This is a genomic window from Sporosarcina sp. 179-K 3D1 HS, assembly GCF_047228905.1.
GTDB lineage: Bacteria > Bacillota > Bacilli > Bacillales_A > Planococcaceae > Sporosarcina.
Map to the genome: position 1 here is coordinate 172436 of NZ_JBFEGI010000001.1, position 230686 is coordinate 403121.

General features: G+C 46.6%; 220 protein-coding genes, 1 pseudogene and 1 other annotated feature (2 of these 222 cut by a window edge). Of the genes and pseudogenes, 15 read left to right on the forward strand and 206 right to left on the reverse strand.

From position 1 onward, the window contains the following. The 101 genes and pseudogenes from AB1K83_RS00895 to AB1K83_RS01395 form a co-directional block, all read right to left on the reverse strand. Positions 1-756, reverse strand: partial view of an ABC transporter ATP-binding protein gene (locus tag AB1K83_RS00895; protein ID WP_413056266.1) — the 5' end (the start) only. Its footprint begins 816 nt before the window's first position; 756 of the gene's 1572 nt are visible here — the first part of the coding sequence; the start codon lies at positions 754-756; the stop codon falls past the left edge of the window. Positions 757-942: 186 nt separating this feature from the next. After that, positions 943-2034 carry a BMP family lipoprotein gene (locus tag AB1K83_RS00900; protein ID WP_413056267.1) on the reverse strand — a complete coding sequence of 364 codons (1092 nt, stop codon included), beginning with the start codon at positions 2032-2034 and terminating at the stop codon, positions 943-945. Between the two features lie 44 nt (positions 2035-2078). Beyond that, on the reverse strand, positions 2079-2807 hold the full coding sequence (locus tag AB1K83_RS00905; RefSeq protein ID WP_413056268.1) for a GntR family transcriptional regulator: 729 nt from the start codon (positions 2805-2807) through the stop codon (positions 2079-2081). A gap of 141 nt (positions 2808-2948) precedes the next feature. Then, the gene (locus AB1K83_RS00910) at positions 2949-5291 is read right to left on the reverse strand and encodes a DNA translocase FtsK (RefSeq protein WP_413056269.1); all 2343 of its coding nucleotides are present in this window, start codon (positions 5289-5291) and stop codon (positions 2949-2951) included. A 251-nt stretch (positions 5292-5542) separates the two neighbouring features. Beyond that, entirely contained in the window at positions 5543-7210 is a 1668-nt protein-coding gene (locus tag AB1K83_RS00915; RefSeq protein WP_413056270.1) for a ribonuclease J, read from the reverse strand. Positions 7211-7565: 355 nt separating this feature from the next. Beyond that, positions 7566-8471, reverse strand: a complete 906-nt coding sequence (gene dapA, locus AB1K83_RS00920) for a 4-hydroxy-tetrahydrodipicolinate synthase (protein WP_413056271.1) — start codon at positions 8469-8471, stop codon at positions 7566-7568. A gap of 21 nt (positions 8472-8492) precedes the next feature. Next, positions 8493-9530, reverse strand: a complete 1038-nt coding sequence (gene asd / locus AB1K83_RS00925) for an aspartate-semialdehyde dehydrogenase (protein WP_413056272.1) — start codon at positions 9528-9530, stop codon at positions 8493-8495. A gap of 171 nt (positions 9531-9701) precedes the next feature. Continuing rightward, positions 9702-10292, reverse strand: coding sequence for a dipicolinate synthase subunit B (locus tag AB1K83_RS00930; protein ID WP_413056273.1), 591 nt, complete (start codon positions 10290-10292; stop codon positions 9702-9704). Positions 10293-10304: 12 nt separating this feature from the next. Continuing rightward, on the reverse strand, positions 10305-11081 hold the full coding sequence (locus AB1K83_RS00935) for a dipicolinate synthase subunit A (RefSeq protein WP_413056274.1): 777 nt from the start codon (positions 11079-11081) through the stop codon (positions 10305-10307). Continuing rightward, positions 11071-11346 (reverse strand): YlmC/YmxH family sporulation protein, encoded by a 276-nt coding sequence (locus AB1K83_RS00940; protein ID WP_413056275.1) that lies wholly within the window; start codon positions 11344-11346, stop codon positions 11071-11073. Before AB1K83_RS00940 ends, AB1K83_RS00935 begins: the two co-directional genes overlap by 11 nt. Before the next feature lie 95 nt (positions 11347-11441). After that, entirely contained in the window at positions 11442-12662 is a 1221-nt protein-coding gene (locus AB1K83_RS00945) for a M16 family metallopeptidase (protein WP_413056276.1), read from the reverse strand. Positions 12663-12935: 273 nt separating this feature from the next. Next, positions 12936-15053: a polyribonucleotide nucleotidyltransferase gene (pnp, locus tag AB1K83_RS00950; protein WP_413056277.1), complete on the reverse strand. Its 2118-nt coding sequence runs from the start codon at positions 15051-15053 to the stop codon at positions 12936-12938. 272 nt (positions 15054-15325) lie between these two features. After that, positions 15326-16065, reverse strand: a pseudogene (locus AB1K83_RS00955) (Cof-type HAD-IIB family hydrolase). Positions 16066-16560: 495 nt separating this feature from the next. Then, the gene (locus tag AB1K83_RS00960) at positions 16561-17919 is read right to left on the reverse strand and encodes an IS1182 family transposase (RefSeq protein WP_413056278.1); all 1359 of its coding nucleotides are present in this window, start codon (positions 17917-17919) and stop codon (positions 16561-16563) included. 274 nt (positions 17920-18193) lie between these two features. Further along, complete coding sequence (gene rpsO, locus AB1K83_RS00965; RefSeq protein WP_041074144.1) at positions 18194-18463, reverse strand: 30S ribosomal protein S15; 270 nt, start codon at positions 18461-18463, stop codon at positions 18194-18196. 129 nt (positions 18464-18592) lie between these two features. Continuing rightward, positions 18593-19540 (reverse strand): bifunctional riboflavin kinase/FAD synthetase, encoded by a 948-nt coding sequence (locus tag AB1K83_RS00970; protein ID WP_413056279.1) that lies wholly within the window; start codon positions 19538-19540, stop codon positions 18593-18595. Between the two features lie 13 nt (positions 19541-19553). Then, entirely contained in the window at positions 19554-20465 is a 912-nt protein-coding gene (gene truB / locus AB1K83_RS00975; protein ID WP_413056280.1) for a tRNA pseudouridine(55) synthase TruB, read from the reverse strand. Between the two features lie 83 nt (positions 20466-20548). Next, positions 20549-20899, reverse strand: a complete 351-nt coding sequence (gene rbfA / locus AB1K83_RS00980; RefSeq protein WP_413056281.1) for a 30S ribosome-binding factor RbfA — start codon at positions 20897-20899, stop codon at positions 20549-20551. A 22-nt stretch (positions 20900-20921) separates the two neighbouring features. After that, positions 20922-21200 (reverse strand): DUF503 domain-containing protein, encoded by a 279-nt coding sequence (locus tag AB1K83_RS00985; protein ID WP_413056282.1) that lies wholly within the window; start codon positions 21198-21200, stop codon positions 20922-20924. Then, positions 21197-23659, reverse strand: a complete 2463-nt coding sequence (gene infB, locus AB1K83_RS00990) for a translation initiation factor IF-2 (protein WP_413056283.1) — start codon at positions 23657-23659, stop codon at positions 21197-21199. The genes AB1K83_RS00985 and infB overlap by 4 nt, the downstream gene beginning before the upstream one ends. Beyond that, the gene (locus AB1K83_RS00995) at positions 23607-23984 is read right to left on the reverse strand and encodes a YlxQ family RNA-binding protein (RefSeq protein ID WP_413056284.1); all 378 of its coding nucleotides are present in this window, start codon (positions 23982-23984) and stop codon (positions 23607-23609) included. Before AB1K83_RS00995 ends, infB begins: the two co-directional genes overlap by 53 nt. Further along, positions 23981-24259, reverse strand: a complete 279-nt coding sequence (gene rnpM / locus AB1K83_RS01000; RefSeq protein WP_413056285.1) for an RNase P modulator RnpM — start codon at positions 24257-24259, stop codon at positions 23981-23983. Before rnpM ends, AB1K83_RS00995 begins: the two co-directional genes overlap by 4 nt. Positions 24260-24278: 19 nt before the next feature. Then, positions 24279-25466 (reverse strand): transcription termination factor NusA, encoded by a 1188-nt coding sequence (gene nusA / locus AB1K83_RS01005; protein WP_413056286.1) that lies wholly within the window; start codon positions 25464-25466, stop codon positions 24279-24281. A 21-nt stretch (positions 25467-25487) separates the two neighbouring features. Continuing rightward, positions 25488-25964, reverse strand: coding sequence for a ribosome maturation factor RimP (gene rimP, locus AB1K83_RS01010; protein WP_413056287.1), 477 nt, complete (start codon positions 25962-25964; stop codon positions 25488-25490). Between the two features lie 276 nt (positions 25965-26240). Next, complete coding sequence (locus AB1K83_RS01015) at positions 26241-30551, reverse strand: PolC-type DNA polymerase III (RefSeq protein ID WP_413056288.1); 4311 nt, start codon at positions 30549-30551, stop codon at positions 26241-26243. Between the two features lie 63 nt (positions 30552-30614). Beyond that, entirely contained in the window at positions 30615-32321 is a 1707-nt protein-coding gene (locus tag AB1K83_RS01020) for a proline--tRNA ligase (RefSeq protein WP_413056289.1), read from the reverse strand. Positions 32322-32359: 38 nt separating this feature from the next. Further along, on the reverse strand, positions 32360-33613 hold the full coding sequence (rseP, locus tag AB1K83_RS01025) for an RIP metalloprotease RseP (RefSeq protein ID WP_413056290.1): 1254 nt from the start codon (positions 33611-33613) through the stop codon (positions 32360-32362). Positions 33614-33656: 43 nt separating this feature from the next. After that, positions 33657-34802: a 1-deoxy-D-xylulose-5-phosphate reductoisomerase gene (locus tag AB1K83_RS01030; RefSeq protein WP_413056291.1), complete on the reverse strand. Its 1146-nt coding sequence runs from the start codon at positions 34800-34802 to the stop codon at positions 33657-33659. A gap of 16 nt (positions 34803-34818) precedes the next feature. After that, on the reverse strand, positions 34819-35613 hold the full coding sequence (locus AB1K83_RS01035) for a phosphatidate cytidylyltransferase (RefSeq protein ID WP_413056292.1): 795 nt from the start codon (positions 35611-35613) through the stop codon (positions 34819-34821). After that, positions 35610-36404: an isoprenyl transferase gene (locus AB1K83_RS01040; RefSeq protein ID WP_413056293.1), complete on the reverse strand. Its 795-nt coding sequence runs from the start codon at positions 36402-36404 to the stop codon at positions 35610-35612. The genes AB1K83_RS01035 and AB1K83_RS01040 overlap by 4 nt, the downstream gene beginning before the upstream one ends. A gap of 610 nt (positions 36405-37014) precedes the next feature. Beyond that, positions 37015-37557, reverse strand: coding sequence for a ribosome recycling factor (gene frr / locus AB1K83_RS01045; RefSeq protein ID WP_413056596.1), 543 nt, complete (start codon positions 37555-37557; stop codon positions 37015-37017). A gap of 14 nt (positions 37558-37571) precedes the next feature. Further along, positions 37572-38297 carry a UMP kinase gene (gene pyrH / locus AB1K83_RS01050; RefSeq protein WP_413056294.1) on the reverse strand — a complete coding sequence of 242 codons (726 nt, stop codon included), beginning with the start codon at positions 38295-38297 and terminating at the stop codon, positions 37572-37574. Positions 38298-38375: 78 nt separating this feature from the next. After that, the gene (tsf, locus tag AB1K83_RS01055; RefSeq protein ID WP_413056295.1) at positions 38376-39260 is read right to left on the reverse strand and encodes a translation elongation factor Ts; all 885 of its coding nucleotides are present in this window, start codon (positions 39258-39260) and stop codon (positions 38376-38378) included. 95 nt (positions 39261-39355) lie between these two features. Beyond that, the gene (gene rpsB, locus AB1K83_RS01060; RefSeq protein WP_413056296.1) at positions 39356-40081 is read right to left on the reverse strand and encodes a 30S ribosomal protein S2; all 726 of its coding nucleotides are present in this window, start codon (positions 40079-40081) and stop codon (positions 39356-39358) included. 142 nt (positions 40082-40223) lie between these two features. Continuing rightward, complete coding sequence (locus AB1K83_RS01065) at positions 40224-40739, reverse strand: DUF6115 domain-containing protein (protein WP_413056297.1); 516 nt, start codon at positions 40737-40739, stop codon at positions 40224-40226. Positions 40740-40744: 5 nt separating this feature from the next. Then, complete coding sequence (locus AB1K83_RS01070) at positions 40745-41050, reverse strand: hypothetical protein (protein ID WP_413056298.1); 306 nt, start codon at positions 41048-41050, stop codon at positions 40745-40747. Continuing rightward, positions 41047-41829 carry a FliA/WhiG family RNA polymerase sigma factor gene (locus tag AB1K83_RS01075; protein WP_413056597.1) on the reverse strand — a complete coding sequence of 261 codons (783 nt, stop codon included), beginning with the start codon at positions 41827-41829 and terminating at the stop codon, positions 41047-41049. Before AB1K83_RS01075 ends, AB1K83_RS01070 begins: the two co-directional genes overlap by 4 nt. Before the next feature lie 145 nt (positions 41830-41974). Continuing rightward, the gene (locus AB1K83_RS01080; protein WP_413056299.1) at positions 41975-42469 is read right to left on the reverse strand and encodes a chemotaxis protein CheD; all 495 of its coding nucleotides are present in this window, start codon (positions 42467-42469) and stop codon (positions 41975-41977) included. 1 nt (position 42470) lies between these two features. Continuing rightward, a complete protein-coding gene (locus tag AB1K83_RS01085; protein ID WP_413056300.1) occupies positions 42471-43103 on the reverse strand; it encodes a chemotaxis protein CheC in 633 nt (210 codons plus the stop codon). Then, positions 43093-43560: a chemotaxis protein CheW gene (locus tag AB1K83_RS01090; protein ID WP_413056301.1), complete on the reverse strand. Its 468-nt coding sequence runs from the start codon at positions 43558-43560 to the stop codon at positions 43093-43095. The genes AB1K83_RS01085 and AB1K83_RS01090 overlap by 11 nt, the downstream gene beginning before the upstream one ends. 17 nt (positions 43561-43577) lie before the next feature. Further along, positions 43578-45629 carry a chemotaxis protein CheW gene (locus AB1K83_RS01095; RefSeq protein WP_413056302.1) on the reverse strand — a complete coding sequence of 684 codons (2052 nt, stop codon included), beginning with the start codon at positions 45627-45629 and terminating at the stop codon, positions 43578-43580. Between the two features lie 12 nt (positions 45630-45641). Next, positions 45642-46781 (reverse strand): protein-glutamate methylesterase/protein-glutamine glutaminase, encoded by a 1140-nt coding sequence (locus tag AB1K83_RS01100; RefSeq protein ID WP_413056303.1) that lies wholly within the window; start codon positions 46779-46781, stop codon positions 45642-45644. Position 46782: 1 nt separating this feature from the next. Further along, on the reverse strand, positions 46783-47649 hold the full coding sequence (locus AB1K83_RS01105; protein WP_413056304.1) for a MinD/ParA family protein: 867 nt from the start codon (positions 47647-47649) through the stop codon (positions 46783-46785). Then, the gene (gene flhF / locus AB1K83_RS01110) at positions 47642-48757 is read right to left on the reverse strand and encodes a flagellar biosynthesis protein FlhF (RefSeq protein WP_413056305.1); all 1116 of its coding nucleotides are present in this window, start codon (positions 48755-48757) and stop codon (positions 47642-47644) included. The genes AB1K83_RS01105 and flhF overlap by 8 nt, the downstream gene beginning before the upstream one ends. Further along, positions 48757-50787, reverse strand: coding sequence for a flagellar biosynthesis protein FlhA (gene flhA / locus AB1K83_RS01115; RefSeq protein ID WP_413056306.1), 2031 nt, complete (start codon positions 50785-50787; stop codon positions 48757-48759). The genes flhF and flhA overlap by 1 nt, the downstream gene beginning before the upstream one ends. Before the next feature lie 39 nt (positions 50788-50826). Further along, positions 50827-51909 carry a flagellar biosynthesis protein FlhB gene (gene flhB / locus AB1K83_RS01120; RefSeq protein ID WP_413056598.1) on the reverse strand — a complete coding sequence of 361 codons (1083 nt, stop codon included), beginning with the start codon at positions 51907-51909 and terminating at the stop codon, positions 50827-50829. Between the two features lie 4 nt (positions 51910-51913). Further along, complete coding sequence (gene fliR, locus AB1K83_RS01125; protein ID WP_413056307.1) at positions 51914-52690, reverse strand: flagellar biosynthetic protein FliR; 777 nt, start codon at positions 52688-52690, stop codon at positions 51914-51916. A gap of 4 nt (positions 52691-52694) precedes the next feature. Continuing rightward, positions 52695-52964 (reverse strand): flagellar biosynthesis protein FliQ, encoded by a 270-nt coding sequence (gene fliQ / locus AB1K83_RS01130; RefSeq protein WP_413056308.1) that lies wholly within the window; start codon positions 52962-52964, stop codon positions 52695-52697. A 26-nt stretch (positions 52965-52990) separates the two neighbouring features. Next, complete coding sequence (gene fliP / locus AB1K83_RS01135) at positions 52991-53665, reverse strand: flagellar type III secretion system pore protein FliP (RefSeq protein ID WP_413056309.1); 675 nt, start codon at positions 53663-53665, stop codon at positions 52991-52993. Next, a complete protein-coding gene (locus AB1K83_RS01140; protein ID WP_413056310.1) occupies positions 53658-54353 on the reverse strand; it encodes a flagellar biosynthetic protein FliO in 696 nt (231 codons plus the stop codon). The genes fliP and AB1K83_RS01140 overlap by 8 nt, the downstream gene beginning before the upstream one ends. A gap of 8 nt (positions 54354-54361) precedes the next feature. Next, on the reverse strand, positions 54362-54724 hold the full coding sequence (locus AB1K83_RS01145; RefSeq protein ID WP_413056311.1) for a response regulator: 363 nt from the start codon (positions 54722-54724) through the stop codon (positions 54362-54364). Positions 54725-54743: 19 nt separating this feature from the next. After that, positions 54744-55985 (reverse strand): flagellar motor switch phosphatase FliY, encoded by a 1242-nt coding sequence (gene fliY / locus AB1K83_RS01150; RefSeq protein WP_413056599.1) that lies wholly within the window; start codon positions 55983-55985, stop codon positions 54744-54746. Further along, positions 55978-56976 (reverse strand): flagellar motor switch protein FliM, encoded by a 999-nt coding sequence (gene fliM, locus AB1K83_RS01155; RefSeq protein WP_413056312.1) that lies wholly within the window; start codon positions 56974-56976, stop codon positions 55978-55980. Before fliM ends, fliY begins: the two co-directional genes overlap by 8 nt. Before the next feature lie 36 nt (positions 56977-57012). Then, entirely contained in the window at positions 57013-57441 is a 429-nt protein-coding gene (fliL, locus tag AB1K83_RS01160; RefSeq protein ID WP_413056313.1) for a flagellar basal body-associated protein FliL, read from the reverse strand. Continuing rightward, positions 57428-57649: a flagellar FlbD family protein gene (locus tag AB1K83_RS01165; protein WP_413056600.1), complete on the reverse strand. Its 222-nt coding sequence runs from the start codon at positions 57647-57649 to the stop codon at positions 57428-57430. Before AB1K83_RS01165 ends, fliL begins: the two co-directional genes overlap by 14 nt. A gap of 367 nt (positions 57650-58016) precedes the next feature. Further along, entirely contained in the window at positions 58017-58928 is a 912-nt protein-coding gene (gene flgG / locus AB1K83_RS01170; RefSeq protein ID WP_413056314.1) for a flagellar basal body rod protein FlgG, read from the reverse strand. Positions 58929-59018: 90 nt separating this feature from the next. Next, positions 59019-59399 (reverse strand): TIGR02530 family flagellar biosynthesis protein, encoded by a 381-nt coding sequence (locus AB1K83_RS01175; RefSeq protein WP_413056315.1) that lies wholly within the window; start codon positions 59397-59399, stop codon positions 59019-59021. Positions 59400-59419: 20 nt separating this feature from the next. After that, a complete protein-coding gene (flgD, locus tag AB1K83_RS01180) occupies positions 59420-60076 on the reverse strand; it encodes a flagellar hook assembly protein FlgD (RefSeq protein WP_413056316.1) in 657 nt (218 codons plus the stop codon). Between the two features lie 2 nt (positions 60077-60078). Then, positions 60079-61437, reverse strand: coding sequence for a flagellar hook-length control protein FliK (locus AB1K83_RS01185; protein ID WP_413056317.1), 1359 nt, complete (start codon positions 61435-61437; stop codon positions 60079-60081). A 42-nt stretch (positions 61438-61479) separates the two neighbouring features. Next, positions 61480-62103, reverse strand: coding sequence for a MotE family protein (locus tag AB1K83_RS01190; RefSeq protein ID WP_413056318.1), 624 nt, complete (start codon positions 62101-62103; stop codon positions 61480-61482). 1 nt (position 62104) lies between these two features. Further along, on the reverse strand, positions 62105-62557 hold the full coding sequence (gene fliJ, locus AB1K83_RS01195; RefSeq protein ID WP_413056319.1) for a flagellar export protein FliJ: 453 nt from the start codon (positions 62555-62557) through the stop codon (positions 62105-62107). After that, the gene (gene fliI / locus AB1K83_RS01200) at positions 62554-63885 is read right to left on the reverse strand and encodes a flagellar protein export ATPase FliI (RefSeq protein WP_413056320.1); all 1332 of its coding nucleotides are present in this window, start codon (positions 63883-63885) and stop codon (positions 62554-62556) included. Before fliI ends, fliJ begins: the two co-directional genes overlap by 4 nt. Before the next feature lie 2 nt (positions 63886-63887). After that, positions 63888-64667, reverse strand: a complete 780-nt coding sequence (gene fliH / locus AB1K83_RS01205) for a flagellar assembly protein FliH (RefSeq protein ID WP_413056321.1) — start codon at positions 64665-64667, stop codon at positions 63888-63890. Next, positions 64651-65664: a flagellar motor switch protein FliG gene (gene fliG, locus AB1K83_RS01210; protein ID WP_413056322.1), complete on the reverse strand. Its 1014-nt coding sequence runs from the start codon at positions 65662-65664 to the stop codon at positions 64651-64653. The genes fliH and fliG overlap by 17 nt, the downstream gene beginning before the upstream one ends. 14 nt (positions 65665-65678) lie before the next feature. Further along, positions 65679-67271, reverse strand: coding sequence for a flagellar basal-body MS-ring/collar protein FliF (fliF, locus tag AB1K83_RS01215; protein ID WP_413056323.1), 1593 nt, complete (start codon positions 67269-67271; stop codon positions 65679-65681). Between the two features lie 44 nt (positions 67272-67315). Beyond that, positions 67316-67624 (reverse strand): flagellar hook-basal body complex protein FliE, encoded by a 309-nt coding sequence (gene fliE, locus AB1K83_RS01220; protein ID WP_413056324.1) that lies wholly within the window; start codon positions 67622-67624, stop codon positions 67316-67318. A gap of 17 nt (positions 67625-67641) precedes the next feature. Beyond that, positions 67642-68103, reverse strand: a complete 462-nt coding sequence (gene flgC, locus AB1K83_RS01225) for a flagellar basal body rod protein FlgC (protein ID WP_413056325.1) — start codon at positions 68101-68103, stop codon at positions 67642-67644. A gap of 2 nt (positions 68104-68105) precedes the next feature. Next, positions 68106-68501: a flagellar basal body rod protein FlgB gene (gene flgB / locus AB1K83_RS01230; protein WP_413056326.1), complete on the reverse strand. Its 396-nt coding sequence runs from the start codon at positions 68499-68501 to the stop codon at positions 68106-68108. 341 nt (positions 68502-68842) lie between these two features. After that, positions 68843-69619, reverse strand: a complete 777-nt coding sequence (gene codY / locus AB1K83_RS01235) for a GTP-sensing pleiotropic transcriptional regulator CodY (protein ID WP_413056327.1) — start codon at positions 69617-69619, stop codon at positions 68843-68845. An 82-nt stretch (positions 69620-69701) separates the two neighbouring features. Beyond that, a complete protein-coding gene (hslU, locus tag AB1K83_RS01240; RefSeq protein ID WP_413056328.1) occupies positions 69702-71105 on the reverse strand; it encodes an ATP-dependent protease ATPase subunit HslU in 1404 nt (467 codons plus the stop codon). After that, positions 71102-71644, reverse strand: coding sequence for an ATP-dependent protease subunit HslV (gene hslV, locus AB1K83_RS01245; protein WP_413056329.1), 543 nt, complete (start codon positions 71642-71644; stop codon positions 71102-71104). Before hslV ends, hslU begins: the two co-directional genes overlap by 4 nt. Before the next feature lie 12 nt (positions 71645-71656). Beyond that, positions 71657-72556 (reverse strand): tyrosine recombinase XerC, encoded by a 900-nt coding sequence (gene xerC, locus AB1K83_RS01250; protein ID WP_413056330.1) that lies wholly within the window; start codon positions 72554-72556, stop codon positions 71657-71659. A gap of 400 nt (positions 72557-72956) precedes the next feature. Beyond that, positions 72957-74264, reverse strand: a complete 1308-nt coding sequence (gene trmFO, locus AB1K83_RS01255) for an FADH(2)-oxidizing methylenetetrahydrofolate--tRNA-(uracil(54)-C(5))-methyltransferase TrmFO (RefSeq protein ID WP_413056331.1) — start codon at positions 74262-74264, stop codon at positions 72957-72959. 282 nt (positions 74265-74546) lie between these two features. Then, on the reverse strand, positions 74547-76622 hold the full coding sequence (topA, locus tag AB1K83_RS01260; RefSeq protein WP_413056332.1) for a type I DNA topoisomerase: 2076 nt from the start codon (positions 76620-76622) through the stop codon (positions 74547-74549). Positions 76623-76964: 342 nt separating this feature from the next. Next, positions 76965-77852, reverse strand: coding sequence for a DNA-processing protein DprA (gene dprA, locus AB1K83_RS01265; RefSeq protein WP_413056333.1), 888 nt, complete (start codon positions 77850-77852; stop codon positions 76965-76967). Between the two features lie 130 nt (positions 77853-77982). Next, positions 77983-78885 (reverse strand): succinate--CoA ligase subunit alpha, encoded by a 903-nt coding sequence (gene sucD / locus AB1K83_RS01270; RefSeq protein WP_413056334.1) that lies wholly within the window; start codon positions 78883-78885, stop codon positions 77983-77985. Positions 78886-78903: 18 nt separating this feature from the next. Further along, a complete protein-coding gene (sucC, locus tag AB1K83_RS01275; protein WP_413056335.1) occupies positions 78904-80064 on the reverse strand; it encodes an ADP-forming succinate--CoA ligase subunit beta in 1161 nt (386 codons plus the stop codon). A 144-nt stretch (positions 80065-80208) separates the two neighbouring features. Further along, the gene (locus AB1K83_RS01280; protein WP_413056336.1) at positions 80209-80499 is read right to left on the reverse strand and encodes an EscU/YscU/HrcU family type III secretion system export apparatus switch protein; all 291 of its coding nucleotides are present in this window, start codon (positions 80497-80499) and stop codon (positions 80209-80211) included. Next, entirely contained in the window at positions 80496-82514 is a 2019-nt protein-coding gene (locus AB1K83_RS01285) for a hypothetical protein (protein WP_413056337.1), read from the reverse strand. The genes AB1K83_RS01280 and AB1K83_RS01285 overlap by 4 nt, the downstream gene beginning before the upstream one ends. Beyond that, positions 82435-83292, reverse strand: a complete 858-nt coding sequence (locus tag AB1K83_RS01290) for a ribonuclease HII (protein ID WP_413056338.1) — start codon at positions 83290-83292, stop codon at positions 82435-82437. Before AB1K83_RS01290 ends, AB1K83_RS01285 begins: the two co-directional genes overlap by 80 nt. 128 nt (positions 83293-83420) lie before the next feature. Next, on the reverse strand, positions 83421-84269 hold the full coding sequence (ylqF, locus tag AB1K83_RS01295; protein ID WP_413056339.1) for a ribosome biogenesis GTPase YlqF: 849 nt from the start codon (positions 84267-84269) through the stop codon (positions 83421-83423). An 18-nt stretch (positions 84270-84287) separates the two neighbouring features. Then, positions 84288-84854, reverse strand: coding sequence for a signal peptidase I (gene lepB / locus AB1K83_RS01300; protein ID WP_413056340.1), 567 nt, complete (start codon positions 84852-84854; stop codon positions 84288-84290). 108 nt (positions 84855-84962) lie between these two features. Continuing rightward, the gene (gene rplS / locus AB1K83_RS01305; RefSeq protein ID WP_413056341.1) at positions 84963-85307 is read right to left on the reverse strand and encodes a 50S ribosomal protein L19; all 345 of its coding nucleotides are present in this window, start codon (positions 85305-85307) and stop codon (positions 84963-84965) included. Between the two features lie 132 nt (positions 85308-85439). Continuing rightward, positions 85440-86177, reverse strand: coding sequence for a tRNA (guanosine(37)-N1)-methyltransferase TrmD (trmD, locus tag AB1K83_RS01310; RefSeq protein ID WP_413056601.1), 738 nt, complete (start codon positions 86175-86177; stop codon positions 85440-85442). Continuing rightward, positions 86177-86692, reverse strand: coding sequence for a ribosome maturation factor RimM (rimM, locus tag AB1K83_RS01315; RefSeq protein WP_413056342.1), 516 nt, complete (start codon positions 86690-86692; stop codon positions 86177-86179). Before rimM ends, trmD begins: the two co-directional genes overlap by 1 nt. A 91-nt stretch (positions 86693-86783) precedes the next feature. Then, positions 86784-87017, reverse strand: a complete 234-nt coding sequence (locus AB1K83_RS01320; RefSeq protein WP_413056343.1) for a KH domain-containing protein — start codon at positions 87015-87017, stop codon at positions 86784-86786. Positions 87018-87032: 15 nt separating this feature from the next. Beyond that, the gene (gene rpsP, locus AB1K83_RS01325) at positions 87033-87305 is read right to left on the reverse strand and encodes a 30S ribosomal protein S16 (protein WP_041074015.1); all 273 of its coding nucleotides are present in this window, start codon (positions 87303-87305) and stop codon (positions 87033-87035) included. Between the two features lie 238 nt (positions 87306-87543). Continuing rightward, entirely contained in the window at positions 87544-88899 is a 1356-nt protein-coding gene (gene ffh, locus AB1K83_RS01330; protein ID WP_413056344.1) for a signal recognition particle protein, read from the reverse strand. A gap of 12 nt (positions 88900-88911) precedes the next feature. Next, complete coding sequence (locus AB1K83_RS01335; protein ID WP_413056345.1) at positions 88912-89247, reverse strand: putative DNA-binding protein; 336 nt, start codon at positions 89245-89247, stop codon at positions 88912-88914. A 64-nt stretch (positions 89248-89311) separates the two neighbouring features. Then, on the reverse strand, positions 89312-90313 hold the full coding sequence (gene ftsY, locus AB1K83_RS01340; RefSeq protein WP_413056346.1) for a signal recognition particle-docking protein FtsY: 1002 nt from the start codon (positions 90311-90313) through the stop codon (positions 89312-89314). 15 nt (positions 90314-90328) lie between these two features. Continuing rightward, the gene (smc, locus tag AB1K83_RS01345; protein WP_413056347.1) at positions 90329-93886 is read right to left on the reverse strand and encodes a chromosome segregation protein SMC; all 3558 of its coding nucleotides are present in this window, start codon (positions 93884-93886) and stop codon (positions 90329-90331) included. Between the two features lie 2 nt (positions 93887-93888). Continuing rightward, positions 93889-94653, reverse strand: coding sequence for a ribonuclease III (rnc, locus tag AB1K83_RS01350; protein ID WP_413056348.1), 765 nt, complete (start codon positions 94651-94653; stop codon positions 93889-93891). 143 nt (positions 94654-94796) lie between these two features. Further along, positions 94797-95033, reverse strand: a complete 237-nt coding sequence (locus tag AB1K83_RS01355; protein ID WP_413056349.1) for an acyl carrier protein — start codon at positions 95031-95033, stop codon at positions 94797-94799. Between the two features lie 259 nt (positions 95034-95292). Further along, the gene (fabG, locus tag AB1K83_RS01360; protein ID WP_413056350.1) at positions 95293-96039 is read right to left on the reverse strand and encodes a 3-oxoacyl-[acyl-carrier-protein] reductase; all 747 of its coding nucleotides are present in this window, start codon (positions 96037-96039) and stop codon (positions 95293-95295) included. Beyond that, positions 96040-96984, reverse strand: a complete 945-nt coding sequence (gene fabD / locus AB1K83_RS01365; protein WP_413056351.1) for an ACP S-malonyltransferase — start codon at positions 96982-96984, stop codon at positions 96040-96042. Next, complete coding sequence (gene plsX, locus AB1K83_RS01370; protein ID WP_413056352.1) at positions 96981-97973, reverse strand: phosphate acyltransferase PlsX; 993 nt, start codon at positions 97971-97973, stop codon at positions 96981-96983. The genes fabD and plsX overlap by 4 nt, the downstream gene beginning before the upstream one ends. An 11-nt stretch (positions 97974-97984) precedes the next feature. Then, positions 97985-98554, reverse strand: coding sequence for a transcription factor FapR (gene fapR / locus AB1K83_RS01375; protein WP_413056353.1), 570 nt, complete (start codon positions 98552-98554; stop codon positions 97985-97987). Between the two features lie 138 nt (positions 98555-98692). Next, on the reverse strand, positions 98693-100741 hold the full coding sequence (gene recG, locus AB1K83_RS01380) for an ATP-dependent DNA helicase RecG (RefSeq protein ID WP_413056354.1): 2049 nt from the start codon (positions 100739-100741) through the stop codon (positions 98693-98695). After that, on the reverse strand, positions 100722-100853 hold the full coding sequence (locus AB1K83_RS01385; RefSeq protein WP_413056355.1) for a hypothetical protein: 132 nt from the start codon (positions 100851-100853) through the stop codon (positions 100722-100724). The genes recG and AB1K83_RS01385 overlap by 20 nt, the downstream gene beginning before the upstream one ends. A 180-nt stretch (positions 100854-101033) precedes the next feature. Further along, on the reverse strand, positions 101034-102695 hold the full coding sequence (locus tag AB1K83_RS01390; protein WP_413056356.1) for a DAK2 domain-containing protein: 1662 nt from the start codon (positions 102693-102695) through the stop codon (positions 101034-101036). An 18-nt stretch (positions 102696-102713) separates the two neighbouring features. Next, positions 102714-103076 carry an Asp23/Gls24 family envelope stress response protein gene (locus AB1K83_RS01395; RefSeq protein ID WP_413056357.1) on the reverse strand — a complete coding sequence of 121 codons (363 nt, stop codon included), beginning with the start codon at positions 103074-103076 and terminating at the stop codon, positions 102714-102716. 220 nt (positions 103077-103296) lie between these two features. Here AB1K83_RS01395 and rpmB point away from each other — a divergent pair, with 220 nt between their 5' ends. After that, complete coding sequence (gene rpmB / locus AB1K83_RS01400; RefSeq protein WP_041073990.1) at positions 103297-103485, forward strand: 50S ribosomal protein L28; 189 nt, start codon at positions 103297-103299, stop codon at positions 103483-103485. A gap of 548 nt (positions 103486-104033) precedes the next feature. Here rpmB and spoVM read toward each other — a convergent pair. The 13 genes from spoVM to gmk all read right to left on the reverse strand — a co-directional run bounded on the left by spoVM (position 104034) and on the right by gmk (position 116584). Further along, positions 104034-104174 (reverse strand): stage V sporulation protein SpoVM, encoded by a 141-nt coding sequence (gene spoVM, locus AB1K83_RS01405; protein ID WP_413056358.1) that lies wholly within the window; start codon positions 104172-104174, stop codon positions 104034-104036. 13 nt (positions 104175-104187) lie between these two features. Then, a complete protein-coding gene (locus AB1K83_RS01410) occupies positions 104188-104841 on the reverse strand; it encodes a thiamine diphosphokinase (RefSeq protein WP_413056359.1) in 654 nt (217 codons plus the stop codon). Continuing rightward, positions 104838-105506, reverse strand: coding sequence for a ribulose-phosphate 3-epimerase (rpe, locus tag AB1K83_RS01415; protein WP_413056360.1), 669 nt, complete (start codon positions 105504-105506; stop codon positions 104838-104840). The genes AB1K83_RS01410 and rpe overlap by 4 nt, the downstream gene beginning before the upstream one ends. Further along, on the reverse strand, positions 105499-106392 hold the full coding sequence (gene rsgA / locus AB1K83_RS01420; RefSeq protein WP_413056361.1) for a ribosome small subunit-dependent GTPase A: 894 nt from the start codon (positions 106390-106392) through the stop codon (positions 105499-105501). The genes rpe and rsgA overlap by 8 nt, the downstream gene beginning before the upstream one ends. A gap of 13 nt (positions 106393-106405) precedes the next feature. Continuing rightward, the gene (gene pknB / locus AB1K83_RS01425; protein ID WP_413056362.1) at positions 106406-108394 is read right to left on the reverse strand and encodes a Stk1 family PASTA domain-containing Ser/Thr kinase; all 1989 of its coding nucleotides are present in this window, start codon (positions 108392-108394) and stop codon (positions 106406-106408) included. Beyond that, positions 108391-109152 (reverse strand): Stp1/IreP family PP2C-type Ser/Thr phosphatase, encoded by a 762-nt coding sequence (locus AB1K83_RS01430; protein WP_413056363.1) that lies wholly within the window; start codon positions 109150-109152, stop codon positions 108391-108393. Before AB1K83_RS01430 ends, pknB begins: the two co-directional genes overlap by 4 nt. Before the next feature lie 19 nt (positions 109153-109171). Next, positions 109172-110542, reverse strand: coding sequence for a 16S rRNA (cytosine(967)-C(5))-methyltransferase RsmB (rsmB, locus tag AB1K83_RS01435; RefSeq protein ID WP_413056364.1), 1371 nt, complete (start codon positions 110540-110542; stop codon positions 109172-109174). Continuing rightward, complete coding sequence (gene fmt, locus AB1K83_RS01440; protein ID WP_413056365.1) at positions 110539-111480, reverse strand: methionyl-tRNA formyltransferase; 942 nt, start codon at positions 111478-111480, stop codon at positions 110539-110541. The genes rsmB and fmt overlap by 4 nt, the downstream gene beginning before the upstream one ends. Next, complete coding sequence (gene def / locus AB1K83_RS01445) at positions 111477-111983, reverse strand: peptide deformylase (protein ID WP_413056366.1); 507 nt, start codon at positions 111981-111983, stop codon at positions 111477-111479. Before def ends, fmt begins: the two co-directional genes overlap by 4 nt. A 52-nt stretch (positions 111984-112035) precedes the next feature. Continuing rightward, positions 112036-114447, reverse strand: coding sequence for a primosomal protein N' (gene priA, locus AB1K83_RS01450; RefSeq protein WP_413056602.1), 2412 nt, complete (start codon positions 114445-114447; stop codon positions 112036-112038). Further along, the gene (gene coaBC / locus AB1K83_RS01455; RefSeq protein WP_413056367.1) at positions 114437-115654 is read right to left on the reverse strand and encodes a bifunctional phosphopantothenoylcysteine decarboxylase/phosphopantothenate--cysteine ligase CoaBC; all 1218 of its coding nucleotides are present in this window, start codon (positions 115652-115654) and stop codon (positions 114437-114439) included. The genes priA and coaBC overlap by 11 nt, the downstream gene beginning before the upstream one ends. Positions 115655-115739: 85 nt before the next feature. Then, entirely contained in the window at positions 115740-115964 is a 225-nt protein-coding gene (rpoZ, locus tag AB1K83_RS01460) for a DNA-directed RNA polymerase subunit omega (RefSeq protein WP_413056368.1), read from the reverse strand. After that, positions 115958-116584 (reverse strand): guanylate kinase, encoded by a 627-nt coding sequence (gmk, locus tag AB1K83_RS01465; RefSeq protein WP_413056369.1) that lies wholly within the window; start codon positions 116582-116584, stop codon positions 115958-115960. Before gmk ends, rpoZ begins: the two co-directional genes overlap by 7 nt. A gap of 154 nt (positions 116585-116738) precedes the next feature. Between gmk and AB1K83_RS01470 the strand changes: the two genes are divergently transcribed. Next, positions 116739-118430: an NFACT family protein gene (locus AB1K83_RS01470; RefSeq protein ID WP_413056370.1), complete on the forward strand. Its 1692-nt coding sequence runs from the start codon at positions 116739-116741 to the stop codon at positions 118428-118430. Between the two features lie 302 nt (positions 118431-118732). On the opposite strand, the gene AB1K83_RS01475 is transcribed toward AB1K83_RS01470, so the two are convergent. The 7 genes from AB1K83_RS01475 to AB1K83_RS01505 all read right to left on the reverse strand — a co-directional run bounded on the left by AB1K83_RS01475 (position 118733) and on the right by AB1K83_RS01505 (position 125321). Next, the gene (locus AB1K83_RS01475) at positions 118733-119281 is read right to left on the reverse strand and encodes a hypothetical protein (protein ID WP_413056371.1); all 549 of its coding nucleotides are present in this window, start codon (positions 119279-119281) and stop codon (positions 118733-118735) included. 834 nt (positions 119282-120115) lie between these two features. After that, entirely contained in the window at positions 120116-120406 is a 291-nt protein-coding gene (locus AB1K83_RS01480) for an RNA polymerase alpha subunit C-terminal domain-containing protein (RefSeq protein ID WP_413056372.1), read from the reverse strand. A gap of 148 nt (positions 120407-120554) precedes the next feature. Next, on the reverse strand, positions 120555-121088 hold the full coding sequence (locus AB1K83_RS01485; protein WP_413056373.1) for a hypothetical protein: 534 nt from the start codon (positions 121086-121088) through the stop codon (positions 120555-120557). Positions 121089-121531: 443 nt separating this feature from the next. Beyond that, the gene (locus AB1K83_RS01490) at positions 121532-121957 is read right to left on the reverse strand and encodes a hypothetical protein (protein WP_413056374.1); all 426 of its coding nucleotides are present in this window, start codon (positions 121955-121957) and stop codon (positions 121532-121534) included. A 296-nt stretch (positions 121958-122253) separates the two neighbouring features. Continuing rightward, positions 122254-123495: an MFS transporter gene (locus AB1K83_RS01495; RefSeq protein WP_413056375.1), complete on the reverse strand. Its 1242-nt coding sequence runs from the start codon at positions 123493-123495 to the stop codon at positions 122254-122256. A 52-nt stretch (positions 123496-123547) separates the two neighbouring features. After that, positions 123548-124534 (reverse strand): MBL fold metallo-hydrolase, encoded by a 987-nt coding sequence (locus tag AB1K83_RS01500; protein ID WP_413056376.1) that lies wholly within the window; start codon positions 124532-124534, stop codon positions 123548-123550. A gap of 34 nt (positions 124535-124568) precedes the next feature. Then, complete coding sequence (locus AB1K83_RS01505) at positions 124569-125321, reverse strand: SDR family NAD(P)-dependent oxidoreductase (RefSeq protein ID WP_413056377.1); 753 nt, start codon at positions 125319-125321, stop codon at positions 124569-124571. A 116-nt stretch (positions 125322-125437) separates the two neighbouring features. Here AB1K83_RS01505 and AB1K83_RS01510 point away from each other — a divergent pair, with 116 nt between their 5' ends. Beyond that, positions 125438-126991 (forward strand): amidohydrolase, encoded by a 1554-nt coding sequence (locus AB1K83_RS01510; protein ID WP_413056378.1) that lies wholly within the window; start codon positions 125438-125440, stop codon positions 126989-126991. Positions 126992-127114: 123 nt separating this feature from the next. Then, positions 127115-127882, forward strand: coding sequence for an IclR family transcriptional regulator (locus AB1K83_RS01515; RefSeq protein WP_413056379.1), 768 nt, complete (start codon positions 127115-127117; stop codon positions 127880-127882). On the opposite strand, the gene AB1K83_RS01520 is transcribed toward AB1K83_RS01515, so the two are convergent. From AB1K83_RS01520 to AB1K83_RS01580, 13 genes are all read right to left on the reverse strand, one after another. Further along, complete coding sequence (locus AB1K83_RS01520) at positions 127879-128652, reverse strand: enoyl-CoA hydratase/isomerase family protein (protein WP_413056380.1); 774 nt, start codon at positions 128650-128652, stop codon at positions 127879-127881. The two genes, AB1K83_RS01515 and AB1K83_RS01520, sit on opposite strands and share 4 nt — an antisense overlap. Before the next feature lie 54 nt (positions 128653-128706). Then, positions 128707-129489 (reverse strand): enoyl-CoA hydratase/isomerase family protein, encoded by a 783-nt coding sequence (locus tag AB1K83_RS01525; protein WP_413056381.1) that lies wholly within the window; start codon positions 129487-129489, stop codon positions 128707-128709. Positions 129490-129511: 22 nt separating this feature from the next. Continuing rightward, positions 129512-131386 (reverse strand): CoA transferase, encoded by a 1875-nt coding sequence (locus AB1K83_RS01530; RefSeq protein ID WP_413056382.1) that lies wholly within the window; start codon positions 131384-131386, stop codon positions 129512-129514. A gap of 46 nt (positions 131387-131432) precedes the next feature. After that, entirely contained in the window at positions 131433-131576 is a 144-nt protein-coding gene (locus AB1K83_RS01535; protein ID WP_413056383.1) for a hypothetical protein, read from the reverse strand. Positions 131577-131751: 175 nt separating this feature from the next. Further along, positions 131752-132999, reverse strand: coding sequence for a CaiB/BaiF CoA transferase family protein (locus tag AB1K83_RS01540; RefSeq protein ID WP_413056384.1), 1248 nt, complete (start codon positions 132997-132999; stop codon positions 131752-131754). A 33-nt stretch (positions 133000-133032) separates the two neighbouring features. Further along, a complete protein-coding gene (locus AB1K83_RS01545) occupies positions 133033-134235 on the reverse strand; it encodes a CaiB/BaiF CoA transferase family protein (protein ID WP_413056385.1) in 1203 nt (400 codons plus the stop codon). 97 nt (positions 134236-134332) lie between these two features. Then, positions 134333-135499 carry an acyl-CoA dehydrogenase family protein gene (locus AB1K83_RS01550; protein ID WP_413056386.1) on the reverse strand — a complete coding sequence of 389 codons (1167 nt, stop codon included), beginning with the start codon at positions 135497-135499 and terminating at the stop codon, positions 134333-134335. 19 nt (positions 135500-135518) lie between these two features. After that, entirely contained in the window at positions 135519-135941 is a 423-nt protein-coding gene (locus AB1K83_RS01555; protein WP_413056387.1) for a Zn-ribbon domain-containing OB-fold protein, read from the reverse strand. Between the two features lie 5 nt (positions 135942-135946). Continuing rightward, positions 135947-137116, reverse strand: coding sequence for a thiolase C-terminal domain-containing protein (locus AB1K83_RS01560; RefSeq protein ID WP_413056388.1), 1170 nt, complete (start codon positions 137114-137116; stop codon positions 135947-135949). A gap of 5 nt (positions 137117-137121) precedes the next feature. After that, complete coding sequence (locus AB1K83_RS01565; protein ID WP_413056389.1) at positions 137122-137565, reverse strand: hypothetical protein; 444 nt, start codon at positions 137563-137565, stop codon at positions 137122-137124. A 2-nt stretch (positions 137566-137567) separates the two neighbouring features. Further along, entirely contained in the window at positions 137568-138089 is a 522-nt protein-coding gene (locus AB1K83_RS01570) for a MaoC family dehydratase N-terminal domain-containing protein (protein ID WP_413056390.1), read from the reverse strand. A 51-nt stretch (positions 138090-138140) separates the two neighbouring features. Beyond that, entirely contained in the window at positions 138141-139310 is a 1170-nt protein-coding gene (locus AB1K83_RS01575; protein WP_413056391.1) for an acyl-CoA dehydrogenase family protein, read from the reverse strand. 52 nt (positions 139311-139362) lie between these two features. Continuing rightward, on the reverse strand, positions 139363-140937 hold the full coding sequence (locus AB1K83_RS01580; protein WP_413056392.1) for a class I adenylate-forming enzyme family protein: 1575 nt from the start codon (positions 140935-140937) through the stop codon (positions 139363-139365). Positions 140938-141259: 322 nt separating this feature from the next. Between AB1K83_RS01580 and AB1K83_RS01585 the strand changes: the two genes are divergently transcribed. Beyond that, on the forward strand, positions 141260-141877 hold the full coding sequence (locus AB1K83_RS01585; protein WP_413056393.1) for a TetR/AcrR family transcriptional regulator: 618 nt from the start codon (positions 141260-141262) through the stop codon (positions 141875-141877). Positions 141878-142188: 311 nt separating this feature from the next. Beyond that, the gene (locus AB1K83_RS01590; protein WP_413056394.1) at positions 142189-143805 is read left to right on the forward strand and encodes an MFS transporter; all 1617 of its coding nucleotides are present in this window, start codon (positions 142189-142191) and stop codon (positions 143803-143805) included. Between the two features lie 133 nt (positions 143806-143938). On the opposite strand, the gene AB1K83_RS01595 is transcribed toward AB1K83_RS01590, so the two are convergent. Beyond that, positions 143939-145969: a flagellar assembly protein A gene (locus tag AB1K83_RS01595; protein WP_413056395.1), complete on the reverse strand. Its 2031-nt coding sequence runs from the start codon at positions 145967-145969 to the stop codon at positions 143939-143941. A 149-nt stretch (positions 145970-146118) separates the two neighbouring features. Continuing rightward, complete coding sequence (locus AB1K83_RS01600; RefSeq protein ID WP_413056396.1) at positions 146119-148524, reverse strand: penicillin acylase family protein; 2406 nt, start codon at positions 148522-148524, stop codon at positions 146119-146121. Positions 148525-149045: 521 nt separating this feature from the next. On the opposite strand from AB1K83_RS01600, the gene AB1K83_RS01605 reads away from it, so the two are divergent. Next, positions 149046-149969 carry a LysR family transcriptional regulator gene (locus tag AB1K83_RS01605; RefSeq protein ID WP_413056397.1) on the forward strand — a complete coding sequence of 308 codons (924 nt, stop codon included), beginning with the start codon at positions 149046-149048 and terminating at the stop codon, positions 149967-149969. Between the two features lie 90 nt (positions 149970-150059). Here the strand turns inward: AB1K83_RS01605 and AB1K83_RS01610 are convergent, their stop codons facing one another. The 54 genes from AB1K83_RS01610 to AB1K83_RS01875 form a co-directional block, all read right to left on the reverse strand. Then, positions 150060-150953, reverse strand: coding sequence for an ABC transporter permease (locus tag AB1K83_RS01610; protein WP_413056398.1), 894 nt, complete (start codon positions 150951-150953; stop codon positions 150060-150062). 15 nt (positions 150954-150968) lie between these two features. Further along, positions 150969-151973 (reverse strand): ABC transporter permease, encoded by a 1005-nt coding sequence (locus tag AB1K83_RS01615; RefSeq protein ID WP_413056399.1) that lies wholly within the window; start codon positions 151971-151973, stop codon positions 150969-150971. 16 nt (positions 151974-151989) lie between these two features. Beyond that, a complete protein-coding gene (locus AB1K83_RS01620; protein WP_413056400.1) occupies positions 151990-152970 on the reverse strand; it encodes an ABC transporter ATP-binding protein in 981 nt (326 codons plus the stop codon). Further along, entirely contained in the window at positions 152951-153943 is a 993-nt protein-coding gene (locus tag AB1K83_RS01625) for an ABC transporter ATP-binding protein (RefSeq protein WP_413056401.1), read from the reverse strand. Before AB1K83_RS01625 ends, AB1K83_RS01620 begins: the two co-directional genes overlap by 20 nt. An 84-nt stretch (positions 153944-154027) precedes the next feature. Next, on the reverse strand, positions 154028-155269 hold the full coding sequence (locus AB1K83_RS01630; RefSeq protein ID WP_413056402.1) for a CaiB/BaiF CoA transferase family protein: 1242 nt from the start codon (positions 155267-155269) through the stop codon (positions 154028-154030). Between the two features lie 23 nt (positions 155270-155292). After that, on the reverse strand, positions 155293-156924 hold the full coding sequence (locus tag AB1K83_RS01635) for an ABC transporter substrate-binding protein (RefSeq protein ID WP_413056403.1): 1632 nt from the start codon (positions 156922-156924) through the stop codon (positions 155293-155295). 214 nt (positions 156925-157138) lie between these two features. After that, positions 157139-157468 (reverse strand): thioredoxin family protein, encoded by a 330-nt coding sequence (locus AB1K83_RS01640; RefSeq protein WP_413056404.1) that lies wholly within the window; start codon positions 157466-157468, stop codon positions 157139-157141. Positions 157469-157479: 11 nt separating this feature from the next. Then, a complete protein-coding gene (locus AB1K83_RS01645) occupies positions 157480-158466 on the reverse strand; it encodes an amidohydrolase family protein (protein WP_413056405.1) in 987 nt (328 codons plus the stop codon). Positions 158467-158515: 49 nt separating this feature from the next. After that, a complete protein-coding gene (locus tag AB1K83_RS01650; RefSeq protein ID WP_413056406.1) occupies positions 158516-159889 on the reverse strand; it encodes a phenylacetate--CoA ligase family protein in 1374 nt (457 codons plus the stop codon). 195 nt (positions 159890-160084) lie between these two features. Continuing rightward, positions 160085-160711 (reverse strand): orotate phosphoribosyltransferase, encoded by a 627-nt coding sequence (gene pyrE, locus AB1K83_RS01655; RefSeq protein WP_413056407.1) that lies wholly within the window; start codon positions 160709-160711, stop codon positions 160085-160087. A 3-nt stretch (positions 160712-160714) separates the two neighbouring features. Next, on the reverse strand, positions 160715-161425 hold the full coding sequence (pyrF, locus tag AB1K83_RS01660; RefSeq protein ID WP_413056408.1) for an orotidine-5'-phosphate decarboxylase: 711 nt from the start codon (positions 161423-161425) through the stop codon (positions 160715-160717). Continuing rightward, positions 161422-162336 carry a dihydroorotate dehydrogenase gene (locus tag AB1K83_RS01665; RefSeq protein ID WP_413056409.1) on the reverse strand — a complete coding sequence of 305 codons (915 nt, stop codon included), beginning with the start codon at positions 162334-162336 and terminating at the stop codon, positions 161422-161424. Before AB1K83_RS01665 ends, pyrF begins: the two co-directional genes overlap by 4 nt. Beyond that, on the reverse strand, positions 162333-163109 hold the full coding sequence (locus AB1K83_RS01670) for a dihydroorotate dehydrogenase electron transfer subunit (RefSeq protein WP_413056410.1): 777 nt from the start codon (positions 163107-163109) through the stop codon (positions 162333-162335). The genes AB1K83_RS01665 and AB1K83_RS01670 overlap by 4 nt, the downstream gene beginning before the upstream one ends. Continuing rightward, positions 163106-166303, reverse strand: coding sequence for a carbamoyl-phosphate synthase large subunit (gene carB, locus AB1K83_RS01675; protein ID WP_413056411.1), 3198 nt, complete (start codon positions 166301-166303; stop codon positions 163106-163108). The genes AB1K83_RS01670 and carB overlap by 4 nt, the downstream gene beginning before the upstream one ends. After that, a complete protein-coding gene (locus AB1K83_RS01680) occupies positions 166296-167396 on the reverse strand; it encodes a carbamoyl phosphate synthase small subunit (protein ID WP_413056603.1) in 1101 nt (366 codons plus the stop codon). The genes carB and AB1K83_RS01680 overlap by 8 nt, the downstream gene beginning before the upstream one ends. Further along, the gene (locus AB1K83_RS01685) at positions 167396-168673 is read right to left on the reverse strand and encodes a dihydroorotase (RefSeq protein ID WP_413056412.1); all 1278 of its coding nucleotides are present in this window, start codon (positions 168671-168673) and stop codon (positions 167396-167398) included. The genes AB1K83_RS01680 and AB1K83_RS01685 overlap by 1 nt, the downstream gene beginning before the upstream one ends. 1 nt (position 168674) lies before the next feature. Beyond that, a complete protein-coding gene (locus tag AB1K83_RS01690) occupies positions 168675-169553 on the reverse strand; it encodes an aspartate carbamoyltransferase catalytic subunit (protein ID WP_413056413.1) in 879 nt (292 codons plus the stop codon). A 154-nt stretch (positions 169554-169707) separates the two neighbouring features. Beyond that, complete coding sequence (locus tag AB1K83_RS01695) at positions 169708-170994, reverse strand: uracil-xanthine permease family protein (RefSeq protein ID WP_413056414.1); 1287 nt, start codon at positions 170992-170994, stop codon at positions 169708-169710. Between the two features lie 27 nt (positions 170995-171021). Continuing rightward, positions 171022-171564, reverse strand: coding sequence for a bifunctional pyr operon transcriptional regulator/uracil phosphoribosyltransferase PyrR (gene pyrR / locus AB1K83_RS01700; RefSeq protein WP_413056415.1), 543 nt, complete (start codon positions 171562-171564; stop codon positions 171022-171024). Between the two features lie 250 nt (positions 171565-171814). Beyond that, positions 171815-172729: an RluA family pseudouridine synthase gene (locus AB1K83_RS01705; protein ID WP_413056416.1), complete on the reverse strand. Its 915-nt coding sequence runs from the start codon at positions 172727-172729 to the stop codon at positions 171815-171817. After that, positions 172730-173212, reverse strand: a complete 483-nt coding sequence (lspA, locus tag AB1K83_RS01710; RefSeq protein ID WP_413056417.1) for a signal peptidase II — start codon at positions 173210-173212, stop codon at positions 172730-172732. Positions 173213-173475: 263 nt separating this feature from the next. Continuing rightward, complete coding sequence (ileS, locus tag AB1K83_RS01715) at positions 173476-176238, reverse strand: isoleucine--tRNA ligase (protein ID WP_413056418.1); 2763 nt, start codon at positions 176236-176238, stop codon at positions 173476-173478. Positions 176239-176294: 56 nt separating this feature from the next. Then, positions 176295-176514, reverse strand: a binding site (T-box leader). A 187-nt stretch (positions 176515-176701) separates the two neighbouring features. Next, positions 176702-177211 (reverse strand): DivIVA domain-containing protein, encoded by a 510-nt coding sequence (locus tag AB1K83_RS01720; protein ID WP_413056419.1) that lies wholly within the window; start codon positions 177209-177211, stop codon positions 176702-176704. Between the two features lie 91 nt (positions 177212-177302). Then, positions 177303-178079, reverse strand: coding sequence for an RNA-binding protein (locus AB1K83_RS01725; protein WP_413056604.1), 777 nt, complete (start codon positions 178077-178079; stop codon positions 177303-177305). 31 nt (positions 178080-178110) lie between these two features. Then, complete coding sequence (locus AB1K83_RS01730; protein ID WP_413056420.1) at positions 178111-178395, reverse strand: YggT family protein; 285 nt, start codon at positions 178393-178395, stop codon at positions 178111-178113. A gap of 27 nt (positions 178396-178422) precedes the next feature. Then, positions 178423-178875 carry a cell division protein SepF gene (locus tag AB1K83_RS01735; protein ID WP_413056421.1) on the reverse strand — a complete coding sequence of 151 codons (453 nt, stop codon included), beginning with the start codon at positions 178873-178875 and terminating at the stop codon, positions 178423-178425. Continuing rightward, positions 178872-179570, reverse strand: a complete 699-nt coding sequence (locus tag AB1K83_RS01740; protein ID WP_413056605.1) for a YggS family pyridoxal phosphate-dependent enzyme — start codon at positions 179568-179570, stop codon at positions 178872-178874. The genes AB1K83_RS01735 and AB1K83_RS01740 overlap by 4 nt, the downstream gene beginning before the upstream one ends. A 63-nt stretch (positions 179571-179633) precedes the next feature. Next, complete coding sequence (locus tag AB1K83_RS01745) at positions 179634-179879, reverse strand: PRC-barrel domain-containing protein (protein ID WP_413056422.1); 246 nt, start codon at positions 179877-179879, stop codon at positions 179634-179636. A gap of 94 nt (positions 179880-179973) precedes the next feature. Continuing rightward, on the reverse strand, positions 179974-180759 hold the full coding sequence (gene sigG / locus AB1K83_RS01750) for an RNA polymerase sporulation sigma factor SigG (protein ID WP_413056423.1): 786 nt from the start codon (positions 180757-180759) through the stop codon (positions 179974-179976). A gap of 92 nt (positions 180760-180851) precedes the next feature. Then, a complete protein-coding gene (gene sigE / locus AB1K83_RS01755) occupies positions 180852-181562 on the reverse strand; it encodes an RNA polymerase sporulation sigma factor SigE (protein ID WP_413056424.1) in 711 nt (236 codons plus the stop codon). Continuing rightward, on the reverse strand, positions 181552-182409 hold the full coding sequence (locus AB1K83_RS01760; protein ID WP_413056425.1) for a sigma-E processing peptidase SpoIIGA: 858 nt from the start codon (positions 182407-182409) through the stop codon (positions 181552-181554). Before AB1K83_RS01760 ends, sigE begins: the two co-directional genes overlap by 11 nt. A gap of 280 nt (positions 182410-182689) precedes the next feature. After that, entirely contained in the window at positions 182690-183850 is a 1161-nt protein-coding gene (gene ftsZ, locus AB1K83_RS01765; protein ID WP_413056426.1) for a cell division protein FtsZ, read from the reverse strand. A 44-nt stretch (positions 183851-183894) separates the two neighbouring features. After that, positions 183895-185181, reverse strand: a complete 1287-nt coding sequence (ftsA, locus tag AB1K83_RS01770) for a cell division protein FtsA (RefSeq protein WP_413056427.1) — start codon at positions 185179-185181, stop codon at positions 183895-183897. Between the two features lie 94 nt (positions 185182-185275). After that, positions 185276-185647: a small basic family protein gene (locus AB1K83_RS01775; RefSeq protein ID WP_413056428.1), complete on the reverse strand. Its 372-nt coding sequence runs from the start codon at positions 185645-185647 to the stop codon at positions 185276-185278. A gap of 2 nt (positions 185648-185649) precedes the next feature. Continuing rightward, the gene (locus tag AB1K83_RS01780; protein WP_413056429.1) at positions 185650-186369 is read right to left on the reverse strand and encodes a DUF881 domain-containing protein; all 720 of its coding nucleotides are present in this window, start codon (positions 186367-186369) and stop codon (positions 185650-185652) included. A gap of 40 nt (positions 186370-186409) precedes the next feature. Then, positions 186410-187129: a DUF881 domain-containing protein gene (locus tag AB1K83_RS01785; RefSeq protein WP_413056430.1), complete on the reverse strand. Its 720-nt coding sequence runs from the start codon at positions 187127-187129 to the stop codon at positions 186410-186412. Then, positions 187113-187898, reverse strand: coding sequence for a cell division protein FtsQ/DivIB (locus AB1K83_RS01790; protein WP_413056431.1), 786 nt, complete (start codon positions 187896-187898; stop codon positions 187113-187115). The genes AB1K83_RS01785 and AB1K83_RS01790 overlap by 17 nt, the downstream gene beginning before the upstream one ends. Positions 187899-187911: 13 nt before the next feature. After that, positions 187912-189003, reverse strand: coding sequence for a putative lipid II flippase FtsW (ftsW, locus tag AB1K83_RS01795; RefSeq protein ID WP_413056432.1), 1092 nt, complete (start codon positions 189001-189003; stop codon positions 187912-187914). Between the two features lie 34 nt (positions 189004-189037). Further along, positions 189038-190387, reverse strand: a complete 1350-nt coding sequence (gene murD, locus AB1K83_RS01800) for a UDP-N-acetylmuramoyl-L-alanine--D-glutamate ligase (RefSeq protein ID WP_413056433.1) — start codon at positions 190385-190387, stop codon at positions 189038-189040. Continuing rightward, positions 190388-191359, reverse strand: coding sequence for a phospho-N-acetylmuramoyl-pentapeptide-transferase (mraY, locus tag AB1K83_RS01805; protein ID WP_413056434.1), 972 nt, complete (start codon positions 191357-191359; stop codon positions 190388-190390). 69 nt (positions 191360-191428) lie between these two features. Next, entirely contained in the window at positions 191429-193342 is a 1914-nt protein-coding gene (locus AB1K83_RS01810) for a penicillin-binding transpeptidase domain-containing protein (RefSeq protein ID WP_413056606.1), read from the reverse strand. Positions 193343-193399: 57 nt separating this feature from the next. Further along, the gene (locus AB1K83_RS01815; RefSeq protein ID WP_413056435.1) at positions 193400-195565 is read right to left on the reverse strand and encodes a penicillin-binding protein; all 2166 of its coding nucleotides are present in this window, start codon (positions 195563-195565) and stop codon (positions 193400-193402) included. A gap of 35 nt (positions 195566-195600) precedes the next feature. Continuing rightward, the gene (ftsL, locus tag AB1K83_RS01820) at positions 195601-195972 is read right to left on the reverse strand and encodes a cell division protein FtsL (protein ID WP_413056436.1); all 372 of its coding nucleotides are present in this window, start codon (positions 195970-195972) and stop codon (positions 195601-195603) included. Positions 195973-195987: 15 nt separating this feature from the next. Next, positions 195988-196920, reverse strand: a complete 933-nt coding sequence (gene rsmH / locus AB1K83_RS01825) for a 16S rRNA (cytosine(1402)-N(4))-methyltransferase RsmH (RefSeq protein ID WP_413056437.1) — start codon at positions 196918-196920, stop codon at positions 195988-195990. A 236-nt stretch (positions 196921-197156) separates the two neighbouring features. After that, positions 197157-197588, reverse strand: coding sequence for a division/cell wall cluster transcriptional repressor MraZ (gene mraZ, locus AB1K83_RS01830; RefSeq protein ID WP_041073868.1), 432 nt, complete (start codon positions 197586-197588; stop codon positions 197157-197159). A 257-nt stretch (positions 197589-197845) separates the two neighbouring features. Further along, the gene (bshC, locus tag AB1K83_RS01835; protein ID WP_413056438.1) at positions 197846-199462 is read right to left on the reverse strand and encodes a bacillithiol biosynthesis cysteine-adding enzyme BshC; all 1617 of its coding nucleotides are present in this window, start codon (positions 199460-199462) and stop codon (positions 197846-197848) included. A gap of 82 nt (positions 199463-199544) precedes the next feature. Next, positions 199545-199934, reverse strand: a complete 390-nt coding sequence (locus tag AB1K83_RS01840; RefSeq protein WP_413056439.1) for a DUF3397 domain-containing protein — start codon at positions 199932-199934, stop codon at positions 199545-199547. Continuing rightward, positions 199931-200833, reverse strand: coding sequence for a ketopantoate reductase family protein (locus AB1K83_RS01845; RefSeq protein ID WP_413056440.1), 903 nt, complete (start codon positions 200831-200833; stop codon positions 199931-199933). The genes AB1K83_RS01840 and AB1K83_RS01845 overlap by 4 nt, the downstream gene beginning before the upstream one ends. An 88-nt stretch (positions 200834-200921) precedes the next feature. Next, entirely contained in the window at positions 200922-202472 is a 1551-nt protein-coding gene (locus AB1K83_RS01850; protein WP_413056441.1) for an acyl-CoA carboxylase subunit beta, read from the reverse strand. A gap of 78 nt (positions 202473-202550) precedes the next feature. Next, complete coding sequence (locus tag AB1K83_RS01855; protein ID WP_413056442.1) at positions 202551-202766, reverse strand: acetyl-CoA carboxylase biotin carboxyl carrier protein subunit; 216 nt, start codon at positions 202764-202766, stop codon at positions 202551-202553. Next, on the reverse strand, positions 202766-204127 hold the full coding sequence (locus tag AB1K83_RS01860) for an acetyl/propionyl/methylcrotonyl-CoA carboxylase subunit alpha (protein WP_413056443.1): 1362 nt from the start codon (positions 204125-204127) through the stop codon (positions 202766-202768). Before AB1K83_RS01860 ends, AB1K83_RS01855 begins: the two co-directional genes overlap by 1 nt. A 259-nt stretch (positions 204128-204386) precedes the next feature. Then, a complete protein-coding gene (locus AB1K83_RS01865) occupies positions 204387-205151 on the reverse strand; it encodes an enoyl-CoA hydratase/isomerase family protein (RefSeq protein ID WP_413056444.1) in 765 nt (254 codons plus the stop codon). A 331-nt stretch (positions 205152-205482) separates the two neighbouring features. After that, positions 205483-205656, reverse strand: coding sequence for a 50S ribosomal protein L32 (gene rpmF, locus AB1K83_RS01870; RefSeq protein ID WP_413056445.1), 174 nt, complete (start codon positions 205654-205656; stop codon positions 205483-205485). Between the two features lie 23 nt (positions 205657-205679). Further along, a complete protein-coding gene (locus AB1K83_RS01875; protein WP_413056446.1) occupies positions 205680-206213 on the reverse strand; it encodes a YceD family protein in 534 nt (177 codons plus the stop codon). 127 nt (positions 206214-206340) lie between these two features. Here AB1K83_RS01875 and AB1K83_RS01880 point away from each other — a divergent pair, with 127 nt between their 5' ends. Next, on the forward strand, positions 206341-207561 hold the full coding sequence (locus tag AB1K83_RS01880; RefSeq protein WP_413056447.1) for a nucleotidyltransferase: 1221 nt from the start codon (positions 206341-206343) through the stop codon (positions 207559-207561). Between the two features lie 11 nt (positions 207562-207572). Here the strand turns inward: AB1K83_RS01880 and AB1K83_RS01885 are convergent, their stop codons facing one another. Continuing rightward, positions 207573-208619: a SepM family pheromone-processing serine protease gene (locus AB1K83_RS01885; protein WP_413056448.1), complete on the reverse strand. Its 1047-nt coding sequence runs from the start codon at positions 208617-208619 to the stop codon at positions 207573-207575. A 389-nt stretch (positions 208620-209008) separates the two neighbouring features. On the opposite strand from AB1K83_RS01885, the gene AB1K83_RS01890 reads away from it, so the two are divergent. Continuing rightward, complete coding sequence (locus AB1K83_RS01890; RefSeq protein ID WP_413056449.1) at positions 209009-209896, forward strand: hypothetical protein; 888 nt, start codon at positions 209009-209011, stop codon at positions 209894-209896. Between the two features lie 127 nt (positions 209897-210023). Here AB1K83_RS01890 and coaD read toward each other — a convergent pair whose 3' ends face one another. The 3 genes from coaD to AB1K83_RS01905 are packed head-to-tail and all read right to left on the reverse strand — an operon-like array spanning position 210024 to position 212502. Beyond that, positions 210024-210506 (reverse strand): pantetheine-phosphate adenylyltransferase, encoded by a 483-nt coding sequence (coaD, locus tag AB1K83_RS01895; RefSeq protein WP_413056450.1) that lies wholly within the window; start codon positions 210504-210506, stop codon positions 210024-210026. A gap of 2 nt (positions 210507-210508) precedes the next feature. Further along, positions 210509-211063 (reverse strand): 16S rRNA (guanine(966)-N(2))-methyltransferase RsmD, encoded by a 555-nt coding sequence (rsmD, locus tag AB1K83_RS01900; protein WP_413056451.1) that lies wholly within the window; start codon positions 211061-211063, stop codon positions 210509-210511. After that, on the reverse strand, positions 211060-212502 hold the full coding sequence (locus AB1K83_RS01905) for a hypothetical protein (protein WP_413056452.1): 1443 nt from the start codon (positions 212500-212502) through the stop codon (positions 211060-211062). The genes rsmD and AB1K83_RS01905 overlap by 4 nt, the downstream gene beginning before the upstream one ends. Positions 212503-212568: 66 nt before the next feature. On the opposite strand from AB1K83_RS01905, the gene AB1K83_RS01910 reads away from it, so the two are divergent. After that, positions 212569-212955 carry a methylthioribose kinase gene (locus AB1K83_RS01910; RefSeq protein WP_413056453.1) on the forward strand — a complete coding sequence of 129 codons (387 nt, stop codon included), beginning with the start codon at positions 212569-212571 and terminating at the stop codon, positions 212953-212955. A 2-nt stretch (positions 212956-212957) separates the two neighbouring features. Here AB1K83_RS01910 and AB1K83_RS01915 read toward each other — a convergent pair whose 3' ends face one another. Beyond that, on the reverse strand, positions 212958-213230 hold the full coding sequence (locus tag AB1K83_RS01915; RefSeq protein WP_413056454.1) for a YlbG family protein: 273 nt from the start codon (positions 213228-213230) through the stop codon (positions 212958-212960). A gap of 130 nt (positions 213231-213360) precedes the next feature. On the opposite strand from AB1K83_RS01915, the gene AB1K83_RS01920 reads away from it, so the two are divergent. After that, the gene (locus AB1K83_RS01920; RefSeq protein WP_413056455.1) at positions 213361-214272 is read left to right on the forward strand and encodes a glycerophosphodiester phosphodiesterase family protein; all 912 of its coding nucleotides are present in this window, start codon (positions 213361-213363) and stop codon (positions 214270-214272) included. A 154-nt stretch (positions 214273-214426) separates the two neighbouring features. Here AB1K83_RS01920 and AB1K83_RS01925 read toward each other — a convergent pair whose 3' ends face one another. Both AB1K83_RS01925 and AB1K83_RS01930 read right to left on the reverse strand, forming a co-directional pair. Continuing rightward, positions 214427-214870 carry a YlbF family regulator gene (locus tag AB1K83_RS01925; protein WP_413056456.1) on the reverse strand — a complete coding sequence of 148 codons (444 nt, stop codon included), beginning with the start codon at positions 214868-214870 and terminating at the stop codon, positions 214427-214429. Positions 214871-214953: 83 nt separating this feature from the next. Then, positions 214954-216396: a UDP-N-acetylmuramoyl-L-alanyl-D-glutamate--2,6-diaminopimelate ligase gene (locus AB1K83_RS01930; RefSeq protein WP_413056457.1), complete on the reverse strand. Its 1443-nt coding sequence runs from the start codon at positions 216394-216396 to the stop codon at positions 214954-214956. An 83-nt stretch (positions 216397-216479) separates the two neighbouring features. Here AB1K83_RS01930 and AB1K83_RS01935 point away from each other — a divergent pair, with 83 nt between their 5' ends. Further along, a complete protein-coding gene (locus AB1K83_RS01935; protein WP_413056458.1) occupies positions 216480-217244 on the forward strand; it encodes an aspartate kinase in 765 nt (254 codons plus the stop codon). 1 nt (position 217245) lies between these two features. Here AB1K83_RS01935 and AB1K83_RS01940 read toward each other — a convergent pair whose 3' ends face one another. Next, positions 217246-218322 carry a CAP domain-containing protein gene (locus AB1K83_RS01940; RefSeq protein ID WP_413056459.1) on the reverse strand — a complete coding sequence of 359 codons (1077 nt, stop codon included), beginning with the start codon at positions 218320-218322 and terminating at the stop codon, positions 217246-217248. Positions 218323-218701: 379 nt separating this feature from the next. Here AB1K83_RS01940 and AB1K83_RS01945 point away from each other — a divergent pair, with 379 nt between their 5' ends. Together AB1K83_RS01945 and ytvI are read left to right on the forward strand one after the other, a co-directional pair. Then, complete coding sequence (locus AB1K83_RS01945; RefSeq protein ID WP_413056460.1) at positions 218702-219118, forward strand: YugN family protein; 417 nt, start codon at positions 218702-218704, stop codon at positions 219116-219118. 145 nt (positions 219119-219263) lie between these two features. Continuing rightward, positions 219264-220322: a sporulation integral membrane protein YtvI gene (gene ytvI / locus AB1K83_RS01950; protein WP_413056461.1), complete on the forward strand. Its 1059-nt coding sequence runs from the start codon at positions 219264-219266 to the stop codon at positions 220320-220322. Between the two features lie 96 nt (positions 220323-220418). On the opposite strand, the gene AB1K83_RS01955 is transcribed toward ytvI, so the two are convergent. The 7 genes from AB1K83_RS01955 to cyoE form a co-directional block, all read right to left on the reverse strand. Then, positions 220419-220880, reverse strand: a complete 462-nt coding sequence (locus AB1K83_RS01955; RefSeq protein ID WP_413056462.1) for a DUF420 domain-containing protein — start codon at positions 220878-220880, stop codon at positions 220419-220421. A gap of 15 nt (positions 220881-220895) precedes the next feature. Next, positions 220896-221858, reverse strand: a complete 963-nt coding sequence (ctaG, locus tag AB1K83_RS01960; protein ID WP_413056463.1) for a cytochrome c oxidase assembly factor CtaG — start codon at positions 221856-221858, stop codon at positions 220896-220898. A gap of 145 nt (positions 221859-222003) precedes the next feature. Beyond that, complete coding sequence (locus AB1K83_RS01965; RefSeq protein WP_413056464.1) at positions 222004-222351, reverse strand: cytochrome C oxidase subunit IV family protein; 348 nt, start codon at positions 222349-222351, stop codon at positions 222004-222006. Between the two features lies 1 nt (position 222352). Next, positions 222353-222979, reverse strand: coding sequence for a cytochrome (ubi)quinol oxidase subunit III (locus tag AB1K83_RS01970; protein ID WP_413056465.1), 627 nt, complete (start codon positions 222977-222979; stop codon positions 222353-222355). Then, the gene (locus AB1K83_RS01975) at positions 222979-224853 is read right to left on the reverse strand and encodes a cytochrome c oxidase subunit I (protein ID WP_413056466.1); all 1875 of its coding nucleotides are present in this window, start codon (positions 224851-224853) and stop codon (positions 222979-222981) included. The genes AB1K83_RS01970 and AB1K83_RS01975 overlap by 1 nt, the downstream gene beginning before the upstream one ends. A gap of 33 nt (positions 224854-224886) precedes the next feature. Then, entirely contained in the window at positions 224887-225948 is a 1062-nt protein-coding gene (gene coxB, locus AB1K83_RS01980) for a cytochrome c oxidase subunit II (protein ID WP_413056467.1), read from the reverse strand. Between the two features lie 98 nt (positions 225949-226046). Continuing rightward, complete coding sequence (cyoE, locus tag AB1K83_RS01985; protein ID WP_413056468.1) at positions 226047-226964, reverse strand: heme o synthase; 918 nt, start codon at positions 226962-226964, stop codon at positions 226047-226049. Positions 226965-227353: 389 nt separating this feature from the next. Between cyoE and AB1K83_RS01990 the strand changes: the two genes are divergently transcribed. Beyond that, entirely contained in the window at positions 227354-228265 is a 912-nt protein-coding gene (locus AB1K83_RS01990; RefSeq protein WP_413056469.1) for a COX15/CtaA family protein, read from the forward strand. A 94-nt stretch (positions 228266-228359) separates the two neighbouring features. Here AB1K83_RS01990 and pyc read toward each other — a convergent pair whose 3' ends face one another. Beyond that, positions 228360-230686, reverse strand: partial view of a pyruvate carboxylase gene (pyc, locus tag AB1K83_RS01995; protein WP_413056470.1) — the 3' portion only. It continues 1114 nt past the right edge of the window; 2327 of the gene's 3441 nt are visible here — the last part of the coding sequence; the start codon falls outside the window, past its right edge — the gene reads right to left on this strand; its stop codon occupies positions 228360-228362.

The following is a 230686-nucleotide window of genomic DNA, read 5'->3' on the forward strand; positions in this document are numbered from 1 at the left end:
AGGACGGGAGGGAATCTTTTCAGTCTTGAAAGTCACTTGGCGCCCGACCATCAATGTTGCCAGTTCTTCAGGCGTCGTTTCTGAAGTGATGACCGTTCCAATTCCCTCCCCTTTCCGGATAATTGTCACGCGATCGGACACATCCATGATTTCTTGGAGCTTATGTGTAATGATGATGATTGACTTACCTTCACCAATCAATTTTCTCATAATGGCGATCAATTCATTGATTTCCTGTGGAGTCAACGAAGCGGTCGGTTCATCGAAGATTAATATTTCTGCACCCCGATATAATGTTTTCAAAATCTCTACCCGCTGCTGCATACCTACGGAAATATCTTCGATTTTTGCATACGGGTCTACATCCAGTCCGTATAACTTTGAGATCTCCGCAACTTTTTTGGCAGCTGCCTTAATATTGATCATTCCCATTTTTTTCGGCTCGTTGCCTAAAATGATATTTTCGGTGACAGTCAGGTTTTCAACTAGCATGAAATGTTGATGGACCATTCCGATCCCCAGGCTATTCGCCACATTCGGGTCAGAAATGGCCGTCGTTTTCCCGCGCACCCGGATTTCTCCGCCTTCCGGCTGGTACAGTCCGAACAACACATTCATCAATGTCGTTTTTCCCGCGCCGTTCTCCCCTAATAGGGCATGGATTTCCCCTTTCTTTAATTGGAGAGTGATATTATTGTTGGCAACAAATTTACCGAATTCCTTCCGGATTTTCAGCATCTCCACTACATACTCCATCAGACTCACTCCCTCGCCATATCTATACTCGACCCCAACGGCCAACACTACGTCATGATCGCATCATTATTTTAGAATTAAATTAACACAAGAAAGGATCGCGAAACGCAATCCTTTCTTCTATCAATTTAAAGAAGGAAATCATGAAGGCGATAAAAGGGTCGCCTTCATGATTTCAAAAGCGGTTTATTTCTTTTTCTCTACAAACTCGGGAACTTCGATTTCCCCATCGATAATTTTCTTCGTGTATTCCTCGACTTCCGCCAAGACATCATCCGGAATCGCACCGCGTGAATCCGTCAATTCAACGCCTTGATCCTGGAGGCCGTAAGTTGTCACGACACCACCAGGGAACTCGCCGTTGCTTGCTTGCTCTGCTATTTTCTTAACAGCGATATCGACCCGCTTCAACATGGACGTCAGTGTTACGTTGTGTTCGCCGACTTGTCCTTCATCGTATTGGTCGGAGTCAACGCCGATGACCCAAATAAATTCATCCGGATTCGCTTTTTTCCGCTCTTTCGCTTCGGAGAATACGCCATTTCCAGTACCACCCGCAGCATGGAAGATGATGTCAACACCGGAAGAATACATCATGTTAGCAGCCGATTTTCCTAACTCTGCTTTCGTGAAGTCCCCTGCGTAATGGACTTCCACTTTAACATCAGGATTCGCCGCCTTCACACCTGCTATAAATCCAGCTTCGAATCGTTCGATAACCGGAATATCCATACCACCAATGAATCCGACTTTCCCACTTTTCGTCATGTTAGCCGCTACTACTCCGGCGAGGAATGCCCCTTCTTGCTCTTTGAACATAACGCTTGCGACATTCGGTACGTCCGACACTTCGTCAACTAAGGCAAAATGATTGTCTGGACGTTCCGTTGCGATATCTTCAATCGCATCTTTTACCAAATAGCCAACTCCAAAAATCAAGTCGAAATCCCGTGATACTAATTTATTTAAGTTCGGTGCATATTCTGCTGGGCCTTTCGATTCGAGATAGTCGTATCCGCCATCCCCTTTTTGCAGATTATTTTCTTTCCCGTACTCTTGGATCCCTTTCCAAGCGGATTGGTTGAATGATTTATCATCTACTCCGCCCTGATCCGTTACCATGGCAATCGAGAATGTGTCTTCAGCAGGCTGCTGCTCATTATTACCTGCGTTTTCTTTTTCCTTTTGTTGCCCTTTATCTCCCCCGCCACATGCACCAAGAATCATTCCGGCAGCTAGCAAAAAAGATAGACCAAGTCCAAATTTCCGTTTACCCAATGTCAGGACCTCCCTGATTTTATTTAGTATGACGTCTTAACGTCTTATACCCTCTTCCGAACTACATGAAAACTGAATTTATCCGCCCTAAAGTAGTTCTTTGAGAAAAGAACCATTTCCCCATCTTCACTATAATGATGTTGGATAAGGGCGAGAAGTGGTATTTCCACGCCGCAGCGTAGAATAGAAGAAGCTTCCTCATCATAGCCGATCGGTTCAATGTACGCGACTGCTTGTGAAATTCGAACTTCCCCGGATTTTTCAATTGCTTCAAATATGGATTCGTTCCAAAGATGCTCGACTCCACCCGAAATCGTACGTGCCAGTACTTGGTCGATACAATAAACAACTGGTTCTCCATCGGCAGTCCGGACTCTTTTAATCGTAACGAGACGGTCCCCCTCTTCATGTGAAAAGACTTCGCCATTTTCCTCGTTCACTTCCGCGTCATTAATTTCCATTAATATCGTCCCCGGTTCCATACCTGCGTCACGGATCATGGCGGTAACACTGGAAAGTTGCTCAATCCCGGATGTAAACAACGGTTTCGGATTTACAAATGTGCCGACACCATGTTTACGGACGATCACTTTCTCTTCCTCCAGAAGCCGAAGCGCCTCCCGTAACGTGGATCGACTGACACCCAGAGATCTAGCCAGGTCAAATTCAGAGGGAAATTTTTCATTTTCCTTGAAAACACCGTTTTCAATATCATTTTTCAGACGTTCAATCACCTGTACATACAGATGCCGCTGATCAGATTTCACTACCATCCTATACCTCCTCTCCCAGAGGTCAGACCTCAGATGTTTGACATCCTAAAACCCATAATTACTATAACACTTTTACTTTGCAAAATATAGACTCGATAGGTACATTGGCTATGATTTTTAATATAGGGAACAGCGGCCTTCCTAGTACATGCCTTCCGATTCCCCTTTTCCTAGCAGTACCTGTCTCGGCTTGCTTCCTTCCGAAGGACCGACAATCCCACGCATTTCCATCTGATCGACAATCCGGGCTGCCCTTGAATATCCAATTCGGAAGCGACGCTGCAACATGGAGACGGACGCTGTCTGCATGTCAACGACCAATTGAACAGCCTCATCAAACAATTCATCCGTCTCTTCATGAAGCGGGACTTCTTCCACATCTGTCGGGATCATCTCTTCCTGATATTGAGCTTTTTGTTGCTCAATGACAAAATTGACTACCGCTTCGACCTCCGCATCCGAAACGAATGCCCCTTGGACCCGAGTCGGCTTGGAAACACCTGCCGGCAGGAACAGCATATCGCCTCTTCCCAACAACTTTTCGGCTCCCCCCGAATCCAAAATCGTTCTCGAATCGACAGCGGATGATACGGCAAATGCAATTCGTGATGGGATATTCGCTTTAATGATCCCTGTAATAACATCGACGCTCGGTCGCTGTGTCGCGATGATCAAATGGATTCCCGCAGCACGTGCCATTTGGGCTAAGCGCGTAATTGAATCTTCGACATCATTCGAAGCGACCATCATCAGATCCGCCAACTCATCCACAATGACGACGATGAAAGGCATGCGTGGGTGCTTTTCATCATTCATCTTATTCCATTCTTCAATATGCTCATTATACCCTTCAATGTTACGTGTTCCGGTATGGGAAAATAATTCATAGCGCCGCTCCATTTCAGACACGACTTTCTGCAATGCCTGGGAAGCCTTTCGCGGATCCGTCACGACAGGCGCGAGAAGATGGGGCACCCCATTATACACATTAAGCTCAACCATTTTCGGATCAATCATCATAAGTTTTACTTCATGTGGCTTAGCCCTCATCAATATGCTGATAATTATACCGTTAATACACACACTCTTTCCGCTTCCCGTCGAACCCGCAATGAGGACGTGGGGCATCTTGTTAAGTTCAGCGAGCATCGCTTGTCCGGTAACATCCCGCCCAAGTGAAATCATCAATTTCGAATCAGGTCGACTATTTTCTTTCGATTCGATGACTTCCCGAAGGCTGACCATGGCGATTGCGTTATTTGGCACTTCGATACCAACTGCCGATTTCCCTGGGATCGGCGCCTCGATCCGGATATCCCGGGCAGCTAGCGCCAATGCGATATCATCCGCCAAGCTGACGATCCGACTCACTTTCACGCCTGTATCTGGCAACACTTCGTACTTTGTGACAGCAGGACCCAAATGGACTTGCGTGACACGCACTTTGACGCCAAAGCTGAGGAAAGTCCGCTCAAGGGTTTGCGCATTAGCTTGGATCGAATCATATTCCTCAGACTGGTCGTGATGCGGCGTCTGTTTCAATAAATTGTTCGGTGGTAGAATATATGATTCATTTTCCTCTTCTCCGGTCACTCCCGTATAGGTAGCAATTTCAACAGATTCCAGTTGGCCCGGTGCTTCTACTGCAGCCGACTGCTCATCCTCGGCTGAAGGCTCCTCGATTTTCTCAATTCGTTCGCTGAATGCGGAAATGATCGGTTGAGAAACAGTTTCTTCCTCCTCTTCTTGATCATCTGGCACGTCGGGTACAGTTTGCGCTTCCTGGATGAGGGCAGGCCTTCTCCTCTTCTTGGAACGGGATGCTCTTGCCGCCGGTCTCTTCTTCGGCTTCCCCTTCCGTTCAAACAGCCCTTTCATCGAGTCAAGAACTGCGGGAAAATGCTCGGCTACATACGGAACGAGAGCCTTCCCTGTCAATAGGACGATACCGATCAACAGCAGCAGGACCCCTGCGACGGTCGCTCCCGCTGAATCCAATAGCGAATGGAACATGGCAAAGAGGACCGCACCGGCCATTCCACCTCCCAAAGCCCCATTCCTTGCCTCGATGCCTCCATTTGTAATAAGCACCTTCCACGTCTCTTTCAGAGCGGAATTGGACATAAGAATACGACTTTCATAGAGCTCCTTGAAAAGATAGATATGACTAAATAAAAGTAGACTGGCCAAGATGAATAGGCAGCCTGCCACAATGCGGTTTTTCCAGCCGCCCATTTTCCGGTTGATCATATAAATTAAAGCTTGAATAATCAGCAATAACGGCAAGGCACCATGCCAGTTGCCAAAAATGAAGCGCCCGGCGGATGATAGGCTTTTTCCTACGATTCCAAACTCGAAAATAATAATAACGGCAAGCCCCATCATTGCCAAGCCGACAACCTCATAGAGCAGCGGATGCCATTCATTCGTCTTTTTCTTCTGTGTAGAAGCACGCTTTTTCTTTTTCCTCGCCCGTTTAGACATATTCCTCCTCCTTTACTCAATTACGAATCGAACTACGAAGGGTTCGATTTGCCGTATTTCTGCGTCCTTTGCAGAAATTAAGGCACATTCAGGACGCAGCATTATATTAGTCTGAACCCCTCTATTATTCAGCCGGGTTTGAAACCCACTAAATTTAGGTCGTTTCACTTTTGTTACAAATACTTGCTGAATTTAGTTAAAAAAGGGTTTCCCGCCGCAATGACGGCAAGGAAACCCTTGTTTGGTTGGGATCAATACTCCATAATAATCGGAATGATCATCGGCCTTCTTTTCGTTTGCTGGTACAAGTAGGAACTTAACGTATCACGGATCTCTTGTTTAATGTTTGTCCATTCAAACGTCTCTTTATTCACATACTTTTCGACAATCTTGCGAACCAACTTTGCCGATTCCTCAAGCAGTTCCTCGGATTCGCGAACATACACGAATCCACGCGACACGATTTCCGGACCAGCCGCAATTCGTTTCTGTTTGCGATTCAACGTGACGACTACGGTGAAGATGCCGTCTTGGCTCAAGAGTTTCCGGTCGCGCAAGACAATATTGCCGACATCGCCAACTCCAATCCCGTCGATCAGAACATTGCCCGCTTGCACACGACCGCTCATCCGCATTTTATTATTTTTGAACTCCACGATGTCCCCTTTATCCGCGATGAAAATTTGCGACTTTTCCATGCCGGTTTCCTGGGCAAGTTTGGAATGCGCGATGAGCATCCGGTATTCGCCTTGGATCGGGATGAAGTATTTCGGGCGCATCAAATTCAACATCAGTTTCAGATCTTCTTGGCTACCATGACCAGATACGTGGACTTTCTTGCTCGAAGTGAGAACCGTCGCACCCGCTTTGGCCAGATCATTCATCGTCTGGAACATCTCAACCTCCATCCCAGGGGACGGCGTGAATGTGATGAGAATCGTATCCGTGTCCTTAATACGGAGATCTTTATGATGTTTTCGGACAATTCGCTCCAATGCTTCTAGCGGTTCACCTTGGTTACCCGTCACGATAACCACGACTTGGCTATCATCATATTTATCAATTTCTTTAATCGGAATGACGATATCATCTTCGATATGCAAATACCCGAGCTTCATGCCGACTTCAAAATAACTTTCCAGACTTTTCCCGACGACCGCTACTTTTTTACCTGTTTCGCTCGCTTTATCAAACACTTGTTGGATCCGAATGAAGTTTGAGGCATATAGAGCGACTAAAATACGGCCTTCCGCTTTGTGGAATGTCTTGGACAGTTCTTTTTCGATGACAGACTCGGATGTCGTGTATCCCGGGCGTTCCGCTTCAGACGAATCGGACATGAGGATGAAGACCCCTTCTTCGCCAAGTGAAGCCATTTTCGCAATATCCGGACGATATTTTCCTTTAGCGGACTGGTCGAATTTGAATTCTCCAGTATGGACGATGGCTCCTTCGCTCGTATGGAATACGATGCCGAGGGAATCCGGGATGCTGTGCGTCGTATGGAAAAAAGTGACATGCGTCTGTTTGAAATTCATCCGACTCTTATTTGTCACTTCAAAAAACTTAACATGGTTGGGTGCAGGCATTTGTTTGAGATGTTCTTTCGCCAAGGCGATTGTCAGCTTTGATCCATAGACAGGCGCTTGCACTTTCTGGAGCAAATAAGCTAGGGAGCCGATTGCATCTTCATGGCCGTGGGTCAAGAAAATCCCCTTCACCCGGTCTTTGTTCTCCACCACATAGGAAATGTCCGGTATGACAATGTCGATGCCGAGCATTTCACCTTCAGGGAACATCAGCCCTGAATCAACAATGAACATCTCCTCGTCAATTTCAACGACATACATCGCCTTGCCAATTTCCCCCACCCCTCCGAGCGGAATGATTTTTATTAATTCGTTTTTGGTTTTTGTCAAAATAGTTCCTCCTATAACGTATATTCAAAAAGCCAGGCAAGTTTCACGCAGTCTTTTGAGTCCATGAAAATTTGACGACTCTGTCCCATTTTTCATCCGTTTCAAGTTTGGCTTGGGTGAATGGACAAAATCGAGTTTCATTTCCAGTTTCGGCTAAACTTCCCGCACTTCTTAAAATTCTTATTTTTGTATACCCGTCCACTTCGACTAAGATTCATTATACGGGACAAGCGCATTCTGTACAAACAAAAAAAGCCGAGCAATCGCCATCCTGCAAAAAGGGTGGTGTTGCTCGGCTTAAAATTTTCGAGATCCGTTACGCCTCGGCGTAATTGCGTCCAGATTTTGAATAAAGTTAAACTAGTTTTTCTACGGAGAAGCGTCCGCTTTGTTGTTGGAAAGCTTCCCATACTGCATCAAATTCCGGATGCACATCATCGTAAGCAACGAGAGGCAAACGGACGCCGCCTACCGGTACGCCAATTTTATTCAATGCGTATTTGACCGGAACCGGATTCGGGGAAGCAAATAGTGCACGGAATAATGGTAGGAATGCGCGGTGCATGTCAGCCGCTTCTTTCGTATTCCCACTTTTGAACGCGTTGATCATTTGCTGCATTTCATTCCCGACGACATGGGAGGCAACCGAGACAATTCCTTTCCCTCCAATGGAAAGCAAAGGCAATGTCAAGCCGTCGTCACCGGAGTAGACTGCGAAATCGTCTTCCGTCCCTTCGATGATAGCAGCCATTTGCTCCAAATTGCCGCTCGCTTCCTTGATCGCCCGGATATTATCCACTTTGGAAAGCGCGATGACCGTGTCAGGTTCCATATTGGCAACCGAACGACCCGGAATATTGTAAAGCAGGATTGGCAAGGACGTTTCCTTCGCTACATGCGAAAAGTGGGCATAGAGCCCTTTTTGATCCGGCTTATTGTAATAAGGCGTTACGAGCATGATCCCATCTACGCCTAGCGACTCAGCTGTTTTTGTCAATTGTACAGAAACGGCGGTATCGTTAGTTCCAGTTCCTGCGATAACCGGAACCCGTTTATTGACTTGTTTCACCGTAAAGTCGATCAGCTCTTTATCCTCTTCTGCAGAAAGCGTCGGTGATTCCCCTGTCGTTCCACAAACGACAAGAGTATCCGATCCGTTCGCAATTAAATGCTCGATCAAGTTGGCGGTTTTTTGGAAATCGATTTCTCCCTCCGATGTGAAAGGAGTCACCATCGCCGTTGCTATTTGTCCTATATCCATTTTGATCAGCCTCCCGTTTTATTATTGCTCTTCTAGAAGTTTCTCTCCGATTTGCACCGAGTTCAATGCAGCGCCTTTTAGCAGATTGTCCGAAACGATCCAGAGGTGGAAGCCTGTTGCTTCTTCTCGATCTTTTCGAATCCGGCCAACGAAAATTTCGTCTTTTCCTTCTGCAAATAAAGGCATCGGATACGTTTGAGTGGACGGATCGTCTTGGAGGACAACGCCTGGTGCATTCTTCAAAACTTCCTTTAGGTCTTCCACTGTTACGTTATCAGCATTCAGTTGGATATAAACTGATTCGGAGTGGCCAGTCACAACCGGAAGCCGTACACAAGTTGCCGTGACGGATAGGTTCTGGTCACCAAAAATCTTTTTCGTTTCATTCATCATTTTCAATTCTTCCAGCGTATATCCTGAACCGGATGGATGGAACGCATCGATTTGCGGAATCGCATTAAATGCAATCGGATAATGACGTTCCGCAGATGCGGATGGCAAAATTTCCGCCACGTTTTCCGCACGTTGTTCAAAATGCCCGCTTTGTGCTTCCAATTCATCGATCGCTTCGGAACCAGCACCCGAAACCGCTTGGTATGTGGAAACGATGATCCGGTTAATGCCGTATTTCTCTTTGATCGGCTGAAGCGCCGCGACCATCTGGATCGTTGAACAGTTCGGGTTCGCAATGATTCCCGGATGGTTTTGAAGTGCACTCGGATTCACTTCCGGCACGACGAGCGGAATATCTTCATTCATCCGGAATGCACTTGTATTATCAATGACGACTGCTCCACGCTGCACTGCTTCCGGAGCAAACTTTTCAGAGATGGATCCTCCTGCGCTGAAGAAGGCAATGTCCACCCCTTCAAATGATTCTGGCGTCGTCTCTTCCACTGTATATGTTTGATTGCCAGCCTTTATCTCAAGACCTGCCGACCGTTTCGAAGCTAGAAGCTTGATCGATTGAGCAGGAAAATTCCGTTCTAGTAACTTTTCAAGGATTTTCGTTCCAACAGCACCAGTGGCACCGACTATTGCAACATTCACGTTCTTCATCTCTATCTTCCTTTCAGCTGATTAAAGGATAGAAGAGCCGGCTTGTATATAGAATACAAGTAACCTAATCATTCCTGGCATTTCTTTTATTCTCAAACATCGGCTCAACTTATCCAAAGCAGTTCATTGGTCGAATTATATCATATTTACGAATAATGTGCAGTTGTATTTTTATTTATTATACCGCATAATCAGCAAAGGTTGAAGTTGCCTGTTCTCCATAGCAGCCGCTGCTGCAGGTACCATCAAGCTAAAATCCGAAATTAGCGAGTTCGGCTTTTTATACGGATCGTCCTGGCCAAACGGTATAAAAAAGACATTTTTCATATTTAATAGCTTAGCGATATTCGCTGCATTCAATCCGAGTGCATCGTTCGTGGAAATGCCGATCAAGACGGGATTTCCGTTTCTCAAAGTAGCCTTGGCCGCCATCAAAACAGGTGAATCCGTCGCTGCATTAGCGAATTTGCTGATCGAATTTCCTGTCATAGGCGCAATAATCATACAGTCTACGGGGGTCGATGGACCGAACGGCTCTGCACCGACAATGGAAGCGATCACCTTCTCCCCCGTCACTTCTTCAATCCGCTTTATCCATTCTTCCCCCGTTCCGAAACGGGTGGCGGCTGTCAAAACAGAATGGGTGATAACCGGCACGACCGTCGCTCCATTGTCCTTCAACGACTCAATGACCGGGATGATTTCTTCATACGTGCAATGGCTAGCCGTAATCCCTAAACCGATCCTCTTTCCCTGCAGCATCTTTATCCCCTTTCATTTTCGATACATCCTTCCGAGTGCCCCAGCAAGAGCCATGGCGGCGTCCTCCGGAAAGTGTTTGCCCGGCAATCCAAGCAGTATTGTATAATATTCAGGCGCAGGGCTCTTCTTTAGGCATCCGGGCGCGGAAGCCAAATCGAAAATGTGTAAGCGGGAATCCGGGGATACGGACAGCCACTGAACTGGTATCGTATTGATGAACTCTCCTTGATGCAGTTGAAACGTATCGGATAGTACCATCGTTTCATAGCCGAGCGTCGCCGCTTCACCAAGCTGAGTTTCAGAACGCGCGATGACTGTAATCTGTGCACCGAGTGAAGATAGCACATGAGTCGTCAATTTCCCGACCCTTCCAAAACCGGCTACATAAAAATGTTTGCCTGCGATACTCCGCTTCGTGCGGCGATAATATTCATGAACAAATGCTTCAGCCGTCAGCCTCGCGTTTTCCCAGATAAATTGTTCTTCCTTCAGATAGGACAGGACGGTATGACCCGCCTCCTCGAAAGGGCGGGTCCATTGCTCCGAGGCCACACCCGTATACAATCGAGTACCCTTTGTTAACTGGCCAACCGGAATCGGAGACCCCTGCATTTGCAAAATGGGCAGCACGATATGGTCCGGCTCCAGTTCAAGCAACAAGTCACCGAGTGGTTCCGTATAGTGGTCTGTCCTGAAATGTGTACTATGGTATCCTTTTCCCTTGAATATTTCGCTGCATGCTGCTATCCGTTCATCCGTTCCGATGAAAAGCCATTTTTCATTTGTCATCGAAATTCAACTCGCTCATACTCCGGGTTTTCCCGAATAAAATGCGATGCTCGCCAATGAGGACGATCTCTTCCCAAGGGATATATTCATCTGTCCCCTCTTGACGGTTTTTAAAAGAAAACCGACCGAACTTCTTTTTAATTTCGAAACCGATAATATCCCCCGTTTTACCGTTGAAAATCATATCCGTATCTGCAAGGAATCCATACCGGATCCCGTCTTCCACTTGGATTAATTCCTTTTGAGCCAGTTCAGATAACAACATTCTCCAGTCCCCTTTCTCTGTTCTTTCTCCATCCTATGAAAAAAGCGCAAGAAAGCTGACAACCTCTTGCGCTTTAAGTATATATATCCTCTTCCTCAAACCGGCAAAATTTTGGAAATGGCTTGGGGTTGTGTAAAGATGCTAGTTGCCAATTGATGAACTTGTTCAGCGGATACCCGATCGATCAAGGCCACAACTTCATCCGGAGTACGATGCTTCTGGAATAACATCTCGTTTTTCCCGTTGCGATGCATGATGGACTCGGAACTTTCCAAGCCTAGCAGGAAACCGCCTTTCAATTGCTCCTTCGCGTTATGGAGTTCATCGGCCGTAATTCCGTCTTGGACGATATCAGCCAATATCTGTTGAAACGTCTCCGTCAATTCCTCCATATTTTCAGGTGAAGTCCCTCCGTAAATAATAAAAGCGCCTGTATTTTCATGTGTGGTGAAATACGAATAAACCGAGTAGGCTAGCCCCCGTTCTTCCCGAACCTCTTGGAAGAGCCGCGAAGACATCGTGCCGCCAATGACATTATCCAGGATCGATAAGGCATAAATACGGGCATCGTGCAATGTTAGTGCCGGAAATCCGATACAGATATGGGCCTGCTCAATATCCTTTGTCCTTGTCAACACACCCGGTTGAAAGACCGGTTCAGGGTAAGCTGGATTGACCTTTTGCGGTTCCCTGCTGAACGATCCAAATATCTCGGCTATGTAAGATAGAAGCGATTCATCATAATTCCCGGCGATGGAAATAACCAATCGATCAGGCGTATACATTCGATTTATAAATCGCCGGATCTGTTTTTCATCAAATGCTTGGATCGTCTCTTCCTTTCCAAGGACGGGTCTGCCGATCGGGTGGGCGGGATACATGATGCTCCATAACTTCTCTTCCACATCATCATCCGGCGTATCTGCCACAGCCGCGATTTCATCCAATACAACCGACTTCTCTTTCGCAATTTCCTTTGCCTCAAAAAGTGAATGGAAAAACATTTCGCCCAGGACGGAAACTGCGGTATGGGCATGCGGGTGAAGGACAGTCGCATAGAAGCAAGTCATTTCTTTCGAAGTGAATGCATTTATATCTCCCCCGATCCGATCGAACTGTTCTGCAATTTCTTTTGCCGTCCGAGAAGCAGTCCCTTTAAACAACATATGTTCAATAAAATGCGCAATCCCTGCTTCGGACGGCTGTTCATTTCCTGATCCAGCTTTGACCCAAATACCAATGGCCACGGAGCGCACGTGTTCCAGCTTTTCGTGAACGATTCGAACCCCATTAGGGCAGACGATCTTTTCTACCATTTCATTTCACCCTATTTCCAGGAATGAATAAAAAGCCACAGCTTCACGTGATGTGAGTTGGGGCTTTCCATCCATTCACTTATATCTTTATAATCAATTACGCCTCGGCTTAATTGCGAATCGAACAGCGTAAGGTTCGATTTGCCGTATCTCTCCGTACTGTGCAGAAGTTAAGGCACGCTAATGTGATGGCCTTTGATTTCCTAAAAAATCCGTGCCATCCGCCGGAGGCTTAAACTCGCTTCAGCAAATATTTTTGCTGAGCAAGATTAATTAGTTTTTCTCTTTTTCTGCGCGTTCCTTCTCTTCTTTCAAAACGACTTTCCGTGAGAGGTTAACGCGGCCTTGATTGTCGATTTCAATTACTTTGACGAAGAGTTCATCTCCGAGTTTCAGGACGTCTTCCACCGCTTTCGTCCGCTCCTCAGCGATTTCGGAAATATGGAGAAGACCATCTTTTCCTGGGAAGATTTCAAGGAAGGCACCGAATTTCTCAATCCGCTTCACTTTCCCCATGTAGTATTCGCCGACTTTAGCTTCGCGCACGATATTCTCGATGATTTCCTTCGCTCTCGCATTCATTTCATTGTTCGGCGAGGAAATGTAAATCGTACCGTCTTGCTCCGTATCAATTTTCACGTTCGTTTCTTCAATGATCTTATTGATCACTTTACCACCCGGCCCGATGACATCGCGGATTTTATCCGGGTTGATTTTGATCATGATGATTTTCGGTGCATAAGCCGAAAGCTCCTCGCGCGGCGTGGAGATCGCCGTCATCATATGTTCCAAAATTTTAAGTCGGCCTGTTTTAGCTTGTGTCAATGCTTCTTCCAGGATTTGTCGAGACAAGCCTTCAATTTTAATGTCCATTTGAAGGGCTGTGATGCCTTTCTCGGTTCCTGCCACTTTGAAGTCCATGTCGCCTAGATGATCTTCCATCCCTTGGATATCGGAGAGGACTGAATAGTTTTCGCCTTTTTTCACGAGACCCATTGCAATTCCGGCAACAGGCGCTTTGATTGGGACACCAGCGTCCATCATCGCCATTGTCGAAGCACAGATAGATGCCTGGGAAGAAGACCCGTTTGATTCCAATACTTCGGCAACAAGGCGAATCGTGTACGGGAATTCGGTTTCATCCGGCACGACCGCTTCCAAAGCACGCTCACCGAGAGCACCATGACCGATTTCACGACGACCTGGACCACGGATTGGACCCGTTTCCCCAACACTGAAATTCGGGAAGTTATAATGGTGCATGAACCGTTTCGACTCTTCCAAACCAAGTCCGTCGATTATCTGGACTTCTCCAAGCGCACCAAGCGTACAAATACTGAGTGCTTGCGTCTGACCGCGTGTGAAAAGGCCAGAACCATGGGTACGTGGCAAGATGCCAACCTCCGAGGCAAGTGGGCGAATTTCCTCGAGACCACGGCCATCTGGGCGGATCTTTTCATCCGTGATCAGGCGGCGCACTTCATCTTTGACCATCTGATCCAGGATTGCCTTCACTTGTTTCATCGTCTCTTCGTCGGCTTCCTGTTCGGTATAGTGGTCGATCACTTCTTGTTTTACCGCATTGATTGCATCCTCACGCGCATGCTTTTCATGCGTTTGGATTGCTTCAATCAACTCGGTTTCACAACGTTCCTTGATGGCTGCTGAAAGGGCTTCATCCAATTCAAACAGCTGGACCTCCATCTTTTCCTTACCAATTTCGGCAACGATTTTTTCTTGGAACTCGATTAGGCGGATAATCTCCTGATGACCGAACATGATCGCTTCTAGGATAACGTCTTCCGATACTTCCTTCGCGCCCGCTTCCACCATATTAATGGCATCTTTCGTCCCAGCCACGACAAGGTCCAGATCGCTTTTTTCCAACTGAGCCTGTGTCGGGTTGATCAGAAATTCTCCGTCAATACGCCCCACTTGGACTCCTGCGATTGGCCCTTCAAATGGGATGTCGGAGATGGATAATGCAAGAGAAGATCCAATCATTGCCGCCATTTCGGACGAGCAATCTTGGTCGACCGACATGACAAGTGAAATCACCTGGACATCATTTCGGAAGCCATCTGCAAATAATGGACGGATTGGACGGTCAATCAGACGGCTCGTCAATACCGCCTTTTCTGAAGGACGCCCTTCCCGTTTGATGAAACCGCCAGGAATTTTCCCGACTGCATATAAACGCTCTTCATAGTTCACCGTGAGTGGAAAGAAATCAAGCGCTTTCGGATGTTTCGAAGCCGTTGCCGTCGATAATACCGAGGTATCACCGTAACGGACCAATACAGCCCCGTTCGCCTGTTTCGCAAGCTGGCCCGCTTCAATCGTCAACGGCCGCCCTGCCCAATCTAGTGTGTATACTTTTTTTCCTGTCATGTTTGAACCCCTCTCCATTGCATTGCAACTTGTCCTGCATACGATGTATGTATTCATATAGTGTAATTGACAACGCTATTTATACACAAGTTTTCTTATGCTGAATTCCTATTATAGCAACCTTTGTCCAGTATAACACGTTCTGCGTTTTTCTAAAATAGAACAGGGTGAAATTTGGGAAGAACGGTGACTTCAGGAAATGGAATGGACCAATTCCCCACAATAAAAATCCCGGAAGTGAGTGCAATTCCGGGATTTTTATTGTATCCACTTTATCGTCCCACAAGCACATCTCGCGTCTCCAATAATCCGACATGCAGAAGTCCGTCCAAGATGCCGTCTTCCGAACAAGAGGCGGTGACGTGATCGGCAATGTCCTTTAATTCCGGGACGGCATTTTCCATGGCAATTCCGGTTCCAACATATTCAAGCATTTCAAAATCGTTCCTTCCATCCCCGAAAGCGTAGCTATTTTCCCGTGGAATGTCGAGCTTAGCCAGCAGTTCCCGGATGCCGACTGCTTTCGATGCGCCGTTCGGAAGCATGTCGAACGCGTACTCGCCCCATTGGATGAATGTATGGTTTGCATATCGGTCCATGTACTGTACGGCTTCCCGGCTTTCGCAATACACCTGTACCTGATGAACAGGATTTTGGAGGTGGAAATCGCTATTGGCCGGAGGGAATTCCAACTTCAATCCTTCAATGCTAGGTTGGATGAACGGATGGTTGTCCTCGCTCACCGCGATGGACAGATGGTTTGAATAGGATAATCCATGTCCCTGTTTCCTTGCGAATGTAACTAGATCATGCAAAATATCCGCATCGAGCGGATTGGAGAACAATTCTTCTCCTTCGTGGATCACATGCTGGCCATTCATCGAAACGTAAGAGTTGATCGTTAAATCCTTGCATAGCCAATCGAACATCAGAGGCGCGCGTCCCGTTGAAATTGCGGTGTAAATTCCTTTTTCCTGTAATGCTTGAACAGCTTTTTTGTTGATTCCAACACAATCTTATCCTCATTTAACAGCGTCCCATCCAAATCAAAAAATACGATTTTCTTGTCCAAAGCAGCCAATCTCTCCTTTGATTTTTTGATAGCATGTCTGAATTCTGGTATCCATTGGTATAAGTGCTACATTATATAGCTTACCCCAGTAACGCTTCTCCAAAAAGAGAAATGACTTTTCTATAGTAGTAATCTATGCGTCACGCCTCCTTCCTTTTACTCCCCTCCATCTTAACTTGTTGCCGAGAAAAATAGAGTTAAGTTCAAGTAACACACTGTAAATAACAAACAGTGAATATAAAGGCTAGGGCGTACGGCGGAAGATATGAGCGCTTCCTGAAACTCGCTGTTTGAGTGAAAATAAAAAAAGCAGGCATCTGCCTGCTTCAGACTGTAGACAAAAGGGTTGGAAATCGAGTTGATTTCCAACCCTTTTTAATTTCTAGGAAGATTGATTTGAGAAAAGCCCAGTATTCGCCCTCTTTTCGTCTGTCGTTAGGCCATGGAAGGCTCTCTCCATGTCCATAAGGCCAGTTTCTTGAGATTCAGGGCAGCGAAAGTAAGCATCGCCTGCATGGACAATTTTTTAAGCCCCCTCAGGGTTGTCCATCGCATACCATGCTTCTCTTTCCCGTCAGCAAAAACACGCTCGATTGTCTCTTTGCGTCTGGCATATATCTCTTTGATTTCAAAGTTATGTCTTACGTCTTCCGCAATATCCAGATAGTCCTGCCAGATATGGCGAAGGATCACCTTCTGCTGCCCTTTGCTGTGTGTACATTGGTCGATCACCGGACAGGAAGCACAGATGGAAGAGGTCGAGGCATACTGGCGATATCCCTCTTTCGTCGTGGTCCGGTACTCTAGGATCTGCCCTTCCGGACAGATATAGCAGTCATAATGCTCGTCATAGACATATTCGTTTTTCCGGAAGAAGCCCTTCTTGGTCATCGGTCGCTTATAGGGAAGGGCCGGGAGGATCTGATTCTCTATCAGGAAATTCGCAATGGCTGGTGTCTTGTATGCAGAGTCAGCGGCAACGACGGCAGGACGACCCACTTCATCGATGACTTTTTCCACTAGCGGCTGGAGCATATGGCTGTCATGGACATTGCCGGGCGTGACGATGTTCGCCAGGACGAACCCCTTTTCATCGGTGGCCGCGTGGAAGGAATAAGCGAACTGTTTCGTGCGTTCGTCCTTCACGTAGTAGCCGCTCTCCGGATCGGTTGTGGATTCCTTGATCTCCTTGAATTCCTCCTTTTCGAACTTCTCCGGAGGGAACGGCTTCTTCCCGTGCTCCTCCCGGTCCAGGTTGAGCTCCTCTTGGAGCTTCTGCTCATAAGCACGCGTCTCCTTGCGAACTGTCTTCTTCTGGAATTTCCGTTTGTTCGCACTCGCCTTCACATGGGTGGAATCTATGAAGACATGTTCCGGACTGAGGAGCCCTTGATCCGCTATCTCTTTCAGAATACGGTAGAAGATCTGCTCGAAAAGATCCGTGTCCGCGAAACGTCGGACATAGTTCTTCCCGAAAGTGGAGAAGTGAGGGACCTCGGTATGGAAGCCGAAGCCCAGGAACCAGCGGTATGCCATGTTCGTCTCAATTTCCTTGATGGTCTGACGCATGGACCGGATGCCAAAGGTGTATTGGATGAATGTCATCTTGATGAGCACGACCGGATCGATGCTCGGTCTACCTAACGGGGAGTAGAGGTCTTCCACCAATGGATAGATGAAGGAGAAATCAATCGCTGCATCCAGTTTACGAACCAGGTGGTCCTCTGGGACCAGCTGATCTATGGTCAGCATCTCCAACTGTTCGCGTTCATTGATTTGGTTCTTCGTCATCATATCCATCACCTCATTTATTTTTACGACACCCAGTTGATTGGAGTGGAGGGCGGCGACTCCAGCGGGAACAGCACGAGCTGAAGACCCTGGACTGAGCGCAGCGAGGGAAGCGGCTGAAGCCGTGCCCGCGGAAAGCGTCCGCCCGCAGCGGAAATCAACGTTTTAGGGATTAATTTCATTTTATAAAGAAAAAAGACTGTAAGCAAACTCGAAAACATCTCGACTTTGTCTACAGTCTGAAGCAGGCATCTGCCTGCTTTTCGAAGTCATCTTATTAACGGCGTAGGCCGAGTTTTGCAATAAGATCACGGTAACGCTGAACTTCAGTCTCACGTAAGTATTTTAGAAGCTTACGACGACGACCGATCATTTTCATAAGGCCACGACGTGAGTGGTGGTCTTTCTTATGAGTGCTCAAGTGTGCGTTCAGGTTGTTGATCTCTTCAGTAAGGATAGCGATCTGAATATCAGCAGACCCTGTATCGTTCTCGTGAGTCTTGAATTCATTGATCAATTCATGTTTACGCTCTTGTGTAATTGCCATCCTTTTCACCTCCTAATTCAAAGTATCCCCAGATCCCGAGCAACCGTTGGTGATTCGACTTGCCAAGGAACGGTTCGTGCAGTTTCTACACTTGTTCATACTATCACGATGTTTCTATAATTGCAACTATCAACCTTGTTTTGCCAATAACTCTCTCGCTGTTTCTTTATCCATCCCGATCTGCTGGATCAACGCATCGACCGAGTCGAATTTCCGCTCGCCTCGGATATGGGCGATCCAGTCGACGGCCGCCTCTTTGCCATATAGGTCCCCGTCAAAATCTAAGACATGGACTTCCACAGAGGGTCTTGACTGATCCGGATCATGGAATGTCGGCTTCACGCCGACATTGCAAACGCCGTCAAACGTTCGGCCGTCAAAGGTAAATCGAACAGCATAGACTCCATTCGCCGGCAATAACGTATCGGGCTCCGGGACTAGATTCGCTGTTGGAAAACCGAGCAACCTCCCTCTTTTGTCGCCATGTCCAACTGTGCCGATCGTCCGGAACGGCCTGCCGAGCAACTGCACGGTCTCTTCTACGTTTCCATTTTCCAATAATTTCCGAATACGCGTAGACGATACCTTCTCAGCCCGATCGCTTACCTTGCCGATGACCGTCGTGCCATATTCCCCTCCAGACAGACTGTCCATCATTTCCATCGTACCAACGCCCTTGGAACCGAATGTAAAATCGAATCCGCCTGTGACATGTTTCACCTGCAGACCTTTTATGAATACGTCGACAAATTGTTCGGGGGTGAGAGAAGCAAGTTCCCAATCAAAATGGACGACGAATAACGTATCCACTCCCATTTCCTCGAGGAGTCTCACTTTTTCAGGGAATTGAGTAATATAGCTTACTTTATTTTTCCCTCCTCCGAAAAGATGGGACGGATGCGGATCAAAGGTCATGACTGCCGAGCGGATCGCAAGTTCGGCAGCTTTTATCTGAGCTGCTCGGATGACCGCTTGATGGCCTTTATGTAATCCATCGAAAAATCCGATGGCAAGTGAATAACATTCGTTCAAACCCGTGGTCGTGTGATCAGGATATTGCAATCTGTAAATGTCCAAATTCATTCCCCCTTTACCTATTCAATGGAAACATCTTCTCTGGTTTCATAAGCCCTTCCTTCGTCGGATGCTTTTTATAAATGGCTATGGCCTTCTTTTCCTTTGTAAAAACGAGAAGTATGCTATCCATCAATTTTGAGTGTTGTGGCAAGACTTGTCCATTGCTTACTTTGTCATAAAGCGCTTCCTCCACTTCCACTGCAGGAAAGTCGAGCAGCGCCGTTTCCAATGGACGCAGAAAGGAATCAATCTGTCCCGCTTCTTGAATCGCTTTCACTTCATCCAACGTTCGGCAATCCTCTTTTCGATAGGCTCCGGAGGCCGTACGGATGAGAGATGACATATGTGCCGGGTAGCCAAGAAGTTCTCCAATCTGCACCGCAAGTGTCCTAATATAGGTTCCTTTTCCACAAACGACCCGAATAGTAAACGTGATCTGTTCTCCCTCATACATCTCCTTTGGATCAAGTAAAACGATCTCTTCAATACGTACGACGCGCTTCGGACGTTCCACTTCCTGCCCTTTCCGCGCGTATTCATATAATTTCCGTCCATTCACTTTGACTGCGGAATACATGGGAGGAATTTGCTCTATATCACCGGTCAATCGGGCAAGTGCCTTGTCGATTTCGTCTCTGGAAATTTTTTTATATGTTACATCGGAAGCGATGACGGAACCGTCGGCATCCTCAGTTTCCGTAGCGGTGCCGATGGAAATGGTCGCAACGTATTCCTTACCGGCATCGGTGATGTATTCTGCGACTTTCGTTGCTTGGCCGATACAAATTGGCAAAACGCCCTCCACATTTGGATCAAGCGTTCCGGTATGGCCGACTTTTTTCGTTCCCAAAATTTTGCGGAGTTTGAATACGCAATCATGCGATGTCATGCCTTTTTCTTTCCATAGTGGAAGTATTCCATCCATCTTGTATACCCCTTTGATTCAGCCATAATTATGTAAAGAGAGGAAGCCGAAAGTCCCCTTGGACATCGACTTCCTCCTTCAACTCATTCTTCTCGCTCGTCACTGACCTGCCTTAGAAGAGATTCAATCCGGTTTCCGTATTCAACGGAATCATCGAATTCGAATTCGATTTCCGGTGTTTTCCGCAAACGGATCCGTTGGCCGATTTCCGAACGGATAAATCCTTTCGCCTTTGTCAGACCTGTTAACGTAGCTTCTCTTTCAGAGTCCTTGCCCAGGACGGAAATGAATACTGTCGCCTGTTGCAAATCTCCAGTCACTTCCACATCTGTCACAGTAACAAATCCAACACGTGGATCTTTCAGTTTCTGACCAATGATCGCTCCCAGTTCTTTCTTCATCTGTTCTGCGACACGGTTTGCGCGCATTGACATGGATGGTCACCCCAATTCCGTATCAGTAATAGTCTAACGATAAATCGGACATTTCCCACTCTGGATTGGACTCCAGGAATCGGATTGCCCTCCGCACTTCTCGTTCTGCTGCATCTGTCGAGGAAGCTGTTGCAACGAGGGCGATCGTTGTCCGTTGCCACAGATCTTGATGATCGATTTCCGCAATGGAGACATTATAGGCATTTTTCACCCGGTCTGTCATTCGTTTCAGTACGGACCGCTTCTCTTTTAGGGAAGCAGCCTCCGGAATGAAAAATGTACATTCCGCATAGACGATCATACGCGCTTGATTTCTTCCATTACGTAAGCTTCAATAATATCGCCTTCTTTGATATCGTTGAAGTTTTTAATCGTAATTCCACACTCATATCCTCTTGCCACTTCTTTTACATCGTCTTTGAAGCGTTTCAGTGTATCGAGTTCGCCTTCAAAAATGACAATATTATCGCGGAGGATCCGTACGCTGGAATCGCGCGTAATCTTTCCATCTGTCACATAGCTTCCCGCAATGGTACCGATTTTAGACACTTTAAATGTTTCACGGACTTCCACTTGCCCGATCACTTTTTCCTCGTATTCAGGATCGAGTAATCCTTTCATTGCGAACTCAATCTCTTCGATCACTTTATAAATGACGCGGTGTAGGCGGATATCGACGCCTTCTTCTTCGGCTGCCCGTTTGGCATTGACATCCGGACGGACGTTGAATCCGATGACAATTGCGTTGGAAGCGGCCGCGAGTGAAATATCGGACTCGTTGATCGCGCCTGCGCCCGTATGGATGATCTTAATATTGACGCCTTCCACTTCAATTTTCATAAGAGAAGCGGCCATCGCTTCCACAGTCCCTTGAACATCCGCTTTGACGATCAAGTTCAACTCTTTCATCTCGCCCTGTTTCATTTGATCAAATAGGTTATCCAAAGTAACGCGAGTTTTTTCCCCACGTTGCTCTTGTAACGCTTCACCTGCTCTGGATTCCGCGATTTGGCGGGCCGTTTTTTCGTCTTCAAAGACGACGAACCGATCTCCAGCTTGCGGAACATCACTTAAACCGGTAATTTCAACCGGAGTGGAAGGACCCGCTTCTTTTACACGCCGGCCGACGTCGTTGATCATCGCACGGACTTTCCCAAACGTATTTCCGACTACGATTGGATCTCCCACTCGTAGTGTTCCGTCTTGTACCAGCAAGGTAGCAACCGAGCCACGCCCCCTGTCAAGCTGGGCTTCGATTACGGTACCTTTTGCCTTCGTCTTCGGATTTGCTTTCAGTTCGCCAACTTCTGCAACGAGGAGAACCATTTCCAGCAACTGATCGATCCCTTCCCCTTTTAACGCGGAAATTGGAACAAAAATTGCATCGCCGCCCCATGCTTCAGCAACAAGGCCATGCTCCGTCAATTCCTGCATGACACGATCCGGATTTGCAGTAGGCTTATCCATTTTATTGACGGCTACGATAATCGGTACTTCGGCCGCTTTCGCATGATTAATCGCTTCGACCGTCTGTGGCATGACGCCATCATCCGCCGCAACAACAAGAATAGTCAAGTCGGTCACTTTCGCACCTCGGGCACGCATTGTAGTGAACGCTTCGTGTCCAGGTGTATCCAAGAAAGTGATCTTTTTGCCTTTGTCTTCAATTTGATAGGCTCCGATATGCTGGGTGATTCCGCCTGCTTCCCCTTGGGTCACTTTCGTATTCCGGATGGAATCGAGCAAAGTCGTTTTTCCGTGGTCAACGTGCCCCATAATGGTCACTACCGGTGGACGCTCCGTTTGCGCCGCTTCATCTTCCTCAGCTTCTTCGAAATAAATTTCAAGATCCGTCACGTCTATACGGATTTCCTCTTCGACTTCCACTTCGTAATCCGCACAGATCAACTCGATGGCGTCTTTATCCAATTCTTGGTTAATCGTCGCCATTACGCCGAGCATAAACAGCTTCTTAATGATCTCCGACGGTTCGCGGTGGAGCTTCTGCGCCAATTCCGCAACAGACAGCGACTCATAGAATGTGATTTTTTCCGGTAGCGGCAGTTCGACTTTCGGCTGTGGAGCCGGACGGTATCTTCTTCGTCCTTGGTTGATGCCTCTTGCCGGTGGACGTCCACCGCGGCCGCCTGGACGGTTTTGCCCTTGTGCTGGACGGTTGCCACCTTGGCCTTGTGGACGCTGTTGACCGCCCTGACCTTGTGCTGGACGGTTACCACCTTGACCTTGTGGACGTTGTTGGCCACCCTGACCTTGTGCCGGACGATTTCCACCTTGACCTTGTGGACGTTGTTGGCCGCCCTGTCCTTGTGCCGGACGGTTGCCGCCTTGACCTTGTGGACGTTGTTGGCCGCCCTGTCCTTGTGTTGGACGGTTACCGCCTTGGCCTTGCGGACGTTGCTGGCCGCCCTGACCTTGTGCTGGACGGTTACCGCCTTGGCCTTGCGGACGTTGCTGGCCTCCTTGTCCTTGTGCCGGCCGTTGGGATCCGCCTTGGCGATTGCCTTGTGGATTTTGACCACCTTGACGATTTGCTGGATTCCGGTCTGCTGGTCGGTTCCCCTGTTTAGGAGCACCTCCACCACTTGTCTTGAATTTCTTGTCCAAATTGGAGATTGCATCATTATCTAGCATCGACATATGATTTGTTACATTCACATTAATCTTTCCAAGCTCTTCGATGACTTCCTTACTCGTCCGATTCACTCGTTTCGCGTATTCGTGTACACGTATTTTCGTCATTAGCCCACCCCCGGTTTAATTCGTTGAGGAGCCCGGATACTTTTCCGGCAAAGCCGGCATCCGTCAATGCGAGTACGACCCGCGACTCTTTTCCGATTGCATGCCCGAGTTCTTCACGAGTCCCGTAAACATGCTTCTCAACGTTATAGCTATTGCATTTATCATTTATTTTTTTCATCGTATTTTTCGAGGCATCTTCGGAAATGATGACCAAGTGAGCATTTCCAGATCGAACCTCGCGTACGACTAATTCTTCACCTGTGATGATTTTTCTAGCCCGTGCGGCCATACCAAGCATTTGAAATAATTGTTTGGAAGACTTCATTTTAAAGCCTCACGGCGGATGGCCCGCAAAAGGTCTTCATAGACTTGCTCGGGCACTGCAGCATTCAGCTGACTCTCGATTGCCCGATTGCGACGTGCCGTTTCGACAGCTTCTTCGGATTTTGACACATACGTCCCGCGGCCGGATTTCTTGCCTGTGAGATCGACTGAAACTTCCCCTTCTTTCGTGCGGACGATCCGGATCATTTCCTTTTTAGGGAACATTCCGCCCGTTGCCGCACATTTACGCAAAGGTACTTTTTTCATATTAGCCATGTGCTTTCATCCTTCCTTCTCAATCTTCGCCGTCTGAATAAAGATCGATCGGCTCGTTATCGATATCATCGGCCGTGTCTTCTTCCACAAAGTATGGATCGTCTTCGTAAACTTCCTCTTCGTTAGCACCCTCCACAGCCGCATCCATTTCGGAAGGTGGATAGATTCCAAGCTCCCTCGCATCGGTTTCGCTTTTAATGTCAATTTTCCAACCTGTCAGTTTGGCTGCGAGGCGGGCATTCTGTCCACGTTTCCCAATGGCAAGTGACAACTGATAATCAGGGACGACAACTGTTGTGGAGCGATCTTCTTCATTCACCTGTACATCGATCACCTTGGAAGGACTTAACGCGTTTGCCACAAAGACAACCGGGTCTTCCGACCATTCCACGATATCAACTTTTTCACCGTTCAGCTCATTGGAAATCGCCTGGACACGCGCACCTCTTGCACCAACGCAAGAACCGACCGGATCAACTTCCTCGTTGTTCGTATGAACAGAGATTTTAGATCGGTCTCCGGCTTCACGTGCAATCGATTTAATCTCGACAACGCCATCGTAAATTTCAGGCACTTCCATTTCAAATAGTCGGCGGAGCAATCCAGGATGCGTACGGGAAACGAACACTTGAGGTCCGCGCGCCGTCCGCTCTACTTTCGTAATATAGACTTTGATGCGATCATGCGGCTGATAAGACTCTGTTGTGATCTGTTCGCTTGCCGGCAGCACTGCCTCCACTTTGCCGAGCCCGACATATAGGTTGCGGGCGTCCAATCGCTCGACAATCCCATTGACGATATCGTCCTCGCGATCGATATATTCCTCATAGATCAGGCCGCGCTCTGCCTCACGGACACGCTGTGTGACGACTTGTTTTGCCGTCTGAGCAGCAATCCGTCCAAAATCCCTTGGCGTCACTTCTTCTTCAACCACATCGCCAAGTTCATAGACCGGATTGATCTTTAACGCATCTTCCAATGCAATTTGTAACCGCTCGTCTTCCACTTCTTCGACGACGTCTTTGCGGGAATACACCTTCATCGTCCCTTTTTCAAGGTTTAAGTCAACCCGCACATTTTGCGCTTGGTTAAAATTGCGTTTATAGGCGGTTACAAGCGCTGCTTCGATCGCCTCAACCAATATATCCCTTGAGATTCCCTTTTGCTTCTCAAGAGCTGTCAATGCATCGAGTAGATCACTACTCATGTTAATCACTCCTACGTTGAATTATGCGGAAAAATCAATGGCCAATCGAGCTAGCGCGATTTTTTCCTTTTCGATCGCTACCGTCACTTTTCTAGTCTTAATTCGGATTTGCAGTTCAATGGAATCCGGTTCATTTACGATCAAATAGCCTTCAAATTCCTTCATGCCATCAATCGGTTCATATGTTTTGATAAAGACATACTGGCCGACTGCTTTTTCGTAATCCTCTTCCTTTTTTAATGGGCGCTCCGCCCCAGGTGAAGAGACCTCAAGGAAATAGTTTTGTGGGATCGGGTCTGTCCGATCCAGTTCAGTACTCAACTTTTCACTTACTAAGGCGCATTGGTCAATATCGATATCCCCTTGCGGCGTATCAATATAGACTCGCAAGAACCAGTCTTTTCCTTCTTTCACGAATTCGACATCGACAAGTTCCAGATCTAGTTCATCCACAATCGGACTGACCAGCTTGCCGACTTCTTCTGTAATTTTACTCATTATAACCCTCCCGACATCTCACTTTAGTATATGCTCAAAAATGGAGGTCAAAAACGAACCGCCCGGAATTTCGGATGTAGGAGGGCTATCGTCGAATCCACTTGAACACTTTGTCCATTACGTCAAAGCGCAATGTATTGAAAATAAAAATGGTATAGAACGGCAGAAAAGAGCGGGTATCCCCCACTCTTTCGGCGCAAGACTATTACAAAAGTTGAACTAAGCATATCATACGTCGGAAGTCGATGCAAACAATGAGGCGCCGGATTGCCGCACTCAAAACAGTGACAGCTGATTCGCATCTGGCATGCCTTCCAAACAACCGAGGGAATCCATATATTCGACGACCGTTTTCGACACACGTCCGCGTTGCTGGAAATCCTCTTTTGATAAGAATTCCCCATCCTTCCTCGCCTCCACGATGGTCTTCGCTACGTTTGTTCCTAGGGAAGGAATCGAGTTAAACGGTGGGATGAGGGAGTTTCCTTCGATGATGAATTGGGTAGCGTCCGACTTATAGAGATCTGGCTTCGCGAACTGGAAGCCCCGTTCGCACATTTCCAGTGCAATTTCCAACACGGTGAGTAAGCTTTTCTCTTTCGGCGACGCATCCAACCCTTTGGCATTGATTTCTTTAATTTGTGCCCGGATGGATGCTGACCCTTTTGTCATCGTCATCAAATCATAATCGCTTGCCCGTACCGTGAAGTACGCGGCATAGTACATCAGTGGATGGTGCACTTTGAAATAAGCGATTCGTAGTGCCATTAGTACATAAGCGGCAGCGTGCGCCTTCGGGAACATGTATTTGATCTTCTTGCAAGATTCAATATACCAATCCGGCACATTGTTCGCTTTCATTTCCGCTTCAAATTCGGGAGTCAATCCTTTCCCTTTCCGGACGGATTCCATGATTTTGAACGCTAAAGACGGCTCCAGCCCTTGGTAGATCAAATACACCATGATATCATCCCGGCACCCGATCACATCGGACAGTTCACATATTTTATTTTGAATCAATTCCTGGGCATTGCCCAACCACACATCCGTCCCGTGCGATAGACCCGATATCTGGATCAATTCGGAGAATGTGGACGGCTTCGTTTCTTCTAACATTTGGCGGACAAATCGGGTCCCGAACTCCGGCACACCGAGCGTTCCGGTCTTACAGCCGATCTGCTCTTCCGTGACCCCAAGCGATTCGGTTCCGCTGAACAACTTCATGACTCCTTCATCATCCGGTGGGATCGTCAATGGATCGATCCCCGACAAATCTTGCAGCATCTTGATCATTGTCGGATCATCGTGACCGAGAATATCAAGCTTCAACAAGTTGTTATCGATCGAATGGAAGTCGAAATGAGTCGTCCTCCAAGTGGATTCCGTATCATCCGCTGGGAACTGGATCGGGGTGAAATCGAAGATCTCCATCGTATCCGGGACAACGATGATGCCGCCCGGATGCTGTCCGGTATTCCGCTTGACCCCGGAACATCCTTGGACAAGCCGATCCACTTCCGCTCCCCTTAAATTCAGTCCATTGTCATTCATATAACCACGAACATACCCATATGCCGTCTTTTCCGCAACCGTTCCTATCGTTCCCGCACGATATACATAATCTTCCCCGAACAATTCTTTCGTGTAGTTATGGGCATGGGCTTGATACTCTCCACTAAAGTTCAAGTCAATATCGGGAACTTTATCCCCTTTGAATCCGAGGAAAGTTTCAAACGGAATATCCTGTCCGTCTTTCTTAAACATTGTACCGCAGTTTGGACATTCTTTATCCGGTAGGTCATACCCTGAACTGACGGAACCGTCCGTGAAGAATTCACTCGTCTTACAGGAAGGGCACACATAATGCGGTGGCATCGGGTTGACTTCGGTAATTTCCATCATCGTCGCAACAAGGGACGAACCGACCGACCCCCTGGAGCCGACAAGATAACCATCGTCTAATGATTTTTTCACCAGCTTATGGGAGATGAGGTAAATGACCGCAAACCCGTGCCCGATGATCGATGTCAATTCTTTTTCGATCCGGGCTTCGACGATCTCAGGCAATGTGTCACCATAGATCGCATGCGCCATGGAATACGTCAAGTCGCGGACTTCCTGATCCGCCCCTTCAATCGTCGGGGTATACAAATCGTCTTTGATCGGCTTGACGTCTCCAATTCTTTCAAGGATCTTGCGCGGATTATCGATGACAATCTCTTCGGCCACTTGCTCCCCTAGGAATGAGAACTCTTCGAGCATGTCATCAGTCGTCCTGAAATGGACAGCGGGCAATGAATGCCGGTTCATCGGATTGGCGCCACCTTGCGAACGGACCAGCACTTCACGGAATTTGGCATCCGTCACGTCAATGTAATGGACATTCCCCGTCGCACAGACCGGAAGCCCGACTTTCTTCCCAAGCTTGATCATTTTGCGCATGATATCTTCCATATTCCATTCATCGCGAATCAATTCGAGTTCTAGCAAATGTGAATAGACCGGTTTCGGATGCACTTCCAAGTAGTCGTAGAACTTTGCAATTTCCTCCACCTCATCCATCGACTTCTGCATCAACCCTTCAAATACTTCCCCTTTATCGCATCCAGAACCGACCAACAGCCCTTTACGGTGTTTGATCAGGAGGGAACGGGGAATCCGTGGGACCCGATAGAAATAGTTCATATGGGAATAAGACACCAGTTTGAATAAATTTTTCAGCCCTTCATCATCCGTTGCGAGAAGGGTGCAATGGGAAGGCCTGGATCGTTTATACGAGTCCCCTTCACCGACATGCAGATTGAGTTCATCCAAGTACTGGATCCCTTTCTCATCCACTTCTTTCATAAGTCGGAGGAAGAGATGGGCGGTCGCTTCTGTATCGTAGATGGCCCGGTGATGTTGCGTCAATTCAATGTCATATTTTTTCGCCAATGTGTTCAAGCGGTGATTTCGTAATTCCGGATGGATGAAGCGCGCTAACTCTAGCGTATCAATGACCGGATAAGCAGGCGTTTCAAGGCTTGCCCGTTTTGCCGATTCGTAAAAGAAGCCCATATCAAATTTTGCGTTGTGGGCAACCAAAACCGAATCGCCAATAAATTCGATGAAATCGCGGATGACTTCCTCCACTTCCGGAGCGTCTTTCACCATGTCATCCGTGATACCGGTCAGCTCTGTCGTCGTCGAAGACAATGGATGATGAGGATTGGCAAACCGCTCGAATGAGTCGATGATTTCCCCATTCCGCACCCGGACGGCAGCCAATTCGATAATCGTATCATAGACAGCAGATAGACCCGTTGTTTCCACGTCATAGACGACATACGTATCATCTTTCAAGGACCGATGTTGTTCATCATAGACAATCGGCACGCCATCATCGACCAAGTTCGCTTCCAATCCGAAGATGACTTTGATGCCATGCTTTTTCCCTGCGGAATAGGCTTCCGGAAACGATTGGACGTTGGCATGGTCCGTAATGGCAATCGCCGGATGCCCCCATTTCGCAGCTTGTGCTACAAGGTTTGAGGCGGAGACGACCGCATCCATTTGGCTCATCATCGTATGGGCATGGAGCTCGATCCGTTTCCGGTCCTCCGGGGCATTGTCTTTGCGGACGACAGGAGCGATTTCCATAATATCCTGAGCCATCATGATAAGGTCCCGGACGAATGTGTCGTTCTGGATGCCGCCACGCGCACGGACCCAAGCCCCTTTTTTCAAAGTCTTCATCATTTCGGCATCTTCATTGTCACGGGAGAACATTTTCACTAAGATGGAGTCCGTATAATCGGTCACTTTGATGGTAAGCAAGGAACGACCGCTTCTTAATTCCCGGACATCGACATCAAATACATAGCCTTCTATTGTGACACGGCGCTCTTCGTCCTGGATGTCTTTAATCTCCATAAGCGGTTCGTCGGGCTTGATCGGGATTCCGAGTTGGAAAGGTCCGGAAACAGAGCCGTTTTCCTTTCTGTTCGATTCCCGCTGCTTCATATCCGATAGCGCTTTTTGAGCCAACGCTTCCTCTTCCGCTTCCCGTTCTTTCAAAAAAGCGATCCGGGCTGCTTCCTCTTCTCCGGACTCCTCTCTTACTTTGAAATCAATGGCAGGTTGCACAAAACCGAAAGAGCCATAGACGTCCGAGATCCGTTCCGCATATTTGCTTTTCAATGTTTTGAATTCCAGCTCATTAGTACAGTGGAGAACCATTTTATTGCCGGCTATTTGAGGCTGTTGATTGCGGAGTAACTCCCGGATCGGAGGAGACATGTCTTGAATCTCTTCCATGGCAATCGGCCAATATTCCGTATATAGCCGTTCGTCGAACTCCTCTGTTTGGCTGGTGATATGTAATCTGACGGTCGCGATGGCAGCGAAAGCTTCCGCTACACGGCGGGAGAAAGTCGAATATACTGGCGCAGGTAGCGGTTTTTGCACGGTCAGATTGAATTGCCAAACTCGTGATTTCCGATGAATATTTACTCGCTCCAACACAGCCTGTTCGAAATGAACAACAAACTCGTCATCTGTCATCCCGATTTGTTGTAACAGCACATGAAGTTTATTGATGGCTTCCAATGAAGGGCCCCCTTTCGAATTACTGAAAAAGAAGGGAAGCCGATAATCGGACTCCCCTTCTTTTTAATCCATCCCGAAAAATGCTTGCAGCTTCTCTGTAATCTCTTCTTTTTGCCATTCCGTGGAATCGCCCGTTTGTCTGAATTTCACTTCGACAATTCCTTCGGATGCTTTCTTTCCGATTGTAATGCGGATGGGCAGCCCGATCAGATCGGAATCCGCAAATTTGACGCCCGCACGTTCCGGACGGTCGTCATATAAGACTTCGTATCGATATGATTTCAATATATTGTATAGTTCATCCGCTAATTCTTTCTGAGCTTCGTCTTTCATATTGATGGCGACGAGATGAACATCGTACGGAGCGAGCTTCTTTGGCCATTTTAAACCATTGTCATCGTTGAACTGCTCGGCAACGGCCGACATGATCCGTGAAACGCCGATACCATAGCATCCCATAATATATGGCTTGGATTTCCCATTTTCGTCGAGGAACGTTCCACCCATCGGCTCACTGTAGGTTGTCCCTAACTTAAAGATATGCCCCACTTCGATACCCTTTGCAAATTTGATTGTTCCGTTGCCGTCCGGAGATGGGTCTCCTTCCTGAATGAAGCGCAAATCAGCGTAGCGATCGACCGCAAAATCCTTCTCTGGATTTGTGTTAATGAAATGATAACCATCCTCGTTCGCACCGCAAACACCGTTGACTACGGAAGATACGGCGTGGTCAGCAATCACTTTTAATCCGACTGGCAATTTTACCGGCCCGATGGAACCGATGTGGCATTGCAACAATTCCGCAACATCTTCTTCCCCTGCCAGTTCCACTTCCGTGGCACCAAGGAGATTTTTCAATTTAATATCATTGACCTCATGATCTCCGCGGCAAAGTACAGCGATCAATTCATCATCCACTTTAAAGATAAGTGTTTTGATCAGACGTGAAGCTTCCACATCCAGGAATGCCGCCACTTCCTCAATTGTCCGTTGATCTGGAGTCGCTACTTTCTCCAATTGCTTGAATGGCTCGTCCGCTTTGTCATATTCCATGACGACTTCCGCCATTTCGATATTGGCTGCATAAGAAGAGGTGTCGCTATAAGCGATCGTATCTTCACCGATGTCAGATAAGGCCATAAATTCATGGGTGTTCGTACCGCCAATTGTACCGCCATCTGCAAGGACCGCACGGAAATTCAAGCCGAGCCTTGTGAAAATATTCGTATACGCCTGTTTCATATCTTGGTATTTTTCATCGAGGCTTTCCTCTGTCGCATGGAAGGAGTACGCGTCTTTCATCATGAATTCCCGACCGCGGAGAAGTCCGAATCGTGGACGTTTTTCATCACGGAATTTTGTCTGGATCTGATAAAGTGTCAATGGCAATTTTTTATACGACTTCACATCATCGCGGACAAGTGACGTAATCACTTCCTCGTGGGTCGGCCCGAGTACAAATTGCCGATTATGCCGGTCTTTGAAGCGCAGGAGTTCCGGTCCATAGGAGTACCATCGTCCCGTTTCTTGCCAGAGCTCCGCTTGCTGGACAGCAGGCATGAACACTTCCACTGCATCGATCGCTTCCATCTCCTCACGGATGATCGCTTCGATCTTCCGGAGAACTTTCTGGCCAAGCGGCAGATAGGAGTAGATCCCGCTCGTATTTTGCCGGATGAAGCCGGCGCGCAATAATAGTTGATGCGACTTCACATCTGCGTCCGAAGGTACCTCGCGCATGGTCGGTATGAATGTCCGTGACTGTTTCATAAATTGCTTCCACCTCGATTAGTATGATTTCAAGTTTGTTAGAAGAAAAATCGTTGTATGTCGTTCCAAGTGACAACAAGCATCAGGACCATCAGAAAAACGATTCCGATGAAATGGACCATTCCCTCTTTTTGTTTGTCTACTGGTTTGCCCCGGATCGCTTCGAAAAGGAAGAATAACAGCTTACCTCCATCCAAAGCAGGAAGCGGCAATAAGTTCATAATCCCTAGATTGATGCTGAGAACAGCCGCCCAGTGCATTAAGTTATACAAACCAAACTTTGCGACTTCCTCGGTCGCCTTGTAAATGCCGACTGGTCCCGATAAGGCATCGATTGTAAATTTACCCGTTACAAGCATGCCAAGCAATCGGATGATCTCTTTAATCCAGGAAAATGTTTGATCTGCGCCGAACACAACCGCCTTCAATGGATTTTTTTCCATCGGTCGTGCGACTCCGATCTGTCCAAATTTCTGGCCTTGTTGCTCAATCGTGTCCGGAACAATATTTAGCGTGGCTGTTTCTCCATCCCGTTCTACACTGAACTGAAGCGTAACACCCGGATTTTTTTGGATGATTGCAGAAAACTCCGTCCAAGTTTCGACCGGGCTACCATCCACAGCTGTTATTACATCTCCTTTTTCCATGCCTGCCCGTTCTGCGGGGCTTCCGCTTTGTACGTCTGAAATGACCGGCTCCTTTGCGGGAACCCCTTGCATCAGACCGATGGCTAGGAAGATGAAAAAAGCGAGGATGAAGTTGAATAACGGCCCGGCAAAAATAGCCATTGCCCGACCGCCAAGAGGCTTAGACTCAAACTGTCGATCGTAAGGGGCGATTAACGTCTCCTGCCCTTTTTCTACGATAATGGCTTTTCTGGAGATGGCATAGCGGACTAATTGTCCCTCATCGTCATACCCTTCAATGAATAACTCCTTATCCAGGTCGGATGATTCAGTCTCCAGGAAGAGGACATCCGGATTGGATATGTTTTGACTCAAATATATTTTCATGACTTCATCGTTCGAATTTAGCAATAAACCTACACGGTAGCCCGGCTGCAGTTCGACCGTATCGAAATCTTCTCCGGCCATTCGAACATAGCCTCCAAACGGCAGAATCCGGATGGTATATAAGGTTTCGCCCTTTTGAATGCCCAATATTTTCGGCCCGAATCCGATAGCAAATTCGCGGACCATGATTCCCGCTTTTTTCGCAAATAGGAAATGCCCTAACTCATGAAAAAAGACGAGAGAACCGAATATGATAATAAACGCAATTACCGTTTCCATGGAAAACCACCTTCACTGCCATCGCTGGCCGTTTATAAACAATTTATTTTACCATAGCATACACCATTTTTCGAGTAAGCGAATCGATTTCCAAAATGGTTTCGAGATCCGGTGAGCCAATTGGTTGGTGGCTCTCCATTGCGCGTTCAATCAATTCTTCAATTTGAAGGAAAGTAATACGCCTTTCCATAAAAAGGCTAACCGCAATTTCATTGGCCGCATTCATGACAGTCGGCATCGTGCCGCCCTCCCGTCCTGCAGCGTAAGCTAACGAAAGTGCCTTGAATCTGTCAAAATCCATTTTATTGAAATGAAGCTGACCGATTTCTTCCAGACGAAGCGGTTTGGCGTTCTGCATTGGAATCCGATCGGGGTAAGTCAACGCATATTGGATAGGAACCCGCATATCCGGTGAACCCAATTGAGCCATGATACTTGTATCTTCGAACTCCACCATGGAATGGATGATGCTCTCTTTATGCAGCAAGCAGTCGATCTGATCATACGGCATATTAAACAGATGATGGGCTTCTATCACTTCCAAGCCTTTATTCATCATCGTTGCCGAATCGATTGTCAACTTATTGCCCATCGACCAATTCGGATGTGCCAGTGCCTGTTCTACGGTAACGTCCGCCAGTTGATTACGGCTTAATTCCCTAAAGCTGCCGCCAGAAGCAGTCAGAATCAGACGGGACACCCGCTTCGGATTTTCCCCATTCAAAGACTGGAAAAGTGCTGAATGTTCGCTATCGACCGGCAAAAGCGGAACTTGATGCTTTTCCGCTTCGCGCATAACAATGTCCCCAGCGGCCACCAATGTCTCCTTGTTCGCAATGGCGATCGGGATGCCAGCTTCAATCGCTTGGAGGGTTGGACGTAAGCCGACGCTGCCGATAACCGAGTTCACCAATACATCCGCTTCGGAAGTGGCGATTTCAATCAGTCCTTCCTCTCCTGAAACGAAGCGGATCGCAGGAAATTCAGTCTGCAGCTTGTCAGCATCGTCTTTCCGTTGCACCGATACCACTTTTGGCCGATGAACCTTTGCAATGTCCCTCACCTTATCGATATTCATCCCGGCCGAAAAAGATACGAGTTCAAATTGACCAGGGTTCCTCTCGATAATATCAAGCGTTTGCGTACCAATGGAACCTGTCGCTCCCAGTAGACTAATTTTCTTTGTCATATGGATATCCTTTCCTTTATCCTACAAAATGAAGGAAATGTAATAATGGCAAGACGAAAAGGAGGCTGTCGAATCGATCCAAAATCCCGCCATGCCCCGGAAGGAGTTTCCCTGAATCTTTTACATCATAATGCCGTTTCAGTGCTGATTCGACCAAGTCCCCAAGTTGTCCAACAATGGAGGCCACAATGGTGACAATGACCAGCACCACATAATTCGACGCAATCGGATAAATCATTTGGAAGATACAGGTAGCCACAATGGCCGATGCGATTCCTCCATAAAAACCTTCTATCGTCTTATTCGGAGAAATTTCGGGCCACAGCTTGCGCTTTCCGATCTTCCTTCCGATAAAATAAGCCCCGGAATCCGTTGTCCAAATGACAACCAAGGCATACACGACATATTCGATCCCGAATAGTCTCGTTTCAATCAAATAGTAAAAGCCGATTCCAACATACAATGCGCCCAGTACCGAAAATGCGGCATGGTCAAATGTATAGCGGTTTTTGACAATGACCGTATAGGTCAACAAAATCAACACGATGGCAAACGCCAATTCTATCTTTGTATAACCAATCGATTCATGGAGCTGAGTTCCCCACGCGGAAGGCAGTAACAGGACAACTAAGGCAACCCATGTCAACAAGCCTTCGACGGTTAAAAGATGAATGCCCTTCATACGCAACAATTCATAGAGCCCGACTGTCGCAATCGCGTAGACTGCAAGCGTAAAAGGCAGCCCCCCGATCAGGACAAGCGGAATAAATAGGGCGAACGCGATGAGGGCAGTTATGATCCGTTGCTTCACACATTCCCTTCTCCTTCCACATTCCCGAAACGACGATTTCTCATTTGGAACTCCTCGATGGAATTCAGCAAGCAGACTTCGTCAAAATCGGGCCATAATACATCTAAAAATGAAAATTCAGCATAGGCCAGCTGCCAAAGCATAAAATTGGACAGCCGCACTTCCCCGCTTGTGCGAATCAACAAATCCGGTTCCGGCAAATGAGCTGTCATTAAGTGGGAACCAATAAGAGTTTCATTAATATCTGTGATTGCAAGTGAGCCTTCCTGGACAAGCGTGACGATTTCTTTGACAGTTTCGGCAATCTCCAACCGGCTGCCGTAGTTCATGGCAAAATTCAAAACCATGCCGTCATTGTCTTTTGTCGCCTCCATCGCTTTTTGAATGGCTGTTTTTGTATGTCCTGGCAATTTGTCGAAATTTCCGATCATCTCGACTTTCACGTTTTGCTCAATCAATTCGGGAAGATATGTACTTAGGAACTCCCCTGGCAGTTTCATAAGAAAATCGATTTCCATTTTAGGGCGCTTCCAATTTTCTGTGGAGAAAGCATAAAGCGTCAACGCTTGAATACCCAGTTCATTTGCCATACGCGTAATTTTACGGACCGTTTTCATGCCTTCATGGTGGCCGGCAACTCGCGGTAGGTTACGCTGCTTCGCCCAACGGCCGTTACCATCCATAATAATGGCAACATGGGCAGGGATTTGCCTTTTTTTCAATTCTGTTACGCGCTCGGCCAAAGAACCGTCAAGTACGCTAGGTTTTTTTCGAAGTATTTTATCAAGCATGTCGTTTCCTCCACTCGACTACTTTTCAGAGCAAGTACATACTCTATCGTATCAAATTTAACGCAAGATTTCATTTTATAGGGGCAAATATATTTTTCACAGTGATTGGATCACTGTATCCATATTCCTGAACTTGATTCCAAAGAACACGGACTCCTATTATCTAGCAATTGCATTACGGAGCTCAATATTTAAACCTAATCTCTAATTAGTTTACCTAATTTCCTTGAACAGTATGCTTCCTTGTGTTCAATTAAATCAGGTTGCCACAAAATGAAAAAGACGTCCTGAAATTAGGACGTCCCCCCTTGCAGAAAGTTCTTTTATCTTTATTCAGCAAAGTTATTAATGCAAATAGCGAAAAGGCGAGCTCAGAAGCCTTCACCTCAACAGTTGGCCAGATAAATAAATTTTTATCTTATATTCATCGGTTGTCCAAATGCACGCTGAATAAAGATAAAGCCTCCGGCGGATGTCACAGATTTTGAAAGGAGTTTATCGAGCCTATCCAGCTGCGACGGCTGGTGCCTTAATTTCTGCAAAGAACGCAGAAATACGGCAAATCGAACCCTACGCTGTTCGATTCACAATTACGCCGAGGCGTAATTGATCAGATCTCCATGATTTCGTTTTCTTTGTTTTTTGCGATTTCGTCAATCTTTTCAATATTGGAGTCGGTCATTTTTTGAATTTCCTCGCCGTAACGGTGGAGATCATCTTCTGTAATTTCACCGTTTTTCTCAAGCTTTTTAAACTCATCATTGGCATCTCGTCGAATGTTGCGGATCGCGACTTTCGCATCTTCCGCTTCTTTTTTCACTTCTTTAGCAAGTTCTTTCCGACGTTCTTCCGTCAAAGCCGGGATGGCAAGACGGATGATATTACCGTCGTTCGTCGGTGTAATCCCGATGTCCGATTTCATAATCGCCTTCTCAATCTCACCTAAGACCGTTTTGTCGTACGGTTGGATGACAAGTAGACGGGCTTCCGGCACGGAGATGCCAGCCATCTGATTAAGCGGAGTCGGCGCTCCATAATAAGGCACGGTGATCCGGTCCAAAAGGGATGCGTTTGCGCGTCCTGCACGAATTGATGCAAGTTGGCGGGTATAGGCCTCGATCGCTTTCCCCATTCTCTCTTTCGCTTGGTCCATTACTGTTTTCGGCACTACATATTCCTCCTCACAACCGTCCCGATTGGCTCACCGAGTACGGCTTTTTTAATATTTCCCTGCTCCATAATCGAGAATACTACGAGTGGGATATCGTTGTCCATACAAAGAGTAGAAGCAGTGGAGTCCATTACTTCAAGTCCTTGACTGATGACATCCAAGTAGGATAGCTCAGAGTATTTGATCGCAGTTTCATCTTTTTTCGGGTCAGCTGAGTAGACACCATCCACATTGTTTTTCGCCATGAGAATGACATCTGCTTCAATTTCGGCTGCGCGAAGTGCTGCTGTCGTATCGGTTGAGAAGTAAGGATTCCCCGTACCGGCCGCGAAAATAACGACTCGCTTTTTCTCCAAATGGCGGATCGCTTTTCGTCGTATGTATGGTTCTGCAACTTGGCGCATCTCAATCGAGGAGGATACACGGGTTTCCACACCGAGCTTTTCAAGGGAATCTTGCAGAGCAAGAGAGTTCATGACGGTCGCAAGCATGCCCATGTAATCCGCTGTAGTTCGGTCCATGCCCATCTCGCTACCGATCTTTCCTCTCCAGATGTTTCCACCACCGACAACGACTGCGACTTCGACACCTAGATCCATGACTTCTTTCACTTGCGCAGCTACTGTTTTGATGATGGCAGGCGAAAGCCCAAAACCTTGTTCTCCCGCAAGTGCTTCACCGCTCAATTTCAAAACGATCCGTTTATATTTAGGGACGCTCATATGAATCCTCCATCTACTCAATTTTCTCGAAAAACAGGGAACACATGATGTGTTCCCCATTCATAAGTGTAATGATTATTAGTTTCCTTTAACTTGACTCATTACTTCGTCAGCGAAGTTTTCTTCGCGTTTTTCAATTCCTTCACCCACTGCATAACGGATGAATTCTTTCAACGTACCGCCTGTTGCTTTGACGAAGTCGCCCACTTTTTGGTCAGAGTTTTTAACGAATGCTTGATCCAATACACAGATCTCTTCGAAATATTTGCCGATGCGGCCTTCGACCATTTTCGCTACGATATTTTCAGGTTTTCCTTCGTTCAGTGCTTGCTCTGTCAAAACTTTGCGCTCGCGCTCCACTTCTTCTTCAGAAACTTGGTCGCGGGAAACGTATTTCGGATTCAGAGCCGCAACGTGCATCGCCACGTCTTTTGCAGACTCTTCGTCTGTAGTACCTTCCAAAACGACTAGAACGCCGATGCGTCCACCCATATGCAAGTATGGACCGAATGCGTCATTGTCAGTTTTCGTACGGATTTCGAAACGACGAAGCGTGATTTTTTCACCGATTTTTGCTACAGCATTTGAAATATGGTCCGCTACGGATAAACCGTTATCCATTTTGGATTCTAGCGCTTCTTCGATGGAAGCAGGCTTTGCAGAAAGCAAGTGCTCTCCAAGTTCTTTAACAAGTGTTTGGAACCCTTCGTTTTTCGCAACGAAGTCTGTTTCCGCGTTCACTTCAAATAGAACAGCTTCATTGCCATTCACAATGATATCTGTCGTTCCTTCAGCTGCGATACGGTCTGCTTTTTTCGCCGCACTGGAAAGGCCTTTTTCACGAAGGAAGTCAACTGCTGCTTCCATGTCGCCATTTACTTCAGTTAGTGCTTTTTTGCAGTCCATCATGCCTGCGCCTGTTTTTTCGCGTAGTTCTTTTACCATTTGTGCTGTAATAGCCATGTTTTTGTTCCTCCTAAATAATGTCGTGATCTTTGCTTCCTCTAAAAAAGACGATAAGGGTTTCGGCCGCTTATCGTCTCTTCCGTTCACTCATTTCACTCTGCAGCTACGGCTTCCTCTTCAGTTACTTCCTCATCTTCACCTTGGCGGGATTCGATCAAAGCATCAGCCATTTTGCTTGTCAATAGACGTACCGCGCGGATAGCATCATCGTTTGCAGGAATGATGTAATCAATTTCGTCTGGGTCACAGTTCGTATCTACGATTCCAACTAGTGGAATGTTCAATTTGATCGCTTCAGCTACCGCGATGCGTTCTTTGCGTGGATCCACAACGAACATGACATCCGGCAAGGATTTCATATCACGGATTCCACCTAGGAATTTCACAAGGCGATCGTGTTCTTTTTTAAGTTGTGCAACTTCTTTTTTAGGAAGGACACTGAACGTACCGTCTTCTTCCATTTTTTCGATTGCTTTCATGCGTGCGACACGTTTTTGGATCGTGCCAAAGTTTGTAAGTGTTCCACCAAGCCAGCGTTGGTTGATGTAGAACATTCCAGCGCGCTCTGCTTCTTCTTTGATTGCATCTTGCGCTTGTTTTTTTGTACCGACGAAAAGGACTTTCCCTCCGTCCGCACCAACTTGGCGCATGAACGCATAAGCTTCTTCTAGCTTTTTCACTGTTTTTTGAAGGTCGATGATGTAGATTCCGTTACGCTCCATGAAAATAAATTTTTTCATTTTCGGGTTCCAGCGACGTGTTTGGTGTCCGAAATGCACACCAGCTTCAAGCAGTTGTTTCATTGAGATTACTGACATTTTGTATTCCTCCTGTTTGGTTTTTTTCCTCCGTGCACCTCATCCGGCAAAGCGACCTTTCGGCACCTTCTTCATCGTCTGTGCACGTGTGTAGTAATACCATTTGCAAATATACCATAGCAGTTTTCCGATTGCAATGATTTCACCTGAATTTCAAAATTAACTCGACTTCTGTGCGGCCTTTTCCAAGCTTTTTTGCAATTTCCTCTTCTGAAAGACCTGCATCATACAGTCTGAATATTTGACTGCGCGTATCCATGGATTCCGATTTTGGAGCGGAATCCGCCACTTCCCCGTTTTTTAGCTTCTCGGCTGAGTTGCTATAAGACTTGATGGCTAGATTGATCGGGATCTTCGGCGGTTGGATCGGCAGCGGGAGCGTGGATCCGTCCTCTTTTTTAGAGGTTGTCGGCTCCGGTTTCACCCGTTCACGAGCGGCCGCCAGTTCGTCATGCCGGCCGAGCAATTCGACAAGCCGTTCATTTTCATCCTTCACTTCGGATAAATACGCAGCGATCGAATCGTCCATCTCATTCATCAATTTTCTTTGCTTTCTTTCGAGATCGTCAAATTTCGACACTTTCGTATATAGCAGGGCAATGATATAAAATCCAACTAATTGTAAAATAAATAGAGCAATGAGTACAATCCAAATCATCTTAGTTACCCCGTAAAGTCTACGAATGACCCTTTATAAGGGTGCACCGCCTGCTTATTCTCTTCTATTTGTTTGCCACGTTCGCGTTTGTCTGATGAGCTTTCACGCTGTTCAGGTTCTCCGTCCTGATCAAGCTTGGCATATTTCTCCGTCTCCAATACAGTCTCCCGATTCTTGACTGCCTGCTTTTCCGTCTGTGCATTCGCCAAGTCTTGGTTCAGTTGGGATTGCTGCTGTTTTTGCTCCGCGATTTTGCCCGCTTCAAATGTTTTCGGGATGGCAATTTGAAGCTCAATTACTTTTAGACTCATAGGATCCCTCCATCCACAATTTCAGGCGTCAATAGTTTGCGCAGCTTAAAAAGTGCTTTGGAATGAATTTGGGATATCCGTGAAGTGGATAAATTCAAGATCTCCCCAATTTCAGTCAAGGTCATTTCTTCTGTATAAAATAGGTTCAGGACAAGTTGTTCATTGCGATTCAACTCTTTTATTTTTGAAGCCAGGTCGCCGATCAGTTCATTCATCATCGTTTTTTCTTCAGGTGTTTTAGATCTCTCATCTCTTATAACAAACGACTTCTGAGTATCTTCTTCCTCGTCATTCATTTTTTCATCAATGGAAAGGATGTTAGAAAAATAATGCTCATGCACCGTCTGATAGACTTCCTCCACCGGCATTCCGACATGTTCGGCAATTTCTTCAGGCGTCGCATGTCGTTGGAGCTTCTGTTCCAGCTTCGCGATTTCCTCTTCCAACTTTTTAGATTTTTCCCGGGAAGAACGCGGAAGCCAGTCCTCCTTACGCAATCCATCGATAATGGACCCTCTGACACGGAACGAAGCATATGTATCGAACTTCAGATCCCGGCTCGGATCGAATTTCGTTAGCGCATCAAACAGCCCGTTCATCCCAAGACTCATAATATCGTCCCTGGAGACATTGCGGGGCAATCCGGAGCTGATCCGTTGAACATGGTATGTCACGAGCGGAAGATATTTTCGGACGAGCATATCACCTGCATCAGGATCACGATTCTTAATCCAAAGATCCCAACATATCGTTTCCTCCGTCAAATCCTGTTTTGACATCGAATCCCTCACTTTCGATGATGATTCTGTCATAATTGTCTCTCATTATAGCAAATAATAGCACAAAAGCGTAGGGCGCCTGCTTAGCGCCCGGAGTCTGAATGAAACAAAAAAGGGCGACTGAGCCGATCAGCCGCCACCCATTTCAGATTTCCTTCGTATCCGCGTTAACTGTACGCACTTGCAGTTTTGATGTCGAAGGATCAAACTCGATTGTCCGTCCGCTGGATCCGCCTGTGTCTTCTGCAATCAGGGGAATGGACAATCTCTTCAATTCTTTTTTTACCGCTTCCACATTGCGAGGCCCAATCCGGATTGTATCGCTCGAACCGAATTGGAACATTTGCGATCCGCCTGCAATTTTCGCCTTCAGTGACAAAGGACGGACACCTGCTTGTTTCAACATCTCCATTAAAGAATAGACGCCCGTATCCGCAAACTTTGCCACATTGATCTTATCGGACTTACCGAGGCTCGAATCTGGCAGCATGACGTGTAGCAAGCCTGCAATCTTTTTCTTTTCATCATATAACACGACACCGACACATGAACCAAGGCCGGATGTTCGGATCGTATCCGGCTCCGACACGATGTTCATATCTGCTATTCCGACACGAACGACCTTATTTAAGACTTTCATCTCACAGCACACCTAACGAACGGAAAATGGTTATGTAGGAGGATGGATCCGGCAATAAGAAAAAGTGGCCATCTACAACCGATTTCTCGTCCGTTCCCTCTTCCATCATCTGTGTATCAATGACAATTACTTCATCACTATAATGGGACACTTCGATTAACCCAAAACTGACAATAGCCCCAACCATGTCCACGCTAAGCGATGGGACGGTCGGGTAAATCTTCAGACCGGTGAAATCGGATAGCGCCGATAGATAGGAACCCGACAAAATATTGCCGATTTCCTGCATGGCGGAGATCCCCATGTCATTAATAGGATGCGAATTAAAATCGAAACTGTCATCCCCAATCAACCTTCGGATAAAGCGATTAGCCGAATCCAAAGGCAGGACAAAGAACATGCTTCCCGACAAATCACCTTCGATCCGCAGAAAGATGCCCGCCACGACCCTTTCCGCACCGCCCGCCAAGTCGAACATCTCATCAAACGACACTAGGGCCACATTTGGCACATGCATATCAATCTTGCGTCCTAACAATTGGGACATCGAAGTTGCGGCATGAGCCGCACCAATATTTCCGATTTCTTTCAGGACATCCAGATGCATATCGGTAATCGGAGTTTCACCGCTCATCCGAAGACACCCTCTTGATCGGCTCAAGGACTTTTTCTAGATTCAACATGACGAGAAGCCGCTTATCCACTTTGGCTACGCCGGAAATAAAATCGGATTCGACCGTGCCGACCACTTCAGGTTGCGGCTCTATGGAACGCAGAGGGATGTCTAACACATCATTTGCTGCATCCACAATGAGACCCACTTCGAATTCTTCCAGTGAAACAATGATGATTCGTGTGCTGTCATCCATTTCTTTCATTTCCAGGCCAAACCGTTGCCGTAAATCAACGATCGGAGTCACAACTCCACGAAGATTAATGACCCCTTTGACATAAGAAGGTGTCTTCGGGACCCGGGTGATAGAAAGTAGCTTCTCGATAGATTGGACGACATCTACACCGATTGCATATTCCTTGTCCATCAACTGGAAAACAATTACTTTCATTTCTTTTTGCTCTTGCAGTTCAACCATGCCTATGCACTCCCCGCCTATTTGATCAATGAGTTGCAGTCCACGATCAATGCAACTTGTCCATTACCCAGAATTGTTGCACCTGAAATTGCAAATACGCTTTGCAAATAATTCCCAAGCGATTTCAACACAATTTCCTGCTGTCCGATGAATGAATCAACAACCATACCCGCCATCTTTTCCCCTTTACGCACGATGACGACCGATTGGAAACCGTCTGATGCCAGCTCACTATTCGGCATATCAAAAATCTCTTTCAAGTTGACTAACGGAACGATGTTTCCACGGAAATCGATGACTTTCTGATTATGGGCATTCATAATATCTGTCGTTTGGATAATGGCCGTTTCAATGATCGAGGAAAGAGGGATCGCATAGACTTCCTTATCAATTTCAACCAACATAACCGAGATGATCGACAAAGTTAAAGGCAGTTGCACTTGGAATAAAGACCCTTGCCCTTCCTTCGATTCGATCGAAATATAACCGCCCAGCGATTCAATCGTGTTCTTAACGACATCCAACCCTACACCGCGTCCGGACACATCAGAAATCTTTTCCGCTGTAGAGAAGCCGGATGCGAGAATCAATTCGGCCACTTGGCGGTCTGTCATCGAGACTGCCGTTTCTTCTGTGACAAGGCCGTTTGCAATGGCTTTGGCCAATACCCTTTGCCGGTTGACTCCAGCCCCGTCATCTTCAAGCTCTATGAATACATGGTTTCCAGAATGATAGGCGCGCAATGTCACCGTTCCAGTTTCTGGTTTACCTTTCGCAATCCGCTCTTCGGGACTTTCAATTCCGTGGTCCAGCGCATTACGGATCAGATGTACAAGCGGATCCCCAATTTCATCGATGACGGTCCGATCTAGCTCGGTTTCTGCGCCTACGATTTCCAGGGTTATTTTTTTATTCAGTTCACGAGCAAGCTGCCTGACCATCTTAGGGAATCGGTTAAACACCGTTTCGACAGGAATCATCCGCATATTCAAGATAATATTCTGGAGGTCGCCGGAAATGCGGGTCATCCGTTCTGTCGTTTCTGTCAATTCGGGATTGTGCAGCTCACTCGCAATTGATTGGAGCCTCCCCCGATCAATGACCAACTCTTCAAACAAATTCATGAGGATGTCCAGTCGATCAATATTGACCCGGATCGTTTTATTCGTATGCTGGGACGTATTCGACCGTTTACTTTTCTCCACAACTTGCTTTTCGACGACTTCAACTTCTTTTGGCATCTCCGCCGCAGCTTTCACAGCATTTTCTTCTTTTTCCCGTTTATCGTTAATTAAATGCTCCTGTGTGATCGCGTTGACCGTTACGGCTTCGACTTCCGAAACTTTCATCACTTTTGCTTCCAAATCACCCGCTTGTTCTTTCGTCAAAAGGGCGACTGTGAATTGTTCGTCAAATTCCTCATTTTCGAGCTTATCCACACTTGGCACGGATTTGATTATTTCTCCTGATTTTTCCAGTATTTCAAAAACCATGAACACCCGCGCTGCTTTTAGCAAACAATCCTCGCGCAATCGGATTGTTATTTCAAAGGCGCTGAATCCTTGTTCAAATGATTGCCCGATGACGGTCATGTCAAAATCGTCATAGCTTAACGAAATGTCTCGCGGACTACCTACTTCCTGCACGACCGTTGCGGCCGCTTCGGCAGATGCCGGTAAGATGATTCCGCCTCCGGATTCGATACTGTTCAAGGAGCGCACCAATTCACTGACATCTTTTTTCCCCGAACCTCCGGAAGATATATCCAATACCATCTCTTCCAAGTAATCGACCGCTTGAAACACGACATCGAGGATTTCAGTTGTCACACGTATTTTCGCATTCCGAATCGCATCCAACACATTTTCCATTTTATGCGTCAAATCGGCAATATCCTCGTACCCCATCGTTGCGGACATTCCTTTCAACGTATGGGCTGAGCGGAAAATCTCATTAACAATCCCAAGATCTTGCGGATTTTTCTCCAGTTCCAACAAATGCTCGTTACACGCTTGCAGATGCTCTCTGCTTTCTTCGATGAACATTTCCAAATACTGATTCGTATCCATCGTTACGCCCCCTTAAGACTTTAGAATTTCCATCATTGAAATCGGAATATCTTGAACATCCAGGACTTTATCTGCCAACCCGGCTTCTTCTATAGCCCTCGGCATGCCATAGACGACTGCCGTCTTTTCCGATTCCGATATCGTTACCGTTTTGCCATTTTTCCGGAGACGTTCCATTCCTAGTTTCCCGTCATATCCCATCCCGGTCATGATGACTGTCAAATAGTTCAACTCTTCATGTTCTGCCGCCGCTTCCAGCAAAACATCAACGGAGGGACGGTGGCCTTTTCGTGGAGGCACGCTATCATCAAGCCTAATGAAATACTGAACGCCTTTCTTTTCAAACTTCAGATGCTTGCCTCCTGGAGCGATATACGCTACTCCGTTGGAAATCACCTCGCTATCTTCCGCTTCTTTCACCGTTATTTCACTTAATCCATCCAGCCGCTCGGCCAAAGACTTGGTGAAGCCCGGAGGCATATGCTGGACGATCAAAATCGGAAAATCAATCGAGGCTGGTAAACGGGTCAGTACTTCTTGCAGGGCCCGAGGTCCCCCTGTCGATGTACCTATTATAACAAATGTTTTCTCAAATTTGGAAATTCTATTGTGTAAAATATGTGCCGGCTTATTTTGAAAGACCGGCACGGGTGCCTCTTCATCGGATCGAAGTGTATTTTTATATTCTGAAATTGGATCCTGTGGAGTCTTTTCCAAAAAACTTCTTGTCAAATGAGCGATTTGCACCCCAGTAGCCGCGGCGACCTTTCTCAAAAGTTCATCCTTCACTTCATGGAGGTTAAGAGATATGGCGCCTCCCGGTTTTGCTACAAAATCGACAGCCCCATATTCCATGGCGAGCATCGTATTCTCTGCACCTGCCTTCGTTGTGCTAGATAGCATAACGACAGGAACTGGATAGGTTTCCATAATAATTTTCAATGCTTCCAAACCGTTCATGAGGGGCATTTCAATGTCCATTGTCACGACATCCGGCTTCAGTTCCGCAACTTTTTCAATCGCCATTTTCCCGTTCCGCGCCGTTCCGACAACTTCCATGGCAGGGTGTTCCGAAAGGTAATCCGATATGAGTTTACGCATGAATGCCGAATCGTCTACGACAAGCACTCTTTTACGATTGCCAGTATTCATATCAACCACTTCCCTTCGTAAACATCTTTCTCAATTTCCTGAGGAAGCCCTCCCCTTTCTGAGAATCCACTATTGAATGCGGATCAATGAAGGCATCGGCAATTGCCTTCATTCGTCTGGAAATCGGGGCATTCGGATAAAGCAGAAGGAATGGCTTCTGGGCAACGACCGCTTTATGGACCATCGGATCTTCCGGCAGATACCCTAAAACCTTCGTCTCCACCGATAAAAATTTGCGCATCGCAAATTGGAGCCTTGCGGTCGTCTCCGTACCGTCCTCGTCTTTGCCAACCCGATTGCTGACGATATGAAGAGATTTTTCGGGATCTTTCAAGCAGATAAACTTCATCATCGAATAGGCATCTGTAATAGAAGTCGGTTCAGTCGTTGAAATGACGATAATTTCATCTACCGATAACAGCAATTCGATGGAGCGCTGCGTAGCCCCCGCCCCCATATCGAACAAGATGACGTCGTATTCCTTCTGGAGATATTCGAACGCTTCCAATAGGCGGTCAAACATTGCTTCCGACCATTCCATGACAGAATCCAGTCCCGACCCACCGGATATGAATGCCAATCCTTCTGGCACTTCATTCATGACCTCGTCCAAGCTTCTTGTCCCCATCAAGTAATCTTTTAAACTATAGGACGGGGAGACCCCCAATAAAATATGGATATTTCCCATGCCGATATCCATATCGATGATAATCACTTTTTTTCCTTTCATTGAAAGAGCATAGGCAAAGTTCGTGGAAAAATTAGATTTTCCCACTCCGCCTTTCCCGCTGACGATAGCAACGGATCGAGCTAGGCTTCCTTGGGATTTGAGCATTTTCATTCGCAACGACTCGGCTTGATCACGCATGAGAAGCCCCCTCTAACAATAAGGAAATCAACCTTTCACGGTTGGCTTCTACAATATCTTCCGGAACTTCCTGGCCATCCGTGAGATAGGCGGTTCCAATACGATACTCCATCATCAAATTGAACATCGCTCCAACCGAGCCTGTCTCATCCACTTTGGTAAAGATGAATTTTTCGATTGGGAACGAGTTGAACTGTTCCACAATGGTTTTCATATCCTCTTCTTTGGAAGTCATGGAAAGGACTAGGAATGATTCCATATCCAACGAAAAATTAATCAGCCGTTTCAAATCGTCGACAAACTTCGACTCTTTATAGTTGCGCCCCGCAGTATCTATGAAAATGAGGTCCCGATCTTGCAATTTCTCAAGCGCCGCCTCGAAGTCCTGGCTGTTATACGCAACTTCGACAGGGGCCTGCAATAAATTCGCATACGTCCGCAATTGTTCGATTGCCGCAATCCGGTACGTGTCCGTCGTGATAAAGCCAATTTTCCTCTTTTTCTCCAGGAGGGCCCGAGCTGCAATTTTCGCGATAGTCGTTGTTTTCCCGACACCGGTAGGCCCGAGTACGTTAATATATTTCTTGTTGAATGAAATGCCGCCGAACGGCAAGCCGGCAAGCTCCTGTTCCAGCTGCTCCTTGACAAAGTCCAGTTGCTCATCAAGCGAAAAATCCCTCTTCTCCTCTTTCATCCGGCTGAATAGCTGTTCTCCCAAATGTGCCACTACCGTGGAAGAGAGCCCCTGTCTTTCGAGATGGGAGAGGAGCGGTTTCAGTTCATCCGGCAAATTGGAGTGGACTGTAGACTGTCGCATCGCATGTAACATCTTTTTCATTTCATTCATTTCTTTCTTCAATTCCAAAGCGGTCTTATCCTCTTTTTCATGACGGGCTGGGATAGGTACATCCGGTAGACGTTCCAAAATTGGGCTCGTAGGTTCATCAAAGCCTGCCACTACTTCGACAGAGGTTTTCTTAAATAGCCCTAGGAATCCCTTCGATTTCACGACGTTCGAACTGAGGATGATGGCATCATCCCCAAAATCATGACGAACTTTCTTCATTGCCTCCACCATCGTATCGGCACTATATTTCTTCGTTTTCATCAAATATCCACCACCCCGACACTTTGGACTTCAATGGAAGCTTCCAGTTCATTGTATGATAAAATCGGAATTTGAGGGAAATACCTTCCAGTAATCTGGCGCAAATACATTCGCACTGCCGGCGAACAAAGAATGACCGGCGATTGGTCAAGTAAAGCGACACGTTCCACTTCACGTGCGATCGACTCCAATATTTCCTGGGAATGTTGCGGATCGATTGATAAATAATTGCCCTGCTCTGTCTGTTGGATATTATCCGCAATCATTTTTTCCACTTTTCCCGAAACCGTCAACACTTTCAATGAATCCCCCGATGCGGCGTATTGGTTTGTGATTTGTCTTGCCAACGACTGCCTGACATATTCCGTCAACAAATCGACATCGGATGTATACTTCGAATAATCGGCAAGCGTTTCGAAAATGATCGGTAAATTCCGGACCGACACATGCTCGCTTAGCAACTTGGCAAGCACCTTTTGGATTTCTCCAATCGACAATGGAGTCGGAGTCAGTTCGTCCACGAGAATCGGGTACGTTTCGCGGACATGGTCGACCAGCTGCTTCGTTTCTTGGCGACCAAGCAGATCAGCCGCATTGGCGCGAATCACTTCAGTCAAATGAGTGGAAACGACGCTTGGCGGATCGACAACCGTATAGCCGAGAATCTCAGCCTCTTCTTTCACGTCCTCGGTAATCCATTTCGCCGGAAGGCCGAACGATGGCTCGATCGTGTCAATTCCCTCAATCGAATCATCACCGCCCGGGCTCATGGCAAGATAATGATCAAGGAGAAGTTCTCCTCTTGCCATTTCATTTCCCTTGATCTTAATGCGGTATTCATTCGGTTGCAGCTGTATATTATCCCGAATGCGGACGACCGGAATGACAAGCCCCAACTCAACCGCTAACTGCCGTCGGATCATGACGACCCGGTCGAGCAAGTCGCCGCCCTGTGTCGCGTCGACGAGAGGAATGAGCCCATAACCGAACTCAAATTCAATTGGATCGACATTCAGAAGGTTGACGACATTTTCAGGACTTTTCAATCCTTCCGTTTCCACATCTTCTTCCATTTCCAACAGTTCCTCTGGATCCTCTTCCACTTTGCGGGACATCATGAATGCCCCTGCTGCCAACAAGCCGGCAATCGGAAGTGTCAAAATATCATTGATCGGTGTCGCCAAGCCGAGTAGCAATACGGTACCCGCCGCTACATATAATAGTTTCGGCTGGCCGAGAAGCTGGTTCGTAATGTCGCTTCCTAAGTTCCCTTCCGAAGCAGCACGCGTCACGACAATACCCGTCGCAGTTGAAATTAAGAGTGCCGGAATCTGAGAAACGATTCCATCCCCGACCGTCAGTTGGGAAAAGAGCGTGGCAGCTTCCGCGAAGGGAAGTCCCATCTGCGCGACTCCGATGATCATCCCGACGAGCAGATTGATGATAACAATGATGATCCCGGCAATGGCATCCCCTTTGACGAACTTCGTCGCTCCGTCCATCGCCCCGTAGAAATCCGCCTCATTACTGACTTTTTCCCGGCGCATTCGCGCTTCCGTTTCGGAAATCATGCCGGCATTCAAATCAGCATCGATACTCATCTGTTTTCCTGGCATCGCATCGAGCGTGAAACGCGCTGCAACTTCCGAAACCCGCTCAGCACCCTTTGTAATGACGATGAATTGGATGATGATGAGGATGACGAAGACAACAAGACCGACAATGACATTTCCGCCGGTTACGAACGTCCCGAATGTCTCAACGACGCCGCCCGCATCCCCGTTGCTTAAAATCGCTCTCGTCGTTGAGACGTTCAGTCCAAGACGGAATAACGTCAGCAAGAGGAGCAAGGACGGGAATATGGAAAACTGCAATGCCTCCTGCATATTCATTGAGGTCAAGAGAACGAGAAGAGCAAGAGTGATATTGATAATGATCAAAAAACTAAGAAGCCAAGGGGGTAACGGGATGACAAGCATCGCAACGATCATAATGACCGCTGCGAGCACACCTATATCTCTGAACTGCATGTCATCCCCACTTTCCATTCATTAAAATACAAGGTAATACTAAATCTTCCGTTGGATCCGGTACACATAAGCTAAAATTTCCGCGACCGCTTTAAATAGCGACTCAGGGATCCGACCGCCGATTTCGACCTCATCATACAATGATCTCGCGAGCGGGCGGTTTTCCACCATGACCACATCATGTTCTTTAGCGATCATCTTGATCTTCTGCGCGACAAAATCGACACCTTTCGCCACGACGACCGGCGCATCCATTTCTCCATCGTCGTACTTCAGGGCAATGGCATAGTGTGTCGGGTTGGTAATGACGACATCGGCATGCGGAACTTCCTGCATCATACGCCGCATGGCCATTTCCCTTTGCCGTTGCTTGATCCGCGACTTGATGAGCGGATCACCCTCTGAGTTCTTATGTTCATCTTTAATATCCTGCTTGGACATCCTGAGATTTTTTTCATAATCATATTTTTGATACAAAAAGTCCAAGATCGCAATGAACAATAAAACGAAAGAAGCTGCAATCCCCATGATCGCTGCAATTTTGCCGACAGTCGCCATCGTGAACCACGGATGCTTGAAGGCTAAATCTAAAACCTTGTCCAAGTTCATGACGAGGATCATCGTGGTGACTGAACCGATAAAGGAAATTTTTAAAATCGATTTCATTAATTCGACAAGAGCACGAACGGAGAAGATCCGTTTGAACCCTTTGATCGGGTCAATTTTCTTCAAATCAAATTTCAATGGCTCTGCTGTGAACAATAACCCGAACTGGATGAGATTTCCTACGACACCGGCGACGACAGCTATAAGCATGACCGGAAGAAGAATGAAGGCCATCTCTTTGACGATTTCGACATAAATCAACATTGTCCTGTCAATATCCAACTCCTGATGTATTGGGACATAGTCAATGAACGCTTTGTCGAAAAACATGAAAAAGCGGTCCCTCATAAATCCTGCAGCGAAAAACAGGAAAAGGAACACGGAGAGAAGGACAATCGCACTTGTAACGTCCTGACTTTTTAAGACCTGCCCTTTTTTCCGGGAATCCTGCCGTTTCTTCGGTGTGGCCTTTTCTGTTTTTTCTCCCGCAAAAAATTGGAGATCCAGCTGCAACATCAATTCAGCCACCCCCTAAAATGACCATTAGATCCCGCATGCTGACAATCATCATGTCGAAGAGTTTCTTCATGACCGCCACCATAACGTTCATCATCACAAACAGGATGAGGAAACTGACACCGATTTTGATAGGAAAACCGACAACAAAAATGTTCAATTGCGGAACAGTCCTTGCAGTGATTCCAAGTGCAAGATCGACAAGAAAAAGGGTCGCAACAATCGGAATGGCCATTTGAAACGCGATGGCAAACGAAGCGGCAAATGTCTTGATGACGTATTCAGCAGTACGGCCATCCCCGAACGCCGGCCATATTTGGTCAATCGGCAAAAAACGGTAACTATGATAGATTCCGTCCAACAGCATGTGATGGCCGTTCAGTGCTAGTAGCAACAAAATGGCAAGCGCATTGAAAAACTGGCCAAGGAGCGGGGATTGGGCACCGGTTTGCGGGTCAATCACGTTGGCGATGGCAAAACCCATCTGAAAATCAATGAACCCTCCGGCAATCTGGATAGCGGCCATGATGATATAAGCAATGATTCCAATAAACAAGCCGATCATCGCTTCTTTCATGACCAACAATAAATACGTCCCGTCCATTTCCAGTCCCGGCACTTCCACCGTATAAACGAGCATCCAGGCAAGCAAGGCACCGAAGATAATCCGATGAGTGGTCGGGATGGCACGATACGAAAAAAGCGGAAGCGTGACAAAAAAGGCGGTAACCCGGGTGAAAACAAGTAAATAGGCAGCAAACGAAGGCACTAGCTCATTCATTTAATCACCCGATATACCGTACGAGATTATCAAAAATATCCGCTGCAAATGTTGTCACATGGGACAACATCCACGGACCGAAGAAGACGATGCCGACCAGGACCGCAATAATCTTCGGGACAAAAGCCAACGTCTGTTCCTGGATCTGGGTGGTCGCTTGGAAAATACTGACGGCGAGCCCTGTCACAAGCGCTACGATAAGTAAAGGACCGGAAGTGAGGAGGATGACCCAAATTCCACGTTCTGCAATTGCGATGACCATTTCTCCTGACATGCCAAACCTCTCCTATCTAAGACGCGCTAAAAACTTTGCAGCAATGATTTGATGATTAAATACCAACCATCCACTAACACGAACAATAATATTTTAAAAGGCAATGAAATCATGACAGGCGGTAACATCATCATCCCCATGGACATGAGGACGCTGGCCACGATCATATCAATCACGAGGAACGGGATGAAAATCATGAACCCCATTTGAAATGCTGTCTTCAGCTCGCTTAATGCAAATGCAGGAACGAGCATGGTCAAGGGGATATCTTCCAAGGTCTCTGGCCGTTCCGCCTCGTTATAGCGTAAAAATAATTCCAAGTCTTTCTGGCGAGTATGTTGGCTCATGAATTCCTTGAACGGGATGCTCGCCTGCTCATATGCCTCTTCTAACGTGATCTCTTCAGCGAATAGCGGCGCCAAGGCCGTTTCATTCACTTCCTGGAATGTCGGGGCCATAATGAAAAATGTCAAGAACAGGGCTAAACCGACTAGCACTTGGTTCGGCGGCATCTGTTGAGTCGCCAACGCGGTCCGGACGAAGGAGAGCACAATGACAATCCGAGCAAAGGATGTCATCAATATAAGGATGGCAGGTGCAAGAGACAGAACGGTTAAGAGGAGCATCAATTTGATGGATGTCGAGACATTGCTCGGATCACTATCCGAAAAGAACTGTACGAAAAGTACAAAATCATTCATCTGGGTGGCGCTCCTTTTCTGTCAACCGGCGAATCTGCCGTTTCCTTTCTTCTTTCATTTCTTCCAATCTCGCTTTGAACTGGTCACTGAAATCCATTTCCATTTCAGCACTATTCTCATGGTCATGCGTTTTTTTCCTTCCGGTCACCTTGTCCAGCAAGCTTTGAAGGAGGCCCGTGGTGGCTACAGTCGGACCATCCTCATAAAAGGACAGCAGACTCTCGATTTCCTGCGGATCCGTGATCTCTTTGAGCAGGCGGATGTCTTCGCCCACGCCGATCAGATAATAGGACTCACCGACTACGACGAGCTGAATTGACTTCTGCTGGCCAAGGGAAAGACCACCGAGGTTTTTCATCAATCTTGTCTTATCGTACATTCTGTTTTTCCGGTTCATGAACTTCAACACGGCAAACAGTAAGCCAACAACGAATAATAACGCAAAAAAGGTCTTTATGTAATCCCACGCAGATAAACGGACAGCTGCCCCGTCTTCCGTACGGTCGGCAGCTGGCTCTTCACTATTCATCTCCACTTCCACTTCTTCTCCGGAGTCTTTATCATAAAAATCCGAGACGGTCGTATTCGGACTTGTTTCGGCATGAACCGAAACTGCGGGAGCAGAAGTCAAAAGTGTAACGATTAGGAGAATGGCGAACCCGATTTTCCGAACAATCATCGATTTCATACAATCCATTAACCTAAAGCTTTTTGAATGGCTTCGACAACCCGATCCGCTTGGAAAGGCTTGACGATGAAGTCCTTCGCTCCTGCTTGGATGGCGTCAATGACCATCGCTTGTTGTCCCATCGCGGAACACATGATGATCGTAGCGGAAGGGTCTTTCTCTTTGATTGCCTTTAATGCTGCAATCCCATCCATCTCAGGCATCGTGATATCCATCGTCACCAGATCCGGCTTCAATTCCATATATTTTTCGACAGCTTGAGCTCCGTCGGCCGCTTCCCCGACTACTTCAAAACTATTTTTAGTTAAAATGTCCTTGATCATCATCCTCATGAAAGCTGCGTCATCCACAATTAATATGCGTTTACTCATTCTCGTTTCCCCCCGCTAATTATCGTAAGTTATTTAATCGTTCTACTTGACTTAAAATATCTGTAATCCGAACGCCGAAGTTTTCATCGATGACAACGACTTCCCCTCTGGCGATATGGCGATTATTTACTAGAATATCCACTGGTTCACCGGCCAGTTTATCGAGTTCAATGATCGATCCGCTCGACATTTCCAAAATTTCTTTGACCGACCGTTTCGTCCGTCCCAGTTCGACCGTCACTTGCAATGGGATATCCAATAGCATATTCAAGTTATTGGACTCCCCTTGGCTTAAGGAAGGACTCTCAAAACTGGCAAACTGGGCCTGTTGCACATGGACCGGTGTCTGTTGCCGCATCGGAGGCTGCTGTGGAGGCGCTTGTGCAAAAGACGGATCATACGAAGGCTGCTGCGGCATCGCTTGTCCATACCCTCCATGTGTAGAAGAGGGATACGGCTCTTGGTACGGAGTCGGTGCCTGTTGTGGAGGTGCCGACGGTTGGGCTGGCGGTGTTGTAGGCTCGGCAGGCGGTGCCATTTCTGCAACAGCCGCTGTTTCCTCCTCCGCTTCTCCACCAACCAACGAGGCGACCAGGCTCTTTCCGAAATGCAACGGAAGGAGCTGCATAATGTTGGAATCGATCAAGTCGCCCACTTTCAAAGTGAAAGAGACTTTGATCAATAAATCGTCCTGCGGGAGATTTTCCGTCCCTTTTTCCGACTGGATGTCCATCAAATCAATGGAAGGAGGTGAAATATCCACTTTCTTATTGAAAACGGTCGACATGGACGTCGCCGCAGAACCCATCATTTGATTCATCGCTTCCTGTACAGCGCTCAGGTGGATTTCACCGAGGGACTCATCCGGATTCAATCCATCCCCACCGAGCATAAGATCCGCGATGATCGCTGCGTCACTCTGCTTGATAACGAGTAGATTGACCCCGCTTAAACCTGCAGTGTATTCCACTTTAATGGCAACATACGGATGGATGAATTCCTCTTCTAGAAGGTCGCGAGCCACCACCGAGATGGTCGGTGTCGTAATATCCACTTTCTGTCCAAGTAATGCGGACAAAGCAGTCGCTGAGCTCCCGAAGGAAATATTTCCAATCTCCCCCAAGGCGTCTTGTTCCATTTCGTCCAAGTAATCGGATGTTTCGATACTGTCAGGGGACGGGGCAGCATCCGCTTCACTTTGTATCGGCTCTCCGCGCAAAAGCGCTTCGATTTCTTCCTGTGAAAGGATATTATCACTCATCATCTTCGTCCCCTCCAATCATGGTTTCAATTATTTGAATCGCCAACCGGTTTTTAAAATGCCCCGGTTGCGCTTTGAATTTTGGCAAATCGCCGACTTTCACGGTGAGCGGTTCATCAATTTTTTGATCCAATGAAATGACATCACCGGTTTGCAGATACAGGAATTCTTCTATCGTCATTTGGCCCTTACCCAGTTCCGCAACGACTGGCAACGGTGCCCGTTTCAACCGGTATTCGAGCTTTTCACTCTGTTCCGGCGTCGGTGCTTTAATATTCGATTGCATCCAATAGCGGACAGAAAGGTTGGGTACAATCGGTTCCAAAACGACATGCGGTATACATATATTAATCATGCCACTCGATTCCCCGATGACGATATTAAAGGAAATGACAACGACCGTTTCATTCGGTGAGATCATTTGCAAAAACTGTGGATTCATTTCCATATCGGCAAGAAATGGATCCATGTCAATGATACCGGACCAAGCTTCCCGATAGTTATCGAAGGACCTTTCAAACAGATTGGTCATGATCTTCGTTTCAATCTCGGTCAAATCGTCCCCTTTTCCGGGACTGTCGCCCACCCCGCCCATGAGGCGCTCCAACATTGAATAGGCGATATTCGGATTGACTTCCATCAAAATATTTCCATCGAGAGGAGGAACCTCAAAAATATTGATCAACGTCATATTCGGTATGGAGCGGATGAATTCCTCGAATGGGATCTGATCGGCCGAAGCGACGGTAATCTGAATATACGTCCGCAGCTGGGCCGAGAAGTAGGTCGTCAACAAACGAGCAAAATTTTCATGGATGCGCGTCAAGCTGCGGATCTGGTCTTTCGAAAACCGGAGGGCGCGTTTGAAATCATACACTTTGACCTTCCGGGTCTCTTCTTCTTTTTTCATCTCTTCAGCTGACATTTCCCCTGTAGACAACGCGGACAACAACGCGTCTATCTCATTTTGGGATAAAATATCCCCGGACATATGGCCACCTCCCGGTTGTAGTGTCAGGCGTAACGGTTATTGAATGATATACGAAGTGATGTACACCTTTTGCACTTCGCCTTCCTGCATGAGCGGGTTCAATTGGGATTTCAGCGCATCTTCGAAGGCCTGTTTCCCCACTTTCCCCTCCAGGTCCTTGGAAGTCATTTCGGACAGTTCCTGGATGACGGTGTTCTTCACTTGGAATTCGCGTTTCGTTAATTCTTCCGCAGCTTTTTTATTGTCCGTCTGGATTTTCAGGGAGATCCGGATAAATTGGCGTCCTCCCAGATTGGTCGTGATTTCGGGGACATCGACCGATGCCTCGATAATTTCATCGATGGTCGGCTCTTTTTCATTCCCATCGTCTTTCAATTGCATAACAAGAATGAGAGCCACCACACCGATCAACGTAATACAAACTAGAATGATAAGGGATATGGTCAACACTTTATTCTTCATCATGGTCACCTCGGATATGCGGGTTCGACAACAGCTGGACCGCCTTGTAAAATTCGATGATCCGGCTGTTGACGTCTTCAGCCGTATCCAGGACAACATATTTAGACCCCGTTGTTAGGGTGATGGTCGTATCCGGAAACGTCTCGACCTTTTCTATGTAGAGTGCGTTCAGCGTGAACGTCGTGCCATTCAGGCGTGTCACTTGAATCATATGTAAGGGGCCGGGCATCAAGAGCCGGCCCGACCCTCCTTTTTGCGTGGAACTATTATGGTATAAAAATAAAGCTTCTGGCACCGGATTTCCGCTTCAGGCGGACGCTTTCCGCGGGCCTCTAGGGTGCCTGGCTACTGACACCATTCGCGGTCTTTGCGAATTGTGGCAGTACCTGGCATCCCGGAGGAGGAAAACAGTGTCTTCTTCTATACCCGCTTCGGCGCTGGGGCAGGCCTCCGTCCATAAGCCAAGCAGCACAACCCGCTACTTGTCTTATGGCTCCGGCTTGCCCGGCTAAGGCGCCTACGCTGGTTGTAGGCTATTAGCAAAGATTTTACTAATCTAACAGCCTAGCAAACAGAGATTATCGTTTCAAGTTGACGAGTTCTTGAAGAATCTCATCGGAAGTTGTGATAATACGAGTGTTCGCTTGGAAACCACGTTGGGCGACGATCATTTCGGTGAATTCTTCTGAAAGGTCAACGTTCGACATTTCTAGGAAGCCGGATTCGACTTTTCCAATTCCTGCCGTGGTAGCAATCCCTTCCACAGCATCACCGGAATTGGAAGTCACTTGAAAATTGTTTCCTCCAACTTTTTCAAGTCCACCTGGATTTGGGAATTTAGCCATTAACAATTGTCCTGCCCATCTAAGTTCACCGGCTGCATTGACAAATGTAACCGTCCCGTCTTGTCCAATACTCATTGACTTTGCAGTAGTTGGTATAATAATTGGTTTGCGATTATCCGGATCTCTATAATCCTCAGCTTCAAAGTCTTCATCTATTAAAATACCTTCTGTATCCTGGTTCTCTGGTGTAGCAGAATATCCTACCAGGTACATACCATCCGAATTTACCAAGTAACCTCTACTATCCATATAGAAGTTACCTGCCCTTGTATACAGAGGATCTGATGTAAACTCATCTTCATCTAAATTATTTAAATCTGTAGATGCAGTAGATACCTGAAAAAAACCGTCTCCAGAAATCGCTAAGTCTAAAGTGTTTCCTGTAAATTGAGTAGAGCCTCCTGAATGAATAGTATCAATTGCAGCTATTTGTGACCCTAAACCAACTTGTTTAGAATTAACGCCTCCGCGTGTTTCGGTAGCGGCTGAAGCCCCCGCCACCGTCTGTGAGATCAAGTCTTTAAAAACCGTTCGTCCCTTTTTAAACCCATAAGTATTCACATTCGAAATATTATTACCAATCACGTCTAGTTTTGTTTGGAAGTTTCGTAGTCCTGAAATTCCTGAGTACATTGAGCGTAGCATGTTTGTTTTTTCCCCTCTCGGATTGTAAGATGTATGGCCTCATTCGGTCGGCCATACGATGGCATCCTCAGTCGGAGGTCCTGCCATGTTTCAACTAAGCACGATGGTGCCGTCGATGTTGGTGAATAGTTGGTCTTTCGCTTCCATGCGGTCCATCGCTGTGATGACGGTTGAGTTTTTGGCACTGATGATAAGTGCGGCTTGGTCCATCAAGACGAGCGATTCTTTGATTCCCTTCCGTTTTGCCTCGTTGACCTTGTCTGTGATGTGCGCCCATTCGGCATCCGTGATCTGGATGTTCCGTTCATTCAAGCGTTCCGTTGCATGCTTGCTGATTTTCAGTTCAGCCGGCTGCACGGCTTGGTTCAAATGTTCAAGGAACGTTTGCTTCGGGCTTTGGACTGGTTGCATCCGTTTTCCTTGGCGGATGAGCGGTTGCGATGGAATGCGATGGATGTTCAATTTGTCCATACGATCACTCCGTTTATCATTTATTGACTGATAGATGTAAAGCTGTTCCCCTCGATGCGACTTCCATCATCTAGGATATATTGTAATTTGCCATCTTTATTGGATACGGATGTGACAATGCCCGTCACTTCTTCCTCCCCGTCCATATAGCCGACTTTCTTGCCAATGAGCATGCTGGCTTCTACAAGACTGTTTGCTGAACCTCCCGAGCTTGCGAGCACTTCGGAAATATTCCCGGGCGTCAGCTCCTTGCCGTCCTGCATGGTGAATACCGCAGAACCATTTACGAATTTGACCGAAGCGATCATACCAGTGCCTTCATTGACGACCGGCTTGCCATCTTCTCCTGTTTTCTCCGTGATTTCATGCCATTTGACCTGCTTGCCGACAAAGTTGTTGTACTGGATCAATTGGGTCTGATTTTGGGCTTCTGCAAATTTCTCAAAAGCTTTTGTCAGGTTCATAGTCTGTTCCAACGCAGAGAACTGCGCCATTTGTGCAATAAACTCGTTATCTTTCATGGGATTCGTAGGGTCCTGGTTTTGCAACTGGGCAATGAGCAGTTTCATGAAATCATCTTTCCCAAGAGTTCCTTGGCCCGTTTGCCGTTCATCCCGCTTTTTATTAATTAAATACATCTCACTCGTAATCGGTGATTGTCCATCGATTGTTGCCATGTTTATACCTCCAGCTCAATCATGAATTCCTGGAATGACATCTCTTCTTCGCCGGATTGCTGTTGTTGTTCTTCCGACTGTTGCTGTTCCCGTTTAAACTGTCCATTGAACGCGTTCTGGTCACGTTCCCCCCGGTTGGATTCCTGGATCGTCTGCGAAATATCGAGTCGGTCCAATTGGATGTTCTGATGGGCGAATGCCTGCCTCAATTGGGCTTGTTGGCTATCGAGCATCTCTTTCCCTAGCGCGGTAGATGCAAGTATTCGTGCCGTCATGATGCCGTTCGTTTCCAACAATTCAATCCGAACTTGTCCCAGATGCTCCGGATATAATTTAATAAGAAGCCGGTTTGTTCCGCCGGCCTGGCCGAGGTTCGCTCTTCTCATGATCGCCTGCATTTCTCGGAGCAATGTTTCGCTCCGGGACGAGCCCCGATTCTCCAGTTCAGAGATAGCAAACTCACCTTTGGCGGATACCTGAGCGTGTGCACTACTTACTGCGGTTTGTGCTGCTTCTTTCTTCATATCCGATTGTCCGGATTTTGAATTTTCATTTTCTCGACCTGACATCGGTTGGCTTGTTTCTGTTGCGGAAACAAATCGCATCGTCTGTCTTCCATCGACTAATTGTACCATGCTATTGTTATTAGTTACATTCGAATTTAGAACATTTTCGAAACGTTCCCCAGCTAAATTCAGGTAATTCCCTAATGAAAAGACATCATGTTCCTGCTTTAGCACTAAATCGGTTTTCGGTGCTATTAAAGTGATGCCTTTCAGCAAGACCAGCAACTCAATAGCCTGCTGCTGCGAAACAGTACCTTTTCCACCCAACGAATCAGTTAACCTTTCGAAGAATTGAGGCGCAACTTGATCGATTGCCGCAAGTATCCCCCAAACATCATCCGTTTCTAGGAGCTTCTCCACTTCCGATTCATTGATGCCAGCCTGTTTCAATAAAGTGTGCAAGCCTTCCATAAGCTGTTCTGGTTGAATGTCGAGTGCATTTATAGTCCCACTAATGTTCCCTAAATAATCTAATGTCTCAGTTGTAGTTTTTGTACTATCTTCCGACAAAGCCATTATAGTACAATTGTCTTTTTGATCTAATTCCTGAAGCGCTTGTCCCAGTTCCTCAACAGAATTTGCATTGAAAATTGCAAGGATGGTTTCATCTGGCACTTGTTTTCCTGATTGGTTCAAAACCGGATTTACCGCAACCGCGTGATTAGGAGAAACACTGCTAAACACTGACCCGAATGTAGCACCAGCAACACTCGTGGCTGTCCCAGTCGTTTTTCCAGCTTGTGAGATATTTCCTACATTCATGCTTGCCATCGTTTGAATTACGGATAGATTCACATTTTCACCACCTTTCGATTCAGAGTATAGCATTTTTATCCATCACTCTGCCATTGTGGAGTCCGTCATCATGGAAGTATATTTTGCAGCATCCGCCGGCTCCATCTTTTCTAATATCGGTGCGAGTGTGTCTGGTTTCAAGCTAGTTAGTATGCGAATTGCTTCGGCATCGCTCATTTTTGTTATGACAGGTGCCGCTGCCTTGGCGGACATTTTTTCGAATGTCGAAACGACTTCCTTGAAACTGCGTTTGGTGTCGTCTTTCTCTCGGACTAAAGCCGCTATTTCATCCAAAAGCTTTTCCTGTTCGGCTAATAGCTTTTCTTTTTCTTCTTCGGATTTATCCAGATCTTGCTGTAGGCTGAAGAGCTGCGCTTCCTTTTCCTGTATTTCTGCCTGCAAGGAAACGACGCGGTCTTCCAACAATAAATCTTCTCCTTCGGCTTCTTCATCATCCGCACTCTGACTAATGAAAGGGATTTGTCCAGACCATTCTTTTGCTTTATCAAAGACGTTGATATCCGCAAACTTTGCGATGATCAAAATCACCGCTGCCGCAAATAGGAGGGGAATGATAAACCAGAGTAATAAAACTTGGAAGATTCCCGGTTTTTTTTCCGGGTTGACTCCGGATAATTCAGTTGTCTCTTTCTTTCTTTTTGCCACTTTACCACCCGTTTTCCTTTTTGCGGTACTTCAGCGTCGATAATTCATCGAGCTGCATCGCCTCGAGATGCTCCATCTCGGCGCGATGATGCTCCCGATCCTTTTCCCTCATTTTTTCAAACTTCCGGACTTCCAAATTTTTTTCCAGAAGTTTCTCCTCGTACCAATTCATCTTTATGCGTGCCTGGACTACTTCCTGTTGGATCTCAGATATCTTCATTTCCATACTTTCAATGAATCTGGCATAGTGATGAATTTTGTCGATTGAGAAACCGGTCATCATTTTATTCTGTTGCTCTTCGACGACATCCTCTTTCTTTTTGAGCATTTCATATAATTGTGTCGCCACTCGCTCAAATTGTTGGACCGAATTTTTATATGCGCTTTCCGTTTCGTTCTTTTCCTGTTCACGGTATGTGAGCACTTTCTCAAAACGATATTGGTACGGCTTCACGATGTACCGCCTCCTGATGCCAGGGCTATCAGTTCCTCAATACTTTCTTCCATTGAAATATTATCTTTGTAACTCTGTTTCAGGAATCCAGTGATGAGCGGTTCGTAGTCGATTGCACGGTCAATCTCTTTTGATGTGCCCCGCTTATACGCACCGATGTTGATCAAGTCTTCCGATTTATTATAGGTATAGTAGAGTTCCCTTAATTTTTCAGCGGATTGGACATGTTCCGGGCTGGCGATATGATTCATGAGCCGGCTGACACTTTTCAGTACATTGATTGCCGGATATTGTCCTTTATTCGCCAATGTCCGATCCAGCACGATATGGCCGTCCAGGATTCCCCGGACCGCATCGGCAATCGGTTCGTTCATGTCGTCCCCATCGACGAGAACGGTATAGAAAGCTGTAATGGCACCGTGCTCGTTTGTCCCGGTCCTCTCCAACAGTTTTGGCAGGATGGAAAAGACAGATGGCGTATAACCGCGCGTCGCAGGCGGTTCTCCGACGGCCAACCCGATCTCCCGCTGTGCCATAGCGACCCGGGTGACGGAGTCCATCATCAACATGACGTTCATGCCTTTATCGCGGAAATATTCCGCAATGGCTGTCGCAGTGAAGGCGCCTTTGATACGCATAAGCGCCGGCTGATCGGAAGTGGCCGCCACGACAATGGTCCGTTTCATCCCTTCCGGTCCGAGATCGCGATCGATGAATTCCCGGACCTCCCGTCCCCGCTCCCCAATGAGCGCAATGACGTTCAGATCTGCGGTCGTATTGCGTGCAATCATCCCGAGCAACGTACTCTTTCCAACACCGGAACCCGCGAAGATACCGACCCGCTGGCCGTTCCCCACTGTAAGCATCGTGTCAATCGCTTTAACGCCGACCGCCAGTTTTTCGTCGATTGTCGGACGTGTCAACGCATTCGGCGGATCTTGCTCGGTCCGCACGGATGTCAAGCCCTTCGGTAACGGTTGGCCGTCAATCGGCTGCCCCATCGAATCGAGCACTTGTCCAATAAGGTTCATCCCCACCTTCACCTCCAGTGGTTTCCCTGAACCTTCCACGAGGCAACCGCTGGAGATGTCCCGGATGTCCGTATAGGGCATCAATATGACTATCTCATCACGGAATCCTACGACTTCAGCGAGAATGACGGCTTCTGGGCCTCCATGCCTATTCAAATGGATACGGCACACATCGCCGATCGAGCTTTCAGGCCCTTGCGATTCGATCATTAAGCCGACGACCCGGATGACTCGTCCAAACTTTTTGAAAGTCTTTATTTTAGGAATGAATTCGGTCAACTGTTCTGCCTTTTTCATCGTCAATCACCACTTTCCATGATTTCGACGAGCTTCTCCCTTAATTCATTCAACTGTTCATCAATACTCACGACGATCCGCCCTCTATTCGTCTCGATGATGCACTCCGTCGCGTCGAAGTCATCGTTCGCGAATATAAGGAACGGCACGTCAGGTGGGAAGATCGAAGCGAGTTCCGTCCGGTGGTCCGAAACGAGCTCAAAATAGTCAAGAGAAACATACAGTTTTACTTCTTTCATTTCTCTTGCCTCTTTTAACGCCCTTTTTACAATATCCAGATAAGTCTCATCATCTTTATCGATCAATTGCCCGATGATCCGTTCTGCGGAGCGGATGGCCAGTTCGAGAATGACCCGTTCTTGGCTATTAAGATATTTATTGGCATTTTTATAGGATAATTCGGTTGTCTCATTGGCCATTTGGACGGAGGCGGCCATATCCGCCAACGCTTTATCCCGACCTTCCATGAATCCGGCTTGAAACCCTTCATCATAGGCTTGTTGCTGCAACACTTGCTTTTCCTCTTCCCAGGCGACTCTCGAGGCAGCAATGTCATCTGCAGCGGTTTGCCGCATTCTATCAATGGCCGCTTTTTCTTGGGCTATGGAGAGATTCGCATGATGCAGCAACCGGTCGCGTTCTGCCAGGACAGCATCGAGTGATAGCGTCGCCTCACTGTCCATCTCCTGCGGGACTTCGAAACTCCGGATCCCAATTTTCTTTTTCTTGCCTTCTTCCGATACCGTATGATGGGAGCGATACACTTTAGACAATGATGTCATCTCCTCCACCACGTGCAATGATGATCTCACCCGAATCTTCCAGCCTTCTAATTACGCCGACGATGCGAGATTGTGCCTCTTCCACGTCTCGTAGCCGGACAGGTCCCATGATTTCCATTTCCTCCTGGAACGATTCCGCCATCCGGGACGACATATTCCTGAAGAGGACTTCCTTCACTTCCTCGCTCGAAACTTTCAGTGAGAGAATCAAATCCTCATTTTCACAATCACGGACAATACGCTGAATCGAGCGATTGTCAAGTGTCACGATATCTTCAAAGACGAACATACGCTTACGAATTTCCTCGGCCAATTCAGGATCTTGAATTTCAAGCGCATCGAGGATCGTCTTCTCTGTCGTTCGATCGACTCCGTTCAATACTTGGACGACCGCATCGACGCCGCCAGTCTCCGTGAAATCCTGTGTTACGGTCGAGGAAAGTTTCCTTTCCAGCACCGCTTCGATTTCACTGATCACTTCAGGCGATGTTGAATCCATCGTCGCAATCCGCTTTGCAATATCAGCTTGGACTTCCTGCGGTAAGGAAGATAGGATCATTCCGGCCTGCTCCGCTTCCAAATAAGATAGAATGAGCGCTATCGTCTGCGGATGCTCGTTCTGAATAAAGTTCAAAATTTGCCCAGGGTCCGCCCTGCGTGCAAAATCGAATGGCCGGACTTGCAAGGAAGAAGTGAGTCGATTGATGATTGCTTGTGCATGGTCTTTCCCGAGCGCCTTTTCCAATACGGTTTTGGCATAGCCGATCCCGCCTTGGGAAATATAATCCTGTGCCAATGCGATATTATGGAATTCTTCAATAATTTCTTCCTTCACGGAAGATTCCACTTTTTTAACACTTGAAATTTCCAGCGTCAACCGTTCAATTTCATCTTCATTCAAATGCTTATAGACCGCCGCCGAAACTTCCGGACCGAGGGAAATGAGCAGGAGTGCCGCTTTTTGCTTCCCTGTCATCCCTTTTTCTTTCTTAACCACTCTTCATCCCTCCGTCATTCCTCGGCTATCCATGTGCGTAATAGTTTAGCGAACTCTTCCGGCTTCTCTTTCGCCATCTTTTCGAGCTGTTTCCTGCGAAGAGTGCCTTCTGTTTCCACTTCAGTATTAATATCATCCACTTCAATTGAAGCTTGCTGTTCCTCGATAACGAGTTCTTCTTCGAGCTCCCTTTCTCTCCGGCGCTTCCTGAAGTAAGCAAATACAAGAATACCGATTACAAGTAGAAGAGCTCCACCGATTGCGTATACCCACCATGGAATATTGGTTGGAGGTTCGCTGAAGTCGGCCGGTTTACCGTTGAACTGTTGAACAGAGACAACGATTTTTTCATTCAATTCCTCTTCCGTCAAATCACCGGCAGCGGCTTTGTCGAGCGATGTCCGCACAACCGTAGACAGTATGCGCTCAATATCCGCTTGTAGTCCGGGCGGCATGGATGCCGGATCATCCGGCGTCGGCGGTTCGACCATCACTTGTATGCCGAGGTCCCGAATTTTATAAGGACTCTCCACAATTTCCTTGCGAATCCGATTCACTTCATTATTAACAGTCTCTTCAATGCGCTCATAATCCCCATTCCCGAAAGTGCCTTCTACGAAGCCTGTCCGGTTATCTGTCGGGTCTTCCGCCTCAGGTGTACCCCCAGCTCCAGCCCCAGTTCCGGAAAACGATTCGGTAATCCGTTGGACGCTTAGCGCAATTCCCTCCATATTCTCTTCATCCACAGGTGTTACTAAGTTCTCTTCCCTATTTTCCAAATGAAAATCAATATCTGTCGTAACAGAAACGACTACTTTATCTTGTCCCATCATTGTACCAAGCATCATTTGCACTTGACGCTGTAAATCGCGTTCAATCGTCTTCTTGATTGCCATCTGATCGGTTAAACTTGTGCCATAAGGATTCGTGTCATCCCTCAAGTCGTAGTACTCGGAATATTGGTTCATGATAACAATGTCATCCGTGGACAAATTTGGCAGACTTTTGGATACGAGGGTGTATAATGCCCTGATCTGCGGCTCAGTGAATTGATGGCCAGGATCTGTCTTTAATACGATAGAAGCACTTGCCTGTTGGACGCTATCATTCAGAAACACACTTTCGTTCGGCAAAGTGATCATCACTTTGGCATCTTTGACACCTTCTATCCCTTTGATCAAACTGGCCAACTCGTTTTGCATAGTGGAAAGTTTGGCCATATTGAACTCATTGTCCGTCATTCCGAAGCCTGCGTTTTCAGTGAAAAAGGAATAGTTCGGTGTTCCGGAACTCGGGATTCCCTCCACCGCCAAAGTCACTAGCAGCTCATCGACACGTTCCTTAGGCACCAAAATGGATGTTCCACCCGGGGCCACTCTGTTTGGTACACCTTGGCTGTCAAGGGCTTCTTTAATACGCCCTATTTCTGCCCGCGGCACATCCGAGTAAAGTGGTGCATATTCGGTTCTGGATAAGAAAAACGTCAACAACGCCGCAAGTAGGATGACTGCTGAAGCAGAACTGATATATGTGATTTTTTGATTTTTTGTACGGCTTGACCAGAACTCACGTATATCTGCTCTGATTTTCGCTAATCTCTCATTCATTCTAATCCCCCGGTCACTTTACGTATTCAGAACAGAGCATCCGATCAGACAGGCATACGGATGATTTCCTGATACGCTTCTACTACTTTGTTGCGTACTTCCATTGTTGCATTCAGCGCAATGGATGCTTTCTGCGCCGCAATCATGACATCGTGAAGCTCAACATCGCCACCTAGCACCAGCTTTTGCGTCATTTTATCCGACTCAATCTGCTTCTTGTTTACATCATTCATCGCGGCTTTTAAGAAATTTCCAAAACTTTGCTGCGCTTCGTATGGAGTTGGTTGGACTCCGCTTTCAATCGTCATTTGTCCAGTTGCAGGACGGATGATTGATAAAGGCTGAATAGCCATCTTTTCATCTCCCTATATCATTTTCCGATTTCGAGTGCTTTCATGAGCATCGCTTTGTTTGCATTCAATACCGTCACATTCGCTTCAAAGGAACGAGTCGCGGAAAGAAGGTCAATTGTCTCTCTTAATGGATCTACATTTGGCATGGAGACATATCCTTCCTCATTAGCATCCGGATGTGTCGGATCGAAGACCAGTTTGAAAGGAGTTTCAGTATCTTCTTTGATTCGGGATACTGTCACGCCATATCCGGCAGAGCCTTTTACAGGTCTCCCCATCGCTGCTTGCAGCATCGTGGCAAACTGGCCTTCCCGTGGTTGGAATGTGACCGTTTTCCGACGGTAGGGCTGCCACTCGCCATCGACCATGCGGCCGCGAGTTGTGTCGATATTTGCCATATTGGAAGAAATGACATCCATCCGCATCCTTTGTGCCGTCAAGGCGGAAGCCGACGTATTTAGACTATGGAAGATTGACATCGTCAACGTCCTCCTCCTTTAATTACATTTTGTAAAGTATTAAATTTACCATTCAATCTGTCGATAAGAGCATTATAGTAAATTTGGTTCGCAGCAAGATCTGCTTGTTCCTTGTCCATATCGACACCGTTCCCATCCTGGCGATAGCGTAAATTGGAATAGCTGAACACACCAGGATGCGCCGATCGCTGCCGGAACGGGATGTGGCGTTCATCTGTACGATGGGCTTGCAGCGAAGTGTTCTTCACGTCTGCCAACACATCCTTGAAGCTGACATTTTTCGCTTTATAATTTGGTGTATCGACATTGGCAATATTTTGTGAGATGACTTTTGCTTTTGTAGCCGAAAAATCCAAACCTCGTTCCAAATTGGAAATGGTTGACCCAAAGATGTTCAAAATATCCCCTTCTTCCCCATAACATTTTCCTATTTTATTTATTATACATCTATTAATCTTTCATAATTAAACATATACCCCTATTGTAGCGGATTTCGTCAAACTTTGTCTATTCAATATGGCATGAATTACATGGTACAAAATAGCCTTTTTAACGAATGGGAAAAACTTCTGCACCTTATCCTGGGTCGTTCGCCTTAGACACAACCTTTGTGGATATAGTTTCCATATGAGTTGCTTACTTGCTTCAAAATAAAAAACTTCTTCCCAATTAGGAAGAAGTAATTATTTTCGATTAAGCTCGTAGTTATATCGACAGGCTCACCCTGACGAAAGCTTAATTAGGATTTTTGTTTTTCTAATTCTTCAAGGAATTTACTGTTCAAGACTTTGATGTACGTCCCTTTCATACCTAGTGATCGGGATTCGATGACGCCGGCACTTTCCAGTTTACGTAAAGCATTGACGATGACCGATCTTGTAATTCCAACACGATCCGCAATTTTCGACGCAACAAGCAATCCTTCATTGCCGTCCAGCTCATTGAAAATGTGCTCGATCGCTTCGTGCTCACTATAGGACAGAGAGTTGATCGCCATTTGCACGACCGCTTTGCTCCTAGCTTCGATTTCAATCTGCTCTGTTTTCTCACGGAGAATTTCCATACCGACAACCGTCGCTCCATATTCCGCCAGGATTAGATCGTCTTCTGTAAACCGCTCTTTTAATCTTGCCAAGATCAACGTGCCAAGGCGCTCTCCTCCCCCGATGATCGGAACAATTGTAGTGAGGCCTTCTTTAAATAAATCCCTATTTTCATTCGGGAATACGGAATGCTCGCTATAGACGTCAAGGTTCGGAGAAGTTTCCCGTACTTCAAATAGGTTGTTTGTATACTCTTCAGGAAATTGACGTTCTTCAAACATTTTTTTCATTCGTTCATTTTCAATTTGCTGATGAATTTTAAGGCCCAATAATTTACCTCTGCGGCTCACGATGAACGCATTACATTCGATTACTTTACTTAACTCATCCGCCATTTCCTTGAAATTCACCGGATTTCCAGCAGATTCTTGAAGCATTGCATTGATTTCACGTGTTTTAGCTAATAATGTCATTTTATATTTTCCTCCTCAGCATGGTACTGTTTATAGAATATTCTAAAGGTTTTTAATCATTAAATAAACCAAAACGCCTTTTTTATAATATAAATTGTGACAAATCTTTATTTTTTACGATGTTTTCCAACTTTTCATCGACATAACCTGGTGTGATTTTTATGGTGGCGGGACCTATGTCAGCTGCTTCATACGACAATTCTTCGAGTAGTTTCTCCAAGATAGTATGTAGTCGTCTCGCCCCAATATTCTCTGTATTATCATTTACTTCGAAAGCGATCTCCGCAATTCGGTCAATCGCTTCGTTCGTGAATTCTAACAAGACATTTTCCGTTTCCAATAATTTTTCATATTGGCGGATCAAAGAGAAGTCAGGTTCTTTTAAAATTCGTGTAAAATCTTCTTGTGAAAGCTTTTCCAACTCAACTCGGATCGGGAATCTTCCTTGCAATTCCGGAATGATGTCCGACGGCTTGGCAATATGGAATGCCCCTGCTGCAATGAAAAGAATGAAATCAGTTTTCACGGTGCCGTATTTTGTCGAAACTGACGACCCTTCCACAATTGGGAGAATATCCCTTTGCACACCTTCCCTCGAAACATCAGCGGATGAACCCGCTCCGTCCCGGCTGGCAATCTTATCGATTTCGTCGATGAATATGATTCCGGACTGTTCGGTCAGCTCGATAGCTTGCCGTGCAATCTCATCTTGATCAATCAATTTGTCGGCTTCTTCCGCTTCAAGCACCTTCCGCGCATCTTTCACTTTCATCCTGCGATTAGCCGTTTTTTTGGGCATCAAGGATGATAGGGCATCCTGCATATTAGCACCCATTTGTTCCATGCCGGATCCTTGCAAGGCATCATATAACGACGGTTGCTGAGCCGTTACTTCCACTGTGATCATTTCGTCTTCCAGTCGTCCAGCTAGCAGGCTTGCCTTGATTTCGGAACGTTTCCGGCTAACCTCAGCCAATTCCGCCTGATCTGGCTCGTCCTGTACATTCTTTTGACCTCCGAACAGCATTTCAAATGGGTTCTGTATGCCTTCGCTTCTTTTCCTTCCAGGTACAAGAAGTTCAACAAGACGCTCTTCAGCCAATTTAGCGGCTTGTTCCTTCACCGCTTCCCGTTTTTCGGCGCGGACAATACGGACTGCCGCTTCCGTCAGATCACGCACCATTGATTCTACATCGCGTCCAACATATCCCACTTCCGTAAACTTGGTGGCTTCCACTTTGACAAATGGTGCATTGACCAGCTTGGCAATTCTTCTTGCAATTTCAGTCTTCCCAACTCCAGTTGGTCCTATCATCAAGATATTTTTCGGAATGATTTCACTTTTTTCTTCATCCGTCAGGAGGCTTCGTCTATATCGGTTACGGATCGCTACCGCAACCGCCCGCTTCGCTTGTTCTTGCCCCACAATATAGCGATCGAGATAAGCGGTTAATTGTTTTGGGGTGAGTTCCTGTCTGCCACTCATTCAAGCACCTCCACGATGATCTGATCATTGGTATAGACACATATTTCCGAGGCCGTCACCAATGCCGCTCGTGCTATTTCAACAGCCGTCATATTCTCGCCGCTATACTTTTTCAATGCCCTACCGGCAGCCAAAGCATAGTTCCCGCCCGAACCGATCGCAAGGATTCCGTCGTCAGGCTCGATCACTTCGCCCGTTCCGGAAACGAGCAATAACCGATCTTTATCCATCACGATCAACATCGCTTCCAACTTCCTGAGAATCCGGTCTCCTCGCCATTCTTTCGCAAGTTCGACAGCAGCCCTTTGGAGATTGCCGTTAAACTCTGTCAATTTCCCTTCGAACAATTCGAATAACGTAAAGGCATCGGCCACCGAACCAGCAAAACCGGCAAGCACTTTTCCACCAAATAATCGGCGGACTTTTTTAGCGGTATGCTTCATGACGACCGCATTACCAACCGTCACTTGCCCATCCCCGGACATCGCGCAGGAACCATTATGATGGACAGCAAATATCGTGGTTGCATGAAATTCCATTCATTCATCCTCCTAAGCACGCGGATGCGTATTCATATATGTTTTCCTCAAATGCTCTTTAGTAACATGGGTATATACCTGTGTGGAAGAGAGATGGCTATGGCCTAACAGTTCTTGAACCGTCCGCATATCCGCTCCATTGGAAAGGAGATGCGTGGCAAACGTGTGGCGGATCATATGCGGATAGATTTTGGAATGAAGGGACGCACGCTCCATGAGCATTTTCAAGATATGTCGCACCCCGCCATCCGTCAAGGGATCGCCCCGCAAATTGACAAATAAGACATCATGCTTTTTTTGCTTTACCAACACGGGTCTACCCTCTTCCAAGTACACACTCAATGCCGATTGTGCAAATTCACCGTATGGAACATAGCGCTCCTTGCGGCCCTTTCCCATAACTTTGACGATGCCAAGTTGGTCGTCAAGGTCTTTCAAGCGGATTCCTGTTAGTTCACTTACCCTTATTCCCGTTGCATATAACAACTCAAGCAGCGCCCGATCCCGTAAGGATTTTTTGTCTTGCCCATCACAGGCTTTGAACAGTAACTCCAATTCCTCTTCATAAAAAAAAGCCGGAAGCCGTTCTTCCTTCTTTGGATGGTGCAATGACCGGAAAGCGATATCGGATATCCCGTACCGGGCATGAGCAAATTTAAAAAAAGAGCGGACAGAAGAAATTTTCCTGGAAATAGTGGACCTGGAGAACTCTTTGTCATAAAGCCGGGTAACGTACAGTCTTGCTACCTGGTACGTGACGTCGGACAAACTTGAAAGTCCTTCAACTTTCAAAAATTCAAGAAATTCATTGATGTCTTTTTCATATTCTGAAACGGTGTATGAAGAATAATTCTTTTCCAAGCGTACAAATGAGACATATTCATCTCGGATTCGTGAAGGTTGTAAAGTCATCCCCGTTGCCCCCATAATCAATGATGCCTCGCCGAATCAAGTGTAAAGCCTTAGAAATTATAACAGATTGACTTTCGCTTTGGAAGTGATTTGATTAAACAATTCTCAATAACTTGAAAATGAAGACTAATCTAGAAATTCGAAAGTCATCCACGAATCACTATACAATAGTTGACGGACTCCAGGCAACTCTCTAACCCTAAGATGTCTGACCTCCGGCAACGTTGTCGTTTTTTAGACACAATTCAAATAATAGAACTTGGTCAAATTAGTACAAATTGTTATTTTACCCTTTTTCCAACGACAGTATTGACAATCAATAAATTTTATCAAACTTAAATATAGTCTTTACACACAAAAAAGAAGCCCTTTGGTCAAAGACCCGGACTTCTATTTTTCACTACATGAAGGTCGGTTGAAATTCAGCTAGTGCTGTCAATGCCCGATCTGCATGTTTTTCCGCTCGTTCCACTTTCGATTTAATTCGTTCGCCAAGATCAGGGAAGAGTCCGAAGTTGACGTTCATCGGTTGGAAATTCTTTGGGTCGGCTTCCGTAATGTATCGAGCCAAACTTCCCAATGCAGTTTCTGCCGGAAAAACAATAGGTTCCTCTTCCAAGGCTAGCCGAGCAGCATTGATACCCGCAATCAAGCCGGATCCTGCAGATTCCACATAACCTTCCACCCCCGTCATTTGACCCGCGAAGAACAATTGACCATTGGACTTCAACTGGTAGGTCGCATCCAAAACGCGAGGTGAGTTGATGAATGTATTGCGGTGCATGACGCCGTAACGAACAATTTCAACGTTCTCCAATCCCGGGATAAGGCTGATTACCTCTTTTTGATCTCCCCATTTCATATGGGTCTGGAAACCGACGATGTTGTACAACGTGCCGGCTGCGTCATCCTGGCGGAGCTGTACAACCGCTTTCGGACGTTTCCCCGTTTCAGGATGTTCGAGACCGACCGGCTTCAATGCTCCAAACAGCAAGGTTTTCTCTCCGCGTGATGCCAGTACTTCGATCGGCATGCAGCCTTCAAAGTAAATTTCCTTTTCGAATTCTTTCAACGGAACGACTTCCGCAGAAACAAGGGCGTTATAGAAACGCTCGAATTCTTCCTCATCCATCGGACAGTTCAAATAGGCTGCCTCACCTTTATCGTAACGGGACTTCAGATAGACTTTCGACATATCAATCGAATCTTTTTCAATAATCGGCGCTGCCGCGTCATAGAAGTATAAATATTCTTCTCCGGTTAGGCTACGAATCTGTTCTGCTAACGCAGGAGATGTCAATGGGCCGGAGGCGATAATCGTTATCCCTTCTGGAATAGTCGTCACTTCCTCATGGATCACTTCAATCATCGGATGGTTCCGGATCGATTCCGTCACATTCCCGGCAAATTCATGGCGATCCACCGCCAAAGCTCCTCCCGCCGGCACAGCACACGTATCAGCCGCTTTGATAATGAGCGAGTCGAGTCTTCGCATCTCTTCTTTTATGACACCGACTGCATTGGTTAAATTGTTAGCCCGTAAGGAGTTGCTGCAGACGAGTTCTGCGAATTTGTCTGTGTGATGGGCAGGCGTCTGTTTTACCGGCCTCATTTCATATAAGCGGACCTTCACCCCGCGTTTGGCGATTTGCCACGCTGCCTCGCTTCCTGCAAGCCCAGCGCCTATGACATTTACGATGGGTGTCATCCCGTCACCTTCTTTACCTAAATTAATTTATAATCGACCTGCGAAGGGGTCGATTTGCCGTATTTCTGTGCACTTTACAGAAATTAAGGCACCGTTTTCGAACAGCAAATCGGACTGCGCAGGGTCCGATTTGCCGTATTTCCGCGCTTTTGCGGAAATTAAGGCACAGTTTCAAACTTCGAAGGGGTTGATTTGCCGTATTTCTGCGAACTTTGCAGAAATTAAGGCACTTCCATTGTTTCTTCATGCGTTGTCAGGACCAGACAACGCCCTCCACTTTCTTTATTCCTGTGCATCTTCTTTATAATCGCATGCCGTACATTGGATTTGCACACCTTTTTTCAGTCGTTTTTCAACGAGTGTGCTTTCACATTTAGGGCAAGGGCGGGCTATCGGCTTATCCCATGACACATACTCACATTCCGGATACCGGTCGCATCCATAGAATACCCGCTTCGTTTTCCCTTTCCGCTCTACCACCTGGCCATCTTTACAGGATGGGCAGGTCACGCCGATCGGTTTCATGATCGTCTTCGTATTGCGGCAATCAGGGAAATTCGAGCAAGCCATAAACTTCCCGTATCGGCCCAACTTGTACACCATCGGCGAACTGCATTTTTCACAATCTTCGCCGGCAGGCTCATCTTTGATTTCGATTTTTTCCATCTCAGCATCTGCGACTTGCACATGCTTCTCGAAATCCCGATAAAAATCATCGATAACCTGCACCCACTTCACATTGCCTTCCTCGACATTATCGAGCCCTTTTTCCATTTGTGCCGTAAACTCTATATTAATTATATCATGAAAATACTCATTCACCGCTTGATGGACAATTTCCCCCAATTCAGTCGGGACAAATCGCTTTGCATCCAATGTGACATAGCCACGTTTTTGGATGGTATCCAACGTCGGAGCATAGGTGGAAGGACGGCCAATCCCGAGCTCTTCCAACGTTTTGACGAGACGCGCCTCGGAATATCGCGGTGGCGGCTGGGTGAAGTGCTGTTTCGGATCAATCTTACTGAATTTGATATGTTCCCCTTCTACTAGCGGCGGAAGAATCCTATCCTTTTCTTCCACTTGATCGTCTTCGCCTTCCACGTATACCTTCATAAACCCATGGAACTTCACCTGAGAGCCGTTCGCCCTGAAACGTACATCGCCATTCACCAGGTCCACAGATACCGTATCCAAGACCGCCGGCGCCATCTGACTCGCCACAAAACGTTCCCAAATCAGTTTGTAAAGCCGCAACTGATCCCGGGACAACACAGCCTTCAACTCATTCGGCGTCCGCAATGTGGAAGTCGGCCGCACTGCCTCGTGGGCGTCTTGCGCATTCCCTGGCCCTTTTTTTGCAGGAGTCGAACGGGAAACATAATCGCTCCCATACGTTTCTTGGATAAATGCCTTCACTTCGTCTTTCGCAGTATCGGAAATCCGTGTCGAGTCGGTACGCATATAGGTGATGAGTCCGACGCTTCCTTCTTTGCCAAGATTGATCCCTTCGTACAGCTGTTGTGCAAGCATCATCGTCTTTTTAGCACGGAAATTCAATTTCCTTGCGGCTTCCTGTTGCAAAGACGATGTAGTGAACGGCAAGGCAGGATTCCGTTTCCGTTCTTTCTTCACGACGTTTGCAATAGTGAAGGAGTCCCCTTTAAGGCTATCCAAAATCGAATCCACTTGTTCCTTATTCGTCAGCTTCACTTTTTTCTTGGCATCCCCATAGAATGCCGCTTCAAATTCTTTCTTGTCCTTATCGAAGAGTCCGGTGATACTCCAGTACTCTTCGGGGATGAAGTTCTTAATTTCATTTTCCCGATCGATGATCAATCGGAGGGCTACAGATTGAACCCTTCCCGCTGAAAGCCCCTTTTTTACTTTCTTCCATAAAATCGGGCTAATATTATACCCGACGAGCCGATCCAAAATCCGGCGCGCTTGCTGAGCATCCACCAAATCCATATCAATCGGCCGTGGATTTTTAAAAGATTCCTTTATTGCATCTTTCGTAATTTCATTGAACACGACTCTGCAATCCGAATTTGTATCTACACCGAGTTGGTGTGCTAAGTGCCACGCAATGGCTTCCCCTTCTCTGTCGGGGTCGGCCGCCAGAAAAATCTTTTTCGCTTTTTTCGCATCTTTTTTTAATTCCTGCAATATGGGGCCCTTGCCACGGATCGTAATATATTTTGGTTCATAGTTATTTTCCGTATCGACCCCCATCTGACTGCGCGGAAGATCTCGCAAGTGTCCAAGTGATGCTCGCACTTTATATTTTTTCCCGAGATAACGCTCAATCGTTTTCGCCTTAGCGGGTGATTCTACAATCACTAAGTAGTCTGCCATTAATCTGCCTCCTTATAGAGGTTCTCTATATTTAGTCGGTACGTGATTTAGAAGGTTTTTGCAAGTCCGGGATCGGTGGAAGCGAGTTTCCCAGATCGTCCCGTTTTATGCTCCTCCTTTTGATATATGACTCAAAAGAATATCTGTTGCAAAATGTATACTAGATTGTTCAGAAATGCAAGGTTTTAAATTAACTCAGTAAATCATATCGGGAATTTGCTGAGTTAATTTTAAGCCTCCGGCGGATGTCACGGATTTTTTAGGGGAGGCTTTTCGAGCTCGCTCGAAAAAAATCCGGACGCAATTCCGCCGAGGCGTAATTGATATAAGGAGGCGTTGTGATTACCGGTCAGAAACGAGTGATCCGACGACTTGAAAACCGTTCCAAAGGGGTTGCGCACCTTCGTGTAATAACCTATTCGGTCCTAGGGATAATGCGGATGTTATCGGCCCGGGCACGGCAAAAATATCTTTACCATGATCAAGGGCGTGTATGACGGTACTCATCGTACCACTTTTTTCTGTCGATTCTGTGACGATGATGGCATCGGACAATCCGCTGATGATCCGGTTCCTCATAGGAAATGTCCATTTGGCCGGTCTGACATAGGGTGGATATTCGGTTATCAGTAGTTGTTCCTTTTCCATCCTCTTCGCCAAATGCTCATTTTCTTTAGGGTAAAGATGGAACAAGCCGTGCCCTAAGACAGCAATAGTATGGCCTCCATAAGCTAACGCCGCTTCATGTGCCATGGCATCCGCACCCTTGGCCAAGCCGGAAACGATGACCATTTCATGTTCCACAAGCGGAGGCACGATAGTTGAAAGCGCTTCCAGTGAATAGTTTGTCGCTTTCCTCGAGCCGATAATCGCTATCTTAGGTGATTTTCTTAAAATTGTCCAATCGCCTTTCGTGTAAAGGACGGCAGGCGGGTCAATCAAGTTCTGTAATGAATCAGGGTAAGATGGGTGAGTGAACGGTATGGGGGTGATATTTTCCCGTTCGTAGAGCTTATCAAAGGGGATGGTCTTGTGTTGCCGCAGCTTGTCTTTCAACCGTTCCGCTTTCTGAAAAGGCATGTCCAGTAAATCGGCCAACTGACCCGACCGGTACGCATGCAATTTTTCGAGAGTGGGATCGGTCTCGAAAAGTCTTTTCAACCTGTTCCAAGGCACGGGATAGACGTAATGAAGCGCTAGCAGACGTCTTTCCTGCTCAGTCAAGTCCATGGAACTCCTCCTTTTCCGCTATACATTTTCACCTGTCGGGGATCGTGTTATCCTATCAATCTACCACAGGCTCACCATTTGCTCTGCAAGCAAAAAGATGCAGCGCATGGAAATACGCTGCATCTACATCTTAATGTGTTTTACACTTTTCGTACAGACCTTTTTCTTTAATCACTTTAATTAACGTCTCACCGATAACCGATGGAGTGTCTGCCGTTTCTACCCCGGCAGCGTTAAGTGCTTTGATTTTTTCAGCAGCTGTCCCTTTTCCGCCTGAAATAATTGCACCCGCATGGCCCATACGTTTTCCTTCTGGAGCCGTTTGTCCGCCGATGAAGCCAACAACTGGTTTCTTCATGTTCGCAGCAATCCACTCAGCAGCTTCTTCTTCTGCTGTACCACCGATTTCACCAATCATGACGACTGCATATGTTTCAGGATCTTCATTGAATTCCTTAAGAACATCGATGAAGTTCGTTCCATTTACTGGGTCTCCGCCGATACCGACAGCTGTCGTTTGACCGATACCAGCTTGTGAAAGCTGGTGAACAGCTTCATACGTCAAAGTTCCAGAACGTGATACAACGCCTACGTGGCCTTTTGTATGGATATACCCTGGCATGATGCCGATTTTACATTCGTCTGCTGTGATGACTCCTGGGCAGTTCGGACCGACAAGACGTGTTTTCTTGCCTTCCATGTAACGCTTTACTTTGACCATGTCAAGAACTGGGATATGTTCTGTAATACAGATTGCCATGTCAAGTTCAGCGTCAACCGCTTCCATGATGGCGTCTGCTGCAAATGGAGCCGGTACATAAATGACCGAAACGTTTGCGCCTGTTGCTTTTACCGCTTCTTCAACCGTGTTGAATACAGGTACGCCTGCTGCTTCTGTTCCACCTTTACCAGGTGTTACACCGCCGACGATTTTTGTTCCGTACTCAAGCATTTGTTCCGTATGGAAAAGTGCTGTAGAACCTGTGATTCCTTGTACGATAACTTTTGTATCTTTGTTAATATAAATACTCATCGTTTGTCCCTGCCTTTCTTAGCCTACGAGTTCAACAATCTTTTGTGCACCGTCCGCCATGGAATCGGCAGCGATGATGTTAAGTCCTGATTCGTTCAATAGCGCTTTACCTTTGTCAACATTTGTACCTTCGAGACGTACAACAAGCGGAACTTGAATTCCAACTTCTTTCGCAGCAGCAATAACACCTTCTGCGATAACGTCACATTTCATAATTCCACCGAAGATGTTAACGAAAATCCCTTTAACAGCCTCGTCGGAAAGGATGATCTTGAACGCTTCTGTAACTTTTTCAGCAGTTGCACCGCCCCCAACATCAAGGAAGTTTGCCGGTGATCCGCCGTAGTAGTTAATCGTGTCCATCGTTGCCATTGCAAGACCCGCACCATTAACCATACAGCCGATATTGCCGTCTAGGGAAATGTAGCTTAAGTCATACTTGGAAGCTTCGATTTCTTTCGGATCTTCTTCGTCAAAGTCACGAAGTTCCAAGATGTCTTTATGACGGTACAAAGCGTTTGCATCAAAGTTGAATTTCGCATCAAGTGCTAGAACGTCGTCGTCACCTGTAACTACAAGTGGGTTAATCTCAACGATTGACGCGTCTTTTTCAACGAACACTTGGTAAAGACCAAGCATGAATTTAACTGCTTTGTTTACAAGATGAGTAGGAATATTCATGTTGAAAGCCATACGACGTGCTTGGTATCCTGTTAATCCAACAACTGGATCGATAATTTCTTTGAAGATTTTTTCAGGTGTTGCTTCCGCAACTTCCTCGATGTCCATTCCACCTTCTTCAGAACCCATTAATGTTACACGGTCTGTTGATGTGTCGAGAACGAGTCCTAGATAGTATTCTTTTTTAATATCAGAACCTTCTTCGATTAGAAGACGTTTCACTTCTTTACCTTCTGGACCTGTTTGGTGAGTTACTAGCGTTTTACCAATCAATTCTTTTGCATATGCACGCACTTCATCAAGATTTTTTGCAATCTTGACACCGCCTGCTTTCCCGCGTCCACCTGCATGGATTTGTGCTTTAACAACGATGACGTCCGTACCGAGTTCCTTCGCCGCTTTTACCGCTTCTTCCGGTGAAAAAGCAACAAGGCCGTTTGAAACCGCTACACCATATTCTCTAAGTAGCTGTTTACCTTGATATTCATGGATATTCATCTTAAATCCTCCCATCGAACTACTGTCTCATAATTTACTGCCTTATCCATTGTAGTAAACATGTCAAACATTGTCCACAATTGAATGCCGAATGTAGATATTTGCCGAAAAAAGTTCACAATTTTTTTATTTCAAATTCGGACCCTACTCTTTCTTTCTCAACCCGTGTTCTCTGTCGATGCGGTAAATGTAAGCGAACACTTCAGAGACAGCCAGATACAGTTCTTCAGGGATGGATTGATCCAATTGTAATTGTCCTAAAATTTCGACTAAACTTGGATCTTCTTGGATTGGGATATTATGTTCTTTCGCTTTTTCCAATATATTTTCAGCGATTTTCCCTTTCCCTTTGGCCACCACTTTCGGTGCATCCCCGGCATTCGGATCATAGGAGAGGGCAACTGCCTCTTTACGGATATGGCGTTCGTCGGTCATATGCGGAAGTCAACTCCTTGGCTATCCATATTAAAAGGGGCTGTTTTTTTAACTTCAGTTTTCACTTCTTCAGCGAACGGCTTGAAGAATACACCCGACAATGTATAACCAGCTTGGTCTAAACCTTTTTTCAGCATGTCCAACATTGGTGCTCCGATTGCTTTTAAGGTGTCATCTTCATTGAAAATCGTGACGCTCACAATGCGGTTCTGGACCTGCATATCGATGACCGTTTTTTCAATCGATTCCAAATCGAGATAGAATAATACCCTCGCATACTCGGGATCGATTTTTCCATCTTCTTTCATTCTGCCAGACCATTGCAGCGTTGAGTCGATTTTCCGACCAAACAGCTCAAGCGGCACCTGCATGACAAGTTGATGTTGTACCCCGACTTCTCCCGATTGGATGAGCGGACCATTCATTCGCATGACGAGAGCCTCTGCCATCTCACGTACTGCAGGTGTCACGGCAGTGTCTCTCATCAACGCCAGCAATTGCGGTTTCAATGATTCTGCCAACCGGGGAATATCTGGTTCTTTCGTTGCCAATTCCGCTTCATAATGAAGGCCGAACGATCGGACGACTGTTTGGATCGCTTCCTTTATAGTTCTCCCATCCAGCGCATTGGCCATCGCCGTTTCGGCAGCCTGCACCATTTTTTGCATCACAGGGTTGTCAGATCGCTCCGCCAGCCGGATAAGGGATTCCAAACGTTCAGTCCCTTGCTGTCCCGTTAAGGCGGCGAGCCGCTCGCCCGGCGTTTGTCCGGAAACGGCTGCAAACGGTTCTGCGATCGCTTGTTGTGCAGTGATGCGGTAAATGGCTTGGCTTAATTGTTGAATGAATCGTGCTGTATTTTCGGCGGAAGGTGGCGATTGCATAGCTCGATCGACGATTGATGTCAACTCCATTTTTTGCGGTTGGCTCAGGGTGGTTTCCTTTGCCATTTGCTCTTTAATCCCTTCTAACCGTACGGCTGATTGATCCTGAGGAGCAGAAGCCACTTGCCTTACAATTTCCGACAGTTGCTGTAAAACCGGCTTTGAGGTTGCAACTGTGGGAGCCGTTTGACTTATTGTTTGTGCAACAGTGGCTTTTGGACTTTCCACAGTACCTGTAGCAGCCGCTTGCGGCATCTGAATCGGCGCTGCTGCCGAGGGCGTATTGGTCATGGGGCGGACAGGTCCTTCCTCGGCTTGCAAGGAAGTTAGTACTTGCTGGATATTAGCCAAAGAGGTGCGAGGAGGTAGAATATCTGCACTTTTCAACAGTTGTAAGACATTGAACTTCGTTTCCGCTGTCTCTTCCGGATTGATTAATGTTAGAATAGCCTGTCCAAGGAGTGCTCCTCCTGTCGCTTGCCCAAGTGGCTGAGACACCCTTCCGAGCTGTGCAAGGATCGATTCTTTCGTCTGGGGTGCAACGGTTGAATCCGCAACTACGGCATTTGAAAATGACTGTAGCGCAGAATGAAGCCCTTCCTTTGCCTGCACGCCAAATACAGATCTAAAGTGATTTTCCGTTAGCGGCAACTTGACATCAACCAGTTTTTGAATGGTCGCCAACGCCTCAGGCAATTGGGCGCGAGGAACCAATTTCACCAATTGCTCCGCTGCCAACAATTGATCCCGGGTCATCGGCAATTTCTGCTTCATGACGAAAGCGAGCAGCGACTGCATTTCCGCCGTCTTCGGCAACTGCATCGCTTCCAACAAGGCGCCCAGTTGCCTCCCTTGGCCTTCCCCCCCTTGGAGAGGTCCAGAAATGATTTTCAATTGGAGTTCAGGCTTCACTGCACTTACTTGGAAATAATATGCGTCTCCTGCTTTCATCGGCACTTCCAATTTGGCAACTAACTTATGGGCTCCGATCTGCACTTCCGCCATTTGTCCAGGGAATAATTGCTTCACTTGTCCATGGAATAATTGCCCTTCATTTAGCAGTAGCGGCCTGTTTTGAGAGACAGCCGCTGTCGGAAGTCCGGACAACGGCGTCTTGATCGGATAGTCCAAGGTCTTGCCTCCTTCCCTTCAACATCGTCTTGATTGGTTCAAACGACGCCCGATGTTGGTCACACGGACCATACAAGTGAAGTGCCTCCAAATGCTCAGCTGTCCCATAGCCAGCGTTTTTCCCGAATTGGTAGACGGAATACCGCTCATGCAGCTCGTCCATCAAAGCATCTCTTGTCGTTTTTGCCAATATGGAAGCGGCGGCAATCGCCAGACTCTGCGCATCCCCTTTGACGATGGACTCGGTTTGACAAGGTACAGTCAATGCCATGGCATCGGCGAGCACGATATCGGGCTGGATCACCAGTCCTTTCACCGCTTGTTCCATCGAATCCCGTGTCGCTGCATAGATATTCATTTCATCTATTTTGTTTACTGGCTGTGTATGGATAGAATAGGCAATGGCCACTTCCCGTATTTTTTGTGCAAGCCGTTCCCTCTCCACTCTCTGAATAGCCTTGGAATCATCAAGTCCGACCAATTCGGGCGTTTCCTTCGGCAATATGACTGCAGCAGTGACGACAGGCCCCGCGAGTGGCCCCCTCCCGGCTTCATCCACGCCCGCTACTAATGCGCCGTCATAGGGGGCATACGCCATGTCAAAAGCACATTTTCTATCGTGTTCCTCGCGGATTTTCTTTTTCTTCTCATACTGCCGCTCCCAACGATGCAGAGCCGCTCTCACTCCAGCACGCGGGTCGGCATGAAGTCCCCTCATCCAATCCTCGCGTTCCTCTGTCGCCTGTAGCCGTTCCACAATTTCTTTAATGGTACTCATTGCAATCCCCTCTCCATCTCCCGTACTTTCTTTATTCTATTATATCGGTAAACGATTTCCCTTTTCGACCGGGTCAGACGAAAAAGGCCGATTGCCCCATTGGCAACGGCCTTTATTCTATATGCTGATCATTCCGAGACGAAGTCGAATGTCAACTTTCCGAGTTGTTCATTGCGGATGTCGCGGACAATCAACTCGGCTACTTTGTCATAATCGATTTCTCCGCCCGTCGCATATACTTTCCGGAGCTCTCCGATATGATTGAAGATGGAAAGGATGTCATCGTCGATCGTAGTTAGACCATAGCGTTCGGCTAAACGATTCGGATAGTGGGCTTCCAGGAACCGAAGCCCGAATACTGCCAAATCCTCCATATTTACGATCGTATCTTTGATGGCGCCAGTCAGAGCCAATTTGTATCCGACTTCCTGATCCTCGAATTTCGGCCAGAGGATGCCCGGCGTATCCAGCAACTCCAGTTCCTTGCCGAACTTGATCCATTGCTGTGCTTTTGTCACGCCGGGCTTATCACCGGTCTTCGCTATGTTTTTCCTGGCCAGCCGATTGATTAGCGTCGATTTGCCGACATTCGGAATACCGACGATCATCGCTCGGATGGCACCCGGACGAATTCCCCGTTTGCGCATCCGCTCCAGTTTTGGTGCCAAAATTTCCTTAGCCGCCTTTGTCACGGTTTGCAGCCCTTTTCCTTCGAATGAATTGATAGCGACAGCACGGACACCCTGCTCCTCAAAATGACGGATCCAACGGGCGGTCTCCGTCTCATCTGCAAGATCCATTTTATTCAGGATCAGCAGTCGCGGCTTCTGGTGAATCACTTCATCTATCATCGGATTTCGGGAAGATAGCGGGAGGCGAGCATCGATTAATTCAAAAACGATGTCCACCAATTTCAGTTGCTCGGTCACTTCACGGCGCGCTTTCGCCATATGACCCGGAAACCATTGTATTGTCACGATTTGTAACCCCTTCCCTTAATCAACTGATCCGAAATCCTTGATAGGCCAGAAGACAAATTTGGTGCTGCCAATGATTTCGTCAATTGCTACCGCCCCAATATGCCGGGAATCTTTACTTCTCCTCCGGTTGTCTCCCATTACGAAGACATGCCCTTCCGGGACAGTCATACTTTGGATTTTTTCTTCCAACGTAAAATCTTCTGTCAAAGGAGGATTCGGTACTTCAGATTTGTTTTTGTCAAGGTATGGTTCATCGTACGGTTCCCCGTTAATATAGAGGACGTCATCCCGATATTCCACCGTATCGCCCGGCAAACCGATCACGCGCTTGATATAATCTTTTTGTTCAGGTGCGTGGAATACGACAATGTCAAACCGATCCGGTTCCCCGATCGTATAACCAATTTTATTGACAATCATCCGATCGCCGTCTTCCAATGTCGGCATCATCGATTCACCATCCACCACTATGGGGGTGAACAGGAATATCCGGATGATGGCCGCTAAGCCAAAGGCGATCAGTAACGCTTTCATCCATTCCCATGTTTCATTCTTCTTCTTTTTCTCTTGATTTTCATTCATAGACAAAGCCTCCCGAATCCTTCTACACCTTATTGTACAATCTATTCTTTTCCGAGGCAAAAAGAAAGGGAGCCGAATGGCCGGCCCCCGAATCTTGATGTTTTGCTATTAGCGAATTTCTTTGATACGTGCAGCTTTTCCGCGCAGACTGCGAAGGTAGTACAATTTCGCACGGCGTACTTTACCACGGCGTGTCACTTCAAGTTTAGCGATTTTCGGTGTGTGTACAGGGAATGTACGCTCAACGCCTACACCGTTGGAGATTTTACGGACTGTGAATGTTTCACTGATTCCGCCTCCACGACGTTTGATGACGACACCTTCAAATAGCTGGATACGCTCACGCGTTCCTTCAACGATTTTCACGTGCAAACGAACTGTGTCTCCTGCACGGAAAGTTGGGTGATCAGTGCGAAGCTGATCTTTTGTGATTTCTGCAATAAGATTTTGCATAGTTTTCTCTCCTTCTCCACAGATGCTCTTGCACCTCTTGCCTTTGCAGCGGAACATCAGTCAGTATGCACTTCTCAAAGAAGTACATAGTAGATAGTACCATACAAGCCAAAGGTGTGCAAGGTTCTCCGTTCAATTTTTCTTGTCTTTCAATTGCTCCAATAGCTTGCGTTGATGATCGGTCAATGGTGCGTTTTCGAGAAGATCCGGTCGTCGCTCATATGTACGGATGAGCGACTGCGCTTCCCGCCATTTATCGATTTCAGCGTGGTTGCCCGATAGTAGGACTTCAGGTACATCCATGCCATTGAAAACAGCAGGTCTCGTATATTGTGGATGTTCGAGCAAACCCGTTGAAAACGAATCGAGCACAGGGGAGTCCGCATTGCCGAGTACATTCGGCAGAAGGCGGACAACGCTGTCGATAATCGCCATGGCTGCAAGTTCCCCGCCTGTCAAGACAAAGTCACCTAGCGATAATTCGTCCGTAATGAGATGTTGCCGAATCCGCTCATCATACCCTTCGTAGTGCCCGCAAATGAAGATCAAATGCTCTTCCGACGATAGTTCCTCCGCCTTCTTCTGGGTGAACCGCTCTCCTTGCGGGCACATAAGGATCACACGCGGCGGCTTCTCCAAATCTGCAGTGAGTGCGTCTATCGCACCGAAGAGCGGCTCTGGCTTCAATACCATTCCCGCTCCACCACCGTATGGATAGTCATCCACTTTGCGATGCTTATCCGTGGAGTAATCGCGGAAGTCGGTCACCGAAAACGTCACCGCGTCATTCGCTTGCGCTTTCTTCATGATGGACGAGTGGAGCACGCCTTCGAACATTTCCGGAAACAATGACAACACATCGATTTTCATCAAGACAACAGCCCTTCCATCGGTTCGATGACGATTTTCTTCTCATCGATATTAACTTCTTTGACAATGTCTTCGATATATGGGATGTAATGCGGTTTACCTTGTTCCGGGGTGACCGTCCAAACGTCGTTTGCTCCAGTTTCCAGGATCTCGGTCACTTTCCCGAGTTCTGTTCCCTCCATCGTATAGACGGTGCACCCGATGATTTCGTGGTAATAAAATTCCCCTTCTTCCAATTCGCCGAGCTGGTCATCAGACACTTTCAAAATACCATCCCGATACTTTTCCACGTCATTGATATTCGGATGGTTCTCAAACGTCAACAAATCAAAATTCTTATGTTGTCGATGACTCGCGACGGTTAGATAGATCGGCGTTTTGCTGTTAGGCATGAACAATGCTAAACGGCTCCCGGGAGCATATCGTTCTTCCGGGAAATCGGTGCGCGAAATGACACGGACTTCTCCCCGTATGCCATGTGTATTGACGATTTTCCCTACATTGAAATAATTCATCTCGTACACCATCCTCTGATAGGTTGTTAGACAAAAAAGGAAGGAACATAGGCTCCTCCCTTTTTGATATCCAGACATATGAATGTTGCGGTCAATCGATGATGTCGACAAAAACCTTCTTACCGTGGTGACTGCTTGCCGCTGAATAAACAATTGTACGTATCGCTTTCGCCACACGTCCCTGCTTTCCGATTACTTTCCCCATGTCTTCCGGGTTCACGGAAAGTTTATAGATGATGCGATAATCCTGCTCATCCATTGTGACCCGGACATCCCCGGGATAATCGACTAACGGTTTGACGATTGTTTCAATCAGCTGCTCCATGTACACCCCTCCTGATTATTTGCCGTATTTTGCGTTATGGAATTTTTCCATAATGCCTTGGTCAGAAAACAGGTTGCGGACTGTATCAGAAGGTTTTGCACCGTTCTGTAGCCATTTCAAAGCCAACTCTTCGTTGATTTTGACTTCCGCTGGTTTTGTCAATGGGTTGTAAGTTCCCACTGTTTCGATTTGACGGCCGTCACGTGGTGAACGTGAGTCCGCAACAACAATACGATAGAAAGGAGATTTTTTTGCTCCCATACGTTTTAGACGAATTTTAACTGACATTTTTTCTTGCACCTCCGAATAGTTTCACACAAGATAGTATATTATCAAGGTTTCCGATGTTTGTAAAGTGTTTTTTCTTAACACCTAAAAATTCTTTGAAAATGGGTGATTTCCTTTAACACGCTCCGGCGCTTGCGGATGCCTCCCACAATAAGCCAGGCAGGAAAACCGCCTGCCTGTCTTATTGCTCCGGCTACCGCTTGGAAGGCGCCTTCGCTCTGTTAGCGGAAACACCAAATCATTTAAAAAACGAATCAAATCCCGGCATTTTCATTTTCTTTTTGCCTTTTTGCTGCATGTTGGTCATTTGTTTGACCATTTTCTTCATTTCTTCGAATTGCTTTAGGAGACGGTTGACTTCCTGGATGGAGGTTCCGGAACCTTTGGCGATCCGTTTCTTGCGGCTGGCGTTGATGATTTCCGGCGTGGTCCTCTCCGGGATGGTCATGGAGCGGATGACTGCTTCCACTCGACCCATCTGGCTTTCGTCGACTTTAGCGTTTTCCAGCCCTTTGATTTTATTGGCACCGGGCATCATTTTCAGCAGTTCATCGAGCGGTCCCATCTTTTTAACTTGTTGGAGTTGGTCAAGGAAATCGTCCAATGTGAATGTCTGGGTCCGTAATTTTTGCTCCAGCTCTTTTGCCTTCTCCTCATCGACATTTTCCTGTGCTTTCTCGATGAGGGACATGACATCGCCCATACCAAGGATCCGGGATGCCATCCGCTCTGGGTGGAATGCCTCCAAGGCATCCATTTTTTCACCCATCCCGACGAATTTGATCGGTTTTTGGGTAACTGAACGAATTGAAAGAGCTGCCCCACCTCGGGTGTCGCCGTCCAATTTTGTCAGGACGACACCCGTGATGCCGATCGTTTCATTGAAGCTTTGGGCGACGTTGACTGCATCCTGTCCGGTCATGGCATCGACGACGAGGAATACTTCATCCGGATTGCTTAATTCGCGGATATCCCTCAGCTCCTGCATGAGTTCCTCATCCACATGGAGGCGCCCTGCCGTGTCAATGATGACCACATCGTGATGTTCCCTTTCCGCCTCTTCCAATGCTTGCCGAACGATTTCGACTGGCGAAACATCCGTTCCAAGCGCGAATACCGGCATGGTCAGCTGTTTTCCTAACGTTTCCAATTGTTGAATGGCGGCTGGCCGGTAGACGTCTGCCGCGACGAGAAGCGGTTTTTTGTTATGGCGTTTGCGAAGAATCGTTGCCAATTTACCGGTCGTCGTCGTTTTACCCGCCCCTTGCAAACCAACCATCATAATGACAGTCGGTGATTTCCGGGAAAATTGGATAGGGTTCTGTTCTCCCCCCATCAGACTGGTCAGTTCGTCTTTGACAATTTTCACGACTTGCTGGCCGGGTGTCAGGCTCTTCATGACATCTTGGCCGACAGCGCGCTCGCTGACCGTTTTTACAAATTCCTTTACCACTTTCAAGTTGACGTCCGCTTCGATCAATGCAAAACGCACTTCCCGCATCATCTCTTTGACGTCAGCTTCACTAATTTTCCCCTTGCCCGTTATCTTTTGAAGCGTCCCTTGCAGGCGCTGGGCTAATCCTTCAAATGCCATGCAGGCTGCCTCCTACTCATGTTCTTTTAATGCGTTCACCAATTTCCGGATGGCATTCGTCCGATCATCCTCGCCCTCTAGCAGCTGGTCGATCTGTTCCACGATTTCCACCCGCCTCTGAAATTTGGCGAATAAATTCAACTTGGTTTCATAGTCTTCGAGCATCGTCTCGGTTCGCCGCACATTATCATATACGGCTTGACGCGATACCCCATATTCCTCTGCAATTTCACCGAGCGAAAGATCATCCAGATAATACAATTCCATATAATGTCTCTGTTTCTCTGTTAACAATGATTGATAGAAATCGAAGAGAAAATTAATACGTGTCATTTTCTCAAGCACCATCTGTTTTGCCTCCCGCTTCTTCCCCTGTCATCATAGTATGACAGCGAAACACTGTCAAGTAAATTTACTTGTCCTCTTCTTCCAGTTCCTTTTCCAAACCATCGGCAAAAAGCCCATAAACGTACTTTTCCGGATCAAACGGCTGTAGATCATCAACGCCTTCGCCTAACCCTACAAACTTGACTGGGATATGCAGTTTATTGCGGATCGCGAGCACAATACCACCTTTTGCCGTGCCGTCCAGCTTCGTCAAGACAATGCCCGTCACATCGGTCGCCTCTTTGAACGTCTCCGCTTGGATGAGTGCATTTTGACCAGTCGTCGCATCGAGGGCAAGGAGCACTTCATGCGGAGCCCCTTCCACTTCTTTGCCAATGACGCGATGGACTTTTTCCAGTTCATTCATCAAGTTGACTTTATTCTGCAGCCGACCAGCAGTATCGCAGATGAGAACATCGACATCCCGCTTTTTGGCCGCCCGGATCGCATCGTACATGACGGCTGCTGGATCGGATCCTTCCGATTGCCGGATGACTTCTACGCCAGCCCGCTCTCCCCAGACGACCAACTGATCGATGGCGCCTGCACGGAACGTGTCACCTGCGGCCAACATGACTGTTTTCCCTTCAGCCATCAGACGGGCTGCCAGTTTCCCGATGGTTGTTGTCTTGCCAACGCCGTTGACACCGACCATTAACACAACCGTCAACCCATCCTCCTGGATATTCAGGCTATTATCGAGCTCTTCGCCCGCCTTGTAGATTTCGACCAATTTTTCCGAGATGACCGATTGAATGCCTGCCGTGTCTTTAATATTTTTCCGTTGCACTTCCATTTTCAATTGGTCGATCAATTCCATGACCGTCTCGAAACCGACGTCTGCTTGCAAGAGCAATTCTTCCAGTTCTTCGAAAAACTCTTCGTCCACTTCTCTGAATCGTGCTACGAGATCATTCACTTTCGAAGTGAACTGGTTGCGCGTTTTGGACAATCCCTCTTTAAATTTATCTGTTACCGCTTCATTCGTCCCCGTTATTTTCTCTTTCAATTTTCTAAAAAAAGACATTCCTGATCGACTCCTTTACATGATGGCCCCTTCTGGAACTTCGGACAGCTTGACGGAAATCAGACGGGATACGCCCGATTCCTGCATGGTCACTCCATACAGCACGTCTGCTCCTTCCATTGTCCCTTTCCGGTGTGTAATGACGATGAACTGTGTTTTTTCCGAGAATTTCTTCAAATACTTACTATAGCGGATGACATTCGCTTCATCGAGCGCCGCCTCCACCTCATCCAATATGCAGAATGGGACCGGACGTACTTCGATAATTGAAAAAAGCAATGCAATGGCCGTCAAAGCCCGTTCTCCACCGGATAGCAATGTGAGATTCTGCAATTTCTTCCCGGGAGGCCGTGCCATAATGTCGACCCCCGTCTCAAGCAAATCATCGGGGTTCGTTAATGTCAAGTCAGCTTCTCCGCCACCGAACATTTCACGGAAAACATGGCGGAACCGTTGCTGAACTGCACCAAACGTCGTGGAAAACCGGGCTTTCATTTCCCGGTCCATTTCGGACATTGCCTCTTGCAAAGTACTTTTTGCTTCGAGCAGATCATTGCGTTGCTCACTGAGGAAGCGGTGCCGCTCCGACACTTCTTCAAATTCCGCGATGGCCCCTTGATGGACCGGCCCCAAGGCGTCCAATTCGCTTCTCAGCAGTTCTACCCGCTCCCGTGTTTGCTGTTCATCGAAGTTCGGCACAAATCCGACCTCTGGATAAAGTCCATAGTCGTCCAACAGACGCTGGGTGACCCCTTCATACTTCACTTCGAGACGGGACAAGGCCACATTGACCGCGTTCAAAGCAGAAACCGCCTGCCCTGCCTTGTCACGCAATTGGCGGAGTTCTGTCCCTTTTTGATCAAGTTGTTTGGATAAGGAGCTTCTTGCTTCCCTTTTCTGAATTAATGTCTGCTCTATGGAGTTTTTTTCTTGTACTGCCACTTCAATCCGCTCTTTAATTTCGTCGGCCGTCAACTCTCCACCTTCGTTAGGATCATGGAAAAATTGTAATTCTTCCTGCAAGCTTGCGATCTTTTTGGTTAACTGTTCGGCCGATGCCTCCATCGCGGCAATGGAAGCTTGCTGATATGTTTTCTGTTCCCGTAGGACGGCGGAACGTTCCCGAAGACCGCTCTGTTTGGCAATGAGAGCTGCTTCTTCATTGCGACGGTCGGCTGCCAGGCGCTCCAAAGTCTGGACTTCGGATTGAATGGACTCCAGCTCTTTTTTCACCTGCTGATGCTTTTCCTGCCATTCTTTCTTCTTTTTCATTAGCTCAGAACCGGAATGTTCCGCCCCTTGTCTTCCTTTTTCGGTAACGGCTATTTCCTGCTCGATCGATTTGATGGTAATGTCAATTTCCCGGATTCCCGATTCGGTGGCATTCAAGCCAATTTGGTGTTGCTCCAATTCGGCCCGCAAATGATTAGACTCTTGCATCCACTTGGCGACATCCATTTTTGTATCGCCCATTTTCCGGGTGGCGACTTTCAGTGATTCCTCCATACGCAGCAATTGCGTTTTCAACGTCTCCAGCTCCGCTTTTCTAGTGAACACGGAGGCTTGGCCTTTCACGCCTCCTCCAGTGAGAGAACCTCCCGCATTGACGATATCTCCGTCAACCGTCACGACACGGAAGCGATAATTCAGGAGTTTAGCGATCGCAGAGGCTCCAGTAAGTGTTTTGGCGACCAGTGTATTACCAAGAAGATTTTCAGTGACGCCCCGATAGGCCTCATTTGTCTGAACGAGCTGGTCCGCAGTGGCAATAAATTCCGGATGCTGCTTCACCGAATTTAGACTTGCCGCCGGGACGGTCCGTGGCTTCATGACATCCCTCGGAAGGAATGTCGCCCGACCTGCATTTTTTGATTTCAAGTAGCCGATCGCTTTTCTCGCTTCGGCTTCCGTTGCGGTGACAAGATGCTGCAGTGCCCCGCCTAAAGCCGTTTCCACCGCTTTCACAAATTGTGCATCCACGGAAATCAATTCAGCGACCGCCCCGTCAATGCCGGACAGCTTGCCGGACCGTTTTGCCAAAAGCACTTCCTTGACGCCCGAATAAAACCCTGAGAAATCGGCCTCCATGCTTTCCAGCGCCCGAACACGTCCACTCATTTCATGTTGGCGATTAAGCGCCTTCTGCATCATTTCCTGCTGGGATGCAAGTTCCTTTTCAGCAGTCTGAAGGGATTGATTAGCTTTTCGATAAGCCGACTCTCCGGCAGCATAGTGCTGCTTTAACTGAGAAAGCGATTCTGCCTTCGCTTGTCTATCGCCCTTCAACTCCTGAAGTTTTTCACGCAAGAGGGTAGTTTGCTGGAGTATTCTTTCGGAGGAGGTTCTCTCCCCTTCCAACCGTTCCTCAAGATGTTTCAAGTCGTTGCGAAGGGTCGCTTCTTCATTTAGACGGTCAATATAAAGCGATTTTAGTTCCTCGATTTCAGCCTCTGTTTCTTTTACCGATCGTTTCAAAATTTGGGATATGGCATCCAATTCCGTGGCGATTCGTTTATATTCCTCTTCGGTCTTCTCCAATTGCTTAAGTGCTGGACCGATTTTTCCGGTTAACTGTCCTTGCTCTGTCACTGCACTGTCTAACTCTGTTTGCAAGCGGACTATCTGCTGTTCGGCATTCCGCGTTTTTTCAAGGGATAATAAGCGCCGGCCTTCCCATTTTTCAGCTTCCGCACTAACTGTGACGAGCTTTTCTTGCAATTTTTCCGCTTCCTCGTCCACTTTAGCCAGTTGTTGTTTGAAGAGCGTGCACTGTTGTTCCACTTGATGGACAGCATTTTCATACTGTTCTTTTTCCTGTTGCAACTGATTGGCCTGATTGGAAGTTTGAAGGATTTCCTCCCGGAGTTTGCCTGTATCCAAATTCAGTAGACGGACGTACAACTCCCGGATCTCTTCCGAAAGCACGTTATACGTTTTGGCAGCTTGTGCGCTTTTTTCCAATGGGCCAATCCTTGTGTCGAGCTCCTTCAGGATATCCAAGACACGATCCAAGTTATCTTCCGTTTCGAATAACTTATGTTCAGCTTTCCTTTTCCTTGTTCTATATTTCAAGACACCTGCTGCTTCATCAAAAATCGTGCGGCGATCCTCAGGCCGGCTGTTCAAAATCTCGTCGATCCGGCCTTGGGAAATAATGGAAAACGCTTCTTTTCCCACACCTGAATCCATAAAGACATCGTTGATATCTTTCAACCGACATTGTTGTCCATTCAAGAGGTAAGCACTTTCCCCGGAACGGAAAACACGCCGGCTCACGCTGATTTCCGTGTAATCCAACGGGAAAAGGTTTTGGCTATTATCCAACACAAGCGTCACTTCTGCAAAATTCAACGGCTTCCTTGAATCGCTTCCGGCAAAAATGACGTCTTCCATTTTCGAGCCACGCAGCGATTTCGCCGACTGTTCACCGAGAACCCAGCGGATAGCATCCGTTATGTTGCTCTTACCGCTGCCGTTTGGCCCCACTACGGCGGTGACACCTGGGACGAAATCGATGCCGATCCGTTCGGCAAACGATTTAAAGCCGATGATCTCTAGTCTTTTAAGAAACACGATCAGCTCTCCCTTTCAGCCTGTTGGCTTTCCAGTTTCACGATAGCATGTCGGGCCGCTTCCTGTTCAGCTTCTTTTTTAGATTTCCCAATGCCGGTCCCCATTTCCTCTTCCCCGAGGCGCACGACTGTGACAAACTTTTTCGCATGTGCTGGACCCTTCTCTTCGATGATTTCATAATGAAGAGACCCACTATTTGTCTGCTGCACGATTTCCTGCAGACGGCTTTTGTAATCCATCATATGCGAAAAAGCACCGACGCTAATTTTCGGAAAGACAATTTTCTCTAAAAAAGAAGTAACGGCCTCCATGCCTTGATCCAGATAGAGTGCGCCGACAAAGGCTTCAAATACGTCCGCCAGTAAAGCCGGGCGCATCCGGCCCCCTGTCTGCTCTTCCCCTTTCCCTAAAAGGATATATTGCCCGAACCCTAGTTCATTTGAAAATTTCTCAAGGGATGGTTCGCAGACGATTGCCGCCCGCAGTTTGGTCAACTCCCCTTCGGTCATCGTAGGTTCAGTAGCATATAAAAACCGGGATACACCGAGTTCCAGGACAGCATCGCCTAAAAACTCCAACCGCTCATTATCGGTGAAATTCTTTTTCCGATGTTCATTGACGTAAGATGAGTGGGTAAATGCGTTGTGCAGAAGAGATTCATTGGAAAACCGGATATCCAAGTTCGTTTGGAGCTCCTCGAACTTCTTACGGATTGCTGCCGGCAACGTTCCATTCGTTGGTCTGTGGTGATGTCGTCTATTGGTCATAACGATTCTGCCTTTCCTTACATAATCCTTACATGTTCCTTCTAATTTTACCCCTTTGCCCTGATTAGTGCAAAAGTGAAAAGAGACGCTTTCACACCTTTCGATGAATGAAAGGATGAAAGAGTCTCCGCCGGTTTTACCCGTTAATTTACTTTAGCTTCGATATACGTTACCGCATCGCCGACTGTCGAGATTTTCTCGGCATCGTCATCGGAAATCTCCATATCGAACTCATCTTCCAATTCCATGACAAGTTCCACGACGTCCAAAGAGTCCGCCCCGAGATCTTCACGGAAAGAAGCTTCCACTTTCACTTCGCTCTCATCGACGCCTAGACGGTCGACGACAACTTTCGTTACACGCTCAAGTACTGTTGACAAATCAGTCACCTCCTCTCAAAGAAAAACGTAGAGTGCAGTTAAATTAAAATAAAAGGATCGCATACATACAGCTTAATATTCACCAGCCGTTGACTTCCGTTCCAGGCGGACGCTTTCCGGGGGGCGGGCGGTGAGCCTCCTCAGTCGCTGCGCTCCCTGCGGGGTCTCACCTGTCCCGCTGATCCCCCAGGAGTCGCCGCCTTCCACTCCAATCAACTGAGTGTCCCGATACTCATGAAGTGTACTGTCTAGAACACTCTTACATCACCATTCCACCATCAACATGGATGGTTTGCCCCGTAATATAGGCCGCATCATCGGACAGCAGGAAGAGGACCGAACGAGCGACGTCTTGCGGGCTGCCGAGTTTACCGAGCGGGATGACGGAGAGCATTTGTTCTTTCACTTCATCCGTCAGCACTTCCGTCATATCTGTCGTGATGAATCCCGGTGCGACCGCGTTGACATTGATATTCCGTGTGGCCAGTTCTTTGGCGGCCGTTTTCGTAAAGCCGATAACCCCCGCTTTGGCAGCGACGTAATTCGCTTGTCCCGGGTTGCCGGACACTCCGACGATCGAAGCGACGTTGACAATCTTACCTGCCCGCTGCTTCATCATTTGGCGCGTGACCGCTTTTGTGCAGAGGAACACGCCTTTCATATTGATATTGATGACATCATCCCATTCGTCTTCCTTCATCCTCATGAGAAGGTTGTCCCTGGTGATGCCCGCATTGTTCACTAGAATATCAATAGAGCCGAACGTTTTCAACGTTTCATCGATCATGTTCTTGACACTTTCCGAATCCGAGACATCTGCCTGAATCGCAAATGCCTCGCCACCAGCCTCTTGAATCAAACCGACGACTTCATCAGCTTTCTCTTTACTACCGCTGTAATTCACTGCTACGCGGGCTCCTTCCGCCCCTAATAAAAGGGCGATTTCTCGACCAATTCCACGGGACGCCCCCGTAACGATCGCCGCTTTTCCTTCAAACCTACCCATTTATGACCATCCTTTCGCCGATTCCACAACGGCTTGCACTGTTTCTTCATCATACGCTGATAAGACCGTAGCGCTTCTATCAATCTTCTTAATGAGACCGCTCAACACTTTCCCTGGCCCGCATTCAATGAAATGAGTGACGCCTAACTCCAGCATGGTCCGGACAGAATCTTCCCATAAAACTGGCGAATACAGCTGCTCGACAAGCAAGCCTTTTATTACGTCCTCATTTCGCACAGGCGCAGCATTGACATTGGCGATGACTGGAATCTTTGCACCCGACATGGCCACGCCATCCAATGCATCACTCAGCTTGGAGGCTGCAGGTTTCATTAGAGAAGAGTGGAATGGGCCGCTGACATCGAGAGGGATCGCCCGTTTCGCCCCCGCTTCTTTCAGCTGGACACATGCTTTCGCTACTCCTTCTTTGGAACCTGAAATGACAATTTGCCCCGGACAGTTCATATTCGCCGGCTGGACCGGATCTCCTTCTGCCGTGATCGCATCCGTCACTTCTTTCAACCTGTGGCCATCCAGGCCTAGGATGGCGGCCATTGCACCTTGCCCGGCCGGAACTGCTTCATTCATATATAAACCGCGTTTATGGACCAATGAAACACCATCTTCAAAAGAGAGAACTCCCGAAGCGACTAGAGCGGTATATTCACCTAGGCTATGCCCCGCCGTATATTCAGGTGAAATTCCTTCCTCCATCAGTCTGGCGGCAATCATTGAACCGATTGTCAACAGAGCTGGCTGCGCATTATATGTCAGCGTCAGTTCTTCTTGCGGACCTTCCAAAATTAACTTGCTTAGCCCGAAACCGAGAACTTGATCGGCCTTCTCCAAATACTGTTTACTCGTTTCATTCGTTTCTGTGAGCTCTTTTCCCATTCCGACCGACTGTGATCCTTGCCCCGGGAACACAAATGCCACTTTTGTCATTCTGTCTCCGCCTTTCCAATCGTCTCACGGATGGTTCCGCTGACGTCATATTGCACCATTGTCCTTGCCTGGCGAATCGCGTTCAATATGGCGTTCGCGTTCGAAGAACCATGCGCTTTGATGATCGGCGATTGCAAACCGAACAGGCCGGCACCGCCGTACTCTGTATAATCCAATTTCCCTTTCAACGCTCGAAGTTCATTTTTAGCAAGGGCCGCCGACAATTTCGTTTTCATCGATGCAGTATAGACTTCTTTCAGCATCGAAAAGAATCCAAGCGCGGTCCCTTCAATTGTCTTCAAGACCATATTTCCAGTGAAACCATCTGTGACGATGACATCCGCAACGCCTGTCAATAGATCTCTGCCTTCGACGTTTCCGATGAAATGAATCGGCGCATCTGATAGCAGTTCATAAGCTGTTTTCGTCAGCTCATTCCCTTTTCCTTCTTCGGTCCCGATATTCAATAAACCGACGCGAGGATTGCTGATACCGCGCACTTTTTCCGCATAGATACTTCCCATGATAGCAAATTGCTTCAGGTGAAACGGCTTCGAATCCGCATTGGCACCCACATCGAGCAGCAGGAACCCTTGTCCATCCACAGTCGGCAATGTTGGAGCGAGTGCAGGACGTTCAATCCCTTCCATTCGGCCGACAAGGAACAATCCGGCCGCTACGAGCGCCCCTGTATTGCCCGCGGAAACGCCAGCATCCGCTTGGCCATCATGGACCGCTTGCGCCATTCTTACCATGGAGGCGTCTTTCTTCCTGCGTATGGCCCGGACCGGTTCATCATCCGGTTCGATCTTTTCGGTGCAATGGATGACTTTCAACCGGTCATTTTGTTGCACGTGTGGAGCGATTGCCGTCTCATCACCATAAATATGTATTTGAATGTCTTCAAATGCTTCCAGACTTTTCAGGGCACCCGCCACAATTTCCGCGGGGGCGTTATCTCCGCCCATCCCATCAACTGCTATGATCACGTCGATTCCTCCTACTTTCCATCCGTCGTGCGATACATGTAAAATTGACCGATGAAGACCGTTTCGTCACCGACCGTTGATACCACTTCAACCAATGTCCGCTTATCTTCAGGACCTCTGTCTTTCACTTCGGCACGGGCGACGACCCGATCCCCTGCTTTCACAGGTTTAATAAAATTCAGATTGGATTTTGCGGTCAAAGCCAAGTCTTCGTCCAAAACGGCCACAGCAAGGGAATTCGCCTGTGCGAATAAATGATGCCCTCGCGCTATCCCATTTCGTTGAAACACATGATCCTCCGTCACATCAAAAATGGACAAGGCTCGTTTATCCAGTTCAATATCGACAATATCCCCGATGATTTCATCGGAATGAAGGGACTTCACTTCCCCCTGCATCGTGCGGGACGCAACGGATTTCAGCCGTTCCCGTAGTTCGGGAATTCCAAGTTCCAACCGGTCCAATCGTATTGTTTGAACACTTACAGAAAAATGATCTGACAGTTCTTCATCAGTCATAAAAGGGTTTTCTTCAAGCAACTCTCCAAGACGGCGTTGTCTCTCCTGCTTCGGTATTCTCAATAAATTCACCTTCCGGATTAGCACTTGGTACTAACACCAGTATATAAATATCGTACTAGGAATGCAAGCTTAGAAAATAAAGAGTCAAAGAAAGGCCTGCTGATCCCATAACGAAGATCAGCAGGCGATGAACCATGATCAATCGATCCGGCCCCCGTCCAATGCACCAGACTGTTCCAATTGGATGCGTAGATGAGCGTACTCCGCATCTCGCCAGAAGCTGGGCGACTCCAGCAGCCGTTCAGCATCCGCTTTGGCTGTATTCAATACCCTGTAATCATGGACTAAATCAGCCACTTTGAATTCCGGCATCCCGCTTTGCTTCTTACCGAAGACATCTCCTGCGCCCCGAAGTTCCAGGTCTTTCTCCGCCAATAAAAAGCCATCATTCGTTTCCGTCATCGTCTGCATCCGTTCCTTCCCTTCCTCCGTTTTCGGATCAGCAAGAAGAACACAATAGGATTGATCTGCACCGCGCCCAACGCGGCCCCTTAACTGGTGAAGCTGCGCAAGACCGAAGCGCGTCGCGTCATAGATAAGCATGAAGGTCGCATTTGGGACGTTGACACCAACTTCAACGACAGTCGTGGAAACAAGCACATGAATCTGCCCCGAACTGAACTCTCGCATGATCGCATCTTTTTCATCAGTAGGCAAGCGGCCATGCATCAAGCCGACTGTATACCGACCGGCAAAATGTTGGGACAATTGGGCATGGACATCGACCGCATTTTGCACATCCAACTTATCGGACTCCTCGATCAGGGGGCAAATGACATAAGCTTGCCGTCCAGCCCGCAGTTCTTGGTCCATTTTGCGCAAAACGGGCAAAAGGGAGTCCTCTTTCAACCAATGGGTTTCAATTTTTTTCCGTCCTGCCGGCAATTCATCCAAAATGGAAATATCCATTTCACCGAAAGCGGTGATGGCAAGCGTCCGGGGGATTGGGGTCGCCGTCATGAACAGAACGTCCGGATTAATGCCTTTATCCCGTAAAATCCGGCGTTGCTCAACCCCGAACCGGTGCTGCTCATCCGTTATGACGAGACCGAGGCGATGGAAGGTGACGTCTGGTTGAATGAGGGCATGCGTTCCTATAAGGAGGTCGATCTCCCCTTTTTCCAACTTCTCCAAAATAATCTTTCTTGCTTTCCCTTTCGTCGAGCCGGCCAAAAATGCAACGGTGACGTCATGCGGCTCCAGCCACTCCGCAAGGGACGCAGCATGCTGTTCGGCCAGTATTTCAGTCGGCGCCATCAATGCTCCCTGATACCCCGCCGTAATGACAGCAAACAGGGCAATTGCTGCCACGACGGTTTTCCCCGAACCGACATCACCTTGCAATAGACGATTCATCCGGATCGGGCTTTTCAACTCGGCGCACAGCTCATTGACGACTCTCTTTTGGGCATTCGTCAATTCAAACGGCAATGTGTCGATGAACCGCTTCAACCGGGACAGTTCATATTCGATTGCCTGGCCCTTTTCCGCCTCTTTCCTCGCCTTTTTCATGCCCTGCATTTTCAATTGGAAGAGAAGAAGTTCTTCATAAGCAAACCGTCTCCTTGCTTGCTTGACATCTGCAGGATTGGTCGGAAAGTGAATCATTTCCAACGCCTCGCCGATGCTTGGCAACCGGTACGCTTCCCGGATGTCTTGCGGCAACGTCTCGTCATATTGGCCAGCAACCGTATCCAACGCGGAGCGCATGAAACGGCGGAATGTCTTTTGCTGCATGACTGCCTTTAGACTATAGACAGGTTCAAAATCCGCTTGTTCGGTTTTCGGCCCATCCTTAAAATTGCTCACATTGATCACTTGACGTCCCCGGTCCCACTTGCCCGTGACGGTGACAATCATGCCCGGCGCAAGCCGTTCTTTCAAATAATGCTGGTTAAAAAAAACGGCTTTGATCAGATGATGGCCGGTCAGAAGGCGCAATTGCAAACGGGAGCGCTTCTTGCCTAAATATAAGACGGACGGCTCGCTCTCCACCCTTCCCTCAATGGTCACCCGCTCATTATGCGGCGTTTCCGACAAGTCCTTCAACCGAAAATCCTCGTGTCGGTACGGAAAGGTCATGACGAGATCTTCGATTGTCGAGATTCCAAGCGACTCGAATTGCTCGCTCGCGACTTTCCCGACCCCTTTTAGATTTGTGATCGGTTCATGAATTGAAACTGTCATGGTTGCCCGGTTCATTCCTAAATATTTTATCATGTAGCGCTATACTGGTTGGGGTGACTGCCAGTCCGCCACTCGTCGGCTCAATGTCTCCGTAAACCGTTCTGAATTTCATAGTACTGGCTCCTTCCGTTCATATGTTCTGTCCTACTAAATATTTTACACAATATATAATAGAAAAACAAAGTTGTAGGTCAGGAGAATATGTTTCATTTTGAATTAAAAATGCTGAAATGGACGAATAAAAAACAGGCGAAGAAAAACTCACTTTTCTCCACCTGTTTATGATAACTTTTTATTCAACCGAAATGATGTAAGGATATAACGGTTGTTTGCCGGCATACAGTTCCACTTCAACCTGATCGTACGTTTTCTCTATATATTCCCCTATAGTTTCAGCATCTTCTTCGCTAATGTCTTCACCATAGATGATGGTGACAATCTCGTCATCCTCATCAATCATGGAGGCGAGCAATGTTTTCATCACTTCATCCACAGATGGGGCAGAAGTGACGATTTTGCTTTCCGAAATCCCCATGAAATGATCTTTTTTAATCTCGACTCCGTCAATCGATGTGTCTCTCACAGCGTAGGTGACTTGTCCCGTTTTCACGGCGGAAGCCGCCTCCGTCATAGCCGAGGCGTTGGCACTGACCTCTACTTCCGGATTAAAAGCGAGAATGGCAGCCAACCCTTGCGGTACCGATCTTGTCGGCACAACAGCCGCTTCGATACCAGCCACTTCAGCAGCTTGCTCCGCCGCCATGATAATGTTCTTATTATTTGGTAAGATGAGCACCCGCTCTGCTCCAACATCTTTGATCGCCTTCACGATATCCTCTGTCGAAGGATTCATCGTCTGGCCGCCTTCAATGACAGCGGAAGCTCCGACACTTTTCAATAATTCTGAGATACCGGATCCCATTGCGACAGTAACGACGGCATATGGATGTTGTTCCACTTTAGCTGGAAGGGAAGCGCTATGGTTTTCTCCGACGATTTCGCTATGCTGTTCGCGCATGTTCTCAATTTTTATTTTAATTAAGGAGCCAAAGTTTTGACCATAATTCAGGGCGTCTCCAGGTTCTTCAGTATGGATATGTACTTTCGCCACTTCCTCGTCCGAAATGACAAGCAAGGAGTCTCCGTATTCGCTTAGCGCTTGACGAAACACGGTCTCATCGAACGGATTGTCTTGCAGTTTGGCGTCTTCGAACTTCACCATGAATTCTGTACAGTAGCCATACACAATATCTTCCGTATTCATAAACCCTTGCACGCTGCGGTGATGCTCTGCGTTCACAAGGTCTTCCATCGATTGGATGGAAGTTTTTGCGGGAAGCGCTTCCCCTTTCAAGCATGCCAAAAAGCCCTCGTATACATAGACGAGACCTTGTCCACCGCTATCGACCACGCCGACCTCTTTCAAGACAGGCAATAGATCAGGTGTCCGGTCGAGCGATGCTTTTGCCTCTTGGATGACCGCTTCCATGACTGCCACTACATCTTCCGTCGTACCGGCCACTTCAACTGCGTGACGCGCCGCATCTTTCGCAACCGTCAAGATGGTCCCCTCGACGGGCTTCATCACCGCCTTATACGCCGTTTCCACCCCATATTGCAAGGCATCCGCAAACTTAACGCTATCGACGGTAGCTTCTCCTTCGATCGCTTTTCCGAAACCGCGGAACAATTGGGACAGGATTACACCTGAATTGCCCCGGGCTCCCATTAACAAGCCTTTCGACAGCGCCTGTGCCGTTTGACCAATATGGGGAACTGCATTTTCTTTCGTTTCTTTCGCGCCGGAGGACATCGACAAATTCATATTCGTTCCGGTATCTCCATCCGGTACAGGAAAGACATTAAGCGAATCAACGTAGTCAGCGTTCTGATACAGATGGTGGGCACCCATCTCCACCATTTCCGCAAATTTCAAACCATCGATAACCTTCATTACAAACGTATCCTCCTTTTACAAGTTCGTCACCCGAACTCCTTGAACAAAAATATTAACGGATGTCACGGTCATGCCCAATGTCTTTTTCAAGGTATACATCACTTTGGATTGAACTTGGTAGGCGACCTCGGAAATTTTCGTTCCATATCCGACAATTATATACATATCAATATGAATTTCGTCACCGATTGTACGGACAATGACACCCCGCCCAAAATTCTCTTTCCGAAGAATTTCGGTCAGGCCATCCCGGATCTGATGTCTTGAAGCCATCCCGACAATTCCATAACACTCGATTGCCGCTTCCCCGACCACTTGCGCAATGACGTCATTGGTGATATCGATTTTACCGAACTCGTTCTTCACTTCGATTGACATGAGTAGATCCCCCTTGCATCCTGATTGACTTCATATATTGTACTACACCCCTAGGCATAATAAAAGAAAGCATTCCTATCTGGAGTGCAAGAGCGTCAAGGGAAACCACTTGAAAGATGTCTCGAAAATGGTTGCAACCCGACATTCTATATGATAAAGTACTATGGTATGCGAATAACAAGTAGATCGCTTAATCATCATTCGCAAGGAGGTAACTGAAATGGCTAAAGAATGTGTTATCACAGGACGCAAAGCCCGTGCAGGGAATGCCCGTTCCCACGCGATGAACGCTAACAGACGTACATGGGGTGCGAACCTTCAAAAAGTCCGTATTCTTGTTAACGGTAAACCAAAGCGTGTATGGGTTTCCGCAAGAGCACTTAAATCAGGTAAAGTTCAACGCGTTTAATAGAACGGAAGCGTAAGGTGCGCATAAACATGCGGGCGAATCTTCACGCACGAAGAAGAAAAAGCTAATGATCCATAATATTATGGGGCATTAGCTTTTTTGTGTTGTGGGGAAAGTCGTTTATGGGCGGTTCTCACGACTTATGAGCGCTCCAGGAAAGTTATCAGCGCTTCTACCAAAATATGGGCGTATGGCAACAGTTATCAGCGCTTCTCCCAAACTATGGGCGCGCCGCAACAGTTATCAGCGCTTCTCCCAAACTATGAGCGCACCGCAACAGTTATCAGCGCTTCTCCCAAATTATGAGCACGCATCAAAAGTTATCAGCGCTTCTCCCAAACTATGAGCTCTCCGCAAAAGTTATCAGCGCTTCACCCGAACTATGAGCACATCGCAACAGTTTTCAGCGCTTCACCCGAACTATGAGCACACCGCAACAGTTATCAGCGCTTCTCTCAAACTATGGGCGATGACTATAAAAAATCTATGCCATTTTCCATTTGCACTAAACCTAAGAAACTCAGAAAAAAACGCAAGGCTGGATCGAGTCAGCCTTGCGCTTTTTCTTTTTTCCTTTTCCCCTTGCTTTTGGCGATCGCTTTGGGTTTTTCGTCTTTTTGGAAAGCGACCATACATTTTCTCACAAAGCCACTCACGAATTTCGGTAGCGTAAATGTGTAAACTCGCAAATCCCCACCCCTTTCAGGAATCTGAACTCCTTACCATTAAGCATATGCCTTCCCGGAAAGAGATAGTACAAACTTCTGAGGCGGTTTCATTGCTGGTGAATCTTGTTGAGCCCATTTCAAGCATGGCATCGACAGTTTCATATTTAAAGCCAGTCAATGTCAGCTTTTTCACTGGGCCGATGAAGGAGAAAAAAGAGATGTAAGGGAATCTCTCATTCCTCGTCACCCTATGTACACCTGCCCGGAGAATGGACATTTCATTCGTTTGATTGCCAATCAAAAATTTAATGTGCTTGTTTTCTTCTTGCAAACGGTAAATTAAATGGAGGGCGGCCTCGGCATGATCCAATCGCCCCCCTGTCACCCCCGTCAAAATGACGCAATCGGGTTTATAGGAGAGTGCGTGCAAGACCGCGAGCTCCGTGTCGGTCTCGTCTTTTTCCGAGTCGGCTTTCTCCATATAACTGACCGACTCCATAATTTGCTTATATTCTGTCTCCGTTACGGAATCAAAATCCCCGATGGCGGCATCCGGAATAACTCCTCTATTCAATAAATGAACTGCTCCCCGGTCCGCTCCGACATACAAAACATCCTCTTCAGCAAACGCATTGAAGTCCAGGACATCAGACTCCGGTCCTCCTGCACAAATGATTGCGATCTTCATTGGGTCAGCGCCCCTTCACCGGCGGATTTTATCTTTTGCAATGCTTCTGCGCGATTTGGCGCATTATAAATGGCAGAACCAGCGACAAAAATAGTCGCGCCCGCTTCTACGCATGGGATGATGGTCTCTTCATTGATGCCCCCATCGATTTCAATTTCGATCAACAGACCCCGCTCTTTGATAATATCCGCCAATTGCTTGACTTTCGGGATAACCGAATGGATAAACTTCTGGCCACCAAAGCCCGGATTGACCGTCATAAAGAGAACCATGTCCACCTCGTCCAAAACGTGCAAAATGGATTCGACCGGTGTATGCGGATTGAGGACGACCCCCGATTTGACCCCTTTCGACCGAATCAACTGCAACGTGCGATGCAAATGACGGCAAGCTTCCACATGAACCGTGATATAATCCGCACCCGCATCGGCAAAAGCTTCAATATAAGCATCGGGATTTTCAATCATCAAATGCACATCTAATGGAAGATTGGTGACAGGCCGCAACGCTTCCACCACGATAGGCCCCATTGTAATATTCGGGACAAAATGGCCGTCCATTACATCAATGTGGATCAATTCGGCACCAGCCGCCTCCACCTCTTTCACTTCCTCGGCAAGTTTTGAAAAATCTGCTGATAATATGGAAGGTGCTATTTTAATCATTTCTATCATACCTCGGCTTTCGGTCGGTAATTTCCTGCATAAATTGCAAATAGTGATCGTATCGGTGGCGTGGGATGTCACCGGCCTCCACCTTGTCTTTCACCGCACATTTCGGCTCTTTCAAATGCAGACATCCCCGGAATTTACAATTCACGGACGCCTCTTCGAAATCGATAAAATAGCGGGACAATTCCTCTCTTTCGATATGGTCGAAATCGAGGGAACTGAACCCCGGTGTATCCGCTACTAATCCTCCGGCCACCTCATGCAGTTCCACATGGCGCGTCGTATGTCTTCCTCGTCCGAGCGCATCCGAAATCTCCCCGGTTTTCAATTCCAATGACGGTAACATCGTATTCAACAACGTCGATTTTCCAACACCAGATTGTCCGGCCAAGACCGTCGTTTTCCCTTTCAGATACGGTTTCAGCATTTCAAACAGCGACTCATCCCCAATGAATGTCTGAATGACATCGTACCCGATCTCCTCGTAATAGGAAGCGGCTTCTTCGACCTTACTACGTTTCGTTTCATGTGCCAAGTCTTTTTTGGTCAGGCAAATGACCGGCTCAATGCCGAATGATTCGACCACCACGAGAAACCGGTCCAGCAAATGAAGGCTGAATTCAGGCTCCACCATGGAAAACACGAGCAAGGCTTGGTCAACATTGGCAATTGGCGGCCGGACTAGCTCATTGCGCCGTTCATGAACAACCGTGACCGTTGCGTCATTTTTTCCGTCCGGGACATAGGTGACAAAATCACCGACAAGAGGAGTAATTCCACGATTTCTGAAAACCCCTCTCCCTTTACATTGAATCAATTCCCCATTTGCTTCCACGTAATAAAATCCGCTTATCGCCTTCCTGATTTGTCCTTCCGGCATCCTATCCCTCTTTCTATTGAGCATCCTCATATGTGAATTTCTGTTGTGCAATTTCTTCGGAGTCGCGCATGATCCGATAGGCCCCAACTTGACCTTCTTCCAGTTCGATCGTAATCCGTCTCGTTGTCGTTTCGGTAATCGGAAATTCTTCAACTGGATCGGTTAATGAATGTTTCCGGTCCTGGATATAAATGCGGATAGTCTGTGGAACCCGTTCCTGCTCTTCCCCATACTCCCCGTTTTCGGAATCCTCATGTCCCGTCGCTGGTGGTGCATATTCAATCGTCACGGTTTGAATAATATGTTTAACCGGTTTCTTCACCGGGCCTTGTGATAAGACAACCTCAATCTTCCCGCCTTTCGCCAGTTCAGTCGGGGATTGCGGTTTTTGGGAAATGACATGACCGGCAGGCACCGAATTCGAATGCTGTTCACCGACGATTTTAATTTCAAATCCTGAACTTTTAGCATAATCGGTCAACTGGCTTTCGCTAAACCCTTTCAAATCAGCCACTGCCTTCTTTTCGATTCCCTTGCTCACTGTAAAGACCAAATCGGTATCGCCCGGAATGACCTCAGTCTCTGCAGGAGGATCTTGGCCAATGATCGTTCCGGGCGGTTCATCGGAAAATACTTCATTCGCTGTAATGGATTTAAAATCATATCCTGCCAACAGATTGGCGATCTGTGTGTAACCTTTCCCCGTATAATCGCTCATAACGGTCGTTTCTTCCCCCGTACTGACTATTAGCATGATGGCCGTTCCGACATCCTGTTTTTCGCCAGCTTCCGGAATGGTCCGGATTACACGTCCTTCTTCTATCATATCGGACGGTTCTTCCTCTTGCCCCTCCACTTTAAAGCCTTCTTTTGTCAAAAGCGCTTCCGCTTCGGAAACTTCCAAGTTCTCCACGTCCGGAATTTCTTTTTGTTTCGGCCCGAGGAATCCAGACATCCATAAGAAGAGAACCACTAATGCGATTACTACGACCAAACCAAGGAGGATCGGCCATTTCTTCCTCTTTTTCTTCTTGGAAGGAGGATCGGGATCTGTTGTCGTAGCGACGGGATCGATTTTCTTCGTCTCTTCTACATTTTCAAACTTTTCCGCTTCACGGATTGCAGGTATAGCCATGGTTTTTTCATCGTCAAACGGAATCGTGAATTTTTCTTCATTAAGACGTTCCGGTGATAATACGGTCAATAAATCGTCATACATCTCATCCGCCGATTGGTAGCGGTATGCCGCGTCTTTCGCGGTCGCTTTCAAGATGACATTTTCCACACTTTGTGGAATGTCGGGGAACAGTTCCTTGACGGATGGAGTTTCTTCCTGTAAATGTTTTAATGCGATAGCCACAGCCGTTTCTGCTGAGAACGGCAATTCACCCGTCAACAGTTCATAAAATACGATTCCAAGCGAATAGATATCTGACTTTTTCGTAGCCATGCCGCCGCGTGCTTGTTCGGGCGATAAATAATGGACCGTCCCGATTACAGAATTCGTCTTCGTATGGACTGTTGCGCTAAGCGCCATTGCAATGCCGAAATCGGTTATTTTCACATTACCGTCCGCATCCATCAAAATATTTTGCGGTTTGATATCCCTATGAATAATGCCGTTATGATGGGCATTCGAGATGGCCGAAACGAGCTGGCGCATGATCGGCACCGCCTCTTCCGGGCGCAGGGGACCATTCGATTGGATGAATTTCTTCAAGGTTTGCCCTTCGACATATTCCATGACGAGGTAATGAAGTTCCCCCTCCTCCCCGACATCGAATATATCGACGATGTTCGGATGGGTCAGGCTTGTTGCGGATAGCGCCTCCCGCTTGAACCTCCGCTTCAATTCATCTTCATTGGCAAAATCATAATTGAGGACCTTGATGGCGACATCCCGGTTCAGTATGATGTCATGGGCCAGATAGACTTTCGACATCCCCCCATCCCCGATTCCTTTCAGGATCTCATAACGTCCCCCGATTCTGTTTCCGATCATGGGCGATCCCCCTCCCTGTCGGCCAGTTCGATGAGGATGACTGAGATGTTGTCTTCGCCGCCTCTTTGATTCGCCAAATCAATAAGATTTCTAGCTTTTTCACGGAGGGATACATTCGTCAACACGATATCACTGATGGACTGCTTACATACTTTATTGCTCAGGCCATCGGTACAGACCAGCAAATATGAGACATCAGTCAATTCAACCGTATAAAAATCGGGCTGTATCGTTCTCTCGGAGCCGACCGCTCGCATAATCCAATTTCGCTGTGGATGGACAGCCGCCTCTTCCTCCGTGATTTCCCCACTTTCCAACAGGACGTTGACATATGAATGATCTCTTGTCACTTGCCGGATGCCGTTTTCGTTCAGTACATAGACACGGCTGTCACCGATATGCGAAACGAAGCAAGTGTTCCCGTGAATGAGAACGGCCTCCAATGTCGTTCCCATACCGGAAAGTTCTTCATTGTCCTTGGCATGTTCATAGAGTAGTCCATTGACGTGGATGACCGATTCCTGGAGCCACTCATCCCAGGGGAATTCGGAGTCCAGCTGCTCCGTTTCCAGTTCTTTGAAGCGCTTCCCGAATATTTGGATCGCCGTCGAACTGGCAAAATCCCCACCCCGATGGCCACCCATGCCATCTGCAACAACTGCCAGGAGAATCCCTTCCGGAAGCGTATAAACGGCAGCGCTATCTTCATTGATCGTCCTCTTTCTACCGATGTCGGTCAAGACTTCGTACTGCACCATTCTTCCCCTCTTTTCCGCATTACAACTCGTTTGGCCCACTATCGATTTTACGAAATGCCGCGACAAAAAATCCATCGCCGCCAAAATGCTGAGGAAGCACTTGAAGCATATCCTCATCCATCTTCAATTTTTCAAAGTTCTGTAACTGTCCCAATGGAACCTTTTCCATATCTGCATGCTTTTGCAGAAAACGTTCCGCTACGTCTCGATTTTCCGCCTCATCGACCGTGCATGTACTGTATACGATTAGGCCACCCGGTTTGATCAACAGATGCGCAGTATCTAATAATTCCGATTGGATAATCGGTAAACCTGCCAGATCTTCTATCGTCTTATTGTATTTGATCTCCGGTTTACGACGGATCACGCCAAAGCCGCTGCAAGGAGCATCCACCAAAATCCGGTCGAACGATGACGGTTCGTAAATGTCTGTCAGCTTACGGCTATCCCCGCTTTTAGCTTGAATGGATGTCAATCCGAGTCGGTCGGCATTTTCCCGGATGAGGGACAGTTTATGCTCGTGAAGATCATGGGCAAGAACTTCCCCTTCATCTTTCATTAATTCGGCAATATGGGTCGTTTTTCCTCCGGGAGCCGCACACATATCGAGCACCCGCATTCCCGGGGATACATCGAGCGCGAAAGCCGGCAACATGGAACTTTCATCTTGTATCGTCACAAACCCGTTTCGGAATGCCTTCGTTTCTATCGGATTCCCTTTCACTGGAATGAGTGCGGATGGGACAACTTCTCCTCGTCTCACTTCGACTTCTTCCGATTGAAGCATCGCGATCACTTCGTCAACGGTCGCTTTCGCCGTGTTCACCCGTAGCGTGATGGTACCGGGATTGTTATTTTCATGCGCCATTGCGACTGCTTCCGTCTCGCCAAACTGCTCGGTCCATCTTTTGATCAGCCACTCAGGATGGCTCGTCTCGATTGCCGTTTTACGAGTCCCTTCCGGCAAGTCTTCCAGCGATCGGACCCCTTGGCGCAACACATTGCGGAGGATGCCGTTAACGGTCGGGGCAATCCGTTTATGCCCCCGTCTTTTCGCGATTTCCACCGCTTCATGGACTACCGCATGCGGCGGAATTTTGGTCAAATAAACAATCTGATAAATGGAAAGCCGTAAAAGCTCCCTTACCCAATCATTCAATTTGCCACGGACAAACGGTTCCAAATAATAGTCAAGAGCCATCCGGTGTTGCAATGTCCCATAGGTCAATTCGGTCAATAAACCCCGATCCTTCGCCTCGATTTTATATTTCTTAATCGTACGATTCAGCAGCAGATTGCTGTACGCTTGATGTTGGTTAATTTCCAATAGAATCGAAAGGGCGGCATCCCTGACATTTCCGTTCCAGATCTTCTGTCTTGGCCTCGTCATTCGAACCGGTCTCCTTCACTCCATTTCGAAGCGCCTCCGCGCACGAAAACATCGGCCGGCATACGCTTTTTACCGGCAGGTTGCAAATCGGTAATTGCGACGGCTGTATCATCACCTGTTTTCACGACGATCCGGTCTTCTTCAATGGAAAGGATCGTTCCAGGCTCGGCATTAGCAGTAGATTGCTCTTTCTCCGCCCACCAGACTTTCACGTTTTCACCATCGAATGTCGTATAAGCGACAGGCCATGGATGGAGGCCACGGATTTGATCATAGATCGCCTTGCCTCCATTGGACCAATCGATCCTTTCCTGTTCACGTGAAATATTGCGTGCGAATGTCACCTGGTCTTCCTGCTGCGGAATCCGTTCGTTCGTTCCATCTATAATAGAGGGGAGAGTCTCTTTCAATAGTTCCGTCCCCGCTTTGGAGAGCTCTTCGAACAGAAGTCCGGTATGATCGGTGTCCGAAATCGGGACACGGACTTTGGAAATGATATCTCCGGCATCAAGCTTCTCCACCATATACATAATGGTGACGCCTGTTTCGGTTTCCCCATCGATAATCGCCTGGTGGATCGGAGCGCCCCCTCTGTACTTCGGCAGCAGGGAAGCATGCACATTGATGCAGCCAAGTGGCGGAGTTTCCAGCAAGTCCTTCGGCAAAATCTGGCCGAACGCCGCCGTGATGATCAGATCAGGCTTCAGTGCGATGATTTCATCCAGTTCAGTAGAACCCTTCAACCGTTCCGGCTGGATGACCGGCAGTCCAAGACGCACCGCTTCCTCTTTGACCGGTGGAGGCGTCAGCACCTTTTTCCTTCCGACCGGACGATCAGGCTGCGTCACGACAGCCAAGATCTTATGGCCCTCTTCATGCAGCATCGTTAAAATAGGGACCGAGAAATCCGGCGTGCCCATAAACACAATATTCGTCAAAGCACTTCACCTTCCTCGTCATCCAGTATTTCCTCCTCAAATTCGGAAGGATCCACAACGCGGATGATTTTCGAATCAAACAGGATGCCATTCAAATGATCGATTTCATGCAGGATCGCCCTTGCTTCATAATCTTCCGCTTCAATTTCATAGAGGGAGCCATCCCGCTCCTGCGCTTCCACCCGCACAAAATACGGGCGCTCCACTTCTCCGTAAAGCCCCGGGAAACTGAGGCAGCCTTCCACTTCAATTTCCGATCCTCCGATTGCGGTGACGACCGGATTCACCATTTCGATGACATCTTGCCCTTCACCCATATCCACGATGGCCACCCGGACCGCTTTCCCGACTTGGGGTGCCGCCAAGCCGACTCCATCGGCCGCTACCATGGTTTCGTACATATCATCCAACAACTGGCCAAGCTCTTTATCAAATTTCACGACTTCTTCGCACTTCTGCTGAAGAATGGGTGCAGGGTGTTTTACGATTTCCAAAATTGCCAACTTAATTCCTCATTTCTGCTTCTAGTCCGAACTACCACATGTCTTTCTGAGATCAAAAGATGGAGGTCGGTTCTACGTCAACCGTCATCGTCAATCCCGATTTGATCCAATCGGTCCGGTAATATCTGATGAGCTGCTGTAATGTTTCGATCAGCTTCGGTTCTTTTTTGTATTTTATCAAACATTGGTAGCGATATCTATTGTTCACTCGACTAATTGCGGCTGCGGTCGGTCCGATCATGACCGTTTCCGGCGACAGGTTATCACGCAGGAATCTCGCCCCTTTTTCTGCAAAGTCGGCTACTTTCAATACATCTTCATGGCTGAATTGCACGAGGGTAATAAAATAGAACGGCGGGTAGCCGTACTGCTTCCTCGCTGCCATTTCCAGCTGGTAAAACGGCTCGTAGTTTTGCGACTTCGCTAACTCAATGGCATAATGCTCCGGCGAATACGTTTGGATGAACACTTCCCCAGGCAACTCGTGGCGTCCCGCCCTGCCGCTTACTTGCGTCATCAACTGGAACGTCTTTTCCGCAGCCCTGAAATCCGCCAAATGAAGCGTCGTATCCGCCGCCAAAACACCGACGAGGGTAATCCGGGGGAAATCAAGTCCTTTGGCGATCATCTGCGTACCGAGTAGAATATCCGCTTTCCCTTCGCTGAATTGCCGTAGCAATCTTTCATGGGATCCCTTTTGACGGGTCGTATCGACATCCATCCGAAGGACCCGGGCTTCCGGGAACAGCTTGGCGATCTCTTCTTCCGCTTTCTGTGTGCCTGTCCCGAAAAAGCGGATATGTTCGCTTTCACATTGTGGGCATTGGAGCGGAACCGGCTCTTCATGGCCGCAATAATGGCATTTCAACTGTTCATACGCCCGATGATACGTAAGCGAAATATCACAATTCGGACATTCCACTACTGTTCCGCAATCCCTGCACAGGACAAAAGAGGAAAAACCTCGTTTATTTAAAAACAGGACGATTTGCTCGCGTCTCTGTATACGTTGCCCGATTGCTTCTGCCAATGGGACGGAGAACATGGACCGGTTGCCGCTCTTCAATTCCTCCCGCATATCGACCACTGTCACGGCCGGCATCGCTTGCTGTTTAGCACGGTGCGACAATGTCAATAATGTGTAGACCCTTTTCGATGCACGGGCATAGGATTCCAATGACGGAGTCGCACTGCCCAGGATGACCGGGCAGCCATAATATTCGGCCCGTTTGATCGCGACATCCCTCGCATGGTAACGGGGTGGTTCCTCTTGTTTATAGGAAGATTCATGCTCTTCATCCAAGATGATGATGCCCAAGTTTTCAAAAGGAGCGAAAATGGCAGATCTTGCCCCGACTACGACCTTCACTTCGCCCCTGCTGATTTTCCGCCACTCATCGTATTTTTCACCTGCGGAAAGGCCGCTGTGCATGACGGCGACAAGCGAACCAAATCGCTCAATGAAGCGGGACGTCATTTGCGGGGTCAATGAAATCTCCGGAACGAGGACAATCGCTTCCTGTCCTTTTTCTAACACCCGCTTGATCGCCTGTAAATAGACTTCCGTTTTTCCGCTCCCTGTCACGCCATGGAGGAGAAACGTCTCCGCTTGCCCCTTGTCCATGGAATCGGTCACCGCTTCGACAGCATGGCGCTGTTCCTCTGTCAAAGAAAGCGGGATCGGTGTGTCCTTCAATTGGGGGGCAGTCGGTTCCCGGTACACTTCCTCAAGCTTTTCCGTCGCCGCCCCTTTCTCGATGACCGCTTTCAGGACAGCTGGCTGAATGCCCGATTGCTCCAAGAGATCTTTTGCCCGGACCGACTCCCCTGCATGATCCATCATCCAAACTAGCAACTCGGCTTGTTTTCTGGCATTCGCATGGATTGTCTTCTGCACTTCTCTCAGCGTATCGGCATCTGCAATTTGAATGACACGTTCCTTCTTTAACGAAGTCTGTTGACGGACGACCGTATCGACAACGATTGCCCCTTGCTCCACGTACTTCTTCAAAAGGTTTACGAACCCGGCCGCAACAGCTTCCTTCATCGGGACTCTCTTCCGGCCAGCAATCAGTTTGACAAAGTTTTCATTGTCAATTAATTCTTCCCGCTGCACCACAATGAATTTTTCATATTTCGCCCGCATCGCCGCCGGTAACATCACTTGGAGGGCATCAATTTCGTAAGATAGCGTCTCATTTGCCAACCATTTGGAGAGGTGAAGCAATTCTTTCGAAATGACTGGTTCCAAGTCGATCAATTCATCGATCGGCTTTAACTTGGTCATGTCCAGGTCACTGTCCGCCTTTAACCCGGTAATGTAGCCGAGCACTTTCCGGGGACCGAACGGCACTTTGACCCGGGACCCTGGTTCGATGACCGATTCCCAATTGGGAGGGACCAAATAATCGAACGGCCTATCGATCGGGTACGCCGCCACATCAACAATCACTTCAGCGATCATGTATCGTATCACTTTCTTCCCGCATGATTGTTTTGAGTAAAACAGTGGCCAGCTCCTTTTTCGGCATCGCCTGGAATGGCCGATTCAGCCCCTTTCTCGATAGGAGCGTGACGACATTTGTGTCCTTCCCGAATCCGGCTTCGGGATCCGTCACATCGTTCACGATGATATAATCCAAGTTTTTGCTTTTCAATTTCCCTTTTCCATAATCCACCGCATGCTGGGTTTCTGCCGCAAACCCGACAAGCAGCTGGTCGGCCTTCATTTCACCGAGCGTTTTCAAAATGTCGACCGTGCGTTCCAACTCGATGATGGAATCGCCCGATTGCTTTTTCATCTTTTGCGGATGGATGTCTTTTGGCCGGTAATCCGCAACGGCCGCCGATTTGATGACCATATAGGCATCTTCGTATTCCGACTTCACCGCTTCGAACATCTCTGCGGCACTTTCCACATCGACGACCCGAATCCCTGCTGGTTTCGCCAAACCGACCGGACCGGAAATCAAGACAGTATCCGCCCCAAGTGCGGCCGCCGCTTCCGCCATCGCATACCCCATCTTGCCAGTGGAGAAATTCGATACATAGCGCACGGGATCGATCCGTTCGCGAGTAGGTCCCGCCGTGACGACCACTTTTTTGCCCGCTAGCGGGAGGGATGGCTGTTGCTGGAATCTATCCTGAACTAACGCAACAATTTTCTCCGGCTCTTCCAGGCGGCCTTTTCCTACGTAACCACAGGCGAGGAACCCTTCCGATGGCTCGATGAACCGATACCCGTCCTCATGAAGGCGGGCGATATTCCGGACGACTGCTTTATTTTCATACATATGGACATTCATCGCAGGGGCGATCCACACTTCCGCAGTCGTCGCGAGCAAGGTGGTCGTCACCATATCATCCGCGATGCCGTTTGCCAGTTTCCCGATGACATTTGCCGTAGCAGGAGCAACGATGACAAGATCCGCCCAATCCGCAAGATCGATATGGGCGATCACCCGGGAATCCTTTTCATCAAACGTATTGGTATAGACATCATTGCGGGACATCGCTTGGAATGAAAGCGGCGTCACAAATTCCATCGCGGAGTCGGTCATGATCACTCTCACATCCGCGCCGGCTTGCGCCAACTTGCTGACGAGTGCCACTGCCTTATAAACAGCGATTCCCCCCGTCACGCATAGAAGAATTTTCTTATTGTCCAGCATCCTTCTCTTCCTTTCTAAAATGACAAACTCCCCAAGAAAAACTCGTTTCTAAGGGAGTGTCACGCAACATTATAGGTTCTTCAAATTAAATTTCGTCCTCGTAGACGATGGAGTCATCCTGCTTCTTCTTTTTCAAAACGCCTGCAGCGACTTCTTCTAACGCCTTGCCCACATTCTTTTTGGATTTGTAAGAATGAAGCATCTTATTGCCTTCCTCCTGCATTTCACGCGCACGTTTCGCCGCCAGTGTGACGAGTGTATACTTGGAATCGATTTTATCCTTTAAAGAATCGACAGATGGGTTTAGCATTGTTTTTCAACCTCCAACATATGTAAATAACGTTTTTCGACGCGTTCCCGTCGGCAGTGTTCAGCAATCACGATGGAATTGATGCGGTCACATGCTTTCGAAACTTCGTCATTTTCTACGACATAATCGTATAAATTCATCATTTCCAGCTCTTCCCTTGCCTTCGCTACGCGGGATGCGATGACATCCTTTTCCTCGGTCCCCCTGCCGATCAGGCGTGTCTCCAATTCAGACAGGCTAGGCGGCGCTAGGAAGATGAATAGTCCGTCCGGCACCTTGGACCGGACTTGTGCAGCCCCGACCACTTCGATTTCCAAAAAGACGTCCCTTCCGGCATCGAGAGTTTCATTGACATAGTCGAGCGGCGTGCCATAATAATTTCCGACATACTCGGCGTATTCAAGCAATTTTCCTTCTTCGATCAATTGCTCGAATTCATCGCGTGATTTAAAGAAATAATCCACGCCATCCACTTCGCCTTCACGGGGGCTTCTTGTCGTCATGGAAATGGAATATTCATAATTCGTATCAGGTTGTGTAAAAAGCTCTTTTCGGACCGTCCCTTTGCCAACTCCGGAAGGTCCCGATAGGACAATTAGCAGCCCTCGTTTTTTATACATGCAATCCCTCTTCTATCCTGTTCTGATTTTTCAATGATGCCTACAAAAGTGGCCAAGTTTCACCATAGTTGAATTCACCTAATCTGTTCATATTGTACCATAACTCTCGCCTATAATGCTAAAATGGAGAAAATGAATTGAAAGAGGAATCGACATGGCATTTGATGGTTTATTCACAAAATCGATGGTTGAAGAGTTGCAAGTGCTGAAAAACGGCCGCATCTCTAAAATCCATCAACCGAACACCCAAGAAATCGTCCTACTGATCCGTGCCGACGGGCAGAACCATAAGCTCCTGATCTCCATCCACCCTTCCTATTCCCGAATCCAATTAACTGATGAAGCCATTACCAATCCCGCGGAGCCACCGATGTTCTGCATGGTCCTGCGCAAACATTTGGAAGGCGGAATGATCCGTGCAATTGAACAATTCGGGAACGACCGTATCATCTCGTTTGATATCCGGGCGAAAAATGAAATCGGGGACGATATCAACCGGACAATCGTCGTCGAAATCATGGGGAGGCATAGTAACTTCCTATTGGTGGATCCGGACAGAAATTTGATCATAGACAGTATGAAGCATCTGCCGCCTTCCGTAAATAGCTACAGGACCGTTTTGCCTGGACAGCCCTTCATTCCGGCCCCTTCCCAGGATAAAGCGGACCCATTTGCCCTTAACGAAGAAGAATTCCTATCCCGGCTGCCTGACTTTGAAAACGCACGTGATATCGTTGGCGCCTTTGCAGGTTTCTCCCCGGTCACAGCAGAAGAACTGCTATTCCGATTGAACGCTGCCGCAGACAGTGAAAAATATTCCGTATTCACAAAGTTTTTAGCGTCCTTTACCGACCCTTCCACCACGCCTACTATTTCGGAGGTCGGAAGCAAAACAGCCTTTTCCGCTATCCCCCTCACCTATGCCGATCGGACGCTTGCAGAGTTCCAGACACTCGGCGATTTGCTCGATAAAGTATATTTCGCGCGGGCGGAGAGGGAACGGGTCAAGTCGCAGGCAGCAGACCTTGAACGTTGGCTTGACAATGAAATTGCGAAATTGACCTTAAAAATGAAAAAGCTTCAAAAAGAACGGGAAGCTGCTAGCCAACTGGACAAGTTCCAGCTCTTCGGCGAACTGTTGACCGCCAATAGTTATGCTGTCCAAAAAGGGGCGACGGAAGCGACTGTCGACAATTACTACGAGGAAGGAACAACGGTCACCATTCCCCTCGATCCGAGAAAATCGCCGATCGACAACGCACAACGCTACTATGCACGATACACGAAAGCAAAAACAGCACTCGTCATGATCGCCGAACAATTGGAAAAAGCGGAGGAAGATATCCAGTACTTCGAGATGGTCAAACAGCAAGTACTGCAAGCATCCCCAGAAGACATCGAAGAAATACGTGAAGAGCTGGCGGAATTGGGTTTTATGAAAGCAAGACGGTTGAAAAAGAAGAGCAAACCGAAAAAACCGGCGCCGGAATCCTATGTATCTTCATCGGGAATCCCGATTTCCGTCGGGAAGAACAACAAGCAAAATGATTATGTCACATTCAAATTGGCGGCTCGGGATCATCTCTGGCTCCATACGAAAGATATCCCGGGATCCCATGTCGTCATCCATCACAACGAACCGGATGAACAGACACTCCAGGAAGCGGCGATTTTAGCAGCCTATTTCAGTAAAGCCCGCGAGTCCTCATCGGTCCCTGTCGATTACACGCAGATCCGGCACGTAAAAAAACCGAGCGGCGCTAAACCCGGCTTCGTCATTTATTTTGAACAGAACACCTTGTTTATCACACCGGACGAAGATATCGTGCGGAAGTTAAAGAAGTGAACAAGAACGGGGCTGTCCTGAAAGCCGGAAAAGCGCCAGAAAGGCTCGCTTTCCGCGGGCGTTGCCAATCGAACAGCCAAGGGTTCGATTTGTCGTATTTCTGCGCTTTTTGCAGAACTTAAGGCATCCTTCCTGTTGCCAAACGCTACGCTTTTTGGCACAAAGGCCGTTTCTGTCGCTTTTCCTAGAATCACCCTTAATAAAATAGGCATCGGAAAGTTGTCATACTTTCCGATGCCTATTTTCAAATGGCTCCTTCCACTTAACTTAAGCTACCCGTTAGTTGAATAGGAGAGTTAAAATTATTTTGGTATCTGTTCAATTATTTCACCTTCTGAAGACAAACCTGTAATAGTAGAGCCTATAAGGTCTTCTCCATTACTAACTAAAAACCAAAACTTCTCGGAATGGTCATATTCAATTAGTTTGGCTTTATACTTGTTTCCACCCTTAGTTTTAACGTTTACTTCTTCTATTTGAGGGTCAAGAATCTTTCCTCTGATTAAATCTGTGTAGTTCGAAAAGTGAAACTCTAAGTTTGAAAAACCCCAATCTAACTTATATCCATGAGAAAGTTCACTTGAGCTATTACCAACAGGTTTCCATCCAAGTAGGTTTTTCCTAAAGAAAACACTTCCGAAATGGAGATTTTCTGTATGACCCCATTCATAAAAAACTATTGCTTGATTGTCATCTAAAAATTCTATATGAGCAATGTTCTTCATGGGTTGGTGTAATGAGTTCATAGCCTTTTTAATTACTGGAATATCATCTCTTAATACTAAATTTGTAATATAAACTCCTAATAAAATTGCAGCTACATATAGGAAAATTTTTAATTTCTTAGACATAGAAACTACCCTCCCCCCACAAAAAGCATAACACGCTTACCAATAAAATAAGTTTTCATTTACCTACATTTTCTTACTAACCTGCTTCTTTAGTTGAACAAGAAAAAAGAGCTGTCTAAGCAGCTCCGATCTTCAAGTAAAGCACCCGTTAATTCATTAAACCTTATCTTGCCAGTTGCGGTTGATCATCCTGAAGCTTACTTCTAATTTCACTCGATAATATTTGAATAGCTTCAGAATTAACTACACTTAACTGTGAAAGAACATCCGAATCTTCGACTGTATCAAAATCTCTCGATAAGTCGGGTATGAATAAGACTCTTTTAATATTGAATATCGAAACCTGCGTTACCAGTGATAAGTCTATCGCAAATAATTTCAACCTTTCTTTCTGCAGCTGAATTTAATTTATCTAAAATAGCTGGGTTTACGGAAACTTAATGTTTACACCTTTCGCATTCCATCTACCTTTTCCATTAACATAATAAGAAGTGCCTAGATCATCAATCGTAATATCCGCCTATTTTAGATACCCATATAGTTCTAACTCGTTATCCCTTTTTAGTTCCCCTAATACTCCGCTGAGTAACTTTTCTTCTGTAAACGGTAATTCATATGTAAAATCGCTCATTGTTCAATCCCCCTATTCTATCTTACATTACACGGTTTCTTTCGATTTAAAAGGATTTAGCACAATTCCCCAATATCTTCTTGAACTATTCTGCACCTTTAGTTCAAGAAGAAAAAAGCTTTACTCCTTCTTGAAGTAAAGCACCCGTTACTTTAAGAACACTATTTCACAATCTTTGTTAGAATTTATAAGAAAACACAGTATTATTCTATAAATGATAAACCCGCTTCTTCTAATAAAGTTCTCATAATTGGTAAGGAAGCTGGTCCAATACCATGGATTTTCAGAATTTCTTTTTCGGTGTATTTTGAGAGTTTTTGCAAAGTATCAATACCTTTATGAACTAAGGCATTTCTGGCAGGTGAGCTTAGTTTCGATAGGAATCCGCTTTTAGGTTTATTCTCTTTATCACAAGTAGGGCAACTTGGGCAGTCACTACTTTTGTAATAATTATGCCCTTTTTCACAAACCCTTAAATTTTTTTCTGCTTTCAATATTAACCCCCCTACTAATTTCTAAGTCCAATATAACACACTTCTAATTCTGCAAAAATTCGTCTATTCCTATAAAACAATCCTGCCCCGTTAGTTGAAGAACAAAATAAAGCGGTCAAGCAACCTAACGATCTAGTAAAGCACCTGTTCAATTCCAGCCTGTCTTTTCAGTTCCGTCCATATAATTGACTTTTACTTCGGGATCATAATTAACAGGGGTTTCTGAAAAGCAATACCATATTCGTCCCTTACTTGTTTCTATAATTGTTGCTTTAGTGAAATCTTGGTCTTTATATTTAATCTCAAGTGTCTCAATCGAAGCGTCGTTAATGACCCCGAACGTCAGGGATATTAGTTCATTATCCGACTTTTTTCTTGTTGGCTCTAAGTTACTAAACATTCGGGTCAGCATTCTATCCCCTTCGTTGAACTGCTTGCTTCCTGTACCAAACACCCACCGAAAACCAAGAACGGTCTTATCAATTAATGCTATTGATAAAACATCACCATCGCCGTAAAACATTATCTTGTGATCATTAAAGTCAATAGTATGGAAAACTTCATCAATCGGGACATTCGATTCTTTTATAGCTTCATCAAAATCCCTATAATTCACTTTATAGTAGGTGAAAATAATTAGGAGCATTAATAACAAAAAGAAAACAGCCAATTTCACTTTCATAACCATCCTCCCTCATATAAGTAGTTAGAGCCTTATTAGCAATGTTCTATCTTATCAACTAACCTGCTCCGTTAGTTCAATAAGAACATTGAGCCGTCTTAGTAGCCCAATGTTCTTCAGGTAAAGCGCCCATTTAATTAGGGCCTACTGCTAGCGATGCAATGGTCCACATAATAATCGTAAACGATATTATTAGCCAAACTGTATTGGCCGTAGTTTTTTCTTCGTGTTTTACTTTTTTCAATATAGAAACCAAATTCAAACAAAATATAATGCACCAGATAGGCATTAAAAGCCATCCTATGTAGTAAAAGAAAAATAACAAGTAATCCATATTTTAACTCCTTTGTAGTTGTTTATCATTGTTCAACTAAACTGCTTCTTTAGTTAAATAAAATAAAAGGCTGTACTCCGTATTAAACTAAAGCAACCGTTCAACAAAGTTACTTACCATCATTATACAGTTCAAACGACTCTTCAAAGTTATCCCATTTTACAATTACTTTTATAACTTCATCTTCATGTACTTTTGCCCCGCCTTCCGAACGACCTGAAGATGTAAATGTTACTGTTGAGGGGGGTTCCGTGAACTCCTCATTTCTATATCCGTTACTACTATTTGTTTCATAAGAGTAGTAAAGTTTCTGTATGGAAGATAACTCTTCTAAAGAACCTTTATATTCTAGTATAAAATTATAACTATCTTCGTTTGAATAAGTTTCTTTTCCTCCCCATTTTTCTGTTCCCTTATAGACATATTCAGCTTCCCAATGTTCACTTTCTCCACTAAATTTATAATCATTATACGTAGTCTCTGAACAAGCTGTTAAAAGCATAATTGTAAATAATATAGTGATTATTTTCTTCAACTTAACTCCCTCCCCCGAAAGAAATTGAATTGTAATAGTAACTATTTGACACATCTCCGAAAACACCTTGTTCTTCACCTAACCTGCCCCTTTAGTTGAGCAGGGAAATAAAGCCGTCATAGCAGCTCCGATCATTAAGCAAAGTACCCGTTCCGGTACCAGTTCATCTATATAATAACTCTAAACGTTGATGCTACAACAAAACAGGGACACCAATTCATTTTCGAATTGCGTCCCCGAACACTGTATTTTTATTGTTTTCTCCTCATCAAACATACCCGTTAGAGAAATACGGCTCATTTTAGGGGCTTTTTAGAGAGCCCTGTTTTCTCTGTCCTAGGCGGCGGTTCCCCTGCTGTCTCGCCCGGACTCAACCAATTCTTTTTCAAATATGTGAGGGGGCCTTTTTTGAAAGACAAGGCCATATGGATGGCAACGATGACGAAGATCGCTATGGCGAGGAACCCGTATTGGAAGCGGACCGACTCGTTGGCGGCAATCGAACTGACTGCTTCTAATAGAATTGGCGATAAAAATTGTCCGAGGAAAATAAAACTCGTCGTAATGGCAACCGCACGATCACTTTTCCGGATTTCCACCTGATCGATTACCTTCAATAAAATAAGGGGAAATAGGACACCTTGCCCGAATCCAATAAAGAGGACGCTCACGATAATGACAGGAATTAATGTGGTCATTGAAAGAAAAGTGAAGGACAGACCCATTAGCAGCAACATGATATGAATGGCATATTTCTTTAACAAATCTTCAATATGGACAAGTGTCAAGCTGGTAATCATCCCGCCAATCGTAGTGAAGGAAATGATGGTCCCTGCAAGCGCGGTTCCTCCAATTCCGTTCTGTTCCATATACAGTGCCATGCTGGTCGCGATGGAATAATAGGCAACCATAATGCCCCCCATTGCCAATCCATAGCCATATATGATCCAGGGGATTCTTCCTTGCGACATGGCTGGTGTGGAACGAGGCACTTCATTCTTCGGCAAGAAGAAGTAAACTAAACCCATAATGCCGAGGCCCATTAGATAAACATTGAAGGGGGCACGCCAACTCATATTGGCCAGAAAACCGGCCACCATGACTGTGACTATACCTCCAAAATTACTGAAAGCCGTATTATATCCCATCATAATCGTTCGTTCTTTTCCATCAAAATAATCGTTGATCAGTGACATGGACAGCGGCATGATCAGCCCGACTCCCACGCCTAGTAACAAACGAAAGGCAAGCAGAGTATTGATCGACTGAACGAACTGGGCCCCTGTGCCGGCTACAACATAAATCGATAACCCGATCAGTAGGATGGTGCGTTTCGGCAGCTTCATGATGAGGAAACTCGAGACGAATGAAAAGAAGACAATCATTAGAGATGGTATGGTTAATACGAGCTTCAGTTTGACTGCACTCACTTCCGGAAACGCTTTTCCGATCAAGGCCATGGCAGGGGAAATGGCGGCTCCTGCCATGACCGTCGCCATGGAAATGGATATGATGGTGGGTTTGATCATTTTATTCATGCGAATCACTCGTTTCTATTCATGGCGAAACCACATTCTTTTCGAATACAATCTAGACCGTGGCGCTGGAGAGCGCTTCGCGGAATGAAGGAACTTGGAAGTAGAAAATCTTGCCGTCCCGTTTCTCCCACCGCACAGCCCCTTTAGACTCCAGGTAGATCAAATTGGTAATGGTCTGCAAGAAAGCGGGCATAACCCGTCTTTCGGTGTAGTTTGAGTAGACGATCCGGGAAGCATCGTATGCCGTCTTTCCTTCGCTGCCGATCGCTTCATACGTTTGCAACCATCTCTTCACATAATGGGATTTCATCTCAGCAATCCGCCCTGCCAAGTTCTCAAATAGTTCCCCATGCCCAGGCAAAACCAACTCTGTTTGACAGGATTCGATTTTATCAAGCGATTCCATATACTCCTGCAGTGGATTATCCTCCATATGCCGGGATGTAACGATTGGATTCATGTTCTTCAATATATGATCGCCCGCAAACATAATCTTGCTGTCCTGATCGTAAAAGCAGCAATGATCTTCCGAATGCCCCGGAGTCCAGATAACTTGGAATGCGGCATCCCCAAGCCGAATGTCGTCCCCCATCTTAAAGAGGACGTCCGGTTCGAACTGGAACGTATCCGGTTTGTAATATTGCTTAGATCTGTCATCCGCGGGCGGGTAAAGCGCAGCCCCGTGCTGAAGCGCAAAAGGGATCATAACATCTTCATAATCGTCCATAAACATCTGGCGGGCTCTGACCAATTCCTTATGCCCTTCTTCGGATAACCAAACAGGAAGTCCATACTCATTTTGAAACCAAGCAGCTAGCCCCAGATGATCCGGGTGTGCATGCGTAACCACAATTTTTTCTATTGGAATATCCATGGCAAGAACCTTTTTCCACACTTCTCTTGCTTCCATCGTGTTATCCCCCGTATCCACGACGGTGTACCCACTCTGCCCTTCCACGAAATAGCTATTGACCGCTCCCATATTAAATGGCATCGGCACTTGTAAGCGTAAAATTCCAGTTCCCACTTTTGTTAGCATTTCGGCTTCCCCCTTACTGCCCCTGTTCACGTTCTTAACGAACCATGATCGTTCCACCATCCACCATGATTGTCTGGCCGGTTATATAATCCGCATCTTCACTTGCCAGAAAAACAGCAGATCGACCGATATCCAACTCACAATCCCCCAGCCTTCCCATCGGAATGAGGGAAATCATTTTATTGTAGGCATTCGGTTGATGCTCTTCCATCCGTTCCACCCCTGGCGATTTGGCGATCGGTGATATCAGGTTGACGGTAATGCCGTAACGTCCCCATTCATTGGCAGCTACGCGGGAAATGCCGCGAATCGCTTCTTTGGCTGCGGCGTATGAAGATTGCTTGCTCAACCCGATCATCCCTGCCCCTGACACGAAATTTATGATTTTCCCTCTTGTCTCCTTCATATGGGGCAATGCTTCCTGCATTAAGATGAACGTCGGCCAAAACCCGGTGTTCATGGAGTAATCCATATCCTCCTCCGTCGTTTCTTCAAATGTCTTATTGTTCGTTGCATGGGCGTTGTTCACCAAGACATCCAGCCTGCCGAATGCAGCGACCGTCTTGTCGATTAGAGAAGGAAGTCCCTTGCGATCTTGCAGATCGGCCTGGATGTAAAGAGCTTGCCCTCCCAAATCCAATAACTCCTGCTCCGTCCTTCTCCCTTTCTGTTCATTCAACCCAACGAATACGACGGTAGCCCCTTCCTTTATGAATGCGTGGCAAATCCCTCTGCCGATTCCCGATGAGCCTCCTGTAACCAACGCTACTTTGCCTTTTAGCTTCATGGGTCATACCTCCTGACATATAGTTTTTTAAAAAATCAATTGTTCGAATACTATAATAAAAGTACAAACAACTATGCTATGATAAATGAAAATATTTTCAGAAAGAGGTTTGCCGTATGGAAACTAGGCTGCCTGCCGATTTGCTAATTGAAAATGTCACAGTGCTGACGATGAATCCTTTACACCCGTCTGCCCACGGGGTCGCCGTGGCGAACGGCAAGATCATCGGTCTTCTTCAGCAGGAGCAGTCCTGGCCGCTCGCAGTGAACGGCATTCGGATCGATGGAAAAGGATTGACGTTATTCCCTGGCCTGATCGATGCCCATTGCCATCTTCGCGCACAGATCAGCCAATTCCCTTCTGTTTCGTGTGGGGCTGATACAGTCAAAAACATTCAAGACATCATCCAAGCCATTCGCCAACAAGCCGATTCATTACCGGAAGGCATATGGATTCGCGCATCAGGATACGATATTTCCAGCTTGACCGAACAGCGGCATCCGACCCGGCATGATCTGGACCAAGCAACTACCAGCCATCCGATCCGGTTGCGCCATGTCACCCGACATGTATCCGTCTTGAACAGTCTTGCTCTGGAATTGGCTGGAATCACTCGTGAAACGATCGATCCGCCGGGCGTTTACGTTGAACGGGATGCGCTGACCGGTATTCCGACCGGCGTCATATTCGGCGGAGATGCTTGGTTGTCCCGAGATATCATCCCTCGTTTAAATAAGGGAGAATTGATGCGCGGAGCGGCTCAATTACAGTCCCAGCTTTTGCACTCCGGGATCACGGCTGTTCAGGACGCCACCCCTTCAAACAGTCTGGAAGATTTGAAGTTTTGGGCAGCTCGTCTTGATGAAGATTGGCCGATCTCCATCCAGTTCATGACGGGTTTAAACGATCGCCATCTGATTGCAGACTATGTGGGAGCATTGCCGGAGATCCATGCAGGAAAACTGGAACTAGGACACTGCAAGATCGTCATGGAGCCTTTGCCTGAACTGCACCCCGATTTGGAAGAACTGTCACGGTTAGCGCGCGAAGCCACCCGGCAAGATATCCCGCTGGCCATCCATGTCGTCGATCCGGAAATGACGTGGACGGCAATAGAAGCCATCCGTCATTCAAAAGAAATATTTCCGCATAAGCAGCTTCGGCATCGCCTGGAGCATCTTAGTCTTTGCCCGGATGCTTTTTTGCCCGATATGGCCAAGTTAGGCATCACCGTCGTGACCAATCCAAGCCTTATCTATGATCATGGAAACCGGTATTTGGCAGATGTGGATCCTACCGAACATGATTGGCTTTACCGGATGAACAGTTTGCGGACTATCGGTGTTCCCTTGGCAGCGGGATCGGATGCCCCTGTCGCTTCCGTCAATCCATGGATTGGAATGCAGGCTGCCTGTACGCGCTCCACCAAAACCGGCAACCTGATCGGGGTGGCCGAAAAACTCAACCGATGGGAAGCACTCAAATTGTATACGAGCGGCGCAGCATACGCTGCCGGATGGGAAAAGACCCGGGGCATCATCGCACCCTCTTATCAAGCCGATTTCCTTTTGATTGACCAGAATCCCCTCACTTGTGAAGCGGATGAGCTTGGCATGATCGATGTCTGTGCGGTATGGATTGCCGGCAAGCTAGTCCACGGGAGCCTCTGAGACTTTCAATATGCTTTCAGTCACCCTCTCATAGGCAATAATGCAAATTTACTGTATACTACCTGTAGCAACCAAATCTTCAAAGACATGGTGCTTCCTAATCAAATTCAACGGAGTGATGACATGTCCTCGAATAAAACAGTACACCGTTTAAATACAGTGAATAATGCTATATCGCTGCTGACAATGTTTCTGAAGTATGAATCTATCGGCCTTGTAGAAATCGAGCAAGAAATCGGCATAAGCAAAACGGCCGCTTTCCGTCTCGTTGCCACGATGGCCGACCGTGGCGTTCTTGTCCGGGATAATAAAACGAAACGGTACCACCCGGGTCCCCTCCTATTCCAGTTGGTACAGAAATCCCAAGTGTCTGACGTCGTCAGTGTTGCACAGCCGTTCATTCAAGAAATGGCCGAGCTTACGGACGAATCCATCTACTTATCCATCCGAAGCGGCAATAAATATATCTATCTATCCGGAATCGATAGTAACCAACTCGTGAAAGTAACCATTCCATTTGGCGATGAGATCGATCTCCATTTAGGCGCTGCCGGCAACTGCCACTTGGCTCATATGGCACCTTCCGATATCGATTCTTATTTGAAAAGAACCGTATTGGAACCCTTTACACCAAATACCATTACGGATACTCAGCAAATGAAAGAAAGGTTAGCCTCCATCCGGGAAGCCGGCTATTCCTTCAGCCTGGGTGAAAGGATGTCCGATTCAGGAGCCTTTGCCGCCCCTATTTGGGATCATAGCGATGAACCGGTCGCCACAATCGGGATCTACTTTCCGATGACCCGGATCAATGAAGAGAAGCAAGGACTTTATATCGACATGGTGAAGAAGTACGCAGAGAAAATTTCAGCTGAAATCAGAAATAATTAGGCATCCGTTGACGCCTGAGCGGAAACTATTGCAGCGACCCGTTTCTTGCGCTCCTTCCAAGAACGTTCGATCAAAATCCGCTCCTTCGCAATGCCTTCCGATAACGGCATATCCATACCGTGGGCTGCCAAAACTTTGATCCATTGAGAAACCTGAGGATTGTTCTGTACAATCCTCTTCATAAATTGGATCGCATCCTGTACTAAGGTTTCTTTGGGCAGCAGGGCACTGATCATGCCCAACTTCACCCCTTCTTCCGCCGTAATTTGACGGCCGCTTAGTGAAAACTCCATTGCCTGCCCTTGCCGAAGCAATCTTGGGAGACTTTGGGTCCCACCCGCCGCAGGGATCATCCCGATCCGTGCCTCAGGCAAAGATAATTTCGTGCCTGGCGCGGCAAATCGAAAATCGCAAAGCATGGACATTTCCAAGCCGGAACCGACCGAAAAGCCGTGCATGGCTACTGCAATTGGCTTAGGCATCCGTCGAATCTCTTCCCATAAATCATGTTGGAGTCGAATGCGTCGCTTTCGAATGACTGTCGTCTCCGTCCCGAACTCGGTCAAGTCAGCACCCGCACAAAACCCTCGTCCCGCTCCACAAACAACTACCGCATCCGTTGTCGGGTCTGCATTAATTGCCAAAATATATTCATATAGCTGATCCCGAATTTCCACGTTGAAAGCATTTAAAGCATCTGGCCTATTCAACGTAACGATTGCAATATTGTCCTCCTTTTCCATCAATACCGCCGGCTCATTCGTATTCATCGGTCTCTCCCCCTCATGATCATCCTGCCAAGCGAAAGAAGACAGGAGCCTGTTTTAATTTCCCGTAAATTGAGGTGCCCGTTTTTCAAGGAACGCTTGGACCCCTTCCATGCGATCATCACTCGTTTGAAGCAGCATATAAACGTCCAGTTCCAATCGCAGCGCCTGTTCAAATGACAATTCGCCACCTCTTAACAAACACTCTTTCGTAAACTGCAAAGAAAGCGTCGAAAGTTTGGAAAGCTGCATCGCTTCTTCACATGCTGCATCCCAAGCCGATTGCCCCTCCGCAATCCCGTTCACCAAACCAAGGCGTTCGGCCTCCTGCACTGGCATCGCTTCTCCGCCAAGTAGCATGGAAATGGCCGGGCCTTTGCCTATCAATCGTGGCAAACGTTGTGTTATACCGCCCGCGGGAACCAATCCATGTTTTCCTTCCGGAATTGAAAAAAAGGCGGTGCTCGAGGCATACCGCACATCTGCAACGCATGCCAAACTGAATCCGAGTGACATGCATCTTCCATCTATTGCTGCTATGATCGGGTATGGAATCCGTGCCCATTTCTCAATCATTTCACTGGCTAGACGAACAGCAGTGTACGCCTCGTCCACCTCTGCATCGACCTGGGAGTCTGTCAAATCCAAACCAATTGAAAAATCGGGACCCCGGCTTCCCAGGACGACCACTTTCACGTCTTCCCTAAACATCAGTTCATTCGCAATGCTAAGCAGTTCCTGTGACATTGCGGCGTTCAACTCATTGAAACTTGCAGTATTATTGAGCACCACATAAGCAATCATGTCTTTTATTGTTAACTCCACTTGACAATCGTTCATCGGAATTCCCCCTTCCTTTATTCTAGAGCTGATGATGCCATTCACGTTTTGCCATATAGTCTTCCAAAAGCGGATTATGCTGTCCAAGTGTAGGAGCAGGCTCATACGTTTGATTTTCCGGATTGTCGATGATCCAAGGCGTGGAGATGGATCGCTTGCCGTCACTCGTTTTCACTTCAAGCGGTCTCTGATCTTGAATTGCCAGTTCGGCAATGCTTGTGCATCCTACTGGCTGGAGGGGCGTTGGTGAAAAAGTTTCTTCTATTATATAGTCGCCTATCAATTGGATGGCGGCTTCATATTGCGAGAGGTCAACCGCCAACCCGTTTCCGAAACGTCGCTGGAAATATAGGGCCGCCAGCAAGGCAAAGGTTCCATGTATACCTGCACCGATGTCACTGATTGAAAAGCCGGGCAGCCAAGGAATACCGTCCCGATAGCCAGTCAATGAGGCTAAACCCGACATCGATTCCAAAGTCGGGCCATACCCGACATAATCCCGGTAAGGACCGGTCTGTCCAAATGCAGAAAGTGACATGATAATGAGACCTGGTTGTTGAGCCCATAAAACCTCCCGGGTTAACCCAAAGTTCTCCATTACCCGTGGACTGAAATTGTCGATAAGGATATCACTCGTGGCAACAAGTTTTAAAAATTTCGCACGTTCCTCTTCCTGACGCAGATCCAACGTAATGCCGCACTTATTCCGGTTTAGTTCATTGAAGAATGGAGCGGGGCTCTCCCCGGAATTTCCCCGTATACCATCCGGTCGGTGGGGAGCCTCCACTTTGATCACTTCGGCACCATGATCGGCAAACAATCGGGTGCAATATGGACCCGACCACATGCTCGTCAAGTCAAGAATCCGTAGACGTTTCAATGAATGACTACGATTTTCCAGTTTGCATGATGAGTGGCGATAAATAATCCACGGAAGCTGTATTCCATCAGATGGATGTTGCCCTTTCCAAAAATGGCGCATGTTCAAATGAGGACAACGTTTTACATCTTCCAGAGTTTGGACATCTCCAAAAGGAAGACGGAACGCTTGGCCGGTATGGAATAATTCCTCCCGCTCCATCCCCTGAGTCCAGTCGGCTATACAATGTTCCAATGCTGGATATGATTGCTGTCTTTCATCAACTGAAGCCCAATTCGGATTTGGAGCGCGTCCCATCCATCTCTCGAGCAATTCCCACTGCTCATCCACAGGGGCTCCAATGAAAGAAAAACCGTTTTGACACGGGAAGATGGACATTGGCGTCAAGGTATGATGCCGGTTTCCCACTCGCTCACGTACTTCTCCAGTTTCCAAATAATTAGTATAGACTCCTTCCAACGCACTGACCACTACCGTCAACGCATCAACTTGGACAAAGCCCTTCTTCTGCTCCAGCCATGCAAACATCGTGGCTGCCGCAGTGTGTGCCCCCACTAAAGAAGTAGCCGGAAAACCTCCAATATACAAAGGAGATCGGTGCGGGTCGCCCGTCAAGGACGTCCATCCGCCCCATTCTTGCAGAGCATGCTCCTCTTTCACATCGACCGTTGATGGGAAATGAATCCGGACAGAAAGACATGAACCGGAGATTTTCTCCAGCAAGGATGCCAATTGACTTTCTAGGTGAAGAGCCATATGGCTATCCCATAAAACAATATCCCAATGTCCGACCGCCAGCTGCTCCGCAATTGTCTCAGGAAGCTGGTTATCCGTTGTCCGGATCATCCGCTTCCGGGAATCTTTAAATGTCGAAATTTCCTGATCCCCGGTCACAACTTTAGTTACGTGGGCTCCGCTTTCCGCAAAGAGGCGACCCGCATAGCCGCCGGAGGGGCCATAGGTCAAATCTAAAATTCGAAGCCCTTCCAGCAAAATAGTATCTCTGCCTCTCTCCATGTAACCCCTCCTTTACAGAGCAACCTGTCCACGTTTTATGAACTAATCAGTCCGCTGTCGGAAGGGAGACGGGCTGCTTCATCTGCATTTCCACTCCGCAACAATGAACTGTGCCTTCCCCGGATTTGGTGCACAGCACTTCCACTCCGCATTTCTTACACTCCAGTCGTTTTCCCAGCTGGTTTGCCATAGGTATAGCCCTCCCTTGTCATCTATGTTTGAATACTATTCACTTCGCTTCCACATCTTCCCCACAGCATTTCAAATCTGCCTGAGGTGTCGACTTGGTAATGATAAATTCACTATTGCATTGGGCGCATTTATATTTCGTCCCTACTTTAACGGCCATCAAGACCACCTCCTTTTCATTTGGATGCCGTTTCAACGGTTCCTCTGGCACCAATCGGTACCGTTCCGATGATATCGTCCTGTTCCAATTGCTGGATCTCTTCATCTGTTAACCCGAGAATTTCGCTTAACACATACTCATTATGTTGACCTAACATAGGAGCAACAGTCCGTTGGAGGATACGTTCACCTGAAAACTTGATGGGCCAGGAAGGATACTTATGGGACCCAATCAACTCACGCGTCATTTCTTGGAACATCCCTTCCAAGAATGGATCTTCCACAATTTCATCCACTTCCAAGACAGGTCCAGCATTGACCCCTGCTGCTTGTAATAGATTAGCCGCTTCATAGTGACCGAACCTGCTCGTCCAAGTTTCAATCAATGAATCCAACTCATCCTGATGCTCGCAACGGCCTTCCATCGTTTGGAACCGTTCGTCACGCGACCACATCGGCTCGCCTAACGCTTTGCAAAAGCTGCGCCACTCCGTTTCATCATTGACGGCGATGGCCACCCACGAATCTTCCCCTTTACTGCGATAGATGCCATGCGGAGCAAACCCCGGTTGCCGATTCCCTGACCGGCCCCAATTGTTCCCATTCATCGAGAATTCTGAGATTGCTTGCCCTACCATATTGGCACACGCTTCAACTTGCGCCACCTCGATGGCCTGCCCTTTCCCTGTCCGTTCCCTGTACTCCAATGCGGATAATAGAGCGAATGCCGTATGGGAACCCGCGATGACATCTCCTACTCCCGAAATGATCGATGGATTTCCGCCTTCATATCCATTCACTTGGGCAATTCCTGACAAAATCTCGAACGTATAAGCGAAACCCGGTTGCTGTCCAAACGGCCCTGTCTTCCCATAAGCCGGCATGGATAGCATAATGATTTTCGGGTTCACTTGCCGAAGCACCTCGTAATCCAACCCGAAATTCTCCATCACCCTTGCCGAGAAGTTCTCGATGACAACATCGCTTTTTTCCACTAACTCGGTAAAAAGCTTTTTGCCTTTCGGATCGCTTAAATTGAGCGTGATGCCCACCTTATTCAAATTGGCACTGTTAAATTGCGCTCCGAATTCCCACCAGTCGTTTCCCGGCAATGTGGCAGTATATCGAAATCCATCAGGCGCCTGAATGGATTCCACTTTAATGACTTCCGCTCCTTGAGCCCCAAGATACGAAGTGCAAATCGGTCCAGACCACCACATTGATAAATCCAAAATCCGGATTCCTTCCAACGGTAAAGATGACATGGCTTTTCTCCTCCTTTTGAAATGATGGAATCTTTAGATGATACCAGCGGTTTGCATCTTTTGAAGGTCTGTTTCTTCCATGCCCAGTTGCCCATCCAAGATATCTTGGGTATGTTCCCCTAGCAGGGGTGCAGGGCTTTTGATTCGCCAAGGGGTTTCGGACATATGGAAAGGAGCGCCCGGCTGGGTCACTTCCCCCATTTTGGGGTGATTCACTTTTACGAATAAGCCGCGTTCCACATATTGCGGGAAGGATAGCATGTCTTCGAACGTTGGTACGGGAATGACGGGAACTTTCCAGTCTTTGGCAATCTCGATGATTTCCTCTCTTGTATGCTGCATTAGCCACTCATCCAATCTTGCTTGGAATTCCGATTTATGCTTCAACCGGTTCGTCAGCAAGATGAAACGCGGATCTTCCATCCAGTCATACATTTCCGTCATACAGCAAAAGTCTTGCCAATGCTGCCCCGTCAGAAGCGTGATGCCGATATAGCCATCCTTGCACTTCTCTATGCTCGGCGACATAACAAAACGTTTTGGCGTCTTATGGGTACTGTTCGGAAATGAATCTTGCACGGTCGGGTAAGCACGTTGCAATAGGCCGACTTCGACAGTCGAAACATCGATATGTTCCCCTTTTTGTGATTTCCGCCGCCCGATGACCGCTGTCATCGTAGCCATGGCCGCAAAAGTTCCCGTTATATAATCCAGGAGACGGATCGGGCCGCCCGCCCGCAACGGAGGTTTTCCGTATTCCCCGATGGAACTGACCCACCCACTCATCGCTTGAGCGACCAGTTCCGTCGCCTTATAATCACGATACTTTCCGGCCTGGCCGAAGTTGGTGATGGAAGTCATGATGAGCCGTGGATTAAGCTCTTTCAGCGTAGTGTAATCGATTCCAAGCTCCGCCATGACACCCGGCTCAAAGTTTTCCACTAGAATGTCAGCATCTTCAATAAGCCGCTTAATGACGGCAATTCCTCCCGATGTCTTTAGGTTAAGCGTGATCCCTTTTTTGTTATTATTCAAATAACCGAAAAGTCCGCTTGCATTCAAATCCGGTTTATTGCCTGGAAAGGGTCCTTCCAGTCGGGAGGGGTCCCCTAATCCAGGCGGTTCGATCTTAATCACTTCAGCACCCAGATCAGCTAGTAACTTTGTACAATATGGACCTGAAACCAATTGCGATAAATCAATGACTTTGATTCCGGCAAGGGCTTGCTTCTCCATATCTCTTCACCTCTGCTCCTCTAGTAATAGGGTGGGACTGGTAGGGCAATGTATAAGAGGAAGAACATAACGCCAGGCGATATGTTCTACTTTTGGCTTAGTGTGCGTGCACAACTTCCGCCTTCTGATTTTTGATGAACGAATTGCCGATCATCTTCAAATGGTTGGCAGTCGGCCCGAGATTCAACTGCATGCTTTTGAATCGGCGGAAGCAGAATTGAAGTGGATAGTCCATATCCACGCCCATGCCGCCATGAAGCTGGTGTGCGCCGACGAGCACTTTCTGGCCATCTTTACTGAGCCACGCTTGGGCGACAGCAATTTCCTTTTCTGCTGGCAGCCCTTCCTCCAATCGCCAGATCGCCTGGAATGCAGCGAGTCTTCCACCTTCCACGACTGTATACATGTCAGACAGCCGGTGCTGGACGGATTGGAAGTTACCGATCGGCTGATTGAACTGAGTTCGCTCTTTCACATAATCATTCGTCAGGTCCATCGCCCGGCCAAGCAAGCCAGCCATTTCGACAGATTGGAGAGCGGTCCCCAGCTGGATGATTTCTTGCACGACCGACCAGCCATCCCCCTCTGCCCCCAGCAGATCAGCATCTGTCAGCAGAGTATCGAGGAATTCGACTTCATACAGGCCATCCGAACCGATGGATTTCAACGGAGTATGACGGACTGTAGACGGATCATTCTTAACTAAGAATAGACTTAGGCCATCCGGACTACCTTCTTGACCGGGATCCGTCCGGGCCAACGTTAACAAGTAATCTGCGGAGTCGGCAAATGGGACAAACAGTTTCGTGCCACTCAATGCGTAGCCCCTGCCCAATTTCTTCGCACTAGCGGATATATATCTCATGTCATAATGGGCTTGGGCTTCCGATAGGGCGCTTGAAACAATCACTTGCCCCTCGATTATTTTCGGCAGAAGCTCCTGTTTCTGCGCTTCCGTACCATATTTGAGGAGCGGCAGCACCCCATAAGTGACTGTTGGCAGGAATGGGGAAGGAAATAATGCCGAACCTGCCTCTTCCACAATGACAGCCAAGTCGGTCAGGCCGCCGCCGACACCGCCGTATTCCTCAGGCACGACCAAGCCCAAGAATCCAAGGTCCGCAATTTCCTTGTAAAATGTGGAGGAAAATCCCCGATCCTCCTTTTCAACGGCACGTAATGTCGTAATATCCCACTTCTCTTCGAAAAGCTTTTTGGCAGTGCTTTTGAAAACCTCTTGAATTTCGGTTAATGAAAAATCCATCTTCCTGGCACCTCTTTCCTCATGTGGTTTGGCGTTTGAACTTGACTAGGGAGATATCCTCGAATGTCTGCTCGACAACATGTTCCACCGGCATCCCGATATATACTTCCTCCGGCTTGCAATCGACCATATTGGAGACGATCCGGACACCCTCTTCCAATTCAACAAGGATCACTTCATATGGAACTTCGAATCCAGGGTGTACGGAGCGGTGATACACTACATAGCTATGAACCTCGCCCTTTCCTTCCGATGGCACCCACTCCATATTGAAACTGCGGCATTTATGGCAAGTCACTCGCGGCGGATGGGAATAGGTCTCGCAATCCGCACATCTTTGCAAATGAAGTTGTTTTTTCTCCTGCAACAACTCCCAGAACTTCACTGTATCTTGATTCATCATCGGTTTTGGTGTCTGAACCTCGACTTTGTTTTGGACCATTCCAATTACCCCCTTCTTAAAATGAGACCGCTGGATGGGACGCCTAGCCCCCCAGTGACCAACGAATATTCAACGTCATCGATTTGTGTCGTGGATGTGCCGCGGACTTGCCGGACCCCTTCCGCAATCAAGTTCATCCCATGGATATAGCCTTCCGACATGAGTCCGCCTGATGTATTGATCGGCAACTCGCCATCCCGTCTAATCCGATGCCCGCCTTCGATATAATCGACTCCTTCGCCTCTACCGACAAAGCCGAGCGCTTCCAATTGCAAAGGTACCAACGGACTGAAAGCATCATAGAATTGGGCCACATTAATATCTTTTGGTGTGATGCGTGCCATTTCAAAGAGCTTTTTGCCGTATTCTTCGACTTCCGGCAGTGTGGCAATGTCTTCCCTCGTATAAGAAGTCATCACTTCCCCATTCGTGGACATGCCTTGAGCCACCCCCGAGATGTATGCAGGTTTTTGCTTCAAATGTCTGGCGCGATCGGCGGTAGTCACAATGATGGCCACCGCCCCATCAGTGCTCAGGCAGCAATCATGCCTGCGCAATGGCGCGACATTGATAGGCGAATTGTTGTACTCCTCCAATGACAATGTCCGATTATGGAATATGGCATTCGGATTCCGGTTGGCGTTCTCCCGGTTCACGAGAGACACTGGAGCGAACTGGCCATCTTTCACGCCGTATTTATGGATGTAGCGCTGGGCGAACATGGCCACCCAGGCGACCGGCGTTAGCAGTCCATATGGATGGTACATGCCCATGTACGTATCCCCCGCAACCCGTGTCGGTTCGAAGTCCCCGTAAGTGACCGGGCCAGAAGCATCACGGATTGATCGGTAGCAGACCACTGTAGTTGCCAGTCCTGCCTCGATCGCAGCAACCGCCTGTGCGATGGTGCCACAGCTTGCTCCCCCTCCATAAGGCACTTTATTGAAGAAGCTCAAATTCGGGATGCCAAGCGACCGGACCACTTCGATTTGGTCCGCCGTATCCAGTGTATAATTGACCATTCCGTCGATGTCTTCCACTTTGATGCCTGCATCTTCGACTGCATCCAAAATCGCTTCCAATGCCATGCGAAGCTCACTTCGTCCGCAATTCTGACTGAATTCCGTTGCTCCAATTCCGACTATTGCTGTTTTTTCACGCACTGCTGTACCCATTCCGATTACCTCCCCTTAGGCAGTGAGACGATAACGCTACCACTTGCATGATCGCCCTGCTTATTCTTTCCTTTATAGTCGATTTCCACGAGATACTCGCCATTCGCTTCGTATTTTTTGGTCACTGTGCCGCTGATGACAAAGAGGTCACCCGGATAATTGGGGACTGCCAATCTCAATTGGATTTTTTTCAGTTCCCCAGTCGGACCAGTCCAATCGGTGATATACTTGCCAATCAGTCCATTTGTAGTAAGGATGTTCATAAAGATGTCTTCCGCTCCGGCTTTGCGGGCAGCATGGTAATCATGATGGACTGTGGCATAGTCATGTGTTGCGGAAATGGCGCCGCCCGCAACGAGAGCAGCGGTGACTTCCCGTTCATAAACCGGCAGTTCGTAACCCACATCGATGTCATCCCAAGTGATGGCAGCTTCTTTCGTTGTCAGCATATTCAAGCCCCCTCCTTCGAAATCGCATTGTAAGCTAAAATCGTAAAGCTCTGTTTGCATACGAGTTCATCGCGTTGATTGGTGAATTTGTACAGGAATGTAACGAAATATCCTGGTCCGCGGACAGTCTGTTTCTCAGGGGAGATGTAGTCGACGGAAATGGTATAGCTAATCCGGTCGCCCAGTCTCATCGGCTCGAAATATTCCTGCACTTGCTCGGTTGCAACGATGGATGTATAGCTGTTGTTGTCTAGCAATTCGACGAGTTTTTCCATCGGATTCTTTTTTCGTGCGGGTTCAGGCCAAAGCGGACTCATCGTATAGACTTGCACTTGCATCGGCGGTGCGATGACCCCTCCGTATTTGCTCGAAGCGGCATATGCCTCATCCACATATAACGGATTGCTTTCCTGCATCACCTCACACCAGTGCCGGATCATCTGTTCACAGACCGCGTCGGGACCTTCTGTCTTTTCGGATTCGATTTTAAGATGCTTTTTAATCAACTCTTCAGCGATTGCCATTGATTCGCTCCTCCTTTGTGAAATGAATTCCTTCCTGCAACGTTGCCAACCTCATGAACTCTTGGCCAGTTCTAGTCCGAACCGTGCGACGAGGTCGCGCATAACATCATTTGCTCCGCCTCCGAATAGAAGGATGAGCGCTGCCTGTGCGAAGGATTCCACTCTGCCTTTCAGTACGGCATGTTTGGAATCTGCACTTAATTGGCCGAACAGCTTCATGACCTGCATGCAGATGTCATATGTTTTCGAATTCAGTTCCGATGAAAGGACTTTGTTCATGGATGGACGGAAAGGTGCCGTCTTTTCATTTTCATGGGCCCAAGCCGCACGGTAATTGAGAAGTCTTAGCACTTCGAGATCGACTGTTAATTCCGCCAGGCTCGTGTGGACCCATTCATCGTCAATAATGCGTTTGCCATCGATGACCGTTTCATTGGCCCATTCAATGATGTCCTCCACAACCCGTTCCATTTCGGAATACGTGGAGAGCATGAGACGCTCCAAGGATAACTGGGATGTCAAGTAATGCCAGCCTTTATTCTCCTCTCCGACGATTGCGTCCAATGGAACACGGACATTATCGTAAAACGTCACGTTCGATACACCTTTCCCCATCAAGTCCATCGGGGTGCAGCTGTAGCCTTCAACATTGGTCGGCACGAGGAAGATTGAGATCCCTTTATGTTTCGGGGCGCTCGGATCAGTCCGTGCCGCCAGCCAAATATAGTCAGCGACGTGCGCATTTGTCGTGAACACTTTCTGGCCATTGATGACATAGGAATCCCCGTCCCGAATTGCCGTGGTCTGGAGGGAGGCAAGGTCCGTGCCGGCATTCGGCTCGGAATATCCAATGGCGATTTCCACTTCGCCCCTCAAAATTTTCGGTAAGAAGTATTCTTTCTGCTGCTCGGAACCTAACTTCATTAGCGTAGGTCCGACGGTTTCCAATGTGATAAATGGGATGTTCACACCGGAACGGCTGATTTCTTCCAAGAAGATATATTGCTCTAACGGAGTTTTTCCTTGCCCTCCGTATTCAACCGGCCAACCAACACCGAGCCAACCATCCTCGCCCATTTTCCGGATGTATTCATTCCAGAGCGGGCCACCCTGCGTTGTCGTTTTCACTTCTTCAAGCAACTCATCTGTAATATGGGTCTCCAAATATGTTCGGATTTCCTGCTTTAATTGCTGCTGTTCTTCTGTCAAATCAAAGCGCATACTTTTCACCTCTCCAATTTTTTTAATTCGTCTTCCTCTTCCGAGAAAGCGTTTACACAGTAGTCTCATTGACCGGAGTGTAACGTTCCCGAAGTTCTCGCTTCAGGATTTTGCCGGTGGATGTTCTAGGAAGCGTATCCGCAAAGAGGATATTCGCCGGCACTTTGAAACTTGCCAATCGTTCCCGGCAAAATGCGTTCAGTTCTTCGCTTGCCGGTGGTGAATCGGGATTGTCCACGACGACAACCGCCATGATTTCTTCCCCCCACTCCAAGCTTGGAACTCCAATGACTGCGACATCGGACACGTTCGGGTGTTGAAGGAAGACATCCTCGATTTCCGCAGGTGAAATATTCTCCCCACCCCGTATAATCATGTCCGAACTGCGTCCTCCGAGGAATAAGTAGCCTTCCTCATCCAACCAACCGACATCTTCTGTATTAACCCAGCCATCAACCAACGTCTCTTTCGAAGCTTCCGGCCGGTTCCAATATCCTTTCATCGCTCTCTCGGTACGTACGTAGACATTGCCGACTACATTCGGCCCAACGAGTTGGTTGTTGTCATCCAACACGATGATTTCCACTCCTGGAAGCGGTTTCCCAACAGAAGAGAGCCGTTGAATTTTCTTTTCTCGCTCCTCCCGATTACCTGTCAATTTGTGATCATCAGGGCCAAGGACTGAAACAGTGGAGGTCGTTTCCGTCATTCCAAACGCATTGGCGAACCCGGTTGTTTCCGGGAACTTCTCGATAGCCTTCAAAATGACTGGCAATGGCATGGGGGCCGCCCCGTACGACAAACTTTCCAAGCTACTTAAATCGGTTTGATCGAAGCGTGGGTGGTCCATCACTTGCTTCAGCATGGTCGGAACAAGAAACGCATGGTTCGCTTTTTCATGTTCAACGGCATGAAGCCATTTTTCCGCATCGAACTGAGATAACAAAATTAGACGGCGACCTGTATAAATGGCGTTGCAAACACTTGTTGTTCCCGCAACATGGTAAATCGGGATGCAGACAACCGAAGAACCTCGATCGGTACCGTCCGCCACTTCGGAATGATTCATTACATATGTGGTGAGCTGACCGTACGTCAACATGACCCCTTTCGGTCTGCTTGTCGTTCCGCTCGTATACAGAATGACGGCCAAATCCGCCGACTCTACATCCGCGAATCCCTCGTAGGGCTGTTGAGATTGCTTAAATTGTTCGTAGTTCCGAAAATTCTGATCAGCTTCCCCGCCGATAGTCACTGCAGTCTTCATACCGCTTGCCGATAACATTGGCGTGATCAGTTCCCGATAACGATCTTCGAGGAATAGCAATTTGACTCCGGCATCCTCGATCATATAGCTCAACTCTTCTTGCTTGGCCCGGTAATTGATCGGAACAACTGTCGCACCGAGCTGGAATGTTGCAAAAAACACTTCAATCACTGCCGGATGATTGGTAGCGACCAAGCCAATCCGATCCCCTTGCCTAACACCGGCTTCATGGAGTGCGGCAGCTAGCCGACTCGTATTATCTACCAACTGGGCATATGTCTGGCGTTCTTCCCCAAACGTGATGACTTCTTGATCAGGCACAATGCTTGCCGCTATTTCCAATAGCAGATACGCATTCATTTTTCAAAACCTCCTCGGAATATCCAGTTCGGCTAGATTCCATCTTTTCTTAAAGGGAACCCCTTTTCACTAAGCGTAGTAATTTGCCAATGTACTGGCTTTCTTAAACACTCCTCCTTTGTTCAAATTTTCTAAATAAACTCTTGCATTGCATTTATAGTAATATATAATTGCATATATGGCAATACTGAATTGCGGAAATCTTTCGAATCAAATTTTGACAAGCTATTCATAAGTAGCAGTAGATCAGGAGATTACTGGATTTTTGATGACTTATGTAAAGGGAAAATTTTTCATTACACATCTAATTGGAGGGATTAATATGGGGAACAAGAAAGTGGATCGCCGGATTGTCCGGACGAGAAAAGTCTTGAAAGATGCTTTCATTTCATTGATCCAAGAAAAAGAAGTGGAAGCCATTTCCGTCACCGATATCGTAAACCGTTCAGAAGTCAATCGCTCTACGTTTTACGCTCATTTTCAGGATAAAGAAGATTTGATCAACTGTTTAATAGATGAACTTATCATGGAACTAATCGACTCGTTCGAAATCTCTCATCTATCATTGATAAAACCGGAGAAAGACTTTCCAATACAAGCCATCGAAGAAATGTTTGCTTTTGTCTTTGAAAACGCCGATTACTTCAAAAGTTTGCTCTATACGACAAAGGTTCCGCAATTCACACCGGAATTATATGCGAATTTATATAAATATGCCGTCGCTAAAATAAATGAACTACAAGAAGCGGATTACGAGCTGGGAATTCATGTCGGTTTCTATGCAAATTATTTAGCATCCACCTTTATCAGCTTCGTACATTACTGGCTGTTCGACAAAGAACAAAAATATACGCCTACCTATATAGCGAATGAATATATTAAGGTTCTTATCTCAAATCCATTGGCTTCGTATGTTAGGCAACGAACTATGGCCAAGTGACACAATTTCCCGTTACACCATAATTTTTCCGACATTCCAACAGATGCTTGGCTTCTTCTTGGAAGTTATCAAACACTTGAACCCTTTTTGTCGGTTATCCAACAAAAGTCTAGAAATTAGTGATTGTGTTTTCTAGAAGAAGTACCTATAATTCTATCCAATACAAAATTTTCAGAATTCAAAACGTAATTTCAATACAGAGGGAGGCGCAGTTGCAAGTATTAACACTTATTGTTGAAAGCGTTTACACACCAGTATTTTCAAAGTTGTTTTAAGCTGCCTTAGAAGAATAAATTATCGGAGGGATTGCAATGGAAGTTCAAGCGACACAGAAAGTGAAGACGACCAAGCAACAATGGATCCAGTACATGGCTTTGGTATTCAGCGCATTTATCGCAGTCGAGGCAATGGCGTTTCAATCGCCCGCCATTCCTGTCATTTCAAACCATTTCCAAGTTCCATCTCATTTAGCAGCGCTAATTGTATTGTCGTTCTATATCATGTCTGCAACCCTCTATCCGATTTCAGGAAGATTAGCTGATAAGTACGGCCGGAAGAAAGTGTTATTGGTTGGTATGGCCATCTTCGCGGTTTCTGAATTTGCGGCCGCGGTCAGTCCGACGTTTTCTTTTCTCATTGTAGCCAGGATGTTCCAAGGGGTTGGCGTAGCCTGTATTTTCCCTATTGTCATTGCCTTTATCGGAGTCATTTTTCATGAGGAATCGCGAGGGGTGGCTTCGGGGATCTTTAACTCCGTGCAAGCGATAGGGGCGATGCTTGGAGCCGGATTAGCTGGTTTCTTGATCAAAATCTACGGCTGGCCCATCATTTATTGGGTAAGCGGCGGGTTAGCCACGATCGGTTTCTTTACCATTCTGTTCTTCGTCAAGGAATCGAAAGGAGTCGTTTCCGGTAAACTCGATTATATTGGCACTATGTTATTATTCATCATTGCGGGAACAGTGTTATCGGTCTCTACGCTCGTCGGCCAGTTCGGCCTAACTTCACCTTATACATTGGGCACATTAGGTGTCGCAATTCTCGCTCTTGCTATTATGTGGATTCATGGGAACCGGAGTGCACATCCCATTATTGAAATATCTATTTTAAAACAAAAAGTATTTGCTTTAATCGTGCTCATTTATTTGATTTATACAGCTGCCATGCAATTGCTTTTGTATTCAATGAGTTTCTTCCTTGCCTTGCGTCCAGGCGGGGATGTGGCGGAAAGTGGCATGTTCTTCATGTTTAATGCCGGCGCAGCGGCCATCGGAGGGCTCATTATCGGGAAGCTTTCGGATAAAGTGAATAATAAGAAACTATTACTAGTCACCTATTTACTGCCATTGACTGCGGTGCTCCTCCTCTCGAGGATTGATGCGTATACGCAAACTCCATATATTCTAACGCTTGCTGGATTCTTTGGGTTTGGGGCAGCCACTGCCATCCTTATCAAATATGCTTTACAACAAATCCCGCCAATCAAGTACGGTTCAGGGTCCGGCTTACTTGCAGTCATCCGGGATTTCGGGGCGCCTTTAGGCTCTACAACCGGGATTGTGCTATTCTCCCAGTTCAATACAAAGGCGAAAACTTCTTCATTGGTTCAACAAGCAACGGATGCCGGGGTTTCTCCTGGATTGATGGGTGATGTGCAACAAGCTGCAGCGACAAACGGAGCGACAATCAGTGACGCACTAAATGCTGAATTAGTTTCGCTCGGCATCAAGTTTGAGGACCTGTTAGCGACTGCTCTCGGCGAGGGAGCGACTTCCGCCATTCAGAACTTATCCTATACCGTCGCAGGTTTCTTTATAGTCATTCTGATTCTTGTATTCCTCATTCCGCAAAAGCAAAAGGAAAAAGTGCCTTTGGCAGTAGCACCTTTTGAAGAGAAACTGGAAGAAAAACTGGAACCTTCAAACTGACGCGAAATGCTGCTCAAAAAAAGACTATTACAAAAGCCGGTGATGGCTGTGTAATAGTCTTTTTCTTAGATATAAAGCGTCCGTTCACTCTTCTCCTGGAGGGGCGGGAACGTGTAGAATACAACTAGATCCATCAATACAATACTAATTCATCCTCTTCATTCAACCGGGCTACGATCGAATGTCCGTTTTTGGAGAAAACATGCTTTCTCGGACCCACTTGGATTTCAGTTCCGGCGTAGGCAAGCCCGATTTTAATGCGACCGGTCCTACTCGTTTTAACGACTGTTTTCACAGGATTTTCGGAACCTGTTTCCTGTAATGCAATCAAATTCTCCGCGATGATTTCGCCTCCTCTGCATACCCCTTTAATGGTGATATCATGTTTCGCCGTCAAGGTGCTATGATAGACCCCTTTCGAAGTGACTTCGATATTTCCGTTGCTGAATAATGTGCTATTAATGGCATAAGGAAGCACGAGTTTATTTTGAGGAGATGCGTCGGCACCATATATATCAATGAGCGTTTTTGCATCTTCGATCAACAGTCCGAATTCCGCCAAGCCTTCCAGACTTTCCTTTAATGGATTAATGAAGGCATCATAAAGACGGTCTGCTATACCGGTCCACTCATCCGTCAATTGAGCTGCATACTCTTTGACATTTTGGATGAATCGCTTATTCAATTCCTCGAACCGGGAGTATTTCTTTTCCATTAATAAATAAATGAGCCGTTTCAACTCGGACGGACTCATCTCCTCCTCGTCGTTCCCTCTGATGACGACCACTTGATGGATAGCGGTTTTAATTTGTTCCATCTCTGTTACGACAGATTTCAAGTAGCCGACCAACTCACTGATGACCACTTCCTGTTCTCCGACGCTAATGGTCGAAGAAAGCACATTCCCTCGGATGGTCGCAGATTGTACGGCATGGACTGTAGCTTTCGTTACCGCTCCCCCGATATAAATCGCTCCGGTTGCCCCTACAAACATTGATGGCATGACATTTCCGCCAATACGAACATCCCCTTCGAACCGTATATTCCCGCTCTCCATATCTACTTCCCCTGGATGGTTAAATTCATGATGAACATCGATTCTGACTAACTTATCCCGCCAATCCAACGATGGCTTCCCTGAAATGAGCGCAACGATATCTTGGTCGACTTGTTTGACATTTTTTCCGAGCTTCAAATGGATGTCGCGTACCGGCTTGACACGAATCGGTTTACCAAGCAAATTCCGACCTTCCGTTCCCGGTACGGGCAATATATGCGTTGCAATCACTTGCCCTTCCCTGACATTCATGATGGCATTCATTTCACGAAAGTCGACCTTTTCCTCACTGTCCGGGTCAAACTCTTCGTATTGGATATGGACTTCCAAGTCTCCATCCGTTCCTTCGACAGGCAAAGTCCCCTTTGCCACAATAAGCTCATATGGTTTATTCACTTCCGTCACTTTTTTGATGGCCGGGAATAAAAGACCTTGCTGGATGCCCATTTCTTTCAGCACATCGACGATTGCCTGAGGTTTCAGGTTATTGTAATACTCGACCTCTTCCTCGGCTTCGAGATGCAATTGCGGTAGCCAGTCTGTGTCGACCAACGTGCGCCTGACTCGCTTTCCCGGAGTGAACTGTAGGAGGGCGATCATTTCTTGTTCAATTAATTGGATGGAAAATTGCGGAGGAATGAATTCATCGCATAATGTAACGGTGACTTCATCTGTAGGCAAAATGACGGTCCTTTCCCATTTTTGCTCTCCATTTACATGGAACTGGACGGAATTCCCTGGAATAATGACAGGATATTGCGTTCCATCAAATGAAAATTGCAATTCGCCAGCCGTCAGTTTCACACCGGATGAAGTGGATGCCGTTTGTCCAACCTCCTTCGAGACTTTGTTATCAGCCGGGAAATCCGTGAATAATACATCATCCACAATAGCTGCCAATTCTGCGAATGATTCATCTTTTGGCACTTCAGCTTCAATTTCTGTCACCGTCACTTCCGCCATCACTTTCCGAAAACCCATCAACCGACGCCCAGGATTCGAAATCACTTCTACATGAACTTGCTCCAATGGCAATCCGATCAAATCCAGTGCCTGTTGTATAGCTTCTTCCACTGTGTTCGCCTGCACCGTTACCGCCTTTTTCATATAAACCCATCCTCCTGTACCGAATTACCTATTATTTTCATAGTATCATAGAATAGGAATTTTTCGAGAGATTGTCCAGTTTAATTTAAAAAGAGACAATTTCCCCTGAAACACGTAGAGGGGAATTGTCTCCTTTAATTGACAGTCGATTAATTCAACTGAATGGTTGTTGTGTTCACACCAGCTTTTTCAACATCCTTTTTATTGAATAAAAACGGCTTGAACTCCCAGTTAGCAAACATTTCGATCTGATCTTCATAATGTTCGCTAACGGTTCCATCTTTCTTAATAAACCCGATTTGGCCTGGCGGGGTGATATTAAAGCCCACTGGATCACTTGGAACCATTTCGATGTAATGATTTTCACTTCCGCGGTTCATTTCAATGATCGGGGTGGATGACCCTTCACCATGTGGAACCGCAATTAAGGACTGTTCCCCAAACGTCATTGTTTGAATTTCTGTTTTCCAATCCTCAACAGATGAGCCTTTTTCTTTTTCCAACTTCGCTAAAGCTTCATTGACACTATCCATAATGATCTCCTTTGGATCTTCTTCCAGCCATGGATAGTTAGTTTCCTTTTCGCTCAACAGTCGATTGGCCAAGGAGGCTCCATAGCGGTGATTCGTAATTCCATTGGTCATCATGGAAACTTCTTTCAACGATTCGCCAAATAACTTTTCATGCACCGTGCTCCACCATGCGTCAAAGAATGTTGCAATTTCAGCGTCATAATATCCGTCTTTATCTTTGTCCTCTTTTAGGTTGTTCCATTTTTTCAGTTCATTGATCAACATCGCATAATCAGCGTCCATATCTTGATGTTGTTCCAACGTTTCGATTAGTAATGGCTTAAAGTTATGGGTGCGAAGCTGGGCAAAACTTGCGTGATAGTTGATTTCGTTTAAATCTTCCAGCGTCACTTTACCCCGGGCTTCCATGCCATTAATGAATTGCTGAACCCGGTTGTCTTCTCCCCAATAGAAACTGTTTTCTCCATTTCTCCAATTTTTCTCGGGTTTGTTGTTCCAGTTGACGACATACCCATTTTTCGGATTAATAACTTGCGGGTTATTCTCAAATGGGGAGAATCCATTCCAATCATATTCACCCGTTCCCGGCGTAGGCAACCTGATGTCGATCTCTTCATTTCGTATTGGGTATTTCCCGACATGGTAATAGGCGATATCTCCAGTGATCCCTGCATAATACCAATTAAGCGACATTGTATATTTACTTGCGGCTTCTTGGAACTGTTGAAGGTTTTTAGCGAAATTCGCTTCCATGTAAGCTGCCATACTGACCGCCTCAGTTCCACGGAATGACCACGCTTTACTATAGGCGACGTGATTCTCTTCATCAATGCTGATTACCGGACCGTGTACCGTCCGATAAAACTCCTTCTCCACTTCCTTAATGCCATCTTCCGTTTTAACCTTGATTAACTCTGTCCTTTTGTCCATTTCTTTCCACATACCTTTATGTAAATATTGGCGTGGGTCATTCGGATTGAGTTTTTCCTCGAAAATATCTGTAACATTCCCGAATCCAGCTGTAGCAGAAAAAGCAAAATGGTTATTGGCACCAAACATGATGAATGGATAACCGATGAAACCGGATCCCACCATATCATAGCCTGGAGAATGGAGCCCTACCTCATACAAGAAACCCGGTGCCACAAAGCCTACTTGCGGACCGCTCATCAACAAAGCATTGCCTGATTCAGATTTATCCGCTCCTACAATCATCGCATTGCTGCCGACGGAAAGCGGCAAGCCGAGTTCCTCGGATAATCGTACATATTCTTTTCTTTGCGCATTCAATTCTTTGGAAACATCAACAGCTCCCTGTGAAATCGGTTGCAAAGTGTTGGAAACTGAGCTCGTTGTGGACGATCCCTTGTCCATAATGCTCGTAGGAGCCTCCGGGTCATTTGTCCACACTAGATCATCAAACATGGCAAGGGCAGTTTCTTTTCCATATGTCCCTTCGAGTCCTGCCAGAATTTCTGCATTGGTCAACTCTTGATGATTATCCATAAAGAAAGTCATAGAGGACATGTACAAACGGACAATGTCAATCGAAGTCCATTCGCGAGGAACTACCTGATGATCATGGAACTCCTTTGATAGTTTTTCATCCGGGTTTTGAAGCGCTTCCTTCACATATCTTGAAATACCATCAGCGAACTTCTCGATTAACACACGGTACTGGGGATCCAGACCTGCAAGCATTTCTTTGATTTCTTTATCGGAATACCCATCCCGTCGTGTTTGTTCATCTTTGGATAAATACTCTTCTCCAAACACTTCTGAGACGGTTCCTTCATTGCCACGCCGAAACATTTCCAATTGGAAAAGCTGATCTTTCGCCATCACGTACCCATAGGCTTCATATAAATCCTCTTTGTTTTTAGCATATAAATGTGGTACTCCATATGCGTCACGAATGACGGTGACTTCTCCAGCCCGTTCTTTTTCTGATGCCAAAACAAATTGTTGAGGCAAAATTAATACCACCATAATAAGTATTGCTAGCAACCGTTTCTTTTGCATTTACATCCTCCTTTATCGTTTATAACACCTACGAAACGAATTATACGTTTAAGGTTATACTTGGTCAATGAACCTTTTGAATCTTCTGAATTATATTCCGGAAGTTACATGAATTAAGGTTATTTATTTCCAGTAGTTGTGAGATAAGTATTATAAGAAACGAAAAAGGATGAATGATAATAATTCCTTTTATATATGTAAATATTACAAAGGAAATCTAAAACATAATAATCCGTAATATATACTCCAATGAAAAAGCCAATCCTCCCAGTACTCAATCGGGAGGATTGGCTTCCTTCATAATTAATTCAATAACCCTTGTTTCAATTTCCCGTGCCATTCCAGCAAATCACTGTTTAGAACATGCAAACCTTTTACAGCGTCCTACGAAGTAACTTCAAATTTTATTTAACAAACTAAGCCCTGGAAGTTTTCTCGATTTTTGAAAGTTTTACACTTAACACATATATCGAAAGAGTGTTACGATAAACTAAAAAGCATTGACCCGGGGGATAGATGTCATGAGAATCGAACAACTAGAATATATTGTTTCCGTCGCAGAAACACATTCCTTTTCAAAAACTGCTCAGTTATTACATGTCTCACAACCTGCGATCAGCCAATCAATCTTAAAATTGGAGATGGAACTTGGAGTAGACATTTTCGAGCGTACTCCCCAAGGGGTGAGTCCTACCTCTGAAGGAAAAGTATTAATTCAGAATGCCGCTGATGTATTACTCCAGTTAAAACTTTTGAAAGAAAATGCTCAAAAATTCAGATCATCCGATCAAAATGAATTGAAAATTGGGTTAGTAACAGGATTACATTTGCCTTTTCTGCCAACCATTCTGTCGCAGCTGAGAATGGAATTTCCTTATCAACGAATCACATTCAAAGAAATTGCCTCTATTGAAATTGTTGAATCGATAATAAAAAAGGAGTTAGATATCGGCATACTGGCAATTTATGAAAATACATTGAAACACCAAAACATCATAAATTTCCAAAATTTGTACGAAGTTAGTTTTTTCATTTTTGTAAATAAAGACTCTCCATTGGCTTCCTATGATTTCATCACACCTCAACAACTGAAGAATTACACGTTTGTGATGTATAATGGAGAATTCATGAATTGGTTCTTCGATAAATTCAATGACCAATTTGGTCCATTTGAGATACTATTGAGAACGAATAATAATGAAACGATTAGCGAGACTGTAAGAAATGGCTTGGCAATCACTATCGAAACCGAGGCGGAGCTACTAAATAATCGTTATATCAAAACAGGGGAATTAATTCCAATTCCTTTGATTGATCATATTCCTAATAAAAGCTATTTAGGTTTGGCAAAGACAAAGAATAGGGCTCTTTCCACAGAAACTAAAACATTCATAAAATCGTTAGAATCATACATGAAGGAAATGTTTCACTCTAAAACCGTATAAATGGATAGTGGATCCGTAGAAAACCACTAACTTCATTGTCGTAAATAGCAGGTCATCCTCTCAATAAATTAACGTAAAAGAATCATTTTATTATCGCTTCATTTTTGGATCTAAAGCATCCCTCAAACCATCGCCGAACATATTGAACCCAATTACAGTAAGCATGATTGCAAAACCTGGGAATAGCAATGTCCAAGGGGCTACCGTCAGAAATTGCCTGGAGTCTGCAAGCATCTTCCCCCATTCGGGTTCTCCTGGCTGCGCTCCCAATCCAAGAAATCCGAGTGCAGCCGCTTCCAAAATAGCAGTAGCGATCCCCAATGTTCCTTGTACTATAATTGGACTAATTGAGTTTGGTAGAATATGCTGAAATAATATTCGACCGTTAGACATTCCAATCGCTCTAGCCGACATTATATATTCCTCTTCTTTGACACTCAGCACTCGTGAGCGTATTAATCTGCCATAGGTCGGAATATTAATAATCGCAATCGCAATTAACGCATTGAATAAACTGGGTCCCAAAATCGCCACTATGGCAATAGCTAAAAGGATACTTGGAAATGCCAACATGATATCGAAAAAGCGGGAGATAATTGAATCAATCCATTTACCGTAAAATCCAGCAACAAGACCTAACAGACATCCTACGATAATGGACCCGATTACCGAGAAGAAGCCGATCCAAAGCGAGATTCTTGCTCCATATACTATCCTAGTAAAAATATCTCTCCCTTGATCATCGGTCCCGAACCAGTGATCTGCACTTGGCGGTATTAATGTACTTTCGGGATTAAAACCGTCAAATGGCTCTGAAGTAATAACAGGGGCTAGGATTCCAATTACAATAAAGAATAGAACAATAGACAAACCGATCATTGCTGGACGTTGTTTGGTCAGTCTTTTCAATTCATCTAACCAAACTAACTTTTTAGAAGGTTTGAAAACAATATTGTCATTGATTTCTTTTGTTGAAGGTACCATAACCCTCCTCCCCCCTTAGCGGAATTTTATACGTGGATCCAGTCGTGCATACAGTAAATCCACAATCAGATTAATAAACACAAAAATTGTGGAAACTATTAAGATACCTGACTGAATCACAGGGTAGTCTCTCGAGCCGATTGCATCGTATATGTAACGACCTATACCCGGCCACCCAAAGATTGTTTCTGTTAATACAGCACCGCCAAGCAATAATCCGACTAGCATTCCAATGATTGTCAATATAGGAGCAAAAGCATTTCTTAATGAATGTTTATACAAGATTTTCAACTCCGATAAACCTTTGGCTCGGGCAGTACGGACATAGTCGGCATTTAGTACCTCAAGCATACTGGAACGTGTAATCCTTGCTATGATAGCCATCGGTATCGTTCCAAGAGCAATCCCTGGTAAAATCAAATGCTTTAACGCATCCCAAAATCCTGGTAAATTTCCACGGATCAGAGTATCAAGCAATAATAGACCTGTAATCGTGTCAACAGGTTCCCGTGCATTAATTCTCCCAGTCGAAGGTAACCAACGAAGTTTTTCAGCAAAAACCCATTGCTCCATCAGCCCTAGCCAAAAGACAGGCATGGATACCCCGATCAATGCGATTAGCATGGCGGTGTAGTCGAACCACGAAGCTCTTCTCCAAGCAGCTATTATACCCGCATTGATACCTACCACAACCGCAATGAGCATGCTGATTAACATAAGTTCTATCGTGGCGGTCAAATAGGGTAACACTTCTTCTCCAATTGGTTTTTTGGTCCGCAATGAAGTCCCAAGATCTCCTGTTACAACATCTTTCATATAAGATATATATTGAGAGACAACCGGTTTATCCAACCCCATTTCAGCCTTCAAATCTGCAACTGCTTCCGGAGTGGCTTGATCCCCCAGAATCACTGTCGCTGGATCACCTGGTATCGCATGAATAATTGAAAAAACCACAATCGACATTCCGATCAGAACGGGAATTAACTGGAGTAAACGACGTGTTAAAAAAGATTTCATGCTATAGCCACCTCCTTTAATCTACTTGGTCATTATATAGATGACAGGCGACATAATGTTCGTCCCCGACTTTGCGTAACTCGGGTATTGCCGATTTACATATTGACATGGCTGCAAAGCATCTCGGATGAAATGCACAACCGCTTGGAGGGTTTGCCGGACTAGGCATATCCCCTTTTAAGACAATCCTTTCTCGACGATTCTTCGAATTAACGGTCGGCGATGCCGATAACAAAGCTTGTGTATAAGGATGAAGCGGTTTAGCATACAAATTCTCTTTTGTTCCTTGTTCAATAATTTTGCCTAAATACATTACACCGATTCTATCGCTAATATGCTTCACAACACTCAAATCATGTGAGATAAATAGATAGGTTAGTCCAAATTCCCTTTGTAATTTTCGTAGCAAATTCAAAACTTGAGACTGAATAGATACATCTAAGGCAGAGACCGCTTCATCAGCTATAATCAACTTCGGATTTAAGGCGAGGGCCCGCGCAATACCAATTCGTTGACGCTGTCCTCCAGAAAATTCATGTGGATATCGAGAGGCATGATAGGAATGTAAGCCTACAATTTCTAATAGTTCATGGACTCTTTTCTTCCGATCACTTGCACTCATTTTACTATTAATAATTAGCGGCTCTTCTATCAAATAACCAACTGTTTTCCTAGGATTAAGTGAGGCATAAGGATCTTGGAAAACTAACTGCATCTCCTTATAGACGTCTCTCATTTCTGAACGATTAGCCTTGGAAATGTCTTTTCCTTGAAAAATCACTTCTCCATCCGAAGCCTCGATTAAGCGTAATATTGCTTTTCCAGTAGTGGATTTACCACAGCCTGATTCTCCTACTAATCCGAAAGTCTCTGTTTCATAAATTGAAAAGTTTACGCCGTCAAGAGCTTTTACATAACGTTGCTCCTTTTTTAGAAAGCCTTTGTCTATAGGATAGTGGACCTTTAAGTCCTTCACTTCAAGTAACAACGACTTCATGTTTAACCTCCTTTGCAATAAAGCATCGTGTTTTTTGACCACTCCCAATTTCCTCCAATTCCGGTTCTTCTGTTGTACAACGATCGAACGCGTATTGGCATCTGGGGGCAAATTTACAGCCTGCCGGCATTTCAGATGGGATGGGGACATTTCCTTTTATCGTGTTAAGCCACTCCACTTCATTTTCAATAGAAGGCATAGAATCGATTAACCCTTTTGTATATGGGTGTGAGGGAGACTCAAATATCGTCCTGACATCTGCCTCTTCTATAACCCGCCCCGCATACATGACAATTACGCGATCACATACTTCTGAAACAACAGCAAGATCATGCGTTATCATGAGAATTGAAGTATTACTTTCTTGTTTCAATTTTTGAATTAACTCAAGGATCTGGGCTTGAATGGTAACATCCAATGCGGTGGTAGGCTCGTCTGCGATTATTAACTTTGGATCGCATGCAAGGGCCATGGCAATCATGACGCGTTGACGCATCCCCCCTGATAGCTTATGAGGAAATTCATCAACCATACGTTCCGCATTTGGAATCCCCACTTGTTTCAGGAGCTCGATACTTCGTTTTCTCGCTTCCTTCCGATCCACTTTCTTATGCAGTTTAATCGCTTCTCCAATTTGATTTCCGATAGTGTAGCTAGGGTTCAAGCTTGTCATAGGTTCTTGGAAAATCATTGCGATGTCATTACCTCTTATTTTCCGCATCTCTTTTTCTTTTATTTGTACCAGGTCGGTATTCCCAAATGTAATGCTGCCATCAACGATACTTCCTGTCTTGTACGGCAGTAAATTCATAATGGAAAGAGCAGTTACGCTCTTTCCTGAACCAGATTCACCCACAATTCCAATCGTTTCACCTTCATGCACTGCAAATGTCACGCCATCCACGGAACGCACGACACCATTATCGGTAAAGAAGTGCGTTTTAAGATCTTGAACGGTAAGCAACGGCTTCATCTTACTGTCCCCCTATTCCTAGTTCTCAAGATAGACTTCGGCTAAGTTTTCCTACCCTATGGCTGTCCACGTGTACCATCCTCTCTATATGTTATTCGCAATCATTCTTTCAAAGATAATTCCATCTGACTTCAAACGATCAATTTCGCTTTCCTCTAGACCGAGCATGGAACGAAGAATTGAATCAGTATGTTCTCCTAGTTGTGGCTCAATCGGTCTATCGCCATTCTGTAAGCCAATATCCTTATCGAAGAACTTTATTGGCAAATTTGGGAGTTTAACCTTACCTAATTTCGGATGCTCAACATCTACAACCATGTTTCTATTTATTAAATGTTGATCTTCTATTAAGTCTTTTACATTTTTGACTTCACCGGCAGGAACATGCAGCCCCTCTAAAAAGGTCAATACTTCACTTGCCGTTCTATCTCTTGCCCAATCTGCAAAAATTTTGTTTAAGTAGTCCAAGTCTGTTTCTCTTTTTCGCATTGCTTCTATATCCTCGCCTTTGTATGTTTCCACGAGATCTTCTCGTCCGATTCCAGCATACACTTTTGAAAATCTGTCTCCCCCGGACGCACATACGATAATCCATTTATCATCCCTTGTTTGAAATGCGTCCCATGGAGCTCCGAGGGGATCTTTATTACCGCGGGCAGACAGAGCTTCCCCGGTCATACTTGTTCTAATAACAGACTCTTCCAGAACTGAGAACACACTATCCATCATACTGACTTCTAAACGTTGACCGATCCCCGTGTTATTCCTTTGAATGATTGCACTCAAAATACCAACCGTTAGATAGACCCCGGATAATGCGTCTGCAACAGCCGGTCCCGTTTTTAATGGTTGACCACCTTCCAACCCATTTTGACTCATGAGTCCCCCCATGGCTTGCGCGATTCCATCAATGCTTGGTAGATGTGAATATGGGCCATCGCTGCCAAATCCATTTAAGGACGCAAAAATGATTTTAGGATTGACCTTCTTAACAACGTCATATCCTAAACCAAGTTTGTCCATCGTTCCAGATACGAAATTTTCAACAACTATGTCAACTTGTTTTGCTAAATCCAAAAAGATCTGTTTTCCTTCATCACTTTTTAAGTTTAAAGAGATAGACTTTTTCCCTCTATTCAGCATGTAAAAGTATCCGCTTACATTTTTGTCGAATGGAGGTAAAGACCTCGATCGGTCTCCCGATCCAGGCCTTTCTACTTTAATGACCTCGGCTCCCAAGTCTTGAAGCATCAAGGTTGAAAAAGGGGCTGAAAATACCCAACTAAGATCAAGTATTCTAATACCGTCTAAAGGCTTTGTCGTCATATCAGATTCTCCTTCTAGTAATTCTATTGTTCGATTGTAACTTCAGCCATATTTTCAGCACCTGTCGGGTGTGGGAAATAGCCTTTTACGTATGATCCAGTCACCACAGCTTCACTTACTTCCACTAAAGGAACAGACGGAGCATCTTTAAAAACCAATTCTTGTACCTTTTTATAAATTTTTGTACGTTCTTCTTGATCAATGACACTCTTGGCCTGCATCAATAAATCGCTCACTTCGTCATTCATATAGAATGTATGATTTTGTGCAGAACCTTTCACCGCATTATTCTTACTAAACAAAGAGTATAGAAAATTATCAGGATCTCCATTATCACCAACCCATCCGATCAAGCCGATAGAATGGTCTCCATTTCTGATTTGTTCGAGATATGTGGGCCATTCTAAAGTGACAACTTTTACATTTATTCCAATCTTTTCGAAACTGGCTTTCATAGCTTCCACCATTTTGGTCGGTTGCTGCATATAAATACGTGAATTGGAAGTTACGGAAAATTCAAGGTCAAATCCATCTGGATAACCGGCTTCTTCCAATAGAGCTTTTGCTTTATCCAAATCATAATCGTACCCTTCAATATCATCATTATAAGCCCAACTAGCAGATGGTAAGACATTCTTTACCGGTTCAGCCAGGCCATAGAAGTAGGCATCGGCAATTCCTTTTTTGTCTACCGCATGACTAATTGCCTGACGGACTTTTGGATTATCCAAAGGTGCCTTTAAATTATTAATGGAAAGATAACCAACATTTAATGGGGGACGGAGAAGCACTCTTAAGTTGCTGTCCGATTCAACAGAACTCAAATCAGATGGGTTTAAACTGACCATAATATCCAGTTCACCATTCTTCAAGGCCGTTAATCGGGCAGAATTGTCAGGAATGACTTTGTAAATAATCTTGTCCAATTTAGGTAGATCTGCTATCCAATACTCTTCATTTTTAACTACCGTAATAGAGTCATTTGGATTCCAAGATACAAACTTAAATGGGCCCGTCCCGACAGGATTGACGTTGATTTCTTCTCCATATTTCACTAATGCTTCCGGACTGATTATACCAAAAGCATGCATTCCCAAATTGGATAGAAATGTTGCTTGGGGTTCAGCTAATGTAAATTCTACAGTATGTTCATCAATTGCTTTAATCTCCTCAATCGAGCTACCTTCCCCTTTAAAACCGTTGAACATACCACGATACACTGAAAAAGATGCACCATGTCGATTCGGATTTTCTTTGTCCATCATTCGTTCAAAGTTAAAAACAACTGCATCCGCATTAAAGTCAGTCCCGTCGTGAAACTTAACACCTTCTTGGAGCGTAAAGGTCCATGTCCTTCCGTCTTCCGATACATGCCACTCTTTGGCTAACTTCGGAACGATATTGGTCGTTTCTTTTTCGTACTCTACCAGTGTTTCATATATATTTTTTGTGACCAACCACGTTTCAATTTCATTTGAGTCTTGGGGATCCAATGTATAACTATCCGCCCCTCTACCAAAGACCAAAGTTGTTTCCTTCCCTGCTGAATTTTTCTTATCATCGGTCCCGGTTGTTGAAGCTTCCTCATTACTGCAGGCAATAAGTAAAAATAAGATTGATAACAAAAGAGCCAGAAATTTTAATGTATGTCTCATTATTTCCCCTCCATTATTCATTCTTTATATACTCAAAGAAATGTGGATTAAATACCAAGCCACTACTTTTATTGCCAAAAAATCGTTGAAGGGCAACACTATCCTGCCGTTTGGCAAAGGCGCTTGGCCCTGAGATAAAGTCATTGCCCACGGAAATATCCTTCCGTTTCAACGATTTTCTTACTTGTTTTCCTTATTAGATAATTAGAGTCTATTAGATTTTCGCTTTGGCCCCCTCAAGAAACCTTTCAATCTCTTCCTTCGTCCTTCCCTCATTACCGATCATTTCAGCGATCGTTTTACCTTCCCGATAGGCAACGAAACTTGGAATGCCCATCACATTGGCCGCTTCACATACTTCTTTTTGTGTGTCTGGATTCACTTTATAAAATTCAAAGTCGCTTTGATTTTTATCCACAATTTCATCTATAAAGGTATCGATGAACCGGCAATCTGAACACCAATCTGCTGAGAAAAAAAGGACAGTTGCTTTCTTATTTCCGATTAACTCCGAGTATTGTTCTTTACTAGTGATATTTTCCATTATTATTCCTCCTAGATAGTTTTTGTGGTTAAGCTAAATTCCTTTGTTTCCATGCCTAGTTTGAAAAGTCTATTGGCGTTCTTCCAATAAAACTTTTCCCTTACAGCTTCTTTTAATGGCCATTGCTCGACTTCTTCAATATATTCCTGGATTGGAATACCTAGTGTCAGCCAATCTGATCCAAATACGATTTGGTCTTGGATTAAGCTATTGGCATAGTGTAAGAACATATCCCAACCGGTATTGGGTTCCGCGATATAACGTGGACGGAATGCAGAAGTATCTACATGCAGGTTTTTATATTTCAATAGCATTGCAATCATATCCGGGATCCACGGCCATCCTCCATGCCCCGCAATGATCTTCAGATTTTTAAAATCCATGAGAGGCGCCTCCAAATTAGAAGGGTGGTCTATAAAAACTGAGGTTTCTCTATAATAGTTGATCGAAGTATGGATCCAAATAGGAATATCCAATTCTTCACATAGCGCGTACAACGGATAATACCTTCGGTCGTCGGCTTTTAATCCATGTTCATAAGGAGGGATTACAACCGCTTTGTATCCTTGTTCAGTCAAAGCTTTCCGAACTACTTTTAAGCTTTCAGTTCCTTTATATGGATTAAAACCGGCATAAGCAATAAACCGATCCGGATGTTTTTTTATTATTTCTGCAATGTAATCGTGATCGACCGGTGGCTCTGAACCCTCCCTCCCATAATCCATATTATGAATCGCATGATACGCTACATTGGCATCGCTAAGCATCTGTAAAAATTTATCCATCGAATAATCCGTTTCCAGCTTGGAGTAGACTTCCTGCATGACGACTTCAGCGGGTTGGGCTTCCACCTTTTTTAAAAACTCTTCCTTCGACCAACCCGCCAATCTTGCCCAACGTTCTCCGAACAACTTTCTATACTCTTCATTTTTCGGATTAATTTCTGAAGATGCCTCAAATTGGAACTCTGGTAAGGTATTAGAACAGTCGACTATCAATATTCTTTCCTCCTTTTGTGATTATGGTGCTTTTAATAACTAGTAAATCTTAATAGTTCTTTTCGAAGATAGGTGTTTTTGTAAGCGCTTTCTCTAGAGTGCCTGGTTCACACCAAATGATTTCAGGCGTTACCCTTAATTCGGAATGAAGAGTTTGTTTAATTCTTTTTTCTAAATCCGCCAATTTTGCGTCATCTCCTTTTCCTCCATGCTCTAGCTTGATTAAAAGAGGCGGTACAACTCGAGGTGGTGGATTATTTAAAACGATTCTTAATTCACCTGTTATTTCCGGAATGAAATTTGATATTACTCTTTTAATAGCGGACGGATAGACATTCGCTCCTTTAATAATGAGCATGTCATCTGAACGCCCAATAAATTTAATCCTTCTCCCTTTGAACCCACATCCGGGACATTCTTTTGTAAAGACTTGGACGATGTCTCCAGATGAATAACGGATTCTAGGCAATGCTTGTAAATTAAATTCAGTAGTGATCAATTCACCAATGACACCATCATAGATTTCAATAGGTTGCTTAGTTTCCGGGTCAATTAAATCGTTAGGGAAGAGACTTAAATCTGGCGCAACACAGTGAATGCCATGATATTCATCCGAATCACAGGAGAAGCCTAATTCTCCTAAATAGTCATAGATACGGCAACCGTACGCATCCTCTATTTTTTTCTTGATCTTCGGAACACCTACACCAATTTCTCCTACTGTAAAAATTGCCTTCAAACCGAGATCGCCTACATTCATTCCGATTAGTTCGGGAGCTTTCTCAATTAAGTGCTCTGCTAAAGAAGGGGTCATCATGGCTGATGATGGTCTTGTCATTTCTGCATATTTCAATATCATCTTGCTTCCGGCCCTTACATCTACATCAATTGGTAAAACACCTTGCGATCGGATTCCCCATAATATAGATGAGGTTGCATATATCCCTAAAGCATGACTAAATAGTAAACGCTCACCCGCGTGGATCCCGCCATATTCCAACATATGGGCGATGTAGCGATTCAAAAATTGAATGTCTGCCTCTGTAAACGTGTAAGTGAATGTCGGATTTCCGGAAGTTCCACTCGTCGTTCCTGTGAACACGATTTCGTCGGGTGAGCTGCATAGATGCGTTCCGAATGGATGACCGTAATGATCCATGGATTCTTGTTGAATTTCTCTTTCGATTGTTTTATTCAGGAATATAGGTAGCCTGAAATAATCGTCAAATGTACGAATATCCTCCGGCCGCATTCCAATTTCGTCAAATTTCTTCCGATAAAAAATTGAATTTCGATAGGCATATTTAAGTTGTTTTTGTAAAAGAACCAGCTGATGGTCTTTTATCTCCTCTTCCGACATTTGATTGAAAATGGGATTGGTATATTGAACCATTTTCGCCGTCCTCACTTTTGTAATCACCATGTACACCCTCCGTTATCCCGAAAGTATTTCCCGGTTTTTTATTTGAATATTTAATTAAAACTAATAATAGGTTATATTCTGAAAGATGTAAAATTAGGTTTTTCAATAAGCATATAACTATCTCTTATACCTTCTCTGAACAAATAAAAAGCCATTCCGTCCAGTTATTCACCGGACGAAATGGCTTACTCTATTTTACAATAATCCCTGTTTCAATTTCCCATGCCACTCCAGCAATTCTCCAATCGAACCCTCACTGATGGCACCATTTTCCGACGCAGCTTCTGTTAACGCGCCGAAATCTGTCAAGCTATTATACGTTAATCCTGCAGTTGCAAATGCTTCATCCGCCTTCTGCAGTTCGTACGTGAAAATTGATACGATTCCCGTCACTTCAATACCTTCTGAACGCAGGGCTTCGGCTGCATTCAAGCTGCTGCCCCCAGTGGAGATCAAATCTTCAATGATGATCGCTTTGTCCGTGTCCGCGATTTTCCCTTCGATTTGTCGGCTGCGGCCATGGCCTTTTGCCTTCGAACGGATATAGACCATAGGCAATCCTAAAATATCGGCGACCCAAGCGGCATGCGGGATACCGGCTGTCGCCGTCCCGGCGATGACTGTCGTTTCCGGGTAGTGTTCACGCACGAGGTTGGCAAGGCCTTCTGCAATTTTTTTCCGGCCAACCGGATCAGACATCGTCAACCGATTATCACAATAGATGGGGGACTTGATTCCCGAAGCCCACGTAAATGGATCGTCCGGACTTAATGCAACTGCTCCGACGTTCAATAAAATTTTCGCTATTTCTTTCTTGTCCATATGTCAATCCGTCCCTTTCCATAAAGCATTGACGCGTTCATAAGCCGCACGCGGATCGGTTGCACCCGTAATGGCCCGTCCGACGACGATATGCGTCGAGCCTGACTTTCTTGCTTCGTCCGGTGTTGCAATTCGTTTCTGATCATGCTGTCCACCATCGGCCATCCGAATACCCGGTGTCACCTTGTAAAATGAGTTGCCACAAACATCCGCAATGGCCGCCGCTTCATGGACCGAGCAAACGACGCCCTCCAATCCGGACTCTTTCGTCAACTGAGCATAGTGAAGTACTGAATCTTGAAGCGGTACCTGAATCAGTTGCTCTTCCCGCACTTGGCGTTCATCGGTTGACGTCAGCTGTGTAACCGCAATGAGCGATGGGCGTTTCAATCCTGCCGGTGTTCCTTTATCAAGCCCTTCCAGAGCGGCCTCCATCATCCGCTTCCCGCCGGCCGCATGAACGTTGACAAGATCGACTCCCATCCCCGCGAGCACGGCCATCGCCGACATAACAGTGTTTGGGATGTCATGCAGTTTTAAGTCGAGGAACACATCATAGCCCGCTTCCTTTAATATAGCCACGATCGGGGGACCTTCTTTGTAATAAAGCTCCATGCCCACTTTTACATTGAGATTTCCCTCAAAGCTTTTTAAGAACTCAAAAGTCTTTTCGGCGGAATCAAAATCAAGGGCGATGATCGGGGATGTTTTCATAGACGGTGACTCCTTCCCACGAGTTCCGAAATATGGTCAACGCCAAGTTCATCCAGCTTCGCAGGCAATTGATCGATGATTTCCGGACAGACGAACGGATTGACAAAGTTGGCTGTGCCAACTGCTACGGCGCTTGCGCCAGCCGATAGGAAATCAATGACATCATCTACTTCCGCCACGCCGCCCATGCCGATGATCGGAATGTTGACGACCTGGCTCACTTCGTACACCATCCGGATGGCGACCGGTTTCACCGCTGGACCGGAAAGTCCTCCCGTCAAGTTCGCGATGATCGGTCGGCCTGTCTTCTGATCCAACCGCATGCCGACGAGGGTGTTGATCATTGTGATAGCATCGGCTCCGCCTGCTTCCACTGCCAGCGCAATTTCCTTGACATCTGTAACATTCGGAGACAGTTTTACATAAACCGGAACTTCGGATACTTCTTTCACCGCAGCCGTCAGATCGTGAGCCTGTTGCGGATCCGTACCGAATGTGATGCCACCGCATTTCACATTCGGACAAGAAATATTCAACTCAAGCGCTTTGACATTCGGCGCGGTTGAAATGGTTTTCGCCACTTCAACGTAGTCCGCCGTTTCCGTTCCTGCCACATTGGCAATGATCGGCACATCGAACTGTTCCAACCACGGCAGTTCATTTTCCATGACCCCGTGCAAACCCGGGTTTTGCAAACCGATGGCATTCAGCATGCCGGCTGCTGTTTCCGCAACGCGAGGAGTCGGGTTTCCGAATCTCGTTTCCAATGTCGTCGCTTTGATCATAATCGCGCCAAGCAATGACAGGTCATATAGTTGGCCATACTCTTTTCCGAATCCAAAGCAACCGGAAGCCGGCATGATCGGATTTTTCAACTGCACGCCTGGCAGCTCCACTGATAATCTGTTCATATCGCCACCACCCCTGCCGGGAAGACTGGACCGTCCGAGCATACTTTGATGTATGCTTTGTCGGTCTCTTCCGTCGTTTGACATACGCATGCAAAACACGCACCGATTCCGCAACCCATCCTTTGTTCGAAGGATAGGAACCCTTTTTTGCCGGCATACATTTTCTGAACCGCATCCAACATCGGCATCGGCCCGCAACTGTAGTACGTCGCAAAGTCCGTTGGAAGCCCGGTCATGACATTCGTTACAAAACCTTGCGTTCCTCTCGTGCCGTCCACTGTGACAATATGCGTATCACCGAGCGCTTTGAATTCTTCTTCATAAAATACGACATCGGCAGTTTGGAATCCGAGCACATGGACGCATGTCACGCCTTTTGCTGTCAATTGCTTCGATAATTCGTATAGCGGCGGCACTCCGATCCCTCCGCCGATCAAGATTGCCGTTTCTCCCGCAGCTGTTTCATCCACAGAAAAACCGTTGCCGAGCGGACCGAGTACATCGACCTCATCTCCTTCACGTTTCTGTGATAGCAATGAAGTCCCTCTTCCTTCAGCACGGTATATGAGTGTCATTTCCCCCGCATCGCGGTCAATGGAAGCGATGGAAATCGGTCGCCGCAGCAACGGTTCGAATGAATCCGCTACACGGACATGGACAAACTGGCCGGGGGAAGTAATTTCCCCGACCAATTTTCCTGATAGTTTTAATTCAAAAATAGCTTGTGCCAATTGCCGCTGGCTTGTAACTGCCATCCGATCTTGAATGATCATACCGACACCTCCTGCTTCGGCATTTCCTCCATTTGAAACGTCATCGATTCAATTACTTGAAGTGTCGCATCAGCAGTATCCAAGGAAGTGAAGCATGGAACGCCGTTTTCCACCGCTTCTCGGCGGATCCGGAATCCATCACGTTCCGGCTGCTTCCCTTTTGTCAACGTATTGATGATGAACTGCGCTTCTCCTTTTTGGATGACATCGAGCAAATCCGGACCTTCTGAACCGATTTTCTCGACAGTTTCTACTTTAATACCGGCTTCTTTCAATGCTTTAGCTGTACCTTCCGTCGCTAAAATATGGTAGCCGATATTTCGGAATCGTTTTGCTAGGCTGATCGTTTCTTCTTTATCCTTATCCGCGACTGTCATTAATACCGAACCATGGCCTTTGATTTCCATGCCTGCCGCGACCAGTCCTTTATACAATGCTTTTTCAAGCGTCGTGTCTTTCCCCATGACTTCCCCGGTCGATTTCATCTCAGGTCCGAGTGTAATATCGACTCGGCGCAGTTTCGCGAAAGAGAAGACAGGTACTTTCACATATACGCCTTCAGGTGCAGGAGCCAAGCCGTTCTCGTAGCCTTGATCCGCAATGGATTCACCCAGGATGGCTTTTGTTGCCACATTGGCCATCGGGATATTAGTGATTTTACTCAAGAATGGCACTGTCCGGCTGGAACGCGGGTTCACTTCGATGACATACACTTCGCCTTCCGAAATGACGTACTGGATATTGAGTAATCCGATGATATTCAATCCACGAGCCAATCGAGTTGTGTAGTCCACCAATGTTTCCGCTTGACGCTCCGTCAAGTTTTGCGGAGGGAATACGGCGATGGAGTCTCCCGAGTGGACGCCTGCCCGTTCAATATGCTCCATGATGCCCGGGATGACGACATTCTTGCCATCACTGATCGCATCGACTTCGATCTCAGTACCTGTCAAGTAACGGTCAATTAATACAGGATGTTCCGGGCTGGCATCTACCGCATGCTCCATATAGTGTAGCAGTTCCTCTTCACGATAGACGATTTCCATCGCACGGCCGCCAAGTACATAAGATGGACGAACAAGAACCGGGTAGCCGATTTTATTGGCAATTATGACTGCTTCCGGTACCGAAACAGCTGTTTTTCCAAGTGGTTGCGGAATGCCGATTTCATGCAGGGCACGCTCAAATTTATCGCGGTTTTCCGCACGGTCGATGTCTTCTAAAGAAGTTCCCAAGATTTTCACGCCGCGTGCTTCCAAACCGGCTGCCAAATTGATGGCCGTTTGACCACCGAATTGGACGATGACACCTTCGGGCTGCTCCAAGTCGATGATGTGCATGACATCTTCAATCGTCAACGGTTCAAAGTATAATTTATCGGATATTGAGAAGTCCGTTGATACAGTCTCCGGATTATTGTTGATGATAATCGCTTCGTAACCCGCTTGTTGAATCGCCCATACCGAGTGCACCGTTGCATAGTCGAACTCGACACCTTGCCCAATGCGGATCGGACCGGAACCGAGAACAAGGACACTCTTCTTCTCAGATTGGATGGATTCGTTCTCCTCTTCATATGTTCCGTAGAAGTAAGGTGTATCAGATTCAAATTCCCCAGCGCACGTATCGACTTTTTTATAGACAGGGACGATGCCTTGCTCTTTGCGGAAGTCGTAAACCGACCGCTCATCCGTATTCCATAATTCAGCGATTGTAACATCTGCGAAGCCCATTCGTTTCGCCTTATACAAAGTAGCTTTATCGAATGGATTTTCGTTCAATATCGTCTCATATTTGACGATATTCTCCAGTTTCCGTAGGAAGAACAAGTCAATCATGCTCCAGTCATGAAGCGTTTCGACCGTTACCCCTCTGCGCAGCGCTTCTCCGATAAAGAACAGACGCTCGTCGCCTGCACGACGGATCCGTTGCTCGATCCATTCATCCGTCATTTCGGCGCCATTTTTCAATGACAGCCCGAATTGGCCTGTTTCCAGGGAGCGGACTGCTTTTAGGATGGATTCTTCGAACGTGCGGCCGATCGCCATGACTTCCCCGGTCGCTTTCATTTGCGTACCAAGATTCCGTTTTGCCGATTCGAATTTATCAAATGGCCAGCGAGGAATTTTCGTTACGATATAGTCGAGTGTCGGCTCGAAACATGCGTACGTTGTGCCCGTCACCGGATTCATCATCTCATCGAGTGTCAAGCCAACCGCGATTTTCGCCGCTAGCTTAGCAATCGGATAACCGGTCGCTTTTGAAGCAAGGGCAGAGGAACGGCTCACTCGCGGATTCACTTCGATAATATAGTAATCGAAGCTATGCGGGTCTAGTGCCAGCTGGACGTTACAGCCGCCTTCGATTTTCAACGCACGGATGATTTTCAAAGATACATTCCGTAACATTTGATTTTCTCGGTCGGTCAATGTTTGACATGGAGCCGCGACGATGGAATCTCCTGTATGAATACCAACGGCGTCCACGTTTTCCATATTACAGACGACAATGGCATTATCCGCGGAGTCGCGCATTACTTCATATTCAATTTCCTTGAAGCCGGCAATCGATTTTTCGAGTAGACATTGCGTAACCGGGCTATATTTCAACCCGCTTGCGACAATTTCCTCCAGATCGTCGTCGTTATAGCAAATTCCGCCGCCTGTTCCGCCAAGCGTGAAGGCAGGGCGGACGATGACCGGATAACCGATTCTCGCCACAAATGCGCGGGCTTCATCGATGTTGTGGATAATATCACTTTCAGGAACAGGTTCACCTAATTCATTCATCAACGTACGGAAAAGGTCGCGGTCTTCGGCTTGATGGATCGCGTCTAGTTTTGTACCTAGGATTTCAACATCCAATTCATCCAAGATTCCTGATTCATGCAGTTCAATCGCCATATTCAGGCCAGTCTGACCGCCGAGTGTCGGCAATAGAGCGTCCGGACGCTCTTTACGGATGATGCGGCTGACAAACTCCAGTGAAATTGGTTCGATATATACTTTATCCGCAATTTCCGTGTCGGTCATGATCGTAGCCGGGTTCGAGTTGATCAGGATGACACGGTAGCCCTCCTCTTTTAATGAAAGGCAGGCTTGCGTTCCGGCATAGTCGAATTCTGCTGCTTGGCCGATGACGATCGGACCGGACCCGATGACGAGAATTGTTTCAATATCTTGACGTTTAGGCATTGGTATGCTCCTTCCCGTTGCTTGATTTTATGAAATCGGTAAATCTTTCGAACAAATGAATTGAGTCTTCCGGACCTGGTGATGCTTCCGGATGGAACTGAACGGTGAACGCTTTGTATTGATCATTTTTCAACCCTTCAATAGAGCCATCATTCAGTGCGATATGCGTCACTTCCAGACCTGTCCCTGTAAGCGATGCTTCATCCACCGCATAGCCATGACATTGGGACGTCAATTCGGTACGGCCGGTAGCCAGCTCTTTGACCGGGTGATTGCCGCCATTGTGGCCATTTTTCAACTTCATCGTTTTAGCTCCGCAAGCCAGAGCGAACAGTTGATGTCCCAAACCGATACCGAAAATAGGAGCTTTTCCAAGCAATTCCTTGATAATATCAACCGCACCTGCAACGTCCTCCGGGTTACCAGGGCCGTTGGAAAGGACGATGCCATCCGGGCTAAGAGCCATTATTTCTTTGGACGATGTATTGTAAGGGACTACGACAACATCGCAGTCTTTGTTATTCAATTCACGCAGAATACCGTGTTTCATGCCATAGTCGATTAGGACGACCCGTTTGCCGCGTCCCGGGCTCGGATAAGACTTTTTCGTGGACACTTGTGCGACGAGGTCGGTCGGTAACGTGTATGCCTTCACTTCCGCAAGTTTTTCCTCGACATTCGGTTCTTCCCCCGCCGCTGTCAAGATTCCTTTTAATGTTCCCTTTTCACGAAGGAGGCGAGTTAATTTGCGCGTATCGATTCCTTGAATTCCCGGAATCCCTTTGATGGATAGTAGTTCATTCAACGTCATGCTGCTTCGGAAGTTGGAAGGCTCCTCCGCTAGCTCCCGTACGACAAGTCCGTTAATGGCCAAATCAATCGATTCATAGTCATCGCGATTTATGCCATAATTACCGATCAATGGATACGTCATGACAACAATCTGTCCGCATGCAGATGGGTTGGAGATCACTTCCTGGTATCCTGTCATACCTGTGGAGAAAGTTGTTTCCCCGATGGAAGCTTCCTCGGAACCAAAGGCAAACCCTTCAAAAATGGAGCCATCTTCTAAAATGAGTAATCGTTTTTTCATCATTGAACATCCTCCCAGACGACTTTTCCGCCATAAATCGTTTTAACCGGCCAACCAGTACATTTTTGGCCATCGAACGGTGTATTTTTTCCTTTGGATAGGAACGTAGTACGGTCAATTTCCTGTACTTTTTCCAAATCAATCAAAACCAGGTCTGCTTGGGCGCCGACTTCCAGCTTTCCGTAAGGCAGTCCGAACACTTCAGCTGGTTTTGCTGTCATCCAATTAATCAGTTGCTGCAGCGTCCATTTTCCTTCCTTAACAAAGTTTGTATAAAGAAGTGGGAATGCCGTTTCAAAACCGGTGATGCCGAAAGGCGCTTTTTCCATGCCGACACTTTTTTCTTCCGCCGTATGCGGAGCATGATCAGTCGCAATGCAATCGATCGTCCCATCTAGCAAGCCTTCGCGCAATGCTAGCAAATCCTCTTTTCCACGAAGGGGCGGATTCATTTTCCAGTCTGCGTCATCTCCTGGGATATCATCTTCACATAAGAGCAAATGGTGCGGACTCACTTCCGCCGTTACATGGATCCCCGCTTTTTTGGCATCGCGGATTGTCCGAACGGATTCTTTTGTACTGACATGGCAGACGTGATAGTGGGCTCCTGCCGCCTCGGCAAGTAGGATGTCACGAGCGATATGTACGGATTCCGCAATGGATGGAATGCCTGGAAGACCCAGTTCCTTATTACGCTTCCCTTCGTGCATTGCCCCACCGTAAATCAGTGTATTGTCTTCACAATGGGCCACAATTGCCATTCCGATTTTAGCTGCGTCCTGCATTGCTTCGTACATCATGCCTGCCTGTTGGACACCTACTCCATCATCTGTGAAGGCGAACGCGCCGTGTTCTTTTAATTCGGCCAAATTAGTCCGTTCTTTCCCTGCTTCTCGAATCGTAATGGAGGCGTACGGCAATACCCGAATCAAAGCATTTTTGGCAATCAACTCATTGACGAGTTCCAAATTTTCTTTTGTGTCCGGTACCGGGCGGGTATTCGGCATGGAGCAAACCGTCGTGTATCCGCCTTTGGCAGCTGCCAATGTCCCGCTCGCAATCGTTTCTTTATGTTCACCGCCCGGCTCCCGCAAATGGACGTGCACATCGATGAATCCCGGAGAGAGGAACAGGCCGTTACCTGCAATGATTTCGGCGTCTCCAGTTTGCAGGTCCGCACCGATCTCGGAAATTTTAGTACCTTTAATCCTTACGTCTGCATTTTGAAGTTGTCCTTCTTCATTTAAGATTCGGACTCCTTGGATTATTTTTTCCATATTAATTCCTCCCTTTCAAGATGGCTTCCAATACGGCCATTCGGACATAAACACCATTTTCAATTTGTTTAAAAATACGGGATTTCGGACTTTCAATGAGACTCTCCGCTATTTCAACACCTCGGTTTACCGGACCAGGGTGCATGATAATGGCTCTATCCTTCATCTGTTTCGACCGCTCTACCGTCAGGCCGTATTGTTCATGGTAGCTGGACTCCGTGAATACATCATGGGACTCATGTCTTTCATGTTGGACGCGGAGAAGCATGACGACATCGCTCGTTTCCAGCACTTCATCCCAATTATCCACGCTATCAAACTCTCCCGCCCATTCGGCTGGGCAAAGGAACCTTACATTCGCACCCAATTTAGTTAAGGAATCCGCATTTGAACGTGCTACACGGCTATGTGCTATATCCCCTGCAATCAGGATGTTCAATCCTTTAAACGTCCCGAACTCTTCCCAAATCGTAAACAGATCTAATAGGGATTGTGTCGGGTGTTGGCCGGAACCGTCTCCGGCATTGATGATTGAAACGGAAGTCCGACCGACAAGTTCTTTATAAAAACCGTTATATGGATGCCGGATAACAAGCGCGTCCATACCAATTGCTTCTAATGTTTTCACAGTATCGTACAACGTTTCCCCTTTCAGGGTGCTTGAAAAGCTGGATTCAAAAGGCAAGATATCCAGGCCCAGTTTCCTTTCAGCCATTTCAAAACTCATCTTTGTCCTCGTGCTTGGCTCAAAAAACAAATTGGCTACTTGGAATTTCCCAGGAAATTCTCGGCCTCCATACTTTTTAAATATCTCCGCACGTTCGAGGAGGGCCATGATTCCCTCTTCAGATAGTTGCTTCATTGAAACTAGATGTTCCATGTGGATACCTCCTATTTTTGAAACCATACACGATGAAAAAGAGCCTTCCCATTTGATGGAAAGGCTCGTGATAGCATGACTGAAGATCCTTCCTATAGGAAGATCAGCCGACGAACCTTTCCATTTCTCACTGGATAATGTTAAAAGGTATTAGTTATTCAGTTTCATCCGCTAAGCTTTCATCCGTCCTACCTGGTAGGACGAGATTCAAGAATACACCGACGATGGCGGCAAGCGCCATGCCTCCGATTTGGAAGGTTTCACTCAATTGGATGGTCGCACCGCCGACTCCGATGACCAAAATGACAGAAGCGATGACCAAATTGCGTTGATTGCCGAAGTCGACTTTATGATCGACAAGCATGCGCAAACCGGATGCTGCAATAATTCCAAAGAGAAGGATGGAGATCCCTCCTAACACCGCTGCCGGTATCGTCTGGATGACCGCCATCATTTTACCAATGAAGGAAAAGATGATGGCAAACACGGCCGCACCGATAATGACATACACACTGTATACCCGGGTGATGGCCATGACGCCGATGTTTTCTCCGTACGTCGTCTTTGGCGGCCCGCCCATTAGGCCACTGACCAGCGTCCCAAGACCATCCCCTAATATCGAACGGTTCAGGCCCGGATCTTTAATGAAATCCTTTTCGACAACACGGCCGAGCACTAGCTGATGGCCGATATGTTCTGAAATGGTGACAATCGAGATGGGCACCATGATAAGCAACAATGTAGGCGTGATGACAAATTCATAGTCCACACCCGGAATCAAGAATTGCGGGACTTCCAACCAGGCAGCTTGGCGAACCGGTTCCCAATCCAGGATGCCGATAAAACCGGAGTAGATATATCCGATGACGATACCGATCAGCACCGGCATCAGACTAATAACCCCCCGGAAGAACATGAGGCAGATGATGGCCGACGCCAGCGTGACCATTGCAGCTGAAAAGTGCAATAGGTTATAGACACTTTCTCCATTTACTTGAACCGTGCTGGCCATATTGACAGCGACCGGCGCCACTCCGAGTCCGATTACCATGATGACCGGGCCGACAACGACCGGCGGCAGCAATTTCATGATCCAGCCCGAACCGGTTGTCCATATGAGAAGGGAGACGATCGCGTAGACTAGCGATACGAACATGCTTCCGATCATCGCGCTGCCAATGCCTCCCGTTTCAGTCGCTGCCAGGATCGGCGCGATGAAAGCGAACGACGATCCGAGATATGCCGGCACTTTGAAGCCTGTCACTAAGACAAAGATGATGGTCGCAATCCCACTCGTCAAAAGTGCGATAGCGGGACTGAGCCCAACGAGTTTCGGTACTAAAATAGTCGCTCCGAACATGGCGAACATATGCTGTAGACTTAGCGCCAACCATTTATCGGCTGCCGGTTTTTGATGCACATCCAGAACTTTTCCATTCATATTTATAATTTCCTCCGCGACGATTTTTTATTTTTCATGAATAGTGACGCTGTCCAGGTTGTCCGCTTCACGTAAACTGACAACGACCCGTTCGTCGCTGGACGTCGGTATGTTTTTCCCAACAAAATCCGGGCGGATCGGCAGCTCCCGATGCCCCCGGTCGACTAGCACAGCTAGTTGGATGGCGGCTGGCCTTCCCCGGTCCATCACCGCATCCATCGCAGCGCGTACTGTCCTGCCTGTGTAAAGCACGTCATCGACAAGCACGACTTTCTTGTCTGTGACATCATGCTGAATGTCCACCTCTTGTACAAGCGGTTCATTCGTTCCATGTTTTAACATGAGATCGTCGCGATACAATGTGATATCGAGCTCTCCCGTTAAAATCGAATTTCCTTCAATTTGTTCGATTTTCTTTGCAAGCCGTTCCGCAAGAAACGCCCCTCTTGTTTTTATTCCGACGAGTATGCAATCATCAATGCCGCGGTTGCGTTCGATAATTTCATGGGCAATGCGCGTGATCGCCCGATTGATGGCCTGCTCATCTAATATATTTGCTTTTTCCGTCATGGCCCTGCCCTCCGTTTTTAAATCAACTACGAAAAACCCTCCTGCCTTCATAGGCGGGAGGGTATACGTGCAGAAAAAACGGTACAATGAAACTGTGCGCAACAGTTCACCTGTACACTTCCGTGCAACCTTCCCAGCCTCTCTGGACTGTCTTTAAAGGTATCGCTATTCAATTGCTTGGTTCAGTATACCCCGCCCCTGAAACATTGTCAACAGAATCTGCACGGCATAGATTTTCTAAGGTGTTCACTCAAACTTTACCTTCCCTCAACTCATCAAGAAGCTGCTGGAAGTCTTCAGGCAAGGGGGTCGTGAACTCGAGATATTCCTCAGTGGAAGGATGAATGAAGCCCAGCGTGCCCGCATGAAGGACTTGCCCTCCAAAATCAATCGTTTTCTTCGGGCCATATTTCGGATCGCCGACGAGCGGATAGCCGATATATTTCATATGAACCCGGATTTGATGGGTTCTTCCAGTTTCCAATCGGCATTCGACGAGTGTATAATCGCCGAAGCGTTCCAGCACTTTGAAATGGGTGACGGCATGTTTGCCTTTATCCACAATGGCCATGCTTTGCCGGTCCCGTTGATCACGGCCGATTGGAGCATCAATCGTCCCATTATCATGCGCGATATGGCCATGAACTAGCGCTGTGTATACCCGAGTCACGGTTTTTTCCACTAATTGATTTACAAGGGAGACATGCGCCTGATCGTTCTTTGCCACCATGAGCAAACCGGATGTATCTTTATCAATACGGTGGACAATTCCGGGGCGAAGTACGCCATTAATGCCGGATAAATCGGTGCAATGGTACATCAACCCGTTTACAACCGTCCCGTTCATATGGCCGGGAGCCGGGTGAACGACCATGCCCCGGGGTTTATTGACGACCAGGACATCCTGATCCTCATACACGATGTCCAAATTTAAATCTTCTGCAATAACATCCAGCACTTCCGGTTCCGGCTCATCCACCATAACGATCTCGCCCGGACTCACTTTGTAATTTGGCTTCACCGGCTTATCTCCTACCAAGACGAGTCCGTTCTTCAGCCATTGCTGAATTTGCGTTCTGGACCATTCAGGCTGAAGATCACTCAGTGCCTTGTCGATCCGGGCCCCTTTCTGCTCCGCCGTAATTTCAATTTCAATTTTTCCCATTCAGGACACCTTTTCCTTTTTCTTATTCTTCATTTCATCCATGAAAAGATGGAACATGATCAGAACCACACCTACCGTCAACGCAGCATCCGCCACATTGAATATTGGAAAGTCGTAATTGATGACGGGTATCAACACATCCACGAAATCGACGACTTCCTTTCGCCAAAGTCGGTCGATGAAGTTCCCAATGGCTCCGCCCAATAAAAGCATCAAGCTTAGTTTAAATAATGGATACCCTTTCGCTTCTTTATGAAAAAAATAAATGATTCCGGCAATGACGATGACCGTCACAATATAGAATAACCACATTTGACCTTCAAGCATTCCCCAAGCTGCTCCCCGGTTCCGATGGGAGAGTAGCCCCAAATAAGGCTCCGCGATACCGATCCGTTCGCCAAGCTTCATGTTTTGCACGACAAGCCATTTCGTCCATTGATCCAAGACGATCACGAATGCCGCCACTCCGTAAAATATGAGCAATCCCACAACCTCCGTCCGACAGTATCGATTTTATTTTACCATAAGAGCGACAGGTACGCTTTCCTAGGCTTTGTAGATTCTTCACTTTTTACTACTGCTGTAACCGGTCGAGTTTATTCTCCCGATACCGCTCCTAATTTCAGTGGGTCGCTCATATTTCTCCACAAGCGCTCATAACCTAAAGTTTCTGCACACAATCCCCTGCAAAAAGAAAAAACCGCCCGCGCCTAATCCGGCTACTCGGGCAGCTTTCTCCTATTGCATTATGCGTAATATTTATTCACTACATCAGCGCAACGTGAACATAATTCCGGGTGGGTTTCAACCGATCCGACTGTCTCGGAAATCGTCCAGCACCGATCACATTTTTCTCCGTCCGCTTTCTCGACAAGCACACTGACGGTATCCAGTTTCAACGTCTCTTCCGGCATTTGATCGATTGCACCTTCCGCAAATTGGGAGACAATGAAGAATTGGGCAAAGTCAATATCCTCTGCAGCGAATACCCCTTGCAAGTTTTCAGGAAGTGCCACAGTCACTTTCGCTTCGAGAGATTTTCCGATTACTTTTGCATTCCGCGCTTCTTCCAATGCTTTCAATACGTCGTCGCGGACTAACATCAGTGTGGAGAACCGTTCGCGCAGCTGCTTCGCCTCTTCGCCAACGTCTTGCGCTTCTGGCATATCCGTCAGCTGGACGCTTTCCTCGCTGACATGCTCTAGGTAGGCCCACATTTCATCTGTTGTATGCGGCAAGATCGGCGTTAGCAATTTCAGCAACGCTAAGAGAGATTCATTCATCACCGTCTGCATTGCACGGCGGTGCGGATGATCCACGCCCTCGATATAGACGACGTCTTTGGCGATATCGAGATAGAACGAGCTAAGCTCGCCCGTACAGAAGTTGTTCACCGCATGGTACACACCCGCAAATTCATAATGATCATACGCTTCACGAACCTCTTTAATCAAATCTTGCAGGCGGATATAGACGTATTGATCGACAGGACGTAAATCTTCGAAAGCGACCGTATCCGTTGTCGGATTGAAATCCGACGTATTCCCATGAAGGAAGCGGAGCGTATTCCGGATCTTCCGGTACACTTCCGATACTTGTTTGAAGTTGGAGTCAGACACCCGAACATCGGCCGTATAGTCAACGGAGGAAACCCAAAGACGTAAAATATCTGCACCTAGCTGATTCATCACTTTAGCCGGCACAATGACGTTTCCAAGTGATTTACTCATCTTCCGTCCTTCGCCATCCAGAGTGAAGCCATGGCTCAACAAGCCTTTATAAGGAGCGTGCCCATTAATGGCAACACTTGTTGTAAGGGAAGAGTTGAACCAACCGCGATATTGGTCGGATCCTTCGAGATACAGATCAGCCGGATAGACAAGATCGTCCCGCTCGTCGAGTACTCCTTGATGGGTAGAGCCTGAATCAAACCAGACGTCCATAATGTCCGTCTCTTTCGTAAACTTGCCATTCGGGCTTCCTTCATGCGTAAACCCTTCCGGCAATAGATCTTTGGCATCGCGCTCAAACCAAATATTCGATCCATGTTCACGGAACAAATTGGAGACATGTTCGATGGTTTCATCCGTAAGGATTGCCTCCCCATTTTCCGCGTAAAATACAGGGATCGGAACACCCCATACCCGTTGACGCGAAATACACCAGTCTCCACGGTCACGGACCATGTTATATAGGCGTGTTTCACCCCAAGAAGGCGTGAACTTCGTATTGCGGATCGCCTCCAGCAATTCATCCCGGAACGACTCAATAGAAGCGAACCATTGAGCAGTCGCGCGGAAGATGACCGGTTTTTTCGTGCGCCAGTCATGCGGATACGAGTGTGTGATAAAGGATAGATGATGAAGGGCGCCCGCTTTTTCAAGCGCTTCTGTAACGGCTTTATTTGCATCTTCGTAAAACAGCCCTTCAAAGCCAGGTGCTTCGGATGTCATGACGCCACGATCATCGATTGGCGATAGTGCATCGATTCCATATGCTTTGGATACATAGAAGTCATCTTCCCCGTGTCCCGGTGCCGTATGGACACAACCAGTCCCCGCTTCGGCTGTGACGTGCTCTCCAAGCATAACGAGTGAATCCCGATCATAAATCGGATGCTTCGCTACAATGCGATCCAACTCAGATCCTTTCAGCTCGCGCTCCACTGAATAGTCTTCCCAACCGATCTCTTTCGCGACGAATTCAAGCAATTCTTTGGCAATCAAGAACTTCTGCTCTTGCACTTTGACGATGACATATTGGAATTCCGGGTGGACGGAGATGCCGAGGTTTGCTGGAATCGTCCATGGCGTCGTCGTCCAAATCATGAACTGCACATCGGAATCAAGGACGCCTAAGCCGTCCTTCACCGGGAAGCTGACGTAAATGGATGGAGATTTCTTATCCTGATATTCAATTTCCGCCTCTGCCAAAGCCGATTCACTTGATGGAGACCAGTAGACCGGTTTCAGTCCTTTATAGATATAGCCTTTCTTCGCCATGTCGCCGAACACTTGAATTTGACGTGCTTCAAATGCAGGCTTCAAAGTGATGTACGGATTCTCCCAATCGCCCCGCACTCCGATCCGTTTGAATTGGTTGCGCTGGTTATCGATTTGGCTGTACGCATAGTCTTCACACATTTTACGGAATTCAGCAACGGAATGCTCTTTGCGTTTGACTCCTTTATTGACGAGCGCCTGCTCGATCGGCAACCCGTGTGTATCCCACCCCGGTACGTACGGCGCGTGGTAGCCGGTCATCGACTTATGACGAACGATCATATCTTTTAACACTTTGTTAAGTGCATGTCCCATATGCAGATCGCCGTTTGCATATGGTGGTCCATCGTGCAACACGAAAAACGGCCGGCCCTTTGTACGCTCCTGCACTTTTTTGTAGATATCCATCTCTTCCCATTTTTCCTGCATTTTCGGCTCATTGTTCGGCAAGTTCCCCCGCATCGGGAATTCCGTTTTCGGCATGAGCAATGTATCTTTGTAATCCATTTCATTTCCTCCTTGATTTCTTTGGGCGAATGAAAATAAAAAAACCCCGCCCCCAAAAAAGGGACGAGGCTCTATTCTCGCGTTACCACCCTACTTGCAGCAATATAAAATTGCGGCCACTCAGACACCATAACGGGGTGTATCCGGGATCGCGTACTATCGTTCCGCCATCCAGCTCAAGAGTGATTTTCATTTCCAATTCGTTGACCAGGCTTTCACCGCCCCTGGCTCGCTATGCAGAAATTTGGAAAGTACTTTCTCTTTCAACGCTTGTTGTGAATATATGCACAATTATATGGTTGGAAACCGTTTCGGTCAAGTATCAATTACGCCTCGGCGTAATTGTGTCCGGATTTTTTCGAGCTTGCTCGAAAACTTCCCCTAAAAAATCCGTGACATCCGCCGGAGGCTTCATCTGAATGCAGCGCAGCGGGTGTTTGTACAACCGCCGCATTCAGATGAATCAGTTTTCCTGATCTGCCGCAACCTCTAGTCGCTCTGTTTCCATTTCATACACGAGGAGTTGGTCCCAATCATCCATGTTAATCAAATCTAGTTGAGCTTCAATCAGCATTTTGAAACGATTCCGGAACACTTTGGATTGCTTTTTTAAATCCTCGATTTCCACCGAAATCTTACGGGCACGGGTTAGGGCTTCGTTGATGATCCGATCCGCGTTTTTCTCGGCCTCTTTGACAATCAGTTTCGATTCCTTCATCGAGTTTCGGCGAACGTCTTCCGCCGCTTCCTGCGCAATTAAAATCGACTTCTGCAGCGTCTCCTCAATCGTGTTGAAATGGGAAATCTGCTCCTGTGACTGCTTCAATTTCTCTTTTAATTGCTTGTTTTCTTCCAGGATATTCTCATAATCCTTGACCAATTGTTCCAGAAACTCATTTACCTCGTCTTCGTCATATCCACGAAAACCGCGGCCAAATTCTTTATTATGTATATCAAGCGGTGTAAGCGCCATCCAAGCATCTCCCCTTCACTGTATTCGCTTTTACCATTATACATGGTAGACCGGCCGGAAAACAGCAGCATTTCGCCCTATTATCAGAAAACTACTCTAACTTTCCGATCACCAACCGAAGTTTGTCTTTTCTCGTCCTGCCCTCAATCGCCATCACTTTAAATCGGCCGCCCCCCCTAATTGATAATATGTCCGATTCCTGCAATTCAAAAGAAGGCTGATCACGAACGGTCCAATTCACTTTCACCCGTTCCCCGTGAATAAGTGATGCCGCTTTTTGGCGAGATGCTTTCATCAAGGCTGCTACGATGACATCCAACCGGAGGGAGCTGACTGTATGGGACGATTCCTTCCATGTTTCGTTCGTCATTATCCAGTTTTCTGCTGCTTGTACTTCTTCCAGAGTCACCTTTGCTTTTCCGATCGATGTCAGGTTAACCGTGACATAATCCTTTATTTCACGAGCTACTGAAAACTGGACATCTTCATCGGATAACCGGATATCGCCGAATTTGGAACGGTCGATTCCGACGGATAGCAAGGAACCCAATATGTCGCGATGCTCCAAAGTTAGAAACTTCGCAGCATAGACCACCTTGAAGACGGTTACTTGGAAATCTTCCGACTCAGGTACAAAATAGTCAGGATAGAGCAGAATTCGTTGTCGTTCCGCATTTTGAAAGGCCCCATAAGAACTGACCAATATCCCGACACTCCTGGCCAACGATTCCACAATAAACTGCTGCCTCGGGTCCAGGAAACCGGTCAATTTAGGACTATACGTGTTTTCCACTTCACGGACCCAGCCCGTTGCCATCTCGATAAAAGGCTGTTCATCTTTTCTGAAATGCTGCCAAATCGTGTCCATCATCTGGTTTCGGCTCCTTAAAGAAAAATCCTCACCTGAGTGAGGAGAGAATCAAATTAAATATTTCGCTGATTCCCATAGAAATAAAATTCAAAGAGAAAAGCGCTACGATCGGTGAAATATCGATCATACCAAGCGGCGGAATAAACTTCCGGAAAAAAGCCAAATATGGTTCCGCAATCTTGCCTAGGAATTCACCAAACTTCGTTTCCCTCGATGCTGGCACCCATGACATTAAAATATAAATGATAAGGAGGATCGAGTAGATTCGAATTGCCCCCATGATTGCATCATGTAGTAGAATAATCGCTGCCATTAGTAAACGTACACCTCATTCAAATTTTCATCGTTCAAAATAATCGGAAATGGCACCCGCGACTTCCACATTATCAGGCACGCAAAGGAAAATATCCGTGCCGATCCGCTGGATGTCCCCGCCAAGGGCATAGACTGTGCCGCTTAGGAAATCGACAATCCGAATCCCTTGGTCACGCTCGATCCGTTGGAGATTGACCACAACCGCCCTTTTATTCTTTAAATGCTCGGAAATGTCCTGTGCTTCCGCATAGACCCGTGGTTCGATCAGCACCACTTTGGAAGACTTTTGGATGCTTTGTAAGCTGACGACTGTTGCCGATTGTTGAGTTTCCCCGGTCGGTTGCTTTCTGACAGGCGCCACTCTTCTCGGTTGTTCTTGTGGCGGACGGCGCTCTTCCCGACGGACGGGTTCTTCCACTTCTTCCTCTTCTTCATCATAAAGGTAAAACCATTTCTCAAATTTCTTTTTGATACTCATGTGTCTACCTCGCTTTCTGCTCCGACAAGTGCCGTACCGATCCTGACGTGGGTTGCACCTTCTTCAATAGCGATGATGTAATCATTGGACATACCCATTGATAATTTTGTACATGGGGCATGCTTCCATTGCTGAGCTGCCATTTCATCCCGCAGTTCCCGAAGCGAACGGAACACTTGACGAATGATCTCCTGATCCTCTGTAAAAGGAGCCATGGTCATTAAGCCGACAATCCGGATTTTATCATAGGCCGCCGCTTCTTCAATGAACTGCTGGAGCTCTGATGGCGATATGCCAGATTTGGAAGCTTCCCCCGACACATTGACTTGCACGAAGCAATCGATTGTTTTAGTCGCGCGCTTTTGAATTTCCTTGATGATGCTTAGACGGTCCACCGAATGTAAATAATCAATCCGATCAATAATATCTTTCACTTTCCTGCTTTGGACATTTCCGATGAAATGCCAGATTGCTCCATTTGTTATATCTTCTTGTTTTTCCAGCAATCCCTCGGACCGGTTTTCTCCTAGATTGTGAATATCCGCAGCTAATACCTCGGAAGCCCTTGTAGCTGAGACTTGTTTTGTCACTGCAACAATTGTCACCTCAGAACGGTCCCGCCCTGTACGATCACATGCTTCTTGTATTTTATTTTCAATATGTTGAATTCTCTGTTGAACGTTACCCACTGTCATCACTACTTTTCATCTTTCTTTCTTATTATTGTAACAAGGGAACCTAGACATATCAATGATAAGTCATTTTTCCGTGCCTTTTCGGCCGACGAGGATAATGTCTTTTCCAATTGTGGCAATGTCCTCAAGCGGTACTTTTTTCACTTCCTTGTCCCGTGTATCGAAAAAAACGCTGCGCTCTCCCCCTCCGACATGCAAAGATTTTACCTTGCCATTCGCGGTATCGATCGTAGCATCTTGAATATAACCAAGGAAAGCGCCTTTTTCCACATCAATCACTTCTTTTTTTTGGATATCTGTAAATCTCATAAAATCCCCCCTTTATTGAATATATGCAACAAACAGAAAAAAACGATTACAAATAAAAGCCGCCCCCAACGTATTTCGGGGACAGCCTTCTCCATCAAGTCTTTTGTTCAATTCCATTTCGAATGATCTTTACTGCATTTTTCTCCAGTCTTGATATTTGCGCTTGAGAAATACCAAGTTCTTTGGCGATTTCGGTTTGTGTCTGACCTAAATAAAACCGTTTTGAAAGGATTTTTTGTTGCCTTTCATCCAAGGTCATTACAGTTTCTTTTACTGACACATAGGTCAGCCATCTGTCCTCGGAGACGGTTTTATCTTGAAGCTGGTCCATCATGAATACCGGATCGCCGCCATCACCGTTCATCGGTTCATGGAGAGACATTGGATCCTGGATAGCGTCGAGCGCAAACAGGATATCATCTTCCGGAATTCCCGTCGCTTCCGCGAGGTCCGATATTTTCGGCTCTCTCTGATGATCATTGATAAATTGTTCTTTTGCCCGGATCGCTTTATAGGCGATATCCCGGAGCGACCTGGATACCCTGACCGCATGGTGATCCCTTAAATGTCGTTTAATTTCACCGATAATCATCGGGACTGCATAAGTTGAAAACCGGACATTATGTTTGAGATCGAAATTATCAATTGATTTTAACAGACCAATGCACCCGACTTGAAATAGGTCGTCCGCTTGTTCCCCTCTGTAGGCAAATCGTTGAACCAAACTAAGAACAAGTCGTAAGTTCCCGATCACTAGCTCTTCTCTGGCCGCTTGATCTCCATTTTGCATTCGAATGAATGTTTCTCGCATGACTTCGTTCGTGAGTAATGGCAATTCAGATGTATCGATTCCGCATATCTCTACTCTTGTACGTACCATTTTCTCTGCCTCCGCATTCTGTGATGACTGTAGAATGTAGTGTATCCGCAGCCGTTCAGAATATGCGGAGAGTGTTCCGCCAATTTCAACCATCAAGCGATCGGATGGTTCAAACGATCACGTAAGTCGGAGATTATTTTCTTTTCAAGTCGGGAAATATAAGACTGGGAAATCCCAAGGAGTTCTGCCACTTCTTTTTGCGTCATTTCGATTTGACCAGTCAAACCGAAGCGGCACTCCATAATGTAGCGCTCTCGTTCATCCAGCGTGCTGATCGCTTCAATCATATGTTGTCTTTCAATTTTCTTTTCAACATCATCAATAATAATATGTTCATCCGTTCCAAGAATATCCGACAATAATAATTCATTGCCATCTGCGTCCGAATTTAGCGGTTCATCAAAAGAAATTTCGGAGCGTGTCCGATTTGTTTTGCGCAAATGCATAAGAATTTCATTTTCAATGCAGCGCGAGGCGTATGTTGCCAATTTAATGTTCTTATCCACTTTAAATGTTTCAATCGCCTTAATAAGTCCGATGGTGCCGATACTAATCAAATCTTCAATATGAGTGTTCGTATTATCGAATCTGCGTGCAATGTAGACGACGAGCCGCAAGTTTTTTTCGATCAGTGTATCCCGTGCATTCATGTCCCCCTCCATGAATGCGCGGAGCGTGACGGCTTCTTCTTCCCGGGTCAGCGGCTTTGGAAGAGATTCATGTCCTCCGATATAGTAGGTCCCTTGTTTTCTCTTAAGTAAGCCGAACATTTTGGATAGCCAGAATTTCAGTTTAGACAGCATGACTTGTTCTCCTTTCCCGGTTAATGGATTCCATTGCAGATCTGTGTAGGATGGCCTCTGCTCCTTCAGGATAACGGCGGTCATTCTGAGTCAATACGATATAGCCCGGTTGGAGTACTTCACCACTATCAAGCATCCATTGGTCATATTTAAACCCTAGCGCCCACGATTGCCCCTGCACCGTCATCAGTCGAATTAATCGGACTGTCCTCCGATAAGGGTCAGGAAATGCTGCCAACGATTTGGTCTGGGAAGGGTCCCATTCAAGCAACGGCTTGCGTAACGGCTCTGGAACGTGTGCCTCAACTGCTTGGAACGAAACAAAATGGACGGCAGTGCCTGACAACGGTTCCATACACGCATTCCCTGAATCCACAAAAACTTCCACCTCCATTTCCGCATCCCAAATTCGAAGCGTGGAGGAAGCGCGCATTGTGGAGAGCTGACTGGCTGTCCGAACATCAAGCCATTTTTTCTTCATATAGGCGAGAGACACATAAGCCGCACTGGCATAAATGAGGACCAACATGGTTTCATTCATTGTCCCCAATCGAATTGGAATCGCCGTCAACGCTCCTCCTGCAAACAAGCCGCCAATCAAGGCCACGACAGCCGACTTTTTCCACTTCTCCGCTGCAGCGCCGAACGCGCATATGATCATACTGAAGAAAGAAAGAATGATGACGAGTACGGATGAAGGAAAAACGACGACTGGGAAAGCTCCTGCAAAGGAAGCTAGAATGAGGCGTCTGCGACTTGCCTGGATGTGGGGCCCCGCCTTATTGGCAAATGACAGAATGATATAGTTGAAGAGCATATTAATGCCGACGATGACTTCTCCGTACATAGACCGCCCGCCCTCCTTGTTGTTAACGATAGCATTTCCAGCTTGAAATGTTTGTCGGATTAGGGATAGGTCCGTGAGAAATATTCGACATACTCTGCGGGAAATAAAATCCGGGCGAGCGATAATAACTCCGGACAACCGATCATATTTCCACGCAACCGATCATAACTACAGACAACCGCTCAGACCCCTGCTGATGACTGGGAAGGAACGCCAAAAAAAAAACAAAAAACTATCCAACAGGTGGACAATCTACCTGTTGGATAGTCGAATCGTTCTCTTATCTGCCGCGTTGGCGGTTGCGCAGGAATGTTGGAATATCCAATGCTTCTTCTTGCTGATGTGTTTGTTGTTGGCGCACCGGCTCCTGGTAAGAAGGCGCTTCTTCCCGGCGATCCCGAATGGATGGTTGTTGTGCCGGTTCTTGTTCACGGACACGGCTTGTGCCAAAACCTGAACTTCTGGCCGGTCTCGCTTGATTCAGTTGTTCTTCGGTGAATCCAGTCGCAATGACAGTTACGACGATTTCATCCTTTAAATTATCATTGATGACGGAACCGAAGATCATATTGACGTCTTCATCCGAAGCGGAAGCGACGATATCAGCAGCCTCCTGCACTTCGAAAAGACTTAAGTTGGAGCCGCCGGTGATATTCATCAGGACCCCTTTCGCCCCATCGATGGATGTTTCCAACAGAGGACTGGAAATCGCTTTTTTAGCTGCTTCCGCTGCACGGTTTTCACCTGTGGATAACCCGATTCCCATGAGTGCCGATCCTTTGTTTGACATGATCGTCTTGACATCGGCAAAGTCGAGGTTTATCAAACCAGGGACTGCAATCAAGTCTGAAATACCTTGAACCCCTTGTCGAAGTACATTATCCGCTTCACGGAACGCTTCGAGCATCGGCGTGTTTTTATCTACAATCTCTAGCAATTTATCATTTGGAATAACAATCAATGTATCGACAGATTCTTTCATTGCCGCAATCCCACCGATTGCCTGAGTAGAGCGTTTGCGTCCTTCAAACGTGAACGGTCTCGTCACAACACCGACTGTCAAGGCGCCGAGGTCTTTTGCAATTTGTGCAATGACCGGAGCAGCTCCTGTCCCGGTGCCGCCTCCCATTCCGGCGGTAACGAAAACCATATCTGCGCCTCGCAGCGCTTCCTCAATCTGTTCTTTGCTTTCCTCAGCAGCTTTCTTGCCGACCTCAGGATTGGCTCCTGCTCCCAAACCTCGCGTCAATTTTGCTCCAATCTGCAACTTCACTTCCGCAGTTGAGAGATTTAGCGCTTGAGCATCTGTATTTACCGCGATAAATTCCACACCTTGCACTCCGTGCTCAATCATTCGATTGACCGCATTATTTCCCCCACCGCCGACACCGATTACTTTAATCACTGCTAGTGCATCGACATTCGTATCAAATTCCAGCATGGTTTCTCCTCCTGACCTATCTCTACTGAAGTCTCAATTTCCAATCACTCAAAGAAGTTATCGAATATTTTTCTGGCTCTCGTCATGAGCCCAGGCTTATTTTCTTTATTTCGTTCGGTTGCCTTTTTCTTCATGCCGGAGGACGGAACGGTTTCCTCTGCAGCCATGGTGGCCGTCGGCGAATCCTGTACATGCCCAAAATACATATCCTGCATATGTGCATACCGGATCAAACCTACAGCGGTGGAATACATCGGTTCTCTGACACCGATATATTCCGGCGTATGAACACGCACTCTCGTTTTCAATACATGTCTTGCTAGTTGAAGAATCCCATCTAACTTAGTGATTCCGCCAGTCAATACAACACCGCCAGGCAAATCACGTACACCCATCCGATACAATTCTTCCAAAATCAATTCAAAAAGCTCTTCCAATCGGACGCCAATTATTTCCGATATGTATCGTTGGCTATATTGATCCTTTGAATCTGCTCCGATGACGGGAACTTCGAACAGTTCATCATCCGATGCGTCGTCGTAAAAGGCATGTCCGTATTGATGTTTAATCTTCCTTGCCTGTTCGGTCGGCGTTTTTAGAACTATCGATAAATCCTTTGTAATATGGTCCCCGCCGACTGGCAGGACTGCTGTAGCCTTCAGGCGATCTTCATCAAACAAGCCGATGGTCGTCGATCCGCCACCGATATCGATATATGCCGTTCCGTGATTCTTTTCGTCATCCGTCAGGGCGAATGTGCCAGCTGCAAGCGGCTGAAGATAGATCTCCCGTATTACAAGTCCGGCGCGTTCTACACAACGCAATATATTATGCACGAGCGTTTTCGAAGTAGTAATGAGTGTGCCATCCATTTCGAGCCGTACCCCGATCATGCCTCTCGGATCCTTAATCTCGTCGTAATCATCCACAATGAATTGTTTTGGAATGATGTTGACAATTTCCCGTTCAGGAGGAACCGACATCACTTGTGCCGATTTCATGACTCGATCCAAATCATCATCTGTAATTTCCCGGTTCTCCGAGTTGACGGCCACGACGCCTTTCACATCTTGTAAGAGCACTCCATTGGCGGGAATCCCTACGATCACTTCCCGAATCTGCATTCCTATCATTCTCTCCGCTTGGTCGATCGCTTTGCGGATAGATTGGACAGTCGCGTCGATATCGACGATTGTCCCTTTGCGAATTCCTGCTGATTGGACATTCCCAACCCCTATTACATGCAGGGATTCGCCATCCACTTCACCGATCAACACTTTGACCGATGAAGAACCTATATCAAGTGAAACATATAATTGTGATTGGCTCAATGCATGGCACCTCCGATAGCGACTCTTACATCCCATTCTATTGTATTCGAGACGTATTGTCTAAATATTTTCGACATCTGTATTCTAAATCCTTTCATTCCGAACCTTTAACATTTGAAACTTTGCTTCTTTCCTCCCATTTGACTAAGAGAATCCTTCTAATGACCGCAATATTTTGGAATAAACGAACCCCGAAAGCGAAGACAGCGGCCAAATAGAGATCCACGCCAAGGTGGACACCGAGAAAGGCCAAGCCGGCAGCGAGCGCAATGTTGAAGAAGAATCCTGACACAAACACTTTGTCATCATAGACCCCCTGCAAATGTGCCCGGATTCCGCCGAACAAGGTGTCCAAGGCCGCCAATACGGCGATGGATAAGTAATTGCCGTAAATTTGCGGTATTTGAATATCTGATAATAGACCGAGCGTGATCCCGATGATCAGCCCGAGCAATGGCAGCCACATGGTCATTCCCCTTTCGGCAGTTCTTTCAAGAACCGATTTTCAAATTCCTCCGCTCCGCTCCGAATCCGGATCGAAGTGGTTGGTTGTCCGATATCCATTATAAGATTATCGAGATAAAAATCATCATGGATCGACGAAGCTAATAAATAATTGTATAATTTTTCGCTATCCGCCAATGAAGGGGAGATGATTTTTATGGAAAAAGGGGGTGTGGAAACATTTAACCCGTTGACCGTTGTAACACCATTGATGTCCCGGATGGAACTTAACAGTGTGAACCGCTTACCGTCAATTTCCAGCGCTACCCATTTGAACCGGTTAATTTCATTGACGAACCGGGTAAGTAAATCGGGGGATATGCCACTGATTGGGATACCGTAAGCGATGCTTTCCGGAGAAGGTTTGACTTCAATCAAAATGCCCGGACCTTCAATGTCCGTCATGCCCGCCTGCCGGTACAGCTTGTCCACTGTGTCCATGAGCGCCTTGCCCGTGTCATCCTCCCCAAGCAATTTGTACGTGACGATTGTCTTGTCCAAATCCCGGATTTCAGACAATAGTTCTGAGTGTAGCTTTTGCTCGGCCGCCAATTCATTACGTATAGCCCAAAGATCTCGCGTATCCCGCTCTTCCGGATGTTTCATCGTATTGTATTGGACGGCTGTCATGAACCCGACAATCAGGAGAATTAATACAAATTGCCATTGTATTCTTTTTTTCATCCACCCACCCTTTCCATACATCCATTACGCCAGCATCCGGTTAACTTTCATTTCGAACTGCCGCCAAGCGGATCTCCTTGGACTGTTCCGTTGTGACAACGATATTATCTCGGACCAAGCTATCGATCACACCACCTTTTAAGTGCAGTGCAGCGGACAGAACCTCCATATCACCGATTGCTTCGATGACGAAGGGTGCCGGAAAAGTCCGTCCGTCAACGGTGATGACCGGGCCTGTACATTTAATGTACGAATTGGATGTGATCCGCTGCCCATTGATGGACAAGCCTTGTGCTCCAGCGATTTTCAACTCATTGACGACGCGCAGGACATGGCTCTCATGGACGATGTAATCATTCGGATTTTGCTCTACCGGATCATAATCGCCGTCTTTTAATGTGATCCGGACGCCGTTTCCTGTTGTAGGTATGACGCCCAGGAGGAGACGAAGATGTTTCGCTTCCTCGACTAGATCAGCATGATTTTCCTTCCCTTTGGAAAATGTTTGTTCATATTGCCGGATTTCTTCCTGTTTTGCCGTGATTTCATCAAACAGCTCCTTATTCCTCTCCTGCTGATTGATAAGATTTGCGCGATATTGCTCTTCCTGTATGAATTCAGCTGAGTAGACCGCTTCTTCCTCTTTATTGATTCCGAGCGTCCGATAAGAGAAGGCTAGGATGAAACCGAGAACTAGGAATACGACCGAAAACAAAATATGTCTTCCTTTTTTCTTGTAGTCCTCATTCATTCTCTTCATCAACGGTATCACCTTCCTCTTTCAATCCATACATTTCACTGAAAGGGGTAAAGTATGTCCCAACTTCCATATCAATGACGCCTTTTTCATGACCCTGCAATTGCGCCGTCACTTGTGGATAATATTTCATTTTATCGGCGAATGAAGAAATAACTGCCCGGACCTCATACCCATCATTCATATATACTTGTAAACGATCAGGGTCTTCTTCCGTCCCTTCATAGATGATTTCAGATATGGCATCATAGACATCCGAATCCATCTGGAGCAGTTGATCGGTCATTTCTTCCCGAATTGCAGCGTCATCAAAATTATTGAGGATGGGCGCCTCTTTTTCCATTTTAACTCCGTCTTTGAACAAGTCCCCATTCTCTAAAAGCAGCTCGTACTGGTTTCCATCATACAAATAGGCAACCGTTTTCCATTCGGTTACGGTGATTTCTATATCGCGCAACCATTTTCGCGACACTTCGGCCTTTTGGACACCATCCAGCCCCGAGACGGCTTTCTCAACTTCCTCCAAATTGAACCCCCAGATCGGATCCCCTTCCTGAAGACCGCTTTGCCTTATGTAATCTTCCGAATCATGCAGTTGCGCCCCTACCACCTGGATCCGGTCCACTTTACTGTAGGATGATTGAAAATAAAGGATGGCAAGAAGGGCGAGAACGAATATAGCCAAAATGGAGAGGAATTTCTTATTTGTTCTTCTGCGCCTCTTCTTTCGCATGGAAGGGATCCGCTCTTCTATATCAATGACTTTATCCATTCTGTTCCCCCTTTCATCCGTAATTTTTCACTTTCGCAAAATGAAGTATGGTACCTGCAGCCATCCAAGTCGTCATTAAGGAGGAACCCCCATAACTTATAAAAGGCAATGTCACTCCGGTGACCGGCAGAAGCCCGGTGACGACTCCGACATTCAAGAAAGTTTGAAAGATGATCATAGTTACCATTCCAGCAACAATTAGAAATTCAGTACGGCCAACCGTCCGGATCGCAATGCCGAACCCCGCCAATAGCAGGACAGCAAATAGGAAAAGGACGAAGGTTGCCCCGATAAAACCAGTTTCTTCCGCAATAATCGAGAAGATGAAGTCATTTTGTGGTTCGGGCAAATACAGATACTTTTGGCGACTGTTTCCGTATCCATGCCCGAATAACCCACCCGGCGCTATCGCAAATAAGGATTGAATCCCTTGAAACCCTGTGCCAAGGGGATCGCTCCAAGGATCGATATATGATTTGATCCGATCGATCCGGTAAGGAGCAGTGGCGATCAAAGCAACAAACGCACCGATGCCCGTCATCCCGAGAATGGCAAAAAAGGACAATGGATAGCCCGCTATGAAAAGAATGACAAATGCGGATACGATCATAATGACAGCTGAGCCAAGATCGGGCTGCATCATAATTAAGGTTGCAGGAAGAAGGATTAATCCGAAATGGCTTAGCTGGATCTTTTGTTTTCCGCCGCTTTTCCGAATGCCGCTAGCAAGCTTTCCCACGAGGGCCACCTTGACGAATTCGGCAGGCTGCAGACTGAACGGTCCAAGTGCTATCCAGCTCTGCGATCCATTTCGGACAGCCCCGATGCCAGGAACGAGAACGAGTGCCAATAAAATAATCGTGCCATAGTAGAATACGGTCCATGCACGTGTATTTGACGTCCAAGGGCTTTTCATGATAACGAATGCGATGACAATTGAAACTGCCATATAAATTCCTTGCTTGACGATGAATGGCGAAGAATCTGCATATCTTATCATTCCCCAATAGGAACCGGCAGAATGTACGAAGGCCAATCCGATTAGAGATAGGGCCATAGCTGAAACGATAAAAGCCGTTGATAACTTCCTGTCCAGTGAACGCATCCTTCCGATAATTACTAGCAAATATCACAGTCTGTTACAAATGCATGACAGCCTCTATGAAATGGTCGCCCCGTGTTTCAAAGCTTGGGTACTGATCCCAACTGGCACACGCAGGCGAAAGTAAGATCGTATCTCCTTCTGAAGACAATGAAAACGCCTTGTGGACCGCATCCTCCATGCTTTCCGAGATCAGGATGTCATGAACGCCGCAGGAAGCCGCAAATTCTGCAAACCTCTCAGCTGTTTGCCCCAAGCAGACAACCGCCTTGATGTTCGACATGTAGGGCCGAAGCTCTTCGAATGAATGACCGCGATCCAAGCCGCCCGCAAGAAGTACGATAGGCCCTTTAAAGGCTGTTAATGCGCTTTTCGTTGCTAGCGTGTTGGTAGCTTTGGAATCGTTGTAAAATTTCCGGCTTTTCCATTCTTTGACGAACTGCATTCTATGCCTGACACCGGTGAAGGAACTGAGTACATTCTCGATAGCAATTTTATCACAGCCAGATAAAATTGCAGCTGCTGTAGCGGAGAGAATGTTTTCCAAGTTATGTTGACCCGGCAGCATGATGATTGAACGGGAGACATAAGGCTCCCCATTCCAATAAATATTGTCGTCATCCGCCGAAATTCCGAAGTCCGTTCTTCCCTTCAAGGAAAAAGGAATTTTCGTCGCGGCTGTGGAAGCAGCAAATTTCCCGATTTCCGGTTGATCGGCGTTGTAAATGAAATAATCGCTTTCCAATTGATTTTTCGTAATGGCGAACTTTGCATCCGCATACGCATCGAATGAGCCGTGATAATCCAAATGGGAGTCATACAAATTGATCCATATCGAGATTTTCGGTCGGAAACACTCTGTCCCCATTAATTGGAATGAAGAAGCTTCCAAGACAATGATGTTATCTTCCTTCGCTTTTTCAGCGACCGAACAGGAGACCGTTCCGATATTCCCCGCAATTAACGGTTTTTTCTTTCCAATATTGAGCATGTGGAATAATAGTGTCGTCGTTGTCGTTTTCCCATTTGACCCGGTGATGGAAATAATCGGAGCCTCACTAATTCGATATGTAAGTTCTATCTCGGTCCATACAGGGATTCCACGCTGGAGTGCGTCTTGAACGACCGGATTCTGGTATGGGATACCGGGGTTCTTGACAACCAGACCGAAGCCTTTATCTAAAATTCCGGGCGGATGTCCGCCGCACAGGACGGAGATACCGGCTTCGCGTAGCAATTCCGCTTCTACATTGCCTTCCTCAGGCGATGCGTCATTCACCGTCACAACCGCGCCAAGCGAATGCAGCAAGTTGGCTGCGGCTACGCCACTTTTAGCGAGACCGAGAACGAGGACATTCAATCCCTTGAAGGATTCCTGATTCTTCATTTACATCACCTCCAACATGACAGGTACGATCGCAGCCAGAAAGGCGACGCCCCAAAATACGAGGACGACTTTCCATTCCGACCAGCCGGATAATTCAAAGTGGTGGTGGATCGGACTCATCTTGAATACCCGTTTGCCTGTTGTTTTAAAACTAATCACTTGAATGATGACCGACAATGTTTCAACGACGTAGACAATACCAATGACGAGGAGCAGGAACTCCTGTTTAATGAGCACCGAAATCATCGCTAATGCTCCCCCGAGGGCCAATGAACCCGTATCCCCCATGAACACTTTTGCCGGTTTGACATTGAATAATAGAAAACCGAGCATCGCGCCCGTCACAACGAAAGCGAACATCGCGATATCCAGCTGACCGAACAACAACGCATGAACTCCGAAAGCTCCAAATGCGATGGAAGATGTTCCGGCAACGAGTCCATCCAAACCATCCGATAAATTGACGGCGTTGGAAAAGCCGACAAGCCAAAACAATAGGAACGCTACATAAAATACGCCCAACTCAATTGTAAAGTCCGTGAATGGCAATTTGACAGTCGTGTCAAACGGTCCAAGCTTTAATAAGAAAAACGCCAAAATGGCAACAATGATTTGGCCAGCCAGCTTTTGAAGTGATGTCAATCCCAAGTTTCTCTTCAGTACGACGATGATGAAATCATCCAGAAAGCCGATGATCCCAAAACCTACAAAGACGATCAAGAGAACAATGGTCTGCGTCGTCATCACATCGTATAGCGATGATAAGACCAGTGTAGATATAATGATCGAGCCGATGAAGATCAGGCCACCCATCGTTGGGGTTCCGGCTTTTTTCTGATGGGATTCCGGCCCTTCCTCCCGGATGCTCTGTCCGAATTTCATCCTTCGTAAAATCGGAAGTATGAAAACTCCAAGTATTGCCGAAGCAATAAATGCTGCCGAGATGGCAGTCAAAGTCGTGGCGAGTGTCATGTTCTTTTCTCCTTCTATCTACTGGCACGGCAAGGATTTCCTGTCGTGCCAGACTTTGCAATTCATCATTCATTCTGTGTAGACGTGAATGACATCCTCTATCGTAATCAACGTATCAGGAGCAGGCAACTGATATTTTACCTGTTCTCCGGAACCATGCCATTGGATGCGATACGTATGCAGCTGACTCATGATTTTTCCTTTTGTCATACCGGTCAAATCAGGTGCCCTATGGGTGAGAGCATCCCCCCACCTATATTCTTTCTCGATTTGACCCTCTCTTTTGGAAATGCCAGCCAATGGAGCAATCTCTTCGATAATCCGGCCGACGATTGGAGCAGCGATGACACCGCCAAACTGGACGGAATTTTTCGGGCTATCCACGGCCGTGTAGACGAGCAGCTCCGGATCATCCGCCGGGGCGAAGCCGATGAACGAGACAATATAGTCACCGTCCTTGTAGCGACCATCTTGGACTTTCTGGGCAGTCCCCGTCTTTCCGCCCACGCGTAGACCGTCAGTGAACGCATTGCGGCCTGAACCATTTGCGACAACCGACTCAAGCGCTTCTCTCACTTGCTTCGAGGTTTCATCTCCAATAACACGCCGCCGCATATCCGGTTCAAATGATTGTAGTGTATTTCCTTTAGAATCCGTAATTTCTTTCACAATATACGGACGGTATAAATATCCCCCATTGATCGCCGCGGCCACTGCTTGAACTTGCTGGATCGGCGTCACAGAAATCCCTTGGCCGAATGATGTCGTCGCTTGCTCAACAGGTCCGAATGCTTCTTGAGAGAACAAAATACCATTTGCTTCTCCTGCAATCCCAGACCCCGTTGACTCGCCAAACCCGAAAGCCCGGATATATTTGGAAAGTTTTTCACTTCCAAGCCGCTGGCCGATTTCAATAAAGCCCGGGTTACACGAATTCTCGACGACCTCTAAAAATGTTTGATCTTTATGACCTTCCCGTTTCCAACAACGCAGTCTGGCATTTGCAACCATCGTATAGCCAGGATCGTAAAAATGCTCCTGGTGGAGATTGATCAAATTCTCTTCCAGCCCTGCCGCCAAGGTCACAATTTTAAATGTGGACCCGGGTTCAAATGTCATCCAAACGGGCAAATTCCGGTTGTAGATACTTGGATCCACCTTCTGATAATCTGCTGGATGAAAGGTTGGAGCGGAAGCAAGAGCTAAAATTTCACCTGTTTTCGGGTTCATGACAATGGACAGCGCCTGTTCGGCATCATATTTCTCCATCGCTTGTGACAGTTCACGCTCAACAATTTTTTGCATCCGGATATCGATTGTCAATTCGACGGAAGCCCCTTGTTTGCCCGTCTTGAATCCGTCATCCACATGAGGGAGGGGCACCCCTTTTGCATCCGTGAACAATCGGATCTTATCGCCGGTGCCCCGCAGGAATTCATCATAGGCATATTCGATTCCGGCCAGGCCGTCGCCGTCATAGCCGGTGAATCCAATCAGTCTGGACAGCAATTCACCATTCGGATAATGCCTTACAAAATCGACCCCTGTATAAAGGCCATCCAATTGGAGCTTTGCAACTTCCTCAGCTTGTTCTTGTGTTATATTCTTTCCTTCAGGTGCCAACTTGACCATATACGCCTTTTCGGACATTTTCTCTTCGAGCTTCTCTGGATCGGCCTCCAGGATGGCAGCGAGCGTACGGGACGTACTTTCAATGTCATCATTTTGGGATGGCATGAAATATAATGTGGGCGCTAACTGATTACCGACAACCAGATTGCCATTGCGATCGACAATCTCTCCCCGGATCCCGCCAAAAGGAATTTCACGATCCCAGTTCGCTTCTGCGCGTTCTTTTAATATTTCATGCTTTAAGATTTGGCTATAAAATAGCTTCCCTACCACACTCAAAAGTAGAATGAGAAAGAATACGAACACAGCACGCAATCTTTTTTTAGATTGTAAATCGATTATGGAACGCAGCGCATACACGCCTCCTGTTTTTCTACCAAGGTATGAACAGGAAGGAAAGGCTATTCGTTAACCTCCTATAATAGTTTCCTCGTCGGCTTGCTTTTCTTCCGGCTTGTATTGCTCAGAAGGTGGCTGCAACTGAATCACAAGTGGATCGTCAGGGCCAACAACCGTCCCTTCGGATAAGCTTTGCTCCATGACATAGCCATCCCCATTCATACGAATATCGAGGCCGGATAACAGTGTGTAGGATAACACCATTTTTTTGGACCATCCCGTGAAGTCCGGCAATGTCGTAGTTCCATCCGTTTTCAGCAACACAATAGAGTTTTTGCCTAGCCCTGTGCTCCCTTGCGGATATTGCCCCTTGACAATGCCGCCCTCACCGATGACGACAGGGACAAACCCTTCAGCTTGGAGCTTCTCGACGGCATTAGCCGATTCTTTTCCAATGAACGCCGGGAGTGGTGTCGGTTCAACTGTCTTTTCCCCGTCTGGCACAATGTTCAAATACTTCAAACTGCTTTCCATGACCGAGTTGAACACTTCCGATACCGGCTTGGATCCATATTCTCCTTCTCCCAATCTAGGTTGTTGAACATATACATACGTCAGCAATTGAGGGTCTTCGATCGGCGCCATACCAAGGAAGGAATATAAATAATTGCCATTCCCCGATAAATAACGTCCGCCTGAAGAAATCTCCGCAGTTCCCGTCTTCCCCCCCACCGAGTACTCTTGAAGCGCAAAAGGTCTGCCCGTACCGATGTCGGAAGTGACAGTGGAAGCGAGAATGTCTCTAACTTGTTTTGCCGTGTGAGCGGAAATAGGAGCCCCATTCTGTTTCGGTTTGCGGCTTTGAATGACTTTCCCCGTATTCGGGTCCGTAATGGAGCGGATCACATACGGTTTCATCATGATACCGTTATTGGCAATCGCGGTGGCAGCTTGGATCATTTGTATCGGAGTGACAGTCGAACCTTGCCCATAGGAGGTTGTCAACCGCTCACTTGGATAGTGATCCAGGATGATGCCCGATGCCTCATTCGGCAAATCAATGCCGACTTTCTTTCCAAAGCCGAATAAATGCATATATTCAATGAACTTTTTATCGCCAATTCGTTCAAGCAAATAGGCCATGGAGACATTCGAGGAACGTTGGAACCCTTCTAAGAAAGTGATCGTTCCCCATCCTTGACGGACGACGTCGCGAATTGTACGATCATATACCGTATATTGCCCCGATTTGAAATATGCCCCTGGATCCCACTTCTTGTCCTCGATGGCCGCAGCCAATGTGAACATTTTCATGGTCGAACCTGGCTCGATCGTTTGTTCCACAGCCTCATTCAACCAATTCTCCGTCAAGCCTTCCCGTGTGCCGGGATGAAAGGATGGCCGCTGACTCATCGCTAGGATTTCACCCGTTTTGGGATTGGCCACAATGACCATCATCTTTTTGGGCGAGTATTCTTTTTCGACCCGGTTCAACGCATCCTCCACGAAGTTTTGGATCGTCTTGTCAAGGGTCAATTGGATTTCGTAGCCGTCTTGTGCAGGTGTAATCACTTTTTCCGACTTCGGTAAGATAAATCCCCAGCGGTCCGATTCGAAATTCACTTTCCCATCTGTTCCGTTCAATTCATCATTGAACGTTTTCTCCAAGCCCATTTTTCCTACTGTCAATAAATTGTCATCTTTATCTTTCTCACGCGTTGCAAAACCGACTAAATAGGAGGCGAATACGCCATTGGGATAAAACCTTTTTTTATCTTCCACAAACAGAATTCCGGGCAGCTTTGCCTCCCTGATGGCCAAGACGGTCTCATGGCTAATATCACGTCCGGCCTTACCGAATTCAACTTGATATACATCCTCATTCGCCGCTTTGGCATCCATCATGATGGATAAAATTTTATCCTTTTCAAGCGGAATATGTTCCGCTAGGACTTCTGCCGTCTTTTCATAATCGACCACATGCCGGGTCGTCTTGGAATCCTTGCTTGCCTTTTCACTCAACACCGCAATCAGCTTGTAGCTCAATGTATCAGAAGCGATCAACTCGCCATTGCGGTCCACGATCTTGCCCCGATCCGCCTTCAGCACGGATTCCCTGGCATACTTCGCCTCGGCCAAGGTAGCCATGACACGACCTTCCGCCTGTCCAGTAATCTGAATGAAAAGTATTCTTCCGAACAAAAGGAAAAAGAGCCCTCCGTAAACTACAAACATCAGAAAGGCTCCCCATTGGAATCGAAACTTCTTTTTCATCGTCCAGGCACGACCTTTACGTTGTTCTCGTTCAGATCCAAGCCGAGTTCCTTCGCTTTTTCCCATATGCGGTCATATGTGGACTTTTCTTTTACTTGGATGGACAATTCCATATTCTTTTTAGTAGTTTCCTCAATTTCTTTATTGAGCATCTGTACCTCTTGATTTGCGTCATTGATCTGGGCCTGTGTATGTAAAATCGTGGTTGCACAAAGTACAAGCAGGGAGGCTACCAGCACGAATAAGAATTTTTCCCCGACAGAAAAGATACGGCGGGAAGGCCGTGGTTTCGGCAAGGTTTTCGGTACTTCCGGTGTTTCAAGTTCACGTACATACGTAGTCTGAAATTTTCTCTGTTCTAGTGCCATTCACCCATTTCCCCTTTACTTTTTTTCTGCAACTCTGAGTTTTGCGGATCTCGCCCTCTTGTTCTCTAGTATCTCTTGCTCTGAAGGAACTATCGGCTTACGTGTCACCAGTTTCAATATCGGTTCCATCCCCTCCGGAATGACCGGCAAGTTCGGAGGAAGCTCTGGCAATGAAGATGCCTCTTTAAATATCGTTTTACACAACCTGTCTTCCAATGAATGGAAGGTGATTACACTTATCCGGCCGCCCGGTTTCAGCAACGTGATAGCGTCCGTCAAAGACTGTTCTGCAGCGCCTAATTCATCATTGACTGCAATTCGGATTGCTTGAAAAACACGCTTTGCCGGATGCCCGCCCGTTCTGCGAGTCGCAGCTGGTATGCCGGACTTGATCAATTCGGCGAGTTCTGTTGTCGTCTGGATCGGTGCAGCTTTTCGCGCTTCCTCGATTTTCCGTGCAATTTGTTTGGAAAACTTCTCTTCCCCGTAGCGGAAGAAAATCCGAACGAGATCCTCATAAGGCCATTCATTTACAATGTCATATGCCGTCAGTGGAGCCTCCTGATTCATACGCATGTCCAACGGGGCGTCATGGTGATAGCTGAAACCTCTTTCCGGCGTGTCCAATTGCGGTGACGAAACGCCAAGATCATATAAGATGCCATCTACCGAAGCGACGCCGATCTTCTCCAACTCCGATTTTAGATTCCTGAAGTTGGAATGGATGAATGTCACGTTCGGCAAAAAATCTTGCAAAGTTTTCTTGGCTGCTTCAATGGCAACCAGGTCCTGATCGAAACAGATCAGCCTTCCGCCTCCCGCCAGCTGTCTGGCAATTTCACTGCTGTGGCCGGCTCCACCGAGCGTACAGTCCACATATACACCATCGCTTTTTATATTCAGTCCTTCGACGGCTTCGTGGAGTAATACAGTTGTATGTTGAAACATTGAAACCGCCTTCTTTCATTAAGAGTTCAATCCCGTGCCTCTAACAGGCTAGCTTCGGGCGCCAAAGGAAGGATGCCTTAATTTCTGCAAAGTGCGCAGAAATACGGCAAATCGAACCCTTCGTTGTTCGATTGGCTCGGGGTCATAAGTCAAAGCTGCTCTGTGGCAAAAAGCGCCACGCCGCATCTTCGCCTTATGCCTGTCGCCTCTAGGCAGGCGCCCTACGCTTTTTAAATTCAAAAATCAAAGTCAATAATATTTTCCGCGATTTCGTTGAAGGATTGTTCAGAGTCCTCGTAATAGTCTTGCCACAAGTCTTTGGACCATACTTCAATCCGTCCGGAAACTCCGAGGACGACGCATTCCTTTTCGATTTTCGCGTATTGCAGCAGGGAGGATGGGATGTTGATGCGCCCTTGCTTATCCAGTTCCACTTCCGTTGCTCCGGAAAAGAAAAAGCGGGTGAACGCACGTGCATCCTTTTTCGTTACAGGCAACGCTTTCAGCTTTTCTTCCAAGCGCTTCCATTCATCCATCGGGTATCCAAAGAGGCAATTATCAAGCCCTCGTGTCAACACGAAGCCATCCCCGAGATGTTCCCTGAATTTCGAAGGAACGATCAGGCGGCCTTTTGTATCGACAGTATGCTGATATTCCCCCATGAACATACTCTTCACCCCACTATATGAATTTAATGTACCACATCCCCCCACATTCCTCCACCCGTTTCCATAGAATAATGCCGATTACGCATCAAAATGTGTCAATAGTACTTCATTCATTGAGACTTCATTAAAAAAAAAGAAAACACCCCTGCCCGCATTACTATGCTTGCATGGGTGTTCGACATTTTTTCAGTTTCACTACCATTCGATTGACAAAGCGACAAGTCTTGCAACACCATATCGCCTTTTGTCAAGTAGCGTTACAAATAAACGATTTTATGGGAAGTATCCAAGGTAAATGGCAATTTCAATAAGTCTTCGATGAGAGTCGGTCCGTATTCGTTCATATAACTGTATGGTGTGTACACCCGTTCCTGCAATCCGGAATTCGGCAAAATATCCGCCTCCAATAAATCGAATGAGCGTAATATGGCATCATTTTTCAATAAATCCGCTTCTTCTTTTTTATCTACCAAATAGCTGATTTGCTTCTTATGGAATTCCAAGTTTTTTCCAATCAATTTTCCGACCATCGGATAGTCTTCTCCAAGAAGAACGGTCATCTTCTCATATTGTTCAGAAAGCAACCGTTCCGTTTCCACGATGAGCGATTCAAATCGCTCATCCGCCAAGCCTGCGATGAAGGCATCGCGCGCATTCGCTACCGCCCCCGCCATGATATCCGGAAAGGAAAAAGATCTCTTATCCAGTTCCTGTCGAATAGGGGGCTTGATAAGCGTTATGGACATCCGTGGCACGATAATCGGCATTTTCATTTCAAAATGATGGAATGCATCTTTCAATACCGCCCAGTAGGCGATTTCACCCGGCCCCCCGACAAATGCCAGGACCGGAAACACCAAATCCTGCATCAGTGGGCGCGAAGCTACATTATTGCTTAACTTCCAAGGTTCCGTCTCCGCAATATGGAGCAACTCTTCCTTCGAGAAACGAAGACCGCTTGCCCGGTTTACAAATTCACCGTTTTCTCTGGAGAGAAGGATCCGGCCTGTTTCATGGACGTAAAATAGATGGGCTGCATCTTCCTGTGCCATGATCGGTGTGCCGAAGCCACCCTCGTCAAATGCTTTTTCTTTTTCATAAATCAGATGCGCAAGTTCCGGAGAATCCTCGATGAACTGTGAAAAGTATTCCGATTCCAATTGGCGCAGCGCCGGGTACGCCGAGTCGATGAATAAGAGGCCCTCCTCCTGGAACAAACCGTTCATAAGGCGAACGAAAAAGGCGGTAAACGTTTTTTCGCGCTCCACCGCATCCAAAACGTCAACAAGCAATCGCTTTGTATGGGACGTTTCCCCGAACTCTCCAAAAATATCTCTGACAAATGAACGCATCATTTGTTGATCATAGACCGCATCCGACGCCATCAACTTCAATATCGTTTTTTCGGGGTACTGGTTTTTGGCAATCCGACCGCTTGACTCCGTATACACATGGTTGATTTCATTCAAGTCATGATCTTCACCCGCCACCCAAAACACCGGGACTACCGGGACTCCGAGATTCTCCCTTTGTTTCTTCGCCAAGAGGATAACGGTGATCGCTTTATGAACGGAGTAAAGTGGACCGGTCATAATACCCGCCTGCTGTCCCCCGATGACGGCCACTGCATTCTCGCCCAGTTCTTCAATATGTCGATGGGCAGCTACTGAAATGCCAAACGGCTTCATGAATTCTCTGATCGCATCTGCCAGTTCTGTCCTCTTGTAAGTTCGTTCCGATAGTTCCTTCATCCGATCGGGATAAGATTCTTGTGTATTTTCATAATCGAAAAAAGTATGTACAAATTTTATATCGCTTTGGTAAGATTGCATCACTTTATTTTTTACTGGCAATGCCATTTCCTGCAATTCCATCGTTCAAGCCCCTTTGTAACTAACAGTATGAACCGAGTATAGCATTTCAATCGAACTATTTGAAAAACAAATGCTTGTTGGGCTAAGTGATGTAATGGACAATGTTCTGGATGACACCGATAGCAATTAAAACAATATATGCGACAGAAAGCACAAGGAAATATAAACGCCATGTCCTCTGTAAGACACGGATAATCTGAAATTCTTTCACCCTGATCCTCTCTATAACGACGAGAATGATGGCGATGACCAGCGCAATGATCGTAATATACCATCCCGGTCCGTCGCCGAATATGGCATGAGCTACGGCATAGACCGCAAGAAATAGAAACGGCGTCGTGACATCTGCTGCACGCCCCATCATTTTGGCCGGTGCTTTGCCTCTCTTGCGCATGACCACCACATAGGATAACGTGACGATGAGCGGAAAAAGAATAACCGTGCCGAGAAGTCCGGAAATCACTTCTTTCATTGGCCTTCTCCTCCCTCATCGACCGCTATCAACAATTGCTCGAGAGCCTTCAATAAAAATAAGGATTCATCGTGCTCTTCTGCTTTCCGGATGACCGCGGTCACAATCGTTTCAATTTCCATCGGACGTCCCGCCATTCTATCTCCCAACATGGAAGAATGGTTAGAAGCCGTTTGCCGGCAAACGCCAACAACCGCTTCATACGGAAGAACAGCACGGAACTCCGGGAAAGCTTTCATCAATTCATCGTATAATTGTTGGAATAAGGACAGTGCATAGCGGTTTTCGACCAATTCCCCATTCTTCACTTGCAACAGGGCGGTCAACGGGTTAATCATGCAGTTGATAAGCACTTTACGCATTAATATCTGCACCGGGTCATTCTGGAATGTTATTGGGAACGTATCAGCATCCGCCTCACTCAAGCATTGAAAAGCTTTACGGTCACCTCTTCCGACCGCAATTGTCATGGGGCCAACGCCATTATGGGATACGGTCCGATCATCCAGCCGCCTCGCACCATGCTCGACCGTCGCGAATGCAATATGTGGCCATTTCGTATTATAAGCAATCTCTAGATGGGCAATTCCATTTTGGATAAATAGGACAGGCCCTGTTACCTGCGCTGATTCCATCTCGGCTAGGATATTTTGCACTCCCGAATACTTCGAGCCGATAACCCATAGGGCGTCTTTCGAAAGTTGTTGGATATCATGTGTAGCGTCAACTTGAAAGACAGATCGCGATCTGTCCAGATTGATCCGTTGAATTCCTTCCCGTTTCAATGCTTCCGCCTGGTCCGTTCTCCTAGTATAGAACGTCACTTTCATGCCCGCTTCTTGTAAAAAGGATCCGATCAGCATCCCGATGGACCCAGCACCCGCGATGACCACCTCCATATGGCCATTTCTCCTTTCCGGATAGTATGATTTTCAATTAAGGAAAAGCCCGCCGAAATCCAGGCGGGCCTTGTTTCTCTATATTTGATTATACAGGATATACCGGGTGTTTTCTCGGTGGTTGCGGAATATCTTTTGTGCTGTACAAACGGAAACGATCCGCAAGCACCTCACGCAAGCTCGAAGGCGCCACGATTTCATCGATGATCAGCTCGGAAGCCAATTTATAAATATCGATTTCCTCTTTATACTCTTTATGCTTCTCCTGCACAAACGCCAGACGCTCTTTAGGATCTTCAATCGCTTCGATTTTATTCGAATAAACAGCATTGACTGCAGCCTCTGGACCCATAACCGCAATTTGTGCAGTTGGCAGGGCAATGCAGACATCCGGTTCGAATGCAGGGCCAGCCATTGCATAAAGACCTGCTCCGTACGCTTTCCGAACGACGACAGAAATTTTCGGAACAGTTGCCGAACTCATCGCCATAATAAGCTTTGCTCCATGGCGGATGATACCCGCACGTTCCACTTTCGTACCGATCATGAAGCCCGGTACGTCGGCCAAGAACAAGAGAGGTATCGAGAACGCATCACAAAGGTTGATGAATTTCGCCATTTTGTCGGCAGAATCCACGAAAAGGACGCCGCCTTTCACTTTCGGCTGGTTTGCAATGATTCCAACAGGTTGCCCTTCAATTCGTGCAATTCCTGTAATTACTTCGGCTGCAAACAGTTTCTTGATTTCAAAGAAGCTATCTTCGTCAATCAACGCATCAATCGCTTCATACATATCAAACGGCGCATTTTGGTTTTCCGGAATGATCGCTTCCAGCGGACGGCCCGCTTTCGCTGCTACCGCTTCTTTCAAAGCAGGCTTCTCTGTGAAATTAGCCGGGAAATAGGCAAGGTATCGGCGAGCCTCGGCAATCGCCTCTTCCTCGTTCGCCGCCAACACATCCCCACATCCACTTACGGAACAGTGCATGCGCGCTCCGCCCATTTCTTCGAGCGTCACTTTTTCACCGATTACTTTCTCGGCCATCCGCGGGGATCCAAGATACATAGAAGCATTCCCATCCACCATGATGACAATATCACAGAACGCCGGGATATATGCTCCACCGGCTGCCGACGGACCAAAAAGGATACAAATTTGTGGAATAAAACCGGATAACCGTACTTGATTATGGAAAATACGCCCTGCTCCACGACGATTCGGGAACATATCCAATTGATCCGTAATACGTGCACCCGCTGAGTCAACTAGGTACAACATCGGCACTCGGTTTTTCTCCGCAATTTCCTGGATCCGGATGATTTTTTCAACAGTACGGGCTCCCCAAGATCCCGCTTTCACCGTCGAATCGTTCGCCATGACGCAAACGGTTTGACCGTTCACTTTCCCCATTGCCGTGACGACACCATCCGCCGGAAGATCTCCCGCTTCACAATTGGCAAAACGGCCATCTTCCGTATACTCGCCATCATCGAACAATAAACGAAGTCGATCACGGACGAATATTTTATTCTGCTTCTTTAGACTTTCATGATACTTCGGGTGACCTCCGGCAAAAATCCCTTTCAGATGCTCTTCCAATTTTTCATTGTATGCCGGTTGTTCCGTCACTTTCGTCATATTGATAAACCCCTTTCATTCAAACTCATTTCCCTTATGCCATTCCCTTAAAAATTTCAGCGTGATTTGCTGATTAAATTAGGCCTCGATTGTCAGCAGGACATCTTCTTCATTGACGAAATCGCCGACCGCCACGTTGATGGATATCACTTTTCCAGCGGTTTCTGCTTCGACCGGAATTTCCATTTTCATAGATTCCAATACGAGGACGACTTGACCAGCCGTCACTTCTTCCCCTTCCGCTACGTTCACTGTAAAGACCGTTCCGGCCATGGATGATTTTAATTCTGCCATTACTTCACACTCTCCTTTTGTTTTTCCAGCCAATTTGGTAACACGGCCGTCGTATAATCACCGGCTTGAAATTCATCGGAATGAAGGAATTCAGTGAATAACGGAATATTCGTTTTCAGACCTTCGATTTCGACTTCATTCAAAAACGATCGGGACTTCTCGATAGCTTCTTCCCTTGTCGAAGCTCGTACGATCACTTTCGCGATGAGCGGATCATAGAACGGTGTCACCTTTCCGCCCTCGACATATCCGGAATCAATCCGGACACCTTCCTGTTCCACTTTCCAATCCAATTTGTTGATCGGACCCGGAGAAGGCATGAATTTAACCGGATCTTCCGCGTACACACGGAATTCAATAGCATGTCCTGTCGATGTAATTTCTAGTTGGTCTTTTACAGGAAGCTCGTTCCCCTTCGCCACTTCCAACTGCCATTCAACTAGGTCGTAACCCGTCACTTCTTCCGTTACCGGGTGTTCGACTTGAAGCCTTGTATTCATTTCAAGGAAATAGAAATCATTGTTTTCATCGACTATGAACTCGACTGTCCCGGCGTTTTTATAGGAAACCGCCTTGGCGGCATCGACTGCCGCTTGGTGAAGCCGGTTTTTCGCATCTTCCGGCAAATGCGGCGAAGGTGATTCTTCGATCACTTTCTGATTACGCCTCTGAACCGAACAGTTCCGTTCAAAAAGGTGGATGATATTGCCATGGTCATCTCCAAAAATCTGCACTTCGATATGCCGTGCATTCGCGATGAACTTCTCAAGAAATACGACGTCATCTCCAAAATACGCTTTCGCACGAGTTTTGACCGATTGGAAATGTTGAGTGAGCGCTTGCTCATCTTCACAGCGCACCATGCCGATTCCCCCACCGCCGGCACTTGCCTTCAACATGATCGGATAACCAATTTTAGCTGCGGCTTCGATCGCTTCTTCTACGGTCGCCACTCCATCATCAGTTCCCGGGACAACAGGCACCCCTGCCTGCTGCATTGTCACGCGTGAGCCGATCTTATCCCCCATTTTCACGATCGTGTCAGCGTCCGGTCCGATGAATTTTATTCCCGCCTGTTCAGCTTTACGAGCAAAATCGGAGTTCTCTGATAAGAGGCCATAACCAGGATGAATGCCTTTGGCGCCCGTCCGGATGGCGATATCAATAATATCATCCGATTTCAAGTACGACTGCTGTACTTGGGCTGGCCCAAGCAAAAATGCTTCGTCCGCTTCTTTGACGAACGGCATCTCACTATCTGCTTCCGAATAGACCGCCACTGTGCCGATTCCAAGTCGTTTACAAGTTCGGATGATTCTGAGTGCAATCTCCCCACGGTTTGCAATCAATATTTTATCCATCGTAATTCCCCCATTTCGTTTATTCGTTTAATGGTGAACTTTCCCTTCCCTCTATAGTTTATACGATGTCTGAAACCGTTTTCAACCTCTGTATAAAAAAATATAGTAAAAATTTGGCTTGACCCTCGTAAGAACGTTGGTTTTAAAAGGTTTCGAGGTTTTATAAAAGTTAGAATATTTTCATGATCTTTGTTTAATTAAGTAGCATTTTCATTTAAGTAAACAGATTTCCCATTAAGTGATGAAGATTGACAGAAATTCATTTCGCATTTTTAGCAAGGAATTGCTGTACGGCCTCATGATGTGTCTCGCTCGCCCATAAGATCGAACATTGGCGGGATTCCTCTAACATGCGATCGCGCATAAAATCAGCCGTCCATTTGCGGATTGCCACCGTCTTATATGCCCGATGCACTGAAGGATGAATTTTCGACATTTTAGAGAGAAATCGAGCCAGTCCTTCTTCTGCGCTTCCGTCATATAGTTCAGTCGCCCATTCGGCCTCCAACATTTGCTCAGCAGTCCGGACATTCGCCTCGGACAAAAGCCGGAACACCCGATCATGCTTTCCGTCCTTTTCGAATAACAACGTCGCCCCGCCCCAACCGGTCGTAATAGCAAGCGTCCCCTGAATGAACCCCGCCTTCGCCTTGGATGAGATGATCCGATAATCACAGGCTGTCGCCAATTCACATCCGCCGCCGACCGCTGAGCCATTCACTAATGCGATGACCGGCATCGGGAGAGTCGCCACACGATAAAGCAGCCCAGCCATCCGGCTTAACATGGGATAGGCCTGGTCGGCAGTCTGCATGCCATGGAACTCCGATAAATCGCCGCCCGAACAGAAAGCACGATCCCCCGCTCCCGTAATGACCGCATACCCCACTTCCGGATCATCTGAAATTCGATCAAGGAATTCTTCCAAGCCGTCCATCACTTCATAATTGACCGCGTTCATCCGCTCAGGCCGATCAATTGTGAATGTCGCAATCCCTTCCTTGATCTCAATTTTATATGACATTCCATCCACCCTTTCTGTATGTATGCCCTTTTAGAATACCATAGGTTGATAAATCTGATAAGTATGTGAAAATCGGTTGTGAGGAATGTTGTGAGGGAACCGGGGAACGGTGTGAGGGTTGATTGTGCCGTTGTGAATTTTCGGAAAACGGTGCGAGGGTTGATTATGATGTTGTGAATTCTTTGGAGAACGTTGTGAGGTCACCAAATAACGTTGCGAGGCATTTTATTGCGAGGTCCGACCCAGGTGTTGCAAGGTCCCCCGAATCAAATCAAAAACCACCGGGATCCATGGTCTCTCGGTGGTTTTTCTATTTATAGACAAATCTTGATTATTCGCCTACAACGTCTTTCCCTTTGTAGTGACCGCATGATTTACATACGCGGTGAGCCAACTTCATCTCGCCACAGTTTTCACATGTCGTCATGCCAGGTACTTGTAATTTATAATGAGTACGGCGTTGGCGTTTAACTGTTTTGGAAGTTCTTCTTTTTGGTACAGCCATTTGGGGCACCTCCTTATGATTGCCTATTCATCCTTGGATTCAAAAAACTTGGCCAGATCGGCAAGTCTTGGATCCACTTTCGTTTCCTGTTCTTCCTGGAGCCGGGCAAGATGTTCATCATCGGTTGCATAGGACCAGCCTTTTCCTTCAGTCTGCTTCATCACATCGGCATTGTCGCTTAGTACTTGAAGCGGGACTTCCAACAGGATCAACTCCTCAAAAAGAGGGGTCAAATCGATGACGTCCCCAACAACCGGATGGATTTCATCGTCTGTTGCCAAAGTGGTTTCATCCCAACTGAATTGCTCATCAGTTTCAATCGAAAATGGATATTCGACATCTTCCCATGTCCGTGAACAAGGCAAGGTCAGTATCCCTTCCAATCGAAATCGGCAGTTCAGCTTCTTCGAACCGATCAAACAACTGCCGGTCACATGGACAGGCGAAATATCCCGGATTTCCGGATTCCGTTTTTTAACGGATTCAAGGTCAACCTCTTCGTCAAGCGGCATTGGACCTTGTCTGTATTTCTGTAATTGATGGATGGACCATTTCATGTCTATCACCTCAAGACAACAAAGTTGATTATATAATGCAGCTGTAGGGATGTCAAGATATTTTCTTGTCACCGTAACCGCATGTTGCGCTATAATTAATCTATATTGTAGCAAAGGAGGGACGGCTTTGAAAGCGACAGGAGTCGTCGTCGAGTATAACCCATTCCATAACGGGCATCTTCATCATGTCATGGAGGCACGGAAGCAGACCCATGCTGATGTCATCATAGCTGTCATGAGCGGAAACTTTCTTCAGCGGGGAGAGCCGGCCTTCGTCGATAAATGGACCCGGGCTAAGATGGCGCTAGAAAATCAAGTAGACATTGTTTTTGAACTGCCGTATGCGTTTGCGACTGCCCATGCACCCGAGTTTGCGCGCGGAGCCATCACCATCTTGGATGCAGCTCAGTGCGACGCTTACTGTTTCGGTAGTGAAGACGGAAACATCGAACCGTTTGAGCGAGCGCTTGATCTGATCCAACAGGCGGGACAGGATTATGAACAAACTGTGAAGGATACGGTACAACAGGGTGTCAGTTACCCGCGAGCATTGAATGAAGCGTATCGAAAAACCGTCCGTGCCTTCGCACCCGACGAACCGATTGTTGATTTGACGAAACCGAATAATATTTTAGGGTTTCAATACATGGAGGCCGCCCGTAAACTGGGATCTTCCATGAACGCCGTCACCATTCCGAGGATCGTGGCAGGCTACTATGACGATGCAATCGAGGGCAACCCCATCGCCAGCGCCACCGGTATCCGCAAGTCCTTTTTTGAAATGGAGGCACTGGATGCAGTGTCGGGGTTCATTCCTGAACCGACTCGTAACGGCCTCTCAGAATGGCAGACGAACCATCAGGCTTTCGGTGCTTGGTCATCGTTCTACCCACTTCTTCGAGTTATCATCCTGCGCGAAGGGCCCGAGCGGCTATCCCAAATAGCCGACATAACTGAAGGCATAGAAAATCTTCTATACCGAGCTGCAGTCGCACATGGCGAATTCGAACCATTTATGAATGAAGTGAAGTCAAAACGGTACACTTGGACACGTATCCAACGCATGCTAACGCATATATTTACCGGATTTACTTATGGTAGACGCAAAGAAATCCAGACTCCCACCTATTTAAGGCTACTTGGTATGACGCAGGAAGGGCAATTATATTTGAACCGTCACAAGAAAAAGATGAAACTGCCCATCGTCAGCAAGGTAGCTTCCTTTTCAGATCCGTCCCTTGCCTTGGACTGCAAAGCGTCCGATATGTACGCATTAGGGATCGGAGGTGGGACAGACCACTCCGAGTTAGGAATGGACTTCAAGCGCCACCCCATCATCATCCAATAGGATATCATAACCTATTTTGCTTCCAGCGAATCCAAATAATCGAGAGCATCATCAATCGTTTTCACTGGCACGATTTTCATTTTCGTGCCGATTTTTTCTGCCATTTTCACAGCTTCTTCATAGTTAGTCATGACTCCGGGATTCGCTGACCTTACCTCAGCAGGCAGATCATCGTCTGGAGCAAAGAAGATTTCCACGCCTTTCCGATCGGCCGCAACGACTTTGAAATCGGCTCCTCCAATCCGTCCGACCGTCCCATCTTCCAACATTTCACCAGTTCCCGCAATTTTATATCCCTTCGTCAGATCTTCGTCCAGCAACTGATTCATAATTTCGAGTGTGAACATTAAACCAGCCGAAGGACCACCAATATCGGATGTGTTGAACTCCACTTTCGGATCGGTAATAAGGGTCCGATCTTCTTGGAATTGGATCCCCAACCCAACTCGCCCGCCACTATCCGGAATCTCCTCTAAGGTAACTGCAATATTCTTCTCTTCCTTCTTCCTATCAATGGTCAGATGAACGTCATCCCCTTTTCCCTTATCAGCAATAAAAGAAGCAAACTGTCCAGGTTGTTTCAAGGGAACCCCATCTACCGCACGGATTTTATCGCCGACTTCCAATTTCCCATCGGCCGCTCCGCCTGGCAATACCGACATGACGAAGATTCCATCAAAATCGACTTTCAGCGGAAATCCCGTTTTTTTATAAGCGATGTAAATTGCATTATATTGAGAATCCGACATCAGCTTTTTTTGGCGTGTCGTATAGTCTTTGTCATTCTCCCCATGTCTCCTCACTTTATAAGCAGGCAAGAGCTTTTGATAATCGGAGAACTTCGAGTAGACATACATTGCCGGCGTCGCTTTCGTCACCGATATGGTCATCAAACTGAAGGTGCCGACATCGTCCTCATCCCCGCCTTGGACTTTGACAAATGGAGAAAGCTCATATGCTCCACCAGGCTTCGATATGTATGTATCGATCGGATAGAGGAGCACCACCGCCAGCAGGGCCAGGATGGCAAGCAGCACTCCCAGACGTTTCATTTTCATCAATGGTCACCTCCATTAATAGCCTGTTCGTTCTGGACATATATATAAGTCAAGATTCATTTAAAGATTTGTAGGAAGGGCACCTGGAACCTTGAAGTACGCCTCTTATTTGAAGGATATCCCCAGGTCACTATTTTTCCTAAGTACAAAAGCCGGTGCTATTTCTACTCGGCTTGCACTATTCCAGTCTAGCATTGTAAAACGTTCGGACAAAGCGTTTTATATTCATTCAGTTACAGAAAACTTCCACAGAAATTAAGGCACCTCCAGTACGTGGCGATCTTAGTCCGTCGTCGGATGTCCCAATAATTTCAACTATTTCACCTACCACCATCAGGAGAGGAGCAAGTGCATGAACCGTTGTATTCAGGCACGCAAATCATAGTCATATGGCGACCATCGTAATTATTTGGGGATTGATCATCTTATTCATCTTACAACCCGGCATTTCCCATGAAGGTGCAGAATTCGGGGCCCAATTATTCATCCATGCACTCCTTCCTTATTTGCTGCCTTATATCATTTTAACCCAGTGGCTGCTGAAAATACCGTATCGCGCAAAACAGAATTCGAAATGGCGGACATTCACAAAAGCGTATATCCTCGGTTCGTTTGGCGGTTTCCCCGTCGGCGCTGTGACGGTCTCCGAAATGAAGAAAAATGGGGAATTGACGAAAAGACAAAGCGGACTTCTGTTAGCCGCCTGCCACGCTCCCGGTCCTATGTTCGTGATCGGCTTTGTCGGAACAGAGCTTTTCGGCAATGTCGGAGCGGGATGGAAGCTACTTGCCGCGATTCATTTGTCGAATATTTTGTTTTTCCTACTCACTTTACTCTTCTTGCGGAAAGATGAGAGCCAGGACCAAATAACAATCGACCACGGACCCCGGCAAACCGGTTTACCTTTGTTAGATGCAATCAAAGAGAGCTCTTCAATTATCATCCTGGTTGCCACGACAGTCATATTTTTCTCTTCGCTCGGCACCGTCCTGTCGTCTGTGGCCACGGCCACGTTCACCGTCGATCTCGGTATCGCAAAAACAATCGCTTTATCCATTTTTGAAATGACATCGGGCGTCCAATCGGCCACCGACCATTTTTACGATTCGCCAATCTTCCCTTTTCTAATCGCCGCCATTTTATCCTTGAATGGGATGAGCATTCATATGCAGGTGTTTGTCATTGCCAATGCAGCCCGCGTTCCGATGTCGCCTTATATTTTAGGGCGGCTATGGAGTATTATCCTCGTTCCGTTCCTATTTTATTTATTTTATTAAAAAGTGAAAAATGGTTATGATGAAAAGCTCATCATAACCATTTTATCTTTATTCAGCTGCAGATACCCACCTCTATAGGCGATGGGATGAATGCAGTGTTACTTCCTGTTCAGCGAATGTCATGTATTCAAGCATTATATTTCTGTTTCAAAGCTTCTTCCACCTGTGGAGGGACTAAACCCGAGATTTTACCGCCATATTTGGCCGCTTCTTTCACCATGCTGGAGCTTAAAAAGGAATATTGATTGTTTGTCATGATGAAGAATGTCTCAATGCTTTCATCCAGGTAACGGTTCATCGAAGTGATCTGCATTTCGTATTCAAAATCGGAAACGGCGCGCAACCCCCGTACTATGGCGGCCGCTCCTACGCTTTCCGCATAGTCGATCAATAAGCCTCTCGAAGAGTCGACCTTCACATTCGGTATGGAAGATGTCACTTCCTCTATCAATGAAACCCGCTCTTCCACAGTGAATAATGGATTTTTTGATGAATTGATCATGACGACCACATTGACTTGTTCAAACACTTTCGCCGCCCGTTTAATAATATCCAAGTGACCGTTCGTCAACGGATCAAAACTCCCCGGCACAACTCCAATTTTCGACACGTTTACCCCTCATTCCCAAATATCGTAATGGCTGTATTTCCATAAACGACATTTTTGATTATAATAAATGGCCCATAGGACGTCGGCAATTCCATGGACTTCTCATGCTCACAAATAATGAGCGCGTCCTCCGTCAATAAACCGGCTTCTACCAAATCATTCCCCAATGCATACAGTCTTTCCTGGGCATATGGTGGATCGATGAAAAGCAGGTCCGCCCTATGTCCCTTGGAATTTAAAATCTTGGCAGCATTCCGGGCGTCGGCCCGATGAATATGTATTCGATCAGCAAAACGGCATTTTTCCGTATTTTCCTGGATAATTGCACAAGCTTTCGGATTCTTTTCAAAGATAATCGCCTGGTCTGCGCCTCGTGACAATGCCTCCAGTGATAAAGAACCGCTGCCGCCAAACAACTCCACCACTGTTCCTCCATCAAAATACGGACCGATGATGTTGAATAAGGACTCTTTCACCTTGTCGGATGTCGGCCGTGTCCCCGTCCCCGGCAACGACTTTAACGGAATCCCCCTTCTTGATCCTGCCACGATCCTCATTTGCTTTGAACCTCCTCCAACTGACTCGCGATAGGCACAATATCAATCATTTCTTCCTTCTTTTCTATGCTCAGTAAAAATAATCGTCTGAATGCATCCTCTTGAAAATAGATTTCCCCTTCCAACAATTCGAAAGGGATGGATCTCAGCGTGTATTTCCGCTCATTATACACATAAAACGGGTCTTTCTTAGGAAATCTGAAGTTGTGCTTACCACTTTTTATATATATCGACCGCTCGTTGCTTTCGATTGTATATCCTAGCTTGCGTAAAACTGTCTTGGAAGGATATAAGACATTCCCATCTTTCAACAGGACGTGAAGATCTGGTATTGTTTCTCCATTTAACGCGATTTCCCGAAGGTCCTCCACTAAAAATGGCCGATTGGCAGAACCATCTTTGAGACTTTTCTCGAAATAAGATGTCCCAAAGCCCGTCACTTCCCCAATCAAGTCATCCAAGAGGGCCCCACTCATTTTTTCCCCTGATCTCTTATGTAATGTAATACGTAATGCGGCCAATTCTTCCTCTGTAACCGTTTCCCGAAGCGTTTGGTACATAGCTCGGGCTTCGGCAGAACCAGTCGGCTTGCCGCTTAGGATCGATGCAAGCACCTCCGCAAGGGCCGGCCCTGTTGCCGGCAGCTGATATTGACTATGGATGCTACTTGCCAAAAAGAGATCCGCTGCACGGCTAATCGTCTGATTTGGCGTAATGATGAAGCGATCGGAGCGGACGACTTGTCCCACTTTCCCCAAGACGACAGTAGAATGATTAGCACCTACTTCTTCCAAGGCAAGGTCCGCGCTCTCAAAATCGACTTCTGCGCCATCCTGTCCATACACCGACAAGCGATTCCCTTTATAAGCGAGAAGTGGCTCCTCTTTTTGCCAATAAAGGTCTGTCACTTTCCCAGCACCCCGGTAATAAGAATAATCAATATACTCCATTTTCTTATGGCCGATTCGTTTCAACCCGTTGATCCATAGCCCTCCACTTGCTGTTTCATCGGTCAAATGAAAGCGCGTGGTTGACACAACGCCACCTCGAAGAGCCGCGAATGTGTTTCTAAATAAAGCAGTCTCCTTCATTTCCCTTTCCCGCGGAATTACATAAGAAATGGACTGGGCCGGTACTTCTCCTTCTGAAAAACCGGTCAGATTTTCATCTAGACGATCACAAGAAGACACTGTTTCCAAATGGCAGGAGCGGGACACACTTTTCTCAGGCCAGATTATTTCATGGCGGTTCTCGGACAAGTTGCTGAAATGGTGGCGAATGTGTAATCCATCCGGACGGTTCACCAGCTCAATCTCCTGGATGACCTCCCGGATACCCGTTGCTTCTGCATCATTCCCTTCTTTCTGACTGTAATGCATATAAACGAGGAGTGCATCCACAATCAGTAAAATAACGACCGTCCTCACGATAAATTTCAAGTTCTACACCCCGTCGCATGGTATGATGAATACGGTAATCCATATTCAGAAAGGTAGTGTTCCTACATGATTTTACATCAACGATTTATTGAACTCGGCGAAGGGTATGGCGATATCTACGAACTTTGTGAATTGATTCGTACCAATAGCCATCGGTTACATAACACCTATCTATTGGCTTCGGACACGCCATCGGGTAACGCGTTTTCGCTTGCCGCCTCTTTTCAGCCGGCAAGCGGTTGTAACTTCATGCCGATTTACATTTGCCGGGAAGGCATTGCAGACCGGCATTCAAAACGGATCGCTCTATTCGAAGAAGCGGCACAACAAGCCGGAAGCCAGCCGGTCATGATCGAATTAAAGAACTCTTCAGAATTTGCCGAGCAGGAACTATTCTATCAATATGTCATCGGCATTTTACGCTTGAACCATTTGCTGCCACCATTGCAATAAGCTTATAAACCGGTCTTATAATCATACTCTTTTGCTTTGTCCGGCTTGGAATTCGTATACTCCGTCTTAACATATGGTCGGTAGGAAGGCAGCACTTTTTTCACGGACGGCAACCGCTCCATCTTGCTGATGACCGTGTCCACATCCTCCTGATTACAATACAGGACCACATATTTCATCTTACGAGATATATAATGGACATGGCCGTATTTACGAAATGATTTTGCCTGTCTCAAATGATGGAGATATACAATGACTCCTTGACGATCAACCATAGATTTCCCCTCTTTTCCTAACACATACAATACCATAGGTCCGAAAAGGCCTGCAACCGAACATTAGCTGACAGTATCAATCTTTTATCCTATAATGGGGATAGGATACGTATATTGAGGGGGTTCCTGAATGGGGAAGAAAACTAAGGTTGCACTTTCAGTAGGAGCGGCCAGCATAGCAGCATGGGCCGCTTCCAAAGTCGTGGCAAAGCCAGTTCCACGGGAGGGAAAGAAAGCGCTCGATTTTGAAAACCCGATCATCCTTGCGCGCCGGGGCGGTGTTGCGGGCACACCCGAACACACCATGGCAGCGTTCGCTAAATCAGCCGCATTGGGTGTGCATGGCTTTGCAATCGACGCCCGACTGACAAAAGATGAAGAGATCATCCTCTTCCATGACGAAAGCGTGGATCGGACGACCGATTTAAGTGGCAATGTGTCCGACTATACTCTAGATGAATTGTTAGAAGCGGATGCCGGGTATGGATTTGCCGATGACAAAGGAATATTCACGTACCGTAATCAAGGGGAGCAAGTGGTTACATTGCGGACGATCTTGGAACAATTCCCCCATATGTTTATCATGATCAATTTGGTGGATTCGCCGGATACATACGAAGGCAGTCTGATGCCTTCAAAGCTATGGGGATTGTTGGATGAAATCGGCGCAGAGGATCGTATTGCCGTGACAAGCCCCTACGACGAACAAACCGATCGATTTAACTTATACGCGCAGCATAAAATTGCGATCGGCGCCGGGGAGAGCGAAGTGAAGAAAGCATACGCGGCCAATGCAAGCAAATTTGGCCATTTGTACAATCCACGAGCCGACCTATTCAGAGTTCCCGAGAAAAAGGCCATTTTCCACTACGGTTCCGATAGCTTTGTCCAGTTCCTTTCAAAGTTGAATATACCGGTCTATTTTGAGGATGTCGAAGAACGTGAAACCTTCATCAAACTGCTAAATGCCGGTGCTGCCGGTTTTATAGTCGATAATCCTGAATACGCCCTGAAAATCGTGCAGGAGTACGGGGGCGAATAAAGAAGTGAATTATGAGGCTGTCCGGAAAACCGGACGGCCTTTTGCGCGATGCGATCATATTTCTCAAGAACCGCCCATTACTCACCACAAGTGACCTCCAGGAATCCTGGCCCCGCACAGAAAAAAAGGCCGCCCGAGTGGACAGCCCTTGTTATCATGCTGAGCAGGAACAGCTTCCGCTTGTTCCGCAGCCGGTACCGCAGGATGAATCTGTGAAAAAGGCATTGCCGGTTGGCACCTTTACCGCTTCCGAAACGGACCTGGCAATATAAACTCCAATTTCATCCAACACTTGTTGAATATCGTTTTCCGCCAATCGCAATGCCGCGACTTGTTCATTCAAATCCAGCTCCCGCTTCTGTTGGCGGATGGCCTTCATTACTATATGGTAATCCGGGTGGTATCTCCCGAATCTTTGGACTTCTTCATATCGTTCTTTCATCTCATTGAACTTTCTGATCGACTGGACCAAGTTCGCGTCCGAATAGACTCGTTCATAAGCATGGTGGTATGCTGCCACCACTTCCGAATGCAACAGCATGTCGGCAAGTTCATCTGCCTGTTCGATGATGTCGAGCCATTCGTCGGTCATCATCATAAATTCATCCCTCCCATCCCGTCCATCATACCAGATTTAGAAGGAAGTGTGCATCTATCGCCGACTCAAATTTCGAGTGGATTTCATTTTCCCCTTGTTTCTTCCGCTTTTCCTTCATGTGTTTTTTCTGAAAGGGCCCGTTCCGCCTCCACCACATCTGAGAAAGGCAGGACACCCGTTGCTGTCTGTTGATATTTTTCATGGCCTTTGCCTGCAATCAACACAATGTCGCCAGGCGCGGCCCTGAAGATAGCTTGGCGAATAGCATCCTTTCGATCCAATACCGCTTCGACCGTCGAACAGTCCCCACCAAATCCTTCTTTGATGTCTTCCACAATGAGTGCGGGATCTTCATTACGCGGATTATCGGATGTTATGAAAACGAGTGATGAATAGCGGACGGCCAATTCCCCCATTTCCGCCCGCTTTCCTTTATCCCGTTCCCCCCCACAGCCGAAAACAGTGATGAGTTTTCCGTAACAACGGGTCGATAATGTTTGGAGGACGGCTTCCAGTGCATCCGGTGTATGGGCATAATCGATATACACCTGAATTCCATCCTGTTCCAAACGCTGCAACCTTCCCTCAGGCAACTCCAAAGTTCGGATATGGGGGACAATGTCATTTTCAGAATAACCAAGGACAATGAGTGCACTGACTGCTGCAATGGCATTCATTTTATTATAATCCCCAGGAATGGCGAGTTCGCGAAGAATCGAATCTGTCGAGGATCCGATCATGGATGTAATGCCAAAATGAACAGCAGGACGGCCCGAAGCCTCTGCCATAAGACGACATTGCTCATCGTCTTGATTGACAACGACAGCGTTGGCTTGGTGTAGCAATCGCTGCTTGGCTGCAATATAAGCTGCTCTTCCTCCATGTTCTTCATAATGGTCTTGGCCGATATTCAACAGAAGGCCTATATCGATATGGCAATGTGCCAACCTTGAGTTGGCAAGACCGATGGAGGAGGCTTCCAATACAACATGGGTCACCCCAAGGCTTTCGCAATAAGCTAATAGAGGATGTAAATATTCAGAAGGCAATGTCGTCATCTCCGGACACTCATATTCCACTTGGCAACCATCGATGAAAACACCAATCGTACCGATCACCGCACACCGAATGCCCACCCTTGCCAATAGTTGCCCGATGAAATGGGTGACGGTTGTTTTGCCGTTCGTCCCGGTTACTGCAATCACTGTCAATCTTTCGGAAGGATCTCCAGCAAGTCGTGCACTTGCATGGGATATGAATTTGCTGCAATCCGGGACTGTAATGATTGGCACATCTACCGGAAGTTCCGACAAGGAGGGACGATCCACGACAATGGCAATGGCCCCTCTTCGAATCGCTTCTTCTATATAATTTGCTCCATTTTGACGCTTCCCTTTTCTCGCTACGAAGATGAACCCCTTTTCCACAGTAGCGGCCCGTTCCGTTATGCCCGTGACCTGACTCCAAAGTTGTCCCCCGGTGACTGTACAAGGCCAGTCTTTCAGTAGCTCCGTTACATGCAACACCCCTCTCCCCTTCCCGAACATTTTCGAAAAAAACGAATATATTGAGAGCGAACATACTTTATCGTATGAACAAGAAGGTATGAATGTCACGAAGAAAGTTGGGGGTCTGTATGATCGTCCAGAAATTTGGCGGAATCGCCATGAGAGATGAACAAATGAGAGCCGCCTGTATCACCCATATAAGAGAAGGATTAAATACGTATCACCATGTATTAGTCGTTGTCTCTGCAATCGGAAGGATGCATGATCCATACTCGACAGATAGTCTGTTGCAATTGACAACCGCTTTTTCATCGGCAAAAAAAGCCCGGGATCTAGCAGCTGCCTGCGGCGAATTGATCGCCGCCGCTGTATTATCCGCAGAATTAAAGGAAGCTGGCATTCCTAATCTCGTGCTGCATGGAAGGCGTGCCGGCATTATAACAAGCGGGGAGTTCGGCGACGCGACCATTGAATCGATTGACACGACAGCGATTCTTTCAGAATTTCAAGAGGAAGGAACCCGGTGCCTCATCATTCCGGGCTTTCAGGGAGTCAATGCAAAAGGCGATATGATGACACTCGGCAGGGGAGGTAGTGATTTGACCGCCATTGCACTCGGAGCGGCATTACAGGTCGATCATGTTGCGTTTTATAAAGACGTACCGGGAGTTATGACGAATGACCCGAAACAAGTTTCGGCTGCACGTAAACTGGACTCGATTTCAATGAAGGATTTCCTGCCACTTCTCGATTGTGAGAAACCAATTATCCAAAAACGAGCGGCCTTGCACGCCCTGAATACAAAAATACCCCTTTACATAAGGGGCATTTGCCATTCAGAAGAGGGGACTTGGGTATTGCCGTAATTCATTCCTGTTCCGGCTCAGGTTCCTCAACATTTCTCCGAATCATATCCTGAGTATAGTATCTCCCATAGGCGCCTGCGCCGATATGAGTGAATTCTTTATCGAGCAGGACATTCCGGTGAGCTGTGGAATTAAGCCAACCATGGACCGCTTCAATAGCATCGACATAATTGAACGCGATATTTTCTCCCGCTTTCTTATGTACGATTTCAGCTTCCTTCAACCGGTTGGCCAGATTTCCGGTCCCAGGCGATTCATGAGAAAAATAATTCTCAATCGCCATATCCTTGCTATGTTCACTAGCCACAACATCTAATTGTTCATCCCAAATAAGCTCCTCGAAGCCGTGTTTTTTCCGATAGTGATTTGTCAATTCAAAAATTTGAAGTTCCATGGCATGATCCACCTCCATCTGTACAGTGGAGGAAGGACGTTCCGCAGTTACTACATTGCCCATATACGCCATATCGTATGGCTGCTGGATGACCAACATGACCGGATCAATAAAACGAACTGCTTCCAGTTCACCATCCACTTCATCGATATACAGTTGGGCACATACTCCTTCATATGGAACCAACACACGATTTTTCATATCATCGCCGTTCAGCGTGAATGTATAGATATTATTGTCCACCTTGACATTGACTTCCGATTCCCAAATCGTAAAGCGCTGGATCTCTTCGACGCTTTGACTGATTTGAAATGGGGTAACATCCGCTGCTACATCTGCGCTATAAATCTGTGCAACCACTCCGTCTTTGACGCCAGCCATCAACCGGTCAGCCCCTCGGTACACCCACCAATGGAATCCATAACCAGACGGTTCCTTCCGATCGGGCTCCCCGAATGCTTCAACCAGCACATCTACATCCTTGCCAACATAAGTGGAAAGCCCTTTGGTCGGCCGAGCCAAAGCGTTCATTGAAGACCCATCGCCCGCTTCGGGAACAGGAATGGGATTCCCATGATTGACAGGTGATTCAAGGAGCTCGTTTTCCAATACCCGATCATCCATATAATAAAGAAAGGCGAGGACTAGGATAAGAAGTATTCCAATTTTCCAAATTACTTTCATATAAGCGTCCCGCTCCCTTGCATAAATTTAATATATTTGTATTCGAATGAAATGCTCCGCCACGCCGGTAACATCCTAGATCCCGCTACTCCCTCTAAACTGGTACTTCTATTCCAGACCAGTACTCGCAGTGTAAACAATCAGTATACCGCATTCCCTATCGGACATGAAATATTTTAATTCGAACAGAATGAGTTTGAGAAGAAAGTCACTGCTCTTTTATTATACTTCGTCATTAGTGGGTATAGTTTAAATATTATATTATTTTTCTATGACCAATATTTGCTGACACAATGTTGTCATTGCAACTAGACTCATTTTGTTCTATTATTAATAGGTATAGGGAAGTGGCTGGACTAAAAATAAGGAGGATCTTACGATGTATATTGAAAATACAGGCATTGAAAATATTCTTGCAGATGTAACCGTATTGGATGAAATCATGACGAAACATGACTTGATCCGTGCTGGTCAATGGGATTACGAGCGTGTTACTTACGATAAAAAATATGTAGTGAAAGAAGGCACATATTATTTACGCGTATTTGGCGTTGCAACAGAAGGGGATGTTGACGCACGCGATGCGATCATCCAACTGAAAAAGCCGGTTATCGGAAAATACTACTACCCATTTGGCGTTGAATATGGGGAAGAGGAACATTTCCCGGCCAGCCTATTGAAAGATTGTGCAGCTACTTTAAAAGCGGTGAATGAAGAACTTAAAGCATATAACTTGACAGTAGCAGCAGAAGTACAAGAGGTCAAGAAAGAAAAGCAGCCTGCACTAACAAAATAATATATATTTAAAAACCGGAGAGCGCCTCGTTCTCCGGTTTTTTCTATACAGCTGGTTCAATCCGCTCACTTTCCTAAATTGTCCTATTCAATCCCCCCTCTTTTGGTTATAATTAAAATAGTGAATTTTTTTGGGGGAATGACGGTTGGCAAAATGGCTTACGAAACGAAACTTTATCATATTATTAAGTATTCTCTTTATCATTTTCTTGTTTTTATTTATTGTTCCGGTTTCCTTACCTATCATCTTCGCGATGCTCACCGCTTTGCTAATCGACCCTCTTGTACGGCTAGCGGAAAAACGATTTAAATGGAGTCGGAAGATTTCCGTCATCTCGGTATTCATCTTCATCCTCGCTTTCGTCACTTCCATTTTATATTATACGGTTACACGATTAATCGGGAAAATCATTCATTTTACGAAAGAAGCCCCCAATTATTTCAACTCGATGTCGGGGTTATGGATTGACACGCAAAACAAATTGTTCCAATATACGGCTGGCATGCCCGACGATGTGGTCAAAGCGATTCAAAAAGAGTTTAAGAGCGTTTTTGAATCCATCCGAGATTCCATATTGGATCTCTTGAGTTACCAACGGATCATGGATCTAATGACTGAAATTCCAAACCTCCTTGTCGGATTACTCGTCTATCTAATTGCCCTCTTTTTGTTCATGCTTGAATTGCCAGAACTCAAAAGGTTGCTCTTCAGGCATCTCACAACAGCGACAGCAGAGAAAGTTCGATATATGATCACTAAATTGAATTCCGTCATTTTCGGTTTCATGAAGGCACAGCTTCTCGTCAGTTTCATCATTTTGGCCGTTACGTTTATCGGCTTGCTCATCATCTCGCCAAAATATGCCGTCGTCATGTCCCTCGTCATTTGGATCATTGATGTCATTCCAATTCTTGGATCGATCATCGTCCTTGCCCCATGGTCACTCTATCAATTTATTAGTGGAGATGTTGCAATGGGAACCAAATTGGCGATTTTAGCTGCTATCCTGCTCATCATCCGCAGGACGGTCGAACCGAAAGTAATGGGCTCTCAAATAGGATTGTCGCCACTGCCAACACTAATTGCCATGTTCATCGGATTGAAATTGATGGGCTTCCTCGGATTTTTCGTGGGTCCTCTCGTCGTTATCCTATTTACAACTGCAAGAGAAGCCGGGATTATTAAACTGAACTTTAGGATCTAACTTGCTTCAGCGGAAGTCTCCTATTTCCATAAATGACGTGATGGAATTGATTAAACAAAAAACACGCGACCGTCTGCTCACGGTCGCGTGTTTTATTTAGAATCCTAATATTGCCTTAAATACAGACGTAGTTTCTCCGCCTTTATAGAAAATGTACAGCAGCAGATAGACAGCAACACCTGTAATGGCGGTGAAGAACCAAACAATACTGGTGACAGGTCCGATCTTTCGGTGGCGCACCAAATTATTCTTAAGCCCTGCATAGATTGTGATAATCCCAAAAACAGCTCCAGTTGTAGCCAAAAAGATGTGAAAGATAAGAAATGTCGTGTAATAGACCTTTAAGTGGTCCGGTCCGCCAAAAGCGGTATTTCCAATAAATATGGTCCGCGAGAGATAAATGATAAAGAAGAGCAATGCCGAAACCGCTGCTGCCAGCATGGTCTTCTTATGTGCTTCCACTTTCTTATTCCAAATCAAATACCACCCGATTGCAACCAGCACAGCCGACAAAACGATAAAAAAGGTGCTGATTGTTGGTAGTAATGGGACATCCATACTATTTCTCCCCTATCAAGAGCCGTGCATCGTCAACTTTTGACGTTCTAATAAATCTCTTTTTGTTATTTCATCGGCATTGTTCTGTTCTTCTTTATACCATTTAATGAATATCTTACCAATCACTACCACATAGATGACTTCTTGAATTATTTTCATCAAGATACCGCCGAGTTGTTGGTCATACAGTGTCGGCATTTTCGTGAATAATTCCGGCCCTGAAATGCCTAAACCGGAAAGTCCGGCTAGCATGCTACCAGGGACACAGAGTGCCATCGCTTGCAACCATGCTTCCCCGCTACTATACGTTTCATAAACAGGAACATCTACGAAAATGATGAGTGAACAGGCTGGTGTGATCAAAATGGCGCTCAGGATTACATACCCGATTTTTTTCAAACCATGAAGTTGAGGTTGTCCTTCAACGGTATTGACGAGCGGCCACCATAGAAATATGGAGGAAATGAATAATGTAATGGTGAACAACGCATGTAAGATAATATTAAGCTTTACTTGATCCAGGATAAATGGATAGTGGTATAGCGAGAACATGATTGTGAATAGCATGAGGCTAAGAACCGGCTTTGTGAAGAAACGCATCACCTGATCCACCATCTTGATATCCAAAGCTTTTTTCCACATCCAATTTGGAATCCCGATAATTAAAAAAGGAGCAACCATCAGTAGAAGAAGCGCCATTTGCGCCATATGGACCGAGAATAGAATATGACCCATCAAGTCCATCGGCGAGCCCTTCACGATATAAAGAAGAATCATCGAAGCAAGGAAATACCCTAGCTCCTTCCGAGTCAACTTCTCTTCCCCTTCAAACTTATGTCTCCATTTTTTCGTCAATAACAAGTACAAACCAATAGCTACAAGGATCGATAAGAAAAACCAAGGACTCCAAAGTGCGCGAAATCCGAATATGCTTAAAGGCAACATTGCCATCGCTCCTTCAATAAAGTCTTCCTCCATTATAAATCCTACCGCCCATGAACACAATGAACGAACTATGACAAATCGCTATTTCTCGACATTCACGCACTCACTGAAAGCCACCATGTCTCCAAAAAAAGAAAGCCTAGGGAAGAATGATCTTCCCTAGGCTTTCCCACCAGTATTACCACCATACAATCGTTACGAATGTTAACGGAATGAGGAAGCCGAGCAGAGCGCCCGTGAACATGAACATTTGTGGAATACCATGTCCTTTTTCACTCATGTGCATGAAGTAATACAATTGTAAACCTACTTGGACTGCTGCGAATAGCATGATGACCGGAATGATAAAGAATTTCGAGAATCCAGCGACTCCGGATTCAAACATTACGACCATGGAGAACGATAGCAATGTGAGGAAGATCATCAATGAGAACATCATGACCTGCGCACGCATGGCTTGCTTTCCACGCCGCTTTCCCATCTCCATTTCAGCAGGAGTCTTTTTATATACTTGAATGTCCGCCATATTAACCTACCACTCCCATCAAGTAGACTACAGTGAAGATGAACACCCAGACAACGTCGATAAAGTGCCAGTACAGCGAGAATGTGTAGTATTTCGTCGCATTGTACAAATTAAGGCCACGTTTTGCGTTACGGAAAATCAAGAGCGTAATCCAGACAAGTCCGACGGCAACGTGGAAGCCGTGTGTTCCGACTAGCGTATAGAACGAAGAACTAAACGCACTGTTTCCATACGTGAAGCCAAGTTGTACATAATGAGAGAACTCATATACTTCAAGCATCAAGAACCCAAGCCCTAAGAAAGCAGTAATCCCAAGCCAAAGCTGCATTTTCTTGAAGTTATAGTTTTTCAGGTGATACATTGCATATACACTTGTCAATGACGATGTCAAAAGAAGCATTGTCATGACGAAGACAAGCGGCAACTCGTAAAGTCCCTGTGTCGTGAATTCCAAGCCGCTTGGCCCTTTATTCTTCAATGCCATATATGTCGCAAAAAGAGTTGCGAAGAGAATCGTTTCCCCTCCAAGGAAGAGCCAGAAACCGACAAACTTATTCTTCGCTTCCAGTGTCGCTTTTTCCGGATGATCCGGCCACGTTTCAGGGGTGAATTGTTTATTCAAATCCATCAGTTTTGACCCCCTTCACGTTTTATATCCTGTAGCAATTCTTCTTTCTTCACATAGTAGCCCAAATCGTCTTTCACAGAGCGAGCAGACATCGCAACGAATGTCCATGCCAAACCGAAGACGAGAACCGGTAGACCCCATGATGTTTCAGCGCGGAACATCGCACCGAATCCAGCGATGAAGAGACCCAATGACATAAGGAATGGAATGATAGAACCGTGCGGCATGTGAATGTCTTGAACAGGTTCAGCAGGTGTTAATCCTGACTTATTACCTTCCTGCTTTTCAATCCATACTGTATCCAATCCACGGACAAGTGGAGTTTGGGCAAAGTTGTAATAAACTGGCGGTGAGCCGAGTGCCCATTCAAGCGTACGTCCGTCACCCCATGGGTCATTTGCAACTTTCACATTTCTAACAGAAGTCATCACGATGTTGATGACAAGTACGATCACACCAATCGCCATTAAAATGGCACCGATCGTACTGATGTAGTTAGCAGTGTTCCAACCTTGTCCGTCCATGTAAGTCCAGACACGACGCGGCATTCCCCAGAAACCTAACCAGTGTTGGATTAGGAATGTCATATGGAAACCAATGAAGAAGAACCAGAATGTAACTTTACCAAGTTTTTCGTTCAGCATTGTACCGAACATTTTTGGCCACCATAAGTGTGTAGCTGCCAAAATTGCGAGTACTACCCCACCAACGATAACGTAGTGGAAGTGAGCAACTATAAAGTAAGAGTCGTGTAATTGATAGTCAAGCGGTGCAGCACCTTGCATGACACCTGTAACCCCACCCATGACGAACGATGGAATGAATCCGAGTGCATATAGCATTGGAGTCGTAACTTTAATGCTACCGCCCCAAATCGTCAACAACCAGTTGAAGATCTTAACCCCGGTCGGTACGGCAATCGCCATTGTCGCAACCGCGAAAATCGCGTTTGCAGTCGGTCCAAGACCTACTGTGAACATATGGTGAGCCCAAACCATGAAGCCAAGGAAACCGATTAGCACCGTAGCGAAAACCATGGACGGATAACCGAACAGGCGCTTACGGGAGAAAATCGAGAAAATTTCAGAGAAAATACCGAAAGCCGGCAAAATCAGAATGTAAACTTCAGGGTGACCAAAAATCCAGAAGATATGCTCCCAAATAATTGTGTTTCCACCCATTGTATGGTCAAAGAAGTTACCACCGAACATACGGTCGAACGTCAAGAAGAACAAACCGACAGTTAGTGGAGGGAATGCGAAAAGAATCATCGCTGATGCTACGAACGTAGTCCATGTAAACAATGGCATACGCATGTATGTCATACCAGGGGCACGCATGTTAATAATCGTAACAAGGAAGTTAATCCCTGCCATTAACGTACCACCACCGGCAATTTGAAGACCGATTGCATAGAAGTCGATGCCATGTCCTTCAGATGCAAGGGAAAGTGACGCGTAAGACGTCCACCCAGCATCCGGTACTTGGCCGACTAGCCATGAAATATTAAGGAATAATCCTCCGAAGAAGAACATCCAGAACCCTAACGAGTTGATAAATGGAAACGCAACATCCCGTGCTCCGATTTGGAGCGGCATAATCGCGTTCATAAAACCGAATAATATCGGCATCGCTGCAAGGAAGATCATTGTCGTACCGTGCATTGTGATCAAATCATTGAAAAGACCAGCACTGACAAGATCGCTGTTCGGCTTTAAGAGCTGCAAACGAATAATCATCGCTTCTATACCACCGAGTACGAAGAAGAATCCTCCGCCCAGAAAATACAGAATCCCGATTTTCTTATGGTCGACTGTTGTCATCCAGTCCCATAACGTTGCGCCAAAACCCTTTTTTTGAGCAACTGAACTCACTATTTTTACCTCCTCTACAAATTCACGTTACAATCATTTCTCAACAGACAAGCCCATGAGATACTCGGAAAGCGCATCTAGTTCCGCATCAGTTAGTTGAGGGAAAGATGGCATTGTGTTTCCTGGTTTATGCTTTTGTGTATCTACGATCCATGCTTTCAGATCCTCTTCCGTATGATCCATAAATCCGGCTACGCGGTTACGGTCACCGAAAGTGGCAAGGTTAGGTCCTTGCGCGCCTGTTTCACCCACACCGGAAACTGCATGACATCCAATACAGCTTTGTTGGAATATCTCTTCCCCTTGTGGATTTGCAACTACATGGTTATCAGCAGTCGCCTGCATGGCAGCAACCCACTGATCAAATTCTGCACGTGGCAATGTTTTTACTTTAAAGTCCATAAGTGCGTGTGATGGTCCACAGAGTTCCGCACATTTTCCGTAGAATACTCCATCTTTCAGATCTTTTGATTCTTTTTCAAATACTAAATAGAATTTATTGACGTTTTCAACGTTATTGTCCAACTTACCACCCACCGCTGGAATCCAGAATGAGTGTTTGACATCCGCGGCAAGTAGATTAAAGTATACTCTTTCATCAGTAGGAACGACTAATTCCTGAGCAGTCACGATACCGAGATCAGGATACTCGAATTCCCACCAATATAATTTCGCAGTTACATCAACTACCAAATTCTCTGCATTTCCTTCATCATCCACGGCACCCATTGCCGTAACATCCCCTAATTTATATGTGTAATAAACCGTAGGGACAGCTAGTAGCAGGACTAGAAGAATTGGAATGATTGTCCAAACCAGTTCTAGTGTGTGGCTTCCTTCAACTTGTTCAGGAACATGTTGTTCGCCAAGTTTCGAACGACGGAAACGAACAAGTGCAATTACGTAGATGGTGACGACAACAAGAATAACGAACAACATAATTGCTGATGCCAATAGCAGTAAATTGAATTGGTCCTTTCCAACTTGGCCGGCAGGAAGAAGCGTGGAAAGCTCTTCTTGTCCGCATCCGGCAAGGAACACAGTCAAAGCTGCCAATAGAGAAAAGAGACGCCACTTTTTGAGTCCTTTCATCATCGCTTAATGATACCTCTCTTTCTAAAAAAGTGTTTTTCTTATTTATGAGGACTGATGACCTCTCTATGTGAATTCCTGTCGTTAAGAAAGAATTCCGGTTAGATAAAGATGGAAAAAATGATCATTGATACAAACAAGATCGTCATGTAGTTCAAAGAATAGATGAACATGGATGTTGCCCATTTCAAGTCATCTTTCGCCTTGAAACCTTTTAGTGCTAGGTAAAGCCACCCGAGGTTCAGCAGAGTTGCAAGCACTATGAATCCAATTCCTAAAGGCTTAAGTAAGAATGGCAGCGGCAACAGCAAGAGAACCCAGCCAAGCATTGACTTTTTCGTTCGAGCAAACCCTTTAACAACTGGCAGCATCGGTATATTCGCTGCTCGGTATTCTTCCGTCCGGCGCATCGCCAACGCATAGAAATGAGGCGGCTGCCAAATGAACATGATCAGAAATAGCGCCCATGCACCTAGGCCTAGCGACGGCTCAACAGCAGCCCATCCAATCAACGGTGGGATGGCTCCGGAAATACTCCCGACAATCGTATTGGCGACATGCTTTCGTTTCGACCACATCGAATAGAGTACAACATAACTAAAGACACCTGCAAGACCCCAAAAGCCTGCCGGTATGGATGCGGAAAACAAAAGTATTTCACCGAGAACAATGAATGTGAGTGCGAGTGCCAAAACAGCCGGTGCTTTAAAGCGGCCTGTCACAGTCGGTCTCGATTTTGTCCTTGTCATGATCGGATCGATATCGCGATCAATCAGATTATTCAGCGCCGCAGACCCGGCGATGATAAGTCCGGTTCCGGCAATCGCATAAACAAGAAGATCGAGGTTATGCAGGAATCCTCTGCCAGTGAATTGAAATGCCAGGAATAATCCGGTGAATGTCGTAATCAGATTCGAATTGACGATGCCGATTTTGATGAGTGCAAGGAAATCCTTGACAGCCGATGCCGTTTCCACTTCGGGTTTGACCGCCGTTGAAATAGTTCGACCGTTTGACATGTTCCCCCTCCTTTCAATGTTGTCAGCGAAAACCGCTATACATATAACTATATCGAAATTTAGGGATAATTTCTATACATAAACAAAAATTCCCCAAATTCCGTGTCGTCTCGACAAAAATCAAACAAAGCTTTCTTGTTTAATCTGCCCAATAGCTTCGCTGCATAAGGTCATATTTCGTTATAAACCTTCACCCTCCTTATGATAAATCATTTCACCAACTCATTTGTGAAGTTAATGGCTCTTTTTTATGAACAATTTGTGAAATGAAGGGATAGAGTGGCGATTTCCCTTGTTGGACATTGTTTTTTCGCTATTTATTCGTTATTATCGAAAAAGCAGGGGCCGTTTTCAGTAACGGTCATCACTTTAAAGTAGGTGTTTTACTTTTGCGATATAACAAATTTTTAAAATGGTTCGCGGTCGCATCGACTGTCGGAATGCTCCTTATACTTCTTGGCGGTGCTCTGGTGACCAAAACGGACAGTGGAATGGGATGCGGACGACATTGGCCGGGGTGCAATGGACAACTTATCCCCTCTGAAATCACCCCTGAGGTGCTTATCGAATTTTCCCATCGTCTCGTGACAGGGGCTGTCGGGATTTTAATAGTTGTTCTGGCTGTCTGGTCGTGGAAATCAATCGGCCATATCCGGGAAACTAAGTTTTTGGCGTTTATGGCTGTTTTCTTCCTTATTCTGCAGGCACTCATTGGAGCGGCCCAAGTGTTGTGGGGCCAAGGCGACTTTATTCTCGCCCTGCATTTCGGAATCTCGCTTATTTCATTCGCCGCTGTTCTTCTGTTAACCCTTCTCATTTTTGAAGTGGACCAAAAATTCGATACGGATAAGATTCGGATCGGAAAATCGTTGAAATGGCATACGATCGGTGTATCCATCTACTCATATATTGTCGTTTATACCGGTGCACTCGTACGCCATACGAATTCAGGACTTGTTTGCTCAGAGTGGCCGCTTTGTCGAAATGACCAGTTTGAACTTCCGGGAAATATGTACGAATGGGTTCAAATGGGGCACCGGGCTGCTGCAGCGCTTATCTTTATCTGGCTCGCAATCATCGCTATCCATGTCATTCGTCATTATAAAGACCAGCGCGCCATTCTGTGGGGCTGGATCATCGCCTTCATTTTAGTGACGGCACAGGTGATTACAGGGATGATAGTCATTTTGACCAAACTAAACCTTTACGTAGCTCTGCTTCATTCGCTCTTTATCTCTTTGCTATTCGGCTTATTGACCTATATGGTCCTACTCGTGTCGCGAAGCAAGGACAGCCGCTGATAAGGAACCGCTTTTCAACACTTCCTTATATTAACCATTAATACGGTAAATTAATAAAAGCATCCGGGACTTATCCCCGGATGCTTTTGTTGTATTATGCGTGTTCCAATTCGATGAGTAAGTCACCGGTTGCGATCGATTCACCAGCACTTACATGAATATCTTTGACGATACCATCAAACGGCGCTTGTATTGTCGTTTCCATTTTCATCGCTTCCGTGATCAGCATGTGCTCGCCCCGTCTCACTTTCGCCCCTTTGGAAACAGCAACTTTCAAGACAGTTCCTGGCATCGTTGCCGCGATATGCGACTCGTTGGAAGGGTCTGCTTTTTGTTTCCGTACTGTATCGGATTCGATGCTCATATCTTCGATGATAACTTCACGCGGTTGTCCGTTCAATTCGAAGTAGATGACGCGCGTTGCGTCCGATTGAGGTTCGCCAATGGAAACGAGCTTGATGATCAGCGTTTTCCCCTTTTCAATTTCCACTTCGATTTCTTCACCCAATCTCATTCCATAAAGGAACTCTGGCGTACTCAAGACCGAGACATCACCAAACAGATTATGCGTCGCGGAATACTCCTCAAACACTTTCGGATAGAGGGCGTACGCCAATACTTCATGACTGGTGACCGGACGTCCCAGTTTGTCATTCAACTCTTTACGGATTTTACCGAAATCTTCATCTTCGAGTAATTCCCCAGGACGCACTGTAATCGGCTCACGTCCCTTCAAGATTACCTTCTGAAGCTCTTCCGGGAATCCCCCGTACGGCTGCCCGATGTACCCTTCAAAAAACTCGATTACCGATTCCGGGAAGTCAATCGATTGGCCTCGCGTCAATACGGATTGTTCATCCAAATCGTTCTGTACCATGAACAACGCCATGTCTCCGACGACTTTAGAGGAAGGGGTCACTTTAACCACATCCCCGAACAGCAGGTTGACGCGGGAATACATATCCTTCACTTCATCCCATCTCTCGCCCAATCCGACCGCCTTCGCCTGTTGTTGAAGATTCGAATATTGACCGCCCGGCATTTCGTGTACATAGATTTCCGAATGAGGACTCATCATGCCGCTCTCAAAATGCTGATAGTATTTCCGGACGTCCTCCCAGTAGTACGACAAGTCTTCCAATGCTTTGACATCAGCTCGCACTTTGCGTTCCCCACCTTGCAAGGCATAGTGCAGGGAACTCGCTGATGGTTGGGAAGTCAAGCCGGCCATAGCGCCAAGCGCTGTATCGACAATGTCCACCCCTGCTTCGATCGCTCGCGCATACATGAAGATTCCGTTACCGCTCGTATCATGGGTATGCAAATGAATCGGCAATTCGACCGTTTCCTTTAATTCTGAAATCAAGCGATAAGCCGCTTCCGGTTTCAGCAATCCCGCCATATCTTTGATCGCTAAAATATGAGCGCCTGCCGCTTCCAGCTCTTTTGCCATTTCTTTATAGTATGCAACGGTATACTTTGCACGCGAGTCATCCAAAATATCACCAGAATAACAAATCGCCGCTTCGGCAATTTTACCCGAGGCGCGAGCTGAATCTATCGCAACTTCCATTCCTTTGATCCAATTCAAGCTGTCGAAGATACGAAATACGTCGATACCCGCTTCTGCCGATGTGGCAACAAACTCGCGAATGACATTGTCCGGATAGTTTTTATATCCTACTGCGTTAGCACCTCGAAGTAACATTTGGAATAGGACATTCGGAATTTGTTCACGAAGTTTCAGTAAACGATCCCATGGACTTTCTTTCAAGAAACGGTAGGCGACATCGAATGTAGCACCTCCCCACATCTCGTACGAAAACAGGTCAGGCATGAGCCGCGCCGACTCGGAAGCGATGGATGTGATATCCGCTGTCCGGACACGTGTGGCCAATAAGGATTGGTGTGCATCCCTGAACGTCGTATCCGTCAGAAGGACATCCTCCTGCTCCTTGATCCACTTGACGAGACCTTCCGCACCTCGTTCTTCCAAGATTTGCTTCGTACCAGCAGATGGTGGAGTCAGTAAATCGATTTTCGGCTTTCTGACTGGATGGAATAGCGGCTTCGACTGCTTCCCGATTCCAGGAAATCCATTGATCGTTACGTTTCCGATATAATTAAGCATCTTCGTCCCACGGTCTTTACGGTGTGGGAATAAAAATAATTCCGGTGTGGAATCAATGAAACCGGTGTCATAGTTACCTGTCAAGAAATTGCTATGCTTTACAACGTTTTCGAGAAACGGAATATTTGTTTTAATGCCCCGGATCCTGAATTCTTGCAAGTTCCGGTTCATCTTGCCGGCCGCCTCGCGGAAAGTCATCCCCCAAGTCGATACCTTAACGAGCAAGGAATCATAGTGGGGAGTGATGACAGCCCCTTGGAAACCGTTCCCCGCATCCAAACGGACACCAA

Excerpts from the sequence above, each read along its gene's own strand:
- AB1K83_RS00905 (WP_413056268.1), bottom strand. The coding sequence starts at position 2,807 with ATGGTAGTGAAATCTGATCAGCGGCATCTGTATGTACAGGTGATTGAA.
- AB1K83_RS00910 (WP_413056269.1), bottom strand. The coding sequence starts at position 5,291 with ATGTCTAAACGGGCGAGGAAAAAGAAAAAGCGTGCTTCTACACAGAAG.
- dapA (WP_413056271.1), bottom strand. The coding sequence starts at position 8,471 with ATGGATATAGGACAAATAGCAACGGCGATGGTGACTCCTTTCACATCG.
- asd (WP_413056272.1), bottom strand. The coding sequence starts at position 9,530 with ATGAAGAACGTGAATGTTGCAATAGTCGGTGCCACTGGTGCTGTTGGA.
- AB1K83_RS00930 (WP_413056273.1), bottom strand. The coding sequence starts at position 10,292 with ATGCTGCAGGGAAAGAGGATCGGTTTAGGGATTACGGCTAGCCATTGC.
- AB1K83_RS00935 (WP_413056274.1), bottom strand. The coding sequence starts at position 11,081 with ATGACAAATGAAAAATGGCTTTTCATCGGAACGGATGAACGGATAGCA.
- AB1K83_RS00940 (WP_413056275.1), bottom strand. The coding sequence starts at position 11,346 with ATGTTGTTATCTGAACTGGCTCAAAAGGAATTAATCCAAGTGGAAGAC.
- AB1K83_RS00945 (WP_413056276.1), bottom strand. The coding sequence starts at position 12,662 with ATGGTAGAAAAGATCGTCTGCCCTAATGGGGTTCGAATCGTTCACGAA.
- pnp (WP_413056277.1), bottom strand. The coding sequence starts at position 15,053 with ATGACAGGAAAAAAAGTATACACACTAGATTGGGCAGGGCGGCCGTTG.
- AB1K83_RS00960 (WP_413056278.1), bottom strand. The coding sequence starts at position 17,919 with ATGATGACGAAGAACCAAATCAATGAACGCGAACAGTTGGAGATGCTG.
- rpsO (WP_041074144.1), bottom strand. The coding sequence starts at position 18,463 with ATGGCAATTACACAAGAGCGTAAACATGAATTGATCAATGAATTCAAG.
- truB (WP_413056280.1), bottom strand. The coding sequence starts at position 20,465 with ATGGATGGAATACTTCCACTATGGAAAGAAAAAGGCATGACATCGCAT.
- rbfA (WP_413056281.1), bottom strand. The coding sequence starts at position 20,899 with ATGTCAATGCGCGCAAACCGTGTCGCAGAACAGATGAAGAAAGAACTG.
- AB1K83_RS00985 (WP_413056282.1), bottom strand. The coding sequence starts at position 21,200 with ATGATCGTCTATGCGGAATGTACATTTTTCATTCCGGAGGCTGCTTCC.
- infB (WP_413056283.1), bottom strand. The coding sequence starts at position 23,659 with ATGACGAAAATACGTGTACACGAATACGCGAAACGAGTGAATCGGACG.
- AB1K83_RS00995 (WP_413056284.1), bottom strand. The coding sequence starts at position 23,984 with ATGAAGTCTTCCAAACAATTATTTCAAATGCTTGGTATGGCCGCACGG.
- rnpM (WP_413056285.1), bottom strand. The coding sequence starts at position 24,259 with ATGGCTAATATGAAAAAAGTACCTTTGCGTAAATGTGCGGCAACGGGC.
- nusA (WP_413056286.1), bottom strand. The coding sequence starts at position 25,466 with ATGAGTAGTGATCTACTCGATGCATTGACAGCTCTTGAGAAGCAAAAG.
- rimP (WP_413056287.1), bottom strand. The coding sequence starts at position 25,964 with ATGAGTAAAATTACAGAAGAAGTCGGCAAGCTGGTCAGTCCGATTGTG.
- AB1K83_RS01020 (WP_413056289.1), bottom strand. The coding sequence starts at position 32,321 with ATGAAACAGTCACGGACATTCATACCGACCATGCGCGAGGTACCTTCG.
- rseP (WP_413056290.1), bottom strand. The coding sequence starts at position 33,613 with ATGGAAACGGTAATTGCGTTTATTATCATATTCGGTTCTCTCGTCTTT.
- AB1K83_RS01030 (WP_413056291.1), bottom strand. The coding sequence starts at position 34,802 with ATGACAAAGAAAATTAGTCTACTGGGAGCGACAGGTTCCATTGGTACG.
- AB1K83_RS01040 (WP_413056293.1), bottom strand. The coding sequence starts at position 36,404 with ATGCTTGATAAAATACTTCGAAAAAAACCTAGCGTACTTGACGGTTCT.
- frr (WP_413056596.1), bottom strand. The coding sequence starts at position 37,557 with ATGGACCAAGCGAAAGAGAGAATGGGGAAAGCGATCGAGGCCTATACC.
- pyrH (WP_413056294.1), bottom strand. The coding sequence starts at position 38,297 with ATGAGCGTCCCTAAATATAAACGGATCGTTTTGAAATTGAGCGGTGAA.
- tsf (WP_413056295.1), bottom strand. The coding sequence starts at position 39,260 with ATGGCTATTACAGCACAAATGGTAAAAGAACTACGCGAAAAAACAGGC.
- rpsB (WP_413056296.1), bottom strand. The coding sequence starts at position 40,081 with ATGTCAGTAATCTCAATGAAACAACTGCTTGAAGCTGGTGTGCATTTC.
- AB1K83_RS01065 (WP_413056297.1), bottom strand. The coding sequence starts at position 40,739 with ATGATTTGGATTGTACTCATTGCTCTATTTATTTTACAATTAGTTGGA.
- AB1K83_RS01070 (WP_413056298.1), bottom strand. The coding sequence starts at position 41,050 with ATGAGTCTAAAAGTAATTGAGCTTCAAATTGCCATCCCGAAAACATTT.
- AB1K83_RS01075 (WP_413056597.1), bottom strand. The coding sequence starts at position 41,829 with ATGTCAAAACAGGATTTGACGGAGGAAACGATATGTTGGGATCTTTGG.
- AB1K83_RS01080 (WP_413056299.1), bottom strand. The coding sequence starts at position 42,469 with ATGAAAGTCTTAAATAAGGTCGTTCGTGTCGGAATAGCAGATATGAAC.
- AB1K83_RS01085 (WP_413056300.1), bottom strand. The coding sequence starts at position 43,103 with ATGAGCGGTGAAACTCCGATTACCGATATGCATCTGGATGTCCTGAAA.
- AB1K83_RS01090 (WP_413056301.1), bottom strand. The coding sequence starts at position 43,560 with ATGGTTGAACTGCAAGAGCAAAAAGAAATGAAAGTAATTGTTTTCCAG.
- AB1K83_RS01095 (WP_413056302.1), bottom strand. The coding sequence starts at position 45,629 with ATGGATACGAATCAGTATTTGGAAATGTTCATCGAAGAAAGCAGAGAG.
- AB1K83_RS01100 (WP_413056303.1), bottom strand. The coding sequence starts at position 46,781 with ATGAATACTGGCAATCGTAAAAGAGTGCTTGTCGTAGACGATTCGGCA.
- AB1K83_RS01105 (WP_413056304.1), bottom strand. The coding sequence starts at position 47,649 with ATGCGTGATCAAGCCGAGTCGTTGCGAATGAAAATGCTCAAATCCCAA.
- flhF (WP_413056305.1), bottom strand. The coding sequence starts at position 48,757 with ATGAAAACGAAGAAATATAGTGCCGATACGATGGTGGAGGCAATGAAG.
- flhA (WP_413056306.1), bottom strand. The coding sequence starts at position 50,787 with ATGCAGTTCAGAGATATAGGTGTGCTCGCAGCGGTCATTATGATCGTT.
- flhB (WP_413056598.1), bottom strand. The coding sequence starts at position 51,909 with ATGTTGCAGCTGGATCTCCAATTTTTTGCGGGAGAAAAAACAGAAAAG.
- fliR (WP_413056307.1), bottom strand. The coding sequence starts at position 52,690 with ATGAATGAGCTAGTGCCTTCGTTTGCTGCCTATTTACTTGTTTTCACC.
- fliQ (WP_413056308.1), bottom strand. The coding sequence starts at position 52,964 with ATGTCAGGAGAAATGGTCATCGCAATTGCAGAACGTGGAATTTGGGTC.
- fliP (WP_413056309.1), bottom strand. The coding sequence starts at position 53,665 with ATGAATGATTTTGTACTTTTCGTACAGTTCTTTTCGGATAGTGATCCG.
- AB1K83_RS01140 (WP_413056310.1), bottom strand. The coding sequence starts at position 54,353 with ATGAAATCGATGATTGTTCGGAAAATCGGGTTCGCCATTCTCCTAATC.
- AB1K83_RS01145 (WP_413056311.1), bottom strand. The coding sequence starts at position 54,724 with ATGAGTAAACGCATATTAATTGTGGATGACGCAGCTTTCATGAGGATG.
- fliY (WP_413056599.1), bottom strand. The coding sequence starts at position 55,985 with ATGAGTGATAATATCCTTTCACAGGAAGAAATCGAAGCGCTTTTGCGC.
- fliM (WP_413056312.1), bottom strand. The coding sequence starts at position 56,976 with ATGTCCGGGGATATTTTATCCCAAAATGAGATAGACGCGTTGTTGTCC.
- fliL (WP_413056313.1), bottom strand. The coding sequence starts at position 57,441 with ATGATGAAGAATAAAGTGTTGACCATATCCCTTATCATTCTAGTTTGT.
- AB1K83_RS01165 (WP_413056600.1), bottom strand. The coding sequence starts at position 57,649 with ATGATTCAAGTGACACGCCTGAATGGCACGACGTTCACGCTGAACGCA.
- flgG (WP_413056314.1), bottom strand. The coding sequence starts at position 58,928 with ATGCTACGCTCAATGTACTCAGGAATTTCAGGACTACGAAACTTCCAA.
- AB1K83_RS01175 (WP_413056315.1), bottom strand. The coding sequence starts at position 59,399 with ATGGACAAATTGAACATCCATCGCATTCCATCGCAACCGCTCATCCGC.
- flgD (WP_413056316.1), bottom strand. The coding sequence starts at position 60,076 with ATGGCAACAATCGATGGACAATCACCGATTACGAGTGAGATGTATTTA.
- fliI (WP_413056320.1), bottom strand. The coding sequence starts at position 63,885 with ATGAAAAAGGCAGAACAGTTGACCGAATTCATTCCTAAAATAAAGACT.
- fliH (WP_413056321.1), bottom strand. The coding sequence starts at position 64,667 with ATGACATCATTGTCTAAAGTGTATCGCTCCCATCATACGGTATCGGAA.
- fliF (WP_413056323.1), bottom strand. The coding sequence starts at position 67,271 with ATGAATGAGAGATTAGCGAAAATCAGAGCAGATATACGTGAGTTCTGG.
- fliE (WP_413056324.1), bottom strand. The coding sequence starts at position 67,624 with ATGGCTATTCAGCCTTTATCAATCATCCGTCCTGCAACTGGACAAATG.
- flgC (WP_413056325.1), bottom strand. The coding sequence starts at position 68,103 with ATGTCAATCTTCCATAGTCTAAATACGTCGGCTTCCGCCTTGACGGCA.
- codY (WP_413056327.1), bottom strand. The coding sequence starts at position 69,619 with ATGACATTATTAGCTAAAACACGTGAAATCAATGCAATGCTTCAAGAA.
- hslU (WP_413056328.1), bottom strand. The coding sequence starts at position 71,105 with ATGAGTGGCAGACAGGAACTCACCCCAAAACAATTAACCGCTTATCTC.
- hslV (WP_413056329.1), bottom strand. The coding sequence starts at position 71,644 with ATGGAATTTCATGCAACCACGATATTTGCTGTCCATCATAATGGTTCC.
- xerC (WP_413056330.1), bottom strand. The coding sequence starts at position 72,556 with ATGACTTTACAACCTTCACGAATCCGAGATGAATATGTCTCATTTGTA.
- trmFO (WP_413056331.1), bottom strand. The coding sequence starts at position 74,264 with ATGACACCCATCGTAAATGTCATAGGCGCTGGGCTTGCAGGAAGCGAG.
- topA (WP_413056332.1), bottom strand. The coding sequence starts at position 76,622 with ATGGCAGACTACTTAGTGATTGTAGAATCACCCGCTAAGGCGAAAACG.
- dprA (WP_413056333.1), bottom strand. The coding sequence starts at position 77,852 with ATGGACTTGACTGAGCAGGAAAGACGTCTGCTAGCGCTTCATTACGTC.
- sucD (WP_413056334.1), bottom strand. The coding sequence starts at position 78,885 with ATGAGTATTTATATTAACAAAGATACAAAAGTTATCGTACAAGGAATC.
- sucC (WP_413056335.1), bottom strand. The coding sequence starts at position 80,064 with ATGAATATCCATGAATATCAAGGTAAACAGCTACTTAGAGAATATGGT.
- AB1K83_RS01280 (WP_413056336.1), bottom strand. The coding sequence starts at position 80,499 with ATGACCGACGAACGCCATATCCGTAAAGAGGCAGTTGCCCTCTCCTAT.
- AB1K83_RS01290 (WP_413056338.1), bottom strand. The coding sequence starts at position 83,292 with ATGAGTACCATTAAAGAAATTGTGGAACGGCTACAGGCGACAGAGGAA.
- lepB (WP_413056340.1), bottom strand. The coding sequence starts at position 84,854 with ATGAATGAAAATCAAGAGAAAAAGAAGAAGAATGAAACATGGGAATGG.
- rplS (WP_413056341.1), bottom strand. The coding sequence starts at position 85,307 with ATGCAAAATCTTATTGCAGAAATCACAAAAGATCAGCTTCGCACTGAT.
- trmD (WP_413056601.1), bottom strand. The coding sequence starts at position 86,177 with ATGAAAATCGATGTGTTGTCATTGTTTCCGGAAATGTTCGAAGGCGTG.
- rimM (WP_413056342.1), bottom strand. The coding sequence starts at position 86,692 with ATGAATTATTTCAATGTAGGGAAAATCGTCAATACACATGGCATACGG.
- AB1K83_RS01320 (WP_413056343.1), bottom strand. The coding sequence starts at position 87,017 with ATGGAGCAGCTGATTGAAACAATCGTCAAACCGTTAGTCGATTATCCC.
- rpsP (WP_041074015.1), bottom strand. The coding sequence starts at position 87,305 with ATGTCAGTTAAAATTCGTCTAAAACGTATGGGAGCAAAAAAATCTCCT.
- ffh (WP_413056344.1), bottom strand. The coding sequence starts at position 88,899 with ATGGCATTTGAAGGATTAGCCCAGCGCCTGCAAGGGACGCTTCAAAAG.
- AB1K83_RS01335 (WP_413056345.1), bottom strand. The coding sequence starts at position 89,247 with ATGGTGCTTGAGAAAATGACACGTATTAATTTTCTCTTCGATTTCTAT.
- ftsY (WP_413056346.1), bottom strand. The coding sequence starts at position 90,313 with ATGTCTTTTTTTAGAAAATTGAAAGAGAAAATAACGGGGACGAATGAA.
- rnc (WP_413056348.1), bottom strand. The coding sequence starts at position 94,653 with ATGACCAATAGACGACATCACCACAGACCAACGAATGGAACGTTGCCG.
- fabG (WP_413056350.1), bottom strand. The coding sequence starts at position 96,039 with ATGGGTAGGTTTGAAGGAAAAGCGGCGATCGTTACGGGGGCGTCCCGT.
- fabD (WP_413056351.1), bottom strand. The coding sequence starts at position 96,984 with ATGACAAAAGTGGCATTTGTGTTCCCGGGGCAAGGATCACAGTCGGTC.
- recG (WP_413056354.1), bottom strand. The coding sequence starts at position 100,741 with ATGACAGTTTCAATTCATGAACCGATCACAAATCTAAAAGGGGTCGGG.
- AB1K83_RS01385 (WP_413056355.1), bottom strand. The coding sequence starts at position 100,853 with ATGAAATTCAGAACGGTTTACGGAGACATTGAGCCGACGAGTGGCGGA.
- AB1K83_RS01390 (WP_413056356.1), bottom strand. The coding sequence starts at position 102,695 with ATGAAGGTTATCGATGGTTTGAAATTTGCGGAAATGGTGGAGATGGGT.
- AB1K83_RS01395 (WP_413056357.1), bottom strand. The coding sequence starts at position 103,076 with ATGTCAATCGAAGTGAAGAACGAGTTCGGTAAAATCGATATCACCAAT.
- rpmB (WP_041073990.1), top strand. The coding sequence starts at position 103,297 with ATGGCTAAAGAATGTGTTATCACAGGACGCAAAGCCCGTGCAGGGAAT.
- AB1K83_RS01410 (WP_413056359.1), bottom strand. The coding sequence starts at position 104,841 with ATGAAGATCGCAATCATTTGTGCAGGAGGACCGGAGTCTGATGTCCTG.
- rpe (WP_413056360.1), bottom strand. The coding sequence starts at position 105,506 with ATGATTAAAATAGCACCTTCCATATTATCAGCAGATTTTTCAAAACTT.
- rsgA (WP_413056361.1), bottom strand. The coding sequence starts at position 106,392 with ATGCCGGAAGGACAAATCAGGAAGGCGATAAGCGGATTTTATTACGTG.
- pknB (WP_413056362.1), bottom strand. The coding sequence starts at position 108,394 with ATGATCGGAAACAGAATCGGGGGACGTTATGAGATCCTGAAAGGAATC.
- AB1K83_RS01430 (WP_413056363.1), bottom strand. The coding sequence starts at position 109,152 with ATGGTGCAGTACGAAGTCTTGACCGACATCGGTAGAAAGAGGACGATC.
- rsmB (WP_413056364.1), bottom strand. The coding sequence starts at position 110,542 with ATGACGAGGCCAAGACAGAAGATCTGGAACGGAAATGTCAGGGATGCC.
- priA (WP_413056602.1), bottom strand. The coding sequence starts at position 114,447 with ATGATCGCTGAAGTGATTGTTGATGTGGCGGCGTACCCGATCGATAGG.
- coaBC (WP_413056367.1), bottom strand. The coding sequence starts at position 115,654 with ATGCTGGACAATAAGAAAATTCTTCTATGCGTGACGGGGGGAATCGCT.
- rpoZ (WP_413056368.1), bottom strand. The coding sequence starts at position 115,964 with ATGCTAAACCCATCTGTCGATTCTTTAAAGGATAAAATCGATTCCAAG.
- gmk (WP_413056369.1), bottom strand. The coding sequence starts at position 116,584 with ATGTATAAAAAACGAGGGCTGCTAATTGTCCTATCGGGACCTTCCGGA.
- AB1K83_RS01470 (WP_413056370.1), top strand. The coding sequence starts at position 116,739 with ATGGCATTTGATGGTTTATTCACAAAATCGATGGTTGAAGAGTTGCAA.
- AB1K83_RS01475 (WP_413056371.1), bottom strand. The coding sequence starts at position 119,281 with ATGTCTAAGAAATTAAAAATTTTCCTATATGTAGCTGCAATTTTATTA.
- AB1K83_RS01485 (WP_413056373.1), bottom strand. The coding sequence starts at position 121,088 with ATGAAAGTGAAATTGGCTGTTTTCTTTTTGTTATTAATGCTCCTAATT.
- AB1K83_RS01495 (WP_413056375.1), bottom strand. The coding sequence starts at position 123,495 with ATGAATAAAATGATCAAACCCACCATCATATCCATTTCCATGGCGACG.
- AB1K83_RS01500 (WP_413056376.1), bottom strand. The coding sequence starts at position 124,534 with ATGCTAACAAAAGTGGGAACTGGAATTTTACGCTTACAAGTGCCGATG.
- AB1K83_RS01505 (WP_413056377.1), bottom strand. The coding sequence starts at position 125,321 with ATGAAGCTAAAAGGCAAAGTAGCGTTGGTTACAGGAGGCTCATCGGGA.
- AB1K83_RS01510 (WP_413056378.1), top strand. The coding sequence starts at position 125,438 with ATGGAAACTAGGCTGCCTGCCGATTTGCTAATTGAAAATGTCACAGTG.
- AB1K83_RS01515 (WP_413056379.1), top strand. The coding sequence starts at position 127,115 with ATGTCCTCGAATAAAACAGTACACCGTTTAAATACAGTGAATAATGCT.
- AB1K83_RS01520 (WP_413056380.1), bottom strand. The coding sequence starts at position 128,652 with ATGAATACGAATGAGCCGGCGGTATTGATGGAAAAGGAGGACAATATT.
- AB1K83_RS01525 (WP_413056381.1), bottom strand. The coding sequence starts at position 129,489 with ATGAACGATTGTCAAGTGGAGTTAACAATAAAAGACATGATTGCTTAT.
- AB1K83_RS01530 (WP_413056382.1), bottom strand. The coding sequence starts at position 131,386 with ATGGAGAGAGGCAGAGATACTATTTTGCTGGAAGGGCTTCGAATTTTA.
- AB1K83_RS01535 (WP_413056383.1), bottom strand. The coding sequence starts at position 131,576 with ATGGCAAACCAGCTGGGAAAACGACTGGAGTGTAAGAAATGCGGAGTG.
- AB1K83_RS01540 (WP_413056384.1), bottom strand. The coding sequence starts at position 132,999 with ATGTCATCTTTACCGTTGGAAGGAATCCGGATTTTGGATTTATCAATG.
- AB1K83_RS01545 (WP_413056385.1), bottom strand. The coding sequence starts at position 134,235 with ATGGAGAAGCAAGCCCTTGCCGGAATCAAAGTCATTGATTTATCGCAA.
- AB1K83_RS01550 (WP_413056386.1), bottom strand. The coding sequence starts at position 135,499 with ATGGATTTTTCATTAACCGAAATTCAAGAGGTTTTCAAAAGCACTGCC.
- AB1K83_RS01555 (WP_413056387.1), bottom strand. The coding sequence starts at position 135,941 with ATGGTCCAAAACAAAGTCGAGGTTCAGACACCAAAACCGATGATGAAT.
- AB1K83_RS01560 (WP_413056388.1), bottom strand. The coding sequence starts at position 137,116 with ATGGGTACAGCAGTGCGTGAAAAAACAGCAATAGTCGGAATTGGAGCA.
- AB1K83_RS01565 (WP_413056389.1), bottom strand. The coding sequence starts at position 137,565 with ATGCTGACAACGAAAGAAGCTGCCATCACTTGGGATGACATCGATGTG.
- AB1K83_RS01570 (WP_413056390.1), bottom strand. The coding sequence starts at position 138,089 with ATGGCAATCGCTGAAGAGTTGATTAAAAAGCATCTTAAAATCGAATCC.
- AB1K83_RS01575 (WP_413056391.1), bottom strand. The coding sequence starts at position 139,310 with ATGCGCTTTGATTTGACAGAAGAACAGCAGCAATTAAAGCAGGAAATC.
- AB1K83_RS01580 (WP_413056392.1), bottom strand. The coding sequence starts at position 140,937 with ATGAATGCGTATCTGCTATTGGAAATAGCGGCAAGCATTGTGCCTGAT.
- AB1K83_RS01585 (WP_413056393.1), top strand. The coding sequence starts at position 141,260 with ATGGGGAACAAGAAAGTGGATCGCCGGATTGTCCGGACGAGAAAAGTC.
- AB1K83_RS01590 (WP_413056394.1), top strand. The coding sequence starts at position 142,189 with ATGGAAGTTCAAGCGACACAGAAAGTGAAGACGACCAAGCAACAATGG.
- AB1K83_RS01595 (WP_413056395.1), bottom strand. The coding sequence starts at position 145,969 with ATGAAAAAGGCGGTAACGGTGCAGGCGAACACAGTGGAAGAAGCTATA.
- AB1K83_RS01600 (WP_413056396.1), bottom strand. The coding sequence starts at position 148,524 with ATGCAAAAGAAACGGTTGCTAGCAATACTTATTATGGTGGTATTAATT.
- AB1K83_RS01605 (WP_413056397.1), top strand. The coding sequence starts at position 149,046 with ATGAGAATCGAACAACTAGAATATATTGTTTCCGTCGCAGAAACACAT.
- AB1K83_RS01610 (WP_413056398.1), bottom strand. The coding sequence starts at position 150,953 with ATGGTACCTTCAACAAAAGAAATCAATGACAATATTGTTTTCAAACCT.
- AB1K83_RS01615 (WP_413056399.1), bottom strand. The coding sequence starts at position 151,973 with ATGAAATCTTTTTTAACACGTCGTTTACTCCAGTTAATTCCCGTTCTG.
- AB1K83_RS01620 (WP_413056400.1), bottom strand. The coding sequence starts at position 152,970 with ATGAAGTCGTTGTTACTTGAAGTGAAGGACTTAAAGGTCCACTATCCT.
- AB1K83_RS01625 (WP_413056401.1), bottom strand. The coding sequence starts at position 153,943 with ATGAAGCCGTTGCTTACCGTTCAAGATCTTAAAACGCACTTCTTTACC.
- AB1K83_RS01630 (WP_413056402.1), bottom strand. The coding sequence starts at position 155,269 with ATGACGACAAAGCCTTTAGACGGTATTAGAATACTTGATCTTAGTTGG.
- AB1K83_RS01635 (WP_413056403.1), bottom strand. The coding sequence starts at position 156,924 with ATGAGACATACATTAAAATTTCTGGCTCTTTTGTTATCAATCTTATTT.
- AB1K83_RS01640 (WP_413056404.1), bottom strand. The coding sequence starts at position 157,468 with ATGGAAAATATCACTAGTAAAGAACAATACTCGGAGTTAATCGGAAAT.
- AB1K83_RS01650 (WP_413056406.1), bottom strand. The coding sequence starts at position 159,889 with ATGGTGATTACAAAAGTGAGGACGGCGAAAATGGTTCAATATACCAAT.
- pyrE (WP_413056407.1), bottom strand. The coding sequence starts at position 160,711 with ATGGACAAGAAAGAAATAGCGAAAATTTTATTGAACGTCGGAGCAGTT.
- pyrF (WP_413056408.1), bottom strand. The coding sequence starts at position 161,425 with ATGAAAACATCCCCGATCATCGCCCTTGATTTTGATTCCGCCGAAAAG.
- AB1K83_RS01665 (WP_413056409.1), bottom strand. The coding sequence starts at position 162,336 with ATGAACAGATTATCAGTGGAGCTGCCAGGCGTGCAGTTGAAAAATCCG.
- AB1K83_RS01670 (WP_413056410.1), bottom strand. The coding sequence starts at position 163,109 with ATGATCATTCAAGATCGGATGGCAGTTACAAGCCAGCGGCAATTGGCA.
- carB (WP_413056411.1), bottom strand. The coding sequence starts at position 166,303 with ATGCCTAAACGTCAAGATATTGAAACAATTCTCGTCATCGGGTCCGGT.
- AB1K83_RS01680 (WP_413056603.1), bottom strand. The coding sequence starts at position 167,396 with ATGAAAAAACGATTACTCATTTTAGAAGATGGCTCCATTTTTGAAGGG.
- AB1K83_RS01685 (WP_413056412.1), bottom strand. The coding sequence starts at position 168,673 with ATGGAAAAAATAATCCAAGGAGTCCGAATCTTAAATGAAGAAGGACAA.
- AB1K83_RS01690 (WP_413056413.1), bottom strand. The coding sequence starts at position 169,553 with ATGGAACATCTAGTTTCAATGAAGCAACTATCTGAAGAGGGAATCATG.
- AB1K83_RS01695 (WP_413056414.1), bottom strand. The coding sequence starts at position 170,994 with ATGAATGGAAAAGTTCTGGATGTGCATCAAAAACCGGCAGCCGATAAA.
- pyrR (WP_413056415.1), bottom strand. The coding sequence starts at position 171,564 with ATGACGGAAAAAGCAAATATATTAGATGAGCAGGCCATCAATCGGGCG.
- AB1K83_RS01705 (WP_413056416.1), bottom strand. The coding sequence starts at position 172,729 with ATGGGAAAAATTGAAATTGAAATTACGGCGGAGCAGAAAGGGGCCCGG.
- ileS (WP_413056418.1), bottom strand. The coding sequence starts at position 176,238 with ATGGATTACAAAGATACATTGCTCATGCCGAAAACGGAATTCCCGATG.
- AB1K83_RS01720 (WP_413056419.1), bottom strand. The coding sequence starts at position 177,211 with ATGGCGCTTACACCGCTTGATATACATAATAAAGAATTTGGCCGCGGT.
- AB1K83_RS01725 (WP_413056604.1), bottom strand. The coding sequence starts at position 178,079 with ATGGACACGATTTGGCAGCATTTCAGAAAAGATGAACAGCCTTTTATC.
- AB1K83_RS01730 (WP_413056420.1), bottom strand. The coding sequence starts at position 178,395 with ATGGCAGCGATTATTCTACTACATGATGCAATCATGGGGGCAATTCGA.
- AB1K83_RS01735 (WP_413056421.1), bottom strand. The coding sequence starts at position 178,875 with ATGAGTATCAAAAAGAAATTTGAGAAATGGTTTTACCTTTATGATGAA.
- AB1K83_RS01740 (WP_413056605.1), bottom strand. The coding sequence starts at position 179,570 with ATGACAGTGGGTAACGTTCAACAGAGAATTCAACATATTGAAAATAAA.
- AB1K83_RS01745 (WP_413056422.1), bottom strand. The coding sequence starts at position 179,879 with ATGAGATTTACAGATATCCAAAAAAAAGAAGTGATTGATGTGGAAAAA.
- sigG (WP_413056423.1), bottom strand. The coding sequence starts at position 180,759 with ATGGTACGTACAAGAGTAGAGATATGCGGAATCGATACATCTGAATTG.
- sigE (WP_413056424.1), bottom strand. The coding sequence starts at position 181,562 with ATGCTGTCTAAACTGAAATTCTGGCTATCCAAAATGTTCGGCTTACTT.
- AB1K83_RS01760 (WP_413056425.1), bottom strand. The coding sequence starts at position 182,409 with ATGTACGGAGAAGTCATCGTCGGCATTAATATGCTCTTCAACTATATC.
- ftsZ (WP_413056426.1), bottom strand. The coding sequence starts at position 183,850 with ATGCTGGAATTTGATACGAATGTCGATGCACTAGCAGTGATTAAAGTA.
- AB1K83_RS01775 (WP_413056428.1), bottom strand. The coding sequence starts at position 185,647 with ATGTGGCTGCCATTGCTCGGGCTGATCATCGGGATCACGCTCGGTCTA.
- AB1K83_RS01780 (WP_413056429.1), bottom strand. The coding sequence starts at position 186,369 with ATGAAAAAAAGAATACAATGGCAATTTGTATTAATTCTCCTGATTGTC.
- AB1K83_RS01785 (WP_413056430.1), bottom strand. The coding sequence starts at position 187,129 with ATGAAGAGAATGAATGAGGACTACAAGAAAAAAGGAAGACATATTTTG.
- AB1K83_RS01790 (WP_413056431.1), bottom strand. The coding sequence starts at position 187,898 with ATGGATAAAGTCATTGATATAGAAGAGCGGATCCCTTCCATGCGAAAG.
- ftsW (WP_413056432.1), bottom strand. The coding sequence starts at position 189,003 with ATGCGTTCACTGGACAGGAAGTTATCAACGGCTTTTATCGTTTCAGCT.
- murD (WP_413056433.1), bottom strand. The coding sequence starts at position 190,387 with ATGAAGAATCAGGAATCCTTCAAGGGATTGAATGTCCTCGTTCTCGGT.
- mraY (WP_413056434.1), bottom strand. The coding sequence starts at position 191,359 with ATGACACTCGCCACGACTTTGACTGCCATCTCGGCAGCATTTATTGCT.
- AB1K83_RS01815 (WP_413056435.1), bottom strand. The coding sequence starts at position 195,565 with ATGTTTGTAGTTTACGGAGGGCTCTTTTTCCTTTTGTTCGGAAGAATA.
- ftsL (WP_413056436.1), bottom strand. The coding sequence starts at position 195,972 with ATGGCACTAGAACAGAGAAAATTTCAGACTACGTATGTACGTGAACTT.
- rsmH (WP_413056437.1), bottom strand. The coding sequence starts at position 196,920 with ATGTTTCAACATACAACTGTATTACTCCACGAAGCCGTCGAAGGACTG.
- mraZ (WP_041073868.1), bottom strand. The coding sequence starts at position 197,588 with ATGTTCATGGGGGAATATCAGCATACTGTCGATACAAAAGGCCGCCTG.
- bshC (WP_413056438.1), bottom strand. The coding sequence starts at position 199,462 with ATGGAATTGCAGGAAATGGCATTGCCAGTAAAAAATAAAGTGATGCAA.
- AB1K83_RS01840 (WP_413056439.1), bottom strand. The coding sequence starts at position 199,934 with ATGAAAGAAGTGATTTCCGGACTTCTCGGCACGGTTATTCTTTTTCCG.
- AB1K83_RS01845 (WP_413056440.1), bottom strand. The coding sequence starts at position 200,833 with ATGGAGGTGGTCATCGCGGGTGCTGGGTCCATCGGGATGCTGATCGGA.
- AB1K83_RS01850 (WP_413056441.1), bottom strand. The coding sequence starts at position 202,472 with ATGACGAAAGTGACGGAACAACCGGCATACAATGAAAAATTGGAAGAG.
- AB1K83_RS01855 (WP_413056442.1), bottom strand. The coding sequence starts at position 202,766 with ATGGCAGAATTAAAATCATCCATGGCCGGAACGGTCTTTACAGTGAAC.
- AB1K83_RS01860 (WP_413056443.1), bottom strand. The coding sequence starts at position 204,127 with ATGGATAAAATATTGATTGCAAACCGTGGGGAGATTGCACTCAGAATC.
- AB1K83_RS01865 (WP_413056444.1), bottom strand. The coding sequence starts at position 205,151 with ATGTCATATAAAATTGAGATCAAGGAAGGGATTGCGACATTCACAATT.
- rpmF (WP_413056445.1), bottom strand. The coding sequence starts at position 205,656 with ATGGCTGTACCAAAAAGAAGAACTTCCAAAACAGTTAAACGCCAACGC.
- AB1K83_RS01875 (WP_413056446.1), bottom strand. The coding sequence starts at position 206,213 with ATGAAATGGTCCATCCATCAATTACAGAAATACAGACAAGGTCCAATG.
- AB1K83_RS01885 (WP_413056448.1), bottom strand. The coding sequence starts at position 208,619 with ATGAAAATGAAACGTCTGGGAGTGCTGCTTGCCATCCTGGCCCTGCTG.
- AB1K83_RS01890 (WP_413056449.1), top strand. The coding sequence starts at position 209,009 with ATGGCGACCATCGTAATTATTTGGGGATTGATCATCTTATTCATCTTA.
- rsmD (WP_413056451.1), bottom strand. The coding sequence starts at position 211,063 with ATGAGGATCGTGGCAGGATCAAGAAGGGGGATTCCGTTAAAGTCGTTG.
- AB1K83_RS01910 (WP_413056453.1), top strand. The coding sequence starts at position 212,569 with ATGATTTTACATCAACGATTTATTGAACTCGGCGAAGGGTATGGCGAT.
- AB1K83_RS01915 (WP_413056454.1), bottom strand. The coding sequence starts at position 213,230 with ATGGTTGATCGTCAAGGAGTCATTGTATATCTCCATCATTTGAGACAG.
- AB1K83_RS01920 (WP_413056455.1), top strand. The coding sequence starts at position 213,361 with ATGGGGAAGAAAACTAAGGTTGCACTTTCAGTAGGAGCGGCCAGCATA.
- AB1K83_RS01925 (WP_413056456.1), bottom strand. The coding sequence starts at position 214,870 with ATGATGATGACCGACGAATGGCTCGACATCATCGAACAGGCAGATGAA.
- AB1K83_RS01935 (WP_413056458.1), top strand. The coding sequence starts at position 216,480 with ATGTCACGAAGAAAGTTGGGGGTCTGTATGATCGTCCAGAAATTTGGC.
- AB1K83_RS01940 (WP_413056459.1), bottom strand. The coding sequence starts at position 218,322 with ATGAAAGTAATTTGGAAAATTGGAATACTTCTTATCCTAGTCCTCGCC.
- AB1K83_RS01945 (WP_413056460.1), top strand. The coding sequence starts at position 218,702 with ATGTATATTGAAAATACAGGCATTGAAAATATTCTTGCAGATGTAACC.
- AB1K83_RS01955 (WP_413056462.1), bottom strand. The coding sequence starts at position 220,880 with ATGGATGTCCCATTACTACCAACAATCAGCACCTTTTTTATCGTTTTG.
- ctaG (WP_413056463.1), bottom strand. The coding sequence starts at position 221,858 with ATGGAGGAAGACTTTATTGAAGGAGCGATGGCAATGTTGCCTTTAAGC.
- AB1K83_RS01965 (WP_413056464.1), bottom strand. The coding sequence starts at position 222,351 with ATGGCGGACATTCAAGTATATAAAAAGACTCCTGCTGAAATGGAGATG.
- AB1K83_RS01970 (WP_413056465.1), bottom strand. The coding sequence starts at position 222,979 with ATGGATTTGAATAAACAATTCACCCCTGAAACGTGGCCGGATCATCCG.
- coxB (WP_413056467.1), bottom strand. The coding sequence starts at position 225,948 with ATGATGAAAGGACTCAAAAAGTGGCGTCTCTTTTCTCTATTGGCAGCT.
- cyoE (WP_413056468.1), bottom strand. The coding sequence starts at position 226,964 with ATGTCAAACGGTCGAACTATTTCAACGGCGGTCAAACCCGAAGTGGAA.